The sequence below is a fragment of the Bacillus sp. UNC438CL73TsuS30 genome (assembly GCF_000482325.1).
Lineage (GTDB): Bacteria > Bacillota > Bacilli > Bacillales > Cytobacillaceae > Neobacillus.
In genome coordinates this window covers 350,402-581,087 of the sequence record NZ_KI535295.1, presented here as the reverse complement: position 1 = coordinate 581,087, position 230,686 = coordinate 350,402, and the positions used below count along the sequence as shown (strand labels likewise).

Sequence of the window (230,686 nt, the reverse complement as noted above, 5' to 3'; positions counted from 1 at the left end):
GGTGTCCCCATCAAGCTTTGTTAACACTACGCCAGTTAACCCAAGAGTTTCATTAAAGCTTTGAGCAACATTGACAGCATCCTGACCTGTCATTGCATCGACAACAAGAAAGATTTCATCAGGTTTTGTAAGTTCCTTAATGTCCTTTAACTCGTCCATTAAAGTTTCATCAATATGAAGTCGTCCGGCTGTATCAATTAAGACATAATCATGATGCTCTTCCTTTGCCTTTTCAATGGCTTGCTTCGCAATTTCTACCGGGCTCACTTGGTCACCAAGTGAGAAAACCGGCATGTCTAATTGCTTGCCAAGCGTTTGCAGCTGCTTGATCGCGGCTGGACGATAAATATCGGCGGCAACCAGCAATGGTTTTCGGTTGTACTTTTTCCGCAGTAAAAGCGATAGCTTTCCAGTAGTTGTTGTTTTACCTGCCCCCTGCAAACCAACCATCATAATCACTGTCGGGGGACGATTGGATACAGCAATTTTACTTTGCTCGCCACCCATTAATTCTGTTAACTCTTCATTGACAATTTTAATGATTTGCTGTCCAGGAGTTAAGCTTTTTAAGACTTCCTGCCCCACTGCCCGTTCACTGACTTTTTTGACAAATTCTTTTACAACCTTGAAGTTTACGTCTGCCTCTAATAAAGCAAGACGAACCTCTCTCATCATTTCTTTAACATCCGCTTCAGAGACTTTCCCTTTTCCGCGAATTTTTTGAATGGTACTCTGCAGTCGGTCGGCTAATCCTTCAAACGCCATTCATGCCGCCTCCTAATCCAGTTTCTCAAGCTCAGCGACTGCTTCAAGCATCGCCTGCTTTGAAGGGTTTTCAGCATTTAGCAATTCTCTTACATGCTTTAATAGATTGCTGCGCTCTTGAAATTTCTGAAACAGCAGCAGCTTTTCCTCATACTCCTCGAGCATTGCTTCCGTCCGTTTAATATTGTCATAAACGGCCTGTCGGCTGACATTATACTCTTCGGCAATTTCTCCTAGTGAGTAATCATCTAAGTAATAGAGAGACATATAGCTTTGCTGCTTTGGAGTTAACAACGAATAGTAAAAATCATAGAGATAATTCATCCGTGTGGTTTTCTCAAGCATGCTCATCCCTCCTGTTGTTAAGTGAAAAGCCTTTACAAATGTAGTTTACACAGTGGACCTGTCCCTGTCAAGATAAGGCCTTTCCAACGTTACTTGATTCATATTTTTGCAGATTTCCTTTTAAGGCTTGTTAAATTAATCTGTTGATTTCCGCTCCAATCAACAGTTGTTTCAGAATAGACTATTTTAATACAGAAAAGCAGTATTTTTTTAAATACTGCTTTTCTGTGAAATCATTCTTCTGTCTTTTCTACTTGGTCGGCAAATAATCCGTATACATATTGTTCTGCATTAAATTCTTGCAGGTCATCCATTTTTTCACCTAGGCCAACGAATTTTACTGGGATTTTTAATTCGTTGCGGATAGCAAGGACAATTCCGCCCTTTGCTGTTCCGTCCAATTTTGATAATACGATCCCGCTTACATTCGTTACTTCTTTAAAGGTTTTCGCCTGGATAAGCGCATTTTGACCTGTAGTTGCATCAAGGACAAGGAGAACTTCATGTGGTGCGCCGGGGATTTCCCGTTCGATTACCCGTTTGACCTTCTCGAGTTCCTTCATTAAATTTACTTTATTTTGCAATCGTCCCGCTGTATCACATAATAGAATATCCGCTTTACGGGCTTTGGCTGCTTGAATTGCATCATACATAACCGCTGCCGGGTCAGAACCCTCCGCTTGCTTGATTACTTCAACACCTACTCTCGAGCCCCATACCTCAAGCTGTTCGATTGCACCAGCACGGAAAGTATCCCCGGCAGCCATCAGGACCTTTTTTCCTTCACTCTTAAACTTATGTCCCAACTTTCCAATCGTTGTTGTTTTTCCAACCCCGTTGACACCTACAAATAAAATAACGGTAAGTCCCTCTGGTTGAATATTTAACTCCGAAGATAGCTCTTCACCCGCATTATATATATCCACCAACTTTTCGGAAATTACACTTTGAACTTCCTTCGGGTCCTGAATATTGCGGCGTTTTACTTCCATTTTCAGTTCATCAATTAATTCCATTACTGTTTCAAAGCCCACATCCGCCTGAATGAGGATTTCTTCTAATTCTTCAAAAAAGTCCTCATCAACTTTACGGTATCTGGCAACAAGATCATTTACCTTGCCAGAAAAATTATCCCGTGTTTTTGTAAGACCTTCCTTAAACTTTTCCGTAACAGAATCCGCTTGTTTCGTAATTTTTTCTTTTAATTTTTTAAAAAAGCTCATGATTTCACTTCCCTCTCTTAAGATTCAACAAGCTCCTTTGTTTCCTCTAACCGAACCGACACAAGCTTTGAAACACCAGATTCCTGCATTGTTACCCCATAAAGAACATCTGCCTCTTCCATCGTCCCTTTTCGATGAGTAATGACAATAAACTGGGTTTCTAAGCTGTATCGTTTTAAATATTGACTAAAGCGGTGAACATTTGCCTCATCAAGGGCAGCCTCGACCTCATCAAGAATACAAAATGGCACCGGCCTAACCTTTAAAATTGAGAATAGCAAGGCTATAGCAGTTAACGCTCTTTCTCCTCCGGATAGAAGTCCCAGGTTCTGCAGCTTCTTCCCCGGGGGCTGCGCAACAATTTCTACACCCGTATTTAATAAATCCTCCGGTTCAGTAAGTCTTAAATCGGCGCGGCCGCCTCCAAATAAAGCGCGAAATACCGGTTCAAAATGGTTTCGGATTCCTTCAAACGTCTGTTCAAACCGTTTTTTCATTTCCATATCCATTTCTTCAATCACTTGGTAAAGCATTTCTTTTGCTTCTTGGAGATCGTTTTTTTGTTCATTTAAAAATTCATATCTCTCTGAGACCCGTTCATATTCTTCAATTGCCCCGAGATTTACATTGCCAAGCTCTTCGATTGCCAATTTAATCAACTTAACCCTTTTTCGGGCTTCCTCAATTGGAACCATTAACGGGAACTGTTCTTTCGCTCCTTCAAAAGATAATAAATATTCTTCTCTGAGGTGGCTTAGACGGTTTTCAAGTTCTACATCCAAACGATTAATTTTGACTTCTTCATCCTTTAACACTTCGGTCATTCCACGGTGAAGACGCTTTAGCTCCTTTGCTTCGAGCTCTAAATCCTCTAGAACTGTTTGCAGCTCCAAACGTTCTTTTCTTCTTGATGAAATAAGCTCAATCGTTTCTTGTTTATCCTGTTGCTTCCTGACTACTTGTTCTTCCAATTGTTCCTCCCCGGAAGAGCTATTAGTCATTTCTGATGAGAGCAGCTGCAAGTCGTCCGATAAAACCGCTAATTTTTCTTCGCTTTCAGTTAAATCATCCTTTGTAATCGCAAAACGTTCTTTTGCATTCGTCAACTGTTCATTTTTAGAAGCAAATTCTACCTTTAATTCATTCATTTCATTTGTTAAGGTTTCTTTTGAAGATAAATCATGGGTCTTTTGCTCGGTTAACTTCGCTATAAGCTCATCAAGGCCAGCAATCTTCTCTTGATAGGTTTCAAGATCATGAGATAATTCACTTTTTCTCTCTGTTAAACGATCTCGTTCTTCGAAAAATTGACCTTTTTCTAAATCATAGATGCTTAAACGCTCATTTATATTCTTTTCCTCAAGCTCAGCACCATGTAAATCCCCTTTTAGTGATTGCTCGTTTACCCTTAATTCCTCTCCGGTTTTGCGAATTTCTTCAAGAAGACCTTCATTTGTTTGAACCTCTTCTTTTAGCGCTTTCACTGTTTTCTCTAATCCAGAGGTTTTTTCCTCCATTACCGTAAGCTTTGTTTTCAAATCTTCTAGCTCACCTTTTCGTGTTAACAGCGAGGAATTTTTTTGCTTCAGGGCACCGCCTGTCATGGAACCGCCAGGGTTTACAATATCACCGTCAATGGTTACGAGGCGGGATCGATATTGAAGGATTTTTGCCAATTCATTGGCACCCTTTAAGTCTTTTGTAATCACCACATTGCCAAGAAGATTATTCATTACTTCTGCGTATTTTTGGTCGAACTGGACTAGACTTACTGCAGTTCCAATGAAGGAAGGATGATTTCTGATGGAAGACAGTTGGGAAGATGACAATGGCCGTCCTTTTATGACACTAAGCGGTAAAAAGGTTGCACGCCCAAACGAATTTTGCTTTAAAAATTGAATGGCCATTCGTGCATTTACCTCTGTATCAACAACGATATGCTGCAATGCACCCCCAAGGGCTGTTTCAAGGGCGGTCTCATATTGTTTTGGCACCGTTACTAGTTCTGCAACTGCACCTTCAATTCCGGATAACTTTTTCCCGCGTGCCTTTAAAACCTCTTTAACGCCTTGGAAAAAGCCCGAAAAGTCCTCTTCCATTTCTTCAAGCATTTCTTTTCTTGATTTAGCCTGTTGCAGTATTTGATAAGCTTGATACAAGGTTTTTTCTTGCTTTTGGTAATTGTTTTTAGCCGACTCCAGCTTCTTTTGCTGCTCACGAAATAATACAACATGATCGCCCAGCTTTTGCTGGATTGCTGCTAATCTGTTTTGAATCGATAATTTTTTCTCTGCAGCAATTTGGCGTTCCTCAATAAATCTGCTATTTTCCTCGTCGAGCCGTAAGTTCTTCTTCTCTTGCTGCTCAAGCTGCTGGACAATCATCCTTATTTCATTTTTAGCTCCTGCCTGAGCATTCAGCAATTCAATATATTCACTTTTTAATGATTCAATTTTTTCATCCATGTTTTCCGCGAATAATTGGAGCTTCTCTTGCTTTTCCTTTAACTGAGCTTTAAGTGATTGTGCCTGCTCACTTAAAAGTCGAACCGACTCTGCTTGCCTATCACGATTCTTTTTAAGCAGGTTCACCTTCTCTGCTAGTTCAGATATATTTTTGATTAATTGGTCTTTATTCTGGGCAGCATTTTTCTTTCGTTCCTTTAAAACTTGCTTCCTGCCCTCCAATTTTTCAAGTTCTTCGCTTGCATAAAGGAGAACATTTTGTAAATCGGAAACCGACTCATCTATGGCTGTTACGTGATCCCTTGTTTCAGCAATTTGAGCCTCTTTCTTTTGAAGCTGGGTCGAGAGCTTTAATTCTTCTTGTTGATGCTCTTCTAGCAGATGAGTTAGCTTTTCCCACTTTTGATGGAGTTCTTCAATCTCATAAACTGTTAGTGCTACTTCAATTTTTTCAAGCTCTTCTTTTTTCTCTAAAAAGTCTTTTGCCATTGATGCTTGAATTTTAAGCGGTTCCACCTGGCTTTCAAGCTCGTAAAGAATATCCGTCACACGATTTAAATTCTCTTGTGCTTCCGACAGCTTTCCCTCAGCTTTTTTCTTACGATTTTTATATTTTAATACTCCCGCAGCTTCTTCAAAAATTGTCCTTCGATCTTCCGGTTTACTATTTAAGATTTCCTCAACCTTTCCTTGACTGATAATGGAAAAGGCTTCCCTTCCTAATCCGGAATCCATAAAAAGATCCACAATATCCTTTAGTCTGCACGGCTGTTTATTAATAAAATAGTCACTGTCACCAGAACGGGATACTCTTCTTGTTACACTTACCTCATTATAATCAATCGATAACCCCTGGTCCTGATTATCTAAGGTTAGGGTTACTTCAGCAATATTAAGCGGTTTTCTCGAATCACTCCCTGCAAAAATAATGTCTTCCATTTTTGCCCCTCTTAATGATTTTGCTGATTGTTCTCCCAATACCCAGCGGATTGCATCCGTAATATTACTTTTTCCACTGCCATTTGGCCCAACCACAGCCGTTACGCCAGGGACAAAATCCACTCCGATACGGTCAGCGAATGATTTAAATCCAATGATGTCCAACCGCCTTAAAAACATTTGAAAATCCTCCCTTAAAGCGCGTTAAGATGTATTACATGGTTGTTTTTCCTTTTAAAATTCCAAGCGCCATTTGGGCTGCATGCTGTTCTGCTTCTTTTTTGGATTTACCAGTACCAGTCCCTAATTCTTCACCATTTAATGAGACCCTCGAAATAAATTCTTTATTATGGGCAGGTCCGATTTCCTGGAGAACTCGATATTCAATCACGCCTGTCCCATCGCGTTGAATAAGTTCCTGAAGCTGGCTTTTAAAATCCATCACATGAGAAAAAGCACCCGCATTAACCTTAGGAAAAACCACTTTTTCAAGAAATTCAATCACTGTACCAATTCCTTTTTCTAAATAAAGCGCCCCAATGAAGGCTTCAAATACATCTGCAAGTAATGCAGGACGCTCTCTGCCTCCTGTCATTTCTTCTCCTTTTCCTAATAAAATATATTTTCCAAAGGAAAGTTCATTTGCAAAAGAAACAAGTGACGGCTCACAGACAATAGCGGCCCGGAGTTTTGTTAGTTCTCCTTCACTCATCATTGGATACTTTTTATAAAGGAATTGTGAAACAGTAAGTTCAAGTACGGCATCTCCTAAAAATTCAAGCCTTTCGTTATCTTCATAAGGCTTCCTGCGATGCTCATTCACATAGGATGAATGGGTAAAAGCTTGTTTTAATAATTTCTCATTATCAAAATGAATTCCAATATTCTGTTGAAAATCTTTGAATTGATTTTCTTTTGCGCGACTGCTTGATTCTTTTTCTTTGCCATTTTTGCGCATGAAAGTCTCCACCTTGCAATTAATATTCACATACATTCACTAGTAATAGTTTAAAAAAGTTCTGTTAAAAACGCAAAGAAACTTGGCAGTACGTTTGAACTGCCAAGTTGAAGAAAAGCCCCGTTTGTAAACGGAGCCAACTTTTTAGAAATCCAACGATTATTTTTTGCTATTTATGTAAGTAACAGCATCACCAACTGTGCCGATTTTTTCAGCATCATCGTCAGAAATTTCCATATCAAACTCATCTTCCAATTCCATTACTAGTTCAACTACGTCAAGGGAATCAGCGCCAAGATCGTCCTTAAAAGAAGCTTCAAGCGTAACTTGAGACTCGTCTACACCTAAACGGTCCACGATGATCTTTGTTACACGTTCTAATACCTCTGCCATGCTTGTTCACCTCCCCTCAAGCTATTATAGAGTATTTGATTAAAATAATAAATGTTTAATTATAAAAAATTACATCACCATGCCGCCGTCGATGTGAAGGGTCTGTCCTGTCATGTAGGAACTGTCATCAGAAGCAAGGAATGCCGTTACTTTTGCGATATCTTTAGGTTCTCCAAAACGGGCTAATGGAATCTGTTTGAGCATTTCCGTTTTGATATCCTCTGTTAATTTGTCTGTCATATCGGTTGTAATAAATCCCGGTGCAATCGCGTTAACCGTAATATTTCGGGCAGCAAGTTCTTTCGCGGTTGTTTTCGTTAATCCAATCACACCCGCTTTTGCCGCAACATAGTTAGCCTGACCTGGATTACCGCTGACACCAACAATGGAAGCAATATTAATAATTCTTCCAAAGCGCTGCTTCATCATTTGTCTTGTTACAGCCTTCGTACAAAGAAAAACCCCTTTTAAATTAATACTAATGACATCGTCCCACTCTTCTTCTTTCATTCTCATCAATAAGTTATCCTTTGTAATCCCTGCATTATTAACGAGAATATCCAGTTTTCCGAAGCGGTCAACTGTCTCTTTAACCATTGATGCTACTTCTTCAGAATTGGAAACATCACACTTTACTGTAAAAGCATCTCTTCCCAACGCTTTAATTTCATCCACTACTTCATTAGCTTTTGCCTCACTACCGGCAAAATTCACAGCCACATTTGCTCCCTGCCGTGCTAACTCAAGAGCAATTTCACGACCGATTCCTCTTGATGCCCCTGTTACAAGTACTGCTTTTCCTGCTAAATTCATAATTGCCCCTCCTTTAATGCTTCAATTACATCCTTGCAGCTTGACGCGTCAGATATAGAGTAAGTTTTCACGGAACGATCTATTTTCTTAATTAATCCTGATAAAACCTTCCCAGGTCCAACTTCGATAAAGGTATCTACACCAAGTTCAATCATCTTCTGAACGGAATCTTCCCATAACACAGGTGAAAAGAGCTGTTCAATTAGCTTTTCTTTGATTTCCTCAGCCTTCTCCATTGGTTCCGCTGAAACATTGGCGATGACAGGAATTTTCCCATCCTGCATATTCAATCCATCTAAAACACCCTTTAATTCAGCAGCGGCCGGTTTCATTAGTGAAGAATGGAAAGGTCCGCTAACTTCAAGTGGAATTACGCGCTTAGCCCCTGCTTCCTTCGCCTTTTCACCTGCAAGCTCTACTCCTTTTCGCGAACCGGAAATAACAATTTGCCCGGGACAATTTAAATTAGCCAAAGAAACCGGATAGCCTAATTCACTCACTTCGTTACATGCAGCTGCAAGCTTTACACGGTCAAGACCTAATACTGCCGCCATTGTGCCTTCTCCATTCGGAACGGCTACTTCCATGAACTCGCCTCTTTTTCTGACGGCATATACACCTTCCTCAAAGGTTAAGGCACCGGCTGCGACTAAAGCCGTGTACTCACCTAGGCTGTGGCCGGCAAGAAAATCTGCTTGAATCCCTGATTTTTCAAATAAGGATAACAATGCAATACTTGTTGTTAACAAGGCAGGCTGCGCATTCACGGTTAACGTCAGCTCCTCTTGTGGGCCTTCAAAGATAATTTTACTTAAAGAACTATTAAGTGTTTCATCTGCTTTTGTAAAATAGCTCATCATTTTAGAATTCTGTTCAGCAGCTTCTTTTCCCATACCAACTGTTTGGGAACCCTGCCCCGGAAAAACAAATGCAATTTTACCCATTTTCGCACTCCTTCTTACTGCTCAATTTTCGAAACATTTGTTTCTTCAACAGCATTTTTTATTAAACCAACGACATCATTTCCTGCCATTTCTCTTGTTTGGCGAATGGCACTAAAGACGGCCTGTGCATTCGAGGAACCATGTGCTTTAATCACTGGTGCTTTTAAACCAAAAAGTGCAGCTCCGCCATATTCGGAGTAATCCAGCTTGCTTTTCAACGAATACAAATTTGGTTTTAGAACAGCAGCCGCCAGTTTGCTTGTTAAACTGCTCATTAAAGCTGTCTTTAACATTTTCATCATGGAAAGAGCCGTACCTTCAATTGTTTTTAATACCATGTTTCCTGTAAAGCCATCGGTAACGACCACATCGGCTGCGCCTTCAAGCAAATCCCGAGCTTCCACATTGCCAATAAAATGGATGTTGGTTCTTTTTAATAGTTCAAAGGATGCTTTCGTTAATTCGTTACCCTTTTTTTCCTCTGCACCAATATTTAACAATCCAACTCGTGGTTTTGCAATTCCTCTTACTTTTTCACTATAAATAGATCCCATGATGGCATATTGCACTAAATGTTCCGGCTTCGCATCCGCATTCGCTCCAACATCTAATAGTAGAAAACCTTCTCCTCCGATAGTTGGTAAGGTGGGGGAGAGCGCCGGGCGGTCAATGCCGTCAATCCTGCCTACCACAAACAGTCCTGCCGCCATCAATGCACCCGTATTACCGGCGGAGATACATGCATCGGCATTGCCTTCTGCAACCTGCTTTGCAGCTAAAACCATTGAGGCATCTTTCTTACGGCGGACTGCCCGTACCGGTTCATCCGTTCCAAGGATTACCTCAGTTGTATGAAGGATTGAAATTCTCTCATGCCCTGTTAAATATTCCTTAATTTTACTTTCATTCCCAACAAGGGTAATATGTATATCAGAAAATTCTTGAACAGCCTTTATTGCACCAAGGACTATTTCTTTAGGGGCATGGTCGCCGCCCATTGCATCAATTGCAAGTTTCATTTTGTCTCATCCCTTAATGATTTTTCGAACGGTACATTTCAAATTCTCCGATAAAAACAAGCTCATTATTTACAAAACTATTGACTTCAACAAAGGTTCTCCCCAGTTCGTCATCAATTTTTAACACCTTAGCCTTTGCAATTACCCGTTCTTTTTGCTTTACAGATCGTTTAAATTGAATATTTGCTTTCGCTGTTAAGGCTAGTTCATCATTGATGACAGCAACGGCCAAAGAATTTGCCTGCGCAAATAAATGATGGCCGCGGGCTATCTTATTTCGTTTAAAAACATGCTCTTCTTTAATATCCAAAATGGATATCGCACTATGATCTAAATCTATATCAATAATTTCACCAATGATTTCATCAAGCGGCAATGAACGGACCTCATTGGAAAATCGCTTTTCAGCTACATTTTTAATTCGTTCCCTAAGTTCCGGTATCGATAACTCTAATCGATCCAGACGGATGGTTTGAACACTGACTTGAAATTTTTCCGCAAGCTCTTCATCCGTCGTAAATGGATTTTCTTTTATGGTAGAGGTTAGCAATTGCTGCCGTTCTTTTTTATTTCTTCTCATGATTTTACACCGTCCGAGCTCTTATGACTAGGTACTAATAGTAGTATAAAAGTAGAAAAAGCAGATTGCAAGAAATACTTTCACACTTGCCATCTGCTTCCTAGTTATTATTCATTAAATTCATGAGAATTAGTCTAGTTTTTCTCCTTCTAAAACACCTGACCCCTCAAGCTCATTCCGTAAAAATTTATATTCCGGTGATGACCAAAACGCTTTTGATTGAATCATCAATGCTGCATCATTTCTGGCGGTTTCTAGCGCCCGATAGTCATGGACCATATCTGCTACTCTAAATTCTGGAATCCCGCTTTGTTTTTTTCCAAAGAAATCCCCTGGTCCACGCAGCTCTAAATCTTTTTCGCTAAGAACAAAGCCATCGTTTGTTTCAGTCATTATTTTCATTCTTTCCTGACCAACTTCGGATTTTGGGGCCGCCAGCAAGACACAATAGGATTGATCGCTGCCTCTTCCTACCCGCCCTCTGAGTTGATGTAGCTGTGACAGACCAAACCTTTCAGCATCGTAAATCACCATCATCGTCGCATTGGGAACATTTACGCCCACTTCAACAACGGTTGTAGAAACAAGTATCTGAACATCATTTGCACTGAAAGCCTTCATAACGGTATCCTTGTCATCCGAGCTTAGACGGCCATGCATAAGGCCAACCTTATAACGGTTTTGAAAGAAATGGGTAAGGGTTGTATGAACATCGATAGCATTTTGAACATCAAGCTTGTCTGATTCTTCGATTAACGGACAAATAACATAGGCTTGATGGCCTTTGCCCAGTTCTTTTTCCACAAATCCGAGGACTCGGTCTAGCATCTCGGGTTTTGCCCAATATGTTTCAATCTTTTTTCTTCCTGCCGGCATTTCATCAATGATGGATACATCCATCTCACCAAAGACAGTTATCGCCAATGTACGGGGAATCGGAGTTGCAGTCATAAACAAAACGTCGGGATTTTCCCCTTTTTCCCTTAATATCCTTCGCTGTTCGACCCCAAAACGGTGCTGCTCATCCGTAATCACAAAACCAAGATTTTTAAAGGTTACCTCCTCTTGAATGAGCGCATGGGTACCAATCAGAATATTCACTTTTCCTTCAGCTAAGTCCTGTAGAACTTCACGTCTCCGTTTTCCTTTTACGGAACTAGTTAACAGCTCACAGCGAATCGCAAAAGGGTCTAATAAACTATTAAGTGATTCAGCATGCTGTTCTGCTAATATTTCGGTTGGTACCATTAACGCTCCTTGAAAGCCTGCCGTTACACTTGCATATAATCCAATGGCAGCAACGACTGTTTTTCCTGAACCGACATCCCCTTGTAACAAACGGTTCATACGGAGGCCTGACTTCAAGTCAGCTAAAATTTCATTCACGACCCGTTTTTGAGCATTGGTTAACGGAAAAGGAAGTGCATCAATAAAAGATTTTAATTTTGGCTGCGAATAATTTTGGGATATTCCTGGTGATTGTTCTCTTTCAAATTTTCTTAAGGCTTGCATTTTAAGTTGGAACAAAAGAAATTCTTCATAAACAAAACGACGTCTTGCCTGCTTTACATCATCTGAGGTATTAGGAAAATGCATGGCCCAAAGTGCATCACGGCGGCCAAGCAGCCGATATTTATTTAAAAGTGGTAGCGGTAGATTTTCTTCAATCTTATTTCCATATTGCTGATAGGCAAGGCTAATAAACTTCCGCATACCTTTTGTCGTCATTTTTCCTCGTAAAGCGTAGACAGGTTCAAAATCATGTCCTTTCGCATTCGGGCCGACCTGCATTTCATTAGCCGTAATCGTTTGCCGGTGTGCATCCCATTTTCCTGTGACGGTAATGGTTTCATTGATTACGAATTTATTTTTTAAATAGGGCTGGTTAAAAAAAACCACCTTGATCAGGTATCGGTCCACAAAAAGCCGAATGGTAATCTTCGATTTCTTTCTCCCATAATAGGCAAGAGAAGGCTCACTATGAACCTTCCCTTCTACCGTAATTTTTTCGTCATGCTGAACCTCCGTTAAGTCACGGAGTCGATAGTCTTGGTAACGATAAGGAAAATACTCCAACAAATCATGAATCGTGTTGATTTTCATTTCTGCCAAGGTTTCAGCCGTTTCCCCACCAATTCCTTTTAAAACAGTTACCGATTGGTTTAATTCCGGATTCACTGTTCTTCTAGCGGAATACCGAAAATCTTCGCTTCTAGTTTGCGACCTGTCGGTGTTGCCGCCAAACCTCCCTGTGCAGTTTCTTTTAATGCAGTCGGCATATTCTGACCGATTTTATACATTGCGTCGATGACTTCGTCACAAGGGATTCGGCTGGTAACCCCTGCTAAAGCCATATCGGCCGCAACCATGGCATTCGCAGCACCCATTGCATTTCTTTTTACACAGGGTACCTCAACTAATCCAGCTACAGGGTCGCAGACAAGGCCAAGCATATTTTTCAAGGTAATGGCCATTGCCTGTGCACATTGATCAGGCGTTCCTCCGGCCATTTCGACAATAGCTGCCGAAGCCATTCCTGCTGCTGAACCTACCTCCGCTTGACATCCCCCAGCGGCACCCGAAATTGAAGCGTTATTTGCTACAACAAAACCAAATGCACCGGCAGTAAATAGAAACGCTACCATTTGTTCACGCGTTGGGTTCAATTTATTTTTCAAAGCGAATAAGGTTCCTGGAACCACACCAGCTGACCCGGCAGTAGGCGTCGCACAAATCGTCCCCATTGCAGCGTTTACTTCATTTGTGGCAACTGCTTTGCTAACCGCATCAAGCACTGTTTCCCCTGTTAAGAAATTTCCTTTTTGAATATACGCTTGGAGAAGAACGGCATCCCCTCCTGTTAACCCTGAGTGGGATTTTACTCCTTTAATTCCACGTTCAACCGCTTCCTCCATGACCCGCAAATTACGATCCATAAAAGCAATAACCTCTTCTCTGGAACGCCCGGTAACAGTGACTTCCTGTTCAATCATAATTTCTGAAATTTTTTTATTTTGACTATTTGCAAGCTCTACAAGTTCGGCTACATTTCGAAACACAAGCCTTCCTCCTCATTGGTGGATCCATTTCCGCCTTTATTTGTTGTCTATCTCCAGCGCATAGGGGCTGAAGCATTTTGTTTAATCTACAATTTTAGTTGCTTTCAGTATATTTGGAAGCTGTTCTAATTCGTTAATTAGTTTATCATCAATATTTTGGTCTACTTCAATCGTCATAAGGGCCAATTTCCCAACCTCTTTTCGAGAAACCTCCATATGTCCGATATTGATTTGATATTTGGCAAGTGTATTGGCAACGCTTGCAATCGTTCCGAATTTGTCATTATGAACTACTAAAATAGCTGGATGATTGCCTGATAGCTTTAGTTCGAAACCATTTAACTCGGTTATTTCAATTTTACCCCCGCCAATAGAGATACCAACAAGTTCAAGTTCCCCATTATGATCCCCCAGAATGATTCGTGCAGTGTTTGGATGATCGGTTACCGCATCTTCCTCAATAAAGCGAAGCTTCATTCCTTTTTCATTTGCAATATCAATCGCATGAATAATCCGGACATCATCCGTATCAAAATCTAATAATCCACCAACAATAGCAACATCTGTCCCATGACCTTTATAGGTTTTAGCAAAAGAGCCATATAAAGAAATGTTCGCCCATTTTGGCTCTCTTCCAAACAAACTTCTTGCCACCCTGCCGATTCGTGCCGCTCCTGCCGTATGTGAACTTGATGGCCCTATCATAACAGGTCCAATAATGTCAAACACACTTCTATATTTCAAATGAGTTCTCTCCCTTATGTTTTATCTATCTATAGGTCAAAATTATTTTACAAAAATTTTTAGAGGGACGATTCCCTTCTTTGCACATAAAAAGAAGGGGTCTCCCCCTTCTATTGTATCTGTTCCTTATTCAATTGAAAAGATAAAAGAATATAATGGCTGAGCACCGTTGTGAATCTCAATTTCCACGTCTGGATACTGTCCTTCCACATATTCTGCAAGCATTTTTACTTCCGCTTCGGTTACATCTTCACCGTAAAAAATCGTCAGGATTTCTGAATCATCATCGAGCATTTTAACAAGTAGTTCTTCTGCCGCTTTAATTTTCCCCTTGTTTTTTACGATAATTTTTCCTTCGGCAATTCCCATGAAATCATCTTTTTCAATTTCTAAACCATCAATTTGCGTATCACGGACGGCAAAGGTAATTTGCCCCGTTTTCACATGCTGCATAGCATCCTGCATAGCTGTATTATTCGTCTCTGCATCTGTGGAAGGATTAAAAGCTAATAATGCTGCTAATCCTTGAGGGACCGTTTTAGACGGAATCACATAGATGTCTTCTTCTGTAACATCTGCAGCCTGCTGTGCAGCCATAATAATATTTTTATTATTTGGTAAAATATAGACCTTTTTTGCGTTGACTTCCTTAACAGCTTTCACAATATCCTCGGTACTCGGGTTCATTGTCTGGCCGCCCTCAATTACTGCATTTGCTCCGATACTCTTGAATAATTCTGCAATACCGGAACCCATTGAAACAGTAACAATTCCAAATTCTGATTTTTCTTTTTGGATGTTTTGCTTATCAGAAACCAGCGGGGTATGAGTTTCACCTACAATATTGGAATGCTGCTGGCGCATGTTTTCTATTTTCATATTGATAAGGCTGCCATAACGCTGCCCGTAAGTTAAAACTTCTCCCGGCTTTTCCGAGTGGATATGCACTTTAACTAGTTCTTCGTCCGCAATGACGAGTAATGAATCTCCTAATTTGCTAAGATCCGTCCGAAACACTTCTTCTTTAAAAGGGTGTTTCACTGCCTTATCACTTTCAAATTTCACCATGAATTCGGTACAGTAGCCAAATACGATATCTTCTGTATTCATATGACTTTGTACACTCTTATGATGTTCGGCACTAACCATCTCATCCATAGAAGGAAGAGAAGCAGGTGAATCCGGAAGCTTTTCGCCTTTTAATTCTGCTAAGAATCCTTCATAGACAAATACTAACCCTTGACCACCACTATCAACGACTCCGACTTCCTTCAAAACAGGAAGTAAGTCCGGTGTCCGTTTTAAAGAAGCTTTCGCCTCCTTTAAAACCTCTTCCATGATTGTGATTACATCATCAGTTTTTTGAGCGGCTTGAACTCCCTTTTTTGCGGAATCCTTTGCAACTGTTAGAATTGTCCCCTCAACTGGTTTCATAACTGCTTTATAAGCTGTTTCAACCCCGGATTCTAATGCATGCGCAAAATCCTTGCCCGAAATGTAGGGTTTAGTTTCAACCGCCTTGGCGAAACCGCGGAATAATTGAGAAAGAATAACTCCCGAGTTCCCGCGGGCCCCCATTAGTAATCCCTTTGAGAGGGCCACGCCTACCTTTCCAATATGTTCCTGAACATTATTTCTAACTTCCTTTGCCCCTGAGGTCATGGATAAGTTCATATTTGTACCGGTATCACCATCGGGCACGGGAAAAACGTTTAACGCATCAACCATTTTTGCATTTGCAGACAGATGATTTGCTCCTTGTATCACCATTTCTGCAAAACGTTTTCCATCTAAAGCTGTTATTGACACAAACCTTCCTCCTTACAGAGGTTCGTACACGAACTTATGGGTTCGTCACTCGAACTCCCTGAACGTAAATATTTACCGAGTCAACGGCAAGTCCAACAGTTTTATCGAGGGTGTATTTAACCTTTGATTGCACGTTGTGGGCAACCTCGGAAATTTTCGTTCCATAGCTGACAATTATATACATATCAATATGTACTTCCTCATTATCTTGGCGAACAATAACTCCACGTGTAAAATTCTCTTTTCTTAATATTTCCGTAAGACCGTCTTTAATTTGATTTTTTGAAGCCATACCGACGATTCCATAACAATCGATTGCTGCTCCTCCAGCGATGGTAGCGATTACTTCATTTGAAATATCAATTTGTCCGAACTTTGTTTTTAATTCAATGGACATGAATCGTTCCCCCTTTTGGAAATTGCTCCTTGACTACAGTCATTTTACTATAGTCGCTAGAATAATTAAAGTCATTCCTCATATTATGAGCTTTTAATAACAATGGATGTCAAGGAATTTTTCTTGAAACCTTTCCTAACAAGTATTGCAATCGTACAGGTTGTATGATAAATTATTAAGGTATCTTTAGGCTAGAAAATATGGCACGTCCATTTTTCTATATCCAGATGGAAGCATCTGAAAATGTAAATGCTGTATAAAGCTTTTGGTGTTAAGGAGGGAAATCATTATGCCACGTAAATGTGTTGTAACTGGAAAGAAAACCACGACTGGTAACGCACGTTCTCACGCTATGAACGCTAACAAGCGTACATGGGGTGCTAACCTACAAAAAGTACGTATCCTTGTTGACGGAAAGCCTAAGCGTGTTTGGGTTTCTGCAAGAGCGTTAAGATCTGGTAAAGTAGAACGCGTTTAATAAAGAAAAGCTACAGCGCCTAGACGCTGTAGCTAGACAAATGTATTGATTGGGCATCCATATAGGATGCCCTTTCTTTTTTTATAAAATTCTTCCACCAAACAAAAAGCACCCGTAAACGGGCGCTGGAAAATTATAAATATCTCTATTCTTTTTTGTTAAAAGCCCCTATCATGGCTCGGACAAGTCCACCTAAAAATTTCGGCAGTTTAATGGTATAGAATTTCATATTGTCCCTCCTCAACGTCATCCACATCTCTTTTTTCAAAAGCCCTTACCATATTATTCAATCGAATGAAATCAGTACCATCTTAATCATGACTTCTTATGACTATTAATATGCCTTCAGTAAATGAAAAAGTACCATATTCACTATTAAGTTCATTACTAATACATAGTGTGGACCCGAGGGAAATATGACGATTTTTTAATGGATATTTAAAGCCTTCAAGGGTAAGGTTTTCAACGTTTGGAGTAGCAGGAATAAACGAAATGTATTTTTTATCGGATCTTTTTTCAATTTTAAAGCTTCCCGGTCCCTTCACCCAAACCTCATTGAGTCGATCAATTATGTAAACAGACGTCTGATACTTCTGTAATAATGAGTGGAGTAATAATTGGACATTGGCAAATAAATGATCAAGCCTGCCCCCGGTTGCCCCAAATAGTCGGATTTTAACTGGGTTTTGTTTTATAGCCCAGTCCAACGCCAGTTCCATATCTGTTTCATTTTTTTCCGGTTTAAACCGATTTAGATGATTTACTTTACTTTCAATAAAAACCAGTTCTTCAGGTGTAACCGAATCAAAGTCGCCAAAAGCAATTTCCGGAGTAATATTTCGTTTTAAAAGTTGATAAACTCCACGATCCACTCCAACCCATACCACATCTGATTCTGAAAAAAGGGCTAATTCGGGAAGGTCCTCTTCAGGGCCTCCTGCTAAGATATTGATAATCATACAAACAACCTTCTTTCCGGAAGCAAAAAGCCAGCTTTCGCCGGCTTCTCTCCTTACTAACCTCTAATTCTTGATATTGCTCTTGCATAGTCGTCTTCATTATAGACTGCTGACCCTGCAACAAGGACATTTGCTCCTGCTTCAATGCAAAGTTTAGCGGTTTCAGGGTTTACTCCGCCATCAATTTCAATTTCAAGCTCCTGGCCCTTTTGCTCCGCTAGTTCTTTTACCTTTTTTATTTTAGGCAGAACTTCAGGAATAAATTTTTGCCCCCCAAAACCAGGGTTAACGGACATTAATAATACCATATCAACATCAGCAATAATATGCTGTATCGTCTCCACAGGAGTCGCTGGATTTAAAACAACCCCAGCTTTAATCCCTAAAGATTTGATATGATGGATGGTACGATGGAGATGACGGCATGCCTCTACATGCACGGTGATAATATCTGCTCCCGCCTTTACAAATGTTTCGATATATTGGTCGGGATTTTCAATCATTAAATGGACATCAAGCGGCAGTTTTGTAACGGGACGAATTGCTTCAACGATTAAAGGACCAATTGTGATATTTGGCACGAAATGTCCGTCCATGACATCAACATGAATATAATCCGCTCCAGCTTTTTCTACCGCCAAAATTTCTGTTCCCAATTTAGAAAAATCCGCTGAAAGGATTGAAGGTGCAATTTTTACCATGGTTAGTACCTCGGCTTTCTCTCTTTAATTTCCTTTAGAAAATCCAAATAATGTTCATAACGATAGGTTGGAATTTCTCCTAAATCTACCCCGGCTTTCACCCCGCACTTTGGCTCACTTACATGAAGGCAACCGCGAAATTTACAATTTTCACTCGCCTTTGCTATTTCAGGAAAACAAAAAGTCAAATCCTCAGCCTCTATATTGGTGAAGTCCAATGAACTGAAACCAGGAGTATCAGCAATCAGCCCATTGCCGATTTTAATTAACTCAACATGCCTTGTTGTATGTTTCCCCCTACCAAGATGTGTTGATATATCATTGGTTTTTAATTCGAGATCTGGCCGCAGGACATTTAATAAGGATGATTTTCCTACACCCGATTGCCCAGCAAAAACAGATATTTTATTCTCAACATGCGGGTTTAGCCGTTCAATCCCCGATTCTGTTTCCGATGATGTAAGGATGACTTCATAGCCGGCCTCTCGATACTGCTCCGCATATTCCGAAATGGTTTGTAATTCTTCCTCTGTGGTAAGGTCCATTTTCGAAATACAAATAAGCGGTTGAATATGATTAAATTCAACCAGGACAAGAAAACGGTCTAATAAAACTGTGCTAAAGTCTGGTTCAACCGCTGAAAAAACAAGAATAGCCTGATCTACATTTGCAATGGGCGGACGAATTAACTCATTTTTCCTTTGCTTTACCTCAAGGATATATCCTTCTTGATCATTTTCGGCTTGAAAAATGACTTCATCGCCAACCAAAGGGGTAATCTTATTTTTGCGAAAAACCCCTCTTCCGCGGCATTGAATTAGTTCTTCATTGTGAAGAACATAATAAAAACCACTTAATGCTTTGACAATTTTGCCTTCTGGCATAGCAACACTCCTTGCCTGTTCCTTACTTGTTCCATATTAATGATTTTATAATCAAGATTTATTCATGCTGCTCAGCTTATTGTTCCTCATCATCAGAGTATTTCCTATTTTCATCAATAATTACTTGGTTATCACGAATCACTTTATACCCTGCTTTTTTACCAAAAGGAATTTCTAATTCAATCATTTTTTTGGTATCCTGGGTAATGGCGAAACTTTCAGCCGGTTCTGTCATACTATGATTCATATCTTCAATATAGATTCGAATCTCCTGTGGTGTACCCGGTGTTGCAGGTTCATATGGGATGCTCAATTCAATTGAAACATTTTTAGGCGGTTTTTCCTCTTGCCCCTTAGAGATAACGACAGAAATATGATCACCCTTCTGTAATTGTGTTCCTGGCTCCGGCGATTGAGAAATAACCATACCTTCCGGGATCTTGTCATCATATCGTTCTTCCGAGGTATCAATATCAAATCCCGACTCATCCGCATAGTCCTCTGCTGCTTTTTTTGTATATTGCCTCAAGTCTTTTAAAGTAAATCTCTCCGGACCCTTACTTACCTCGAACTCCAGGACAGTATCCTCAGGTACAATATTTTCTCCGCTACCAGGATTTTGTTTGATAATAATCCCAGGGTCACTATCCGAGTAAACTTCAGTTTTAAGGATATCTTTAAAGTTTTTACTTTCTAAAAATTGAACGACATCATTATATAGGCGCCCAGTATAGTCAGACAGTTCATATTTTTCTTTTCCTGAACTAATATAAATCGTAACTTTTTGATTTTCTTTTACTGTATTTCCAGCTTCCGGGTCCGTTTTTATAACATGCCCTTCCACTACTTTTTCATCGTTTATTTCTATTTTTTCACCTGCTTGAAGACCTTCTAACTTAAGCTTTGAAACTGCATCATTAACATTCATTCCGCTAACATCCGGGATTTTTATATCTTTTGTAGATAATAGGCCTGGTAAAACTAAAAAAGAAAAAAGTCCAAGAAGTGCAAGTATAATAAAAGTAGAAATTAAGATAATTGGCCATTTTTTACGTTTCTTTTTGTCATTTCCAATTTTTACAGGTTCATTGGGTTTAATGGTATTTTTATCGGTATTATGGACTAATGTTTCATCAAGATTTTGATAAGGTAGATCATTTGTAATGACCGGTATCGCTTTCGTTGCTTCCTCATCAATGGGGACAACAAATTTTCGCTCATTCATTCTCTCCGGGTTTAAAGCTGTTCTTAGATCCTCCTCCATTTCTTCTACACTGTTATAGCGATGGAAAGGATCCTTAGCTGTTGCTTTTAAAACAATATTTTCAACACTTTGCGGGATGTTTGCATTCCATCTGCGAACCGAAGGAGTTTCCGATTGAAGATGCTTCAAAGCAATTGAAACAGCCGACTCACCCGAAAATGGCAGCCTTCCGGTTAATAATTCAAACATCACAATACCAAGTGAATAAATATCTGATTTCCGGTTCGCCATGCCGCCTCTGGCCTGTTCCGGTGATAAATAATGAACGGAACCTAAAACAGAGTTTGTTTGTGTAATACTGGTAGCACTTAACGCCATCGCAATCCCAAAATCTGTGATTTTTACATTCCCATTTCGATCAATTAAAATATTATGTGGTTTAATATCCCGGTGAATAATATGATTTTGATGGGCATCGGAGATTGCCGAGGTCAATTGTTTCATGATATCAATTGCCTCTTCCATATGAAGTGCTGACCGTCCCTGTATGTATTGCTTTAATGTTTGGCCATCTACATATTCCATGACTATATAATAAATGGAATCTTCTTCACCTACATCGTAAATACTAACAATATTGGGATGGACGAGACTGGTTGCGGATTGGGCTTCTCGATGAAATCGGCGAATAAATTCCTCATCATTGGCAAAATCAAGACGCAGGATTTTGACTGCAACATCGCGATCTAAAATCATATCATGCGCTAAATAAACATTTGCCATTCCACCTCCGCCGATCATTTCAAGGATCTTATAGCGGCCGCTTATTCTTTTCCCAATAATCATTTATTTTCACCCTCTTTCATTCTCAACATCGAACGCTACTATGATTAGGGTGATATTATCTTCGCCGCCATTATCATTGGCTATTTTAATCAGTGTTTCTGCTTTCTCCTCTAGAATCACTTCGTTTTGGAGAATTTGAATCATTTCCTGTTCTTTTACTTTATTTGACAAACCATCTGAGCATAAAAGAAGGAAATCGCCTTCCTCAAACATAATCGTTTTAAAATCAATTTTTATCTCCTGCTCTGTTCCTAAAGCCCTAAGGATAACGTTCTTTCTTGGATGATGTTCTGCATCCTCTTTTGAAATCTGCCCAGAGCGGACCAATTCATTTACTAGTGTATGATCCTCTGTCAACTGTTGAAATCCGCTCTCATTTAAAATATACGACCTGCTGTCTCCAACGTGTGCAACGGATGTAAAACGATCTGTCGCAATAATTGCCTCGATGGTCGTTCCCATCCCCTCACACTCCGGATGACTTTTTGAATGCTCAAACAACAGCTTATTCACTTGATTGATATGCGTTTTAAGCCATTCTTCGGCCTGATCCGCTGTTTGTAATCCCTCTGCTTGCTCCCATAAATCCTTTAGGTGTCGAACGGTCATTTCACTGGCAATATCTCCAGCCAAGTGGCCGCCCATCCCATCTGCTACAATAGCAAGAAAGTGACCATCCTTATTTTGGAAGACGCCGCCATTATCTTCATTATTTTGACGAACTCTACCTTGATCCGTTTTAAAAACAGCTTTCACTTATCTTCACCTCGTCTCCTCTTTCCGCTCCTTTGCACGAAGTTGTCCACATGCTGCATCAATATCATGACCGTGCTCTCGGCGAATTGTAACATTTATTCCACGATTTTTAAGCGTTTTTTCAAAGGCAAAAATTTGATTTTTTGGAGTACGGACATAATCACGTTCCGGAACATAGTTAACAGGGATAAGATTTACATGGCATTTGATCCCCTTTAACAATGAAGCAAGTTCCTCAGCATGTTCTACAGAATCATTGACACTGCCAAAAAGTCCGTATTCAAAGCTGATTCGTCTTCCCGTCTTATCGATATAATACCGTACCGCTTTCATTAAGTCATCAAGTTTATATGCTTTATTGATTGGCATTAATCTCGATCTTAATTCAGTATTTGGGGCATGCAGGGAAATTGCAAAATTAATCTGCATATCTTCATCAGCAAATTGATAAATTTTCGGAATAATCCCACTAGTAGAAACGGTAATGTGACGTGCACCAATATTCAAACCTTTATCATGATTAATGATTTTAAGGAAGGAAAGCATGTTATCATAATTATCAAACGGTTCTCCAATCCCCATAATTACAACCGAACTTACTCTTTCATCGGTTTCATCAAGTGCCTGCTGCACATTGACAACCTGCGCAACGATCTCTCCTGCTTCTAAATGTCTTTTTAACCCGCCAAGCGTCGATGCACAAAAGGTACAGCCGATTCGGCATCCTACCTGTGTGGTAACACATACTGAGTTCCCATAATCATGCCGCATGAGCACCGTTTCGATGGAATATCCATCGTGCAATTCAAATAAAAATTTAATCGTACCATCAGATGAGGTTTGTTGAATGACGGTTTTTAATGTGGTGACAACAAAATGCTGATCGAGCTTATCTCTCAGCCCTTTGGATAAATTACTCATCTCTTCAAACGAGGTAATTCGTTTTTTATATAACCAATCAAAAATTTGCTCTGCTCGAAAAGGTTTTTCTCCGTTTTCTGACAGCCATTCCTTTAAATCATGAAGCTGCAAAGAATAAATAGATGTTTTTTTGTTGTCCGATGTTGTTTGAATCTTCGTTGTTTTTAATTGTTCCAACTGTTACCCCTTCTTTCTTAAAACTGCAATATAAAAGCCATCCGACCCAAAATCCTGAGGGAAAATTTGCAAATCAAAACCAGTAATCAAAGATTGAATGGCTTCGGGCATACGGTCTTTAAAGGTCATATCCCCCTCATAATCTGGATGATCCTGTAAAAAAGCTTTTAATGTCTTCTCATTTTCCTCTTTATCAACAGTACAGGTACTATAGACAAGGATTCCGCCTTTTTTCACTAAAGGTGAAACAGCATTTAATAATGTTTGTTGAATCTTACTTAAATGTAGAATATCCTCTGCTTTTTTCGTATATTTCATATCAGGTTTTCTTCTGATTACACCTAGACCTGAGCACGGTGCATCCAGTAAAACCCGATCAAATGATTCTGCAGGATATTCTTCTCCAACACCCCTTGAATCCATTACTATTGTTTTAATATTACCCAAACGTAAACGCTTAGCATTGTCTTGAATTAATTTCACCTTATGTTCATGCAAATCAATCGAATATATAACACCTGTACTTTGCATTTTTTCAGCAATGTGTGTACTTTTCCCGCCTGGGGCTGCACATGCATCTAAAATTTTCTCATTTTGTTTAGCACCTAAAGCAAAGGCAGCAAGCATTGAGCTTTCATCTTGAATCGTAAGCTTACCCGTCTTAAAGGCTTTTGATGAGGCTAAGTTTCCTTTCAATGAGCGAATCGCTTCCGGAATGATCGGGCTCTTTTCAATTAGGAATCCTTCCTCATCAAGTTCCTCGATACATTCTCTAACGGTGGTTTTTGTCAGATTAACTCTTGCCGTTTGTAATGGAGCCAAGACGTTCATTTCACACATTTCTCTTGTTTTTTCATAGCCAAATTGGTCCACCCATCTTGAAACAAGCCATTCTGGATGACTTGTCTCGATAGAAAGCCTCTCTATTGGATCATTAATCTCGTCAAGGGCTGTAAGACCTTCGCGTTGGATGCTGCGAAGTACACCATTTACCAAACCGGCGATCCCTTTGTGGCCGCGCTTTTTAGCAATTTCAACTGCTTCATGGATTGCTGCCCGATCCGGAATTTTATCAAGGTAAACCATTTGGTATAGCGTCAATCTTAATAGATGCGGCACCCAGTTTTCTAGTTTCTTGCTATTTTTAATAAAGGGCTTTAAAAAGAAATCTAACGCCATTTTTCTTTGAAGCGTTCCATAAGTTAATTCTGTTAATAAGCCTATATCTATAGAAGGTATTTGGTTTTTCTCAATTGTACTATTTAATAATAAGTTGCTGTAAGATTGATTTTTTTCTATTGCTGCCAGCAAATCCATTGCAGCTTCGCGCACATTTTTTCTTTTTGATGTCATATTACTCTCCAAGTCTCACGCCAGTGGAAATTTTTGAGCCTGCTCCTCGTAAAAAATCTTTACCTGTCATTTTTGTTTTACCGGAAGGTTGAAGTTCCGTTATTTTAATCGCAGTTTTATTTCCGGTACTAACCACTAAACCATCCGGTTCGATTCCGACGATTATACCAGGTATCTCACTTTTCGTACCAGATACCTTTTCAGCCTCCCAAATCTTCAGAACTTGGCCATTCATCAATGTAAAAGCAACCGGCCAAGGATTTAGACCGCGAATATGATTATAGATTTCTTCCCCTGTTTTGCCCCAATCAATTTTTTCCTGCTCACGTTTTATGTTGGAGGCAAAGCTCGCTGCAGCATCCTCCTGCGGAATCGGAGTAAGACTGTCTGCTAACAACTTTGGAATTGTTTCTGATAGGAGGTCAGCACCTGCTTTACTTAATTTATCATGGAGTGTACCCACATTGTCTGCATCCGTTATTGGGACTTCGACTTGCGTTAAGATATCTCCGGCATCAAGTTTTTCCACCATATACATAATCGTAATTCCCGTCTTCTTTTTACCTTGAATAATCGCATAGTGAATGGGAGCACCACCGCGAAGTTCAGGAAGCAGGGAAGCATGAACATTTATGCAACCTAGTGATGGAGCTTCTAAAAGTGCCTTTGGTAAAATTTGCCCAAATGCTGCAGTAACAATTAAGTCCGGCTCAAGTGCCAGAATTTTTTCAAGTTCTTCTTTTTCTCGGATTCTTTCGGGCTGATACACCGGAATTTTATGCTTTAAAGCCTCTATTTTCACAGGCGGAGGAGTTAACACTTTTTTTCTGCCAACTGGACGGTCTGGCTGAGTCACCACCCCAATAACTTCATAGCCGTCATCGATGATTCGGCGCAATACTGGTACGGAAAAATCAGGCGTACCCATAAAAACAATTTTGGTCATTCCGGTTCTACTCCTTTTAACTCTTCTTCCTCAAGATATCTGATTACCTTTGAAGTGAACAAAACTCCATCAAGATGATCCATTTCATGCTGAATCGCCCGTGCAAGGAATCCTTCTGCTTCAAACGTATACTTTTTCCCTTTTCTATTTAAGGCTTCTATCTTTACATAATTGGCTCTTGTAACATCTCCAAAAAGGCCTGGAAAACTTAAACAGCCTTCAGGTCCTGTTTGTTCCCCGTTGGCCTCTAAAAGCCTTGGATTAATCATTTCAATCGTACCATGTTCATCATCAATATCCACAATGGCAATTCGTGCGTCAAGACCTATTTGCGGGGCTGCCAGCCCAACTCCATCATATTGAATCATTGTATCATACATATCATCTAGTATTTTTCCAAGCTTCCGGTCAAACTTTGTGACAGGTTCGCACGGCTGCTCCAAAATTTCTGCAGGGTAATTTACAATTTTACGTATTGACAAATTTCTTCCTCCCTATATTTGTTGTATATAGGATAAAAAATAAGAATATTATTACTACTTATTTTCACCAAAAGTTTCTAATCGTAATCGAAAACGTCATATTATCGCGTAGACTACATCAAAATAAACGGATTTAAATCAATCGAGACTTGTAATCCATTGGCCATATCTTTTTGATATTGATCAAGAATTGTTTTAAGCGTTCTGGAAAGGTCTTTCTCCCGCTTGTATTTTATCAAACATTGATATCGATATCTATTATTAATACGGGGAATAGGCGAGGCTGTTGGTCCTAAAACAACCGTTTCATTCGATACCCTCGAGCGGATATAACCTACAATTTTCTCCGTTACTGAAACGACTGTCATCAACTGCTCATGACTGACGGTGATAAGGGTTAAATAATAAAATGGCGGGTAGTGACGGACTTTTCGAACCATCATTTCCTTGTTATAAAAAAGATCATAATCCTGAGTACCTGCAAGCTCAACACTATAATGCTCTGGGGTATAGGTTTGAATAATTACCTCTCCCGGCAATTTGTGCCGACCTGCCCTCCCGCTAACCTGTGTTAGTAACTGAAAGGTTTTCTCAGACGAGCGGAAATCGGGAAGATGAAGCATCGTATCGGCTGAAAGGACCCCGACAAGCGTGATGTTGGGAAAATCAAGTCCCTTTGCTATCATTTGCGTCCCTAAAAGAATATCAGCTTTACCATCCTGAAACTCTTGTAAAAGTTTTTCATGTGCCCCTTTTCGACCGGTTGTATCTACATCCATACGAATAATTCTTGCCTCAGGCAAAATTTTTCCAAGTTCTGCCTCCACTTTCTGTGTACCTGTCCCAAAATACCGGATATGTTCACTTAAGCATTCTGGACATTGCTTCGGTACATAACTTTCATACCCACAATAGTGGCATTTCATTTGTTCACTTGCGCGATGGTAGGTTAAGGATATATCGCAATTCGGACAATTAATCACATAGCCACAATCCCGGCACATCACAAACGAAGAGTGTCCTCGTTTATTTAAAAATAAAACAGTTTGCTGATTTTTCTCTATACGGTCCTTCAACTTATCGAATAAGCTTCGTGAAAACATGGAACGATTTCCTTCCCGCAATTCCTCACGCATATCAATGATTTCTACTGATGGCAGGGCTTGGTTATTCATCCTGCTTGGAAGTGACAGGAGCTTATATACCCCTTTCTGAGCCCGTGCAAATGATTCCAGAGACGGAGTAGCACTTCCTAGTACAACCGGACAGTTATAGGTTTCCGCACGTTTAATGGCAACATCACGCGCATGATAACGCGGCATGTCCTCCTGCTTATAACTTGTTTCATGTTCCTCATCGATTATGATAATACCCAAGTTTTCGAAAGGAGCAAAGATGGCTGATCGTGCTCCGACCACCACACTTACTTCACGGCGTAAAATTTTCCGCCATTCATCGTATTTTTCACCGGCTGACAATCCGCTGTGCATAACTGCGACAAGGTCTCCAAACCTTCCTTTGAAGCGATTTACCATTTGCGGAGTGAGCGCTATTTCAGGCACAAGAACAATCGCTTCTTTTCCCTTTTCAAGGCAATCCTGAATCGATTGCAAATAGATTTCGGTTTTACCACTCCCAGTCACCCCATAAAGTAAATAGACCTCATGTTGATTTTCATCAATAGATTTTAAAATTGGCCCAATGGCTTTTTGCTGGTGCTCAGTTAGCGGCAAACTTAAAGTCCTCTCAAATGTTCGATGCTCAAACGGGTCCCGATAAACTTCTGCATCCCTTTCCTTAAGAAGTTTTTTTTCAATTAAGGCATTGACTGTACTTTTAGTGGTATGTAAGTCATCTAATAATTGTTTTAGTTCAATTTCACGATAGTTTTCGATAAAATACCTGAGTACTTCTTTTTGTTTCGCGGCTCTTGCCGGTATTTGTTTCATTTCATCTGTTAGCTCCGGTAGAGGAAGCAATGGACGGATCATTTTAATTTGCTTTTTTTTGAGTTTTTCTTTTACCTCATAGATTACCTCAAGATGACCTTTGGCCGCTTCTCGCTGAAGCTTAGGCACAATCCCGGACTTTAATGCCTCGTCCCAATGAATGGTTCCGTCTTGATGAAAGAATGACGAAAGGGGCTCCGGTAAATCATAAAGCTTGGTGCCGCTGGCAAGTTTTACTTTTTTCTGATATTTTGCTTTTAAAGCTGCAGGCAGCATCACTTGATAGGAAAAAATCTTAAAACAAAGAGTATGTTCGGTCAGCCAGTTTCCAAGTTCTAGTAATTCTTTATTTAATACAGGTTCAAGGTCCATTGGCTCACTTATTGCTTTTAACTGTTTAAATTCTGATTGGTTTTTCAGCTCCGTCACAAACCCTTGTATTTTTCTAGGACCAAAAGGAACGATTACTCTCATTCCTGGCTGAATCGTATCTTCCCATTGGTCGGGAATTAAATAATCAAAAGGCTTATCGGTTTGTTTTGTCGGGACATCGACAATAACACTAGCAATTTTCATTTTCAGCCAAGTCCTTTAGTATCAAGGAAATTTCTTCAATAATTTTTTCAGCAACGGCTTGTTTAGACATGATTGGCAATTCCTTAACCGATCCGTCCCGTTTAAACAGCGTGACTATATTCGTTTCCGTTCCAAATCCTGCGCCCTCTGCCTTAACATTATTAGCGACAATTAAATCCGCATTTTTGCCCTGTAATTTCTTGCGGGCATATTCCTCTACATTATTGGTTTCGGCAGCAAAGCCAATTAGTACCTGCTTATTTTTTCGTTTCCCAAGCTCAGCTAAAATATCCTTTGTCCTTTCAAGCTCAATTACCGCATCCTCCGGTTGTTTTTTAACCTTTTGTTCATGGATAACTTTCGGACGGTAATCGGCAACAGCCGCCGTTTTAACCACAACATCGGCATCGTCAAAAAAACGGAGTGCCTCCTTGTACATTTCCTCTGCACATTCTACCTTTATTACTTTTATTCCAGCAGGATCTGGCAAGGAAACAGGTCCGGAAATCAGAACCACCTTTGCCCCATTTTTTCTAGCCTGTTCTGCTAGAGCATAACCCATTTTTCCTGTCGAGTGATTCGAAATAAACCGGACGGGATCAATTTTCTCCCTTGTCGGTCCTGCAGTAATGACCACGGTTTTTCCCTTAAGTAAGGGAGCGTCTTTTTGAAAATACGACTGTACCAACTCTACTATTTTTTCAGGCTCTTCTAAGCGCCCTTTTCCAATATAACCGCAGGCAAGATAGCCTTCACTTGGTTCAATAAACCGATACCCATACTCAGCTAAAATAGCCAGATTCTTTTTGACAGCCGGATGGTCATACATATGTACGTTCATTGCCGGTGCAATCCATACTGGTGCTTGCGTTGCTAATAAAGTAGTGGTCATCATATTGTCCCCTAGTCCATTTGCAAGCTTTGCGATTGTATTGGCAGTTGCCGGTGCAACGAGAATCAGGTCTGCCCAATCTGCAAGATTGATATGGGCTATGACACTTGGGTCTTTTTCATCAAAAGTATCTATATAGACTTCATTCCGTGATAATGCTTGAAAGGTTAATGGGGTTACAAATTTTGAAGCAGACTCACTCAAAATCACTTTCACCTGTACGCCTGCCTGTACTAGTTTGCTTGTTAAGGCAGCAGCTTTATATACAGCTATTCCCCCCGTAACACATAATACGATTTTTTTATCCTGTAACATAAAGAACCCCCGCTTCTATTCCACACTTTGTCATTTCTTTTATTATGCTAGAAAGCTGTTAATTTTTCATCTATTTCCTCTTTTTTTCAACAAAATGCGACATTGTTTTAAAAATAACTTGCCCTTTAACATAGGTAAAATAAAAAAGCCTGACACATAAGGAGTCCCTTTGCCGTCAGACCTTCTTTTTATGATTTCCTTAAGGAATAAATCTAACTTATTCCGCTGAAGTTTCAGCTTTTTTGGAAATGCGGTAAGTAAGCTCACCACTATAAATTTCCTCAAGCGCTTTACCCACAAACTTATAGGAAACATATTTAGGCAATTTTTCATCTCTTGCTTGCTGCATGACACGGGCACGTTTTGCCGCCACTGAAACCAGCGAATATTTTGAATCGATTTTTTCTAGTAATGAATCAATAGAAGGATATAACATTCTATTCAACCTCCAGCAATTTTTTATAGCGATGCTCTACTCGTTCTCTGCGACAATGTTCTGCCATAATAATGGCCTTAACTCGTTCACAAGCGAGCTCAACCCGGTCATTTTCCACGACATAATCGTATAATTCCATCATTTCTATTTCTTCCCGTGCAGACAGCATACGATTATGAATTAAGTCCTCTGTTTCGGTTCCGCGTGTCACAATCCGGTTCTTTAATTCAGAAAGACTTGGCGGCATTAAAAAGATAAATAATCCTTCCGGAAATTTTTCACGGACCTGGCGGGCACCTTTTACTTCAATTTCCAAAAAGACATCTTTTCCAGAATCGAGTGTTTCTCTCACATAATCTACAGGTGTGCCATAATAATTCCCGACAAACTCGGCATATTCCAATAACTTCCCTTGTTCGATTAATTTTTCGAACTCTTCCCGTGACTTAAAGAAATAATCGACTCCATCTACCTCGCCCGCGCGAGGCTTGCGAGTTGTCATCGATATGGAGTATTCAAAGGCATTACCAGGATGTGAAAATATTTCCCTTCGGACCGTACCTTTCCCTACCCCTGATGGCCCCGAAAGTACGATAAGCAATCCTTTTTCCTGCATATTTCTTACATCCTACCCTTCATCAATAATTTCATCACGGTCGGCTAATCGATGTGCCACCGTTTCTGGCTGGACCGCTGATAAAATAACATGATCGCTATCCATCACAATCACAGCACGTGTACGTCTTCCATATGTTGCATCAATCAAGGAGCCACGATCGCGGGCATCCTGAATAATTCTTTTTATTGGAGCAGATTCCGGACTAACGATCGAAATAATTCGATTGGCCGAAACAATATTTCCATATCCAATATTAATCAATTTAATTGACATGTCTCTCATCCAATCATTAATAATATATTTTGACCGTGGAAAACCTTTTCTAAACAGGTACTACTCGATATTTTGAACCTGTTCCTTTAATTTTTCAAGCAAACTTTTTATTTCCACTACCTTTTTGGCAATGCCCGCATCATTTGCCTTGGATCCGATTGTATTTGCCTCTCTATTCATTTCCTGCACAAGGAAGTCAAGCTTTCTGCCAATAGGTTCCTGTTCATTTAGTGTTTGCATGAATTGACCGATATGGCTTTTTAGACGTGTAATTTCTTCATTAATATCTGCCTTATCGGCAAATACAGCAACTTCTGTTAGAATCCTTGTTTCGTCTATTTGTCCCTTTACCAGCTCTTCCATTCGTTTCATTAGACGCTCTTGATAGTTTTGAAGAACTAGTGGAGCAAACTCTTGAAGTTCACCTATATTTTTCTCTAATTGAGTTAAGGCGGAGAGCAAGTCCTTTTTAAGTTCCTCCCCTTCAGCCTGCCTCATCTGTTTTAATAAAATGACCGCTTCCTCTGTTGCAGTGAGGACTAAATTTTCAAGCTCTTCATTCCCTGATTCACTTTCTTCAATATGTATAAGTTCACTATTATTTAGTAAATCCTGAAGGGTTACCTTTCCATCAAGCCCATACTTTTCACGGGCACTATTGATAAATTGGTAATATTCCTCTATTAATTTCCAGTCAACATGGATTTTGCGGGTAACAGCACTTTCCCCTTCGATGGTCACATAAACCTCAACTCTACCGCGGCGGATATGCTGATTTAATTTTTTCTTCATTTTATCTTCAATTTTCAAAAGCTGCCTTGGCATTCGAATATTAAATTCACAAAATCGATGGTTAACGGTTTTCACCTCAACATTTACTGAAAACAACCCCGATTCCTTTTTACTTCTTCCAAAGCCTGTCATGCTAATAACCATTCTGTATACACATCCAATCATAGGTGATCGGTTAGTCAAAAAAGGTAATAGAGTTTCCTCTACTACCTTTTGGATTATATCATACTTTATTTTGTTTTTCTTAACAAAAATGAACCCGCTAGTAAAAAAGTTGGAACCGAGGATAATCCCAAGATTAACAGCCAATCTTTTGCTAAAATCGGCAGGGTATGGAAAACAGGTTGTAATGGCGGATAATAAATGACGACCAGTACAAGCACTAAAGAAGAAATTACTGCCCAAACAAGATATTGATTTCCGAAAGGGTTTCTAGATAGTACCGACTTTTCACTCCTACAATCGAAAACATGAATCAACTGAGCCATAACAAGTGTTGCAAATGCTATTGTCTGGGCATAATCAAGACGACTCGAATCGTTTTGGTAGACGATCATAAATGCAATTAATGTAACCAATCCAATAAGAAAACCTCTTGAAACCACTTTCCAGCCCAAACCTCTGGAAAATACACCTTCATTTGGACTTCGCGGTTTTCGCTTCATGACATTTTCTTCAGGACGGTCAAGACCGAGTGCCATTGCAGGTAGCCCATCTGTTACCAGGTTTACCCAAAGAATTTGAATAGGTACCAAAGGTAACGGTAAGCCTAAAATCATGGCAAATAACATAACCAAGATTTCACCAACATTGGAGGCAAGTAAATAGCGGACGAATTTTCGAATATTTTCATATATATTTCTTCCCTCTTTAATAGCCGCCTTTATGGTTGCGAAGTTATCATCTAACAATACGAGTGCCGATGCTTCCTTGGCTACATCGGTCCCGGTAATTCCCATTGCCACCCCGATGTCTGCAGCTTTAATTGCTGGTGCATCGTTTACCCCGTCACCGGTCATCGCCACAACATGTCCTTTATTTTGTAGGGCTTTGACTATTTTTAATTTATGCTCCGGTGAAACCCTAGCAAAAACAGATACATCCTCCACCACATTTTCTAAATCCTCAACAGTCATGTCTGACAATGCCTTCCCATCAAGAACCTTGCTTTTACCTGTTAGAATTCCTAACTGCGAGGCAATCGCTTTTGCGGTAATGACATGATCTCCTGTGATCATGACGGTCTTAATGCCGGCTTCTTTACATTCTTTTACCGCATCCCTCACTTCAGGTCTTGGCGGGTCAATCATTCCTTGAACTCCAATAAAGGTTAATTTCTTCTCTGCTTCATGCTCGCTTATGATGACTGTATTCGCTGGAACCGGTTTAAAGGCAATGGCAATGGTTCTTAATGCCTTAGCAGCAAGTCCGTTGATGGCATCTTGAACTTTGTTCTGTATTTCCTGCCCCAAATATTGTGTTTTCTCTTCCCAGAGGATGGATTCACAATTTCCCAATATAACATCAGGAGCCCCTTTAGTCACAATAAAATGCCTGCCTTGCTTATCCTTTACATGCATACTCATCATTTTTCTCGCTGAATCAAATGGGAATTCATTGATAACTGTGAATTCCTTTAATAAGGCAGGACGGTCAAATCCGGCTTTCATTGCACTAACAAGGAGTGCACCTTCTGTTGGGTCACCATCAAGAATAATTTCTTCTTCGTTCATGACTAAATCAGAATGATTACACAACATTCCAAAAATCAGCATTTGCTGCAGTGCTTTCTCATCCTTTGGATGAACTGTTTTTTCATTCCGATAAAATTTCCCTTGCGGTTGATACCCGACACCGTCCACAGTCCAAGTTTGCCCGCTGCTCCATAAGTGCGTTACCGTCATTTTGTTTTGCGTCATAGTTCCCGTTTTATCGGAACAAATAACGGAGGCACAACCAAGGGTTTCCACTGCTTGGATCTTTCTTACAATCGCATTTTTCTTTATCATCTTTTGGACGCCAAGAGATAATGCGACAGTTACAATCGCTGGCAGACCTTCAGGGATTGCTGCGACAGCTAGGGAAACCCCAGCTAAGAACATTTCATACAACTCATGTCCTTGGAAAACCCCAATTACTACAACCAGCACGGTCAATACTAATGCTACTGTGATAAGAATTTTCCCTAACTGCTCCAAACGACGCTGCAGGGGTGTTTCCTGGGACTCAGCATTTTGAAGTAAATTAGCAATTTGCCCCATTGCAGTTTTCATCCCGGTTGCAATAACAACCCCTGACCCGCTTCCTCTTGTAATCATCGTGCCCATAAAGCCGATATTCTCCATGTCACCAATACCTGGATTTTCTGTTTGTAAGGCATCGATCGATTTGGAAACGGGTACAGATTCACCGGTTAGGGCAGATTCTTCGATTTCTAAGCTTTTCGATTCAATGATACGGACATCCGCCCCAATCCGATCTCCGCTTGTAAATTTTAGAATATCGCCAATAACAATTTCTTTAGAAGCAATTTTTAGCCATTGTCCATCCCGTAAGACCGATACTTGGGGTGCGGACAATTCCTTTAATGCCTGCAATGACTTTTCTGCTTTTCGCTCTTGAAAAAAACCTAAAAACCCATTAATGATTACAATCGCAATGATCGCAATCGCATCAATATATTCGCCTAGTAGACCGGAAATTAATGTTGCCGCCAGCAGCACTAAAACCATAAAATCTTTAAATTGACTAAAAAATAAGAGTAAAGCCGATTGCTTTTCTCCCTCGTCTAATTCATTATGACCGTGCTGGGCTATGCGCTTTTTTACTTCCTCCGTTGATAAACCAGAAGAAAAGTCGGTTTCTAAGACCTTTACTACTTGTTTAATCTCCATTTCATGGAACTTCATCCGACCATCTCACTTCCCCCTTTAATAGACTTACTCTAAAGAAAGCTTATTCGCGCTCGTCCCAAAAAATGCTATGATAAAGTTTAAAATAAGACAGGTTTTAATTGAGTACGATATAATTGACCTATAAAGATAAGTAAAGGATGTTTATCTATGTCATTCGATGGTTTATTTACAAAAGCAATGGTGGACGAACTTTCCCGTTCTTTAAAAGGCGGGCGGATTAATAAAGTGCATCAACCATATAAAAACGAAGTGATTTTAACAATCCGGGCCAATGGTGTGAATCAAAAGCTGCTATTATCCGCACATCCGAACTATGCCAGGGTTCAGCTTACAAATGAAGCTTATGAAAATCCAAGTGAACCTCCAATGTTTTGTATGCTGCTTCGAAAGCATATTGAAGGATATATTTTAGAAGATCTTTATCAAGTCGATAATGACCGAATGATTATTTTTGAAATTAAAGGTCGAAATGAAATTGGAGACATCAGTTACAAACAATTAATTATTGAGATTATGGGGAGACACAGCAACATAGTTTTAGTTGATAAAAGCAGAAATCTTATCCTTGATAGTATTAAACACGTATCTTTTAGCGTTAACAGCTACAGAGCGATTTTACCAGGGCAGCCGTATGTCTGTCCACCTGAGCAAAATAAGCAAAATCCCTTTCAAGCAGTGGAAGAAGACGTATTAAAGAAATTGGATTTTAACAGCGGTAAGCTGGACCGTCAACTTGTTGAGCAGTTTGCCGGTATTTCTCCAGTATTTGCTAAAGAAGTAATCTTTCAAAGCGGGCTTGCTAACCGCACCACCCTACCAAAAACGTTTATTGGAATGATTAAACAAATCCAAGATAATGAAATTACACCTTCGATTATTTCAGCGGGCGGAAAAGAAGCTTTTTATTTATTTCCACTCCATCATTTGAAGGGAGAATCCCGGAACTATCCAACCCTTAGCGAAATGCTAGATCGTTTTTATTTTGGTAAGGCGGAACGAGACAGAGTCAAGCAGCAGGGCAATGACATTGAACGATTCATTAACAATGAAAAGGAAAAGAATGAGAAAAAAATTGCTAAATTGAAGGCTACATTACTTGATGCTGAACGTGCGGAGCAATTTCAGCGCTATGGAGAGCTGTTAACCGCGAATCTATACGCAGCTAAAAAAGGGATGAAAGAAATCGAGGTCCTAGATTATTATGATGAGACAGGTGGAACAGTGGCGATTCCACTTGATCCAAGGAAGTCACCTTCAGAAAACGCCCAAAAATATTTCTCAAAATATCAAAAGGCAAAAAATTCGGTATCGATTGTCGAGGAACAAATTCAATTAGCTCTCGAGGAAGTCGCTTATTTTGAAAATCTACTGCAGCAGGTCGGAAGCGCATCCCCTAAAGATATCGTTGAGATTCGTGAGGAGCTTGTTGAAGGCGGCTATATTCGCGACCGTCAGAAACGGAATGGAAAAAAGGCGCAAAATGCAAAACCTGTACTTGATTATTTTACAGCATCTGATAATACCGAAATTATTGTCGGGAAAAATAATAAGCAGAATGATTATTTAACCAATAAATTTGCAGCAAGGGATGAGATTTGGCTCCATACGAAGGATATTCCCGGGTCACATGTTGTGATTCGCAGTAAGGAACCAACTGACACAACCATTTTGGAAGCCGCTTCACTTGCTGCCTATTACAGTAAGGCAAGGAATTCAAGCTCGGTCCCTGTAGACTTTACCAGGGTTCGATTTGTTAAAAAACCAAACGGTGCCAAACCAGGATTCGTGATCTATGACAATCAGCAGACGGTCTATGTAACACCGGATGAAGAATTGGTACTTAAATTGAAGAAACAGTAAAAAGACCCCGGGGATTCCGGGGTCTTTTAAGTTACTATTCGAACTTCTTACTCCATTCAGCAGGATTCTTGCTCCATGTTAAAAGACTATCTTTATCATTTTCACTAATATAGCCCTTTTCAATTGCTGCTTCAACTAATGTAGCAAAATCCGTTAGGGAAACAGCAGCAATTTCTTCTTGCTCAAATGCCTCTTTTCCCTTATCAAGTCCATAGGTAAAAATCGAAACAGCACCAAGCACGTCGCAACCCGCTTCTCTTAATGCCTGAACAGCCGTAATGACACTGCCACCGGTTGAAATTAAATCCTCAACCACTACAACCTTTTGTCCTTGTTCCGCTTTCCCTTCGATTTGGTTTCCTTTTCCATGGCCCTTTGGCTTTGAACGGACATAACACATCGGTAAATCCATCAATTCACTTACCCAGGCAGCATGTGGAATACCGGCCGTTGCCGTGCCGGCAATAATTTCTGCTTCCTGGAATTTCTCAACAATTAGTTGACGCAACCCATTAGCAATCGCTCTTCTTACTTCCGGATAGGATAAAGTCAAACGATTATCACAATAAATCGGGGAACGAAGCCCTGAAGTCCAAGTAAATGGTTCATTCGGTTTTAACGCCACCGCATTAATTCCTAAAAGTTTTTCAGCAATCGAGTGTTTCATATTGTTACTCCCTTCCATGCTTCCATCCATTGTTCATAACTTTTTAATGGGTCTTGTGACCTTGTAATTGAACGCCCAACGACAATGGAAGTAACCCCCGTATTTCTTGCGAATTCCGGTGTAGCTACACGCTTTTGATCGCCGATATGATCGGAAACCATTCGAATCCCAGGAGTTACAGTGTAAAAATCAGGGCCGAGTTTTTCCCTGATTGCTCCCGCTTCCCATGCCGAGCAAACGACACCATCTAAACCTGCTTCCTTTGTCAACGACGAATAATGAAGAACGGAATCCATCAAAGATCCAGGAATCAACTGCTCGCGATTCATTTGCTCCTCAGAAGTACTTGTCAATTGTGTCACCGCTATACAGTCAGGACGCTTGCAGCCAGCAGAGGTGCCAGCTTCTAAACCTTCTAATGCGGCCTGCATCATTTCCCTGCCGCCAGCAGCATGTACATTCACAAGATCACATTCCAGTTTAGCCAAACCTCGCATTGCACTCTTTACGGTATTTGGAATATCATGAAGCTTTAAATCTAAAAAAATCTGATGTCCAGCTTCCTTTAACAAATGAATAATTGAAGGGCCTTCCTGATAGTATAGCTCCATGCCCACCTTCACAAAAAGGTCTTTCCCAGCAAATGGTTGTAAAAATTGTTTTACTTCGTTACCATTAGCAAAATCAAGCGCGATGATAAGCGAGTTGTTCATGCTGCTTCCAGCTCCTTCCGCGACATTCACTAATGTGTTCATATCCTAATTTATCTAATAAAACAGGTAATTCCTCAATAATTGCCGGACAAACAAATGGGTCAACGAAATTGGCTGTACCTACGGCTACAGCGCTTGCCCCGGCATAAAAAAATTCAATCACATCTTCTGCAGAGGTAATGCCGCCCATGCCAATAATCGGAATGTTAACTGCTTGACTAACTTCATAGATCATTCTAATTGCAACGGGTTTAACTGCTGGACCGGAGAGGCCGCCTGTCCGATTTGCTAGAATCGGCTTGCCTGTTTTTAAATCGAGTCTCATTCCAACTAGGGTGTTAATCATTGTTAATCCATCAGCACCGCCATCTTCAACTGCTTTAGCCATCTCCACAATATTAGTAACATTCGGTGAAAGCTTCACATAAACCGGTACTTCGGAAACTTCCTTCACTTTCCGTGTTAACTGTTTTGCCACCTCGGGAATCGTCCCAAAGGCGATTCCCCCCGTTTTTACATTTGGACAAGAAATATTGAGTTCAAGGGCTTGAACGTTCGGAGCCTTTGAAATTTCCTTGGCAACAGCGATATAATCTTCCTCAAGGGAACCCGCTACATTCGCGATAATCGGAACATCATACTGCGCGAGCCATGGCAGTTCTTCTGAAACTACCTTTTCTAATCCCGGATTTTGCAATCCAATGGCATTTAACATCCCTGAAGTCGTTTCCGCAACCCTTGGTGTCGGATTTCCAAACCTTGGCTCGACTGTCGTTGCTTTTATCATAATTGCTCCAAGAAGACTTAAATCATAAAACCCGCTATATTCTCGGCCAAATCCAAAGCAACCTGAGGCAGGCATAATCGGATTTTTCAAGTTTAAACCAGGCAGATTGATATTTAAACGGCTCATATTAAAACCTCCCCGGCACGAAATACAGGACCATCACTGCATACCTTCTTATACGAAGTGCTTGAACCCTCCACCGTTTTACACACACAGGCAAAGCATGCTCCTACACCGCAGCCCATCCGTTCCTCTAACGATAAAAATAGTTTCTTATCAGAATGACCCTGTTCAATAGCTCTTAGCATTGGTGTTGGACCGCATGTATAAATTAAATCAAAGTTCAAATCTCTCATTACATCGGTTACAAATCCTTTATATCCATACGATCCGTCTGCAGTAGCAATATAGGTTGCCCCATTTTCCGCAAACTTTTCTTCGTAAAATACAGCAGATTTTGTTTGAAAGCCAAGGACATGAATGACCTTGACCCCTTTTTTCCGCAATTGATTGGATAGCTCATAGAGCGGAGGCACCCCAATGCCTCCACCAACAAGTAATGCTGTTTCGCCAACCGCAGCTTCTTCTACTGGAAAACCATTTCCCAATGGTCCTAGAATATCAAGTTCCATACCTGCCTTCATTTCTGCAAGCATCCCAGTTCCATTACCTTCTTTTCGATAGATCATCGTAAACTTTTCATCATCGTAGGATGAAATACTAATCGGTCGACGTAAAAGTGGATCCCAGCTGCTTGTAACACGAATATGGACAAACTGCCCTGGTGAACGTATATCCTTCACAAAATCAGCTGCTACTGTCAGCTCATAAATATCCTGAGCAATTTCCTCTTGGCTGATGATTTTGCATACCTCTTTACGGATCATGCAAAAACCGCCTCTCTTTTTTTCTCGCTTGTCATCGCATCTGTAGAGAAGTTCATCGACTCAATTACCTTTAGAATTGCATCCGCAGTATCCAATGAAGTTAAACATGGAACACCATTTTCAACAGCTTCACGGCGGATTCTGAAGCCATCGCGTTCAGGTTGTTTTCCTTTTGTTAATGTGTTAATGATGAATTGTGCTTCTCCATGATGAATGACATCTAGCAGGGTTTTTCCTTCCGAACCGATTTTACCAACTACTTTAACCGGCAGGCCAGCTGCTTCTAGTACAGATGCGGTTCCGCTTGTTGCCATTAGGCGGTATCCAATAGAGGAGAAACGTCTCGCAAGCTGCAGTGCTTCCTGCTTATCTTTATCAGCAATCGTAAATAATACCGTACCAAACTTTTGAATGTTCATTCCTGATGCAACTAATCCTTTATAAAGAGCTTTTTCTAACGTTACATCCTTACCCATTACCTCACCAGTTGATTTCATTTCAGGTCCTAAGGTAATATCGACATCCTTTAATTTTGCAAACGAGAAGACTGGAACCTTTACAAATACACCTTCTTTTTCCGAAACAAGCCCAGGTGTATAACCCTGTTCAATGATGGATGTACCTAAAATCGCTTTCGTCGCAATTTTCGCCATTGGCACATTGGTTATTTTACTTAAAAATGGTACTGTACGGCTTGAGCGCGGGTTTACTTCAAGTACAAAAACTTGATTACCTGCTAACACATATTGAATGTTTAGTAAGCCGATTATATTTAATCCCTTAGCCAGTTTTACTGTATATTCAGCGAGAGTCTGTTTACACTCTTCTGAAAGAGTTTGAGGCGGATATACAGCAATTGAGTCGCCTGAATGGACTCCGGCACGTTCAATATGTTCCATGATCCCTGGGATTAATACATTTTCACCATCACAGATTGCATCTACTTCAATCTCTTTACCAGTCAAATAACGGTCAATTAAGACTGGGTGCTCTGGATTAATTTTCACGGCATTTTTCATATAATGTAGAAGTTCTTCTTTACGGTAGACGATTTCCATTGCCCGGCCGCCAAGGACATAAGATGGGCGGACAAGAACTGGATACCCAATCTCTTCTGCAATCACAAGTGCTTCCTCCACTGATAATGCTGTTTTACCAAGCGGCATAGGTATGTTTAGTGCGACAAGCGCCTGTTCAAATTTATCCCGGTCCTCAGCACGGTCAAGGTCCGCTAAGCCTGTTCCTAAGATTTTCACCCCATGATCTTCAAGCTTTGAAGCAAGGTTAATGGCAGTTTGTCCGCCGAATTGTACGACAACCCCGATTGGGTTTTCCAAATCAATAATGCTCATTACATCTTCGATTGTAAGTGGTTCAAAGTAAAGCTTATCTGAGATACTAAAATCAGTTGAAACAGTTTCCGGGTTATTGTTAATAATAATTGCTTCATAGCCGGCCTCTTTAATCGCCTTAACAGAATGGACAGTGGCATAATCAAATTCAATCCCCTGGCCAATCCGGATTGGACCTGAACCTAATACAACAACGCTTTTTCTACCCGTTACAACAGATTCGTTCTCCTCTTCGTATGTCCCATAATAATACGGTGTTTCCGATTCGAACTCCGATGCACATGTATCGACCATTTTATAAACTGGGACAAGGCCGGTATCTTTTCGCAATTTGTAAATATCTTTTTCCGTACTGTTCCAAAGCTCTGCAATCTTTTCATCAGTAAATCCTTTTTGTTTTGCCAAAAGGAGCAGATCCTTATCGAAAGGATTCTCAGTGAGTTTAGCTTCAAGCTGAATAATTCCTTCCAACTTTTTAAGGAAAAACAAATCAATTTTACTCCATTGATGAATCGTTTCAATCGTTAAACCTCGTTTTAAACCTTCAGCGATGTAAAAAAGACGCTCATCCCCTGCTTTACGAATCCGTTTTTCAATTAATTCATCATCAATATCTACTGCACCATTTAGTTCAAAATGATAAACTCCAGCTTCTAAAGAACGGATTGCTTTTAACAGCGACTCTTCAAATGTACGCCCGATTGCCATGACCTCGCCCGTTGCTTTCATTTGTGTTCCAAGTGAACGGTTTCCGGATTCAAACTTATCAAACGGCCATCTTGGGATTTTTGTCACCACATAATCAAGTGCCGGTTCAAAGCTTGCGTAGGTCTTTCCTGTTACCGGGTTTAACATTTCATCAAGTGTTAATCCTACAGCAATTTTAGCTGCCAGTTTAGCAATTGGATAACCGGTCGCTTTAGATGCAAGAGCTGAAGATCGGCTTACCCTTGGGTTTACTTCAATGATGTAGTAGTTAAAACTGTATGGATCTAAAGCAAGCTGTACGTTACAACCACCTTCAATTCCCAGCGCGCGGATAATCTTTAATGAAACATTTCTTAACAGTTGGTATTCACGATCACTCATGGTTTGACTTGGTGCTACTACAATTGAATCGCCCGTATGTACTCCCACCGGGTCGATGTTTTCCATGTTACACACCACAATGGCATTATCATTTGCATCACGCATGACTTCATATTCAATCTCTTTATAACCGGCAATACTTTTCTCAAGTAAACATTGATGAACCGGGCTGTTCTTCAAACCGCTTGTAATAATTTCCTCTAATTCTTCAGGATTATGGCAAATCCCACCGCCTGTTCCTCCAAGCGTAAAGGCTGGACGAACAATTACAGGGAAACCAATTTTTTCAACAAAGGCCTGGGCTTCAGCTAATTCATGGACGATTTCACTATCAGGAACAGGCTCGTTTAATTCGTTCATTAAATTCCTGAATAATTCACGGTCCTCTGCGCGGTTAATCGCCGATAACTTTGTACCGAGTATTTCCACGCCACACTCTTCCAAAACGCCAGATTTTGATAATTCAACGGCAAGATTAAGACCTGTTTGCCCTCCAAGAGTTGCTAATAGAGCATCAGGGCGTTCCTTTCGAATAATGCGGCTGACAAATTCTACTGTCAGAGGTTCGATGTAGACAGCATCAGCCATCTCAGTATCCGTCATAATCGTAGCAGGATTTGAATTGACAAGAATAACACGGTAGCCTTCCTCTTTAAGAGCGATACAAGCTTGTGCGCCTGCATAATCAAATTCCGCAGCCTGGCCGATTACAATTGGGCCTGATCCGATTACTAAAATGGAGTTAATATCTGTACGTTTAGACATGTGCTGTTACCTCCTGTTTGTTCTCTTCCATAAGCGCAATAAATTGTTCAAATAATCCATTTGCATCTTCCGGTCCTGGTGAGGCTTCAGGATGGTATTGAACGGTAAATGCAGGGTATTCCAGATGCTTTAAACCTTCGACTGTCCCATCATTTAACGCAACATGCGTAACTTGTAATCTTGTATTTTGAACAGAATCTGCTTCGACAGTATAGCCATGGTTTTGTGATGTAATCGCGATTTTTCCGGTAGCAAGATCTTTTACCGGATGATTGGAACCGCGGTGGCCGAACTTCATTTTTACTGTGTCTGCCCCGCATGCAAGAGCAAATAATTGATGACCCAGGCAAATTCCAAATAGAGGAACCTTCCCTAATACTCCTTTTAGCATATCAATTGCTTCTGGAACATCTTTTGGATCTCCAGGTCCGTTCGAAAGCATGATTCCATCCGGACGCAGTTGAAGGATTTCATCAGCAGTTGTATGGTATGGCACGACGACTACATCACAGTCACGTTTATTTAATTCTCGTAAAATGCCGTGTTTCATTCCAAAATCTACAAGAACCACTCTTTTTCCACGTCCTGGGCTTGGATATGGATTTTTGGTAGACACCTGTCTTACCTGATCGATTGGAAGTGTTTTGCTACGTAATGATTCAATTACTTCATTTGCATCTTTTTCAATACTGCAGATAGCTCCTTTTAAGGTTCCATACTGACGGATAATTCTTGTTAATTTACGTGTATCAATCCCGGCAATACCAGGGATTTTTTTCATTTGAAAATACTCATCAAGTGTAAATTCATTTCTCCAGTTTGAAGGAAAATCACATACTTCTTTTACGATAAATCCTTTTATTGCCGGATTAATTGTTTCAAAATCATCACGGTTAATCCCGTAGTTTCCAATTAAAGGATATGTCAGTGTAACGATTTGCCCGCAATAGGAAGGGTCGGATAGAATTTCTTGGTATCCGGTCATTCCAGTATTAAATACTACCTCTCCAACCGTTTCGCTATCACTGCCAAAACCTTCACCGATTAAAATTGTTCCGTCCTCTAAAACCAGCTGTCTCTTCATGCTGTTACACATCCTTTTTCCCAAACTATATTTCCTTCTGCGATTGTCATGACGGGCCATCCCTTACATGCCCAGCCGCCAAACGGGGTGTTTTTCCCTTTTGATAAAAATTCCTCAGGGTTTATAACATGTTCTTCTGTTAGATTCAATAGGACAAGATCTGCCGGTGCCCCAACTTCGATTTTTCCATATGGCAGGCCAAATGCTTCGGCCGGTTTCTTTGTTAAAAACTCAATTAATTGCTCAAGCGTAATGATATTCTTTAAAACAAAGTTTGTATAAAGAAGCGGGAAAGCCGTTTCTAAGCCGACAATTCCAAATGGTGCTGCGACCATCCCTTCGCTTTTCTCCTCTGCAGTATGTGGTGCATGGTCTGTTGCAATAAAATCTATTGTTCCGTCTAAAAGCCCCTCAATGAGCGCTTCACGGTCGCTGGCATCCCTTAGCGGCGGATTCATCTTATAGTTTGCATCAAGTCCAGGAATATCATCTTGAGAAAGTAATAAATGATGCGGGGTTACTTCCGCAGTAACCTGAATACCTGCTCTTTTCGCATCTCTTACTACCCGGACAGATTCCTTTGTACTAATATGGCAGACATGATAATGACAGCTTGCCGCTTCAGCAAGTAGGACGTCTCTAGCAATTTGAACCGATTCACAAACTGATGGAATTCCATTTAATCCATTATTCTTTGAAAAATCCCCTTCATGGACACTGCCTTTATGAATCAACGTGTTTTCCTCACAGTGCGCAACAATCGCCATATCCACATCTGCTGCCTTTTTCATCGCTTGTAGCATCATATCAGCAGATTGTACACCCACACCATCATCTGTAAAGGCGAATGCTCCTGCCTCTTTAAGTGTCGCAAAGTCGGTCAATTCTTGTCCAAGCTGTCTGGTTGTGATTGAAGCATATGGTAAAACGCGGACACTTGCTGTTTCCTGGATCCTTTGTTTCACCCATTCCATTTGTTCTTTGGAATCAGGAACTGGTCTCGTATTCGGCATAGCTGCGATGGATGTAAATCCGCCCTTAGCAGCAGCTAGTGTCCCCGTTGCAATGGTTTCCTTCTTTTCACCGCCAGGCTCACGAAGATGGACATGCAGATCGATAAATCCAGGAGTAACAAGCAGTCCTGCTGCATCGATTTTACGGTCAACCGCCGCTATAATATTCTCCTCAATTTTAGCGATCACACCATTTTCTACTAATATATCTGATTGAATTTTTTCTCCATTAGATGCTGTGTAATAAGCGTTTTGAATAAGCAGTTTCATTGTTATTTCCTCCTTCAAGATTTTCTAGAGCTCTTTTTAAAGCAGCCATTCTGACATATACACCGTTTTCCATTTGTTTAAAAATTCTCGAACGCTTGCATTCAACTAGACTGTCAGCAATTTCAACATTTCGATTGACAGGGGCTGGATGCATGATAATGGCTTCAGGCTTCATCAACTTTTCTCTTTCTATTGTAAGACCATACTGTTTATGGTAGTCATGAGCTGTAAAACTTCCTTTTTGCTGGTGCCTTTCATGCTGCACACGAAGAAGCATAACCACATCCGCTTCTTTAACGGCTTGATCAATGGGTCTAAACTTCGTTAAACTTAAACTTTGGTTATCAAACCATTCTTCCGGGCCTGAAAAAATAACTTCCGCTCCCAGTCTCGTTAATACATCAGCATTTGAACGTGCCACCCTGCTGTGTCGGATGTCACCAATAATAGCGATCTTTAAGCCGGTAAACCGGCCAAACTCTTGATAAATTGTCATAAGATCTAAAAGAGATTGTGTAGGATGATGGCCGCAGCCATCCCCGCCATTGATAATCGGGATATTTACCTTGCCCACTAATTCGTCAAAGTACCGATCTTGCTGGTGCCGTATAACGATTGCATTTACACCAATTGACTCCAAGGTTTTTACTGTATCGTAGAGAGTCTCACCTTTTTGGACACTTGAAGTCAAGACTTCAAATGGGATTACTTCGAGGCCTAACCTTCTTTCAGCCATATCAAAGCTGCTTTTTGTTCTTGTACTTGGTTCGAAAAACAGGTTTGCGGTAAAAACCTGTTTTTCCGGCTGCCATTTCATCCCTTCTGAAAACTTCTTCGCATCACTTAAAATTTGGTAAATCTCTTCAACCTTTAATTCATTTGTTGTCAATAAGTGAGTTAACATACGTTCATCCCGCCTCTCTTTTATCGAAAAAACACCCTGACTTTCTACTGTCAGGGTGTAAAAACTCTGTACTAAAGACAAGGCTATCAAACAGTAACCTGTCGTTTTTGTACTACACCCTTATAAGCCTCTCTGGACTTCATTTAAAAGGATTTTTCAATTATGCTGTTTTTTTCTTATTTTCTACTTCATCTTCTTCAAACATATTTTCATTCACCGGAGGTCTTCCAGGAAGAATAAGGTTAAGTAATACACCGAATATTGCCGCTAAGGCCATTCCTTGAATTTGGAATGAATCAGAAACTTTAATGAATGCCCCACCGATACCAATGACAAGGATAACAGATGAAATAACTAGGTTTCTTTTGTCTCCAAAATCAATTTTACTGTCAACTAACATCCTTAATCCTGAAGAGGCAATGATTCCGAATAGAAGGATTGAAACACCGCCCATAACTGGTGTCGGAATGGTGCTGATCAATGCTGAAATTTTACCAACAAAACCAAAGATGATGGCGAAAATTGCTGCACCAGCAATGATATACACGCTGTAGATACGGGTAATCGCAAGAACTCCAATATTTTCACCATATGTGGTTTTTGGCGGTCCTCCAATAAGTGACGAAATGAGTGTCGCTGTTCCATCACCAAGGATTGATCGGTGTAAACCAGGATCTTTAATATAGTCATGTCCAACTACTTTACTCAAGACCAGCTGATGGCCAATGTGTTCCGATAAGGTAACTACGGCAACCGGAACCATCAGCAGGACTAAATCCAAAGTGAATTTAACTTTATAGCTGATAAACGGGAAGATAAAATCTGGAACTTCAAACCAATGTGCTTTTAATACTGGACTGAAGTCGACAATCCCTACAATTAATGCATATATATAACCAATAACGATGCCGCCTAATATTGGGATGATACTCAACATGCCTCTTAAGTAGATCGAAAAGATGATGGTTGCTGCAAGTGTCACAAGTGCCACTGAGAAATGAAGCAAACTATATTTTTGTGTCACCGGGTTATTCATCGCCATTCCAACAGCCGTTCCGGAAATGGCTAAACCAATTACAATGATCACAGGACCAACAACGACCGGCGGGAGTAGTTTCATGATCCAACGATAACCTGCCCTGCTAATGATAAGCGCAACAATTCCGTATATGAGCCCTGCCAAGAAAGTGCCGACCATTGCGGCGCCTGGACCACCAGCCGTTTTTGCTGCAATAATCGGAGCAATAAACGCAAAGGAAGAACCAAGGTAAGCAGGAACTTTAAATTGTGTAATGATTAAAAACGCCAAGGTTCCAAGTCCGCTCGATATTAACGCAATCGCTGGACTTAATCCAACCAAATACGGAACAAGAATGGTAGAACCGAACATTGCGAATAAGTGCTGTAGACTTAAAGTTAGCCATTGTCCCGGCTTTGGAACATCTTTTACGTCTAAAATTGGTGAGCTTGACATTTTTTCTCCTCCAGTTTTGATAAGGGGTTTTTCTTTATTTATTAGCATGGTTTTTTTTTTCATAAAAAAACCTCTTCGCCCGGGATGGTACAAAGAGGATAGAATTACCGAATATTGAGTAAATACCCGGTTTTTCCCCTTTGTCAGCCTCACGGGACTGCTATTAAAAGGGTGCTATTTATTTGTCATAAATACTTACTTGATCAACTTGGTCAATTTCTGCTAATTCAACCACGATTTTTTCCACACTTGATGTCGGAATGTTTTTTCCTACATAGTCGGCTCTAATCGGAAGTTCCCGATGTCCACGGTCAACTAATACGGCTAACTGGATTACAGAGGGGCGGCCCAAGTCCATAATGGCATCTAGCCCTGCTCTTACCGTTCGTCCTGTATATAATACATCATCTACAAGAATAACTTTTTTATCAGTAATTTCCGCAGGAATATCAGAGCCTTTTACAAGTGGTTCTTGATTATCCGTTTTCTTCGTCAAATCATCTCGATATAAGGTAATATCCAGTTCTCCTACAGGAATAGGTTTACCTTCAATCTCTTCAATCTTTTTTGCCAGGCGATCTGCGATATAAATTCCCCGAGTTCGAATCCCAACAAGAACACATTCTTCAATACCTTTATTTTTTTCAATAATTTGATGAGCAATCCGTGTTAAAGCTCTCGAAATCGCCTGCTCATCAAGAACAAGTGCCTTTTGATTATTCATAAAAAAACCTCCCGCTGTGCTTGGCGAGAGGTTGACAATTCTGAAATTAGGCAAAATCCACCTAAAGACATAAACCGTTACCTTCTCAGCCTCACAGGACTGATTTAAAGGTCATATTCAACTGTTGTTATCTTACAATACTTTTTATTCCCGTGTCAACGATTATTTCGTAAATGCTCTAACAGACTTTCAAAATCGAAAGGAATCGGTGCTTCAAATTCGAGATATTCCTGAGTTCGCGGATGAACAAAACCCAGTACCCCTGCATGCAATGCCTGTCCGTCAATTTCAAGTGTTTTTTTCGGTCCATACTTTGGATCTCCCGCAAGTGGATAGCCAATGTATTTCATATGGACACGAATTTGATGGGTTCTCCCTGTCTCTAATTGACATTCTACCAAGGTAAAATGGTTATAACGCTCCAGCACATGGAAATGGGTCACCGCATGTTTGCCATCATCCACCACAGTCATGCTTTGACGGTCCTTTGGATCCCTTCCCAGCGGTGCGTCAATTGTACCAAAATCATGTGGGATAACCCCATGCACAATTGCCATATATTTACGGGTTACTGATTTTTCAACTAACTGATTTACTAAGCTTTCATGCGCCATATCGTTTTTCGCAACCATTAAAAGACCTGAGGTGTCTTTATCAATTCGATGAACAATTCCAGGACGTAATACTCCATTTATACCGGATAAATCCTTGCAATGTGCCATTAGGCCATTTACAAGCGTTCCAGTTAAATGACCCGGCGCAGGATGAACGACCATTCCTCGCGGCTTATTTACAACCAACACATCGGTATCCTCATAATAAATATCTAAGTCCATTTCCTCTGGAATCACATCTAGTGGTTCTGGATCTGGAATTGTAATTTCGATAAGATCATTTACCGCACATTTATAATTTGTTTTCACCACTTGTCCATTAACGAGGGCATTTCCATCCTTAATCCATTGTTGGACCTGTGTTCTTGACCATTCTTCATCAAGCGCAGAAATTACTTTATCAATGCGGTCGCCCTTTTGTTCTTCAAGAATGGTGTGTTCCATTTTCTCCATATGATTTCTCCTTTGATTCTCTCTCATCACGCAGCATCGAAATCATTAATAAAATTACGCCGATTACTAATGCTGAATCTGCAATATTAAATACTGGAAAATTATAGCCAAAAATAAACGTATGAATAAAATCGACTACTTCTTTACGAATCACCCGGTCAATAAAATTTCCAATAGCTCCTCCTAGCATAAAAGAAAGGGAAACTCCAAGCAGCCATTTACCTTTTGCTGCTTTTTGTAAATAGTAAATTAAAGCAATAATGACCACCAAGGTGATGACGTAAAATAGCCACATTTGTCCTTGTAAAATTCCCCATGCAGCTCCTCGATTTCTATGGGAGGTAATATAAAGAAAATTTTCTATAATGGTGATGCTTTCGCCAAAATGCATTTTACTTACAATAAGCCACTTCGTAATTTGATCCAATACAATAACAAAAATCGCAATTAAGTAATAAAACACTAAGAAATACCTCCACATTTAACATTACTTCCTTAGCATTTTAGCATAATGAATAGCAAAACGACAATGTGATGGATTAAAAAGAGGAATTTATCGGTTTTTTATAAAATCTAATCAAATACTCTGAATCCTTTGTTGACTTTAATGTGGGGATTAACTGTAATAAATCGTCCGGTAGTAATTCACCAGAAATTTCACATTGACCATATTGGCCCCTTTTCATTTTTTCCATAGCAGAATCAATATCAGCAAGTTCTTCCTCCAATATAGAGGTAATCCACTCCCGCTTACTCTTATGTTTTAATGAATGTTCAATTTCTTCCTTTGTTTGACGGAGTTCCAAAAACAGCTTTTCCTGCATTGCATTCATAGTTGTTACCTCCGCTTTCATTATTGTTTCATTATTATCCACCGTCAGACCAAAGCTGACACGGATAAACATTTGACATCAAAAACAACAATTAACGGAGGTGGAAAATTTTAAAAGCCCTGTGCTAGCACAGGGCTTTTAATTTAAGCTAAATGTGTATAATTTTCTTTTACTACTTCTGCACAGCGCGGACAAAGTGTTTTATGCTCTGAATCCTGGCCGACCTCTGTTGAGACAACCCAGCAGCGCTCACATGTCTCACCTTCCGCTTTGGTGACAACAATCGCTGCATTATCAAGTTTAAGAGCATTTTCAGGTGCATTCTCCATAGTGCCTGCAACTTCAAAACCAGAGACAATAAATAACTGCTGCAAGTTTTCTTGAATCGAATCTAAAAGAACTTTTGTTTGCTCATTTACATATAGGGTAACTTTTGCTGTTAACGATTTTCCAATTACTTTTTCATTTCTAGCTTCTTCTAGCGCTTTTAAGACATCATCCCTGAGTTTCATAAATGATGACCATTTTTCCTCTAAATCTTTTGCATTTGTATAATCGACGTATTCAGGAAAATCTGTCAATTGTACACTCTCTTCCTCAACATCAGGAATAAACTTCCAAACCTCATCCGCTGTATGAGAAAGTATTGGTGAAACCAATTTAGTTAAAGCAACCAATGAGTCATACAAAACTGTTTGGATGGCACGGCGTTCATGATTATCTTTTGCCTCAATATATAAGACATCTTTTGCAAAATCCAAATAGAATGCGCTCAAGTCAAGTGTACAGAAATTATTTACTGCGTGATAAATACCGGAAAACTCATAATTTTCATATGCATTTCGGACATTTTTAATTAGCTTATTTAATTTAACAAGCATAAATTGATCCACTTCTCGTAAGTTTTCAAAAGCAACCTTATCAGAAGCTGGGTTAAAATCTGCTAAGTTTCCTAACAAGAAACGGAACGTGTTTCGGATTTTCCGATACACTTCGGCAACTTGTTTCAAAATGGCATCGGATACACGGACATCGGCTTGATAATCAACAGAAGCTACCCATAAGCGTAAAATATCAGCACCAAGCTGGTTCATAACCTTCGATGGAAGTACTGTATTTCCTAATGATTTGCTCATTTTTCGGCCTTCACCATCAAGTGCAAAACCATGGCTTAGAACTCCTTTATATGGAGCTTTTCCTGTAACGGCAACAGCTGTAGAAAGTGATGAGTTAAACCATCCGCGATATTGGTCAGAACCCTCAAGATAAAGGTCTGCCGGGCGGACTAAATCTTCTCTCTCTAGTAAGACAGCCTGATGGGAAGATCCGGAGTCAAACCAAACGTCCATGATATCTGTTTCTTTTGTAAATGTGCCATTCGGGCTGCCCGGATGGGTAAATCCTTCAGGAAGCAACTCTTTCGCTTCACGTTCAAACCAAACATTTGAACCAAACTGGCGGAATAATTCTGATACATGATTAATCGTTTCATCCGTGATGATTTCTTCGCCATTTTCTGCGTAGAATACTGGGATTGGTACACCCCAGACACGCTGGCGGGATATACACCAATCACCACGGTCACGTACCATATTAAATAGACGAGTTTCTCCCCATGCAGGAACCCATTTGGTTTCCTTAACCGCTTCAAGGAGCTCGTTTCGGAAATCTTTAATTGAAGCAAACCATTGGGCAGTAGCTCGGAAAATGACCGGTTTTTTGGTTCTCCAATCATGTGGATAAGAGTGTGTAATAAATGAAAGCTTTAACAGTGCTCCTTCTTTTTCTAGGGCTTCTGCAATCGGTTTATTCGCTTGATCGTAAAATAATCCTTCGAAACCTGGTGCTTCATTCGTCATATGCCCTTTATCATCCACTGGACAAAGTACTTCTAAACCATATTTTTGACCAACATAGAAGTCATCTTCCCCATGGCCTGGAGCAGTATGGACACAGCCAGTACCAGCATCTGTTGTGACATGCTCCCCTAACATAACTAATGAATCCCGGCCGTATAGCGGATGCGCAGCAATGATATTTTCTAATTCAGTACCTTTAAGTTTCTGCACAACAACAGTTTCTTCCCAGCCAATTTCCTTTGTTACAGCTTCTAAAAGAGCTTCGGCGACTAAGTATTTATTTCCATTTGCTGTTACAACTACATACGTTAAATCAGGGTGAACAGAGATTCCCAAGTTTGCAGGAATCGTCCAAGGAGTTGTTGTCCAGATGACAATTTGGGTATCGGCATCAAGAACACCTTTTCCATCTTTCACTTTAAAACCAACATAAATGGACGCTGAACGTTTATCTTGGTATTCAATCTCTGCCTCAGCAAGAGCTGACTCACTCGATGGTGACCAATAAACAGGCTTAAGGCCTTTATAAATATAGCCTTTTTTCGCCATTTCCCCGAATACTTTAATTTGCTGTGCTTCATACTCCGGTTTCAGAGTGATATAAGGGTTTTCCCAATCACCGCGAACACCTAAACGTTTGAATTGAGTGCGTTGGTTATCAATTTGTTGTAAGGCATATTCAGTACAAAGTTTTCTGAATTCTGCAACGGTCATTTCTTTCCGCTTTACACCTTTATTGGTTAATGCCTGTTCAATTGGCAGACCATGTGTGTCCCAGCCCGGTACATATGGAGCTTGGAAACCGCTCGATGATTTATAGCGAACGATAAAATCCTTTAAAATTTTGTTCAGCGCATGCCCCATATGGATATCGCCATTTGCATATGGAGGTCCATCATGTAGGACAAACATTGGACGTCCTTTTGTCCGCTCCTGTACTTTTGCATAAATATCGATTTCTTCCCATTTTGCCTGGATATCTGGCTCCCTTTGCGGAAGATTGCCCCTCATTGGAAATTCAGTCTTTGGCATTAATAACGTATCTTTATAATCCATTTTTTCTTCCTCCAATAAACATTTCTATTGAACAGAATAGACCATTTTTACAATAAAAAAACCCTCTCATCCCAAAATAGGGACGAGAAGGTTTTTTCCCGCGGTACCACCCTGATAGACAAGTACTTTTGTACCCATCCGCTTAACCATTCGTAACGTGAATCATACGCCAAAGCCTACTAACCTTATAAAGATTTTCAGCCTGGGACTCAAGGGTGATCTTCCAACTTTTCAACTTTACCGGGCTTTCACCCTCCCCGGCTCGCTAGAAAAAGCATCCGAAAAATTGTACTTTCCCTTTCATCGTCATTGTCCATACTATTTAATCTGTTAGAAAATTATATGCTATTATCTAAAGATTCGTCAAGCTAATGAATCTTCTTCTTCGTGAACTTTTAGTTCGGTTGCATCAATTTCGTATTCCAATAAATGATCCCAATCATCTGTGTTCAACATATCGAGCTGGGCTTCAATTAGCATCTTAAATCTTGTGCGGAAGACTTTTGACTGCTTTTTCAAATCCTCAATTTCCATCGCAATTTTTCGTGCTTTAGATAGGGATTCGTTCACAATCCGATCTGCATTTTTCTCAGCCTCTTTAATTATCAGCTTAGCTTCCTTTTGCGCACTTCGTTTTACCTCTTCACCCGCTTCTTGAGCAATAACAATTGATTTATTTAATGTTTCTTCAATATTTACAAAATGGCTCAAGCGTTCATTCATTTCAATTAAACGCTCTTCCAATTCTTTTTTCTCGCGTAAAACTAATTCATAATCCTTTATTACTTGATCAAGAAATTCGTTTACTTCATCCTCATCGTAGCCTCGAAAACCTTTATTAAATTCTTTATTGTGTATGTCTAACGGCGTTAAGGGCATGATGCCACCTCCATCAATGTATGCGTCTGTATGTATGACATTATTAATTCGACAAGATTTTCGATTTTCCTGCTGAAATATAAATTATTTTTGTTTCCCAACTTGTATTCGCCATTTTTCTTTCTTTGTTTTTCCATCAATTGACAAAATTTTCACCCTGCCGTGTCCGCGGACAGAGATTAAATCGCCTTCTCCACATTCAAAGGAACGGCTTTCGGTTAGCGTCCAGTTAACCTTAACTAAGCCTTGCTGAATCAGAAGCTGCGATTTTTGCCTAGAAAGATGATGAATTCCAGACACAACCGTATCCAAACGCAAGGATGAAACTGTCATTTCGCTTTCTACCCATTCATTGTGTACAGAAATTGCCTGATCAAGTTCTATTTCTTTTAATCGTACGGTGGCCCGCCCAATGGATTGCAGATTCATTTTAATATAATCACTAACTTCCTTTGAAGCAAAAAATTGAACTCTTTCTTCCTCAAACAGAATATCTCCGAATTTCCCCCGCTTCAAGCCCAATGACATTAGTGTTCCTAACACCTTTGGATGTTCGATCGTCAAAAATTTGGAGGGATATTCAATTTCAAATAATGCAATTTGGAAATCATCAAAGGTCTCTGAAAAATAATCAGGAATAATTAGCGCTCTTTTTCTTTCAACGCCTAAATTACCGCCAAAAAGGCGGTATTGAATTGAACTATTTTCACCAATCAGGACCTTTAAAATATGCTGTTCCCTTGGATCAAGGAAATCCGTCAGCTTAGGAGAATAAGAGGATTCCACATAATCCTTCCAATGTAATACCTGATCGAGAAATTCCCGCTCTTCAGGCCGAAAATGCTGATAAATATTCATAACCGTCTCCTAACTAAAGCTGTAAAACCGAAATTAGCCAATCCAACTTTGCAATGCTCTTAGTCCTACCGGAGCATAATAGAGAACGAAAAATGCGGCCAATGGGGATAGATCCATCATGCCGATTGGAGGAATAATCCGTCTAAATGGCTCTAGGAACGGTTCACAAATTCGATTAAGAAAAGAACCAATTTGCGAGCTGCTCATATTTGGGAACCAAGACATTAAAATATAAATGATTAGAATCCAACGATAAATTCCAATTAACTGAATTAATAGATTAAAAATTAAATCCATTTCCGTTTACCACCTCGTATCCTGAAATTCACTTTCCTTTACCAATGCTTCTGTAATATTACCGGACACTTCTACATTATCAGGTGTACACAAAAAAATCTTTTCGCCAATTTTTTGAATTTCTCCGCTGATGGTATATACTGCACCGCTTAAAAAATCTACAATTTGCCTTCCCTGTTCCTGATCAATACGCTGCAAGTTAACGACAACGGCACGGCGATTTTTTAAATGATCAGCAATCTCAGTCGCCTGAGAATAAGTGCGCGGTTCGACGAGTACAACCTTTGAAGACTTTTGTACACTTTGCAAGCTTACAACATTTTGAGGTTTTGCAGCTGGTTTGGGCTGTCTGACAGGCTGGACTTCTTCTACAAAGTCCTCATTTTCATCAAATTCCTCATCTAAAAAGAAAAACGTTTTTAATTTTGACTTTATGCTCATCATCATCCACTCCTAACCATCTTCGCCGACTAGTGCTGTTCCTATTCTTACCATTGTTGCACCCTCTTCAATTGCAATTGCAAAATCATTGGACATTCCCATCGAAAGCTCTGTACAAGGCGCATAATCTAGTTGAAGTTCCATGATTTGGTCCCGCAACTTTCTTAACCCACGAAAACTATTGCGAAGCATATTCTCATCATCGGTAAAAGGTGCCATTGTCATCAAGCCCTCAACCCGAATGTTTTCCAATGGCTGAAGCTGTTTAATAAATTCAATTGCTTCTTCAGGTGTTAAGCCATGTTTGGATTCCTCTTCGGAAATATTCACCTGAACGAGACATTTTACTGGTTTCACTGCACGCTTATTGATTTCTTCTGCCAGAGAAAATCGGTCCAATGAATGGATATATTCAACTTTATCGATGATATTTTTTACTTTTCTTGTTTGCAAAGTTCCAATGAAGTGCCAGTTAGGCTTGTCCCCTAACACTTCCCATTTCTTGAGAAGACCTTCATCACGGTTTTCTCCAAGATTTAAGATACCAGCTTCAACGGCTTCCACCGCTCTTTCTGTACTCACATATTTCGTAACGGCAATGACCTTTATTTCGTCGGGCTTTCGATTTACTGTTCGACATGCCCCTACTATTTGCTCATTAATATGTTCAAGCTTTGCTGCCACTTTCATAATCGTTTTAGCTCTCCTTCCACCCAATAAAACTCATCATTCTTCCTGACCGTCCCTTATCGCGCCGATGGGAAAAAAATTCCCCTTCATCGCAACTGGAGCAATAACCGGTCACGAGAATATTTTGATCAGGTATACCTGCCTTTATCAAAATTTGCCTGTTAAGCTCACGCAAATCTAATGAATATTGACCATCATTTACTAAATTATATGGCTTTTTTTCGACATCTTCTAGTGCTTTTTCTACAAAATCAATAACACGGTCATCTACAATATAACATTTTTCACAAATAGACGGTCCAATTGCCACAAAAATTTGGTCAGGACTAATTCCTTCCGCTTTAAACTTGATAATCATAGAGGCGGCTATTTCATTGACCGTTCCTTTCCAGCCAGCATGGGCGGCTCCAATCAAATGTTTCTCCGGTGCAATAAAAAAAAGAGGGACGCAATCTGCAAAGCAGAGAGTTAATAAAATGCCCTCTTCAATTGTATAAAAACCATCCGTCCCTTTAAACGAATGCTCATAAGCATCAGAACCTTTTCCTCGGTCTGCCTTTGTGATCTTTTGAATCATAATATCATGTGTTTGTTCAGCACCAACCCATTGTTTCAGAGGGAATTGGAGCAGGTCAGCAACCTTCTCTCTATTGGAGCATACGTGAACTGGATTGTCACCGACGTGAAACCCCATGTTTAGCTGTTCATATTCCCCTATTGAGTCCCCGCCATTTTTGGTCGTAATGCCGGCAACTAAACCGGGGAATTTCTCCATCCAGCTTTGTATTGTAAAAAATGATTGATTTCCTTTAACAAATGAATCCATGATATCTAACCTCTTCTTTTTCTATAGTTTACCATGAATAGCAAGATTGGTCACCGCAAGGATTCCTTGGTGATATTAGGCTTCATCAGAGATTTTTTCTTCAAAGCCTTTATAACGGACCAATATTACATCTTGGCCAATTTTGATAATATTCTTCCATGGAATCACAATATCTTGATCCTTTCCAAAAAAGCCGAGGACCCTGCCGCTTCCGCTTATGACGACGGCTTCAATTCTTCCCGTTGATAAATTAATTTCAATATCCCCGATATTCCCTAGCCTTTTTCCATCTGAGACATTGACAACGTCTTTTATTTGAAAATCAGAAATTTTAACCATCCTTATTCACTCCCATTTTTCTATACTATAGAAAATATATGATAAAAAGATGGAATTTATTTTGAATTACATAAATAAAGCTGCCCATATTGGACAGCTTAATTTTGGATGTTTTTATTCATTTGTCGGATTGCGGCTTTCTCTAGACGAGAAACTTGGGCTTGAGAAATTCCAATTTCGTCGGCTACCTCCATTTGCGTTTTACCTTGGAAGAACCTTTTTCTTAAGATTAATTTTTCGCGGTCGTTTAACCTGCGCATACCTTCTTTTAAGGCAATCTCTTCAATCCAGTGGATATCTTTATTTCGTTCATCGCTTAATTGATCCAATACATAAATCGGGTCGCCGCCATCATTATAAATTGGTTCGAAGAGAGAAACTGGGTCTTGAATCGCATCAAGTGCAAAGACGATTTCTTCATGGGGAACCTCTAAAACCTTTGCTATTTCTTCGGCAGTTGGCTCCCTGGACGTCTCACTCATTAGCCTTTCTCTAACTTGCAGGGCCTTATAAGCAATATCTCTCAGAGATCTGGAAACACGAATCGGATTATTGTCACGTAAATACCGACGAATCTCTCCTATAATCATTGGTACGGCATAGGTGGAAAACTTTACATTTTGACTTAAATCAAAGTTATCAATTGATTTCATTAGTCCAATACAGCCCACCTGAAACAGGTCATCAACAAACTCTCCACGATTGTTAAATCGTTGAATCACACTTAACACGAGTCGTAAATTTCCGTTGACGAGCTTTTCACGGGCAGTTAGGTCGCCCTCTTGCATTTGCTTGAAGAGTAATCTCATTTCTTCGTTTTTTAATACTGGAAGTTTTGATGTGTCCACACCGCAAATTTCAACCTTATTTCGAGTCAATCCTTTTTCCCTCCTCACAGGAGCTGCTGTACAAAAAACAGTATCTCCTTGGGCAGGAAAAATATGCACTTTTACTTGTCAGCTGATTGACCCTAATCGATCGAAAATCGTGCTTACATCCCGAAATTATTAGCTTTTTTGCTTAGAAAAATTTTCTTTTTTTCCAAAACTAAACCATTTTATTGAACTCTTTTCTTAATCTCTTGATTATTCTTTTTTCAAGTCTCGAAATATAGGATTGGGAAATTCCCAACATATCTGCAACATCTTTTTGCGTTTTTTCTTCTCCATTTGTAAGACCAAAGCGAAGTTCCATGATTTGCTTTTCGCGATCTGTTAATTGATGGAGGGCTTTCGTTAAAAGCTTACGATCCACATTTGCTTCCAAATCCTTTGTAATAATATCATCATCTGTTCCAAGTACATCTGAAAGCAATAATTCATTTCCATCCCAATCAATGTTTAATGGTTCATCAAAGGAAACCTCTGATCTAATTTTATTATTTCTTCTTAAGTACATCAGAATTTCATTCTCAATACATCTCGAGGCATATGTAGCAAGCTTAATTTTCTTTTCCGGGTTAAACGTATTGACTGCTTTAATTAAACCGATGGTACCAATACTGATTAAATCTTCAATATTAATTCCTGTATTTTCAAACTTTCTGGCAATATAGACTACAAGTCTGAGATTTCGTTCAATCAAAATGGATCGTGCTGCTTTATCCCCGCCAGGTAATTTTTTTAAAAGCAGTTCTTCTTCATCTTTACTTAATGGAGGGGGCAATGCCTCGCTTCCGCCAATATAATAAACTTCGTCCGTTTTAAATCCCAATTTGATTAGTAGTTTATACCAGTAATAGGAAAAGCGTAATCTCCATTTTTTCATGCAAGTTCCTCCTTCTAAAAATATGTTTTTCTGAGTATAGTAATATTAACTTACCTTCTCTGTATTCCCGGGCTGTCTAGGTCCAGTAAGCATTTTTGGATGGACGATGCATTGGAAAGCATCATCGGGAGAAAGCTCTTGCATAGTAAACGACACAAGACCCTTTTCACAAAGGAAGCAATCACCGTTTTTCTCAATTAATATAGAGTCAGGTTTTACTGCCATAATCAGTTGATGCTCTTGTCCAACCACACGAAAAGGAATGATTCGAAGCTTGTTTTGCCATTCTGAAGGTAATTCTTCCTCTCCCATTATTAAAGTCTCAGTATTCGCTGCCATCCGCTTGATTGGTTCTGACATGACTTCCATCTGGTTTTTAATCGAGATAAACATAACGGGAAGCCTTGTTAAAGGATCATACGCTTGATTTCCACTATCCACCAATCCTTTGAATGCATAGGTCTCAGAATTGATCGTAAGGCTGACACTAACAATTTGATCAAACTGAATCTTCGTCATTTCCATCCCTTCCACATTCTTCTTTGAAAAATGCCAAGCAATCGGAAACCCAATAAAGACAAACAGCCAGCTGATCGGATCCCCAAATCCCTTTAGTCCAGCAAGCAGGATGGACTCTGTTTGTAGAAAATAATGCGCCCCGATCAGTGCACCACCAATCAAAAACGTAGAAACATATAATGTCATTAATGCTTTAATAAAAAAGACCAGTCGCTTATATCCAAACGTGGCAAGAATCATTAATACCGAAAAGAGAAGTTTTGTAATCGGATGGTTTGAAAAGGCATGTATAGGTGTAAACGATAATAAAATGATCAAGGAACCGATAAATCCACCAGATAACAACCTCCATAAACGAATCTTTCTCTTTAAAAAAATCGCTGTTAAATATAGGAGCAGAGTATCAAATAAAAGGTTTAGAGCCCAGATTACATCTAAATATACAATCAAATAGCTTCCCCCTTCATTGATTCCCCCAAAAACTAAACCTCTTTATATTTCTATTATTCTGTTTTTTATCTTGTTTAGGAAAAAGTATAACTCACATAGAGCGCTGAAGTGTGTCACTTTCTGTAAACAAAAAAGCAGAAATTTTCACTATATGTCAGAGATTTTGTCGTATTTTTCCAGTCATATAAAAAGAAAAGGCACGGTCCCTATGCAGGACCGTGCCTTTTCTTTTAAAAAATTCTATCTTCTACGATTCCGATTTCTTAAGAAGGTTGGAATATCTAAAGCTTCTTCTTGAGAATTATTTGTATTGCGTACCGGTTCTTGTGGTACTTCTTCACGCTTTGGTTCTCTTTTAACGTTTCCAATTGGCGGTTTAACCTGTCCAAATGAAGGGCGAGCCACTTTCGGCTGCATGACTTCCTCATTAAATCCGGTAGCAATGACAGTTACGATAATCTCATCTTTTAAATTATCATTAATAACAGATCCGAAAATCATGTTTACTTCTTGGTCAGATGCTGTTGCAACAATATCAGCTGCCTCTTGCACTTCGTACAAGCTCAAGTTTGAACCGCCGGTAATGTTCATCAATACACCTTGCGCCCCATCAATGGATGTTTCAAGTAAAGGAGAACTAATCGCTTTCTTTGCAGCTTCAGCAGCACGATTTTCACCAGCTGCAATACCGATGCCCATTAATGCTGAGCCTTTATTCGACATAATCGTTTTTACGTCCGCAAAATCCAGGTTAATCAATCCTGGAACCGCTATTAAGTCAGAAATACCCTGAACACCTTGACGAAGTACATTATCAGCCTCACGGAATGCTTCAAGCATAGGTGTGCTTTTATCAACAATTTCTAAAAGCCGGTCGTTTGGAATGACAATTAGGGTATCTACCGCTTCCTTCATCGAAGCAATTCCCCCGGATGCCTGTGTAGAACGTTTTTTTCCTTCAAAGGTAAATGGACGTGTAACAACACCCACTGTTAATGCCCCAAGCTCACGAGCAATTTGTGCAATAACAGGCGCCGCTCCGGTACCTGTTCCGCCGCCCATGCCTGCGGTTACAAATACCATATCCGCCCCGCGTAAAGCTTCTTCTAATTGTTCTTTACTTTCTTCAGCAGCTTTTTTTCCTACTTCAGGATTAGCCCCAGCCCCAAGACCTCTGGTCAATTTACCGCCAATCTGCATTTTTACTTCTGCCTTTGAAAGATTTAAGGCCTGTGCATCTGTATTTACAGCAATAAATTCAACGCCTTGTACCCCATGTTCAATCATTCGGTTGACTGCGTTATTTCCGCCTCCGCCAACACCGATTACTTTTATTGTCGCAAGAGAATCTAAATTGGTATCGAACTCTAACATGACAAATCCTCCTAATTCGTCGATTTTCCTTTTCGTATGCTTATTCGAAAAAGTAACCAAGGATTTTTTTAACTTTTGATGACATCTTTTCTTCTGGTTGCTTTTCTACCTTTGCTTTTGGCTGTTGTTGTTGTTGTTTTGGGACTTTCTTTTCGATCGGTTCCGAAACTGGCGATGGTGCAGCAACAGTACCCCCTGGTAATCTAGCATTCTTGTAAGCATATTTGATTAGACCAACCGCTGTTGTATATTGAGGCTCTCTTACTCCAATATAATCAGGTATAGCTATGCGAACTCTATTTTGCAATATCACCTGGGCAAGCTCCAGCACTCCTTGCATATTTGCGATTCCGCCGGTCAACACATACCCTCCAGGCAAATCATTAAAGCCTTTTCGTTTCATTTCATGTAAAATCAAGTCAAAGATTTCTTCTAATCTTGCTTCGATTATGTCAGAAATTTCAAGTTGGTTGAATTGTTGATGCTGATCGCTTCCGATTATCGGAACACTGAATACTTCATCCTCTGAAGCTTCATCATAGAAAGCATGTCCATGTTTAATCTTTATTTTTTCGGCATCCTCCGTAGAGGTGCATAAAACCTTTGAAAGATCATTTGTAATATGATCTCCACCAACCGGCAAGACACTGGTTGATTTTAAATAACCCTGTTCAAAAACTGCCAGGGTGGTAGAACCGCCGCCAAGATCAATCAAGGCCACCCCAAGATTTTTTTCATCCTTTGATAAGGCAAATGAACCCGCAGCAAGCGGCTGAAGGGTTATGTCAAGAATCTCTAAACCTGCCTTCTCAACACATCTGAGTGTATTGTGCAAAATGGTTTTAGACCCTGTTATGATGGTCCCTTCCATTTCTAAACGAACCCCAATCATACCGCGCGGATCATTGATTTCATCAAGTCCATCAACGATAAATTGTTTGGAGACTACCCCGATAATTTCTCTTTCAGGCGGAATGGAAACGACTTGGGCCGCGTCAATCACCCTTAGTACATCATCATTGGTAATTTCCCGATTCGGACTGGAAACGGCTACAACGCCATGACATGGCTGCAACATGACATGATTCCCCGTTATTCCGACAATGACTTGTCTAATTTCCATTCCAATCATTCTTTCTGCCTGCTCTATCGCTCTCTTTATTGAATGAACGGTTTCGTCTATATCTACAATTGATCCTTTACGTAAACCTTCCGATTTTACATTACCAACACCAATTATATTTAATGAGTCATTGACCATTTCACCAATGATAACTTTTACACTGGATGTACCGATGTCAAGACTAACATATATTTCATTGCTGTTCATTCTTTGGCACCTCCTTTAGCATTCCTTCAGTCGAACAACAATTTTATTTTGTTCAAAAAAAGTTTCCTATACATATCTTATAAAATTATTCGTCACAACTAAATGATTCCCTTTAAAATCCATCAATTTTTTTCTAATTTTTCTTTGCTAGATGACCATTTTGCTATTAAAATTCGTCGAATGACAGCAATATTTTGAAACAATCTGACTCCAAATGCAAACACTGCCGCTAAATACAAGTCTACACCAAGATGGACACCTAGAAAAGCTAAACTTGCTGCAAGGATGATATTAAAAAAGAAGCCTGATACAAATACTTTTTCATCGTAAATATTTTGCAGATTTGCTCGAATTCCCCCAAACAAAGTGTCCAGTGCAGCCAGCACAGCAATCGATAAATAATTTGAATATTCTTCGGGAATTCGAATATCAGTAAACAACCCGAGAACCGCCCCAATGATTAATCCAAGTATGGGAAGCCACATTACTTATTGCCTCCTCCTTCATTTCCTTTAACCGGCTCCATATAACGAATACGAATTGGATTTTCATAGGAGGGAACCGTCACTTTTGTTTTGGGTGAAGATACAGTTAATCGTAAATTTTCAATGTAAAACTCTTCAATAGACTTTGAAACCTTCATTCGATTATACAATTTTTCTGCAGTATCGATACTGTCTGCGACCACCTTTACCTCTATTGGCAGGCTTTTAATGGTATGTCCATCAATTTTCGTTTGGGCATTAATATCACGAATAACGGTAGTATTAATCACTCTTTGTCCATCAATTGAGACATATTTGGCTTCATACATATTTAATTCATTTAGCAATCTTTCTAAAAGATCCGGAGAAACTTCCTGGGTTACAGATGCCCCTAATTCAATTTCCTCAAGCGCGGGTTCGATTTTCAAGATAATTCCAGGGCCTGTTACCTTTGTTAACCCGGCTTCAATCTTTAACTCATTTAATGTATCTTTCAGCGCCTGCTCCTTACCCTTCTTCCGTTTCGACTCATATGCGGTCAATTTTTCCTCATTTGAACGAATTTCACTTAAAAGAGTCGACTGCAATTCCTTTTCCTTTAACAAGGCTTCACGAATCTCCCATATATCCCGTGTATCACGATCAACCGGTTTTTTAATCGTTTGAAATTGAATCGCAATCATAAAACCGATGATGGCGGTAATCAAGGTAAAGCTTAAGTTTTTATTCGGTTTGTCCACTTTTTTCACCTAACCTTTTAATATATTAAAATGTGGACATCGTTTTCATCTCCTAATTCCCTAGAATAGGATTTAGAGTTATTTCATTTTCTTGTTCAAGGCTAAAAACAATATTATCATTTACAAGCTGATCCTTTACCCCTCCGGTAAGATTTAATGCAGCAGTTAGAACATCGGGGTCTCCTATTGCCGTTATTATAAATGGTGCCGGATGCTGCACACCATCAACAGTAATGACAGGACCATTGCAATTAATGTAGGAATGACTTGTCAGCCTTTGGCCATTGATGGCAATAGCCGCTGCACCGGAAATATATAATTCATTTATAACTTTAAATACATGGAATTCATGTACTAAATAATTATTAACATTGACCACTTTAGGATCATAGGCACCATCCGCCAGAGTCACTTTGACCCCTCTGCCCTTTACCTTTACCTTTCCTAAAAACATCCGGTATTTCTCCGCATCCTCTGCAAGGTTATAAAAGACCTGGGCTTCCTTCGAAAGGTCCTTTTCATTTTCGAAAACCATATTTTGCTTTTTCGCTAATTCTTTTTCAAGTTTTCTGTTTGTTTCCTTTTGTGCATTCAACTGGTTCCTTAAATCAAGGGTTTTCTCCCATTGTTGGTCTGAAAGCCTCTTCGTATCACTCATGTGTTCTCTTTGAGTTAAATGATAGGAAAAGGCAATCAGATACCCAAGCACCAAACACACAAGGGACAAGATTACGTGATTCCCCTTGACCTTTCTCCTACCCACCTTTTTGTTCCTCCGTCTTTGTATCATATGCCTTGAAATAAGAGCCTACTTCTAAGTCAATCACACCTTTTTTATTTGGGTCTAATTGGCTGACGATTGAAGGATAATGAACCATTTTTTCTGAAAAGCTTCTTAAGGTTGCACTCACTTCGAAACCATCATTCATAAATAAGGAGATATGATATTTGTCTGTTTTTTTCGGAGTATAGTGAATCTCAGATATGGAATTTACAATTTCAGCGGGAAGACTTTTTAGTCCATCAACCATTTCATTTAAGACAGCGCCTTCCTCAAAATCAAACAGAATGGGAGAATTACTCGGAATTTCTTTAAACGATTTCTCCGTAAGTATTTCCCCATTTTCCATAACAGGATAATAGGAGCCGTCTTTTTTCAGGTAGGCAATTCGTTTATGCTCTTGGATGGTAATCATAATAGTGTTGGGCCATTGAATCTTAACTTCTGCCTTTTTAACCTCTGAAAGTTCCTTTAATTTTTGAGAAATCTCTTTGCTCTTAACCTTCCAAATATTCGTATTTTTCGTGACCCCAGTTTTTTTGATAATTTCCTGACTGGAATATAAATCATTTCCTATCACAGCAATCCGTTTAACATGGCTTAATGGTGATTGCATATAGGCAATAGCTGCAATGAATGTAAAAAACAGAAGAAGCAGAAGAATTAGCCTTCTGTTTGCTTTTCGCCGTCTTTGCTCTTTTAACTTAGGTATTCTGTCCTCTAAAGCAACAATTTTACCTTTATCCATTCCTTTCCCCCCGTCAAAAGAACAACATTAAGCTTGTCCCCAAAAATAGCTTAAAAAATTTCCAATTTGCTTTTTAAAGTGAAAACAACGGCACGAATAATCATGCCGTCATTCATTTTCTTCCGTTTTTTTATTTATGATTAGTAATTATATCACAATATTTGTCATTCGGACGAAAAATTAACGTTAGAAAATCGCAATAAATTTTGGTATTTAAAATACCATTTTTTCTATTTTCGGCCAATGATTTCTACTTCTGTTTCCATTTTAACTTCATATAAGCTATAAATCGTGTCCTTTACATATTGTATTAAAGCAAGGACATCACCAGCTGTTGCATTTCCAGCATTGACAATAAAATTGCCATGCATTTCTGAGATTTTGGCCCCGCCAATGCTATGCCCCTTTAATCCAGCTACTTCGATTAACTTTCCGGCATAGTTTGGAAGAGGATTCCGAAAAATACTTCCCGCGCAAGGAAAATTCCATGGCTGCGTTTCTTTTCGGTAATCCTTATTTTTTTGCATCTGTGAAACAATGCTTGTTTTTTCTCCAGATTCAAGTTGAAAGACAGCCTCGACCACAATTCCCGGACGTTTCTGTTGTAATACAGAAGTTCGATAGGTAAATTCCATTTCTTCGTTTGAGAGCCATTCCATTGTTCCATTTTCGAAAAGAATGAGGGCTTTCGATAATATTTTACTAATGTCCGATCCATGTGCTCCTGCATTCATATATACTGCCCCGCCGACAGAACCTGGAATTCCACTCGCAAATTCAAGGCCCGTTAAACCCATTTTACTAATTTTTGTAGCTAAGCTTACAAGTGAATAGCCGCCGCCGACTCTTATTTCAGAATCCTTAACAGTAAGTTGATCTAAGCCGGTACCTAGTTTAATTACCACACCTTCAATTCCCTTATCAGAAACTAAAAGATTGGAACCACGACCGATTGCCCTCCATGGGAATTGATGCTTACGGACTAATTCCATTACTTTTATTAAATTTTCAGTTGAAGAAGGTTCAATGAATAAATCGGCTGGGCCGCCTATTTTGATGGTGGTATGGTTTGCCAGCAGCTCGTTTTGTTTCACTTTTCCAATGTTTAATTCCTTCAATTGTTTAATTATTTCGTCCACTTAATCACCCTGACTTTCTAAACCTTTTTATACAATTTATGCTTAAAGTGAATTTGGGCTACCTTAGTTTTTCGTTTGTAAGTTTTTTTATAGTTGTGTAACCTCATTTACGCTCAAGGCGCTCGCTTTCCGCGGGCGTTCCGGGGAGCCTCCTCGGCGCTGAAGCGCCTGCGGGGTCTCCCCAGTTCCGTACTCCCGCAGGAGTCTCGTGCCTTCCGCTCCAATTAATAAACCATGGTCTCTAGCTCAAACTTTTTATTAAATCATAAAGTCTGTTGGCGGAATCTGGAACGCCGATTTTCTTCGCTTTGGCCTTCATGTCTTTCAGTTTTTCCTTGTTTAATAAAATTTGGTCAATGCTTCCAACAAGACTTTTGTTATTCAAATCTTTTTCTAGCAATATTTTTGCTGCACCATTTTCGCTCAATGACCTTGCATTCTTTTCCTGATGATTATTGGTAACATATGGACTTGGGACAAGAATGCTTGGAATCCCAAGTGAAGTAAGCTCTGCTAACGTGGTAGCCCCTGCCCTTGATACTACTAAATCAATTCCCGAGAGTACTTCGGGCATATTATGAATAAACGGCTTAATGATGACATTACTTGGATTACCGATTAACTCCACTTCTTTTTTAACATCCTCAAAATGCACATCACCGGTTATATACAAAACCTGATATGATTTACTGCCAAATTCAGATAATGCTTTTACAACCGCATCATTAATTGGTTTAGCCCCACGGCTTCCACCAAAAATAAGTACGGAAGGAGCGGTTGCACTTAAGCCGGCTGATAATCTTCCCTTCACCCCATCTTGGCCAATCACTTCTGATGCCCGGGGATTGCCGGTGAAAACAACCTTATCTATAGGAAAATATTCTTTCGCTTCCTGAAAGCAAATGGCAATTTTATTCACATAACGGCTTAGAAACTTATTGGTCAAACCTGGAACGCTGTTTTGTTCATGAATAATGGAGGGAATTCCAAGTTTTGCGGCAGCATATACGACGGGACCGCAAACATAGCCTCCCGTTCCAATCACAACGTCCGGTTTAAACTCTTTCAAGATCTTTTTGCTATCTCGTGTTCCTTTGAAAAATCGAAAAATTGTTTTAATATTTTCAAAGGAGATTTTTCTCCGAAACCCGGTAATATGAATCGATTTAAAAGGAATTTTTTCTCTTGGGACAAGATTGCTCTCTAAACCATTTTTCGTTCCTATGTATAAGAATTCCGCATCTTTTGTCTGTTTTTGAATTTCTCTTATAAGGGCAAGAGCAGGATAAATATGTCCTCCCGTTCCGCCTCCGCTGACAACTATCTTCATAAATACACCTCATTAATAATTGCTGCCTACGTAATTACCTTCCTCATTCTACTATAAAAATCTATAAAATAAAGTCATTGATAAAAGAATGTTATGTAAATGTAAAGAAAACTCGCCGATTGGCGAGCCGTCAGGTGAAGATAGGGGCATAGTTGCCTTATAGTGAAAAATACCCTGTTATTAAAACAGGGCAACTAATTAATATCTTGAATAACGGCTAATATTTAATAGAACACCAATAGCCATTAACATTAAGGTCAGCGATGACCCTCCGTAGCTTAAAAATGGCAGTGTAATACCCGTAACCGGCATCAGTCCTGTGACTACGCCGATATTGATCATGACTTGAATCGCAACCATTGCAATAATTCCTACGGCTAGGAAGCTTCCGTACAAGTCCGGAGCACCCAGTGCGATTCGAATCCCCCTCCAGAGGAGCAATGCAAACAGCAATAGGATAAATGAGCCGCCGATAAATCCGAGCTCTTCAGAAAGAATCGCAAAGATAAAGTCCGTTTGCGGTTCCGGCAGGTAGAAAAACTTTTGCCGGCTTTGACCAAGACCCAATCCAAACAAACCACCTGGACCAATCGCAAGCAGCGATTGGATGATTTGAAAACCACTTCCAAGCGGGTCAGACCAAGGATCAAGGAAAGAGGTAATCCGCTTAATACGATAAGGGGCCGAAGCAATCAACCCAACGAATCCGGCAACCCCCAGTAGTCCTAAAAACGTAAAGTGACTAATTCGGGCACCAGCAACAAAAATCATCACCACACAAGTTCCTATCATTACTGTCCCCGTCCCAAGATCGGGCTGGAGCATAATCATGGCAAAAGCAATAAATGCAAGTCCAAGTGAAGGGATAAGCCCTTTTTTAAAGGAAGTAATAAATTTCTGCCGTTCAGATAAGTACTTTGCTAAAAAGGAAATCATTGCCAGCTTCATGAATTCGGATGGCTGAATTGAAAATGCGCCTACGCCAATCCAGCTTCTTGAACCATTTCGAACATTACCAATCCCAGGGATCAAGACAAGGACCAATAAAACAAAACAAACAATTACGATTGTTTTTGCCCATGTCCTCCAAGTCCAATAATTGATGTTCATAATGAAAAACATTGCAGCGATTCCCACCCCTGCAAATAGGGTTTGTCTTTTTGCAAAGAAGAAGGAATCATGAAATTTATATTCTGCCCATACAGCGCTGGCACTGTAAACCATTATCAGCCCAATGGCAAGAAGCGTGAAGGTTACAATCATCAAAATAAAATCAGGGGTTGTTCTCTTTGTCGGCACCACTAAACACCTCAACTACCAGTTTTAGGGCTTATAGCGAACCTCGGTGGAGAACACTATGATTGTCTAGCGCAGCTGCCGATAGGCGCCTTGCGCTTTCCTTTGGACAAGCCCTTACTTAAGCTTATGCACGGCTTCGATAAAAATGTCTCCCCTTACTTCAAAAGTTTTATATTGATCCCAGCTGGCGCATGCAGGAGATAACAAAATAACGTCGCCCGATTCGGAATACTGATAAGCCACAGGCACGGCTTCCCCAACATTATCGACACGCTTCATCATTTTTATTCCAGCCTCTTTCGCTACACGTTCAAGCTTCGGAGCAGTTTGGCCAAACGTTAGTAACGCTTTAACATTCCTTAAATAGGGAATCAGTTCATCAAATTCATTGCCCCTGTCCAAACCACCTGCTAATAAAATAACGGGAGTTTTGAAAGCAGCTAATGCATTAACTGTAGCCAAAATATTGGTAGCTTTTGAATCGTTATAAAATTTACGTCCGTTTATTTCACTAACATATTGCAGACGATGTTTTACTCCTGTAAATGTTTTGAGTACTTCTTGAATGGCGAGATTATCCACCCCGGTAAGTTTTGCTGCGGCAAGCGCAGATAATATATTTTCAAGATTATGTACACCAGGCAGGGCAATATCTTTCACTTCCATCACTTTTTCACCGTTAAAACAAATCCATTCACCACTAAGATAAGCCCCTTCAGATAGTTCACTTTTAGTGGAAAAAGGAATAATTTTAGCCCCGGATTGACGGGCAATTTCCATCGTATCTTCTTGATCGTAATTAACGATTAAATAATCATTTTCGGTTTGATTTTTTGTAATATTTGCTTTTGCCTTTATATATTCTTTCCTCGAGCCATGATAATCCAAATGAGCATCATAAATATTTGTGATAATTGCAATTTTAGGGGTGAATGCCTTAATCCCCATTAACTGAAAGGAAGATAACTCGATGACAATCGTATTATCTTTCGTCGCCTCTTCTGCCACGCCTGAAGCCACTGTTCCAATATTCCCGGCAATCAGCGGCTGTTTTTGTCCTGCATTCAGCATTTCATAAACTAGAGTTGTGGTCGTCGTTTTTCCGTTTGTACCGGTAATCCCAATAAACGGTGCTTCGGAAATTTGGTAAGCCAATTCAACCTCCGTAATGACAGGGATCCCTTTTTCAAGAGCCCCTTCAATGATTGGATTGTTATAAGGAATTCCCGGGTTCTTAACAATTAGTTCAAATCCATCATCAAGAAGCTCTACAGGATGGTCACCGCAAATAACTTTGATCCCTTCTTCCAACAATCCACGTGCTTCAGGGTTTTCCGATAATGGCTTTCGATCATTTACCGTTACAAATGCCCCAAGCTTATGTAAGAGTGCAGCAGCGGTCACCCCGCTTTTTGCAAGTCCAAGAACAAGAATCTTTTTATGACAATACGTCTCAATCTGTTTCAATTACAACCACACCTCGATATAGATTCCAAGAATCGCTAATATTAGTCCTACACTCCAAAAAGTAACAACAACTCGCCATTCAGACCAGCCGGCTAATTCATAATGGTGATGCAATGGACTCATTCGGAAAATCCGCTTCCCTGTTGTTTTAAAAGAAATGACTTGCAGAATAACTGATAAGGTTTCAATGACGAATACGCCGCCAATAATGATGAGCAGAATTTCAAGCTTCGTTAAAATGGCAATAGCTGCAATCGCCCCGCCTAATGCAAGTGAACCAGTATCTCCCATAAAAACCTTAGCAGGATGCGCATTAAAAACTAAAAATCCTAACACTGCTCCAACAATTGCAACGGAAAAAATCGCCACTTCTACCTGAGATTGATTCCAGGCCAGCACAGCATATGCACCAAAAGCAATGGCCGCTGTACCCGATACTAACCCATCAAGTCCATCCGTTAAATTGACTGCATTGGAAAAACCGACAAGCCAAAAAATAATGAAAAAGACATAGAACCAACCTAAATCAAAGGAGTAATCTCCAAAAGGTAAAGTAATCTCCGTCGGAAAATCATTTTGTTTATAAACAAAATAAAAAATGACTGAAATAATGATTTGTCCCAAAAGTTTTTGTCTGGACGTTAACCCTAAATTTCGCTTTAATACCACCTTGATAAAATCATCAAGAAAACCGAGTAAGCCAAAGCCGAATGTCACAAGTAAAAGTAAATAGGTTTTTACGGTTGGCGCAGAAAACTTTCCGGTCATCACTAGGGTGGTAATAATAATCGAGAATAAGATCATTATCCCGCCCATTGTCGGTGTACCTGTTTTCTTTTGATGCGATTTCGGGCCTTCTTCACGAATGCTTTGTCCAAATTTTAACCTTCTTAAGAAAGGGATAAAAATGGGAGAAAGCAATACAGATATTAGAAATGCCATAATGATAGTAAATAAAATAACTTGCTCTAGCATTTTATCCCCTCCTTCCTTCATCAGCTACATTTAACTTATCTGATAATTCATTCAACATCACAGCAATATCATATGTTTGTTTATTTTTGTTAAAAAGTTTTTTCTCTAAAAAATCAAATTTTGTTATATTCATTGTTTTTTCTGTTTCTCCATCTAATTTATCTATATAGTGTTGTAGGATCATCCGCAAAGCTTCCTCCGGATCTTCCACAAGAAAAACCGGAAAGTGGTTCGGAGTATAGCGCGGCAGCTGTTTTTCTTTATCCCAAATGGCAGCGATTGCCCCATTGGCAAGTGCCTCTTTTAGTTCACCTGATTCTTCACTGAGTGGTACAAAAATCCCTTTCGGCTGAATTGCTGCTGATTGGTCCGTTACCGTATAAAAAGTAAGAGCGGGATCATGTGCTCCCCGAAATTCATGAATGAAATTGGCAACATCACTATAAACTAAATACATCTCCTATCTCCCCTTGAGTGCATCTTGAGCTACAAGCCGGTCATCAAAATCATATACCTTGCTACCAATAATTTGATAGGTTTCATGACCTTTACCGGCAATAAGAATTACATCGCCTTCAGATGCACGTTCAACTGCTGCTGCAATTGCCATTTTTCTGTCGGGTATAACTTCAAAGCTTAACCCTTGTACTCCTGAAACCATATCATTAAGGATGGCCATTGGATCCTCACTTCTTGGATTATCTGACGTAAATATCGGGTCTGTTGCAAATTTGCAGGCAATTTGAGCCATCAGTGGTCTTTTCGTACGGTCTCGGTCACCCCCGCAGCCAACAACGACAAATATTTTTTTCTGGGCGAATTGCCGGACTGTCTTCAAAACATTTTCCAAGCTGTCCGGTGTATGCGCATAATCAACGATAATTGTAAAGTTTTGACCTTTATCAACTAGTTCAAATCTTCCTGCCACTCCTTTAATACTTTGAATTGACTGGATAATTTGCGTTATGGGCACGGCTGAAACGATTGAAGCTGAAACGCTTGCTAACACATTATACACATTGAATTTCCCTAAGAGCTGCATTTTAACCGGATATCTTTCCTTTTTAATGATTAATTCGAAGCTTGTGCCAAAGGACTTCATTTGAATATTTTCCGCCCGGATATCCGCATGATTGTTAATCCCGTATGTAATGACATGCGCAGCCGTAGATTTTTCAAATAATACCGAAGCAGGTTCATCTGCATTCAAAATGGCAAATTTCGGTTTGCTTTTTTCAAAGGTATTTCCGAGCTGGGAAAATAGCAAGCATTTTGCCCGATGGTAATCCTCCATGGTTTTATGATAATCAAGATGATCCTGGGATAAATTCGTAAACACCGCAACATCATAATCACAGCCATGGACCCTTCCCATATCTAAAGCATGGGAAGAAACCTCCATTACCGCTAGTTCAACATCGGCCTTGACCATTTGCTGAAAGTTTTTTTGCAATGTCAGGCTATCAGGGGTCGTATTTTTGGTTTCGATTGTCCTATCACCAATTTTTGTATACATCGTTCCAATCAAGCCAGTTTTCTTCCCCGCATCTGCAAAAATCTTTTCAATTAAATGACTAGTGGTGGTTTTCCCGTTCGTTCCGGTAATGCCAATTAAGTGCATTTTTTTCGATGGCTGCCCGTAATAGGCATCGGCAAGGACTGCCATAGCACGATGAGTATCCTTTACTAAAATAACCGGTACATCAAGCGGAAGTGTTTTTTCGGCAAGAACAGCGGCTGCACCATTCATAACAGCGGCTTGTGCATAATCATGACCATCCACTGTGTAGCCTTTAATACAAATAAATAAACTTCCCTTTTGCACCTTTCGGCTATCATTTTCAATCGATGAAATTTCCGGATTGGCGCCCGAATAAGGGACTAATGAATGCAAAAATTCAAGTAGATTTTGTAGCTTCATGTTCTCTCAAATCCTCTCATGACCAGGAAGTACATGGCTGACTAATTTGAAGAAGGTTAAAATATTCTACTTCGATTATTCCAGCTCCAGTGCCCAGCCCTTAAGGTTGCTTTTAGGACTAACCAGGCGCATCAGCTTTTCTTATTTTACATGAAAATAAAACCAAATTCCATTCTACCATTAATTGCAGCGGAAAAATAGGCGGCAGAATACATATTCCAGCCGCCTACCCCATTACTTTTAATTCTATTCACCATTGCCAAAATAAAGTCTAATTTTCGAACCCTCTTTTAATTTTGTTCCCGGTGCAGGGGATTGCCTTACCACTGTATCACCTTCACCACTTGCATCAATTTTCAAATTGATCATCTGTTCGCCAATCTCACTTTTTGTCAATCCAACCAGGTCAGGCAGTTCAATGACCGGGACATCATCCCAAGCCTTTTTCTTTTCAATTTGGTTTTTACGTGGCTCAACCCCCATGGCACGCAAACTATCCTTCATGATATTTCCAACAATTGGCGCTGTTACCTGACCCCCGAATTGAACAACTCCCTTTGGATTATCGACAGCTACATAAACAACTAGCTGTGGGTCATCCGCTGGCGCAAACCCAATAAAGGAAACAATATGATTATTTTCTAGATAACGTCCATTTTGTGCTTTTTGGGCCGTCCCTGTCTTACCGCCAATTCGATAAGAGTCAACAAATGCTTTACCGCCAGTCCCCTGAGCAACAACACTTTCAAGTGCATTGCGAACCTTTTTAGACGTTGCCTCAGAAATCACTCTTCGTTTTGCTACGGGTGAATTTCTCATAACTACTTCATTTGTTAAAGGATCATCAATCTCTTTCGCAATATACGGTTTATACAAAATTCCTCCGTTTATAGCCGCCGCAACCGCTGTAACCTGTTGAATGGGGGTAACTGATACCCCTTGGCCAAATGCCGTAGTCGCTAATTCAACTGGACCGACCCGATTTAAATTAAATAAAATCCCTGTACCTTCTCCTTGTAAATCAATTCCTGTCTTTTGGCCAAATCCGAAATCCTTTATATATTTAAACAGGGTATCTTTACCTAAACGTTCTCCTAATTCTACGAATCCAGGGTTACATGAATTTTGTACAACCTGTAAAAATGTTTCACTGCCATGCCCCCCGCGCTTCCAGCATCTAAGCCTCGCCCCAGCAACGGTAACATATCCAGGATCGTGAAATTGATCCTTCTCTAAATTCACCTTTCCCTCTTCTAATGCAGCAGCAAGAGTAATAATCTTAAAGGTAGAACCAGGCTCATAGGTTGACCATACTGGGAGATTCCGGTTGTAAACTTCCTGCGAAACATTTCTAAAATTAGAAGGATTAAATGTAGGGCGGCTGGACATTGCTAAAATTTCTCCATTATTAGGGTTCATAGCAATGGCTATGATTCCGTCTGGATTATACTTAGCCTCGGCAATATCTAACTCCCTTTCCACAATGGTTTGGATCTTCGTATCAATGGTTAATTTTAAATTCAGACCATTTTTAGGCGGTTCATAATCATCCGCCATATCGTTCATCCGCTGTCCCTTTGCGTTTGCATAAAACTTTACGGAACCCCGGTCCCCGCTAAGTTCCTTATCATAATACTTTTCAAGACCCATCAGGCCCTGGTTGTCCACTCCGGCAAAACCGAGAACATGGGAAAGATAGCTTCCATATGGGTAATGGCGTTTAGAATCCTCACCAATATAGATTCCATCAAGACCTAATGCCCTTATTTCTTTGGCCTTTTCATGGGAAATTTTCCTTCCTTCTTTGATTCTGACAATCGATTGTCCCTGGGTAATTTCTTTATATGCCTTTTCCTTAGTTATATTTAGCACGGAGGCAAGTTTTTCAGCCGTTTCCGCTGGGTTTTTAATTTGTCTTGGAACAACCCAAACCGTTGGAGCACTGACATTTGTTGCAAGCGGGACCCCATTTCGGTCGACAATCTCTCCACGCTCAGGCTCAAAGGGTATATTTCGGCTCCACGAATCTTTGGCTTTTCCTGTAAGCATATCACCAAGAACAAACTGTACATACCCAAGCCGGACATCGATAATTAAAAAGATAAGTATTCCAACGAAAAGTGCAATCATTAACCGTTTACGGACAGTTACATTTGAAACACGCATACTTTGAACGAGCCTCCTCTTTAGTGGTCGTTCCATTTATATGCTTGTACATAAAAAATTAGACCGTTAAGAAAAAAGAAAACTCCCCCTTTAAATGAAAGGAGAGAGTTTTCTTTAATCGCTAATATTTTGATCAGGATTTTTTTCTTGACTGGCATCCTCTGTGTTTATTGACTGCTGCTCAGGAGTTTGCAATTGTACAATCAAATTATCTCCCTTTTTTAACGTAGCTCCGGGACTAATATTCTGCTTCACTACATACCCGCTGCCTGCAACGTTAAACTTCAAATTCGCTATTTTTGCAATCTGCATAACATCACGGAGTGACCAGCCTTTCATATCAGGAGCAAACATCTTACCTTTCGTACCTAATAAAACCTTTTCTCCTTCGAGAATGGTGGTTCCAGCCTTTGGAAGCTGAGTGGTTACATCCGGACCTTTTCCAAGCACAATCGGACTAAATCCTTGATTATTTAAATTTTTTACAGTTTCAGTTATTGCATCACCAGTTAAATTTCCAAGCTTAATCGAACTAGGCCTTTGAAGTTTCGATGGACGGATATTTAAGTATTGCAAACTATTTTTCATTACCGGTTTAAAAATCTCTGAAACAGGGCGTGAGCCAAATTCATAGTTGTCTATTTGCGGCTGTTGCACTGCAACATAAACAATTAATTTCGGATCATTTTTTGGCGCCATTCCGAGAAAAGAGAAAATATAATTCTGTGAACCTGTTAAATATCCCCCGCCATTTGGGTTTGGGATATTCGCTGTTCCGGTTTTACCAGCGACGCTATAACCATCAATTTTGTAGCGCCCTCCTGTCCCATTTTTTGAAGTAACAACTGTTTCAAGATAATTACGAACAGTTTTTGCGGTTTCAGCAGTTATTGGTGTGGATACCACTTCAGGTTTGTTTTCTTTAATCGTTTTTCCGGTATCGTGATTGACAATTTTCTCTACTACATGAGGTTTCATCATTTTACCATCATTAGCAATCGATGTTGCTGCCTGAATTTGCTCAATTGGTGTTATCGCTGTACCTTGCCCGAAGGCTGTTGTTACTTTTTCGATTGGGTAATTATACTGAATTTTTCCTGATGCTTCATTGGGAAGATCAATTCCGGTCGGCCGGTCAAATCCGAATTTACTTAAGTACTCTCGGAATTTCTCAAAGCCTAATTTTTCATGAGCTATTTTTGCGAAGGCAACATTCGATGAACGCTGCAAACCTTCTAAAAAGGAGATGGTTCCCCAGCCTGAATAATTATGATCATGTATCGCCGGTGACCTTGGAGAAACCTGATAGGATCCTGATTTATACAATTCATTCGGGTTGAAAACCCCTTCATTCACAGCTGCGGCAAGCGTGAAAATCTTCATGGTCGAACCAGGTACATATGAAGTTTCAATGGCTTCATTATGCCAGCTGTCCGTAATGCCTTCTTTTGTTTTCGGGTCAAAAGACGGACGTTGCCCCATCGCTAAAATATCACCTGTTTTCGGATCTGCTACAATCGCAATAATTTTTTTCGGATTATATTCCTTTGCCACCTTATTCATAGCATCTTCTAAAAATGTTTGGATTTTCTGATCAATTGTTAAATAAACATCATCACCATCCTTTGCCGGGGTGATGTTTTTCTTTTTATCCGGAAGTATATAGCCCCATAAGTCACTTTCGTAATTTATTTTTCCATTTGAGCCTGTTAGGTAATTATTTAGAGATTTCTCAATTCCCATTTGTCCTACGATTTTATTATCTTTTTTTTCATCAGGGTCAGCATATCCTACTAAATGAGAGGCAAATATCCCGTTTGGATAGAAACGCTTCATTTGTGGGATAAAGGTAATACCCGGAAGCTTTAAAGCCTCAATTTTCCTTTTCGTTTCAATCGAGATATCTTTTCCGGCAGAGCCAAATTGAACCTCAAACAATTTTTTTGTTAATCTACTATAAATCTCAGACTCATCCATATCAATATATTTGGCCAATTCTTCTGCAGTTTTTTGCGGATCCTTAACATGCATTGGATGTTTCGGGTCCGTCGTCATCTTTTTACTTAAAATGGCAAGAAGTGTATATGAAGCGGTGTCTTCTGCGACAACTTCTCCGTTTCGATCATAAATAATCCCTCTGGAGGCTTCAAGTGTACCGACCCTTGTATATTTTTTCTGCGCCTTTGCTGCAAGCGGCTGACCGGCAGCTTCCCCGGATATTTCGATTGAAAAATATCGGAAAAGCAATATAAAAAAGAGCAGGCCGAATATTCCAAATAAACAGGCTGCTCCAACATTCATATAGGGCTGTTTCTTAATCATTTTTGCACAACCTTGACGTTATTTTCGTTTAAAACGAGTCCCATTTCCTTTGCTTTTTCATAAATACGTTCATACGTACTTAGTTCGCTAACTTGTACTTTTAAGTCATTGTTTACTTTCTTTTGCTTCTCAATTGAGTTTGTAGTTTCTTGAATCGATTTATTCACCTGCCAAATTTGCGACTGGTTCGAAATCATATGAACAGCACCAAAACAAACCATACCGGCAAACGCAATCCCGAGTACTTTTTCCCCGGGTGTAAGCCAGGACTTCTTAACTTTTACTTTTAGTTTTTCTTGAACGGTTTCAGTCACTTGTTGTTGCTCTTGATATTTCCTGGCAAGATTACTCAAATTTTTTCCCCTCCAGCAATTTTTTATATTTTTTCTGCAATACGAAGCTTCGCAGATCGGGCACGATTGTTTTGTTCGAGTTCTTCTTCAGAAGGAAGAATAGGTTTTCGAGAGATTAATTTTAACGTTGGTTTGTATTGTTCTGGAATAATCGGTAAACCATGGGGTAAGTCAGGGGCAACGCTAGCTTTTTTAAATGCCGCCTTACAAATTCGATCCTCTAACGAGTGGAAGGTAATCACACTGATTCTTCCTCCCGGATTTAAAATATCCATTGCTTGGTTTAATGATTGTTCAAAAACGGATAATTCGTCGTTTACTGCAATTCTTATCGCCTGAAAAACCCTCTTGGCTGGATGTCCGCCTTTTCTTCGGGCGGGTGCAGGGATTGCGTCCTTTATTAATTCAACCAATTCCGCTGTTGTCTCAATTGGTCTGGATTCTCGTGCTGCTTCAATTTTCCTAGCAATTTGCTTAGAAAATTTCTCTTCACCATAGCGAAAAAAGATTCGGACTAAATCTTCATATTCCCAGTGATTAACGACATCATAGGCCGAAGTGTGTGCTTCACGATCCATTCTCATATCTAATGGAGCATCATGATGATAGCTGAATCCTCTTTCCGGTGTGTCTAACTGTGGGGATGATACCCCTAAATCATAAAGAACACCATCAACTTTCCTAATGCCTAAGGCTTGGAGCTCATCCTTTAAATATAAGAAATTGCTTTTAATAATCGTCAATTTTTCAAGATTAGACGATAACTTTTCTTTGGCATTGGCAATTGCCACTTCATCCTGATCAAAGGCAAATAATTTTCCCTCTGCCCCTAATTTCGAAAGAATGAGCGCACTATGTCCCGCTCCGCCTAATGTACAGTCAACGTAAATCCCATCCGGTTTAATATTTAAGCCTTCTACCGCTTCGTTTAATAACACAGTTGTATGTTCAAACATTTTCCAATTCTCCTTATCGAATCAAACGATATATAATAAGTTATGTTTATATAACTTTTCCATTATATATCAAAGCCAATCATATTTTCTGCAATCTCAGCAAAAGAATCCTCAGATTGCACAAAATAGTCTTCCCAAATCTGCTTGCTCCAGATTTCAATTCGATTGGAAACACCTAAGACAACACATTCTTTTTCTAATTTTGCATATTGAAGCAATGGGGCAGGTATATTAATCCTTCCTTGCTTGTCCAACTCGCTTTCAGTTGCACCTGAGAAGAAAAATCGAGTAAAAGCACGGGCATCTTTCTTAGTTAGTGGTAAACCTTTAAGTTTTTCTTCTATCACTTTCCACTCTGTTAATGGGTAACCAAACAAACATTGATCCAAACCCCTCGTGATAATGAACATTTCACCAAGATCATCACGGAATTTGGAGGGCACGATGATACGGCCTTTATTATCGATGCTGTGATGGTATTCACCCATGAACATACCCGCTACCCCCACTTTCTATATAAAATGTACCACATTCCCCCACTTTCCTCCACTTATTTTTACTATTCGTTCCAAAGATTTAAAATCCCTTTAAAACTTGTAATTTTTCTCAAAAAAAAGAAACTTCACAAAACGGGAAGTTTCTACATTTTAATTATTTTATGCCGTCCATCAAACTCAAAGCTTAATTGCATTACATCATTGATGAGATTAAGCCCATATTGATTTAAATAATAAAACACATTCCATGTTCTCTCCTGCGGGAACCCGTCAGGTCTTAATGAAAGATCAACACGTCCATATTTCCTTAGGATGACATCGTGTTTTAATCTTACCGAATCATCTAGTTTCTTTTGCATAAATTCAATTTCTTCTACAAGTTTTTTCTCATTTTTCTTTAATAATGGCAAAAGTCCTTTATCAAGCTGGGCAGTCTTCGCCTCAATCAGCCGGTATTGCGAAGCCAATTGTTCCTTTGTTGCTAAGAAGATTTCTTCAGCTTCTTTATCTTTGATTGAGTCAAGAAACAATTCTTTGTCGGTTGTTGTCCCCTTGGTTAAAACAGTAGACAAAGCTACATTTAGTTCATTCATGTCCGTTTCAACAGAGCGGTCAAGCAGAGTAATATTCAGCCTTGGCACAATCGGGGGCATTTTCATATTAAATAATTCAAAAACAAGCTTCAGTTCTGCCCAATAAGAAATTTCCCCCGGGCCAGCAATGAATGCAATCGTTGGGAAAAGTAATTCCTGCATTAAAGGTCTTGTTACCACATTATTGCTCAACCTGCCGGGATCTTTTGCTGCAATCTCCACTAATTCTTCTTTTGTAAAGGAGATGACTCCACTTTTCCCCACAAACCGGTCTATTTCTAAATTGTATTCCAGAAGAATTCGTTCGTTCATTCTTTCATCGTAATAAAAAAGATTCGCAGCCTGATCGTGAGCTTCAATCGTTATCGGGTAACCCTTTTGACTAATCAGATCCTGCTGTTTTAGCAAAGAATAAGTAATCGAGTTATGATGAATAATTTGTTCTGTCAAAAATTCTTTTTGAATCTGGCGGAAAAACCGGTCACCTGAATCAACAATTAACAAGCCGTAATCTTTAAACATTTCCATAACAATGTTTGCAAAAAAGTCTACAAACGTATCCGATTTGCTTATTTGCTCTTCAGCAAATGCAATAAGACGATTGGTATGAATGGTTTCACCAAAGTTTTCAATCACATTTCGTACCCATGCAAGACATAAATCTTTATCCAAGTGAATATCAGAAACCATTTTCTTTTGAAAAACTTTCTCTGGATAAATCCATTTATCCATTCGGTTTTCTACCGGAACAAAAACGTGATTTACTTCCTGAAAATCATGATCCTCACCGGCAATCCAAAAAACAGGAATAACAGGTACACCAAGCTGTCTCTCTTTTTGCTCAGCTAATTTAATGATGGAAATAACTTTATGTATCGAATAAAGTGGTCCCGTTAGTATTCCTGCCTGCTGCCCGCCAATGACAACTACACTTTTAGGATTTAACAGTTTTTCTAGTGAATTTTCCACTGCCTTTGAAGAGGGGTATTTCTTCATAAACTCTCTAATATGTGCAGTTAATTCTGCGCGTGGGAAGCTTCGATTTTTCAACTCCGTTAATCGATCCTGATCGTCGGATATTTGATTATAACGATAGTGGAAAAATGATTGTATATCAGCTGCCTGCTCCAAATAATTAGAAGCAAATTGGTTTACAGCCGGCAAAGAGAGATTTAAAATCTCCATTTATGTACATCCTTTCTAATCAACCATATTCATTCCTTAAGAGTATAGCATTAACCACTCTTTTTCAAAAAAAACTTTGCTTATAAAATTTATTGAAAACAAAATTTTTTATGAAAAAAAGGTAAAAGTCAGGGCCCGATGAATCAAGCCATAAAATGTAAGAGCCATGTAAACAAGGAAAAAGAGTATAAAATTGCACCTCCAAAATCCCTTCAACACTTTACCGAATAAAATTTCACCTTTTATTTTCCAATGAACCAACGCAAAAGTCATTGCAATTAGAATTAACACTATTATTATTAACCAGATTAGCGATTTTCCCCAAATGGTTACGATTAAAAAATGAACAGCAATAATAAATAAGAAGGTCGTAAAATCTAATGCCTTATGGACAGATTTTCGTTTATTCTTTGTGATCATCCTAACTATAATATAAGCCGCGACAAATCCTAGTGGCGGTAAAACGAAAAGGACTGATAAAACAGTTGAAATAAACGTAATCATTTCAAACCACCTTTTCCAAGCTCTTTCCCCTTTAAAAGGAGATAAAAACTTTCAATTAAAGGAACCTTTTTGAACTCCTCATTTGCCTTTTCCGATAAGAAGCCTAAAATTGCTTCCACTTCAGTTTTTCGATTTGCTTCAATATCCTTTAGCATAGACGAACGATTTTCGGCTGTTTTATGACAAATATCAATTATTTTCTTCAAATGAATATCAGGGTTGTCTATATTTAATAGAATTGAGATTTCATTAAATAAATGAACAACATTTTTAAAATAATATTCATTTTTAATTAATTCACCATTTTTCACCCCAAGGATCGCTGTTAATGGATTTATAACCGAATTGACAATTAATTTATTCACTAGCATCTTGTAAAAATCTTCGTTCATCACGATTGGAAATTCACTAGGTCCAGCTTCGATTAATGCTGTTAACACATAAGTATCGCCGCGAAAGACAGCAACATTCGTTACGCCTTCTCCATTATGACTGACAGTAAAAGCATTTTCCCTGTATGCACCATGTTCAACTGACCCGACAAAAATCTGTGTTCCCCTTAATGTTTCTAAATGCTTTAAATGACCCATTCCATTTTGTAAAAATAACAAGTTTTTTGGAGTTATTGATAGTCTATTTATAGTTTTAATAATCTCTTCTAGATGGTAGGATTTTACCGTAATAATGATAAGATCTTCCGTTCCTTCCCATTTACTTAATGGTAAAGCACGGACCAAGGCTTGAGTACTTTTCGTGTTCTTTTTTAAAATAATTCCGTTTTTTTCAATTTCCATTGCTTGTTCCTCTGTTCGTGTATAAAGTGTAACCTTAAAAACACGACTCAAATAAGATGCAAATAATAGGCCAAGTGACCCTGCACCAATAATTCCAATTTCCAAGGATATCCCTCATTTTTTCACTTTTCTATTATTTTATCAAAAGGTTTTTCACTTGGTAAGAAAAATCCCTTTTCATCAAAAGTGAAAAGGGACTTTGTCCTGTCTAGCTCCAGCGCCTTGGGGCTCTATGTCATAAGCCCCTTGAGCAAGGCGCTTCCGCATTTCTATTTAGACTGGATACACCGGATGTTTCCGAACGCTGAATGTTAATTCTTTTGTCTCGTAATAATCAAAACGCTGAACTAATACATCCCGCAATTCCTTCGGAGCAACAATTTCATCCACAATTAACTCCGAGGCAAGCTTATAGATATCAATACTTTCTTTATATTCTTTGTGCTTTTCCTGAACAAAAGTGATTTTCTCTTTTGGATGGGCAATTTCTTTTATTTTATTTGAATAAACTGCATTTACAGCTGCTTCCGGACCCATTACAGCAATTTGTGCCGATGGTAAAGCAATACAGCAATCTGGCTCAAATGCAGGACCAGCCATCGCATAAAGTCCGGCACCATATGCTTTCCTCACAATGACAGAAATTTTAGGAACAGTTGCCGAGCTCATTGCGGCAATTAATTTAGCCCCATGGCGGATAATTCCGGCCCTCTCTACTTTTGTTCCAATCATGAAACCTGGGACATCAGCAAGGAACAATAAGGGAATATGGAAGGCATCACATAGTTGAATGAATTTTGCTGCTTTATCAGCAGAATCAACAAACAGTACGCCCCCTTTTACCTTTGGCTGATTGGCGATAATTCCAACTGCTCTGCCGTCGATTCGCGCCAGACCCGTGATAAGCTCCGCTGCAAACAGCTTTTTAATCTCATAAAAACTTCCCTCATCCACTAAGCGGTCAATACATTGGTACATATCAAACGGGGCATTTTGATTTTCCGGAATAATCTCTTCTAGTTCACGGCCTTCCTTTGGTGCAATTCCAGCAATTAACTGTGTCTTTTCTTTAAAGTTTGCCGGAAAATATCCGATATATTTTTTTGCTGATTCTATCGCTTCTTCCTCACTAAAGGCAAGAACATCGCCACAGCCGCTTACCGAACAATGCATCCGGGCTCCGCCCATTTCTTCGAGGCTTACCTTCTCACCGATTACCTTTTCCGCCATGCGCGGCGAACCAAGATACATGGAAGCATTTTGATCCACCATAATAACAATATCGCAAAATGCCGGTATATAGGCTCCTCCTGCCGCTGAAGGCCCAAAAAGAATACAAACCTGCGGAACCATACCGGAGAGCTTTACTTGATTATGAAAAATCCTTCCGGCGCCGCGGCGATTTGGAAACATCTCTAACTGGTCGGTGATTCTCGCACCAGCAGAGTCAACTAAATATAGTAATGGAACCTTTAATTTTTCAGCGGTTTCTTGAATACGAATGATTTTTTCAACCGTACGGGCTCCCCAAGATCCAGCTTTAATCGTTGAATCATTTCCCATAACACAAACAGTTTGGCCGTTTATCTTTCCAATCGCACAAACCACCCCATCGGCCGGTAGATCTCCCGCTTGGAAATTAGCAAATTTCCCGTCTTCCTCATATATTCCTTCATCGAATAATAACGCAAGCCTCTCACGTACAAACAACTTGTTTTTTTCTTTTAGCTTCTCGTGATATTTTTTCAGCCCGCCAGCCTCAATTTTTTTACGATTTTCGGTCAATCGTTTATTCAACGTATTGGGTGTTTCCATTGTTCTCCCCCCTTATCAACTGCTATTCAATTACTAGTAAAACATCGTCTTCATTAACAAAATCACCAATGCTCACTTTACATTCTCTAACAATTCCTTCTGTGGGACTTTCAATCGGGATTTCCATTTTCATTGATTCGAGCATTAAAACCTCCTGCCCCAATTTCACAATTTCACCGTTTGAAACAAAAATATTTAAAATCGTACCAGCCATAGAAGCAGTAATTTCTCTCATACTCATTCTCTCCTTAGTTTATTAATTGTTTTGTTAAGAAATTAGTTGTGTAGTTACCCTTTTTAAAATCTTCCCCTCTAACGCGATTTCAGATTGAACTTTCGGAAGCTTTTCTCCCTTTGCAATCAGAATTTGCCACTTAACAAGGTCATGTCCAGTGATTTCTTCTGTCACAGGATGTTCTACCTGAATTCTCGTATTCATTTCTAAAAAGTAGAAGTTTTCTTGTTCATCTACTATGAATTCAATTGTCCCCGCATTAGTGTAGTCAACAGCTTTTGCTGCTTTAACAGCCGTATCATACATTTTTTCACGGACTCCGTTGGAAAGGAATGGAGACGGAGATTCTTCTACCACCTTTTGGTGTCTTCTTTGAATCGAACAACCCCTTTCATATAAATGAACGATATTTCCATGTATGTCACCAAAAACTTGTATTTCAATGTGTCTTGCGTTTGCAATATATTTTTCGATAAAAACCTCATCTAAGCCAAAATAAGCCATTGCTCTCGACTTTGTCGATGCATAGGCTTTACCGAGCGCTTGCTCATTTTCACATAACACCATTCCGATTCCCCCTCCTCCGCTGCTTTCAGCATTATGGGGTATCCAATTGTTGCAGCTAAGGAGCAGGCTTCTTCAAGTGTCTTTAATCCATGAGCGCTTCCCGGAACCACGGGAACACCAGCGTTTCCCATTGTTTGCCGAGAAACAATTTTATCCCCCATTAGCTCGAGGGTTTTCGGTTCGGGACCAATAAAAATGATTCCTTCCTCAATTGTTCTCAAGGCAAATCCGCTATTTTCGGATAAAAATCCATATCCAGGATGAATGGCATCCACCTTTTCCTCTTTGGCAATAGCTAAAATTTTTTCAACTTGCAGATAGGATTTAGTAACTGGAGGCTCACCAACATACACTGCCTTAGATGCGGCTTTAACATAGGGCATTTCCTTATCGGCATCTGAATAAATAGCAACTGTTTCAATCCCCATCTCATGGCAGGTTTTAATAATCCGAAGCGCAATCTCTCCCCTGTTGGCTATTAAAATTTTTTGCACATGATTACCCCTTTCTAAACCCCTTTAGTCCCTCCATAAGTATATGTTTCTACAACCTTCACGAAATTTCCTGCAAACTTTGAAAACGCTTCCTGAGGTTTTAATGGAGGAAATTTTTATAATTTTGTTATATAATAAATGTAGTAGTTCGGTTTGAATAATTCAAAAAATTATCTCATATCCATGTTATTCAGTATCACTTGAAGATATACGGATGATGTATCCAATCACTTTCTTTTTAGGGGGTTCCATTATGGGGTCAAAAGTTGAAAAATTAAAAATCAATTTTAAAACACTTGAAGAATTTAAAAAGTTTAAGCAATATGGAATTCAAGAGCTTTCTATGCTAGAAGATTTAGAAGCAAATATGGTGGAAGATCACAGTGATTCACCTTTTTATGGTATTTATTTTGGAGACAAACTAGTAGCAAGAATGAGTTTATACCAAATTGACGCGAAATTTGACCGCTATTTCTATCCGCCACAAAATTATTTAGAGCTTTGGAAGCTAGAAGTACTGCCTGACTATCAAGGTAAAGGCTACGGCAAGCAGCTTGTAGAATTTGCAAAAAGTTTTGGTCTACCTATTAAAACAAATCCTAGAGTTCATTCAAGTGAATTTTGGAATAAGATGGATTTTGATGCTGTTGAGTATGATATGGAACGTGACCGCGGTGAAAATCCACTTGTATGGTATCCTGCAGGTGTAGAAGCACAGCATTAAAATAAAAAAGCGGACATAAAGTCCGCTTTTTTATTTTTCCACTCTTTCAAGATTCCCGTTTTTATCCATTTGGAATTTTACCTTTTGCTGACGGTCTTCCTCCTGAAGAACAACCATTTTTCTTGCTCTTTCCATGATTTCAATCAATGATCGATAATCTTCCTCAATCGCTTTTAAGTTTTTACTCAGTTTTTCATTTTCCGCTGCCAGATAGAAGATTTTCTTTTCTAATTCTTTTATTTTTTCAACTGACTTTTCTCGATCCTCTTCAATGGTGGAGCTAACCTCTGCTTTCCTATGAAGTCCCTCTAAAAAATGGATAACGGTTTGAAAACTAACAGATTCACCACTGGATATGGATGAGGCGGCTTCCACCATAACCTCGACGCCATTTTTTTCTTCCTCCATTTGAGGTAATTGTTTTTTCATTTCCTTTCTTTGTTTTTTTGCAAGTTCAATTCCTGACTTGTATTGCTTCCTAACGAAAGAATTCCAGCGAAAACCACAGGCTGCTGAAGTTCTGGACAGTTGTTTTCCTACTTCCTCAAAAGCCTGCAGCTGCGTTCCTCCCTCACGGATATGTCTTAAAACAACTTCGGCAAGCAATAAATCTTCATCTTGTGACCATGCATCTTGGCGAGTTGGCGACATTCAGATCCCTCCTAGTGTTTTTATTCATACATATGCATCTACTAGAAAAGATAGACTGAAACAACACCTGTTTTCGGTTTAATTGTTTGTTTTTTTATTCATAAACATTTTGACATATTGATGGTGGGATTCACTCTCCCAAAGGCGGGCACAATTTCGGACTTCCCTCTCTATTCTATCTTGCAGTTTCGTTTCATCCCACCTTCTAGTCCATATCTGTTTATAGGATTGCAGTACACCTTTGTCCTTAAATAAGAGATTTTCCAAGTATGTTTCACATTCTTTTATAGGGTCAGTCTCATAAAGGGCGTCAATCAAACCTATCTCATTTAATCTTTCGACCTTATGAACCTCAGCATCCATTAACAGCTTCATGTAAAGGGGATTTGGCAGCTTTTCTGCCAAAATCGTTCCCCCTCCCCAGCCAGTTGTAATGGATTGCTTTCCTTGAATAAAACCAGCTTTTATTCCCTTCCGTGCTAGACGAAAGTCGCAGGCAATGGCAATCTCACATCCGCCACCAACTGTATGTCCGTTCATGAGGGCAATAGTAGGAATGGGTAATGTTAACAGCGAATAAAGAATTTTGGACATTTTTGAGAGCATTGAATAGGCTTCTTCTTCGGTTTCAAGCAAGTGAAAGACAGATAGGTCCCCTCCAGAACAAAAGGCATTTTCTCCTTCTCCCGTAATAACCAAGGCCAAAACATCAGGGTCAGCTGCATGATGAATCGCTTTCGAAAGCCCTTCCATAACATTATAATCTACTGCATTTCTTTTATTGCCTCTTGTGATGGTAAACAATAAATAGCCCTTTTCTGATTTTTCAATGGTATAAGCCATAATCCTTTCTCCCTTCAATATGAAATATGTATGGATTGCTCTTGTAAAATTACTCATTGATTATCGCACGAATCACTTAGTTCGGAAATCAACATTCCCCTTTAAACGACAAAAGCACAAGGGCTTTATGCTCCTTGTGCTTTTTATCTCAATGAAATTAGTCGTTCACAACGTCTTTTCCTTTGTATGTTCCGCAAGCTTTACACACGCGGTGAGTAAGTTTCATTTCACCACAGTTTGGGCAACTTACCATACCAGGTACGTTTAATTTAAAATGAGTACGACGCTTTCTCTTTGCAGTTTTAGAAGTTCTTCTAAAAGGTACAGCCATTCTTCCCACCTCCTTAAAGAGTTTAAAGAAAGTCATGAAGACGAATAACTTAAAGTCTTCACGTTGCTCCATGTTTTGCCGATTATGATTCGGAAGAATTGTCATTGTCAAAAAACTTAGCAAGTCCAGCTAGTCTTGGATCAATTTTTTTCGATTGATCCTCTTCATGAATCACTTCCCAATCCTTACCCGATTGTGGTGCAGCATCTTCATGTGTGACATCTTCGCAAAAAACCTGCATCGGAATCTCAAGTAAAAGAATTTCTCTAATGACTGGCATTAAATCAATACAATCCCCTTTTACTTGATGCACTTCCTCTTCCATTTCGTAATTCGAAGTTTGTAAGAGGAAAGTTTCAGATGTTTCGACATTAATTGGAAGCTTCACATCCACTAAAGTACGAGAACAAGGAAGTATTAAATAACCTTTGATTTTTAAATGAAAGGTCACTTTCGTTGAATCAATATCTCCCCTGCCGGTAATATGCATTGGAGATACCTCTCGGATCGTAGGATCATCTTGTTTAATCTCATCAACCCGAATCGTTTCATCAATCGGAAAATCCTTGTTTCGATATTTTTGTAATTGGCTTAATGTCCATTTCAATTGAATCACCCCAAGGCAACAAAGGTAATTATAGCCTTCGATTAAATTTTTGTCAATGTTTTTTCTTTACACCTAGGAAGGTGATTTCATCAAACTATATTCCTTTAAAAAGCAATTACTTATAAGTGTATCCACTTGCACTTTTTACAAACATTTATATTGTCTAATTGCCTATTGGGTAGGGGGATAAGCTCTACCTAATATAAATTGTCATAGAGTATATCGTAAACTAGAAAGAGGGTGATGTAAATATGTATTTTGCACAACAACCTTATCGAACTGTTCCCATTGGTACAAGTTACTATGGCGGATTCCCTTACTTAGGGGCGGGAATGCCCTATGGACCGTGGGGAACGGGTATGCCATATTATCACATGGGTTACCCTGGATATTATTATGGATTTCACCACAACGGACATGATTGGAATGGAAATGGCTGGAATGGACAGGATTGGAACGGGTATGAATGGAATGGGCATGAATGGGATGATCACAACTAAAATGGAAAGGACATTATATCATGAGGGAATACAAAGCTATTCCCTTCCGTTTTCGTTATAATATATACATAAATTTTTAAAAAACAGGAGGAAGATAGCATTGAAAGCTGTTGGCGTAATTGTCGAATATAATCCCTTTCATAATGGACATGCTTTCCACGTCCAGGCAGCAAGAGAAACCTCGAATGCTGATATTGTGATTGCAGTAATGAGCGGAAACTTTCTGCAAAGAGGGGAACCTGCACTAGTTTCCAAGTGGTACCGAACGAAAATGGCTTTATTGGGGGGAGTAGACCTCGTATTTGAGCTTCCATATCAATTTGCTACTCAAAATGCAGAGTTTTTTGCTGATGGGGCTATTTCTATATTAGATGGGGTGCATTGTGAATCTTTTTGTTTTGGAAGTGAAAGCGGTGACATTTCCTCCTTTTTAAAAACCTTTGACTTTTTGGAAGAGCATCAAGAAATCTTTGATGAGAATGTAAGAAGACATATTAAATCGGGTGTCAGCTATCCAAAAGCATTATCGCTTTCGTTTCAGGATTTTACTGAAACAGAAGGTTTATTAAACCTAACAAAGCCTAATAACATCCTGGGATTTCAGTATATAAAATCTATAAAAAAAATGAATAGTAAAATAAAACCGCTAACCATTGCCCGAAAGAATGCAAATTACCATGATGAGCATTTTGCTTCTGAAACGATTGCGAGTGCAACAAGTATACGTAAAGCCCTTTTTTCAACTGATGATAGAACATTTACCATTGACCAATATATCCCTGACCCGACGACTGAATTATTAAAGGAGTATTACAATCATTATAGGGGATTTCACCAATGGGAAAATTATTGGAGCTATCTACAATTTAGACTGATTCAATGCACCCCGGAAGAGCTTAGGAATATTTATGAGGTTGAAGAAGGAATTGAAAATCGGCTCAAAGCTGCTGCCTTAACCGCAGGCAGTTTTCAGGAATTCATGGAAAAAATCAAAACTAAGCGTTATACCTGGACAAGACTGCAACGAATTTGCGTACATATTTTAACGAATGCAGTAAAAGAAGAAATGAGCAAACCTGAAGGTGCAAACTATTTAAGATTATTAGGGATGACCCAAAAAGGAAAAACATACTTAAACAAAGTGAAATCCGAGCTTAAACTCCCGCTCGTTTCAAAACTATCTTCCTATAAACAAAAAGAAATTATGCTTGATATCAAAGCAGCACAAATCTATGCATTTGGCATCCCTTTGGACCTAAGAAATGAATTTATCCAGCAAGAATATAAACAAACTCCAATCATAGTAAAGTAAAAGACGGTGCTATGCACCGTCTTTTACTTTTTAGGCAATTTTTCTAAATAGGTAACGGCATCATCAAATGTATCTACCGGTACAATTTTCATTTCTGTTTTGATGTCCTTGGCAGTTTTGACAGCTGCCCGGTAGTTGGAATCTTTTGCACCTTTTTCATTAGGAGCAAAGAAGATTTCCGCTCCTGCTTTATCTGCTGCTACAATTTTTTGTTCAATTCCCCCAATCGGACCAACCTTCCCATCTACATCAATGGTACCGGTTCCTGCTATTTGATAGCCTTTCGTCAAGTCCTCTTTTGTTAATTGATTATAAATTTCGAGTGAAAACATCAATCCAGCTGAAGGGCCGCCAATTTCATCCGTTTTTACTTCAACAGGTGGATTTACCTTTACTTCCTTGTCATCAACTAAATAAATTCCGATTCCCACCCGATTAGGCTGCTTTTTTAAGGGCTGGACATAGAGTTTAGCTGTTTTTGTTTTTTTATCTCTCATAAACGTTAAGGTAACTTGGGCACCTTTATTTTTTTCAGCTACATAGGCAATGAATTTTTCTGAGGAAGGGAACTGATGTCCATCAACCTTAAAAATTCGATCACCTGCTTGAAGCTTACCGTCCGCCGGCATTCCCGGAACGACATCAACCACATAGATTCCTTTATATTTATAATTTACCGGAAGGCCAGCCTTTCGGTAGGCCACATCAATCGCATTTAATTTGGATTGGGCCATGAGATAGAGCTGTTTTGCATTATACTCCTCATCTGTCTCAGTTTTATCTAAAACCTGTTCTACTGGATAGAGTTCTTCATATTTTTTTATCTTTGCTTCTAAATAGGAGTAGATTGTTGCTCTTCCCATCCTTACTGTTGTCAACATAAAGTTGCCTTTTTCCTTGTATCCATCTTCTACCTTTATTATAGGATGAAGTTCTTTGGCCATTCCCGGTTTTGTTACATAAAAGGGGAGTGTATAAAACAAACCGCCAAATAACACAATCGCTATAATAAATAAAGCACTGACATACATTTTCTTACGCATTTCACCATTACCCCTTCCACTGCTCAATAACCTGTTTAATTTGAGGAATATGTTTTTTAATTTCTTCTTCTCCTGCCTTAATAATCTCTTCAATGTTGGTGAATGCGCGTGAACTAAACATTTCAACTGGAGGACGGATCATAATGTCCGCGGCAATCTCCCTTGTATTAATAATCTCAGTCTGCATGATATCAATACTTTGCATAATCACATCATATATCGAGGTGATTTCAGCGTTTCGTTTCACCATCGAGACATCCACGGCAATAACGATATCTGCACCCATATCTTTTGCAACCGATACAGGTACACGGTCGGAAACACCCCCATCTACTAAAATCCTCCCTTTGTACTTTTCCGGAACAAAAATTCCCGGAATTGAGATACTAGCCCGAACGGCTTCTGCAACAGGACCATTCTGAAACACTACTTTTTCTCCAGTTAAAAGGTCAGTTGCAACAATTCCAATTGGAAGAGATAAATCTTCTATATTTTTTCCATGCGTAAATACCCTGACAAAATCCTTCACTTTCTTTCCTGCAATAAACCCCATTTTTGGAACAGTAAAGTCTAAAAAATACTTTCGCTTAAAAGCTGTTGAAAGTTTGTATAATCGATCCATTTCTATACCGGCACCGTAAAAGCTTCCCACAAGGGCACCCATACTGCTTCCTGCAATCAGGTGAAATGGGATCCCCTCTTCCACCATTACCTTGATCACACCTAAATGCGCAAACCCGCGTGCTCCGCCAGATCCAAGTGCTAACCCTATTTTAGGCTGTACCATTAAAGTTACCACCTCACTCACCCGCAATAGTGAAATCTCGTTCAATCTTATGGTCTAAATTTTCGAACTATGAGTATATTTGATTTATATGAGGACGAGTAGTAAAAGGACATTTGCGTGAATATTTCTTATTTTATCATTGATACGGGGGAAATGCATAGTTACTGTTACCCCAAGGAAGGAGGTCCCCTTCGTGTTTCGTTCAAAAGTTAAAACGATTGTCTTATCCATATTAATTACCATACTAGCTGCCTCACTTATCAGCTTTCCGAAGGAGTCCTTGGAAGCTTCAGTCCGTGGTCTCAAGATGTGGTGGGAAATTGTCTTCCCTTCCTTGCTGCCCTTCTTTATCGTTTCCGAAGTGCTAATCGGCTTTGGAGTCGTTAAATTTATTGGAGTCCTATTGGAACCCCTTATGCGGCCTGTTTTTCGCGTACCAGGTGTAGGAGGTTTTGTATGGGCGATGGGGATGGCCTCCGGGTTTCCTGCCGGAGCCAAATTTACTGCTCGCCTTCGCCAAGAAGGTCAGTTGACTCAAATTGAAGCAGAACGTCTTGTTTCATTCACGAACTCTTCGAATCCATTATTTATTTTTGGTGCAGTTGCTGTAGGTTTTTTTAATAATGCCAATTTGGGCATCCTACTGGCCTTGGCCCATTATCTAGGGAATATCTGTGTTGGGATCATCATGCGTTTTTACGGTAAAGACAAGAGAAGCCATCAGGATGAACAAAAGCGTAAATTCATCATCCGTTCAGCCTTTTCCACCCTGCATCGTACTAGATTAAAGGATAATCGCCCCATCGGAAAAATGCTTGGCGATGCCGTTAACTCTTCCATTCAAACCTTGTTAATGATTGGTGGCTTTATTATCCTATTTTCAGTCATAAACACACTGCTGTATCATTTACATATTACCGCGATACTAGCTAAAGCAGTTGAAATGCTTCTTTCCGTGTTTTCCTTTACGGAAAAATTAAGTATTCCTCTTATTTCTGGAATATTTGAACTTACACTAGGAAGCAAGCTGACTAGCCAAGTACAGGATGCACCTCTTTTGCAACAGACCATGATGGTAAGTTTTATCCTGGCATTTAGCGGCTTCAGTGTGCAGGCACAGGTTGCAAGTATTCTAGCCCAGGCAAATATTCGCTTTAAGCCATTTTTCATAGCGCGTATTATCCATGGTATACTCGCAAGTATTTTTGCCTATCTCTTATGGAAGCCAGTTTACCTCCGTTTTTATCAAACCGGCCATCCAACCAGTGCTGTACCTGTTGGATTTTTTGAAAAAGGTTCTTGGGTGCATAGCTTTTACGAACGAATGATCGAGGCTGGACCGCTAATTACGATATTTTCACTTGCACTTTATACGGGCATCTTATTTTTTAGATTACAAAGAAACCGGACATAACTACTTATGCCCGGCTTTTTTTATTCATGTTTGTAAAACTTTGCATGCAACGCTTTTTCAACATATGGAGGCACCAGTTCTGATATTTTTCCATTGTACTTGGCTACCTCTTTTACAATACTAGAACTTAAAAAGGAATATTGGTTGTTCGTCATAATAAAGAATGTTTCAATTTCTTCATTTAGAACCCTGTTCATTGAAGTAATTTGCATCTCATATTCAAAATCAGAAACAGCCCGCAGTCCGCGAATGATGGCATTCGCTTTAACGCTTTTCGCATATTCAACAAGTAAACCGGAAAATTCATCGACAATTACATTAGGTATATGTTTTGTTACCTCCTTAATCAAATGAATTCGTTCTTCCGGTGTAAATAGAGGATTTTTAGAAGAATTATTTAACACTACAACATATATCTGGTCGAAAACTTTGGCCCCTCGCTTTATAATATCTAAATGGCCATATGTAACTGGATCAAAACTCCCTGGACAAACGGCTATGCTAGCCAAAATGACTCCCCCTTATCACTCACTCACAGATTGACGAATAAATCGTAACCGTAATAATCCCATATCTTTCATGTTTTATTTGTGTTAAGGCGCCTACCGATAGCGGAAGCTCTACATCGTGGCTGTGTTCACAAACAACAATCCCGTCTTCACTCAAAAGGTTTTCTTCTACAATTGTTTGCATTAAGTTTATAAGCTGCTGCTTTTTATACGGAGGATCCAAAAAAATATAATCGAAACGGATTTCTCTTTTTATAAGTGCTTTTAATGCACGCTCAGCATCATTTCGATATACTTCGATTTTTTCATCAAAGCTGCACGATTTAATATTTTCACGAATCACTTGAATGGCTTTGGCATCACGATCAATAAAAATCACTTTATCCAAGCCTCGGCTTAGAGCCTCGATTCCCAAACCACCGCTCCCTGCAAATAAATCCAGCCCGATTCCACCGTTAAAATAAGGCCCAATCATATTAAATAAGGCTTCTTTAACCTTATCTGTTGTTGGCCTTGTTGTATTTCCCGGTACTGCTTTAAGGGGTCTACCTTTACAAATACCTGAAACCACTCTCAGAACTATCACCACATTTATTTAAAAAATCATTTTTCTTCCCCTATCCTACCATAATTGAATAAACTAGCCAAATATCTAATCATTTCAACATCATAATAGAAAAAAATAAAAAAACGTGTATAAGCTTTTTCGTTGTGGGGATAATATTATTAACAACATCAATTCGAGGATGTTGTTGCCAACCGCGGAGAAGACTTACGTTTCCCCATAAGTTCTTCCTCCGGTTTCTCCTCTCCCTTTGCCTTCTATCCTTGGTTAAGGATATAGAAGGACCCTGCAGAATTATTTCTGCGGGGTTTTTTATTTTTACCCAAAATGATAAAGTATTGTTGAGTCTAAAAAAAGGAGAGTCAGACTATTGATCCAGCGTTTTATTGAATTAGGTGAGGGTTTTTCTGATATATATGAGTTAATGGAGCTTGCCAAAGCAAATCAGCATCGACTTCTGCACATGATGGCATTACATACAACCATCGACGAGAGGCAGGTAACCTCCTTAGTCGTTGTTTTGAAGCCAACAGATCCTGGAAAATTCCAAGCTTTATATATCTGCCGAGAAGGAATTCCAAATCCAAATTATTTGGGGAATCAACGCCATGGTTTATTTGCCCAAACAGCAGAAATGCTTAACAAAACCATTCATGAACTCACTGTAAAACCCTCCACGATATTCCATGAAAAAGAACTTTATTATCAGTATTTAATCGGGATTTTACGATTAAATCATTATTTATTACCATTACATTAAAAAGGTGGGGGCAGCTGCCCTCACCTTCTTAAATTCCCATTTTATAGTCGTATTCCTTTGCCTTGTCCGGCGCCGAATTTTCAAATTCCTTGTTCAAAAAAGGTTTATAGGAGGGTTCGACCTTCTTTACAAAAGAAAAGGAGCTTAATTTTTCCATAATTCCCTCTAAATCCTCTTGATTACAATACAAAACCACATATTTTAGTTTTTTTGAAACATAATGGACATTCCCAAATCGCCGTAACATTTTGGCTTGTTTTAATGAGTAAAGCCAAATAACTAAACCTTGTCTTTGTACAAACATACTTTTTTCCCCTTCAACAAACCATCATTTTAATTAGTCTAGCATATCAAATCAGTATTTTTCAATTCAAACTTTTCTGTAATTAGAAAAGCGGAAGCGCCTTGGTCAGCCTAAGACAAGTGCTGGAGGTCCTGGCAGTGAAGTCGTTCTTTGACTTCATCGACAGGACCGAAGCAACCGAAGAAAAAAGCAGTTCATTTTTTCCCTCGAGGGGCTAGGCGCTGGAGCTAGACAATTCTCAAAGTCGAATTTTTTTTATCTCTATAAAAAAATCGGCTTTCTTAGCCGATTCTAATCCTATTAACCACAGCTGCCGCTGCTGCAACCACCACTGCAGCTATGTCCCGTATCAAAAAATGGATTCCCTGTAGGCACTTTAATATGCTCTGAGACAGATCCGCCGATTAAGATACTGACATTGTCCAAAAGGGACTGCAAATCATTTTCTGCCAGTTTGAAATCTGCTACAAGCGGATCCAAATCCATTTCCCGCTTATATTCACGGACTTCTGTCATGATTTTTTTATAATCCGGGTGATATTTACCAAAGCGCTGCACTTCTTCATATAGGTCTTTTACGCGGATAAACCGTTTAATTTTTCTTTGTGATTCCCGATTATGCCGCAATTTATATAAGGAAATTTGATATTGTTCAACAACATCAGATTCTAAAATCATTTTAGCCAATTCTTCTGCATTTTCTATTAATTCAACTCGCTCAGATGTAGCAAGCATGTCGCCCACCTCCACTCATATTTTAACACGAACGATAGGAGAAAGCGAAATTTTCCTTCTTACTTAGGGATATTTACCATGAATTCTTTCGTTAATCCATATGGCCGATTATTTAAATCAAGCACCTCAAGCTTTACTTTATGATTTCCCGGCGTTAGACCTTTAACGATAAACGCCGCTGTGGAAACCTCTTGAAATTTCTTATCATCGACCCACACAACCATCTTCCCAAGTTTTTCTTTTGAACTGTCAGATTCTCGAAAACTAATCCCGGTTAAAATACACTCCACCATAACATTGGTCCCTCTTGCTTGGTATTGAACAAATAAGGAAGGTTTTTCAACAGAATTTTGATTTAATTCAGAGTTAGAATCAAATTTATATGTACTAGCTTGTACAATTGGTATTATTTTTGACTTTGATTCCGGCTTGGGCACATCGTTTTGACATCCTGTCATTATGGAAATTACAAAAATGGATAGGGTAAGCATCCAAAGATTCCTTTTCAATCCCATCACTCCTTTCCTGTATTGTTCGCTTCCTTTTTGTTTTTTAATCTAAATAAAACAAGCAAAAGACCACATAATTTTTTATGTGGTCTTGATTACCCTTGATTTTTCATAGACTGAAACATATTCAACATCATCGAAGCCATTTGTACACTGTTTGAGAATTTTTCCACTTGATGTGGGATTGTTTTCTTATAATAGTGCAATGACGCGATTTCTAATGATTGTATATCATAAGGGTTTCTGCTAAGTTTTCGATACCAAAGCGGCTGCTCCCGAATAAATTGCTTTAACTCTTTTTGTCCACCTAAATACTCTAGGACATCTTTACGCATATTTAAAAATCCTTTCTTTTAATCTTTTCGAAATGTAAAAGGATTTATTGGCCCTTCTGGCGGTTTTCCGGGCGGTTTTGCCCCGTTACTCCCTTGTTGAAATTGCGATAAAACACCTTGAATCGCTCCAATTGCTTGACTTAAGTTATTAATATGGTTTTGAATTTGATTGGGATCCATTTTGTTCACCATACCCATTATATTCGATATCAAGTCCCCCTTTTTTTCTGTATTTGTTTCCTGTTCCTCTGTTTTTTCAGACAAGTCATTATTATCGTTTCCTATTTTCTCCCATCGTGCATCCTCTTCTCCTAGCAGATACCAATCCTCATACAATTCCTGCCAGGTGGTTTTACCCTTCCGTACCTCTTGGATCATCTTAGGATTATTCTTCACAAATTCCTTAAACTTCGCCACAGATGGATGTAGTTTTTTTTGAGCCATTTTTTTCACCTCTGCCGACATCATGCCTATATTACGATATGTCAGAAAATAAAATGTGTGAAAGACATAATGATGCTTAAATTATTTATAAGTGGTAAGATGTTCTTGAAAAGAAATGAAAGAGGTAAAAAGATGAAGGACAAATTATTCACATTATTAGATTCATGTATAGCCAATGGTACTGAAAATGATATAACGGCCATCACCCATTTTTTAGAGGTTTTGCAAACAAAAATTAACGTAGGTAAACGATCTTTTATCGATCAGTTTTTTCATATGGATAGTAAGCTTGACGAAAACTCCTGTGAAATAACGATTCCATTAAACCCGGTTCTAAACAATTCGTTTGACATTGTCCATGGTGGAATAACAGCAACGCTCCTTGACACGGCAATGGGAACACTTGCAAATTACCTTCTTCCAAAAGGATATGGTGCCGTTACCAATCAGTTGAATATCCATTACATTGCCCCTGGAATTGGGGAAAGTCTCCGCTGTAACGCTGAGATTATCCACCAAGGTAACAAAACATTGGTCGTCACCGGTGAAGTCCATCGCGATGATGGTAAAAAAATTGCCTATGCAACCGGAACATTTTTTGTCATAAAGAAATAATATTTAGGGGGTCAAACATATGGTCACCGCCATTGTAATCCCTGTTATCCTTCTTTACTTTTATTTTATTACAAGAAAAGAAATGAAGGTACAAGATACTAAATGGCTTTCGCTTGAAAATATCCCTCAAGAGGCCGTTGCAGTTGGAGAAATTAAGAGTATTTATGAGGAAAAACAGCGCTATTATTATCATCGCTACATTTTTGTCCAGGAAATAAAGCTACAAACAAAATCGGCGCAAATCACTGTAAAAAAAATGACTCCGCTAACCAAAACAACAAAGATTGAAACCTTTAAAGTGGGTGAATTTCTAAAAGTATACGGTTGTTGGGAAAGCAGCCAATTAGTCTTTAGTCATTTTGAAAGAATTAAAAAAAACAGCGGCCTTCAATAGACCGCTGTTTTTATTGTTTCCACTTTTGAATAAAGTTCTGTGTATAATACTTTTGGAATACTCCTACACCAATATGGGTAAAATCTTTATTTAACATGGAATCACGATGTCCTTTGCTGTTTAGCCAACCTTCAACTGATGCTGGTCCATCAATATAATTAGCAGCAATATTCTCCCCAGCAGCTTGATAAACCACCTTAGCAGACTTTAACCGATCGGAAAGGTTGCCAAATTTCTTTGATGTATGGGAAAAATCATTATTCTTAGCCATATCCCTGCTATGGTCATATGCAGCCTTCGCGGTTTTTTCATCCCACAATAGCGGCTTTAAATCATGTCTTACCCTTAAAACATTAGTAAGGTCAAAAATTTGCTTTTCTTCTCCTACTTCAATCTCTCTCCACATATCAGTACTTGGTTCATCGGCCTCCATTAACTTCCCGCTATAAACAAGCTCATAAGGACGCTGTTTAATGAGGGTATCAGCATCAAGGAACCGAACACTTGAAAGATTTCCTGTGAATTTATCAATATAGAGTTGTACATACACATTTCCTAATTGGACGATCGGCCGTATATTTAAATCTGTATCATTCAATTCAAACCGATAAGAGTTCCCATCTTGATCAATTTCAATATTGGCATCAATATATTGTGTATTAAAGATTTCCTCCACTGGCTGGCCAATTTCAAACGGTGCAACATCCAAATTCTTACCAATTGCATAGACTGTTACGATTCGGTTATTTTCAACCCCAACTTGCACATAGCGGGAATAATCTGAGTTATAAATATACCATTGATAACCATAGGCTGATTCGTCAATTCGCTGCGGCTTTCCAAGATCTTTTTCCAACGCCGATAGTTTTTTCCCAATTAATAGGGACAGTCCTTCATTTGGCCTTTCCCGTGAGATTTTACTTTGCTTTATATCTGGATTTTTCGGCAATTTTGGACTCATTTCTGAAGTGTGATGATCTTTTATTAAGACCTCATCACTGCTATTGTCTTTTACGCTTATATAAAAACCAATGGATAAGAAAAGAGCCAAGACAACAAGAATTCTTATAAGTGTTCGCAGAGGCCAACACCCTCTCTAATACTTTTCTATATAATATAGATAATTTAATTATATCATCTATATCTTTTTAAGTGACATGTATACATCATCTTAACAGAATAGTAACATTAAGAACAAGAAAACAGGTACCAACGGCACCTGTTTTCTTGTTCTTTAATGCTGGATTCCATTATAATTTGATTCGGAAATTTCCGTTAGGGCCTGTTTTGCCTGATCGTCTGTTAAATCCCTGATTGCGAAGTCCCCAAGGGATACGATTCCTACTAGCTTATCGCCTTCGACAACAGGAAGGCGGCGAATTTGATGTTCCGCCATTAATTTAGCTGCTTCCCTGCTGGAAGCATCAGGTGAAACCGTAATTAAATCGTTACTCATTATATCTTCCACTTTCGATGAAGCAGGATGTTTTTCTGCAACACATCGTAAAACGATATCACGGTCCGTAATCATTCCGGCAAGCTTATCATTATCCACGATGGGAATGGCCCCAACATTTAATTCCTTCATTTTAACTGCCACTTCGTATACATTATCAAGTAAAGAACAGCTTTCAACCTTGTCAGTCATAATTTCACGAATTTTTTCCATATCAAATACCCCCTAAAATAATAAAATTCTTAACAATAATATAGAATTCCCCCAAGAGATTAAATTATTCTGTAAATGAATTCATTGCAAGTTGATACAAATTCAACTATTATTAAATTGAATTAAATCTGCTATAAAACCGAATAATGTAACATAGAGGTAATGGCACGTTTTTAGGAGGGAATTCAAAAGTGAAATTCGAAAATACTGGAATCGAAAAATTTAAAGCTGATTTAAACCGCTTGGATGAGGTCATGGATGAACATGGCTTAGTACGTGAAGGCCAATGGGATTATGAACGTGTTACATATGATCGTAAATTTGAATTAAAAGAGGGCATTTTCTACTTGCGTGTGTTTGGTTATACCACCCAGGGAGACGTTGGCTCACACAAAGCTACTATTCAATTGATGACACCATTACTAGGGAAATATTATTATCCACACGGAGTAGAATATGGTGAAGGTGAAAACTTCCCAAGCGGCCTTGTAAACCAATGTAAAAAAACTTTAGAAGAAATTAAAGGTAAAATTGAAAAGTTTGCTGAATAAAAAAAGACGCATGATTCGCTCATGCGTCTTTTCTTTAAAATCCAAGGATTGCTTTGATTAAAGAGGTAGTTTCTCCACCTTTGTAAAATACATATAATAATAGGTAGACCGCTACACCGGTGATGGCCGTAAAAAACCAGACAATACATGTGATAGGTCCAAGTTTGCGGTGAACTTTAAGTTTACTTTTATAGCCAGTTATTATGGAAATAAGGCCTAATACTGCTCCCGAAGTCGCAAGAGTAATATGAAAGATTAAAAACACTGTATAGTAAATCTTAATATTATCAGGACCGCCAAAGGAAGTATTTCCGATAAACACTGTTCTTGACTCATAAATAATAAAGAAAATAAGAGCAAATATGGCCGCAAGTGTCATTGTTTTTTTATGCGCATCAATTCGTTTTTGTTTTATTTGCCGCCAGCCAATTGCCATTGTAATGGCACTTAGAATGATAAAGGACGTACTAATCGTAGGTAAAATGGGTAAGGACATTTAAGCTTCCTCGCTTTTTAATTATTCTAATGTAATTTTAAAGTACTTTACATTCTTTTTCAAACATAAAGCTGCATTGGTTAAATTCAGAAAAAAATCTCCCATGGCAACAAGGAGATTTTATTCAACAAGGGTTGGCTTTAAAGTTTTATTTAGTTCTGCTTCAGATTCAGCTTGATCTTTGCGGTACCATTCAAAAAATACATGCCCTAATACAAAAGCAAAAATGATTTCCTGAAGAACCTTCATAATAACTCCACCTAACTGTTGGTCATCCACTAATGACATGGAACTAAATAGTTGTGGTCCACTTAGATTTAAACCCTCGAAGGTCGAAGATCCGACACATAAACTCATTACCCTCCCCCATACGTTTGGGTCAGAATAAGTAGCGTAAAATGAATGATCTGCAAAGATTATTAATGCACATGAGGGTGTCAATAATATTCCGTTTATAAAAAGGTACCCGACCTTTTTTAATCCGGTTATTCCTTTTAGTTCCGGAAGCGGGCATATTAATGACCACCACAAACAAACAGCGGAAGAAAACAACAATATCGAATAACCAGCATGGAAAAATCCATTTTGCATTACATGATCAAAAATAACTGGAATATGATACAAAGAAAAGAATCCATTAAAAAGTAAAAGTGCCAAAATTGGCTTTGTTACAAGATTAAAAATAGGTTTTACTATTTTAAGACTTAACACTTTTCGCCAAAGCCATGGCGGAATCCCTAATACAAACAATGGTGCCACAAGAAAAACTAACAAAATCATTGTGGTGGCATGGATATAAAACATCAAATGTCCCATTAAATCAAATGGCGAACCTTTAATGGTATATAGAAGACTAATACATAATACAAAGTACACTGCTTGCTTTCTAGTTAAAGGCTCACTGTCTTTAAACTTGCTCCTGAATTTAATCGTAATTAAGAAATAACCAACCAAAAATGCAATTAAAATTGACAAAAAGTACGGGCTCCATAGTGCTCTGAATCCAAAAATATCTAATGTAAGCACCGAAAATCACCTCAATATATTTTTAAAAAGCCATCCATTAGTATACCCTCTTGTTCTGCCTGAAAGCCAAGAATGACATTATTTATAATCATTATAACATGATAAAAAGAAAATCGGCCTTTCAGCCGATTTTCTTTTTATTTTGCTTACCACCAAATGATGGTAGTAAATGTTAATATTGTGATTGCTCCTACTAATACCCCTGAATACAAGAATAATGATGGAGCTTCATGCCCTTTATGGCTCATGTGCATGAAATAATAGAGCTGAAAAATGACTTGAACCACAGCCAAAAGAATAATAAATGGTACTATGAACCAAGCTGTAAATCCTTTAACAGCAACTGCTGCAAAAGCAATTAAAGTCAAGAAAATCATTAAAGCAAAAGAAATAACTTGATATCTCATTTCTTCAGCGCTTTTTTTCCGGCGATATTCAATGTCAACTCTTGGGTTACCTGAATTTACCTGTGGATTTGCCATCAGTTTATCCCACCATTCCCATTAAATATACTACTGTAAAGATGAATACCCAAACAACGTCGATAAAGTGCCAGTATAAACTAAACACATAAAATTTAGGCGCGTTGTAAAGGTCTAAGCCTCGCTTCCCATTTCGGAACATTAGTGTTAAGCACCATAATAAACCAAATGCAACGTGACCACCATGGAAACCAACTAATGTATAGAAAGCAGAACCAAATGCACTACTTGTAAAGGTATGCCCCTCATGAACATAGTTTTTAAACTCGTAAACCTCTAGTCCAAGGAATCCGGCACCTAATAATGCAGTCAATCCAAGCCATACCATCATTTTCTTAAAGGCAAAGTTTTTCATATGATACATTGCATATACACTTGTTAGCGAACTTGTTAAAAGAAGCATTGTTGCAACAAATGTCAGCGGAAGTTCAAACAAATCTTTTGCCAAATGCTGACTTGAATCCGGAACCTTATCTTTTAATGCAAGATAGGTTGCGAAGAGAGAAGCGAAGAGTACAGTCTCCCCGCCTAAGAAAAACCAAAATCCTAAGAACTTATTTTTTGACTCAAGGGTGGATTTTTCAGGCTCAGCAGGCCAGTTTTCATATGTGAATTTTTCTTCAGCGTGCATTATGCCTTAGCCCCCTTTTCTTCTTCAAGTAATTCTTCCTTATGGATATGGAAACCATGGTCATCAATTACTGAACGTAAGAACATGGACCCAAATGTTACAAGTAAACCAATAATCATAACAGGCAATGCCCATGCTTTATCATTTACATGGTACATAGCACCGAATGCGGCAATGAACAGTCCAAGAGCCGTTGTAAATGGAAGGAATGATGAATTCGGCATGTGAATATCACCAAGCGGCTCAGCAGGTGTCATTTCCTTTTTACCTTCCATTTTTTCTAACCAATAAGCATCTAATCCACGAACAAGTGGAAGCTGCTTAAAGTTGTAGAATGGAGGTGGTGACGGAATTGACCATTCAAGGGTTCTACCGTCTCCCCAAGGATCGTTTCCAACTTTAACATTTTTTACAGATGTAACAATAATGTTTAGTAGCATTACGATAACTGCTACACCCATAAAGGCAGCACCGATAGAACTAATCATGTTAGCCGTGTCAAACCCCTGACCTGGAAGGTAAGTGAAAACACGACGCGGCATTCCCCAGAGTCCCAAGAAATGTTGAATAAAGAATGTCATATGGAACCCAATAAAGAATAACCAGAAAGTTATTTTACCCATTGCTTCATTTAACATTGTACCAAACATTTTTGGCCAATATAGGTGAGTTCCGGCAAAAACGGCAAATACTACACCGCCGACAATTACATAGTGGAAATGGGCAACAACGAAATACGTATCATGATACTGATAGTCTGCAGCTGCAGACGCAAGCATAACCCCTGTTACACCACCAGCAAGAAACGATGGAATAAACGCAAAGGCCCAATGCATAGGTGTAGTAAATTTAACACTACCACCCCAAAGAGTTAATAACCAGTTGAAAATTTTAATACCAGTTGGTACACCAATTGCCATTGTAGCAACAGCGAAAATGGCGTTCGCTACTGGTCCTAATCCTGTTGTAAACATGTGGTGAGCCCAAACCATGAATCCTAAGAAACCGATTAAAACGGTTGCAAATACCATGGAGGAGTAACCAAATAAGCGTTTTCTTGAGAAAATCGGGAATATTTCAGAGAAAATACCAAAAGCAGGTAAAATCAAAATATAAACCTCTGGGTGTCCAAAAATCCAGAAAAGGTGTTCCCAAATAACGGTATTACCACCCATAGAAACTTCAAAGAAATTCGCTCCGAACAAGCGATCAAACATCATTAACACTAAACCCACTGTTAATGGAGGAAATGCAAATAAAATCAATGCAGATGTAACAAATGTTGTCCAAGTAAACAATGGCATCCTCATATACGTCATTCCTGGTGCACGCATATTGATGATGGTTACAAGGAAGTTAATACCACCAATTAAGGTTCCAAGACCAGAAATCTGTAACCCTAAAATATAGAAATCAACACCATGTCCTTTAGATGCAACAGCTAGTGATGCATAAGATGTCCAGCCTGCATCCGGTGCCCCGCCTAAAAACCATGAAAGGTTTAGAAAAACACCGCCGAAAAAGAATAACCAAAATCCTAAAGCATTTACATATGGGAACGCTACATCGCGTGCCCCAATCTGTAAAGGCATTACCGCATTCATAAAACCAAAAATTAGCGGCATCGCTGCAAGGAAAATCATCGTTGTTCCGTGCATCGTAATAATTTCGTTAAATTGTCCAGCACTGACAAAATCATTATTTGGCACTGCAAGCTGGATACGGATAAAGACCGCTTCGATTCCACCTACTAAGAAGAAAAATCCGCCTGCAATCATATAGAGGATCGCGATTTTTTTATGGTCAACTGTGGTTAAGAAATCCCATAAAGTTGCGCCAAATCCTTTTTTTTGAGCATAGGTACTCACAATTTTACCTCCCTTTCAACCAATTCCCCTACTACTGTTGTACTTTCAGGCCCATTAAATACTCAGATAAAGCATTTAATTGATCTTCAGACATTTCTGGGTATTTACCAGTCATTTTATTTCCTGGTTTATATGTTTCAGGATTTCGAATCCAATTTTTAATTTCTGTTTTATTATGATCCAAAATACCAGCAACACGAGATCGATCACCAAAGTTTGTTAAGTTTGGTGCAAGTCTTGCTGCTTCAGGTTTTGGTTGTTGTGTTACTGCATGACAACCTACACAACTTTTATTAAAGATTTCTTGTCCTTGCTGTGCTGCAGCTGTAGTTGCTTTTTGTGGTTCTTTTACATTTTGCATTGCTTTCACCCAGCCATCAAATTGATCGCGGGACATTGTTTTAACTTTAAAGTCCATCAATGCATGGGATGGTCCGCATAGCTCAGCACACTTACCATAGAATAAGTTTCCTGCCTCATCAGCTTTTTTACTGTCGAACTCTAACCAGAATTTATTAATGTTATCTGTGTTAGTATCCATTTTCCCACCTACTGCTGGAATCCAAAAAGCGTGTTTTACATCCATAGATTTTAAGCTAAAATAAACTTTTTCATTTGTAGGAACAACTAACTCTTGGCTAGTTACAATTTTTTGACCTGGATATTCAAAATCCCACCAATATAAATGGGAACGCACATTAATAACAAGTGCTTTCGTGTTTTTCTGATCCATTTTTGACACATCTGCAAGCTTGAACGTTGCAGCAACCGTTGGAACAGCCAGAATTAGAAGTAATAGAATCGGAATAACCGTCCAAATAATTTCTAATTTATGACTCCCCTCAACCTGTTTAGGAATTTTATCGTCCTTTCTTCTAAAACGGAAGAAAACTAAGACGAAAATGATCATGACAACTAGGATAACTCCCACCATGATATAAGTACTTAACTTCATTAAACCATATTGCATATCTGCAACTTCACCAGCAGGCTGTAACGTTGATAGGAACGGTTCACCACATCCGGAGAGAATTAGCGCTAAGATCGCAAACAACGAAATTAAACGCCATTTCGCAAGCCTTTTCATAGCTCAATCAAACCCCTCTTTCATAAAAAATTTCTTTAGTATAAATTTTAGATCAAAGAAGTATGTAGAATGATTCATCCCTCTATGTAAGAATACCCTGCGGCGGGGCTTCATTTTAAAGTCCACCGCTGTAATTCTTTTGCCAAGGCAGAATTACTTCCATTAGCGTAGAAGAATATCACCGCAAAACTAAATCAATGTAACAATAACCATCGCTACAAATATAATAGTTAAATATTGCAATGAGTACACAAACATTAGTTTTGCCCACTTAATATCATCTTTGATCCTATATCCATAAATCCCTAATGCAAGCCAGCCGAGATTTAACACGGTTGCAAGAATTAGAAATGGGATTCCTAAACTTTTCAAGAAAAATGGGATAGGCAATAAAACAGCTACCCATAGAACTATATGTCTTTTTGTGGTTTTAAATCCTTTAACCACTGGAAGCATTGGAATTCCTGCTGCTTTATATTCCTTCACCCTTCTCATTGCCAATGCATAAAAATGGGGAGGCTGCCAAGCAAACATGAGAACAAATAATGCCCAAGCCATTTTATCAAGATTTCCATCAACTGCAGCCCAGCCAATTAACGGCGGGACAGCACCTGAGATACTTCCAATGATGGTATTTGAAACCAACTGTCGTTTTGACCATAATGTATAGAGGAAAACATAACTAAAAACTCCAAGCAGTCCTATTACTGTTGCAGTTAAAGTAGTAAATAATAAAGACAGTGTTCCCAAACCAATTAAGATAATCCCAAATGTCAATACCTTTGCAGGGGCCAATTTCCCTGTAACGGTCGGTCTAGCTTTTGTTCGATCCATTAAGTGATCAATATCGCGGTCAAACCAGTTATTAATAACGCATGACCCAGCGATAATAAGGGCTGATCCAGCTAACGTAAAGAATACGATATCTAAGTTATGTAAAAAACTTTGTCCGGTAAAATGAAGTGCGAGCCATAGGCCAGTAAACGCTGTAATGAGATTGGAATTGACAATCCCAATTTTAATAAGGGCTAAAAAGTCCTTCCATGCCGACGTTTTTTCGATACCAGTTTGCAGGCTTGATGCGTCGTTTTCTATAGCAGTATCACCAAAAGCCTTTGAATTGGACATTTTTTCTCCTCCTAATCCTTTATTACAATATTTGCAATATCCGTTGTAACGATACCTAATTTATTTTATCTTTTCTATTTAATCATCTGGAAAAAATAATGTCTGAATTTATAATTTTCTAAGTTAAGAATATCTTTTAAAAAAGAAGTGTTTTAAAAAACACTTTCACTGTATATTAAATCACACTTCGAGTGTTTTTTGTGAATTTTTTTTGAATAATTTTTGACTAAATTGTGTCCGTAATTTTCCGAATACTCAAAAACCCTTTATTTCCTAGATTATAGGGAAAAAATTCCTAAATATAGCTATCCTTTATAGTTTTAACAAACTGTTAGGTAAGTTTCAATAGTTTCCACTATAATAATTGTGAAAATTTAAAATTATCCATTCCCCTATTACAATTTAAAAATCATCAAAAAAAATTTCGAAATTCTGTTCTTTTCCTCTTCTTTTCGATATGATGAATTAGGGCTTTTTTCTATACCATTAATTTATTATACTTACAATAATATCCATTGACAAATTTTTGAACTAAGTTAAGAAGGTGAATTTTTTGCAACGTTCTTTAAAGTGGTTGGCTGTCGCCACTACGATTGGTATGATTTTAGTTTTACTTGGCGGAGCACTTGTGACAAAAACGGGTTCCGGAATGGGCTGTGGAAGGTCATGGCCGCTATGCGAGGATAAATTTGTCCCATCTGACATAACTCCAGAATTAATTATCGAGCTTGCCCATCGGCTAGTTTCCGGCGCTGAAGGTATCATGGTACTTATTTTATCCATTTGGACTTGGAAGGTCATTGGTCATATTCGGGAAACAAGGTTTCTATCGTTTCTCTCCTTCTTTTTCCTGCTTCTGCAGGGATTAATTGGGGCAGCAGCTGTCATGTGGGGCCAATCTAGCTTTGTTCTGGCATTGCACTTTGGAATTTCCCTTGTATCCTTTGCAGCCGTTTTTTTACTTACCCTGCTTATTTTTGAAATAGATAAGAAATTTGATGCAGACAAGCTTTTTATTGATAAGAGGATGGGGTTTCACATTGTTGGTGTTTCCATCTACAGTTATCTTGTCATCTATACCGGCGCACTTGTCCGCCATACAAAATCAAGCCTTGTCTGTCGTGATTGGCCTTTATGTCTTAATGATGCGCCCGGCTTACCCACCAACATGTATGAATGGGTACAAATGGGCCATCGTACTGCTGCAGCTTTGATATTTATCTGGATTGCCTATGTTACATATTTGGCCATACGTTATTATAAAGAGCAAAAGGTTCTTTACTGGGGCTGGATTATTTCATTTTGCCTTGTATGCTTGCAAGTGATTGCTGGTGCCTTGATTATTTTCAGCAGACTTAATCTCTATATCGCCCTATTACATGCCTTTTTCATCACTTGTTTATTTGGTGTTTTAAGTTATTTATTACTTTTATATTCAAGGTCCAGAAAAAATTATAAATAAAAAAGCTGCCATTAAGTGGCAGCTTTTTTATTGTTGAAGATAGAATACTTTACCGTCTTTGTTCCGCTCTTTTTTTCCTTTTTGATTTGGGTTATTTTTCCTACTCTCATATTTTACAAACATTGAGACATTGACAAGAATTCCGACAGATATTGCAAGCGTAAGAAGTGAGGAACCACCGTAGCTTACAAATGGCAGTGGTACACCCGTAAGGGGCATTACTCCTGAAACCCCGGCAAGGTTTATGAAAGATTGAATTCCAATCATACTGGAAATCCCTATTGCAAGGAGACTTCCAAAAGGGTCTTTACATTTTAAACCAATATAAATCCCTCTTAAAACAATATAGGCCAGGGTTAGAATTACAAAACCAACTCCCCAAACACCCAGTTCTTCGGCAATGACAGCCATGATAAAATCTGTGTGTGATTCTGGAAGGTACCCTAGTTTCTGAATACTTCTTCCCAATCCTAATCCGTTAACCCCACCAGAACCAATTGCAATATATGAATTTGCCAAATGATAGCCGGATGTTTGTTCTTCTTTAAATGGATCACTTCGAACAGAAAAACGGTCAACCCGTTTTTGTGTAAAAATTTCTCCTCTTGCAAAAACAATAAAAATTAAACCAATAATTACCCCAATTAAAAGTAATTTAGACATACTTTTTAAATTCATACCGGAGGAGATAATAATGGTTCCAGCAATGAGAACAATAATAAGTGCCGTCCCATAGTCAGGTTGTTTTGCAATTAACACAACGACAATCATTAAATAAACTAGAGGGGGTAGAACTCCCTTGTTAAATTGATTAATATAGGTCTGTTTTTTTGCATAAACGGCAGATAAATAAATAATCATCGCCAATTTAACAAACTCTGAAGGTTGAATTTTTAAAGGGCCAATTTGGTACCAACTTTGGGCATTTCCTGCAACCGTTCCAAAAGCAAATATGCCTAATAACGCGATAATCGATAAAAATACCATCGGTGCTAAAAAGTATTTTGTAAATTTCATTATTTTGTATGGGATAATAGCAGTAAAAATAAAAATCACTAATGACCCAAGTAAAAATATTTTTTGTTTTTGGTAAAAGTAATCGCTGGGCAGCCCATATCGTTGAACAGCAGTTGCCATGCTGGCGCTGTAAACCATAACCAATCCAAATAACGACAATAGGATAATAGCGAGGATTAAAGGATAGTCATAGGACTTTAATATTTTTTTTACCATTCATTTCTTCCTCATCTTCAGATTTAATTTAACAATACTATTATAATAGAAAATTGGACATATTTCTTGAGGAAAAGTTACTGACTTCTAATAATTTTTCAAGTGAAAAAGGGAATAAAAATAATAAAGAACTCAAACAAATGGAAATCTTTACTGTTTGAGTTCTTTGGTCATTTATTTTCTTTTGAATGCATCATGGAGTGCGGATAGTTCACGTTCCAATTGATCTAAAAGTGCTTTTCCGTCCTTAATATCAATTAAGCCTAGTCGGGCTGCAAAATCTATCTCTCTCGATAATCCAAACATTTGTGTATCCAATACCTCTTCATAAAGAGGGCATTGAGGCATCGTAAGATTGTCCATTTGCACCTTAATAAGCTTTAATATTTTTTCAGCGTCAGCCTGCAATAAGGCATATGCTTTTTCCTGATGATTCACGATCATTTCAGACGCCAACATTCATCCCCCCATTTCAGAGCGATAACCCACTTATCTTTAAATTTTAACGTTTAGAGCATAAAAATGCAAGAATAATGACATACAGGTGTAGACTGAAATCCATTTTATCTCCCGAATATGACATTCATCTAAAAAAAAGTTATACTTAATTCGTGTAATGAACGGGGGTAAAAAAATTGGATAAAATTATTTTAATTTCAGGTAATAGTAAATATACGATTACGCTTGATCCAAGTGTATGGATTTTTGACGATCGCCGTATTGATTTAACTACCTATTTTTCTCTAGAAAAGGAAGATAAGGATCCACTCGAAGAATATACGAAAGCTGTTTCAAAACATTGGGACCGCGAAATCATGGAAGGAGCAGTCTATCCGCCGACCTTAAAGACCGAAAAGAAATATGAGAAAATTAAGATGTTAACAGGTACTTTTGGTATTCCACTAAAACCTTTTTTGCAAAATGCCGAGCCTAATTCAGATGCAAAGATGGTGGTTGTGGAGACTCCAGAAGGGGAAATTGAATTTCCCCTTGAAGAGGCATTCGAGTTTATCCTCAAATTTTCTGAAGACGGCAAGCCATTAACGTCCGATGGACCGGTACATCTTTATTATGGAGATGGCTCAAATCAACACAATCCAATTAAAAATGTTAAACAATTTAATATTAAATAAAATAAGACGGGTGCTGTTTATTAAGCGCCCGTTTGTTTTTTATAAAAGGTCTGCGGCAAGTCTTGCAAGCCCCGATCTTTCTCCTTTTAAAAGCTTTACATGACCTGAAATATCCTGATCCTTAAACTTTTCAACCACATACGTAAGTCCATTATTATATGCATCCAAATAAGGATGATCAATTTGCTCCGGATCGCCCATTAACACGATTTTACTGCCCTCCCCAACCCGGGTTAAAATCGTCTTCACTTCATGTTTCGTTAAATTTTGTGCTTCATCAATAATGATAAATTGTTTTGGTAAACTTCTTCCCCTAATATAGGTTAAGGCTTCCACCTCTATCGAGCCCATTCCGGCTAAAATCGCATCCAGTTCTCCCGGTTTTTTTGTATTGAAAAGAAATTCCAAATTATCAAATATAGGCTGCATCCACGGTCTAAGCTTCTCTTGCTTTTCACCAGGAAGAAATCCTAAGTCCTTCCCGACCGGTACGATAGGTCTGGCAACAAGGAGTTTTTTATATTCCCTAAAGTCCTCCGTTTGCATTAGACCAGCTGCGAGTGCAAGCAATGTTTTCCCAGTCCCAGCCTTACCAATTAGGGTAACCAAGGTGATATCCTTACGAAGCAGGAGTTCAATGGCCATCGTCTGCTGTACATTTCGCGGATGAATTCCCCATACATGCTCTTGATTTAGGACCAATTTTTTTACCTTCTTGCTCGTTTTATCTACCATCCCTATCGCAGACGCCGAACCTCCCAGCGCATCCTTCATGATAAGGAATTGGCTCGGATAAAAAGGATGATTGGCAATTTCCGAGAGATATAGTTCCCCTTTTTCGTAAAATCTTCCAAGTAATTCAATCGGCAGAAAAACTTCGATAAACCCTGTGTAAATATGTTCAAATTCGACTACTCTGTCGTTTAAAAAATCCTCTGCATCAAGGCCGATTGCATCCGCTTTTACCCGCACTAGCGCATCTTTGCTGACGATAATGACTGGCTTTCCATTTTCTTTTGTTTGTTCCTCCATATATAAATTCTTTGCAACCGCAAGAATTCGGTTATCATTTGTTTTTTCAATAAAAATATCCTGAAGTTCATGAAAGGAGCGATGATTTAATTCAATTCTGATCGTTCCCCCATTTTCCAGCGGGATTTTTTCATGGAGTTTTCCTGCCGCTCGCAGGCCATCAATTAACCTTGAAACCTGCCTAGCATTTCTACCAATCTCATCCATATACCTTTTCTTTGAGTCCACTTCTTCCAGAACCACTGCAGGAATGACCACTTCATTATCTTCAAATGAAAAAATGGAATACGGGTCCTGTAATAAGACATTTGTATCTAATACGTATATTTTACTCAAAGAGACGCCTCCCGCCTTTCTAGTTGTTTTGGCTTGTTTATGATTTTTAAACAAACCATGTTACCTGTACTACTTTGGTAAAATATATGTTATTTCGAATAAAGATAGAAGGAGTTATGCACAATAAATGTTAGTGAAATCATATAAAGTGAAATATTCCATCAATGTTTTCCGGAGGTGAGTGTTGAGTGAAGAAAATAGCAGCCGTCATTATTTTAATATTTAGCATTGCCGGATGCTCCAATAATGAGGTCAATCAAAAGCAGGATAATAAATCATTAGTAAATGTTAAAAACAGTTATATTGAAAATGTCGACCGAAAAACGGGGCAGGAAATTTCTAAGCGACTAGTTGAACTGGCAACCAGTATCCCGAATGTTAATGATGCCACTGCGGTTGTCATTGGGCGGTACGCAATCGTAGGGATTGATGTGAATTCAAAATTAGAACGTTCACAGGTAGGAACCATAAAATATTCCGTCGCAGAAAGTTTGAAAAAAGATCCCTATGGCGCAAAATCGATTGTGGTGGCAGATGCTGATACTACGGCACGGTTGAGGGAAATTTCCACAGACATCAATAAAGGCAGACCGATTCAAGGAATTATGGAGGAGCTGGCGGATGTTGCAGGAAGATTAATGCCTGAGGTTCCCGGTGATTTAATTACCCCGAATCCTAAGAATGCAACTGATGAGCCAGATAAGAATCTTTCTCCGAAAGAGCAAAATAATCTCAAGCAGAAACAAGAAGAGCAGTCTAATCATAAAAAGTAAAAAAAGCTTAGTGCGAACTAAGCTTTTTTCATGGCATCCATCACTTGTTTGTCCAATCTGGCGGCAGCATCCTTGTCGTAGGTTTTATCATACTGAACTTCAGATACAATTTTTGAACCATAAAACATTACATCTCTGACTTCGTTTATGGATACTTCAATCAATGCCAACTTCAAGGGAACATCCGGTAGTCTTTCTTCTTTAATAGAAGCAGTGCCTTGGATGGAATATGTAGATTCGTTGGCGATTAAATTAATGACGACTTGATTATTCTCACCAATATTCTGGATGATTCTCGAGCGATTATCTACCGCAAAATAAAGGGATTGTTCATCCTTTGCTAAAATCCAGGAAATTGCACTGACATTAGGTCCGCCTGTTTCGTAATCTATTGTTGCCAATGTTACGAACCTCTCTTTTTGCAGCTCATCGTAGAGGGGCTTAATTAATTTAGGTTCCACTAGGTTAGCCATGGTTACACCTCCTTTAAAAACAGTTATTCTAATATTACTACTATCTATTTTTTTCATCAACTTTCTTACGCTGGTTTTTCTCTAAGCTTAATATGATATACTATAAAAATAAATAGCGGTCATAGAGGTAATTGGGGGGTTAAAATGAGAGTAAAATGCGTAATTTGCGATAAGATAGAAAAAATTGAGGATGAAACGCTAGTAGCCAAACGACTGCGTAATCGTCCAATCCATACATATATGTGCCAGGATTGCAGTATAAGGATAGCTGAAAGAACAAAAGCCAGGATTGACACTGGAAAATTTCGTTTTTACCGCGAACGACCAGAAAAGGATGATTGGTGAACCGATACCTCTGTTTTTGAAGGAAAAAGCCCCTCAAGATTAACTTGAGGAGCTTTTTTTATTCTTCTTCCTCTGCAGGGAAGTTGCAATATTTATCTGGTTCGTCATTAATTTGGTTTAGGATTACCTCTATAACCTCACGGGGGAAACGCTGTTTCTTGCTTTCACCCTCTTGGAGAAAAGATACATAATACATGACATCATCTGTTGTAATCTCAAAATTAGCAAGATGATAATCAGATACTAGAATCTCTTCAAAGAGTTCAACCGTTTCCTTAGCAGCCGTATCATCTGGACGGGCATCACTTACAACCTTAATCGTAAGCCAATTATATAATGCATCCTGCAAGGACTTCATTTTCATTTCCGTTGCCCCCAATTACTTTGCTTCTGCTTGATGTTTTTTCGATTGATGCAAGCGAATTTTATAAATAATTAAGATTAATGCCGCTATGACAAGCCCCTCCGCAACAGGCAAAAAGATACCTAAAAAAGTGAGAAGGGTACAACCGACACACAGAAAGATATAAATAACAATGGATTTACCCAATGGGAGCTTTTTGGCGAAGCCAAGCTTATAGACCACAATCGATAAGGCTACAATTGTTAAGTATAAAAGCCACATCCCAACTTTAGGCTGTTCCGTTACTTTATAAAGTGCGGCAAAAAATGAAAGACGTTCTGCAACATTCACACACAAAACCTCCTTTAAAACTTTTTTTATCAGTGGTTTCGTTGGATGCTAAAGAGTCCCTCATTTTGTGCCACTGATCGGTTACTAAAAAGCTTATCTTAACTCATTTCAGCATATTTTTTCTTTTTAGCCATACGTTCACGTTCGTTTTTATCAAGAATTTTCTTACGAAGACGGATAGATTCTGGAGTAACCTCACAATATTCGTCCTCATTTAAATATTCAAGTGATTCCTCAAGGGTCATAATTTTTGGCTTTTTAATGACCGAGGTTTGGTCTTTATTTGCTGAACGAACATTTGTTGCTTGTTTTACTTTTGTAATATTAACAGTAATATCGTTTTCACGCGTGTGTTCCCCAACAATCATACCCTCATAAATCTCAGTACCTGGTTCAACAAAAATCGTTCCCCTGTCTTCTACTTGCATGATACCATATGTCGAAGCTTTACCTGATTCCATTGAAACAAGTACTCCTTGACGGCGTCCTCCAACTTGCCCTTGAAGCATTGGCTGATAGCTATCAAAAGTATGGTTGATAATTCCATATCCACGTGTCATGGTTAAAAATTCAGTGGTATATCCAATTAATCCACGAGCAGGGACATTAAAGATTAAACGAACTTGCCCTGTTCCATTGTTAATCATGTCAATCATTTCACCTTTACGGGCACCAATGGATTCCATTACAGAACCAGTATGCTCTTCTGGAACATCGATTTGTACCCGTTCTACAGGCTCGCAGCGCACACCATCAATTTCCTTAACAATTACTTCTGGTTTAGAAACCTGAAGTTCGTAGCCTTCACGACGCATGTTTTCAATTAAGATCGATAAATGAAGCTCGCCACGACCTGAAACAATCCAAGCATCTGGAGAATCAGTATTATCAACTCGTAAGCTTACATCTGTTTGTAATTGGGCACGAAGTCTTTCCTCAATCTTTCTCGCCGTTAAATATTTTCCTTCGCGTCCTGCAAAAGGACTGTTATTCACTACGAAGGTCATTTGTAGTGTAGGTTCATCGATCCGTAAAACAGGCAATGCTTCCTGATGCTCAGTCGGACAAACTGTTTCCCCTACGTTAATATCTTCCATTCCGGATACAGCGATTAAATCGCCAGCTTTTGCTTCTTGGATTTCTTGACGTTTCAAACCAAAGAATCCAAAAATCTTGGTAACACGGAATTGTTTAACAGTTCCGTCTAATTTCATTAGGGCAACCTGTTGACCTACATGCATGGTCCCACGAAATACCCGTCCAATTCCAATTCTTCCTACATAATCATTGTAATCAAGAAGAGCTACCTGGAATTGCAGCGGTTCATCACTATTATCAACTGGCGCAGGAATGTTTTCAACAATGGAATCGTACAAACATTGCATGTTTTCATCCTGTTGATGTGGATCCGTACTTGCTGTTCCATTAATGGCCGAAGCGTAAATAACAGGGAACTCAAGCTGGTCTTCGGTTGCATCAAGTTCAATAAATAAATCGATAACTTCGTCAATAACTTCTTCAGGACGGGCAAAATCACGGTCGATTTTATTTACGACAACAATTGGCGTAAGATTTTGCTCTAATGCTTTTTTTAGAACAAATCGCGTTTGCGGCATTGTACCTTCATATGCATCAACTACAAGTAAAACCCCATCAACCATTTTCATGATACGTTCTACTTCTCCGCCAAAGTCAGCGTGTCCCGGAGTGTCAAGAATATTGATGCGAGTATCCTTATACTGAATTGCAGTATTCTTAGCAAGAATGGTAATTCCACGTTCTCTTTCAAGATCATTTGAATCCATTGCACGCTCTTCAACATGTTCATTGGAACGGAAAGTTCCGGATTGTTTTAACAGCTGGTCAACTAGGGTTGTTTTCCCGTGGTCAACGTGGGCAATTATGGCAATATTGCGAATATCTTCTCTTATTTTCAAAAAATTCACTCCTACCTCTATTCATAAAAATAAAGCTTATTATAGTTTTTCAAATACAACTAAAACATTATACCATAATTAAGGTGGAAACCTATAAAGAATTTATGTACAATAATAAAGATAAAGGAAATTAGTCTTGAAAATAACAGTGAGGGATTATTATGAAACAAATTAAATGGACTTTACTCTTATACGCAATCCTTGCTGCGGCGTTGATTGCTGGTATTGGAGTTGCGATTGCTGAACAAAGTATCATTGGCACACTTGGCTGTATTATTGCCGTGATTTTAGTTATGGGTTTGGGATTTAAAGCAAAAAAAAGAATGCGTGAGAACGGTCAATTATAAAAAAAGTGAGCCTGATTTCTCAGGCTCATTTTTACCATTTTCCTTCTTTTAAATAATCTTTTAAAATTGTTTGGTGAAGTCCAGGCTTTGCTACAAGAAGTGAATCCTTTTTTAGGAAATCAAGCTTTTCTCCCCTTAAATTTGTTACGATTCCCCCTAATTCTTCTACAATTACGGCTCCTCCCGCAAAATCCCATGGGGAAAGCCGCATCGAGATATATGCATCCACTCGTCCTGTCGCTACATAGATCATTTCAAGTGCGGCCGTCCCATATGACCTTGTCCCCCTTGCATCCCTAACAAGTGGAATAAGTAAATTATGATCAATACGATGGTTTTTCATTACCCAAGTAGCATTTAAGGCAATAATTGATTCTTGGACATTTGTCTCACTTAAAGCCGGGAGAACCTTATTATTCAAATAAGCGCCCTTCCCTTTAAAGGCATGATATAATTCGTCATGGACTACATCATAGATAATCCCAATTCTCCCTATCCCTTTTTCATAAATTCCTAACGAAATGGCAAAATTCCGCTGCTGATGTATAAAATTCATTGTTCCATCAATCGGGTCAATCATCCAGGCAAATCCTTCTAAATCCTTTAACTCGTCACCAAATCCTTCCTCGCCTAATATTTTGTGGTCTGGAAAGCTTTCTCTTATTTTCCCAATAAAAAATTGTTCAATTTCTTTATCCATATTTGTGACAAGGTCATTCGCATTTGATTTTGTTTGAATATTCAATGTCTGATCAAAGGATGATCTAATTCTTTCCCCGGCTTCTTTCACCCAAGTAAGTGCAAGCGTATAAATATTTTCCCAATTCATTTCGTCCCTCCAATGTTTACTGAATTTTCGCGTTGTACTCAATGTATGTAGTATGAAACATCCAAAAAAGATTGATGTACTTATAGCTTAATCAAATTGCTTAAACACATCAACTTTGTTGTTCCATTTTTATACATTCGTGAATAGATTAACAAATGGAAGCAATAATAAACGAACTCCCATTTTGCCACTGGAGTTCGTTTTAGATAAGTTCGATTACTTTTCTATTTTGTATCATTCCTGTAGAGTTTCTCCTTAGAAGAAATACCTGTTTTAAATTAAAGAGCTTTTAAACGTAAAAGTTCCTGGCGGATTTTTTCCAATTTCACCTTACATTCTTTTATTTTCTTCTCATTTTTTTCCTCAATTGCTTCAAATAAAGTAGCCAACTCATAATCCATTTCCAATCTCAAATAGGCAGTTCTTTCTTTTTCTCCTGCTTTTTTAAGCGTTGTATTCATTAGTTGTTTCATGGTTCTCCTCCCTTTCACGATTGTTATTTACTAATTTTTCAGACTATTTTTTACTGTTATACTATGAACCAACACGTAAGGATGTAACAAATTTGTGCGTTAACCCAGATAAGCAATAGATTTCTTCAAAAACCGCCAATATGCTACAATAGTGGGCAAAGGTTATTGCAGGGGGTTGCAAAATGGAGTTTAAAAGTTTTACAAATGAGGATTTTGATGTGTTCTTAGTAGATGGTTTAGAAGCAAGAATGGAGGCGCTTAAGGAAACGATTCGTCCAAAGCTGGAGTTCTTAGGACAATATTTTTCTCCCTTATTAGCTGCCCTTACAGGCGATGAAATGTATGTTCATGTAGCAAAACACGCCAGACGAACGATCAATCCGCCAAAGGACACCTGGGTGGCCTTAGCAAATAATGCACGCGGCTATAAGATGCTCCCTCATTTCCAAATCGGTTTATGGAATACCCATTTATTTATTTGGTTTGCAGTCATATATGAGTCACCACAAAAAGAGGTCATTGGAGAAAGATTCACAAAAAAATTAAATAAATTATTTAAAGAAACACCTAAAGATTTTGTTTGGTCTGTTGATCATACAAAACCGGAGACAGTTAAACATCAAGAACTGTCTAAAGAGGAATTACAATCATTTTTCCAGCGGCTCCAAAAGGTTAAAAAAGCTGAAATCCTATCCGGCTTCGTAATGGATCGCGAAAAAGTTATTCAATTAAAACCTGAAGAGTTGCTGGAAGAAATCGAGACAGTATTTAAACAAGTTGCTCCACTATACAAGATTGCGGTAAATCACAAATAAGAAAAGCTCCCGAACACCTTGTTCGGGAGCTTTTCTTATTATGTCATAGAAATTTTAACACCTGTATCTGCTTCTTTGGCCTTTTTAATGGTCTTGTAGGAAGAATACCCGCTTGTTTCTTCAAATTCACCACATATTTTCTTTTCCTCTGCCTTGCCTGGTACAATTTCTTTGAAGCGACGATAAGCATTCATGATTTCATCACGGGAAATTCCCTTTTCATACGCCCTTTCAACCGCTTCAAAAAATTTTATTACATCCACGATTTCTTCTGTTGACCAATGATAATCAATTGGATATTGGTACTCCATTCTATTCACCTGCTTACATATCTCTACTTTAACTTATTCTCCCCATTTTTTGCGACTTTGTTCTGCATCGGAAATCATTCGTGAAAATAATTCCGCAACGGTGGGTACGTCTTTTATTAATCCCATAACCTGACCTGCCCATGCAAATCCCTCTTCCTCTACACCATCATAAATATAGCGAATATTCGCTGAACCGCTAATAAAGTCTTTTAGCAGTTCATAGCCCCCATCCTCTTTTTCGATTTCAAGTATTTTTTCTGTCCATGTATTTGCAATGGCTCTTCCCGGACTGCCGAGGGAACGCTTGATCACAACAGTATCTGCCTCATTTCCCTCCACTAATCTTTGCTTATATCGTTCATTCGCATGAACACATTCCTTTGTAGCTATAAATCTTGTTCCCATTTCAATCCCCTCAGCCCCTAAACTAAGTGCAGCCATTAATCCTCTTCCATCACCTATTCCTCCGGAAGCAATGACAGGAATTGAAACAGCATCGACAACTTGTGGAATTAAGACCATTGTACCGATATCCTCTCTCCCAAGATGCCCTCCTCCTTCTTGACCAACAACCATGACCGCGTCCGCACCAAGTTCCTCTGCCTTTACAGCCTGTCTTCTTGCTGCAACAAGGACTAAGGTTTTAATTGAAGTTCCTTTTAGCTGTTCAAAAATAGGAGCTGGATTCCCGCCTGTCATTGAAATAACTGACACGTCTTCCTCAATGGCTACCTGTAATAAATCTGCAAAGGATCTTCCATGTTGCCCAATAGCAAAGTTAACACCAAATGGTTTGTCTGTCAGCTGTTTAACTTTCCTAATTTCTTCTCTTAATTTTTCCGGATGTCCAAGTGACATAGCCGTAATTTGTCCGAGACCTCCGGCATTTGAAACTGCAACAGCAAGTTCTGAATAAGCAAGGTATGCTAGCCCTCCTTGGACAATTGGATATTGAATATTGAGTAAATCAGTGACTCGAGTTTGCCAATTCATTCGTACCCCTCCAATAACTCATTGTTGTTTATTTCTCCTTTAAAGGGTAATTTTCCTGTTTTTTAGGGAAACTAACTGTTAAGAAACGTTTCTCTATGCAAGGGGAACGATTAGTGCTATAATTCATATGTTTTATGTATATTTATTCAAATGAAAATATAAGTATTTGAAATAAAGAGGTGTGGTACTAAATTGTCGCAAAATCAAACACCGCTTTTCAGCGGTTTATTAGCACATGCAAAAAGGAATCCTGTTCAATTCCATATCCCGGGCCATAAAAAAGGGGCAGGTATGGATCCGGACTTTCGAAATTTCATTGGTGAAAATGCTCTTTCGATTGATTTAATAAATATCGGACCACTCGATGATCTGCACGCACCAAAGGGCATGATTAAACAGGCTCAAGACCTTGCTGCCGAAGCATTTGGTGCCGATCGGACCTTCTTCTCGGTCCAAGGAACAAGCGGAGCGATTATGGCTATGGTAATGGCTGTTTGCGGTCCGGAAGACAAAATCATTGTTCCTAGAAACGTTCATAAATCGGTTATGTCAGCCATTGTATTTTCCGGGGCTATTCCTGTATTTATTCATCCCGAAATTGATGAGAAATTAGGGATCTCTCATGGAATTACAACGGATGCAGTGGAACGAGCATTAAAGCAGCACCCGGATGCAAAGGGAGTTCTAGTCATCAATCCAACCTATTTCGGCATTTCAGCAGACTTGAAAAAAATAGTTGAAGTTGCTCATTCTTACAACGTACCCGTTCTGGTCGATGAGGCCCATGGTGTGCATATCCATTTTCACGATGAACTTCCCCTTTCTGCTATGCAGGCTGGAGCAGATATGGCTGCAACAAGTGTCCATAAACTTGGAGGTTCAATGACACAAAGCTCCATCTTAAATGTCAAGGAAGGACTTGTGTCCGCTAAACATGTTCAATCGATACTTAGTATGATGACAACGACTTCCACATCTTACTTATTACTTGCCTCTCTAGATGTTGCTCGTAAACAGTTGGTTACCAAAGGGAAGGACCTCATTGAAAAATCAATTCAATTGGCACAATCCATTCGTAAAAGAATTAATGAGATTGAGCACATTCATTGTATTGGCGAGGAAATTTTAGGTTCGAAAGCTACGTTCGATTACGACCCAACAAAGCTAATTATTTCGGTCAAAGATTTAGGGTTAACAGGTTATGAAGTAGAAAAATGGCTAAGAGAAAAGCATAATATAGAGGTAGAATTATCGGATCTATATAACATCCTTTGTATTATTACGTTCGGTGATACTGATAATGAGGCAGACATTTTAGTAAATGCCTTGAAAGAACTATCTGAGGAATTTAAAGATCGTGCAGAAAAAATCGAACCAGTCCAAGTATTACTGCCAGATATCCCTTTACTTGCTTTAACACCTAGAGATGCTTTTTATTCAGAAACGGAAGTAATTCCTTTTGAACAATCTGAAGGCCGTATTATCGCAGAGTTTGTGATGGTTTATCCGCCAGGAATTCCGATTTTTATCCCAGGTGAGATTATTACAAAAGAAAACCTGCTCTATACCCAGAAAAACATCGAGGCAGGACTTCCTGTTCAGGGTCCTGAAGATGATGAATTAAAAACAATTAGAGTTATAAAGGAATACAAGGCAATTAAATAAAAAAATAGGATTCCACATTGGAATCCTATTTTATTTTATTCATAAATTATTTTTCTTCTTTTGAATGGTGTTCGTTACAGCAGGTGCATTTTGAAGAATATAAAACTGTAACTTTTTCGTCTTCAAAATGATCAATAGTAGAATTGCAAGCTTGGCATACGATTGTACCCATCTTTTCTATCCCCTTTATATGAAATGTAAGCGGTTAAAACATCCTTGAGATAATAATAATATATCACATTTAATTTTTCAAGCCTAAATTGTATGTCACATTTAATTTTTATGTAAACAAAAAGGGTCCATAGTGGACCCTTTTTGTCCCATTATTCATACTGAATGTAAGAATGAACGGAAGGAATGGTTACGCTGAAAAATTCAGCTAAATCGGCTGCTTGTTGCCGGTCGGAAATTCGGAATACGGATTGCAAGTGGTCAATATCTTCGATGTCTTTAGGGTCGAGGAGGGTAGAACGGCCGGTTTGCATACAAACTACCAGGGGTTTTCCAAAAAACATATTCGTAAAAACAATTCCAAAGTCATAGCGGGTCTGTTCAGTCGTAAAACCTACAAACCTCACCTTTACATTTTCCTGCTCATCATATAACTTATCAAATAATTCCATTGGACTCCTCCATTCTTTTAATATTTAGAATATTATTGTAATTTATTTTCACAAAAATTACAAGAAACTTATTTTTGTAACGGTTGTCATTGGATTTTATTCAATGCTAAAATAGTAAGGGATATAATTGGAGCGTTAGGGGGGAATGATGTTGGCGAAAAATGCATTTATCAAGCTGGTGCCTACATCTGCAAAACAACAAGTTACAATTGATGAAGTAAAAGAACTTTTTTATTATTATAAAGATATTACCTCAAAAACAGGGAATCAAGTTGATTGGCAATTTGGAAACGCTGCCTTTCCTTATGAAGTAAAGGAGAAGGAAGAAGGAAAAGGAAAATGGTTTTATTTACATTCCGACCATGAAAAGTATTTTGCGATATTAATTGGTGTTGACTCAGAAGCAATTCGTGATGAGTACGGCGAAGAAAGAGTGCAGCATTACATTCAAGTAACCCTGCCAGAGCAATCCACATATGGGGATAAAGGGAAAGCCAATGAATTTTGTAAATTTCTTGCAAAAAAAATGCAAGGAGAACTACACCTTTTCAATGAAAGAGTCATGTATTATTATCCTAGAAAATAATTAAAAAACTCCTAAAAGGGGGGTCATGGCTGTCGAATCTTTCGATAGCTTTTATTTTATTCACCCTCTTTAGTAATTAACCGCGTTAATTACTTATAATACAATAGGTTGGTCTGTGTAAAAAGTCTGTTGAATTCCGCTCCAGGGACCTCCCCGCGGAAAGCGAATGACCGGAGCGGAAATCATCAGGCCCTTTGCAGGTACAAGTTGATCTAGAGCTATCATTTCTACTTGATCACGATTGATCTGTGTATTTTTAGTAAGCATTTCATCTACCTCATTTAAACCTTTTACCTAAATTATATAATTATATAAAAGGCTGTGTTTATGTACTATATTTATTTTTACACACTATTGATTGGAGTGGAAGGCGCGAAGACTCCTGCGGGAACAGCGGGACAGGTGAGACCCCGCAGGAGCTTTAGCGACGAGGAGGCTCACCGCCCGCCCCGCGGAAAGCGAAGCGCCTGGAACGGAAATCAACAGACTAGTATAACGCAGCCAAGCAAAAAAGACTGTCGATAAATCCAAAATCCTTCGGATTTGTCGACAGTCTGAAACTCCCTAATAGGGAGTTTTTTAGTGGGTATAAAGCTCCAGTGTGTAATGTATCGAGGTGTAGATCACAAGGCTTAAAGCGGTGAGAAATAGTGTTTTTCTTGAGGATTTTGTTATACCGTTACCAATCAAATAGGCCAAATAAAAAAAGACAAAAAACATAATGACTTTATATACTAATTGATCATGCTTTGATAACCACTCAATCAAAGTATAACCGCTCCAAATAATAAATTGCAGCAGCATCACAACATAAACCCTCAAAATGATCACCACACAAACTTCATCTAAAACCATGAATATTATAGTATATGTAAAAAATATATAGTTATTTTCAAGAAAAGCTCTTTCTTTAAAAAAATGGTTCTTTCCGCTTTGGAAAGAACCATTCAGTATTATTTAATAATATGGATTGGGCTTCCTAAAGCTACTTCGGCCGCTTCCATTGTTATTTCCCCAAGGGTTGGATGTGCATGAATAGTCATTGCAAGGTCTTCTGCTGTCATACCTGCTTCAATAGCAAGACCAAGTTCAGCAATCATATCTGATGCACTGGCACCGGCAATTTGAGCACCAATTACAAGACCATCTTCTTTACGAGTGATTAATTTTAAGAATCCATCTGCACTGTCAAGTGAGAGCGCACGGCCATTTGCCGCAAATGGAAACTTCGCTGCAATCACTTCAATTCCTTCTTTTTTCGCTTGATCTTCTGTATAACCAACTGATGCAAGTTCAGGCTCTGAAAAGACAACAGCAGGAATACCTAGGTAATCAATTTCAGAAGAATGACCAGCAATTGCTTCAGCAGCAATTTTTGCTTCATAGGATGCTTTATGTGCTAATTGAGGACCTGCAACTACATCACCAATCGCGTAAATATTACTGATATTGGTACGGCATTGCTGATCAATTTCAATTAATCCACGCTCGCTTAATTTAACACCGACTTGCTCTAAGCCCATCTCATCTGTATTTGGACGGCGTCCAACCATTACAAAACAGTAATCAGCTTCAATTTTCTTCTCTTCACCTTTTGTTTCAAACGTTACAACAACGCCATTTTCGGTTTCTTCTACACCCTTAGCAAATGCTTTTGTATAGAATTCTGCACCTTTTTTCTTCATATTACGCTTAACAAGAGCTGCCATTTGCTTATCAAAAACGCCCATACCTAAAATTTCATCGGCACCTTCTAAAATCGTTACCTGGCTGCCAAAGTTAGCGTAAGCACCGCCAAGTTCAATACCGATTACTCCGCCGCCAATAACAACGATTTTTTCAGGAATTTCATTTAAATTAAGAGCGCCAGTAGAGTTCAAAACACGTTTTGAGTATTTAAATGCAGGTAGCTCAATAGGGCGAGAACCAGTTGCAATAATTGCATTTTTAAATGTATATGTTTGGGCTGAAGTTTCATCCATCACACGAAGTGTATTGGCGTCAACAAAATACGCTTCACCGCGAGCGATGTTTACTTTATTTCCCTTTAATAACCCTTCAACGCCGCCTGTTAATTTATTTACAATACTGCCTTTAAACTCTTGAACTTTTGAGAAGTCAACCTTTACATTTTCCGCTGTAATTCCAAATTGATCGGAATGCATAGCTGTCTCATAGCGGTGACCTGCAGCAATTAACGCTTTAGATGGAATACAGCCGACATTTAAACATACTCCGCCCACATATTCCTTTTCTACAATCGTTACTTTTTGTCCAAGCTGTGCAGCACGAATAGCAGCAACGTATCCACCAGGACCTGCACCGATGACTATAGTATCTGTTTCAATTGGGAAATCTCCTACTACCATTTTTTACGCCTCCATTAGCAATAATTCAGGATCGTTCAATAATCTCTTAATATGATTCATTGCGTTTTGTGCTGTAGCACCATCAATCATACGGTGGTCAAAGCTTAATGAAAGAGCTAGTACTGGTGCAGCAACAATTTCACCATCTCTTACGATTGGTTTCTCCGCAATTCGACCTACCCCTAAAATCGCTACCTCAGGGTGATTAATGACAGGAGTAAACCATTGACCGCCAGCTGAACCAATATTAGAAATCGTGCAAGATGCACCTTTCATTTCATTTGGAGCTAGCTTACCATCCCGTGCTTTTGTTGCCAATTCGTTAATTTCATTTGAAATATTAAACACGGATTTACGGTCTGCATCCTTAACAACTGGTACTAATAAACCTTTTTCTGTATCAGCTGCAATACCGATATTATAATAATGTTTATGAATAATCTCACTTGTTGCATCATCTAAAGAAGTATTTAATGCTGGGAACTCTCTCAAAGCACTTGTTAATGCTTTTACGATATAAGGTAAGAATGTTAACTTGATACCTTTCGCTGCAGCTACTTCCTTGAATTTTTTACGGTGAGCAACAAGTTTCGTTACATCAATTTCATCCATTAGGGTAACATGTGGTGCAGTATGCTTAGAGTTAACCATAGCCTTCGCAATTGCTTTACGGATACCGCTCATTTTTTCACGTGTTTCAGGATATTCACCTTGTCGAATTGGTGCTGCTTTTGGAACTTCAACGTTTACTTCCTCGCTTACAGCAGCATTTTCAACTGGTACTGCTGGTGCACCACCGCTTAAGAATGCGTCAATATCAGCCTTCATGATTCGGCCATTTTTACCTGAACCAGCAACATGAGCAATTTCAATACCTTTTTCACGTGCATATTTGCGTACAGAAGGCATTGCAATGATTCGGCGATTTGGATCTACATCAGCCTGAGGTTGTGTTCCAGCAGCTGCTGCCTGTGCAGCTGGTGCTGCTTCTTGCTTTGTTTCAAGTGCTGGTGCTGGTACAGCAGGTGCTGCTTCTTGTTTTGGTTCATCATCACCGTGATCGCCTTTAAATTGCAAGTCTTCATATCCTGGTGCATCAAATGTAACAAGAACCTGTCCAACAGTCGCAACGGTTCCTTCACCAATTAAAACATCAATTACAGTTCCTTCTACTGGAGAGGGAATTTCAACTACTGCTTTATCATTTTGCACTTCGCAAAGTACATCATCTTCTTGAACCTTGTCACCTGGTTTTATAAACCATTTGACAATTTCACCTTCGTGAATACCTTCACCAATGTCAGGCATTTTAAATTGAAATGACACTGTAATTCATCCTCCTATACTTCCTCTATTTTCGCAGGTGTATTCAAACATTATGCGGGAAATAGAGCAGACTTTTTTTCGATAATATTAGAACGTCAATACCTTTTTAGCCGTTTCAATCACATCTTTATAGTTAGGAAGCCATACAGATTCTGCTTGAGAGAAAGGATAAACAGTATCAGCCGCTGTTACACGTAAAACTGGTGCTTCCAAGCTTAAAATCGCACGGTCATTAATTTCAGCTACTACTGTCGCTGCAACACCCGCTTGTTTTTGTGCTTCTTGAACAACAATTGCTCGACCCGTTTTTTCAACAGATGCAATGATTGTTTCAATATCAAGCGGACTAATTGTACGTAAATCGACAACTTCGACTGAATGGCCTTCTTTTTCTAATTCTTCAGCAGCTTTTAATGATTCGTGAACCATTGCACCGTAAGTAAAGATAGATAGGTCGGTTCCCTCACGTTTCACATCGGCTTTTCCTAGTGGAATGGTGTATTCCTCTTCCGGTACTTCTTGACGGAATGCACGGTATAATTTTAAATGCTCCAAGAATACAACTGGATCATTATCACGAATAGCTGAGATTAACAATCCCTTTGCATCATATGGTGTTGATGGAACGACAACTTTTAATCCAGGAGTCTGTGCCATTAATCCTTCTAAACTGTCTGAGTGAAGCTCAGGAGTGTGAACGCCGCCGCCAAATGGTGAACGAACTGTAATTGGCATATTATATCGTCCGCCAGAACGGTAGCGCATACGAGACATTTGACCTGCGATAGAATCCATTACCTCAAAAACGAATCCAAAGAATTGAATTTCTGGAATTGGACGGTATCCTGTTAATGCAAGACCGATAGATAAACCACCAATCCCTGATTCTGCTAATGGTGTATCAAAAACACGCTCTTCGCCAAATTCTTTATGGAGCCCTTCAGTGGCACGGAAAACCCCGCCATTCACACCAACATCTTCTCCAAATATTAATGTTTTTGGATCATTACGCAATTCAATACGCAATGCATCAGTAATCGCTTGAATCATTGTCATTTGAGCCATGACTTACTTCGACTCCTTTGCTTTATAAATTTCATATTGTTCTTTTAAGTTAGAAGGCATTTCTTCAAACATAATCGACATTAAATCAGTCACTTTTTGCTTAGGTGCCGTATCTGCTTTTTTGATTGCTTCTTTAATGTCTTCTTTTGCTTGTTCAATTACTTCGTTTTCTTTCTCTTCGCTCCATAAACCTTTGTTTTCTAAGAACTTACGGAATCTAACAAGTGGGTCTTTCTTTTCCCATTCGTTATCAAGTTCAGCCGTACGATAACGAGTTGGATCGTCTCCCGCCATTGTGTGTGGACCGTAACGATACGTAAGTGTTTCAATTAAGGTTGGTCCTTCGCCATTGATCGCTCGCTCACGTGCATCATGAACTGCCGCATAAACAGCTAATGGGTCCATACCATCAACCTGGATTCCAGGAATTCCTGCAGCAACAGCTTTTTGAGCAACAGTTTTCGCTGCTGATTGTTTTTCTACAGGTGTCGAAATTGCAAAACGGTTATTTTGAACGATGAAAATTGCCGGCGCTTTTAATGCCCCTGCAAAGTTAATTCCTTCGTAGAAATCCCCTTGTGATGCTCCACCATCACCTGTGTACGTAATAGCAACAGCTTTATTGCCATTCTTTTTCAATCCAAGCGCTACTCCTGCAGTTTGAACGTATTGCGCACCAATAATGATTTGTGGTGATAAAACGTTTACACCTTCAGGAATTTGATTTCCTTGGAAGTGTCCGCGTGAGAACAAGAATGCTTGATAAAGTGGTAACCCGTGCCAAATAATTTGTGGTACATCGCGATATCCAGGTAAAATAAAATCCTCTTTTTCCAAAGCAAATTGGGATGCTAATTGTGATGCTTCCTGTCCGGCAGTTGGAGCATAGAATCCAAGTCTTCCTTGACGGTTTAAAGAAATTGAACGTTGGTCAAGGATACGTGTGTATACCATTCTGCGCATTAATTCTTGAAGTTGAGCATCTGTTAAATCCGGCATTGCCGCTTCGTTAACGACTTCGCCTTCTTCATTTAAAATTTGAAATGTTTGAAACTGTTCTTCGACGATATCGAGCGACTTTTTCGCATCGAGCTGGGCGTTCTTAAGTTTAGAAGCCATTTAGGTCACCTCATCCTTTCTATTCAAAAAACATAAGTATAAATTAATCATTCCACCTTTGTAGGTTACCCAAAAACCCTAAAAGACAAAAAATATTGAATGGAAATTTATCTCTCCATCCCATCATATTCTGTATCAGTATTTTTGTTTATTTTATTGATACAATTATTATCTACATATCCGAGTTTACATCAACTTTTTAAACGCGTCAAATACTAAATCTAATAATTTTTCATCATTTCAACATTAACAATAGGTGCCATCTTAAACAGACCTGTATTATTTAAAACAAACAATCTGTTATATAAAATTAAACAAATTTCCATTCTGTTATAACAAAGAAAAACCGGCTCTTTTAGCCGGTTTATAAAAAAATTAGATTTATTCATTTATTTTTAACCCTGACATTTTATAAAATGCAAGCTTTTGATCATTGTATTCCTTTGTAAGTTGATTAAACTTTTTATTTGCCGCATAGACTTTTTGATAGGCTTCATTCACCTTATTCACTTTTGCCTCTAAGTCCTTAAAGGATAAATTTTTATTCTTTAACAATCCATACAATTGTTTATCAAGTTTTAGGGCATTAAGATATTCCGTATTCAGTTCGTCGTGGGCAGAATATCTATTGATCATAATCTGATAAAGATGTTCCAAAGCTTTTTTTTGTTTAGTGTCCTTTAAATCATTTTTATATTCCTTAATTTTTTGGAATGTCTCTTTGGACTCCAAGATACTTGTGGTTTCTTCATACATATATTGCTTTCGCTTGTCAGCCATTGCTAAAGCCGTATCAGCCAATTTTACAACTTTATCATGCTGTTTCATCCCAAGGTCAAGAATTTTTTCATATGTGGCTTTTTCTTTTTTCTCTAATGCTACGAGCGGTTCTTGCTGATTTTCAAACCCCTTTTCTTTCTCCACAACCTTTTCCAAAATATCATAGATTTTTTCAATGGGTGTTTTCTGATTGAAACAACCGGATAAAATCACTACAGTAGTAATAATGAAAATCCATAAACGTCTTTTGTACACAAAAGGCAAGTATATCCCCCTTATCTAAGAACCATCTAGATACATAACAAAGTGGTTAACTTTTTTAATTTTGTTTGATAGACTAATCTTATTCATTATTATAACAGAAAACAGGAGTGAGACAGCACATGATTACAATGGAAGATATCATACGCGATGGTCATCCAACTCTCAGAAAAATAGCAGCGGAAGTTCCCCTCCCCGCCTCTGATGAAGACAAACGGATCTTACAAGAGCTTTTAGAATATGTTAAAAACAGTCAAAACCCTGAGATTGCTGAAAAATACAAATTAAGACCGGGTATCGGTTTAGCAGCTCCGCAAATCAATGTTTCAAAACGAATGATTGCTGTACATATACAGGACGAAAAAGCAGTATATAGTTACGCACTTTTTAATCCCAAAATTGTTAGTCACTCAGTTGAAAAGTCATATCTGCAATCAGGTGAAGGCTGCCTCTCAGTCGATGAAGCTATACCAGGCTTTGTACCAAGGCACGCAAGAGTAACGATAAAAGGCATCGACGAAAATGGAGAAGAGGTAAAGCTTCGTCTAAAAGGGCTCCCGGCCATATGTTTCCAACATGAAATTGATCATCTAAATGGAATTATGTTTTATGATTATATTGATAAACAAGACCCTTTCAAACCGATTGAAGGAGCAATAGTCATTGAAAGATAAAAAAACTGCCGTTCCTTAAGGAGCCGGCAGTTTTTTTATATTAACTGTAATTCCTTTAAACCATTCCAAATTCCATTTTCTGCGACATCTGTTGTAATATAATCTGCATGTTCTTTCGCCTCTGGGACCCCATTTCCCATCGCAACACTGGTACCGACAGCCTTTAACATTTCCAAATCATTTAAACCGTCTCCAAAAGCATAGACATCCTTTAATTCAAACCCCAGACGTTCAATCATTTTTTTAATGCCTTCCGCTTTGGAACCCCCATTAGGTAAAACATCGACAGAATAATCATGCCATCTAATAAAGTTAAACTTTGGAAAGTGATTAAAATACACTAATTCCTCTTTATCTTCACAGAAAAGCAGGGATTGATAAATCTTCCTATTTTTATAAAAAGTAGCATCCTGCTCAGGATGAGTAAAATTCAATGTACCAAGACTAATGTCAATAAAGGGATGTTGTTTAACGGTCGCCTTCATCGTTTGTTCATTCATTACTATTAAGGGGTGTCCATTCTGCTCTGTTTCAATCAATAGTTTTTCAAGCTCTGTTTGATTAAGGGGGTTCTCATAGATTACCTCCCCTTCAAAGACAACAAATTGACCGTTATAGCTAACATAAGAATCGATTCCAAGTTCCTTGCGTATACTTTCAAACATAAATGGAGCCCTGCCGGTAGCAATCGCAACATAAACACCACTATCTTTTAAAAGCTGGATAGCCTTTTTTGTACTAGTAGGCAGTTTTTTTTCATGATCCAATAATGTACCGTCTATGTCAAAAAAAACAATCTTCTTCATAATAAACTCCTTCAAAAGCTGCTTATAATATTTTTCTATAAAAACACTAACCCTTCCTAAAAAAATTGTCAATTCATTAACAATTAATTAAATCCCATAATTATCCATGAGAGAATTAGTAAAATTACCATATAATATTAGCAAAAAAACATTTATCTGAAAAAAATCTTCATTAATCTGTCACCGCTTGCTTTACATTGGACAAGGATCGTTTAAAATAAAGTTAAGGAGATGATCCACTATGTTAAAGAAGCTAAGAAAGAAGCTCTTAAAACAGTGGAAAGATTTACTTAGAAAAAAATCGATTGCCTGAAATTTGAGCCCTTCAAACTTGCGAAGGGCTCCTTCCTTATTGTAAATTGATAAGCAGTGATGCTTTTACATACTTTTCACTTTGGCCCATGTCTTGGTTTATTTGTCAAATATAATAAAACACATGAAAAAGATGTAAAAATTTTATATAATAGAAATAGGTATGATCGATTAAGGAGCGATATTGTCATGATATATAAAGTATATTATCAAGAAAGCATTAAACAGGTACCAGTGAGAGAGAACACAAAAACCCTTTTTATGGAGGGAGAATCAGACAGAGATGTTCGGAAAAAGCTTGCAGACCGCGGCTATAATATTGAATTTGTACAAGCAGTTACAGGTGCGTTTTTAGAGTATGAACAACAAAATGAAGATTACAAAGTATTGGAGATTTGATAATTTATGAAATTTGTAAAAAATGATCAAACTGCTGTTTTTGCCCTGGGAGGAATGGGTGAAATCGGTAAGAACACATATGCTGTTCAATTTCAGGATGAAATCATCCTAATTGATGCTGGTATAAAATTCCCAGAGGACGAGCTTTTAGGAATTGATTATGTAATTCCTGATTACACCTACCTAGTAAAAAACGAAGAAAAAATCAAAGGGCTGTTTGTCACACACGGACATGAGGACCATATTGGCGGAATTCCTTATTTGCTTAGGGAAATCAATATTCCTATTTACGGTGGCAAACTTGCTCTCGGGTTAATCAAAAATAAACTTGAAGAACATGGTCTTCTAAGAAATGCTAAACTAATTGAAATCAAAGAAGATGATGTGATTAAGTTCCGTAAAACATCTGTTACTTTTTTCCGCACTACACATAGTATCCCTGATTCCTATGGAATTGTCGTAAAAACCCCTCCAGGTCAAATTGTCCACACAGGTGATTTTAAATTTGATTTCACTCCTGTCGGTGAGCCAGCTAATTTAACCAAAATGGCTGAAATTGGAAAAGAGGGAGTTTTATGTTTACTCTCGGATAGTACGAATAGTGAAATTGCTGATTTTACAATGTCAGAACGCCGAGTTGGCGAAAGCATCCAGGATATTTTCCGAAAAGTTGATGGCCGAATCATTTTTGCCACCTTTGCTTCAAACATCCACCGACTGCAGCAAGTAGTAGAAGCAGCAGTAATAAATGGACGAAAAATCGCTGTATTTGGAAGAAGTATGGAAGCTGCTATCAATATCGGTCTTGAATTGGGATATATTCTTGCTCCAAAAGAAACGTTTATTGAATCCAATCAGATTAACCGACTTCCTGCAGATAAGGTGACCATTCTTTGCACAGGTAGCCAGGGAGAACCTATGGCAGCGCTATCAAGAATAGCAAATGGAACACATCGTCAAATTCAAATTATACCTGGGGATACGGTAGTTTTTTCTTCCTCCCCAATTCCTGGTAATACAATAAGCGTCAACCGAACAATCAACCTTCTCTTTAGAGCCGGGGCCGATGTTATTCATGGAAAATTAAGTAATATTCATACTTCCGGACATGGCGGACAGGAAGAACAAAAGTTGATGCTCCGTCTCATTAAGCCGAAGTTTTTTATGCCGATTCACGGAGAGTACCGTATGCAGAGAATGCATGCCAAGCTTGCCGTTGACTGTGGAGTAGAGGAAGAAAACTGTTTTATCATGGATAATGGTGAGGTTTTGGCCCTATCAGAAAATACTGCGCAAATAGCTGGTAAAATCCCTTCAGGTTCAGTTTATATTGACGGAAGCGGTATTGGTGATATTGGAAATATCGTACTAAGAGACCGAAGAATTCTTTCCGAGGAAGGCTTAGTAGTTGTCGTCGTCAGTATCAATATGAAAGATTTCAAAATTGCCTCTGGTCCTGATTTAATTTCAAGAGGATTTGTCTATATGAGAGAATCCGGTGATTTAATTAATGATGCTCAAAACCTAATTACGAAACACATCAATAAAGTGATGGAGAGAAAAACGACTCAATGGTCAGAAATAAAAAATGAAATAACAGACACACTCGCACCATTCCTTTATGAAAAAACAAAACGGAGACCAATGATTTTACCAATCATTATGGAAGTTTAAAAACGGAAACGCCTAAGGCGCTTCCGTTTTTTCTTATTTTTATGCCATGCTTTTTTTTCCGAATCGGTCTATGTCTACATCGCTTCCTATTACAACTAATACATCATTCAGACGAAGTGTTTCTTTAGCCTGTGGGGAAACAATTAGTTCTTCTCCTCTTTTTATCGCTACGATATTGAGGCCATACTTTTTTCGAATATCTAAATCCATAATCGTATGCCCGGCGATCTTTCCATTGGCAACAATTTCAACAATACTATGATCATCAGATAATTCAAGATAATCAAGGACATTATTAGATGCTAAATTGTTAGCAATCCGACGTCCCATATCCCTTTCAGGGTGGACAACCTGGTCTGCACCAATTTTCCTGAGGACCTTCTCATGATAATCATTTTGGGCCTTTACCGTTATATTGGGAACACCCAACTCTTTTAATATAAGTGTTGTTAATATACTTGATTGGATATCCTCACCAATGGCAACAATGACATGATCAAAATTGCGGATTCCTAAACTTTTCAAAACTGCTTCGTCCGTTGTATCACCTACAGCGGCATGAGAAGCAATCATCGAATATTCATTCACTCTTTCTTCATTTTTATCAATGGCCAACACTTCGATTCCTTCCTCTGTAAGTGTCCGGCAAATACTCCCGCCAAACCGGCCAAGTCCTATGACTGCAAAGCTTTTTTTCACAGAATTCTCCTCCAGCTAAATCAGGTTCTCTATCTTTGTACATTTTAGCATATACAACGTTGCACGGTAATAAGTCATTTATCCTTTATCCTCTTGGACTATGATTTCTTCTTTTCTTGATGTAAAGATAAAGAAGCAAACCGATCGCTGAAATAATAATTAGAATCGGAAGATTGCCAATGACAAAAACAACTAGCCAGGATACAACAGCTATAAGTGTATTAATACTTTTCATAAACTGTTTTTTTGTTTTCTCCCAGGTGTTAAGATTGTCCTTATTAATATTAGGAACAACCACCTTATATTCATGCAACATGATATTTACCGTTGAAAAAGCGGTTTGATTTTCTAAAAACTTCAATTTCCCTTCAATCGTTTCAATCTCTTCCTGAACAGATGCTAAATCTGCAGAAATTTTTAATAAGTCCTCGGTTTTGTTTGCTTTTTTCATAAAAGAAAGTAAGCGTTCTTCCACGACTTTTTTTGATTTTAATCTTGATTCTAAATCCACATATTCTTCAGTTACATCCTGACCCGTAATATTTCGCTGAATCACTTCAACAGCCTGCCCCTCGGCATCATGTAAAAAACTCTGAAAATATTTTTGCGGGATTCGAATTCGAATGCTTCCACTTACCTGCTCTTTTCCCTCTTTTATTACGTTAGATTCCGCGATATAGCCTCCGTATTTTTCTACTTTTACTTCGATTCTTTGTACGGTCTGTTCAAACTTTTTCACACGAAGCTCTAAGTCTGCAGTATAGATGACCTTTTTTTCGGGAATTTGGATTTCAATTGATTGATTACTTTCTTTTTTAGCGTTCTCACCTGATCGTAATAATGCTTTTTCTTGGTTTCTGTTTTGAGCAGGGTCGGCGGTCTTGCTAGTAGCAAGATCCATTTTAGCACTCTCACTTTTACTATCCGAATTGCAGGCTGAAAGAAGCAGAAATACAAAAATAATTGGGATCCATTTTATGAATCTATTCATTCGCACGACACCCCTTTTTATTTAAACCGACGAGTAAAAATAAAAAGGGTTACAAAAAAGGTAAAAAACCTCCATTTTTAGCCATTTACACAGCATCGACCATGTTAACCTTTGAGATTATTAAAAAAACTGCTCGTTTAAAACGAGCAGTTTCAATTAGTTATTTATTCTATTCGGTTTTTTCTAATTCATCTAAAACACGATTTACCCGTTTTTCAAGCATTTTCATGCCGCTTCCGCCTGCTTGAAAATGACGAAGCTTACCTTCACGGTCAAAAACATAGTAGGCAGGCACATATTGATTTTCAAATGCTTCCGTTAGTTTGTGTTCACTGTCAACAAAGATTGGCTGGGTAATCCCATGTTCTGCAGCCACTTGCTTGATTTCTTCAATGTTTAAATCATTTTCAGAACGAGGCATATGAACAGCGACCACATTTAATTTTTCTTTGAAGTCATCACGGAATTGATTGACCTGTGGCATTGCTTCTTTACAAAGGTGGCAGCTAATCGACCAAAAGTGAATTAGCGTAGGCTTTTCACCAACTAACTCTTCTTTCGTCACCTGACCGTTCAGCCATTCGGTTGCACCCGTTAATTCCGGCATTGGCTCACGTAATTTCATTTCAATCCCCCCTATTTTAAAAATAGACCTAACACTATAAAGGTTAGGTCTATCGTGTTTGATTAAAAATTGTCTAACTAAAGCGCTAGAACAAGGCGCTCCCGCTTTTCTATTTTAAACATTTAGTGTAGCTTGTCCTGGCTTCCAGTTTGCAGGGCAAAGTCCGCCAGTTTGAAGTGCTTGAAGAACACGAAGTGTTTCATCCACGTCACGGCCGATATTGTTATGGTTTACTACAGAATATTTTAATTCGCCTTCTGGGTCAATGATGAATAATCCACGAAGTGCAACACCTTCTTCTTCAATTAACACACCATATTCACGAGCAACAACATGGTTAGTGTCTGCTGCTAATGGATAATTTAAATCGCCAAGACCATTTTCTTTACGATCTGTTTTAATCCAAGCAAGGTGAGTATGAATGGTGTCTGTAGAAGCGCCGATTACAACAGCATCAAGGTCATCGAATTCTTCGTAACGATCAGACATTGCAGTGATTTCAGTTGGGCAAACGAATGTAAAGTCCATTGGGTAGAAGAACAATACTGTCCATTTATCATTTTTCATGTTCTCTTCAAGGCTAACTTTTCCAAATTCTTTATTTGATAATACTGCATCCATTTCAAAGCGTGGAGCTTGTTTACCTACCATACGTTCTGGCATATCGAATCCCTCCAAATATTAATTAAATGAGATAACTTTATAGCAATTCTCATTTGCTATCCCTTTGACACTTTTCATTATAGGATAATTCTAATTTTGAGTCAATATTAAATTATAATTAATTTAAATTAATACTAACTTTAATTATAACCAAGATTTCCCCTCCATCAGTTTTTCCTTTTTAGACGAAGAATAAACTTTTACTATGTAACAAAATTCACCATTATTTGCAATAAGTTTATCATGATTTCCAAAAAGTATAAAACAAAACGCATTGTGATTTACGCTTTATTCCCTTGATAAGTGATATAGTTTGTCATTACCTTTATAGCAACATCAATGGCTTCTTCGTTAGGATTTAACTTTGAATGGTGCAAGCCAAATGGCGAGTCTACTCCAAGCCAAAACATAAATCCTGGAATTTCCTTAAGCATATAGCCAAAGTCCTCACCCGTCATGGCTTCTTTGCACTCGATTACCTTTACTTCATTTTGTCGACTCATATATTCAAAAAAATCACCTGTCAATTTTTCATTATTATAAACTTGATGATACATCGCCCCAAAATCAATCTTTGCCTCGCATTCGTAGCCTGTCTCAATCCCTTTAACCAGAGACTCTACTCGATGCTTTACCTTTTTCATTGATTCAGGTGATAATGTTCGAATAGTCCCTTCCAAACGGGCTGTTTCGGCAATGATATTTTGCACGGTTCCCCCAGTAATTTTACCAATTGTAATCACAGCACTATCCAGCGGATCGACATTTCGAGAAACGATGGTCTGTAGTTGATTGACTAACAAACAGGCAGCAATGACCATATCATTGGTTTGATGAGGATAGGCCGCATGTCCTCCTTTACCTTTTAAATCAATAAATAGTTCAGACGTATTAGCAAAAAGTAGTCCTTCCTTTAAAGCAATCGTCCCTACAGGGTATTCTGGGGCGATATGTAAGGCAAAAATCATATCCGGTTTCCATTCCTGCATGATCTCTGACTGCAACATCGGTTCCGCCCCTCCAGGGCCCTCCTCTGCCGGTTGAAAAATAAATAATAAATCATCTTGGATAGGATTTTCCACAAAATAGGTAAGAGTTCCGATCGCAATACTCATGTGAAAATCATGACCGCACGCATGCATTTGCGCATCATGAGTTGATTTATAAGTCAGCCCAGTTTCTTCTGAAATTGGTAATCCATCGATATCTGTTCGATACCCAATGGTTTTGTTTGGATTAAGACCATGTACCTTTACAAAGATCCCCGTTTTCCACTTTTTAATCGTCAGCCTATTCTGAGGTAAACCTTGTAAATAAGATAATAAATAAGCCTGGGTCTTATATTCTTGGAACCCTAATTCCGGAATTTGATGTAAATCACGACGAATTTTCACATAGGAATTCATTCAGATTACTCCCTTGGTTTAGAAAAAAAAGCGTGGAATATCCACGCTTTTCTCTCATTGATTATAATTGACGAAGCGCATCCATTATTTCTGTCTTCGATTTAGTCTTTTCATCAATATCCTTGATTTTTTTTGCAGGAATTCCTGCAACAACTGTATTTGCTGGAACATCATCCGTTACAACTGCACCTGCGGCAACTACGGATCCTTTTCCAACTGTTACACCTTCGAGTACAACTGCATTTGCTCCGATAACAACATCGTCTTCGATTACAACTGGCTTTGCAGATGGTGGTTCGATTACTCCGGCTAAAACAGCACCGGCACCAATATGACATCTTTTCCCAACCGTTGCTCTGCCGCCCATTACCACATTCATGTCAATCATGGTATTGTCACCAATAACTGCGCCGATGTTAATAACAGCCCCCAGCATAATAACCGCATTATCACCAATTTCAACCTGATCGCGAATCGTAACACCTGGTTCAATTCGGGCATTTACATTTTTCATATCAAGTAATGGCAATGCTGAATTACGGCGGTCATTCTCAATTACATAATCTTCAACCTTTGCTTGATTGGCTTCTAATGCAGGATTAATATCTGCCCAATCACCAAAAACAACCCCTGTATTCCCATTTACAAATACCTTTGAATTGCTTCCAAAATCTATTCCATCAAGGTCACCTTTTAAATAAACCTTAACAGGTGTAGATTTTTTACTATTTTGAATAAACGAAATAATTTCATGTGCATCCATCTTTTTCATGATATATGCTCCTCCCTATGGCTTGTACTAAAAATTACTTTAACAAACGAAAGCGATGAAAACAATAAAAAAATGAGATTATTGTTTTTTTTCAGAAACATATTCTTTGATTAATTCAACAAACGCATTTACCTGTTTCAATTGAAAAGCTGATTCATATCCTAAAAGCCATGTATCCCTTTTAAGCGGCAGCTGATTTTCATTAAGAAGCGGGATTTTAAATATATTTTTTTCTGCGTTTTTTAAGGTAATCGACGGCAGGATGGAGTAGCCGATTCCATTAAACGTCATTTGTTTGCATGTCTCAATTTGATCGACAACAATGGTCCTTTTTGGTGATGTCTTAAAATTTCTCATCCACCAATCTTGAATTTCTTGATAATAGTTAGAGTCGCTTTTAAATTGAATAAACGGACGATCAGTGTCCAAAACCTGCTCTGGCTTTGTAATAACCCGGTCTACTAGATATAGCGGATCACTAAAGAGGTGGATCTTAGCTCCTTTCCAATCAGGAGTTCCGCGAATAATCCCGATATGAACCTGGTCATCATGCAAGCATTTTAAAATTTCACTGCTCCAGCCTGTTACAAGCGAAATTTTTGCCTGAGGATAGGTATCAATAAATTGCTTTAATACTTGAGGAAGCCAATTTTGTCCAACTATTGAAGCAACTGCTATTTTTAATGTTCCGGACACACCGGCCTGGAGTGAATGAATCGACTCCCTTACCTTTTCTTCCTTTTTCAGGACCTCATTTACAAATTGGATAACTTGCTCCCCTGATGGGGTTAGTGCCAGTCCTTTTTGGGAACGGATAAACAATTTCGTTCCCCAATCTTTTTCGATGGTTTGCAGGCGCTGTGATAAAGCCGGCTGGGAGACAAATAGGCGCTCAGAAGCCTTACGCATATTCATTTCTTGAGCCAAAACAGATAATAATTGAAATTCAGACAATGAAGACAACGTTTAAACCACCTTATCCTTTTTTTACAAAAAATCTTTTAATGGAAAAAAGCCCTGTTCTTAAACAGAGCTATTCCCTTTTTTCGGTATAAAGAAAACCAAAATCAAACTTATTATCGCAAAAATTAGAACTACATAGTAGACTGTATGCAGGGATAGAGTTAAACCATTTTGAAGCACTTCTCTTACCGTTTCAGATAACTGTGCACGCTCTTTTGCATTTAAAAGAATATTAGCCGAATTAATCGTTAGTTTCTTTCCTGCCTCTGCAGCATTTTCATTTAAATAACTGCTTAACTGATTATTAAGAATTCCGCCTAATAAAGCAGCCCCTATCGTGTTCCCCAAATTTCTCATAAACATATTAGCTGCTGTTGCGATCCCGCGCTGCTGCCATTCGACAGTACTTTGAATGGAAACGATGAAGGCAGTCGAAGTTAACCCCATTCCAATTCCTACAATAAATGAACCTGCAGCGGCCCAGATAGGACCGACTGAAGTGGACATTGTGACAAAAAAGATACTGCCAAGCACTAATGCTACTCCACCAATAATCGAGGTGGTTCGATACCCTAGAGAAATCAGCATTTTTCCAGACATTGTGGATGCAATTGGCCAGCCAATTGACATTGTCGTCAAGGTAAAGCCTGCAATAATGGCTGTTTGTTCCATTACCCCCTGAACGAATGTAGGTAAAAAGCTTGAAATCCCGATTAACATAATTCCAGTTGTCAACGAGGTAATATTTGCGATAAAAATGGACCGTTCTTTCCAAATATTAAATGGCATGACAGGCTCTTTTGCCCTGCCCTCCTGAAAAACAAACGCAACCAATGTAAGCATGCACAATGTAAAAAGCGATAAAGCCTGCCAAGAGTCCCAGGCCCAATGACTGCCCCCTTCAACTAGAACTAACATAAGCGAAGAAATAGCAACCGTTAGTAGAATAGCTCCGAGATAGTCAATTTCGTGTTTTTTCTTTTCCACATTTTCATGTAAAAACAGCCATAATCCAGCAAGAGAAAGAATTCCTAATGGGATATTGATCCAAAAAACATAATGCCAGCTGACATATTGAACAAGCAGACCGCCAACAGCTGGCCCTGTAATGGCAGAAATCCCCCAAACGCTTGAAAGATAGCCTTGGATTTTTGCCCGCTCTTCAGCCGTAAAGATATCCCCTACAATGGTTGTGGCAATTGGCATTACAGCGCCTGCTCCAAACCCTTGTATGAGGCGGAAAATAATCAGCATTTTCATTGATGAGGCAAAACCGCAAAGTGTCGATCCGATTAAAAAAATGATGACACCAAAAAACATGATGGGTTTTCGTCCAAATAAATCTGATAACTTTCCATAAATGAGAACAGTTACTGAATTCATTAACAAATACGCTGAAAACACCCAGCTATATAATTGAAAGCCACCTAAATCAGCAACAATGGCAGGCATCGCTGTTGAAACAATTGTTGCTTCAATTGCCCCCATAAACATAGCGAGCATAACGGCAGCTAAAACAAGGTGCTTTTTGGTTCGCTTTTTTTGAGATCCTCCAATATTCTTTTCTGCTGCGGTATCCCCCATTATAACACCTCTTTTTAAACTCAATAATATAGCTCCCTATCAAGGGAGCTCTGATCAATCATTTAATAAATTTTTTAACTAAATTGTTTAATTGATTTAATACTGTACTTCTTGGCAAAATCCCTTCAAAAAAACCATCCTCAGATTCGACACAAAGGAAAGGTTGATTTACGAGCAGTTCAAGGCATTTTATTATCGATTCAGAAATCTTTACCCGTGAAATATCCGATTTCATAACCTCTTCCACCCGTTTATTCTCTAGCTTTTCAAATTCAATCCGTTCCAATCCTAAAATGGAATCCATGATAATCGGAGTACTAATTAACCCGTGGAGCTTATAATGTGGGTCTAAAACAGGAATAGCCGTATATCCACTTTTGGTTAAAACTAATAAAGCATGCTCAAGATTGTTCCCAATCTGAACATGTGCGACCCGCTCGGAAGGGATCATAAAATCTTTTATACTTAATTCTAAAAATTCCCCACTGTGAAGACTTATCATGAGCCGAACCCCTCAAATTTTTTGTTTGATTCCTCTTTATTTTACCATAGTTCTTTTTATACTGTACGGTTTTTACATGTTCAAAACCGAAAAAGAAAGGAACCCGAAGGTCCCTTATTGAATCAAATCAAAAATTTCAATTGTAATCATATCAATGTTATCAAATTGATACCGTTTTGGTTTTTCCTTCTCATTGTATACTTCTAATTCAAATGTTTCTGTCTTAGGATGGAATGTTACCTGACACTTACGCTCGCCATTTACCTCGAAATAACGTTGTGCAGGCTCTCCACCCCCCGATTGTTCCTGAAGGTTTTTTAATCGTGTTAATATACCTTGAAGCTGTGACATTTGCCTATCTCCTTTCAAACACAAACAAACTTCCTACATTTATGTTTCTCTTTTGACATGTTTCTATCCAAACGGATTATGGTTTAATTTTAACTACCAAGTTTTTATATGCCAATATTAAAAGAATAAAATAAGGAACGGCATTTGTCCAAGCAAAATTGGAGGAAAGGAAAAATTTTTTTATTAAAGGGTGCATAAAGTCACATTATAAAAGCTGCTCATGCTCAAATAAATATTGATAAGATATGTCGATAAACAAATATTCTTCGCCATTCATGGGAAAAGAAAAAGTTCGAATCGTTTCACCTGTTTCAATATCACTGTATAAATCTGACAATATTCCTTTTCGCTCATTACGCATTTTGATAATATTTTCTAAAAAATAAGGACGCCAGCTCCAGTTTTTATTAAGATACTGTGCTTGAGTGATCCAGTCATTTTTTTCTTTAAAGATATTAACCGATTTTTGAAAGCCATCTTCATCACATACATACATCCTAAAGGCAATATGATCCATTTCTTTTATCAAAGATTGAAATAAATCCTCATAACTTGTCTTTCTGTTTTTTATAACAATTTCCTGAACTTTAATTTGAAAAAACTCGGCTGTCGTATATACAGCTTCTAATTTTCTTTTTTCATATGAAATAAAGTCGTGGAATTTCTCTTTTAATCGTTCTTTTAGCATATCCCCTGGAATAAACTCAGCCTCTGGCGGGTGAAGATAATATCCTTGATAGTATCTTCCCCCATTTTTCCAGGCAAATTGGAGCTGATAACTCATTTCAATATTTTCAAACAATAATGTTGCCCCGATTTTCCGGGCCAATAATGACAGAGTAAATAATACGTCATTAAAATTCGTTCCAGTTGACGTTGATTTTAAAGCTTCTAGATTGACCTTTAAAATATCCGGTTCCATTTCACCAATTCGTTGAAAATAATTTTTTGAACTATCAATTCTGGCTATCGCAATTTGGATTCCATACGTACGATAGTATTGCAATAAATGATCTAATTGATCGAAATCACCTGTGTAATTTTGTTCCGATATTTCAAGAACAATTCGACTCAATCGAATTCCTCTTTTTTCAAATTCTAAAAGCTCTTGTAAAAATGGTTCTCCATGTCCATACATTAATAAATCAGCATTTCGATTCAAGAAAATTTTTACATGATTATCCAAATTAAGTGCCTTTTCTAATGCCTTACTTAACACAATTTGATCCACTTCAAATTTATATTCATCCGGAATCTGATCATCCTGAAAAAAGGGTCCTAAGCTTATGATGTTCCCTTCTGACTTATATCTTCCCAATACTTCATATGCGACCACACTTTGTTCTTCCGCACTAAAGATTGGTTGAAAAAAAGGAATGACATTTTCAAGATCCGCTAGGATATCCAATGCATCCATTTACTTGCCCTCCAAAAATGATTTTTCTAAATTATACCATACCAATATATACAATACGCAGAAAAGCCTTTTCACGTTCGTTTCCAACAGGATACCATCATAGAAGAAGAGATACAATCACACCCTAAATTCAAGTCCATTTAAAGGGGGAGAAGTATTGAAGAAGCTTTTTGCTTTGGCCACCATTCTTCCATTGCTTGGATGCAATAATTTAGATGATAACACCCTTTCAAATAGAACAAAAAAAACGGCCCAAGCCGCTGTTATTGCGAGAAAAAGTCAGGTGAAAATGCAAAATTTTAACTCAACCGGCGTATTAAATGAAATGATACCAATACTAGCAAAACAATCGAAGCCTGCAAATGTAAATCCTAAAAAAGCTTCACAAATGCTTAATGTACCTCTAATTAGGCAAAACCCTGAATTAAGGTATGGATGTGAAGTCACTAGCCTTACAATGGTTCTCCAATATGCAGGTGTTAGAACGGATAAAATGGAGCTCTACCGCCTGATTAAAAAGGATTCCGACCGGCTCGTAAAAACGAATGGTGATATTCGGAGGTGGGGAAATCCTGCTGAAGGATTTGTTGGCGATATGACAGGAAAGACCCCGGGCTATGCAGTTTTTGATCGGCCAATGGTTCAGTTAATTAATCAAAAACTCCCCGGCCGGGCAATTAATTTAACAAATCAGCCTTTTGAACAGGTCTTACAACATGTTTCAGATGGATATCCAGTCGTTGTTTGGACCACTGGAGATTATAGGCTTCCCGATCGCTGGGAGTCATGGTATCATGGGCAGCAATACATTAAAACGCCTTTGGACCTCCATGCGGTGGTTCTCGTTGGATACGATAGGAATTTCGTTTATTTAAATGACCCATTATCAGGCAGAAAACAAGTAAGGGTTGGAAAAGATCGATTTATTTCGTCCTGGAAAGCATTAAATTGCCGGGCAGTTAGTTATAAATAAATAAAATGAAAAGGGAGATGCCAAATTATTGGTCTCTCTTTTTTATGAATAATTGTCCAAGTTTTGAATATTAACGTATTAAGCGGCAGTAAAAGATATTTTTGTTAAAAACACTTGCTTTCTATGTCAATTTTAAAGAAAATACGAAATGACGTTTATTTTTTAAAAGAGGCGTTAATCTTGGTTGTTGATTTCCGCTCCAGGCGCTTCGCTTTCCGCTACAATCAACGTTGTTCTTTAACATAGCAAAAAAGAAAAAGAGTGAGGTGGAATGGAAGAAAAGATGCAAACAAAAATGACAAGAAGATTCCTTTTAAAGCGTTCATTCGGTGCATTCCTCACAATCTTCGGCCTTAGTTCAGGAGGATATTTTTATGCCAACCGGATCGAACCTTCCCTGCTAGACACTAATAACCTGGAAATCAAACATCCCTTAATCCCAAAAAGCTTTGACGGAAAAAGGATTATTCAATTTAGTGACACCCACTTGGGCTTTCAATATAATCTCCAGCAGCTAAATAAACTAATGACAAAAATTAACAACCTCAATCCTGATCTCATTCTTTTTACGGGAGATTTAATGGATGAACCGAATCGATATAATAAGATGAATCAAATTATTCCACTCTTGCAGCAATTAAATGCTCCGCTTGGAAAGTTCTGCATTTTTGGTAACCATGATCATGGGGGTTATGGCACTGACATTTATCGGAATATTATGGAGGCAGCAAATTTTACAGTCTTATTAAATGAATCTAAATCCATTAAACTAGCAGATGGTACGAGCATCTATTTAATTGGAGTAGATGATGCGATGTTAGGAAAACCCAATATAGCCTTAGCTTCAAGACATATACCCAGCAATAGGTTTAAAATTTTATTATCACATGCTCCCGATCTTGCGGATACCGCATCACAGTACCCAATACAATGGCAAATCAGCGGACATAGTCACGGAGGTCAAGTGAAAATTCCATTTTTAGGGGCACTTGTTACCCCGCCTTTTGCCCAAATTTACACTGAGGGACTGTATTCAATTGGGAATCTTACTTTATATGTTAATAGAGGAATTGGAACTACGCGTCTCCCTTTTCGTTTTATGGCCAAGCCGGAACTAACTATTTTCACACTAAGATCTGAAAATGCAATATAAAAAAATCCTTATCTATTTTAAATGGAGATAAGGATTTTTATTTAAAACTTTTTTATTTTTTCTTAACTAGAAATCTTTCCTCTATTTCTAATGCGGGCAGTGGTTTTGAATAATAATACCCTTGTATTTTATGACATTTCGCTTCTGCTAAAAATTCTACCTGATTTTGATTCTCTACTCCTTCAGCTATGACCTCTAATCCTAAACTTTTTCCAAGGTGAATAATCGTGGTTGTAATAGCCATATCCTTTTCGTTTTTAGGGATTTCCTTAATGAAGGATTGGTCAATTTTTAAAACATCGATTGGGAATTGTTTTAAATAGTTTAATGATGAATAGCCTGTCCCAAAATCATCAACAGCAATGGTTATTCCAATTTTCTTTATACTCTTTAAAGTTGGCAGTGTTTCTTTGGTGTCCTGCATCATCCCTTCAGTAATTTCAATTTCCAATGATGAAGATTTGATGCGATATTTTTCTAACATAGATTGGATAACATCCACAAGATTTCGCTGTTGAAATTGCTTTGGAGAAATATTTATAGCTACTCGAATCGAATGGAACCCCATTTTATTCCATTTCTTAATTTGCCTGCAGGCTTCACTGATTACCCAGTACCCAATTGGAACAATCAAGCCGGTATCCTCTGCAAGAGGGATAAAAACACTCGGTGGAATAAACCCCAGCTCATTGTTATTCCAGCGGATTAGGGCTTCAAAACTGTTAATTTCACCTGTTTCCAAGTCCCTTTGCGGCTGATAATACAATCTAAACTCACCCCTCTCAATCGCCTTACGCAAATGAGTTTCCAATGTAATGATATTGGGGACGCTAGTATTCATGTCACTTCGGTAAAATTGGTAATGCGCTTTTCCTTTTTCCTTAACACGGAATAAAGCCTCATCCGCATTTTTAATTAACATTTCAGCATCCTTCCCATCATTGGGGTACATACTGATGCCGATACTCGGAGTTATGTAGTATTCATTCGAATTAAAATAAAAAGGATGGACAAACGCAGAAAAAACTTTCCTGACGAATGAATTTGTTGATTGATGGTTTGAATGAAGAAGTAAAATATTAAATTCGTCCCCACCTAGGCGATAGACAAAGCAGCTCTCGTCTTGAAATTGTAGTAAACGGCCAGCAACTGTTTTTAATATTTCATCACCTGCTAAATGTCCCAAAGTATCATTTAAGTATTTAAAGCGATCCAGGTCGATTGAAATTAGCGCAAATTGCTTTTTCCTTTTTCTTGGAGTAAAAATCTGCTCATCTAAATGATCAAGTAGCGCTCTTCGATTTAACAGCCCGGTTAATTGATCATGAAAAGCCATAAATTTTATCGTATCCATATTTTTAGCATGCTCCGAGATGTCTTTACAAATAACATAAAGACCGGTAATCTCTCCATGAATAATAATAGGGGCTGTTTTAAGGTGAACAATAATCAAATGTCCATTTTGATGCTTCAGCCTAATTTCGAGTGATTCAAGCGCATAACCTGAACATGTCTTTTCTAAAAGGTTCTTCAATTTAGCTAAGTCATGGTCATCCATTAGGTGGTATACAGATAAGCTTTTTATTTGATTTTGTTGGTAACCCGTTAAAACCAAAGCAGCAGGGTTTGCATCTAGAATTTCACCTTCAGGACTAATCATGATAATTGCATCTAAATTATGATCAACAATAGACCGGTATCTTTGCTCACTTTCGATTAATTTATTTCTTTCCATTTTCCATTCCGTAATATCCCTTGTCACCGCAACAATGTAACTAACGGTATTTTTTTCATCATAAACGGGGGTTAGAACCGTTTCCCCATAAACTTTTTTTCCATCCTTAAAATAAAATTCATCCTCAAATACATAGCTGTCAGATTGTTTCAGCAATTTTTCGTAATTAACCTGAAGGGAACGAGCTAACTCAGAGGGAAGAGCCTCATCAAGTGTTTTCCCAATTGCAGCAGCCGAAATCCGCGCCTTTTTCATCCCTGACTCATTGACAAATATATAGCGAAAACAGGGCCCTTTTTCGACCTTCATTACGTAAACCATATCCTGAACATGCTGAAAAATAATATCGAAGATGATTTTCTGTATTTTTTCACTTACTTTGTCTGCACTAAATTTTGAAGATAGTATGTTGATTGACTGCTCCATTTTATCATCCTTTAGACATAAAAAGTTCGCATATTTTTACAATAATGTTTTTACATTTGTGTATTTCTATTTTACAATTTAAATAAGTGAAAATATCGAATTTATTTATTATTCTGGTAAAATTTTCTATTATTTTAGCTTTATGCTGTGAACGTAAAACCTATATTAAATATTATTGGAAATTTTGGCTGGGATTATTTCTTTTTTATTGATATCAACTATCCTACCCCTTATTTTTCAATTGAAAAATGTGTATAATAAAGATGCTTTTGAACTACAGAAAGGAGTACTTATTTTGAACCCGGACCAGAAACGCCCTCTTACCAAACTTAATTTTACCATCGAAAACCTCTCTCAGGCTGTGTTTATTGTAAATCGCCATGCAAAAACAGCTATAAATCCCAAATTTTTATACAAATTAAAACATGAAGCATTAAAAAAATTAATTGTTGAAGGTAAAGCTAAAAAAGTAGGACTTCATTTTTCGCAACATCCAAAAAACAGCCAGCAGCAATCTGATGTTTTAGTTGAGTGCGGAAGGTACACATTCCATATTCCTCCGACAAAATCAGATTTTGCCGAGCTTCCCCATTTAGGGAAGCTAGATGAAAGAGTAAGAAATCCAAAAGCAAATCTTTCACTTAATATTGCAAAAGCATTATTACAATCCTATACAGGAATAAAGGAAATCCAGCATTCTCCCTCCAATCCGGGTAACCGCCGCTCCTATCAAAAACCTGTCTTTAAGAAACTGGGAGAAAGATATACGAATTAAGGCCGGAGGAGTCCGGCTTTTCATATGCTTAAGCATCCCTGGATGGTAGAATATTGATACATATCCATCTATATTCAAACTCAACTAAAGACATATAGGTACAAATGGGAAGGATGAACAAGTTATGGAGCATTTAATCAATCATAGAGTTAAAGATATTGAAATTTCCGGAATCAGAAAATTTTTTAATATGGTTTCTCATATTGAAGATTTAATTTCCCTTACGATTGGACAACCAGATTTCCCTACCCCGGAACATGTAAAACAAGCTGGAATACAGGCCATTGAAGAAAACTATACATCTTACACCCATAACGCGGGTATGCTTGAATTAAGAAAAGCAGCCTGCTCCTTTATGGAAAAGAAATATGGCCTTCTTTATCAGCCAGATACGGAAGTAATTGTCACTACGGGGGCCAGTGAAGCAATTGACATAGCGTTCCGAACGATATTAACAGAAGGAACGGAGGTAATTTTGCCGGGTCCCATTTATCCTGGATATGAACCGATTATTCGAATGATGGGGGCAACACCTGTACATGTGGATGTGACAGAAAATAATTTCCGCTTTACATTAGAGATGATTAAACCTCACATTTCTGAAAAAACACGATGCATTGTATTGCCTTATCCATCCAACCCTACAGGGGTGAGCCTCTCTGAAGAAGAATTACGGGAAATAGCTGACTTCTGTAAGAATCAGGATTTCTTTATCCTTGCAGATGAGATATACAGCGAACTAACCTATGAACAGCCTCATAGGTCCATTGCCTCGTACCTAAAAGAAAAAACAATTGTGATAAATGGTTTATCCAAATCCCATTCGATGACAGGTTGGAGAATTGGCCTGTTATTTGCACCAGAGACACTGACCAAACATATTCTAAAGGTTCATCAATATAATGTGTCCTGTGCGAATTCTATTGCCCAAAAAGCAGCAATTGAGGCCCTTACAGAGGGCATGAATGATGCCCTTCCTATGAAAATGGAATATGAGAAAAGAAGAGAGTATGTATTTGATCGGTTAAATGCTATGGGACTTAGCGTTGTGAAACCGGATGGAGCTTTTTATTTTTTCGTACGAATACCGAAGAACATAGAGTTAAACAGTTTTGATTTTGCCCTTAATCTTGTGAAGGAAGAAAAAGTAGCCGTCGTACCAGGGAGTGCTTTTTCGGAATATGGAGAAGGCTATTTCCGTTTGTCTTTCGCCTGTTCAATGGAAACATTAGAAAAAGGTTTAAATGGGGTAGAAAACTATTTAAAAAAGCTGAATTAAAATGGACACCCTCACTGCAATAGAGTGAGGGTGTTCCTTTTATTGACCTTTATAGTTCCCGTTATTCTTTGGTGCTTTTTCTTTCTTTGCTTTATCTTTATGGATTTTATTTGTGGCAGCTGAACCCATTTCATGAGCAAATTCTTCATTCAGCTGTGATGAATCAAATCCTTTTTTATTTTTTTGTTGGGGATCATTTTTTTTTGTCCGTTTAGCCATTTTTGCAATTCCTCCTATAAATAATTCTCTTTTAGTTTCTATTTAGAGAAGGAATTTATTCGATACCTTTAGTTCTTCCAGTATTTATACAATGCTTGAGTTCCGCTGTTTTCTTCACCATTTTCAGCTAATTGCTCATAAAGGGATTTGGCCAAAGACAGACCCGGGGCGTCCATTCCCATTTGTTCTGCTTCATCAAGGGCAATTTTCATATCCTTAATGAAATGCTTTATGTAAAACCCTGGCTCAAAATTTCCATTCAGCATTCTTGGGGCAAGATTACTTAGAGACCAACTCCCAGCGGACCCAGTTGAAATGCTTTTTAGCACAGTCTCAGGGTTCAATCCTGCTTTTTCTGCATAGATGATTGCTTCACATACCCCAATCATATTGGAAGCAATCGCAATTTGATTACATGCTTTTGTATGCTGTCCTGCTCCTGCCTCCCCTTGGTATACAATGTTCGTTCCAAGGTGGGCGAATATCGGACGAACCGCATCAAAAGCTTCCCGCTCACCGCCAGCCATAATCGAGAGCTTTGCTTCTTTCGCCCCGACATCCCCGCCTGAAACAGGAGCATCAATGGCCTGGATTCCTTTCTTCTTAGCTGCCTCATATATTTTTTTAGCAAGGTAAGGCGCAGAAGTCGTCATATCGATTAGATAACTTCCTACTTTAGCGTGGGCAATTAGTCCATAATCACCAAAATAAACTTCCTCCACGTCCTTCGGATAACCGACAATCGTAAAAATTACCTGGGCTTTCTCAGCCACATCTTGGGGATTACCAGCCCATGTCGCACCTTTTTCCAAAAGGTCTGTAGCTTTTTCCTTTGTTCTCGAATAAACAACTACCGGAAATCCTGCATTTAATAAATGGCTTACCATACTTTTTCCCATCACGCCTATTCCAATAAATCCGATTACCGTATTTTCTGGAGTTAACAAATTCATCTTCCTCTCCTCATTTTACCTCTATTTTAGCACTAAATTTCTTTGAAAGTATTGAAAAAGACCGGGTCATTTTCTCGACCCGGTCCCCGCGCTAAAATCTCCAAATTTATGCACATATTTATTGTGTCCACCCTGACAAAAGTTAATCTTCATTTTAAAGCTCTGAAGAAAAATTAGTTAGGTATGCACGTCCAAAGACCTCTTGATTGTTGAATACTTCAATTGATACAGCATTCTTATTTTCAATCATATTTTCCAATTCATGGATATGTAAGTCTTTTTTTAAGGGAATGGGGTCCATATAAATATATTTTTCACTTCGCCCCACATCTAAAAATTCACCATTAATGACCTGTTCTTCACCATATACAATTTCTCTTTGACCTATAGCTGCTGCTAGTTTATCATCATGGATGGCCACTTTAACCTTATATAATATACGGTCATTTAATATTTGGTCATTTATTCGAAAACGAAACTGAAGCTCATTATTTTTTGTTAATAAGGCATCCGCAAATCGGTTGACAATTAGTTCATCAGAAAACTGCAGCCCGCATCCGGTTAAAAAAGATGCACTCAGGATTCCGATTGATAAAAGTAACAGGATTCGCAATTTTTTCAGCATCCTAACACTCCCTTTATTACTACCATAACCATCAGTTATTGGAAATAAACGTTAGAAATGGCTAATATAAGGAGCGGGAAGTTAAATCGCTTTAATCATGCCCCCATCAACAAGAAACGAACTTCCTGTCATATAGGTATTTGCATCCGATAAAAGGAACGCAGCGACATTGGCAAATTCCTCAGGTTTCCCATATCTTTTTAAAGGAATTGCTGCTTTTGATTTCTCTTCAATCACTTCTCGGTCAACACCTTGCTTATCTGCATTGACTTGGTCTAAATGTTTTACTCGATCTGTCGCAATCCTTCCAGGGGCAATTGTATTAATTAAAATATTGTATGGTGCTAATTCAGAAGCGAGTGTTTTTGAAAGCCCGACAATTCCAGTTCGAAATGTGTTGGATAAAATTAATCCAGGAATAGGTTCTTTTATAGAAGAAGAAGCGATATTAAGGATTTTTCCTCCCTGTTTTTTTAAGTAAGGCAAGCTTTCGCGGATTAGCCTTACATAGGATAATAGATTTAATTCAAATGCATTCTGCCATTCATTATCGGATAGATCTTCAAAAGCAGCTGCAGGCGGACCGCCGGCATTATTCACAAGCAGATGGATTTCACCAAAGATTTCAATTGTCTTTTGAACAAGCTGCTTAATTTCCTGAGGATTTGTTACATCGGTTCTATGGTAGCTGACTTTTCCAAGATCAATTGCTTCAAGCAAGGCTGCTTTTTGTTTCAGTTTCTCCTCATCCCTTCCTGAAATCATGACATTTGCGCCTTCCCTTATGAGTCTTTCCGCAATCGCAAAACCGAGCCCCTGGCTGGAGGCTGCGATAATCGCTGTTTTACCCTTTAGATTTAATTCCATCCTTAATTCCTCCCTTTGTTATTCTTCTTTAATCTTACAAGAAAAAAGGAAACAGAGTAATTCTGTCTCCCCAAATTTATTTCCGCTTTAAAACGTATGCGCAAGATCCTTCGCACGAGCAATGGCATTTTCCTTGATTTCCTGTGCTTTATCAGGCATTGCATTATGTCCCTCAACGAAGAGTCCTTCTAAGGTTGGAACACCGAAGAAACTCATCATAATACTAATATAGCGGTGGCCCATTTCCATTTGGGCTGCAGGTCCTTCTGAATAGAACCCGCCGCGTGCTTGGATATGCAGTGCTTTTTTATCAGTCAAAAGTCCAATCGGACCTTTTTCCGTGTATTTAAATGTTTTTCCTGCAACTGCGACAGAATCAAGGTATGCCTTCATTACTGGAGGAAATGAAAAGTTCCATAACGGAGTAACGAAAACATATTTATCCGCGGCAATAAATTGTTCGTTTAATTCATTCAGCCGGCTAACCTTGATCTTTTCTTCTGCAGATAGCTGATCAAACTCTTGTCCAGAGCGAAGCTTTCCCCATCCGCTAAAAACGTCTGCATCTATATGGGGGATATTCTCTTTATATAAATCTAAATGAACCACTTCATCTCCCGGATTTACTTCTTTATACGTATCGATAAACGCTTTCCCTACGGCCATACTGTAGGATTGTGTTTCATTATGTGGGTGTGCAGTTATATATAATACTTTTGCCATTCTTCCATCACCTTTCTTTTCGAGTAGTTGACATTTTAGTTTAAATCAAAAATATAGAAATTAACCAAACTTTTTCACAAACCTTGAATTAATATATTTTCAATTCGAGGTAATTTTAAATAAAAAAAATGGTTCGGTCAACATATCTGCTTTAAAGTAACCCATTTAAAAAGGATTTGCCATTTAGACAAATCCTCAAAAACAGCCTCTTATTCATTTGTATCAACTGAGTATGGGTTACGACCAATATTTACTCTCATTTCATCGGTCATTTGGAATGGTTCATTAACCACCGACTCAGATAGTGAAGAGTCAAGTTGTAAACTACCATCATAATGTAACGGTTTCTGTTCCATGATTCCTTTCACCCCCTGCATGATTCCGTGCATTGTACAATTTACCTATTTGCCTTTAGTACAAATAAGCCTTTCTTACTATATTATAATTCTATGCTTGTCTAAAAATCCCTTCTTTTTTCACAAAAAAAAAAAAAACCGACTGATTTCCCAGCCGGTTTTAGGAATATTATTTTGTTGCTGCTGTTACAGCCTCAATTACTTGGTCAGTTGTTTGCATATTTAACACCTTTTGCGCGAGACTTTCCATATCGGATTTTTTGAGGTTCCGAATTAATGAACGGGCTTTTAAAATGGATGTTGCACTCATTGAAAATTCATCAAGACCAAGTCCTAGAAGAACTGGAATGGCTGTTTCATCTCCCGCCATTTCACCACACATGCCTGTCCATTTTCCTTCTGCATGTGCAGCATCAATAACCATTTTGACCAATCTTAAAATAGATGGGCTATAGGGCTGATAAAGATAGGATACACGCTGATTCATACGGTCAGCTGCCATTGTATATTGAATGAGGTCATTTGTCCCAATACTGAAGAAATCAACTTCTTTGGCAAATTGGTCAGCTAATACCGCAGTTGAAGGAATTTCAACCATAATTCCAAGCTCAATCTTTTCACTAACGGTTTGCCCTTCGCTTTGAAGCTTCGCTTTTTCTTCCTCCAGGATTGCCTTTGCTTGGCGAAACTCATCAAGGGTTGCAATCATTGGAAACATAATTTTTAAATTACCATGGCTGCTTGCCCGTAGCAGTGCACGCAATTGAGTTCGGAAAATTCCCTGCTCTTCTAGACATAAACGAATCGCACGGAAACCTAAGAATGGGTTCAATTCTTTTGGTAATTCCAAATATGGTAATTCCTTATCACCGCCAATGTCTAAAGTCCTAACCACCACTGGCTTGCCATTCATTCCTTCTAAGACGGCTTTATAGGATTCGAACTGTTCTTCCTCTGTAGGAAGCTGATCTCTGCCCATGTAAAGGAATTCGGTTCGATATAGACCAATTCCTTCACCACCATTATCCATAACTCCTTTTAAATCATTCGGAGTTCCGATATTGGCGGCTAATTCAACATGGTGACCATCTGCAGAAACAGTTTTTTCATTAACTAATTTTGCCCATTCAGCTTTTTGTGCCTCAAATTCGTTATGGATTTTACGGTATTGTTCCACTAGCTCAGGTGTCGGATTAATATGTACTTCACCTTTAAGCCCATCCACAATGACCATATCACCATTATTTATTTCATCTGTAGCTGTTTTGGTTCCAACTACTGCAGGAATTTCCAATGATCTTGCCATAATCGCTGAGTGGGAGGTACGGCCGCCAATATTTGTGGTAAAGCCTTTTACAAATTTTCGATTTAATTGAGCGGTATCGGAAGGAGTTAAATCCTCCGCCACGATAATAACTTCTTCAGCAATCATGCTTGGGTTTACCAATTGAACACCAAGTAAATGGCAAAGAACACGCTTCGTTACATCACGAATATCTGCAGCCCGCTCCTTCATATACTCATTATCCATTTGTTCGAACATTGTTATAAACATATCTGCCGTTTCTTTTAAGGCAAACTCAGCATTGATTTTTTCAGATTGAATTTTATCTTCAATCGGACCGGTCAATTCAGGGTCACTTAGAACGAGAAGATGTGCTTCAAAAATGGCTGCCTTATCTTCCCCAAGTTCTACCTTTGCCCGGTCGCGAATGACTTCAAGCTCAGATGTAGATTTTTCCATTGCCATTCGAAATCTTTTTATCTCTGAATTCGTGTCATCAATGGTTTTCTTTTCAAAGGATAAATCAGGTTCTACAAGACGGTAAGCTTTTGCAATTGCGATACCGTTTGATGCAGCAATTCCATGTAAAAAACTCATTATTCAGCCAAACCTTCTTTTTTCAGTGTTTCTTCAATGCTTGATAAAGCTTCTTCAGAATCGTTTCCTTCAGCAGAAATCACGATGTCTGCACCTTGACCAATTCCTAGAGACATTACACCCATAATCGATTTTAAATTAACCTTTTTTCCTTTATATTCTAAATTGATTTCAGAATTGAATTTACTAGCTGCTTGTACTAGCAAGGTTGCCGGTCTTGCGTGAATACCTGTTTCAGCTGTTACTTTAAATTGTTTTTCTGCCATGTAAATCAAACTCCTTTAATGTCAATTAATATAATAAATTTAATATTATTACCCGCCTAATAAACTTAAACAATTTGTTCATTTTAGTCAACTAAACCGTTAATTGATTAATAAATAAAACAATACAATTAAAATTATTTTTCCCTAAAATGACACAATTATGTTTTAAATAAAAGGCATAGATTGTGAAAAATAATACAAAGGATAGAATATCATTTTCTTAATCACTTGAACAGTAGTAAAGCTCACAAAAATACAGAAAGGCCGCAAAAAATTACGGCCCGTCAACTCTTAATTTCCGCCTACTGCCTTAGGAAATTCATTATTCTGTTCATCAATTGGTATTACGGCACGTATCAGGGCTTCTTCCAATTCATTGGTATATTTTTGCTTTTCTTGCTCGTTCCATCCAAATTGATCAGCCATATAAGCTATAACCTGGTTCTTCCATTTTTGTACAAGTTGAATATTGAACAAGATCGCACCTGTTCGGCGATTAAAGAAATCACTTGGAGTTGCTGCCATCTCATAGCGAATCGAATAAATTAATTTAGCAAATAATGGGAGTGGTAATCCATATCGAGCAGCATCATTTTTATACGTATTAAGAAGATCAAAAACGTCTTCAATATTTGAGCCATATATTTTTGCTAATTGTTCTGCCTCTTCCTTCGTTAAACCCACTTCGAGACCAACTTTTACCTTTCTACCAACATAGTCTGAAAAATGGCTTGAACCACCAACATCACCGCCGGAAATTGGCATATTCTTCGTCATACAAGCCGGGTAGTTCGTCCCTTCTTCATCATTAAATTTCACTACAAGTAAATCCACAATCGTTTCCGCCATTTTCCGATATCCCGTTAATTTTCCTCCAGCAATCGTAATTAGACCTGTTTTGGATTCCCAAATTTCATCCTTACGAGAAATTTCAGATGCCTTTTTTCCTTCTTCATATATAAGTGGTCTAACTCCTGCCCAGTTGGACTCAATATCCTTCTCGGTTATTTTCACATCAGGAAACATATAATTAATCGCCTTAATGATATAGCTACGGTCAGCTGATGTCATATAAGGATGCGCTTTATCCTTGTCATAAAATGTATCTGTTGTGCCCACATATGCCTTTCCATCTCGAGGGATTGCAAATACCATTCGACCATCTGGCGTATCGAAATAAATGGCTTGCTTTAAAGGGAATCGGGACTGATCAATTACGAGATGGACACCTTTTGTCAACTGAAGAACCTTTCCCTTTTTCGAATGGTCCATTTCTCGTATTTGATCTACCCATGGACCCGCTGCATTGACAATTTTTTTCGCACGGACCTGATATTTTTCACCTGAAAACAGGTCTTGGACCATTACACCGACAACGATTCCATTTTCATAGATAAGATTTGTAACTTTTGTATAATTGCAGGCAGTTGCACCCTTTTCAATCGCCGCTTTCATTACTTCAATTGTTAGTCTTGCATCATCAGTACGATATTCTACGTAATACCCCCCGCCTTTTAGGCCCTCTTTTTTAACGAGCGGCTCTTTTGCAAGGGTTTGCTCCGCAGATAACATCGTTCTTCGTTCTGATTTTTTTACTCCTGCTAAGAAATCATAAACCCGTAAACCAATAGAAGTAGAGAATGGTCCAAATGTTCCGCCTTTATGCATTGGCAGGAGCATCCACTCTGGAGTAGTGACATGCGGGCCGTTTTCATAGACAATCGCACGTTCTTTCCCAACTTCTGCGACCATTTTCACTTCAAATTGTTTTAAATATCTTAATCCTCCATGCACTAATTTTGTAGACCGGCTAGATGTACCTGCCGCAAAATCTTGCATTTCGACCAGTGCGGTATTCATTCCTCTTGAAGACGCATCAAGGGCGATACCGGCTCCGGTAATTCCACCACCAATAACTAAAACATCAAACTTCTCTTCCTTTAATTTCGATACAATCTCTTTACGATTTAAATTGGAAAATTTCATTATTTTTTCCTCCCGATTAAGAAGCCTTATTATTATATGCTTAGATATTTTTAAGGGGAAATAAAAAGAGACCACAAAAGACATTACCTAATGGTAATGTTTTTGTGGTCTCTCCAAATTCTCCTGCCAATATATTAACTTGTGTTTTATTATACCATATATTTAAGAAACAGAATAGTTTATTTAAATGCCATTGCCGCATTTACGGCTTTTTTCCAGCCAGCGTACAGAAGTTTACGGTCCTCTTCATTCATTTTCGGATCAAACTTCCGGCTGATTGCCCATTGCTTCGAGATTTCTTCCTGACTCTTCCAGAACCCAACTGCAAGTCCCGCTAAATAAGCGGCTCCAAGGGCTGTTGTTTCATTTACCACAGGTCTTTCAACTGGAACATTTAAAAGGTCACTTTGAAAATCCATTAGGAAATTATTTTTAACCGCACCACCGTCAACACGAAGTGTTTTTAATTGAATACCTGAATCGGCTTCCATCGCTGATAACACATCTTTTGTTTGATAAGCAAGCGACTCAAGTGTGGCACGAATAAATTGTTCCTTTGTTGTTCCACGTGTTAATCCAAAGACAGCACCCCGGACATCACTATCCCAATAAGGTGTTCCAAGCCCGACAAATGCAGGTACAACATAAACCCCATCTGTAGATTCAACTTTTGCTGCATATGTTTCGCTATCTTTAGCATCCTTAATCATTCTTAAACCATCGCGAAGCCATTGAATTGCTGAACCCGCTACAAAAATACTTCCTTCTAGAGCGTACTCTACTTTTCCATTTAATCCCCATGCGATGGTTGTCAATAAGCCATGTTCAGACTTTACTGCTTTTTCTCCAGTATTCATGAGCATAAAGCAGCCAGTACCGTACGTATTTTTTGCCATACCCTTTTCAAAACACGCCTGGCCAAATAATGCCGCCTGCTGGTCGCCTGCAACTCCGGCAATTGGCACTTCCTTGCCAAAGAAATGATAATCCACTGTATTAGCATAGATTTCTGAGGATGGCCGAACATCAGGAAGCATCGATTTAGGAACACTTAAAATTTCAAGTAATTCCTCATCCCATTTTAAGTCATGGATATTAAACATTAGGGTACGGGATGCATTGGAGTAATCGGTTACATGCGCCTTTCCCCCTGAAAGCTTCCAAATCAACCATGTATCAATTGTACCAAATAGAAGCTTACCTTGGAGAGCCCTTTCACGTGCACCAGGAACATGTTCAAGAATCCACTTTACCTTAGTCCCTGAGAAGTAGGCATCAATTAACAAACCTGTTTTTTCACGAAATAGCTGACCGTAACCTTTCTCTTTTAATTCCTCACAAATTTCACTCGTTTGTCTGGATTGCCAAACAATTGCATGATAAACCGGTTCTCCGGTTTCTTTATCCCATACAACTGCCGTTTCGCGCTGATTGGTAATTCCAATCCCAGCAACTTGTTCTGGCTTTATTCTTGTTTCAGATAAGACTTCAGCAATGACAGACAAGATTGAACCCCATATTTCGTTGGCATTATGTTCAACCCAACCCGGTTTTGGAAAATATTGCGTAAATTCCCTTTGAGCAATATGAACAATTTCCCCGTTTTGATTAAATAAAATTGCTCGTGAACTGGTTGTTCCTTGATCTAATGATAGAATATACTTTTCCATGGAAACGCCCTCCAAATTTAATCTTATATTAAGCTGCTTTTCTTCTTAAATTCTTGTTCGTATTCTGTTTTTTTCCTGCAATAAATGCAAGGAATAGTACAATTGAATTTAGTCCTATAACTACCCATAGGGCTCCGGTAAATTCCCCTAAAAATATAGCTTTATAGATTACTGCTCCAAGGCTGCCGCCTAACAGCGGCCCTACAACCGGAATCCATGAATAGCCCCAGTTAGAGCTCCCTTTACCCGGAATAGGCAGTAGGAAGTGGGCAATCCGCGGCCCAAGGTCACGAGCAGGATTAATTGCATATCCAGTGGTTCCACCCAATGACATACCAATCACAACAATCAATAATCCAACCGCCAGTGGATTTAATCCTTCTGTAAACTTATTAGCTCCAATAAATAATAAACCAAGTACAAGAACAAATGTACCAAAAATTTCACTAAATAGATTTGAAAATGTATGCGGGATTGCCGGGCTTGTCGCAAAAACGCCTAGCTTTGTTCCTGGGTCATCTGTTTCTTTCCAATGCGGCAGATAATGTAAGTAAACTAGGGCTGCACCGAGTATGGCTCCAATCATTTGGGCAAGAATATACCCCGGCACATCGGACCACGGGAAGTCTCCATTTAGAGCAAGTGCAATGGTAACGGCCGGATTAAGATGTGCTCCACTCACCGATCCAACTGCAAAAACTCCCATTGTTACTGCTAGTCCCCAAGCTATGGTAATTACAATCCATCCGGCATTATTGGAATAGGTTTTTTTTAACGAAGATCCCGCTCCAATTCCAGCACCGAGGACAATCAAAATCATTGTTCCTACTAATTCTCCAATAAAAGGTGTCAATTTTTACCGCTCCTTTTTCATTATATGTTGCTTATTCTGACAGAAAACAAAAAAGGAGATTCACACAGAAAAAACCATAAACCATGGTCTTTCGCGTGAATCTCCTTGTCTCCGTCACAATTCTATTAACTTGATTAAAGTATATAAACTAGTGAAAGCGTTGTCAATCCTTTTTTTATTTCAAACTAGTGAAACTTTATTTCTGGACTGCAAATGTATCCCAAAGCTCCCGTTTTGAAGTCGTAATGGCTGTAGCACCTGCATTGAGTGCATTTTGCACCTCTACTGTTGTCCGAATTAGTCCGCCAGCAAAAATGGGAATCCCTATGCGTTCCTTTACTTCAGTAATCATCCAAGGCATGGCCCCAGGTAAAACCTCAATAAAGTCAGGACGTGTCTTTTCTATTAATGAATAGCTCTTTTCCAATGCATGCGTGTCAAGGAGGAAAATTCTCTGTACCGCAATGACTCCCTTCTGCTTAGCCTTCAGAATCACACTGGATTTCGTTGAAATTAATCCAAAAGGCTTATATTCCTGGCAAATATATTCAGTCGCATAGTCATCATTTTTTATCCCATGTATGAGATCAACATGGTAAATCATTTTTTTTCCATATTGTTTTGCAAGTACACTTATATTTTTTAACTGAGCGATATGCATGTCTAAAAAAACGCCGATTTCAAAGGAGCTCTTTAAAAAACGCTCAAACTCCTTCATATTCGTTGATGCTGGTAATATGCTTTGGTTAATCATCATTGCCCTCCTTTCATTTTTAATCTTTTCCTAATTGTATATGTACCTAAATTAACTTCTTGGCACTTGCAAATATTGATAAAGGACATCTCCACCTCTCTGCGCAATCCCACGGAAATGTTTAAAATCATTTCTTTTAACAAGAATTTGCCGGAATTCCATAAAATCATCCTGCTTTACATAATACTCAGAAAGCGTACCGGCCTTTAACTGTTCCAATATTTCGTTCACAGTATCTCCATTCAACCATATGCACCACCTTTCCAAAGTATTTTATCGTAAATCTTTAATAAGGAGTATTTTTTGTCGAAATTTCCGAGGAAATACCCTTCAATTGTAGGAATTTTTTTTAACAATAAATCTACTATTATAGTTAATTAATTTTTTCATCAAAATTAACGTAATTGTCAAATAAAATCCTTTACGAAATTGGAAAAGTAGTGCAAACTGTTATTTAAATGGGATAGATGAGATTGTATGGCAAAGGGGAGAGACTGAATGAAAATAGCAGAAATAGGAAATATCATTGAATTCCGTGGTGGGTTACAGGGAATAGTGGAAAAGGTAAATGAAAATTCTGTAATAGTCGATCTAACATACATGGACAATTACCGTGATTTAGAATTGGACCAGCGTACGGTTGTAAATCATAAAAACTATAAGATTGTAAAAGAAAGCGCTTATTAATTTGTTTTGAACCATTAAAAAGGCAGCCATCGGCTGCCTTTTTCCTCTGTATAATTGCTTAAACAAGACCCACTCCATCTTAATTTTAAGGCTGTTTTCCTATTTCGTTTGAAATTTGTTTAAGGGATTTCACTTTACCATGCGGATTTTGATCTTGTTTTCGAACAGTCCATTCCCTTTCATGCTGTCTCTGTGATTTGCTCATACCATTCACTCCTTTCACCTACTATCTTTTTCAAAAACCCTTTTCCTTATCATAGGTAAAAGAATGAAAATTGAGCAAATCATTTCCATTCAAAGAAATAAGTCCCTATTTACTTGATTCTATTGGGCAACTGCTTCATCCATAACAAGATGAAAAATATCAGGCTTATGTATCCGAACAACGGATAGAGGTACGACAGTAATTTCCCATAATTTATGAGACTAATTACATAGGAAATGGCAAAGATCCCTGAAATAGAGGTGATGGTCGAAACCGATACATATTGCTTAAGCTGCCGATCTAAACCGAATACGTTTCCGATTACCGAAGTAAAAATTTCCCCATAAATGACCATCACAAAAATCCAATAAAAAAATGGAGCAATTTGTTTCATAATTATGGCCATAGGAATTTCATAATTCTCAAGATTTGGGAGCATGATTAAAGTAAAATGACTTGAGAGTAGAATAAGGGTCAAAGCAGCCCCTCCTAGTATTCCTCCCCACTTAATTGTCCAATCATCCTTTATTTCTGTGGCAATTGGTACTAAAACTGCCTGTGCTAAGGCTAAATTTAGCGCAGTATAAGAAAAGGGAGCCACCACGCTTTTCCAGCCATCATCAACATGTGGAATAAATAAAAATTGATCCATGAAATGAGGCAATTTTACAGAAAAGCCCATTAACAATAAACTAAAACAAATCATTAATGGTACCACAAAAGAATTTACTGCAAAAAGCCCTTTTGTACCAGTCATCATGACAATAAAAGAAAGAAATATGGTTAATAGGACTCCGAAGTTTTTCGAAAGGCCCAATTGTTCTTCAAATACTGCCCCTGCCCCTGCGAGCATCACGGCACTTACACCAAGAAGCATCACAAGCATAATGATATTAATGCCTTTGCCTGCCCACTTCCCAAATAAATATTCATTTAACTCCTGATAGGATTTTGCATTTATATGAGCCGCTATTCTCATTAATTTGGAACCTAAAACAACAAGGAGGTAGCCGCTCATTAAAATACTTATTAAGCCAAAGAAGCCAAAACGCGAAAAAAATTCAACGATCTCTCTTCCTGTGGCAAAACCAGCTCCTACGACCGTCCCGACGTAGACTGCTGCAATCTGAAAAGCTGCTGTCCAATTTTTCTTCACATCATCTCCCCCTCTATTTAACTATATGAGGCGATGGACAAACAAAGACGAGCTAACTTTAATATTTAAGAAATAATTACCATAAACAAACCCCTTGAAAGTCAAAAAAGGTCAGAGTATACTACGGGTATAAGGTCAAAGTTAGTCAAAGTCAAACACGATATTCATGTATTTATAGGAGGTTTTTAATATGCTATGTCAAATGTGTAAAGAAAACCATGCAACTGTTCAATTTAACATCGTCATAAATGGACAGCGAAAAGAAATGAAACTTTGTCATGAGTGCTATTCAAAAGAAAAAAATACAATTGGGGCAGGAATCGGGCCAACGATGAATGCTTTTTCAGGATTTCCATTTGAAGATCTTTTTTTCTCAAAAAATTCAATGGAAAATAAACAAATGAATGGTCAACCTAACATGCAAAATGAAAAACGTCTTTCTAATGGCGGCGGTTTTATTGACCAATTTGGACGTAATTTAACGCAAATGGCAAAAGCAGGCCTTATTGACCCAGTCATCGGCCGTGATGAAGAAATTGAGCGTGTAATTGAAATTTTAAATAGACGTAATAAAAATAATCCAGTCTTAATTGGTGAACCTGGTGTCGGTAAAACAGCCATCGCTGAGGGCATAGCTCTAAATATTGCCGAAGGACTAGTACCGGGTAAATTAAAAAATAAAGAAGTTTATTTGCTTGACGTTGCTTCATTAGTTGCAAACACAGGAATTCGTGGCCAATTTGAAGAGAGAATCAAGCAATTGATTTCGGAGTTACAAGAACGGAAGAATATTATCCTGTTTATTGACGAAATCCATCTACTTGTTGGAGCTGGTTCTGCAGAAGGTTCTATGGATGCAGGAAATATCTTAAAACCTGCACTTGCACGTGGTGAAATACAGGTTGTTGGTGCAACCACTTTAAAGGAATACCGTCAAATTGAAAAAGACTCTGCCCTTGAGCGCCGCTTCCAGCCAGTTCATGTTCAAGAACCATCACCAGAAGCAGCCACCAAGATTTTAACAGGTATTCAAAAGAAATATGAAGACTATCATGAAGTTACCTATTCAGATGAAGCAATTCAAGCATGCGTGCAATTATCACACCGATATATCCAAGACCGTTTCTTACCAGACAAGGCGATTGACTTGCTTGATGAAGCGGGTTCTAAATTGAATCTTAATTCGGATTATAAGAGTACAGAGCAACTTGAAAACCGCTTAAAGGAAATTCAAACTGAAAAAGAAGCTGCATTAAAAAAAGAAAATTATGAGGCAGCAGCAACGCTTCGAGACGAGGAAACCAAGCTGGAAAAAGCGTTAAACCAAGCTAGTAATAGCGAAAGACCAACTGTTGAAGCTGCACATATCCAAGAAATCATTGAGAAAAAAACAGGTATCCCTGTAGGCAAACTTCAAGAAGATGAGCAGCTTAAAATGAAGCATCTTGAAGAACATCTAGAATCTAAAGTAATTGGACAGAAAAAAGCAGTGGAAAAGGTTGCGAAAGCAATTAGAAGAAGCCGTGCTGGCTTAAAATCAAAACAGCGCCCAATTGGTTCCTTCCTTTTCGTAGGACCTACCGGGGTGGGTAAAACTGAATTAACAAAAACACTTGCTGAAGAACTATTTGGTTCAAAGGATTCAATGATTCGTCTGGATATGAGCGAATATATGGAAAAACACAGTGTTTCAAAATTAATCGGTTCACCTCCAGGATACGTGGGTCATGATGATGCTGGTCAATTAACTGAAAAAGTACGTCGAAACCCTTACAGCATTATTTTATTGGATGAGATTGAAAAAGCACATCCTGATGTACAGCATATGTTTCTGCAAATCCTTGAAGATGGTCGTCTCACTGACAGCCAAGGAAGAACGGTAAGTTTCAAAGAAACGGTCATTATCATGACAAGTAACGCCGGTATTGGCTATAAGCCAATTCATGTTGGTTTTGGAACAAGTGAGGCGATTGAGGAAGCATCCATCTTGGATTCTTTAGGAAGCTTCTTTAAACCGGAATTTTTAAACCGTTTTGACAGTATTATTGAGTTTAACACACTTGAGAAGGAAGATATTCTCAAAATTGTTGATTTAATGCTTACTGAATTAAAAGAAACGTTAACAGAACAAAATATTGAATTATCAATAACACCTGAAGTAAAAGAAAAACTTGCTGAACTAGGGTTTCACCCTGCCTTCGGTGCCCGCCCATTACGTCGGGTTATTCAAGAACAGCTTGAAGATAAAATGGCTGACTTTATTCTAGATCAACCGGATGCTAAAAAGGTTGAAGCCGTCATTCACGAAGGTGAAATCGAAGTATTGGCGGAAACAGTAACAGTTCAATAATTAAAAAACAAAAGCGAAGCCTATAAATATATCAGGCTTCGCTTTCTTTTTACAAATTTTTATCATCAACAGAATTCAACCATTTTTCGATTTCACCAATCACCGATTCGACGCATCCATCTTGAAATGGTGAAATTAAATTAGCGGCTTCAACAAGCTTGGTAAAGGACATGCTCCCGCCAAGCTTACAAAGGTTCACATAATCTCTCCAAGCCTCTTCTTGATTCTCTCTAGAGCCTTTCCAGAACTGGAAGGCACAAATTTGTGCAAGTGTATAATCAATATAATAAAAAGGTGAGTTATATATATGCCCTTGACGCTGCCAAAAGCCGCCATTTTCTAAATACTGATTTCCATCATAATCCTTATGCGGCAGGTAATTCTTTTCAATCTCTCGCCATTTATGCTTCCGTTCTTTTGGTGATGCTTCTGGATTTTCATATACCCAATGCTGGAATTCATCAACAGATACACCATAAGGTAAGAATAAAAGAGCATCACTTAAATGGGCAAATTGATATTTCTCGGTATCTTCTTTAAAGAACAAATCCATCCACGGCCATGTGAAAAATTCCATACTCATTGAATGAATTTCAGCTGCTTCATAGGTTGGCCAGTAATATTCAGGAATTTCAAAATGTCGGCTCGAATAAACTTGGAAGGCATGACCGGCTTCATGTGTCAAAACATCAATATCACCGGAGGTGCCGTTAAAGTTTGAAAAAATAAACGGCGCTTTAAAATTTTCAATAAACGTACAATAACCACCGCCTGCTTTCCCTTTTTTCGCTACAAGGTCCATCAAATTATTTTCCCGCATGAATTTGAAAAAGGCACCAGTTTCGACCGAAAGATCCTCATACATCTTTTGACCATTATCTATAATCCATTCCGGGCTCCCTTTTGGGATGGCATTTCCTGTCTTAAAGACAAATCCCTCATCATAATATTTTAAATGGTCAAGGCCAATTCGCTCTGCCTGCCTTGTTTTTAGTTTTGTAGCAATCGGGACAATGAAATCCTTTACTTGAGCACGGAATTTTGCAACCATTTCGGCATTATAATCTGTTCTCATCATCCGGTAGTAACCAAGCTCAACGAAATTTTTATAACCTAGTTTTTGGGCAATCTCTGTTCTCACTTTAACAAGATCATCATAAATGCGGTCCAGTTCAGCCTCATTCTCGGCAAAGAAATTAAATTTTGCCACGCTAGCCCGTTTTCTCATCTCTCGATCGGTTGCCTGTGTAAACGGCTCTAATTGGGCAAGGGTTCTCTCCTCACCTTCAAAGTCAATCTTGGCTGAAGCAAGAAGTTTTGTATATTCGGTGGAAAGGCGATTTTCTTTTTGCAATAAAGGAACAATTTCCGGTTTAAAGGTTTTCAGTTGTCCCTCAGCAAGTGCAAAAAGCTGTTTCCCCCATTTTCTCTCTAATTCGGTGCGAAACTTAGAGTCGACAAGTGCTTGGTAATATTGATTCACCAATCCCTCAATTTCAGGCTGAATTTCATCCATGTAATCTTGTTCTTCCTTATAAAATTCATCGTTTGTATCAACCGAGTGACGAATATAACAAAGGTTGAACATCGTTCCAAGATCATTTCTTAGTTTATTGACATCATCCATGGCTGCTGATTGCTCTTCAATTGATGATGCACTTTTAAAACGGTCAATCGCTATTTGAAAGTTTTTTTTCATTTCATCTAAGTTTGGCCGTTGATATGTATAGCTTTCAAAGCTCATTTTAACAACCCCTTTATCTTTATATTAACCTTCTTGTTGTTTTCGACACTACTCATTAATATTCCTGTTAAAAAAAAATACGACCAATAGGCCGCATTAAAATTTCCCTGCAGGTAAGCCGAGTTTTTTCAATAATTCAATGGCTTCCGACTTTTCGTCCACAGTTAGACTTGACATTAATTTGTGAATACTTTCAGCGTGTTCGGGGAAAATCCCTTCAATAAAGTTTTTTCCATCATCGGTAATTTGGGCATAGGTAACTCTTCTATCTTTTGGACAAGCAATTCGTTTTAATAATCTTTTTTGTTCTAGTTTATCAACTACATAGGTAATACTGCCGCTGGCGAGAAGAATTTTACCGCCAATTTGCTGCATTGGCTGATCACCTTTGTGATATAAAAGTTCAAGGACTGCAAATTCCGTCGGATTAAGCCCACTCGCTTGAATTCCTTTATTTACATGCTCATTAATTGCCTTATACGCTCTTGAAAGGACAATAAACAGCTTTAAAGATTGAGAAATAGCTTCATTTTCCATATAAATTTCATCCTCTTTATTTTTTAAAAACTGTAAATCCTAAACTTTAAAATTATCTTGATTTCAAAATTATTATAAAAAACTTTTTAAAATATGTCAATTTAACCTATGAAGCGAACCACATGATACGTGCCCCATTCAAAAATTAAGCTGCCTATTTTTTTTATTGCAGGAATATTTTCTCAAAAACTAGAACTGATGATATAATGATTTAGGTCAACTTATCGATGTTTGAGGTACTAACATGAAAAATTTCAAGAGCAACTTTTATTTATATCTAATTATAGTCGTTCTTCCTGTTATTATTATAGGCTCATATTATTTATCTAGCATTCTAAAAGAACACAATCAAGAAAGAAAAGATCAGGCACGCTGGGTTGCATCCATTTACCAGAAAAGCTGGGATCAGTTTATTGGCGAGACAACCACAAGTTTAGAGATTCTTTCTCTTTCTGTTAAAGGAAATTTGTCTTCTCCCGAAAAAGTGGAGCCCTTACTGAAGGAAATTCACGATAAGGATCTACGGTATGGAGGCTTGTATCTTCTTGATAAAAATGGAAAAGTGCTCACAGGTTCGGAATTACCAAAATACAGAGTGGAGTTTTCCCGGCAAAAATATATCCAAGATGTGATTAAGACAAAGGATACGATTATCTCCAATCATCAAGAAATAACCCAAAATAATCAGCGAATATTAGGATTAGCCACACCTGTATTAGACGAAAACCATCACGTATTGGCTATACTTGTTGCCCACTTACGGATTGATTATATGCAAAACCTCATGAAGGTTCTTACACCAAAATCCAAACTGGTTGTAGTAAACGATGATAACAAACCAATCGTAAAACTAAATGTCAAGGATTCAACAATAAATGATGAAAATAATTGGATTCGCTTGCCAATGGACCGTTTGCCTTGGAATATCAAGGTAAAAATTGCAAATCGAAATATAAAAGAGATTGCGGAAGAATTCAGTGAAGCACTTTTTATCATCCTAGTTATCACACATGTGCTATTTTTACTTATTGAATACATTCTATTAAGAAAGCACACGGTTAAAGAACGGAAACAAAATGAAGTACAAAAATTGGAACTAGTGGGGACTTTAGCTGCAAGTACTGCCCACGAAATCCGTAATCCACTAACGGGTGTGAAGGGACTTATGCAGCTTTTGAGTGAAAAATATACTGCGCCAGAAGACCAATATTATTTTGAAGTGATTGACTCAGAGTTAAACCGTATCAATGAGATTGTCAGCGAGTTTCTAATTCTAGGGAAACCGACTGCACAGTTAACTAATAATGTTAATATTGTTGAAACATTGCAAGAACTGAAACCGTTGATTATTTCGGAGGGAAATTTATGCAATGTAGATTGTACTTGGAACATTCCTTCGAACCCGGTAATCGTTCAATGTGTTAAAGACCAAATCAAACAGGTTGTGTTAAATATTGCGAAAAATTCGTTTGAATCTATAGAAGGTTCGGGAAAATTAGAAATAATTCTTCAAAAGAATTCACAGTTTTGCCAACTGGAAATCATTGATAATGGCAAAGGAATGAGTAAGGAGGAATTGGATAAAATCTTTCTGCCCTTTTATACATCAAAAAAGACCGGAACTGGACTTGGTTTGGTTGTCTGTAAGAGGATTATCCAATCCTTTGGCGGAAAAATACAGATTTTGAGTGCTGCAGGAAAAGGCACAAAAGTAGAAATAACCTTACCGCTTGCAAAAAACACATAATGAAAAACAATTGAATACGTTTTCTTGCACAAAATGTCCTTCATCGCCTGATGAAGGACATTTCTTTCGTTTCTTAGTTGCGTTTTGGGCTTCATCCACCTTAAGAAGCAATAATAAATTATTTCGATACTAGAAATTTTTTATTCTACTTTTAATGAAAATTTTGTAAGATTAGAATAGATAAAATTTGTTCAATTTGAAAAAGGAGACTACAATGAACCAACAAGCAATTCTTAACGCTAAAGCCCCAAAAGCGAATGAGTCCACGATGTTTAAAATTCTTTTTATTATCGGGCTTTGCCATTTATTAAATGACGCAATTCAATCCGTCGTGCCCGCAATGTTTCCAATTTTAGAAAAATCAATGGGATTATCTTTTACCCAACTAGGGATCATTGCCTTTTCTTTAAACATGGTTTCATCCGTCATGCAGCCTGTTGTCGGTATTTTTACGGATAAAAAACCAATGCCTTTCGCGTTACCCATTGGACTTACTCTAACATTATTCGGAGTACTTGGCTTGGGGATGGCTCCAAACTTCGGTCTCATTGTGTTATCCGTTATTTTTATCGGCCTCGGTTCGGCTGTATTTCATCCAGAAGGCTCAAGGGTTGCTCATATGGCAGCTGGTAGCCGCCGAGGACTTGCTCAATCGATTTACCAGGTTGGTGGCAATACCGGTCAGGCATTAGCCCCGCTGATTACCGCTCTTATTTTAGTGCCGCTCGGCCAAATAGGTGCTTCCTGGTTTACAATCGTTGCAGCACTTGCCGTCATTTTACTAATTTATATTGCAAGTTGGTATAATCAAAGATTAAAAGTTTCTACAGCGCGGTTGAAGAAACAAACAGCAACCGCGGGTGCAAAAACAGGAATATCCAAGGATATTAAAAAGGCACTCGTGCTAATTTTACTTTTAATCTTTGCAAGATCCTGGTACATTTCGGGTATGACTAACTTTTATGCTTTTTTTGCCATAAAGCAATATGCTATGACAATTAAAGAATCCCAGCTTTATTTATTTGCATTTTTAGTAGCAGGTGCATTTGGAACTTTTTTTGGAGGGCCGCTCGCTGACAAGTTTGGTAAGAAGACTGTCATTGCTTTATCCATGCTTACAACAGTGCCTTTCTCGATTCTGATTCCGTTTGTGCCATCAGGCGTGGCCTTTATCTTCCTTTTATGTACTGGTTTCGTCTTGATGACGAGCTTTTCAGTCACGGTTGTTTATGCACAGGAGCTTGTTCCAGGAAAAATTGGACTCATGTCGGGCTTAACGGTGGGACTTGCGTTTGGAATGGGTGCCATTGGCTCGGTAGGACTTGGGTATATTGCAGATCTAATAGGTATACAATCGATGGTAACTGGAATTGGTATATTACCCTTACTTGGACTAACAGCACTACTTTTACCATCTGACAAAAAGCTGCGTGAGTGGCATCAAGGATAATTTTAAAAAGGATGGGGGAACCCATCCTTTATTTAATCTCTTGAATTTTTCTAAACAGCTCTTCTTTTTCTTCATCTGTTAGCATTCTTTCTGCCATAGGAAACAACACATTTTCTTCTTTAGAGAAATGCTCGGTTAAGATGAAATAGGCATTTTTGATTAAATCGGCTAAATTTTTCCTTTCAGCAGAGGAAAGCTGGTCATTTTCAGCTTTTTCAAGGAATGCAGCTATTTTCGATTTTGCCTGATCATGTTCATATTCCATTACAGCGATGGGGCCGGAAGTAGTTCCAATATAGGCCCCCATCATCGGAAAAAGGACTCCTTCTTCCCGTTCAGAATGGGGGTCAAGCTCGGCTTTGAATTCCTTCACCTTTGTAATTAATACGGTAAAGTTTTGTTCAATATCTTTTTCATCTTCAATTTGCTTTGTTAATTTAAATAATTCATCTAATTGGTCTAATAATGGTGGATGCTCTCCCTTTAACTGATTTAATCCTTTGCTTAATTCAGCTTGAGGCATACCGCCAAAACCACTCATACAACCACTCATTAAAGTCACCTCTTCAAATTTAACTTCTTATAGTATAAAAGGAACATGGAAGTATTGTTGTGATATAGGTCACATTAATCCTCGTATAGAAAAGGCATATCCTTTATTTAGACAATTTGGTGAAGATGTACCCAATTTTCAAAAAAATTTAACATTTTTACTCAAAAAAACATAAAAACCATCATATAATAAAGGTAGTCAAATAAAAGGGAGGCTGATTATCCTGCAAACTCCAAATTATCGTGATTTTTACCAAAAGGCATTAATCCCGATTGGATTAAATGACATGATGGTTTTAAATGAGTCTGGAATTCAACAAATCGATTCGAATGCGACGCATTGGTTAGTCGGGATACAAGGTGAAACCATACAGCAGCCAACAGGATATTATCACTGGAAGGTAAGTATCTATCCATCAAATTATGAAGGTGCCTTTAATTGGAATCATCCTTTTTATTGTTCCGATCTTATGCAGTCCATGGATTGTGCAATCGATTTAGCCAAAACTTTTATTGTTTTTTGTGAAAACGACGAGCTTTCCTCATCAACGATTAAAGAGAAAATCAGCTAAACCTCATAAAGTTAATCCTTCTGCTTTCCCCTCTTTTTTGCACTCCATTGTGAAAGAATATACATATAGTGGTAAATTTGATTTCCTTTCTGCTTTCCAAAAGGTGAGATCTCTTCGGAGGTTCATTATTCATTTAAAAAATGAAGAAGAGCTGCTTGATGGATTCCTTGAAAAATAAGAATAAATAGAAATTAGCAATTGAGCATATATTTATAAGGGGTGATTAATGTGAATTTTAAAACTCGATTAGGAATAAAAATTAATTTTTTGAAAATCACCGAAATGGTCAATACTTCAGTTTTGCAAATCGGTAGTTCTGGTCCTATTAAACGGTCCTCTGCTTTGCCTGAATGGTATCAAATACATCCACCAGTAGCACCAGGTGCACAAATATTAGCACCAGCTGTCCCTTTACAAGCACCTGTACGAGAAAAAGGTAGAATAAATAAATAGTAAAAAGCACCGGAAAAGCTATTATCGGGACACATTGGGTAAAGTATGTTTTGTCTTAGAAATTGAATTAAGCGATTTACTTATACTTATAGTTGAAGAGGATAAACAAAAAGACGATACTGTATAATCAGTGCCGTCTTTTTTACTTATACAAACAGTTAAGAGCGTGTTTTTATGTTCACATTTGCTCACAAAATGCTCACAGTTTTAAGCTAACCTAAACACAATCCCGTGTCCGCCTTTTGGATATTCCCATTTAATGTTTTCGTGCGGGCAGCCAATCCGGCAGCTTCCGCATTCATGGCATCCTTCAAATCCTACCTGCATCCGTGTTCCTTCCCATTTATATACCTCTGCCGGGCAAAATACTGTGCAAAGTTTATCCGGGCATTTGGTCATGCAAACATCATGATCAAGCACGGTTAAGTGTGATTTCGTGTCGCACTTAAATCTTAGAAGATATTGTTTTTCCTCAAGAGTTGTCGTTGACATTATTTCACCGCCTTCCAAACACGATAAATATCACTAAGTACTTTGAAAGTTCCCCTTCCGTCTGTAAAACTCTTCATAATTTGTTTTTGTTTATCACGTTTAGGTGTACCATCCACAGTAAAGAATTTCCCCATTGCTTTGGTTAGCATTGGAGCGTATTCTTTAAAATATTGTGGATATGACTCAAATGTATGTGGAGCATCTTTGTATTTATCTAAGTCCTTCATGATAAAACTATTGTTAAGAGCTTCGCGGTACTGGCTTAAGCTTGATTCGCTGTAGTCTCCGCATTTTTTTGCCTGAACAATTGTCTTTGCTGCCAGTTCCCCAGAGTACATGGCCAAGTTGGAACCTTCTCCGTGCATAGCGTTAACAAGCGATGCTGCATCACCAACGACAACGACACCATTTCCAACTACTTTTTGTACTGAACGGTATCCCCCTTCTGGGATTAGGTGAGCAAGATACTCTGCAGATTCCCCGCCTTCGATCAAAGGTTTAATCGTTGGATGATTTTTTAATTGATCCAATAAATCATATGGTTTTAATTTATCTTTGATCATTGCCGCAAGTGTTGTACCGACCCCAATATTTATGCTATCTTGATTCGTATAAAGGAATGCAGCACCAAAATTTCCTTTTGTCGATTCACCAAAAATTTCAATTGCTACACCTTGGTTTTCCGCAATGTTAAACCGTTCGTTAATTTTTTCTTTAGGCATATTAATAACTTCCATTGCACATAAAGCAACATGTTCCGGTGGGTGTTCTTTCCGGAAGCCTAGCTGTTTAGCTAAAAGGGAGTTTACTCCATCGGCTAATACCACTACGTCAGCATATAGTTCTCCGTCGGGACGGTCTGTACGAACCCCAACAACCTTACCGTTTTCTACAATACATTCTGTGACCACGGTTTCATTAACTAGCAACGCTCCTGCTTCCACTGCTTTATTCGCAAACCATTGGTCGAATTTGGCTCTTTGAACGGTAAAACTATTGTAAGGTTCTGCACCCCATTCCATACCTTTATACCCTATTTGAATGGCTGATTCTTCACCTAACACCCAATACCTATGGTCAACAACTGGACGCTCAAGAGGGGCTTCCTTCCAAAATTCAGGAACCAAATCCCTTAATTGTTTGCTGAATAAGACGCCGCCCATTACATTCTTGCTGCCAGGATATTCTCCTCTTTCAAGAAGCAATACATTCAAACCATTTCTTGCGCAAACCAGTGCACAAGCTGAGCCTGCTGGACCTGCTCCAACGATGATTACATCAAATTTCTCAGACATAGCTCATTGCACCGCCCTTATGAACCTGTTTAAATTGCTCAATTAATTTTGGCAATATTTCCATAGCATCTCCCACTATTCCATAGGTTGCTACGTCGAAAATAGGTGCTTTCGGATCCTTATTGATGGCGATTATGGTATCTGAGTTTTTCATCCCAACTACGTGCTGGATGGCACCTGACACTGCCACTGCAAAGAAAATTTTCGGTGTAACCGTTTCACCTGTCTGACCAATTTGAAGGTAATGCGGAAGCCAGCCAGCTTCAACAACATCCCTCGTTCCTCCGACACTTGCACCAATTGTTTCAGCAAATTCATGAATGAGTTGGAAGTTTTTTTCGTCCCCCATCCCTTTTCCGCCACATACAATGACGTGGGCATCCGCTAAATTCGCCTTCTTTGTGACATCATTCACAATTTGTAGTACTTTCGTACGCATATCTTCTTCTTTAAGGGTGATTTGTTCTTCAATAACCTTCCCAATTCTGCCTGCAACCGGCTCCAATGATTTCATGACTTTAGGACGAACAGTTGCCATTTGCGGCCGATGTTTCTTACAAAGAATTGTAGCCATAATATTACCGCCGAAAGCAGGACGGCTTGCTTCTAATAGCCGGTTATCTAAATCGATATCAAGCATTGTCGTATCTGCGGTTAAACCCGTATTTAAATCGGTCGCTACTGCACTAGCTAAATCTTTTCCATTCGGTGTCGCACCATAAAGAATAATTTCAGGCTTATACTTTTCGGCAAGCATGTCTACACCCTTCATATAAGACTCCGTGCGATAATCCTTTAAAACAGGATGATCAATGATATATATTTCATCTGCGCCATATTCAATCACTTTGTTTGCCAATGATTTAATGTCTTGTCCAAGTAAAAATCCCCCCAGCGGAACTTGCAGCTTATCAGCTAATTTTCTTCCGGCACCTAACAACTCTAGAGAAACTCCTTCGATTTTCCCATCATTTTGTTCGATAAAGACCCAAACTCCACGATATTCCTCAAGGTTCATTAAAATCCCTCCCTGCACTAAAAAGATAAAGGTTTATTTTGATGACTGGATGGCGAACAAATCCTTTTTCTCCATTAAGACCCCCATGAGCTGTTTCACTTGCTCATTTGCAGAGCCTTCAAGCTGTTTCACTCCACCTTCCGGCCTTGGAGGGGTAAACATTTTTCCTACAACCGTAGGTGAACCCTTTAGACCAAGCTGTGTGCGCTCCACATTTTCTAGATCATTAACTGTCCAAACAATTGAGTCGTATCGTGCTGCTTTCAACATGTTTGGCATAGGTGCATATTCAATTTCGTTAATTTCCTTTTCAACTGTAAGCAGACATGGCATTTCTACCTGGATTAATTCATATCCGCTGGATAGCTTTCTTCTTAATAAAACAGTCTTTTCGTTTAAATTCACATCCGATACTTCGATTACATTTGTAACTGGAGGGATATCCATCCTTCTTGCTATCCCGGGACCAACCTGCCCGGTATCTCCATCAATAGCATGCTTTCCACAAATAACCATATCAACAGGAAGATCCTTGCCAATTCTCTCCAGCGCTTTAGATAATGCATAACTCGTTGCTAGCGTATCCGCCCCTGCAAATGCACGGTCAGAGATTAGATAGCCTCTATCCGCACCAATTTCAATACTTTTTTTAATGACCTCAGTTGCTTGAGGTGGCCCCATGGATAACACAGAAATCGTACCGCCGGTTTTCTCTTTAATCTTTACAGCTTCCTGTACAGCATGTGCATCGTAAGGGTTTAGGATGGCTGGTGCACTGCGGCGGTCGAGTGTGTTGGTTTTAGGATTAATTTTAATAATTTTTGTATCAGGTACTTGTTTGACACAGACGACAATGTGCATGTAGGACTTTCCCTCCTCCATAAAATCTGGTAATTGAAAGCTATTGCTTTCGGATAGAAAATGCTTTTTATTGCGATAAAGGAATCGCAACATAGGCATAGTACTAAACTAAGTTAATATTCTGTTTTTTCCTTACTTGTTCATTTTAGTCTAAATTCAAAAGCGAGTGTATGAACCTTTCTTGAACTTTTGAATAGACTTCAATACATGTGAGCTTTTCTAGATGTTAGTTAATACGGAACCTGAGTGGGAATGAAAGGGATTAAAAAAATCTAGAAGATATGTAGAAAATCCTGATGTAAGTTTATTAATATCTTTAATATAACTATATGAAATATTAAGATATAAACAATGATAAAAATCACATTATTATCTAAAATTACAAATATTCCATTTTTATCTTTAAGAAAGGGAAAGGAATGGAGTGTAAATGGCTGATGTATTGATTGGAAGTATTCTTTCTGCGTTATCAACAGGAGCGGGTGCATTAATTATTCTTTTTATCCATCATTCGGTTACACATCGCTTTAAAGATATCTTATTAGCCTTTAGTGCAGGGATTATGATGACTGCCTCTACAATAGGACTTATTCCTGAAGCATTAAAAATAGGGGGGTTTCTTTCACTTTTTATAGGAGTGCTTCTCGGAGTTTTTACATTAACGATTTTAGAAAAGAAAATACCGCATATTGAACTTGACCATAATCAATACGGGATTCAGTTTGACGAAAAGGCTTTTTTGATCATTTCCGCAATCACCCTCCATAATATCCCGGAGGGGCTTTCAGTAGGTGTGAGTTATGCTTCTAATACGGGAGAGACGGGGAATTTAATTGCACTTGCAATTGGATTTCAAAATGCCCCGGAAGGCCTTCTAGTTGCGTTATTTCTAATTAATCAAAAGATGAGTAAATTTAAGGCCTTCATCCTTGCGACGTTAACGGGTGCGATTGAAATTGTTACTTCGTTAATGGGATTTTATTTGACAGCATTTGTTCAAGGGCTTGTACCATATGGACTTTCATTTGCGGCAGGAGCTATGTTGTTCATTATCTATAAGGAGTTAATTCCGGAAAGTCATGGGGATGGTAATGAAAGAACATCAACCTATGCCTTTATTACAGGCTTGCTTGCAATGGTATTGATTATCGAAACTTTTTAAGAATTGCAGCTGCATCCACACTCCAATCTTTTCTTTTTAAAAACCCACAATCACCTTCGGCCATACTAATATTGATTGTTTAAAAGAAAGCTTTACCTCCTCTTGTTTTTTAGTAGATTGACCTGCAACTTTCTGATATTCGTAGATTAATTCATCAAGCTCTTGACTATATTTGATGGTCTCTTCACTTGTAAAGCCTTTTTTATTTGCACATTCCATCATAAGTTCTCTTTTTACTTTTATATCCGCTAACATTTCTGAACAACTACTTCCATGCTTGTACAATTTCATCCTTCTCCTTACTCTTACACTCTAATCCACTAAATTAGGCTACTTGATGAATTATACAAGAATTTGTCAAAAAGTAAACCGTATCGCAAAAGTAGACAAAACATTATCATTATTCCGTTCATTCGACACAGTTTTCTAGATTTGCAGATTTTAAGATTTTAAGATTTACAAATAAAAGCGGCCGGCAGATCTGCCGGCCGTATCTTCGTTATTATATCTTATTGATTTACCTCTTCTTTTTCATAAATTGGTACCCAGCCCTCTGTTGTTACGAAAATACGGACAGCAACGACTTTACGGTCTGCTTCAAGTGTAAAGTAGTGTCTTATATTCTCCGGAACAGAAATTAAATCTCCTGGATTTAAATGAACTTCAAAGAACTCGCCATCTTTTCCTTGGATAACGAATACACCATGTCCGCTAACGATAAAACGAACCTCGTCATCTGTATGATGATGCTCTTGTTTGAAGTTCTTCAAAAGAACATCCAGGTTTGGTGTTGCATCGGATAAAGAGATTACATCCTGTGCTTTATAGCCTCTTCTTGCCGAAACATCTGCAATTTCAGTTGCAAAAACAGCTAAGATTTCCTCTTTTTCCTCATCACTTAGATTATATTTTTCAACTAAAGCTTGAGGTAATTTTGAAATATCCCATTGCTCATAAATAACTTCCTGACTTGATAGGAAGCCTGCAACCTCCTGCTGATCATGAATTTGTTCTTCTTTACTTTGGAATGTAATATAAGCCATTTTCATTCTCTCCTTATAAATAATTTAATTATACCACTTTAAATAACTGATTTTGTTTATATTCTAATAGTCGTAACTGATAGCGAAACAGAAATTCTGATGCCTCAAGTATCTTCTTGGCTTCAAAGGCGGTTTTTCCCCAAACGGTTATCCCATGATTTCGAATTAGAACAGCACCGGAATCTCCCGAAACATGCTCTGAAAATTCACGAGCAAGTGTAGGAATATCTGCATAGTTATGAATAATCGGAATTTTTAAGACAGCATCTTCCTCCCACATATCAAATGCCTTAATAAGCTCCTGGCCTTTAAACGTGACCTCACCTTGGTCGCCATACACTTCAGAAATGACATTATTATCAATCGTATGAACATGGAGACTGCATCCGGCACCTGTTTTTTGATAAATTTCCACATGAAGCAAAGTTTCCGCCGACGGCTTTAAATGAGTTTGATCGACAGCACGGCCGAATTCATTGACTAGAAGAAAATCCTCATCCGTACGTTTCCGCTTATCCTTGCCGCTTGCTGTAACCAAAAATTGTAGTGGATGATCACTAACTTTGATCGCAAGGTTTCCACTTGTCCCCATAAACCAATCTCTCTCTGCCAGTTCGTCTTTAACATCCGCCAATTCAGACCATCTTTTCTTTAGCATTTTATCTCATCCACCCCAATTCTTTTTTTATTTCTTCGATACAATCAAAGAACGTATTGAACCCCCGGTGATTAATTCCCCACTCAACACATTTTTCCTGAAGCAAATCCCTTGCCAGCACAAAGTCCGCCTGTTTTGCTGCTTCTAAATCGGTAACAGAGTCACCGATGACAATTTTGAAAGGATCTTCTTCTAGGTTTAATTGTCGAATAATACTCGGCTTACAACAGCCGCATTGATTGCTGCATAGTTTATCACATTCATGCGGCCATAAAATTTCGATTGTTTCACCGGAAAAATTTGACCCATTGCAATAAACTCCATCAAAGGGACCGAACTCCTCTAGAATCGGATGAAGAAAAAAGTCAATTCCACCACTAATTATGTAGAATGGGATTTTTTCACTGCGGGCAAATTCAACAAATTCTTTGAAACCCGGTCGAATTACCGCATTTTCAATCGCAAATGCGGTAATTTCATCTTTCCAATCACTTGGCAATAACGAAAATAATTTTCCTACCCCTTCACATATTGATATTTGCTGTGATAAAATTTGATCCTTTATTGCTTCCCATCCGGGAGGTGCAAATCTTTTCATAATGGCAATAATGTTGTCACTCTCGGTAACCGTCCCGTCAAAATCACAATAAATTACAGGTTTCGTCATTACACCGTAACCTCCGCATTCCCCCATAATTCAAGAGCTTTTTTAAGCTCCGGATAAACTTTAGCACCTTCCACCAAAGAATCACCTTTTAATTTGGTATCAATTGCCTGCCTGAAAGCTGTTCCGCCGCCTTTTGCTCCATCTGGATGTCCATGAACACCGCCGCCTGCATTGATAACGGAATTTACACCAAAATCACGAATTAACAGTGGAACCAACCCCGGATGGATTCCAGCAGAAGGGACAGGAAATGCTGTCTTAAAAGTATCTTCTTTTGTAAGCTCATCCGCTATCGATAAAGCTAGAGGTTTATCTAAAGCAACCGTTCCGTATGGTGACGGGAATAATGACAAATCTGCACCCGCATAGCGTAACAGCTTTCCGAGTAATAAAGAATGGGATAGTCCATAATGCGATGAGGATGTTAACGCACCGCTTACCGCAGGATGTGCCATCAATGGTAATCCAATGCCCTCATCCTCCCTTAATTCCTGTAGGACATCAAGGCCATAAGAAAACACATTAAATAATAATAGGTCAGCTCCAAGATCTGCAGCCCTTCTGGCTTTATCCTTAAGTTGTGATGTTCTGCCCGTTAAATTTACTGCATACAAGGTTCTATGCCCTGTCTCTTCGTAAACCGCTTGTAGAACTTTTTTACCCTCTGTAATTCTTTTTTCAAATGGTGTAAGTTCATTTTCAAAAAGAATTTCATCATCCTTTACCAGGTCTACTCCGCCAAGTGCTTGCTGTTTCAATTGTTCCGCTAGAAAAGCCAGATCTTTTCCCAGTACCCCTTTGAAGATGCTCATTAACAGGGGACGACCATGGACACCTACCTTTTCACGAATGCCTTCAATTCCAAATCTAGGTCCAGGAAACTGCTTTTTTAATTCTTGACCAAACTCTAAATCAAGGAGTTTAATTTTCCCATCGAGGGACAGTTTTCCAAACACAGTCGTTAGAATAGCCGGTAAATCATTTGAAAAATTAACGGTTGGGTAGGCAATCCGGATAACTGACGGTTTATCTAAACGCCAGTCTTCAATGGACACCACCCTGCCCTTATGTTTGCGCAATTGATCTTTTTCAAGTTCAGGCAGATTGGTCCAGGAACCTACTGTTAGTCCTAGTGCAATTTCCTCCGCTTTTTTTTCTGGATTTTTTTCCCCATTAAGTAGGTATGTAGCAATGATTTCAGTCATAGATGTTCAACTACCTTTCGTTATATAAAAAACCTCTTCGAAAAGAAGAGGTTAGCATTCGAAACTAACATCTTCTCATCTTTCAGCTTTTTGCTGCAAGATTTAGCACCGTGCTTACCATTTTGGGTAAGTCGGTTGCCGGGCTTCATAGGGCTGGTCCCTCCGCCTGCTCTTGATAAGAAAACATTCGTTATATTCACTTTTAAACGTTGCTTAACTTTATAAAGGATTATCCCAAGAAAAAAAAAATCTGTCAACTATTTTTTGAAAATTTCTAAGGAACTTATTCTTCTGACAGCTTCTTTAAGCCTCTCCTCGTCTGTTAATAACCCAACACGAACATAGCCTTCACCAAAGCTGCCAAAGCCAATCCCGGGCGCAACCATAATATGGGCTTGGTCAAGTAGAAGATTTGCAAATTCCTCAGAGGTAAATCCAGCGGGAACCTTTAACCAGGCAAAAAAGGAGCCTTTCGGTGCAGTTACCTCCCAGCCAATTGTTCGAAGTCCATCAATTAAAATATTCCGTCTTCGCTCATACAGCTGGTTTTGCTCCCGGACACAATCCTGCGGTCCCGTTAATGCTTCAGCAGCTGCTTCCTGTACGGCGCCAAACAGACTAACATATAAGTGATCCTGCAAAAGCTCAATTGAAGAAATGATACTTTCATTTCCTACAGCAAACCCAACACGCCAGCCAGCCATATTATAAGTTTTAGACAATGTATAGATTTCGATTCCAACCTCTTTTGCTCCTTCCACCTGTAAAAAGCTTAGAGGTTTTTCCCCGTCAAAGCCAATTGCACCATAAGCAAAATCATGGACAACACAAAGACTATGTTCATTTGCTAGCTTAACGGTTTCAGTGAAAAACTCCTCTGTTGCGGTCGCTCCAGTAGGATTATTTGGATAGTTAAGAAACATTAATTTTGCATTTATTAAAGCTTCTTGTGTTAATTCCTCATAATCAGGTAAAAAGTGATTTTTTTCCCTTAAGGGCATTGTAACCATTTTTGCCTGTGCAAGGGCTACTCCGGACCAATAATCCGGATATCCGGGGTCGGGGACTAGGATGGTATCTCCGGGATTTAACAGGCATAACGGTAATTCAACCAGACCTGCTTTTCCGCCAAATAAAATCGCGATTTCTTTGTCGGGGTTAACAGAAACACCATATTCCCTTTGATAAAATTCTGCTGCCGCCTGCTTTAAATATTGATAACCTTGAAAAGGTGAATATTTATGATTTATCGGTTTCTCGGCGGCTTCTTTTAGCTTCTCAACAATATGTTTTGGGGTTGGTTGATCAGGGTTACCCTGGCCTAAGTTAATAACATCGTGACCTGATTTAATGTACTGCCCCACTTTTTTTACTAAGGACGCAAAAAATTGTTTCGGTAGATTTTCTAATAGATTTGATGGTGGAAAAGTGTTCAAATGTTCTCACCTGCTTAAAAAGTAAATTATTATTGAAATTCTAGTCAGTAATGATATTACTTTTATAACAGCTTGTAAAGTAAAAATTCAGCAATTTCCAATTTTCAAAGATAGAAAACCTGAATATTATAAATAATTTTAAAAAATATTGACACTATTATTATATTACTGTTATTATTTCAACATATTGAAAAAAATGAAAATTAGATTTTCTCTTATCACGAGCTGGCTGAGGGATTTGGCCCTTTGAAGCCCAGCAACCGACCGTAATTCCATTGTAAAATGGGGCGCAACTGCGCCGGGAATACCCCCACAAGGCACGGTGCTAATTCCAACAGAAAGATCACTTTCTGAGAGATAAGAGGTGCGAAGAACAAAAAACAATTGTCCTTTAGCCTCTTTCAGATGAGAAAGAGGCTTTTTTCTTTTGAAAAAGCCTCTAATAAACAGGAGGAATAAATCATGAGTATTTTAAATCTAGAAGCATACCAGCCATTAACAGAAACCACCGCAGTCCAGCTAGCATTAGAACTGAATATATTTGATGCAGAGTCCCAATTAACCTGTAAGGAGATTGGGGATGGGAACTTAAACTTAGTTTTTCATCTCGTAGAGCAAAATAGCAGTAAAAGTATTATTATTAAGCAAGCACTACCCTATGCGAAAGTTGTTGGAGAAAGCTGGCCGTTGACCGTTAAAAGAGCAAAAATCGAAGCCGACGCTTTAAAAATATTTGGTCATCTAGCACCAGCCTACGTACCGGAAGTTTATTATACCAATGATTTATTAGCCGTAACTGTGATGGAGGACCTTTCCCATCTTGCCATTGCACGAACAGGATTTATCAATGGGGAAACCTATCCCTTAATTTCACAGCATCTTGGTGAATATTTAGCAAAAACATTATTTTACACCTCCGATTATGGGTTAGGACCAGCAGCAAAAAAGGAACAGGTACAAAAATTTATTAATCCGGAACTATGCAATATAACAGAAGACCTTATTTTTACGGATCCTTATTATGAGGCTGAAACGAATGAATTTGAAGAGGGTTTGCGAGATGATGTTAAATCCCTTTGGAATGACGACGAGTTAATCTTTCATGTTTCCGTGTTGAAAAAAAGTTTTTTAACAGAAGCAGAAGTTCTTCTTCATGGTGATTTACACACAGGAAGTATGTTCGCAAATAACTCCGAGACAAAAGTGATTGATCCGGAATTTGCTTATTATGGTCCTGCTGGATTTGATATAGGGCAGGTATTTGCAAATTTACTGTTCCAAGTCATTGTTAATAATAATAAACGCAATATCTTTATTAACCATGTCGAAACGGTCTGGAATGTTTTTCATAAAGAATTCAGCCGCCTTTGGGAAGTAGAAAATAAAGAGAATTTAGTAAATACCCAATTATTTTTGAACCACGTTGTCTCAAAATACTTTGAGGATGCCCTTGGATTTGCAGGCTGTGAATTGATTCGAAGAACAATTGGCCTTGCCCATGTAGCTGATTTGGACCGTATTGAAGATGAAAACGGCAGATTAATCGCAAAAAGAAAATCATTGGAATTAGGGAGATTACTCATTAAACGACGGAAGGATATAAAAGGGTTGACTGAATTCATCACTGTTGTAAAAGAAACGATAAAATAGAAAAAGCAATCCGTCCGGATTGCTTTTTCATTTTGAAGTTGCTAAGAGCGGCAGGGTAATAGTAAAAGTGGTTCCCTTCCCTAATTCACTTTCAATTTGAATGATTCCCTGATGTTCTTCAATAATCCGGTAACTTACCATTAAACCTAGGCCGGTTCCCCGTTCCTTAGTCGTATAAAAAGGTTCACCTAGTTTTTTTATTTTTTCTTCCGGAATCCCCATCCCTTCATCGGAGATCGAAATCCGAATTTGGTTATTTTCTGTTTGGTTGATTTTAATTAAGATATTACCACCATCTGGCATTACTTCTATCGCATTTTTGATAATATTGATAAAAACCTTTTTTAATTGATTCGGTTCACAAAAAATAAGCGGAAGCTTGTTCTCATAGCTCGTAATAAATTGTACATTATGCAAGACTGCTTGAGCATTCAGAAGGTCAACCGTTTCCTTCATTATTTGTTTAATATCTTTTTCCTGAAACCGTTTTGCCTGCGGCTTTGCTAAAATTAAAAATTCATTAATAATTGAATCGATACGCTGTAATTCTGACGTTATAACTTGATAATACATTTCATGCTCTGATTTAATACTGCCTTCAAGTAATTGAATAAACCCCTTTAAGGCCGTCATTGGATTACGAATTTCATGCGCAATCCCGGCAGCAAGCTCTCCTATTACGTTTAACGTATCTGATTTACGAAGCTGCTCCTGTATTTCCATTTTTTCAGTAATATCTTTAATAACAGTAAAATTTAAGCCCTCAACAATCTCGTGTTTTGATGAATAGTCAAAATATCTTTTTTGGCCTTCTTCTGATTCAATGATAATCGTCGAAGAATGCTTCCCTTTATCCATTACTTGTTCAACATGTTTGATGATTTCTTGTTTGATCTTAGTTTCACTGAATAATCCCAAAAGATCCTTGCCAATCAAAAGGTCTTTAGTGAGATCAAACATGTCTTCTGCACTGCTATTAAGATCGACAATCTGATATTGATTATTCCATAAGAGGAGCCCGTCAATCGAATCCTCAAAAATCATTCTATACTTCCGTTCACTTTTTTTTAGTTTCCTTAATTCTTCAAGAAATGGATACTTCGGGGTATTTCTAATCCCAACGTGGGTATTCCTATTTTCTTCTATATGTATATTACCCTCTTCATTTAAAGGTAAAGCATCTTTTTGCTGAACTTGCTTTTCCACGTAATGCCACCCCACGACTTCCAATAATGTAGCTCCACTCATCATATTATAAGTTTATATATTCTACATTATAGAACAAAAATCCTTTATAGTACTCCTTTTCTACTATAAAAAGGCAAAACGCTAAGCGTTTTGCCTTCCTTCACTTATAACATAGGGTTTTCATGCTTGGCTCTTAACCGCTGCCATCTTTTTTCTACTTCAGCTTCAAATTCTTCCAATATTGGTTTGTTTTCATCTTTTAAAAGATGCTTTGTCTTCCCCATATATTTTAGCCAATCAGCAAGAGGAATCCGTTTGTTTTTCTCTTCTGGATTATAGGTAATATTTGTCACTCCCTGTTCCACCTCATAAAGTGGAAAGAAACAGGAGTTTACAGCTGCTTCTACAATAGTTGTTCCGTATCGGTCATCCGATTTCCAATTTAATGGACAAGTAATCAAGATTTTTCCATAAACAGTCCCAACATTTTGGGCATACCACTGAGCCTTTGCTCCCTTTTTAATCAAATCTTGCGGGAATGCTTCAGACCCTGTAAACACATATGGAATATTCGTAGCTGCCATGATTTGAGCAGTATCCTTATGATGAAAGGCTTTCCCGCGCTGTGCCTTTCCTACCCCCGATGTGCTCGTCATATGGCCAAGTGGAGTGGAATAAGACATTTGCGAACCCGTATTCATGTAGCCTTCATTATCATATTCAAGCATGATCAGTTTATGGCCGCGAAGGGCTGTACCAATTGCAGAGCCCATTCCAATATCCATGCCGCCGTCACCAGTAATCATAACAAATGTGGCATCATCCGATACTTGAATTTCCCCCCGGCGCTTCAATTCCATAAAGGCTTCAACTGTTCCCGAAAGTGTAGCTGCCCCGTTTTGGAATAAATTGTGCATCATGGTTTGCTTATGTGAACTATGCGGATAAGCAGTAGTCGTAACATAGGCACAGCCAGTTTGGAAAAGCGTGACAATATCTCCTTCAATTCCTTTAAAAAACAGTTCAAGACCTGCAAAAATTCCACAGCCTGGGCAGGCTCCATGGCCGGAGGCAATTCGTTTCGGTTTACCTGTTAAGGCTCGGAGCGGCGGGATTTTCACCTTTAATTTATTTGTTTCTTCATCCATTTTCACTTCAATTAATCCCGATTTATAAACATCCCCATGCTGCGGGGAAATAACGGGCTTAAGAATCTTTTCCAGGTTCCCAGGAATATTTCCATAGTAATCAAATGGCTTCTCAGCATACCCCTTTTCCATTGCATCAATCGTGAAGTTGAAAAATTCCTGTGCATCACTAGCATAAAAATCTTTCCCACCAAGTCCAAACACGCGACTTAAGACAATCGTTTGATTGGCTTTGTCGTCTTGAAGCGCAGACTTCACTTCATGTGTTAAATTTGGTCCATGCGCACCATATGAATCGGCACGTTCACCAACTAATAAGGCTTTCACATTTTTTAGTGCTTCCCGAATTTCCTTTGCAGGAAATGGACGAATGATATTGAGACTGATTACACCAGCTTTGATTCCTTTTGCCCGTAACCCGTCAACAACATCCTTTGCCGATTCGGCAGCAGAGTTTAATAGGAATAAGGCAACCTCAGCATCTTCCATTTTATATAAATCAAGAACGGGATATTCTCTTCCGGATAGTTTTGCATATTCCGCTGCAACCTCCTTAAAGACTTCCCCCGCATTGTATAACGCTTCTGATTGCTGGAAATGGTTATTCATCAAGTCCTGCCCATTCATGTGGGCTCCAATAGTAACCGGTTTTTGCGGGTCCCTAATAAAATGATAATCAGTTGGACAATCCCCTACAAATTGTTGAACTACACGCCGGTCTTTGAAATATTCAACTCTGCGTTTTTGATGGGAAGTAAAAAAGCCATCGTAAGCAACAATAACCGGCAAGCGGACTTTAGAATGTTCTGCAATTTTAAGTGCAATAATATTCATGTCGTAAACTGCTTGGGGAGTTTTGGCTGTTAAAATGACCCAGCCAATATTCAAGCCATAATATAAATCGGAATGATCACCTCTAATATCTAGCGGCCCACTGACAGCACGAGTCACAAGGTTCATCACCATTGGGAAGCGTGTACCAGCTTGAACCGGCAGCTGTTCAATCATATAAAGGAATCCATTTGCACTTGTCGCATTGAATACCCTGGCACCTGTTGCTGCGGCACCGTAACAAATTCCCGCTGAACCATGCTCTCCATCTGCAGGAATTAATTTGATATCATGCTCTCCCCGCGTTTTCATTTGATCTAAAAATTGGGCTACTTCTGTTGATGGTGTAATTGGGAAATAACCCATGATGTGATAGTTGATTTGAGCAGCAGCCATCGCTGCCATTTCGTTTCCAGATTCAAAGGTTGATAATTGTTCAGCAACCTGATTTGTCAATAATTTATCTTCTAAAATTGCCATTAGTAACTACCCCCTGCTACATAAGGAAAGTTTTGCTTAACGCGATTTGCAACTGCATAGCCTATCATTTCACGCAGATCGCCCAGCGCAGCTGTAGGACATGCTTCTACACATTTTAGGCAGCCTTTGCAATATTGATAGTCAATTCCTTTCAGGAACATTTGCTTTCGGCCCCGTTTATCTTCTCCTTCTTCCCATACAAAGCAAAAATCTGGACAAACATTATCACAGGCTGCACAGTCTATGCATTTATCCCGGTTAAATTCCGGCAGAAATCCTTGTCTTGAGCCACTTAAATCTTTTAAAATACTATTACCTTGGGTAATAATGGCGCCGCCAATTTCTTGGGTCATAAATCCCAACAGTGGCTGCGGACGAGTAAATGCTTTACCTTCCGCCCCATCCGGCACTTGATAGGTTTTAAATTGAACTTCTTCAAAACCGCGATTAAAGGTGCGAATATTTGGTTCTACAAGATGTGGATATTTTTTTTCAAACGTTTTACGGATCACATCTCGCATCGACTCTGGGTCCAAGAAATCACAAATTCGATACAGCGCTCCAAGCATTGCTGTATTTACCTTTGTTTTTTCTTCCACGGAAATCGTTAAAGCATCAACGATGGCAAGCGTTCCATATTCAAGTTTTAAATCTTTTTTTACTTCATCAAAATCTCTTGCTGTGTTTACTAATACAATCCCATCAGCATTTAAGCCGCTGATAACATTAATCGTTTTGTATAGTGCTTCATGGAAAACACCTACTATATGTGGCTGTTCGATTGGGCTGTGGTCCCTAATTTGAACTTCAGGCTCACAAAAGCGGATAAAACTTTTCACTGGAGAACCTTTTTTCTCCGAACCATAGGACGAAAAATTAGAGCCATTTAAGCCAAGACCTAATACACCTGCTTCTGCTAGCATTTTCCCAGCTAAGTTCGCACCTAATCCCCCAATGGATTCCAAACGGATTTCAAAAAATCCCAAATCATTTTTCTTCGGTAGAACCGACATAGTATCCCCTCCCGATAGACAAAAAGCATCGAAATGCTTTTTATAAAAAAGTAAAATAGATTAACTTCCCCAAGAGTATTGTAAGGCAATTGTTTCTAGTAGGTCTGTGACAAATGTTATACATACAAACATTTTCTTATAACACTTTGAAATTTTTATAAAAAGACCTTAATACAAATAGCTTTGAAGCGTTTCCACAATTATATAACAGACCTAAGACTGTTGTATAACAGGGACAATTCAATCTGTTCCCTACCACTTCATCTGTTTAACATCTACTCTATTAGCCAAGAATGGGTTATAATTAAATGTTATTTATTATAATTAAGGAGAAATCGAATGAAAGTCATTTGTACTACTTTAAATGCCAAGTATATTCATACGAACCTGGCAATTCGTTATTTAAAGGCTTATGCTTTGCCTGAATATAATATAAAAATTAAAGAATATACGATAAAAGACCCGGTCATGAATATTGTCACCGACCTCTATCAGCAAAAGCCGGATGTTATTGGATTCAGCTGTTATATTTGGAATATAGAAGAAACAATTAAAGTCGTAAACATGCTTAAAAAAATCGATCCTTCCATTATCATTGTTTTTGGGGGTCCTGAAGTTTCCTATGATACATCGGAATGGATGGAAAAAATTCCTCAGGTCGATTTTATTGTGATGGGCGAAGGAGAACAAACCTTTAAGCAGCTTCTTTCAGAAGTTGAAACAAACAAAGACTATCGCAATGTCCCTGGCATAGCATACCGGAATGAGGGTCAAGTGGTGATTACGCCGCAAATGAATAAGCTTGATTTAAAAGAGCTCCCCTCACCCTACCGCTTTGAAGAAGATATCCCGCATCTGGGCAAACGTGTCTCCTATATTGAAACAAGCCGTGGTTGTCCGTTTAGCTGCCAATTTTGCTTATCCTCTATCGAAGTCGGGGTTCGCTATTTTGAGAGAGAAAAAATTAAAGAGGATATTCGTTATTTAATGGAAAACGGTGCCAAAACGATTAAGTTTGTCGATCGTACCTTCAATATCAGTAGAAGTTACGCAATGGAAATGTTTCGCTTTTTGATCGATGAACACCTACCAGGGACGGTATTCCAATTTGAAATCACTGCAGATATTATGCGTCCAGAAGTCATTGATTTTCTCAATCAAGAGGCACCGAAAGGATTATTCCGCTTTGAAATAGGTGTTCAATCCACCAATGACTTTACAAATGAACTGGTCATGCGAAAACAAAATTTTACAAAGTTAACTCGAACGGTAACGATGGTTAAAGATGGCGGTAAAATTGATCAGCATCTTGATTTAATTGCCGGCCTGCCGGAAGAAGATTACAATTCCTTCCGAAAAACGTTTAATGATGTTTTTGAAATGCGGCCAGAGGAGTTACAACTTGGATTTTTAAAAATGCTCAGAGGAACCGGAGTACGGCTTCGTGCGAATGACCATGGGTATACCTATATGGACCATTCGCCTTATGAAATTTTGGGGAATAACGTACTTTCTTTTGATGACATTGTCAAAATAAAACAAGTGGAAGATGTATTAGAAAAATATTGGAACGACCATCGAATGGACCTGACGGTAGAATATTTAGTTACAAATGTCTTTTCTTCACCATTTGATTTCTTCCAACAATTTGGAACCTTCTGGGATGAACAAGGATGGTCAAGAATCGGCCATCAATTGGAGGACTTATTCCGTAGACTGCATTCCTTCTTAGAACATATCTCTATAAAGGACTTGGAAATCGTAATCGGACTGATGAAATACGACTATTTGATCCATCATAAATATAAACCAAGGAAGCCCTGGTGGGAACAGAGTTTCACAAAAGAGGAGCGCGTAAAAATTTATAAACAAATCTCAGAGTTTCCTTCCTTTTTAGGACAGTCTTTTATAGATTTAGGGCTTGAAGAAAAAGATTTATTTAAGCATACCATGCTTGAGAAACTTTCCTTTGACCTTAAGGAGTATCTGGCATCAGGAAGATTTGTTTTCCATCCAACCTGTTTAGTTGCCTACTTTAACCCGACAAATGAAGAAACGGTGATTTTCTCTTTCAAGGAAAAATAGTCATCCGCTTTAACCCGGCCTCAGATTGTCGAGAAAGATTATATTTCTCGGCAATTTTTCATTCTTTCTAAAACTTAAATACCGATTTTTATTAAAAGACTTTCCATGCTAAGGGGCCTGTTGATTTCCGCTCTAGGTGCTTTGCTCCAATCAACAGGGAGTGACTCAACAAAATTATTGCAACACACCCTTTCCAATCTGACTAAGTGTGTTGCAATTTTTTTATTTCCTAAATTAAAAAACATTTTTCTCAATTTAAATAAGCGATTAACCTTACCTTTTTTTCCTTGTACAGCTATTTCCAGATTTCGTTCAATCCTCTTTAATAGCCTTATATCCACCTAAAATATTCAAAACCCTCTACTTTCTCTCTTTCTTTGCAACCTTCTGCTTATTGACGTTACCTTTTAATGGGTTGAAAATCAAAATACAACACGTATTCCAACCATTTTGCGATTCATAGCTTGGAGACATCCTTATTAAAAATATCTTGAAATAACTGCGTGCGACGATTCCAACTAATCGTAGAATAATGTGAAACCCAATCCTACACTTTAAGTCAAAAACCAACGATAGGCAATGTTCATTTTAATTTCTCTTGCCAAGGCGATCGAGTCCAAATGGAGCCCTGATTCAGACAGGCTTGTTTAATTCAAAGATGATTGAGTCCGTATGGAACCCTAATTCAGACAGGGTTGCTGATTTCGAAGATGATTGAGTCCGAATGGAGCCCTAATTCAGACTGGGTTGTTGATTTCAGAGCCATTCAAGTCCAAATGAAGCCCTAATTTAGACAGGGTTTTTGATTTTCAAGCTGATCGAGTCCGAATGGAGCCCTGATTCAGACAGGGTTGTTGATATCAAAGATAGTCGAGTCCGAATGGAGCCCTGATTCAGACAGGGTTGTTGATATCAAAGATAGTCGAGTCCGAATGGAGCCCTGATTCAGACAGGGTTGTTGATTTCAGTGACGATTGTCCGAATCAACATGCCCTTTAATCAATTCTAAAAATACAGTTTTTATGAAACCAGCCAAAAAGAATAAGGGAATCAGATGGGCGGCCTTTATCCTTCATATAAAAGTGGACTAACTTATTCTAGGAGAAAGGAAAAATCTATAAATTTGTCAATCAGGCGAAGAAGGTGGTGGTCCGGGATTAATTCATCGATAGAAATGAATTCAAATTTACTTTGGATTAGACTCTTTTGGCTACCACTTACTTTTAAATACTTATTGGGAGATGTAATCTTTATTGAAAACACCTGTTGATTGGAGCGTAAGGCACGGAGACTCCTGCGGGAGTACGGGGCAGGGGAGACCCCCGACGAGGAGGCTCCCCGGAACGCCCGCGGAAAGCGAAGTGCCTGGAGCGGAAATCAACGGACCTGTAGAACACCCTATATATTAATCAAATACCTTATAGAATTGTTAAAGTAAGTAAACAAATAAAGGCTATCGAATTTTTTCGACAGCCTAAGCCGACTTAAAGCCGGCTTTTTATTGTTTTTTACCCTCTGTTTTCTTCTTATTTTTATTTGGTATTTGAAGTGTTTCAAACAGCTTTGTCCCGTTTACATCTCCAAATTCAATGCTGAATTCTTCTTTCGGAATTTGTGCCCTGCTGCCTGGCTTCATTACCCTCTTCCCTTTCTTCCTAATTTGGAATTTCGATTGGCACCCTTTAAATGATCATCTTCCCCATGAGAAAATTCTGCTGAAAATTCACTTTCCTGAACATTTTTATGTGGGGTTTTAGAATACTTTTCAACTGCATTAACTTCTGCTTTCCTTTTTGCCATCGTATAATCCTCCCAAAAAAATAATCTTACCCAAGTAGTTTTTATCAAACAATAATAATCATTCATTTCCTTTTTTTTCTTAATATAAATTTTCTTTGCTGTAGGAAAATATAAGAAAAAGGAGTGAATGATTCATGACGAAGCAAAATCGCGAAAAATCTCTAAAACCATTGGATATAGATGAAACCTTGCCGCATCAAATCAGTGCTCCGAGTTTTGAGGGTACTGGTATAAAAATGGAAATACCATTTGTTAACAAGCATGGGGTAGTGATTGGTGACAGTATGTATGCATCTGAAAATTCTCCTTTAGAAAATTGGACCGATGAAACAGATCCTGAAATTATGGCAGGAGACGAGTGGGTTCATCCAACAAACGATATCGGATGGAATACAACCGAAAATAAGGAATTACTTGAGAGTAAACGGAAACCAAAAGCCTACCCTTTTATGCACCCTTCGAAGGATGTTGGAAAGGGAACAGACTAAATTAATCTTTCTAAGATATCCATATCCGAAAAACATTACCACTCATGAAAATAAAGCGATGAAAAATACTATGCTTACAGAGATTTTTTCTCTGTAACGATTTTAAGGAGTTGACGATTATGGCTAATAGCAGTAATAAATTATTAGTTCCTGGCATTGAACAGTACTTGGATCAAGTTAAATATGAAATTGCGCAAGAATTTGGCGTAAACTTAGGTTCAGATACAGTCTCGCGGGCAAATGGTTCTGTTGGGGGCGAAATCACTAAGCGACTTGTCAAGCAGGCTCAGGCACAATTATCAGGAAATTCCTCACAAGAATAATTTCATAATTGGCTAAAAAAAGTCCGGCAGGATCGCCGGACTTTTTACTGATTTTTATGCTTGTAATGATACGATTCTTGGCTGTTTTTAGTCTTGCTAGATTGAGGGTGCTTCTCTTTTCCCTTTGCTTTTTGATTTGAATTTCCCTTGTGATTGAATTTGTTCTTATTACTTAATTGTTTCTTGTGGTTGGAAATGTTTTCTTTATTGTTTTGGTTCTTATGACTTGAATTTTTCTTTTGATTTGAATTATTTTTATGGCCAGGTTTTGAATCCTTTGAACTGTGATCCTTTTTTTCTTGTTTTTTCGATTTCTTTTCCGATTTATTTTTCATCTTACCTTGTGGTCGGTTCGATGGAGGTTGATTCATTTGTTTTCCTTTTTTTACAGTGACATTATTAGATTTATTTTTGTCGCCACCAAGTTTCTTTTGCTGTCCCGGCGGTAACGCGGGTTGTGCCATAGGTGCAGGAACTGCCTTCTGGTTTTTAGACTTTCCATTAATCCATTTTGTTTCCATTTGATCAGCACTTTGAAGCGATTGGATTTTATTTTCTTTGTATTTCCCGGTAGTAAGCCCTAATTGATGAGCTTCTTTCCGTTCTTTTTCTGAACCACTTAGGACAGTGGCCTCTAAATCCTGTTTATTTACTGATTCTTTAATTTCCTCAATGTTTTCTTTTAGCTTATCTTCAACCGGTTTTTCTTCCTGTTCCGTCCGAACGGTAGAAATAATGACCTGTTCACGCTCATTCAAATAGCCTCTTTTTTTCATCTCGCTAAGAAGGTTTTGAGTGAGGTCAGATACATCCTTTTTCTGCCAGTTAGGAATATTCGCTATGATTTCCTTTCCTGCTTCATTAAAGCCTGTTAATTCGACAACCTGCATCTTTTTATTTACACCAAGCTCAATACTTGGATTTACATCAATCGACATATAGGCATACGCTTTATTATCTTGGTAAGCAGGAATAAAGGAAGCAAGAACTAACAGGAGAACCATTAACCCTGCCCATACAGGTTTCATTTTGAAAAGATTTTTTACCGAACGTCTGGATTGGGATGCACGTAAATCATTATTTTCAATGGGAAAAAAGTGAATTTCTTCACCGATTTCATAGGGCTGATTCCTTTTTCTTGCGCGTAAAAATTCACCCTCCGGGGTTAAAAGCAATAGAAACGCATCATCAATTTCCATTACAATTCCTTTTTTCATGTCTCAAGCACCCCCTTTATATAATCCTTTAGAAAAACATAATCACCTGATAAAATAAGTGCGATTGCAATAATATACTTACGATTTCGTTCAATTGTTTTTCTGCTTGTTTCTACCATTTTTTCTAATTGTTTAATGGGAAGACGTTTTTTTTCAAGTAATATTTCTTTAAGCTCCGGGTGATCAACAATTATTTTGGCGGTAAGAATTGCATTTTTTCGTGCATCTGCATGCTTTGGAGAATTTTCCACTAAATCACTGAAGTTTAAATCAAAGGTTTTCAGCAGTTGTTGAAATTGAATAATTTCATCTTTTCTTAGCTGCTCATCCGTCTTTTTATGATAATTTTCTAGAGATAATTCGTTTACAATTACCGTACCGGGAGACTCCTCTTCGAGGGATGAGGTTTGGAAATCCAGACTTATATGTTGATTTTTTGTTTGTTTACGAATATAGTCAATGACTCTTCTTTTGATTAAAACTTCAGAAAAACTTAATAGGGAACTTCCCCGCTCGGATGAATATTTTTCAATCGCTTCATTAAAGGCTAAAAGACCAATGCTGAATTCATCATCCGTTTCATATATATATCTTTTGCATACAGAAGAAACTGTTTTTGCAATAAATGGCTTGTATGATTCAATCAGTTCATTAAGTAGAATACGGTCCCCTTGCTGAATTAATTTTACCGATTCCTCTAGTGTCTTTTTCTTCTTTTTGGTCATGAACAACAAACTGAGCATTAGACTCACCTCTCTATTCACCCAATTATACCATACGGATGATATTATAGATTTTAGGGGGTCATTACCAATAGATAACAGTTTGTTACAACTGTTAATCATCAAGTTTATTGTCCAAAATGAGACCGTTTTCTTATTAGTTTTTTCCTTTCTTTAAGATTTTTTGATTTCGCTTTTTCATTACAAAAGTACGGTTATGTTAAAGAGGTTTGTGGGGGTTTATAAATAATTTTTATACAGGAAAAAACCCCCATAAGATAAAATGGGGGTTTTGGTTTTTATTAAACAATTATTCATGTTGGTCCATTGGGTTATATAGTTTGACCGATGGGTTTTTCTCTTGGAACCATCTTAGTGCGAAGTCGTTCTCAAATAAAAACACATTATGGTCATAACGATCTTTTACAAGCATACTTCGAGAGCTGGATAAATTTTCGTCCACTACATCTCCTTCGACCCATCTGGCAATCTTTGATCCCATACGCTCCATTAGGACCTCAGCATTGTATTCATTTTTCATACGATGTTCAAAGACTTCAAATTGCAGTTGTCCAACAGCACCTAACAAATATTCTTCCATTCTAAACGTTTTGTAGAGCTGAATTGCTCCTTCTTGAACAAGCTGTTGAATCCCTTTATAAAAGGACTTTTGCTTCATGACGTTTTTTGCAGATACCTTCACATAGAGTTCAGGTGTAAATTGCGGCAGTCTTTCATATTGAAAATCATCTTTGCCAGTCGTCAATGTGTCACCGATTTGATAGGTACCAGTGTCATATAAGCCGATAATATCACCGCTTACAGCCTCGTCCACTGTATTTCTTTCTTCCGCCATAAACGAGGTCGATTGGGAAAGCTTTAATTGTTTCCCAAGGCGAGGGATATTTACAGTCATCCCGCGTTCGAATTTACCTGAACAAATTCGAACAAAGGCAATCCGGTCACGGTGGGCAGGATTCATGTTCGCTTGAATTTTAAATACAAAACCTGAAAAATTCTCACCAAGCGGATCAATTTCCCCAATAGATGAATTTCGTGCTTTTGGCGCCGGAGCAAATTGAAGGTAAGATTCCAAGAAAGTTTGTACACCAAAGTTCGTTAAAGCACTTCCAAAGAAAACAGGTGTTAACGTACCTTCAGCTACCTTTTCTGCGGAAAACTCATTTCCCGCTTCGTTAAGGAGCAGGATTTCCTCTAGTGTCTGATCATAAAGACCGGAATTCTTAATCGGGTGATCCCCGTCAATCTCGCCTTCTTTATTTAAAGGGAGAAATCGATCTTCGTCACTCACACGGAATTGCTCAACGCGATTGTGGTAACGGTCGTAGATCCCTAGGAATTCTTTCCCCATTCCGATAGGCCAATTCATTGGATAGGATTCAATTCCTAGTACCTCTTCCAATTCTGCGAGAAGCTCTAGCGGCGGTTTCCCTTGGCGATCAAGCTTATTCATAAACGTGAAAATTGGAATTCCCCGCATCCGGCAAACTTTAAATAATTTAAGTGTTTGTTCCTCAATCCCTTTTGCGGAGTCTATAATCATTACGGCGCTATCAACGGCCATTAAAGTACGATACGTATCCTCACTAAAATCCTGGTGCCCAGGAGTGTCCAATATATTGACACGAAATCCATCATAATCAAATTGCATCACACTGGATGTAACAGAAATTCCCCGCTGCTTTTCAATTTCCATCCAGTCACTTGTCGCAAACTTCCCTGTCTTTTTTGCTTTTACCGTTCCCGCATCCCGAATGGCGCCACCGAATAATAACAATTTTTCAGTCAATGTTGTTTTACCGGCATCTGGGTGGGAAATAATAGCAAAGGTACGGCGCGATAATACTTCTTCTTTAAATTTGTTTCCCATCTTGACTTCCTCTCTTTTTCGACAATTAGTTTTTGTCCATAACTTCAATCTTATATGTCTTGTGATTACTTTGCAATCTTCAATTAATCGACATCAATTATTTCTTTTTTATCCCAGGAAATAAGAATATAATGAAGAAAGCCATTTATTAATTATAATATAAAAATTTAGGAGGAAATAATGAATATTACATCGTTTGATCAACCTACCTTAAATTTAATACATAAAGCATTTGAGATTGTACTTAAGGAGAATCATATCCCTTATAAAAAAATCGGGATTGTCGAAGATGGAGATCAGTTATTATTTTTGTATGAAGGTAAGACAGAAAAAGTTCATGTTTTTAAATGGAGCAAAGCGCAAAGCGAAGGAGTGAGTATCGGTGTCCTTGCTCAAAGTGTATTGGCACCCATCATTCCAACCCTTCGAACCCTTTAATTGTCATATGATATAGCTGCCTTTCTGATTTCAGAAAGGCTCTTTTTCCTGACATCTATGTTTTTTCCTCTGATTCCCACGTCCTTTTTTCTGAAATCCCTTTTATAATAGAGTAGTACTCTTGTTAAAGGAGCTGATCGTAATTGAATGAAAAAACGAAAAGAATAGTTTCAAAGTTTATTCCGCTCATTGTAGCGTTTATATTTGTGGTAACGGGTATTATTTGGGTGGTTCAAAATTCGAAAGCCGAGGTGGCAATTCCATTCTCATCTGTGGAGAATACGATCCAAAATCAGCAGGGTAAGACGGTCACTTTAACTGAACGGCCTGATGGCAGCATTCACATTAAAGCAGGAAACGCTCAATATATTTCCCATGTTCCCCCTAACAGCCAAATGGTAGACAAGCTAGTTGAAAAATATAATATTAATTATTCCTATTCGGACAGCAGCCCGTATGGAAAATGGGTACTTGGCGGGGTCATTATTCTTCTTGCTGGAGCAGCATTCGCCCTGCAAAAGAGTAAGGGCGGTTTTGGGCTAGGCAACTCCATGAAAAATAGTGTTGCGAAAGAACGTACTCTACCTTCCACTACATTAGATGATGTTGGAGGTATAGGAGAGGAAATGAAGGAAGAAATTTTACAAACCCTCTCAACCTTAAAGGAACCGGAAAGAGCACTAACATTAGGGATTAAACCGCCTAAAGGAGTTTTGTTATACGGACCTCCGGGTACTGGTAAAACATTATTAGCCCAAGCCATGGCACACGAGCTAAATGCGTCATTTTTTTCCGCTAGCGGATCAGCCTTTAATGAACTATTTGTCGGTGTCGGGGCAAGCAGGGTTCGTTCTTTATTCCAAGCAGCAAGAAAGCAAAGTCCAGCTGTAATCTTTATTGATGAGGTGGATGCTCTTGCTGGAAAGAGAAAAGCACATGGCGGGGAAGAGGCTGAAAAAACATTAACAGAGCTTCTTGTACAGCTTGATGGCGGTCATGACAATGACGGGATCCTATTTATCGCAGCAACCAATCGTAAAGATATGCTCGATGATGCATTCTTGCGTCCGGGAAGGATTGACTTCTCATTCCATGTCCCTCTTCCAGACACAAAGGGGAGAAAGGAAATTATCGCTATTCATACGAAAGGAAAGGCAATCGCTAAAGATGTTCTTGCCTCATTGGATGACTTAGCGGAGAGCACATCCGGTTTTTCAGGCGCCGAGCTTCAATCTCTATTTGAAACAGCGAGCCGACGGGCTGTTCGAAACAGCAAAGATATGATTTATAAGGAAGACCTTGATTATGCACTAGATCGTACAATTTTAGGAAGTACATCTCGTACCTTACAGGATTCTGAAACCAAGCGCCGTGTAGCCATTCATGAAGCAGGACATGCGCTAGTTGCTTCCGTCACAAAACCGGGTTCTGTTAGAAAGGCCACCATCATTCCTCGTGGTGATGCACTTGGCTATGTTGCTCCGATACCAAAAGAACTTCATTTATCAACCACTAGTGATCTACTTGAGCGGATTGCAATGATTTTAGCCGGCGGTGTGGCTGAAAGAATGATGCTGGGTGAACACAGTATTGGTGTTAGCGGTGATGTCCAGCAGGCAAAACAGATTATTGAACAAATGGTTGATACAGGAATGCTCCAAAATGGATTTACTCTTACATTTAATAAACAAGATAAAGAAGCAAAGATGCAGGAGCTTTTTGACAAAGGCTTAGAAAAAGCCCAAACCCTAATTCAAAACCATCATCAACAGTATCAGCAATTAGTGCATGCTTTATTAAAAAAGGAGACACTTGAAGGCGACGAAGTGGATGAGATTGTGTTAGGAAATTTAGTTTCGGCTTAAATTAAAAGCACGAGGTGTGTAAACGCACCTCGTGTTTTTTTATTACTCATTCGTGGTAAACTAACCATGTATTCCTTAAAAGGAAGTGATAATATTGTTCGGTAATAAAGAAAAAATCGAAAAAGAATTCACTAAATATAAAGACAAAGCATTGGAATTCATCAATCACCAACAAGAAACAAATGAATTAATGAAACAAGCAACAACCAAAGTGAAAGAAAAGAAAAATTCATTAGGGGACGCCTTCGGTAAGATCGAGCTATTGATTGAACTAATTAAAGCCTATTCCAAAGGCGATTATAGAAATATTTCCAAGAGTACACTGGCAACTGTTATAGGAGCTATTCTCTATTTTGCTTCCCCAATCGATATGATTCCCGATTTTATTGTTGGTTTAGGAATAGTCGATGATGCAGCAGTAATCGGCTACGCCATCAAAAAAATATCAGGGGAATTAGTTGAATTTGAAAAATGGAAAGAAAAAGAAGAGAAAAGCCGAAACAACCTTGAGGGGCAAGACGTTGGAGCTGGACAAAGCAAAAGCCCTCTTGATTGATCAAGAGGGCTTCTAAACAGCAAACCGATGATGACCTATTTTTTTAATTGTCTTCTTAGATCGAAGCCATTTGCTGTCGGTTTTATCCGGATTATAAAAATATAAGGCATCGGTTATTTGTCCGTTTTTGGCAAGAGCCTCATTCACTGCTTTTTTTGCATCTTCAACAGCAGGCTTATTGATCATCCCATTGGCAACAGGTTGAAACTGCCTTTTTTGATAAATCACCTGGTGAATAGAATCAGGAAATTGGTCATTTTTCACTCGATTTAACACAACAGCAGCAACTGCCACTTTCCCTTTATAAGGCTCACCTTTTGCTTCTGCTGTCACTAATCTTGCAAGTAAATCCTTTTCTTTTTGAGAAATCTGCTTTGGAATAATAATTTTTTCACCTGGGGTAAGTCTATTATTTTTAATTCCATTAACTTTTATAATTTTTGATTTGGAAACACCATATTTAAGTGCGACTTGAACTGGTGTTTCATCATGAACTTTATAAATTTTTACAGTTTCAAGAGTTTGTGCATCAACACGCCCCAATAGTCCAGGTTGAACAAGCATGAAAAGAAAAAGGAATGCCGTCAAAAAAACACTCACAATAAGTTTCATATTCAGTTCCCCCTTTATCTAGTGTTTTGCTCTGATATAACCTTAACATGGATTCCATGCTCACCCAACCTTTAATCATTTCCATGGTAAATATGGATAGTTTGTCCATTTATTAAATGAAAGAAAGCAGCGATTATATAAATCGCTGCGCTTATTAAATACACATTTCATATCAAATTTTAATAGAAGCAAGCCGCCCCTACAATAATTAATAGGATGAACAAGACAACGATTAACGCGAAACCGCCGCCCCAGCCACAACCTACTCCACCATATCCGAAACCACCGCAGCATCCGCCACCAAAACCACCATATCCACCATATCCAAACATTTTTCATTACCTCCTGTATTTTTAATTAATAGTATCCACCAACAAATGAAGCTCCGATAATGATTAACAAGATAAATAATACTACTAGAAGGGCAAAGCCGCCGCCAGCGTAGCCGCCTACTGCACCAGTCATTTTCATTACCTCCTTATTTAATTTCTATATATCCTATTCAGGCACCTAGAAATGTGCACTAGACACTTATCCCTATTACCCAATTTTGAAAAAAAAGAATAAGCCCATCTTTTATGAAAGATGAGCAGGGTTATTTTGAGTTACTTAGGAGACTTTTTGTCCGAATCCCCGATCTTCTTAATTGTACATTTACATGGACATTAATGATGGCATCGCTAAACAGCTCATCCCAATGATCTTGAACCTTCTTGAAATTCCGGTAATCCTGGCGGTACATCTCTTCACCAAAACCAAAAACATCGGACTGATATTCCTTTTGAACCTTATAAATTGTCTTCATCATGTTCTTTTCAATCATTTTCTCCGTAAGCTTTTCATATTGCTCATATGTTTTGATTTTAGTTATATCTTTTGTACATTGAGTGCCATCCAAATAAGCTTCTGACCTGACATGGATATCAATGACCGGTAACCCTCTTATCATTCTTGCCTTCGCTCTAGTTTTAGAATTGTAAATCCTGACTGCAATATATTTGTTTTTTTTGCAAGGAACGGACAAAGCGGTACGAATTAACTTATCTTCAATCCATAAATAATTTCGAGTATCCTCCAGCGGCAAAAAATCAAGAAGCTTCCCCCTCTTAAAAATGGCCAGTGAATCAAGGACGACTATTGCTTTTGGACTTACCTCCTTCATATTATCTACACCGCTGCCTGCTTCCGGATTTCCCTGAATGGTTACCGCTGCCATTACCGGATGTCTTCCCGGTGAAGTATAGGCTTGGACAACATCATTTAACCTTACATCCGGGTCACCACCCCAGTTCTGCACCATAGAATCTATTTGAACGTGCAGCTTTAAAGATGAAGATTTTTGAATCGGATAAGTAACCTTCAATACATCGGCAGCACTCACATTATGAGCAATGATAATGTTAAAATCATCCCGTATCTCACGATTTCTTTCCAAAAAATCAATAAATTCCATTAACCCCTTTTTTGCAATCTCTTCCCCAATAATCAAAGTCTGCATATGTGAATAAATTACATTTTTTGAAGCACCTACATTCATTTTTTGCGAGAGCTCTGAAATAGTATTTCCGTGAAGAGTAAAGACAATTGATGGGGTAAGACCTGTTCCGGTTTTCGGATTTAATTCTTCAGCAGAAATTCCTTCGGCAGTTAAAGAATATTTCCCTTCATCACTTTTATCGATCGCCATGCCGGTTACCACGGAAATTTCCGATAATTCCCGTTGGTCCCAGCAGCCTGTTAATAGAAAATTACAGATAAAAATCCAGCAAAATAATTTTTTTCTCAAGCGTTATTCCCACCTTTCGATTGCGGTGGGCTTGGCGATGCTTCGGAAAAAACCTTGGTTTCTGACTCTGTTCTTAAATATTTTGGTCTTTTCTTCATTGCCCAAAAGGGAAATCTGAGGAAAACATCCTTTTGGTCCTCAACAATAATAGGAGCTATCGGAGACAAGTAGGGAACGCCAAATGAACGTAGGGAACTTAAATGGGCAACCATTGCGACTAGGACTATTAAAACACCGTACAATCCTAAAAAATAGGCAAATAAAACTAATAAAAACCTTAATAGTCTGGAAGCAGACGCAAAACTGTATACTGGAGAGACAAAATTGGCAATTGCCGTGATGGCAACCACAATAATCATTATATTGGAGATAATCCCAGCTTCTGCGGCTGCTTGACCAATGACGAGAGCACCAACGATTGAAACCATTTGCCCTACCGTCTTTGGCATCCTTACTCCTGCTTCACGTAAAATTTCAAATGTAATTTCCATAATTAAAACCTCAATTACGGCTGGGAAAGGTACACCCTGGCGCTGGGCAATTACACTTAACAACAGGGTTGTCGGCAAAAGTTCGTGATGAAAGGTTAGTATTCCCACATATAAGGAAGGGGTTAACAACGCAATCATAAATGCCAGATAGCGAATCCCCCTTAAAAAGGTCCCTAGTAAAAATGGCTGATAATAATCCTCTGAGATCTCAAAAAAATTCACAAAAACAGCCGGTACAAGTAAACAAAAAGGGGTTCCATCAATTAAGATAACAATTTTCCCATCAATTAAATTGGAAGCAACCGTGTCAGGCCGTTCCGTGTTTAGCGCTAAAGGAAATATGGTAAAAGTTTTATCCGTAATTAGTTCTTCAATATTCCCCGATTCAAAAATGGCGCTGACTTTAATTTTTTTTAACCTGTTGCGAACTTCTTGCAGAATGGCTTCATTAGCAATGCCTTTTATATATCCCATATATACTGTCGTTTGCGTATCTTCCCCAATGATAAAAGACTCAAAATATAAATTCCGATTCCGAATCCTTCTCCTAATTAAACTGACATTGGTGGAAAGGGACTCGATAAACCCATCCTTTGGTCCTCTTATTACCGTTTGGGTACTTGGTTCGGTAACCGATCTTTTTTCATCTGTAGCCATACTTATAGAAATGGCATTCTCGATTGTCTCAACCGCTATGACAATGGATCCGTTTAACACAGCCCTGCATATTTCATCCTTTGTCCCCAAAAGCTGATAGTCTGCTCCTCCAAACACTTTTTTACACAAAGAAGCAAGTTCCTCAGTGGAACTTAAGCGGACTTCTTCATTAAACCGCGATGAAAACAAATCTGGAGTCGTTTCCTTCAATGTTTTCGTATCCACCATGCTTTCTAGATAAATTAGTAATGATCCTTTATGGTCAATCTCCGCAATGACACTCCGAAAATCGGCTGAATATCCAAAGGAAATTTCCAATTCGCTTTTTAACTCTTGGAACGAAAAGTGTGTGATTGTAACATTTTTCTCACTCTTCTGCGGCTCAGCTTCATTCCAGTAATCATCCATTTTTATTCTTTTCTTCCGCAAACTACGAATTGATTTAATAGGAGACATAAAGGATAACACCTCAATTTGAACTAGACCTTTTTTTCTTTTGCTTCCATAGTAAAAAAATAAAAAGAATTAGTGGAATACAAAATTGGAAGGGTAAATGCAGGTAATACGGAACCATTTTCAAGCCTTCTTGAATATGATCCGCAAAATCAATTGACAAAAGTACTGAGAATAAAGCAACCAGGGTAGAGATCGGGATAACAAAATAACGATAGGGTAACTGAAAAATGTATTCTAAGCCCTTTAAACCCCCGAATAGAAATATAGTCCCTTTTACAAAAATCCCCAACATCATAATGAACACAACAAGTGCATCAATTCTTTCAATAAAATTACCGACCGAAATGTTCCGTCCCGTGCTTAAAAGCGGGAAGTTTGATCGGAGCATTGAATCAACTCCAAGAGTAATAATCATTAAAAAAGAGGCAATCATAAGTAAAAAGGCGGCAATTCCCACCCCAATAAATGAAAATCTCAGACTGTACTTCTTGTTTGTAACACTTGAAAAGATGACCGTGAAGGCAATTAATTCACCAAATGGGAAAAAAATCAAATCCTTAAAAAGAGTTTTAAAAATTGGTGTAACCCCTTCCCCAAGGATTGGTTGAATTTGCTCAATATTCGCATTCCCGCTTGCAAATAAAAAAATAGCTAATAAAAGATAAAAAATAAACAAATATGGAGTAAATACTTCAGAGGTTCGTGCTAGCACCTCGATACCAAGATAGATTACATACCCCATTAAGAGAGAAAGTGTAATCGAAACCACTTCAATTGGAGTGTTAGGCATAATTGCAGAAGCCATTAATTCTCCAAAATCCCTTACCACTCTGCTTGAAATATAGATAAAATAAATAATATAAAGGAAGGTTAAAATAATGGCCGGTTTTCTCCCGATGCAAAACTCGATAATTTGAAACAAATTCTTACCTTCAAGCTGATTTGTTAAAGTATGAAAAAACCAAATAACCCCTAGTCCTAAAAAAGTGGATAACCCTATCGCAAGCCATGCATCATTTTTGGCATCACCGCCAATTCCAACAACAATCGCACTTCCCAATAAAAAGTTAATAAGAAGTGTCAGGAGTTGACCTAAAGATATATTTTCTTTTTCCATTACGAAACTTGATTCCCTTCCGTATTTTTACCTTTTCTTTTCGATAAATAAATCCGTACATCGATGACAACACTCGAAATAAGGCCAACGATCGCTCCAGTTATGACAATATATCTGCCAGCAGCAATTTCTGAAAAAAGTAAATGTTGTATAGCTGAAATAAAGGTGTATCCAAATAACTGTGTATCAAATAGGGCAAGAAGTCCAGTTAGAAATAGTGCGATTAGGACAAAAGAGAACGTTACCATGGACCAAACAACCCCTAACATTGTTACCTTATCTTGCCAAAAGGAAGTTATTTTTATCCAAAAAATGTAGCTGAGTTCCACATTTAGAAAAAATAAAAATACTAAAAGGATCATCACAATCAAGTTGACTTTTAAAGATAAGGGACCGTAGGATGAAACAGCCGGCTCATAATTGAAGGAGTTTCTTGATGTATATTTGTAAGTTATTCCAAAATAAAAAGAGAAGCTGGGCTTCCCCGCTTCTCTTTTTATTTTTATTCAATTATTCGAACAACGCGTCCGTTAAATCTTGATTTCCAATAACTATTTGACATGGACGCAATTGCTACACCTGTCGAGCTTTGGGAACCGATGAATTTTCCCCCGCCAACATAAATTCCAACGTGTCCATCTGTCTTATATGTGTTAAAGAATACAAGGTCTCCCGGCTTCATTTGGCTTGAGGGAACCTGTCTGCCTGCATACTTTAAGGAGTCCGTACTTGAACCAATATTATATCCAGCTTGTGCAAAGGCCCAATGAACAAAGCCTGAACAATCAAATCTTCCATGGGCAACATCATATGCTGTACGTCCGCCGCCAAAGACATACACGGAATTTCCAATATATTTATTTCCAGCAGTAATGACATCTTGAACACTTCCGCTTGAACCGGAGTGAGCCGCTACTGGAGTATTATCTTTTGAATCGGATTGATTGGATGAAGAAGAAGAATTACTAGAATTCTTGTCAGCATTTGAACTGTTGCTATTATTATCTGAACTATTTTTGTCATCAGATACAGGTGCAGGTGCAGGTGCAGGTGCAACATCATTTGCATGAATCATTTCATATTCTTTTAAGGCAAGTTGCTTTTCTTTTCCTTTTAGTTTCGCAATACGATCCAATTGTTCCTGTTCTTTTTGTTTCAGCTCGTTCTTCAGTGTATCATTTTCCTTTTTTTGATCCAAAATCTGCTCATGCATACCTTCAAGTTCAGTTTTCATTTCCTTTAGCTCTGTCAACTTTTTTTGAACGGTAGCTTGTTTTACTTCAACTTCCTTTTTATCGTCTTCATACTGTTTTATAAAAGTCTGATCCGCTTGAACAAATGTAGAAACAGCACCAATTCGATCAATAAAATCACTAAAGCTGGAGGCACCTAACAAGACATCCAAATAACTAACGTTTCCACCGCTCTCTTGGTATGATACGGCACGCTTTTTTAAAATCTCATTACGTGTGTCAATTCTTTTCTTTATGACAGCAACTTCTTGCTCTAATTGCTGAACCTGGGATTTCGATTCCTTAATGTTCTTTTCTGTGTTCTTCATCATGGAATTATTATCTTTAATCGCCTGATCGACACGGTTTGATTGTTCTATCAATCTAGCAAGATCACTTTGTACCTTAGTGATTTCAGCATTTGCTTTTGAAATACCAGCCTGTACTCCCGAACGTTGACCTTTAATACTTTGTAAATCGTTATTTGGTGCAGCTTTTACAGCCGGAATGGAATAAGCACTTCCAAGCCCAAGCATTACAAGCGTACTAAGTACGGTTAGTTTCTTTTTCAATTGATTCCCTGCTTTCCCATTGCCAAATTTTCCATTGAATTTCGACAAAATCCAAGCCAAGTATTTGACAAATTTCTATGTATTCTCGTCTATTAACCATAAATTCTATTATTATGTATATGGTCATTTTCATACAAATGACCCAATAATTACTTTTTTTGTTGCAATTAGTAGTATATCATCTAATTTTGTCAAAAAAGTTATGATAATATTACATTTATATTTCAAAGGCTATTTTTCCACGAATGTTAACAATTTGTTCAAAAAAAAAGAAGACCTAATCAGTTTGATTGGATCTTCTAGAAAGCCTTTTTAGCCGGGGAGTATTCTTAATTTATTTTGTTCATTCACTCCAATATCCCATTGATAGAAATGCAGCTGAAATTGATGATTTATTTTGTTTCGATTTTTGCGCATCCACTTGATGGCATGCTTATTTGCATCTTTTTCCACCCATGAAAATGAATAAGATGAACCTAGTAATGGGGGGCCTGATAGTGCCTGTAAAAACTTATGTTTATTCGTCGTGAATTGATGATGATGGCGCATTTCATGAAATAAGCAAAAAACACCATGCAGTTTTTTTAATAAAGGGTCTTGGTATGGCAAATTAAATAAGTAGATAAAAATTTTACTTTGTTGATAATTATAGGTAGAAAAAATGGAAGATTTGACAAGATGCTTTAGCAAATAATAGCGTGCGGATAAATTTTCAGATAGTGTGGCAATTTCCTGCCAGCCGTCAAATATGTAGATATCGGGTGTTGATCTATATGAAATTGGCAATAAATCCAATAAAAAATCAATCTCGTTTTCTGTTAAAATACTTGAATGACTATAAATCGCCAACCTATTCACCCGATTTCTATTTTTTACTAATAGTATATATAATTTTTAGAATCTTTAAAATAGAAAAAACAAACTCTCGTAAAAAGAGTTTGTTTTTTTAAATCAACCAGTATTCCGTAGTCCTGCGGAGATTCCACTGATGGTTAATAATACTTCCGTTAACAATTCGTCATTAGGCTCGTCCTGGCTGCGTAATTCTTTTATTAACTCAACCTGTAAAAAGTTCAATGGATCAACATATGGATTACGTCTAAATACCGATTCCTTAATATTTGGCGTATGATCAAGCAATTCTTGATCACCTGTTATTTTTAATAGAATGGCTTTTGTTTTTTCAAATTCCTCAAGAATAGTGGTAAAAATTCTTTCAGCAATGGTTTGATCCTCAACGAGTGACAAATATTCCTTGGCGGTTGTTAGATCTGCCTTCATCAAAGCCATATGCAAGTTATCAATTGTCGATTGGAAGAACGGCCATTTTTGATACATTTCCTGTAATAAGGTCAAATTCTTCCCATTCTTTGAGGCAAAACTTTCTAAACCAGTTCCCGCAGCAAACCAAGCAGGCAGCAGCTGACGGCTTTGCGTCCATGCGAATACCCATGGAATTGCCCGTAAATCTTCAAATCTCCCCTGTTTTTTCCGGCTCATTGGTCTTGAACCGATATTTAAATCCCCAAGTTCCTGGAGTGGTGTGGCTTGGTTAAAATAGGTAAGAAAATCAGGGTCATTAAACACAAGCGATTGATATTTTCCTAAAGATTCACTTGATATTTCATCAAGCGCTTTTTCCCATTCAGTATTTCGTAATTTCCCTTGATCATCGCCTTTTGATACATGTGTAGCAACCTTAAGCAGTGTGGATGTTGCTTGTTCAAGGCTTCGATAAGCAATGTCCTCAAGTAAATATCTCGAAGACAATACTTCACCTTGTTCAGTAATTTTCACGCCATCACCGATTGTTTCAGCTGGTTGTGATAAAATACTTTTGTTTAATGGACCGCCCCCACGTCCAAGTGAACCACCGCGGCCATGGAAAAATTTCAATCCAATCTCATAACGTTTGGCCATTTCATGAATTTCAATCTGGGCCTTATAGAGTTTCCAGTTGGCGGTTAAAGTTCCACCATCTTTGCTTCCATCTGAATAACCTAGCATAATTTCTTGCTGGTCACCTAAAATCTGTAAATGATTACGATATAACGGCATTTTGAAAAGTGTTTCCATAATCGTTGGTCCTGCTGATAAATCATCAATGGTTTCAAGAAGGGGGGCCACATTCAAATGGCTTTCCAAAGTGCCATCTGCATGGAGACGGTAAATTCCAGCCTCTTTTGCCAAAACTAGTACCTCTAACAGGTCACTTGAAGATTTTGTCATACTTACAAGATAAACAGAAATGGAACGTTTTCCAAATACTTCATGACTCTTTTTAATCATTTGAAATACTTTAATCATTTCCTGTGTTTCTTCCGAATAATCTTCATTTAGCAAAAGAAGCGGACGAGGGTCGATTAAAATATTCTGCAAAATAGTAAGCTTCTCTTCTTCGGAAAGCTCGGCATAGTTTTCTGTGATTCTTACTTTCCTTAAGATTTCAGTAATCGCAGCTTCATGCTCACCGCTATGATTTCGGATATCGAGAGTTGCAAGGTGAAAGCCAAACAACTGAACTTGGCGGATTAACTTTCGAATGGACCGCAATTCATGGGCAGCAGGGTGATGGCTTTTTAAGCTGCTTTGAATGACGTATAAATCCTTTAACAGCTCTTCAGCCGATTGATAACCAACCTCAGATTTCCCTACCTGTCTCACCCGTTCAATCATAACCGCAAAAACTCGGCGGTAAACCTCCGTTTTAACCGGCCACTTTTTATCTTCCGTTAAATACTTATCTTCTTGCACCTCCAGCAGTTGCAGGAGTTCTTCACTTACGTCTACCCTTGTAGTGGAATGGCTGTACCGCTTCATTAAATCGGTCAGGACCCCTTTATATTTCTTTAACACAACTCTTCTTTGGCGAATTAAAGTCTCCCAAGTCACATCATGAGTAACATTTGGGTTTCCATCACGATCCCCGCCAATCCATGACCCAAAACGAAGAAAATTTGGAACGTCCCATTTTTCTTCCGGGTAATTTCTTTCAAGGCTGTCTTTTACCTCGTAATGAATTTCAGGAAGAACCTCAAAAAGGGTTTGATCAAAATAATAGAGGCCATTACGAACTTCGTCCATTACGGATGGCTTGTTATGCCGTAATTCATCAGTCTGCCAAAGAATGGTTATCTCATTAAACAAGCCCTCTTCGAGCTTCCTTTTCTCTCTTTTTGTCAGCATTGGATTATCAAGCTTCTCCAAAATTGCAGCAATTCGCTGTTGGATTTCAAGAATCGACCGCTTTGTTGCCTCTGTTGGATGGGCAGTAATCACAAGCTCAAGTGACAATGTTTTTAGAACTTCCTGGATGACTTCTTTCGATATATGGTTTTCTTTTAATGAGAGGACCGCACTTTCAATTGATGCAGGTTGAACATTTTCTGACTCCAATTGATACTGCCTGCGTCTGCGAATCCGATGGTTTTGTTCCGCTGCATTGATTAAATGGAAATACATGGAAAAGGCACGGACCACTTGCATTCGCATTGGATTACTTAAGGTGGAGATTTCCTTTTTTAAAGCGGTATAGGTTTCTTCTTCATACTGATTTCGGAGAGATTTACACATGTTTCTAATTTTTTCAACTTTTTCGAATAGCTCTACCCCACCATGACTGATAAGGATTTCACCAAGCATTTGGCCAAGTAATTTGACATCTCTACGCAATGGAAGACTGCTGTCATTTACTTTTAATTCTGTTGTCATGTTCTCACCTTCCCTTAATCAAAAAATTCTAATAAATTTTTAAATAATAATATAACATAATTTTCGAAAAATGTAGAATAAAAATCCTTCCTTTTAATAAAATTTTACCCTATTAAATTAAAAAAGCGTTTTCATTATTCATGATCCTTCTCAACACAGACATTACCAAACTTGTTAATTGTTAAAACAAAAAAAACCTGCTGAAAGCCAGGCTTTTTTCGTTTTTAAAATAATTTACTAAAAAATTTACTAATATTCTCCGTAATCCTTCCCCAAAAGGATAAAGATTGAGGATTCCCTTGTCCCTGCCATGCGCTTGTTTTTACTGTCGTTAGGTTATTATTTGAATTGGTAACCTGTCTACTAGCTTCACTATTTACAGTTGAATCTACGGTATCATTATTCGTTGAAGAGGATGTACTTTTTTCAACCTTTTTCCTAAAAATCAAAACATACGTTTTTCGGTCTTCCCCATTGCTTACAACTACAGAAATAATCGTTTTTTTACCATCCAGCTTAATATTTTGACTGCTTCCGCCTTCAATTTTGACGGTGGAATTGCTGTATTTCACTGTTGGCTTGATGGTAAGGGATTTCACATCACTCGCAACAGATAAATGGTAGGTATATTCGTCTGTAATAAAATCCTTATTCCAAATACCTGTCGATACTGTTAGAGAGGATAAGGTTGCTTTATTTATTTTTTGAACGGTGGCTTGGATCTGACTTGTTGAGCGATTGTTCTGAGTACTCACTGGGGTAACGTTCTTAGTTGGAATGGTTTTCTGTATTTGATTCATTCCTCTATTTGATCCACTTACTTTTGAATTATTTGCAACTTTTACCGTTCGGGCTGGTGGAACAGGAGGTTTGCTTGCTTGTTTAAGTTCCCTTGTTACATGTAAAGTATAGGTTTTCATTTCACCATTTTCAGCCGTAACCAAAATAGTGATAGTTGATTTTCCTTCTGGCAGCGATACGGTATCCCTCTCACCCTTAAACAGTTTATTCTTGATCTGAATGCTGGAAGTTTTCTTCATAGATTCTGGAATAACCGTAAGGGTTTTCACATTATTATCTACCTTTATACTGTAATTCACTATGGATGAATCAAATTTAGGCGATAACTCTCCCTTTGATAGTTTAATATTTTTCAGCAGATTATTATTATTTTGTTTTCTGATTAAGGTAAGTTTATACGTATTGACAGTATGGCTTCCATCTTTAACAGCTATTTCAAATGTGTTCATTCCCGTATGAATTGTGTATAATCCATCTTGGAAAGGCTGACCATTTACTGTTAAAATTGCTTCAGGATTTTCACTTTTAACAACCAAGTTAATTTCCGGAATATTATTTTCTACGGTTGCCGAGTACTCCTTGAGACTAGGAGAAAAGGTTTGATCAAGTGGAACGCCGACAATTTCTAATCCTGATAAAGTATTTGGATTTTGCTCCAGTGAATTCGTCGGAACTGCTGTTTGATCCATGGTGGCAGCGTAGGTTGACGGGATATATGAGAACGAACCTATACTGACCAGGGATGCAGCAAGAATGATTTTCGCTCCTTTACCTTTTTGCATCGAAACTCCTCCTATATCAATAAAAATTAAAGTCTTCTAATTGGACTAACTGTATCATTCGATGCTTAAGATTTTCTTAACTTTTTTTAATAGGAAAAACCCCGGAACTAATGATCCGGGGTTTTTCCTATTCTCATACTTGCTTTAACTCTTCCAATTTTGTGGAGATCGCTAGAGCCATTTCCTCTGCCTGTTTTGGAATGGAATTTTTTAAAACTGAATTGACCATTGGTGCTGTAGCGCCGCTTGCAGTAACATCCAAGAATCCTGTCATTTTGGTTTTGTTTGCGCTGAGAGCTTCCGCCTCAAAGTAGCCCCCGCCACTATACTTTTCTTTTATTCCTTTTAACGTAAAGGACACTCTAGTCGGCTCATTCCACTCCGTTATTTCAACTAATAATTTAACTTTTTTTTTCATAATCCCGATGTCACTTTTAAATTCCCATGTAGATTTGCGGTTATCTAATTTTTCATGGTGAATATAGCCAGGGACAAGTGGCGCCCAATGATCCATATCCTTCACGAACCCCCAAACCACTTCGATGGGCAAATCTAAAACTACGTGGTGCATTCCGCTTGGCATTTATTTTCCCTCTTTCCCTTTCCAAGTAAAAAACCTTCAATTAACTGAATTGAAGGCCTTTTACATAGATATATGATCAAGTAAGTGAGAATAGAAGAAAAACCGCTAGATAACTTATGAAAATCATTACTTCACACTATACGAGTGTTCCTTTAAGAATACATGAATCCGTTCTGATGCTTCCGTTAAACGTACCGGAGGATGCACCATCGCAATTCGTACATACCCTTCACCTAATTGCCCAAAGGCATCACCTGGAACAACAGCTACCCCTGCCTGGTCAATCAATTCAAAGGCGAATTGGCGTGAGGTCCACCCCTCTGGTATCCTCGCCCAAACAAACATGGTCGCGGGAGATTTCGGTACACTCCAGCCACTTTTTTCAAGTCCAGAGATTAACGCATCACGGCGAATTTCGTACTCCTTCATCTGATTACTTAGTAATGTAAAGTCCGAAGTTAGTGCCTTGACGGCTGCTTGTTGAATTGGATAAAAAATTCCATAGTCAATATGCGATTTTAATGCACCTAGAATTTTAAGCGCCTCTTCATTTCCAACAACATAGCCAATACGGCAGCCGGCCATATTAAAGGTTTTCGAAAGAGAATTAAATTCAATGCCAACTTCCTTTGCTCCGGGAACCGACATAAAACTAATTTGCGGATGACCATCAAAAATCAATTCAGAATAAGCGAAATCATGAACAATCAAAATATTATGCTGCTTGGCAAACCGTATTACTTTTTCAAAAAAATCCTGATCAGCAAGGGCCGTCACCGGGTTACCGGGATAGCTCAGAATCATCATCCGCGTCTTTTCTAAAACGTCTAACGGTATTTCATCAAGCTGTGGCAGAAAGTGGTTTTCCGCAAGTAACGCCATCGGATACACCACACCGCCCGCAATCGTTACACTTGCTTCGTAAATCGGATAACCTGGATCCGGAACTAATACATAATCACCAGGATTGCAAATAGCAGTAGCCAAATGAGCTAGCCCATCCTGGGAACCCATTAGCTGAAGTACCTCGGTTTCCGGATCAATGTTGACACCATAGCGATGCTGGTAAAAATAACTTACTGCTTCATGGAATTCAGCAATTCCCTTTAAAGTATAACCGTATTTGCTTTTATCCTTTGCAAAGTCAATTAATGTATCGACCACAAATTCAGGGGGCGGTAAATCAGGACTCCCTACACTTAAATCAATTACATCTTTTCCATTTCTTATGGCCTGCTGCTTACGGTCAGCAACCTCTTGAAAGATGCTTGTCGTCATTTTCTGAAGCTTTTCTGCTGCCACTAGTTTCATTACCAATCACCTCATGCTATTAGTTTTTCAGGATAATATTTTATCTGATTGAAAATTTTCACTCTCTTAATTATAAAACAATTCAAAACTATTTTAACAAACATTTATTAACGGATTTTAGCGGGTTTCAAAAAAATGAATTGCTAATACTATCGCTATATTTTAAAATCGTAAGATAGGTTTCAAAATTCTGATAAGTGTAGTTTGAGTTTTGGGGGTTAAAGTGGTGGTTATCCTTTTTCGATATTTTTTATTTTTCGCGGGGTTAGTCTTTTTTGGACTAGGGAATGCGATTGCAGTTAAGGTGAAGCATGTTGGGTTACATCCATGGGAAGTTTTGAATGTTGCTTTATACAATCATTTTGGTCTTTCGATTGGCACATGGTCAGTCATTTGCGGACTGCTCCTTGTTATTGTTTCTTTTGTAGCTGACAGAAGGTATATCAATATCGGAACCTTCTTAAATGCTTTGATTATTGGTCCGGTTATGGATTTTTTCCTCTGGCTAGATATCCTTCCACGTGCAACCCATACATGGGTGGACTACCTGATTCTTCTATCCGGCATCGTCATTACCGGGATTGGCGGGGGAATGTATGTTGCTGCAGGGATTGGAGCAGGCCCGCGCGATGGTTTTATGTTGTCTATCTCCGACAAAACAAGATTTTCTGTCAGTCAGGCAAGGATGATTGTTGAAAGTCTTGTCTTAATTATTGGCCTAGTATTAGGTGGACCCGTCTTTATTGCAACATTTTTATACACCTTTATTCAAAGTCCAATTTTCCAACGTTCCTTAAAAGGCTTTAAAATCTTAGTAGAAGCAGTAAAAAAGAAAAATCAGAAGACAACTCCTGATAGTGTGGCTATGTAAAAAGACCGGGTAGTGAAACCCCGGTCTTTTGTGTAGTATTTACCCTCTTTTACGGAATGAAAGTACAAGTGCCACAGCGGAAATCGCGATGGCTGCGATTGGAAGAGCGTTGTTTGATTTAGACTTTTCTGTTGTTGTTTCTGCAGGCTTCTTATCTTCATGGGCAGCAGGCTGTGAATCGTGATGATCTGTTGAAGTTGCAGTAACAATATCCGTTATGGAATGTGGAGAATCTGAATTTTCATCCCCCGTCCACTCTACGACACTTCCGTCTTTATAATATTGGAAGGCATCCCATGCTGCTTTTGTAGCTTTTTCTGGGTTCTTAGCAACAAAGACAAATTGTTGGAATTGTCCAGCTTGAATTCCTTCCCCTGTTGCTTCAAATGTAAAGGTTTTTACCTTACCACTTGAATCCTTATCGGCTGAATATTTCCAGCCCGGAACCGGTTGATAAGACATAATTTCGATTCCTGCTGGTGCTTTTACCGTTACTTTGGTGGTTGCAACATTTTTTTCAACTGGAACCTTAAGTGTATAGGTTTCCCATGCACCAGTTGTTGAAGTATTTGGAGTAACCGTTACATGTGCACTTGCAATACTGGAAAACAAAAATAAACTAATCACCGCTGGAATAAAAATTCTCGACATCTTCACTGCTATTTTTTTCATTTGAATTCTCCTCATTCGTTTTTATTGACTTCCTACAATACATTGGAAATCTTTATCAAGTGTGTCAAGCGACTTGGTAAGCACATGTACATGCACCCTCCAGCTGCCGGCCATATTTAAGCTCATCCCCTTTAGGCTGTATATACCTTCAGCTTTTTTCTTTAAGGTAACGGTGTTAACCCCCATATTCATATCTAAAGAAGTAAACGTAAGGGTAACTTGCTCAATCCCGTTCAAACGCTGTCCTTTTTTATCTTTTACCATAACCTCAAATAAATTTTCGCCTATCACATTCGGGGTAACTCTTAATTGCACCTTATTTCCATGATCTGCTGTTTTCGTTTCTAAAAAAGGACCAGGAGCGGACATCGCTGTTGGTAAATTGGTAAGCAAAACAGAAAGGATTAAAATTATTGCTCCAATCAACAATTCACTCCAAATCGTACCGGTAAGTCCCTTTGCCTTCCTCCTTCTTCCTTTTAAAAAGTTAATAGCGGCTAAAAGTAACATGAAAAGAAGTAAAATTACCTTGCCAACTAACACCTTCCCATAATCTGTATGGGTGAGGGAGTATAGATTTGGAATATAGGAAAGGCTGCTGAATACTCCTGTAAATGCTAAAAGTACTACCAGAATGAGGCCCCATTTATAAAATCTTCCGATGATATTTAAATAAACATCCTTGGTTTCAGAACTTTTGACCAATGGCAGTAGGACTATCATTGCAACTAAGCTTCCAATCCAGACTGATGCAGTCAGTAAATGCCCGAAATCAATCAAAACGGAAAGAAATATATTAGTTGTAGAGGCAGCGTGACTTGTTAATGATTTTGTTAGCAATAAACCGATTCCCAAAACAAGACAAATCAAATTAAGGACATTTTTTTGGGATATATTCCTGGTTAATAGAAAAATAGGAATCGCCAGGATAATAAGCATGACCACATGTACAAGCCACATATCTCCAAACTGGGTATTTAAAATCATATCTTGCAAGGTTGAAAAATTAAATACTCCCATCCAGCTGCTGCTTGTTAAAATCGTTGCCTGAAGCGGCAGATTCAATAGGATACTAAGCAATAAGAATATATACGAAAACTTCACTGTCTTGATTAATGGCTTTTCAACAGACAGCTTTTCAACAGATTCTTTTGAAATGACTACTAAGACAAAAAAGAGTACACCAACAAAACATGCATTACTGATGTATTGCAGCCACCGTATCACGATTAAATCTAAAGTAGGAGTGTACCCTTTTGAGGTTGGATGAATAACAGCATTCCCTGTACTGTTCTCTCCGATTTGAAACGGAATCACACCTTGGACAGGGTGTCCGTCATTGGATACAACCTTCCATTCGATTCGGTACGTTCCATTCGGAAGATTCTTTTCTAAATCACTTTCTAGCATCGATGGCTTTTTCGGATCAATTCGGCCATCTTTTTTATCCACCCGTTTCCCGTCTGAGTCAAATACTTGAATGGAGTTAAACTCCGGTTGGATCGTTTCATCAAATTGAATCATGACCTGAGATGGTGATTTTTCTAAAATTTCATTTTCTACTGGTGTCGATTTTTTAATATAAGCATGTGCTGAAGAAATAGTTGGAAATAAACAAATGAAAATAATAAGCGTAAGCAAATATAGACTGCTTTTCTTTTTTACATTCATTGCTCCACCTCCCTTCTTTGTAGTTCAGCATCTACTTATGACAGGTGCAGTCGTGTTCGCCATTCATTCTCTTCTGAATTTCCTCAACTGCTTCTTGGAACCTTCGAATGTTTCCGCCAAATCCTTTTTGAAATTGCTCTGCATGTTTTAGTGACTCAAAGGTTAATACCTGCGGCTGACAGCAATTTAAGTTAAAATCAGCGTCCATGAGGTAATAGGCCATCCTTGCACTCACAGTTGAATGGCTTAGGAAATCACGGCAGATAATTTGCGAGACATCCTTTTCAATATCTTTATAACGAAGCAGTCCGCAATGCGGGCAGCATAATTGCTCTACCCGTAAATCATTCAGAATGATTTGGACAGGGTGACGATTATTCGATTCTTTTAAACAATATGTACAAGCGTTCAAGAAATCATTCGTGATTGGTGTTAAAGAGATCCCGCCTGAGGTTTTGATAATTTTCTTTTCTTCAAGTAGCGGTTTAATATCTCGATAAACTGTCATTTCCGATACATTTAGGCGTTTGCTGATTTCGGAAATTGATAAGGCTCCCTCTTGGTTCAACCATGTAACAATTTGCTTTCTCCGTTCAACGGGTAACATTTTATCCACCCCCTAAAAAACCTTTCCAATACACATCATAATCGACCTTGGTACCATAAACAATATAACTATATGAACAATTTGTGAATAAATGTTGAACAATCACATTTTTTAACATAAATACGAAAAGAAGGCCCGCAATTAAAAGCATGGCCCTCTTCCACTTTCTAAAATGCTTTAGCATTTTTCATTTGCCAATAATATTCGCTGAATACATCTGCAAAGGCATCCACCGCATTTTGAAGTTCTGCCAAATTGTTATCAACACCACCAACCTCTAGTAAGATTGCACGAGGCGATAGGTCCTGATTGTAAACTCCATTTCCTTCACTCTTATCTTTTGAAACGACTCCTCTGCTCAATCCTGGATATTTCCTTTCTAATGCATTATGAAGGTTTTTAGCCAAAATATTATTTTGTTCATAATTGGGGTTATTCTGCCCGACGATAAAAACTAATCTGGCATAACTCTTCCCATTAATGGTCGTAGTTGTTTTTTTTCTTCCTAATGAATCACGGTGTATATCGATCATAAATTTTAAATCATGATTTCCAGCCATCGCCTCTTGCACAACGCCCCTTGAAAATTGGTAGGCCGAGTAATAATCCAACCCTCTTTTGTGAAGCTCTTGCGTAGCATTGATTGTGCTATTGTCACTGCCAATCCCCCTTTCGGCTAAATCCCTTACCAAATAATCCCCAACGCCCACAACATTAACGCGATTGTTGGAACTAACAGCTTCATTTGGGTTTGTAACACCCTTTAATAGTGGCAGATAAGATTCCCAACTATGCGAATGATAGATAAACACTACCTTTTTCCCGTTTGTAGTCTGACTTGGGGGAGGTGCGCTGTTATTTTCTTTTGATTCTTTTCCATTTAACTCATTTTGAGCAATATCCCTTTCTTTTAATAAAACCTCCATTGGCGGGGCAGATTCAATTGGAAGTGAGGTTAAATCCGTTCCTTGGCCGGCAATTTCAATCTTTGTATTAAATTCAGCGAAACCCGGTAATTCTCTTTCAAAGAAGGTTCGAATATCGCTAATTTTTATATTGGTTGCGATTTGAAAGCCAACCTTTGTTAATGGAATATCTTTAATATCTTTACTATTCTGAATATAATATTTGTTTTCACTACCAAAAAAGTAAAGATATAGTTTATTTAAATCAGATGTTTCCAATACTTCTCCTACCGAATCCGAGGACATTTTTAATGAAAGGATTGTCGTCATTCCCGCAATTAGAATAAAAATAAAGATAACTGATAAAACTGCACCATTGATCCGGATAAACAAACTAAAAGGCTTATTTTTTTTCATTGGTTTGTACCTCCCTCTATCAAAATCCTATGCAGCCAAAATGATAGATAGAAGTTGTATTTAAAAAATGCTAGGATAAAAAATAGAGAGCACAAAGAACCCCTTTTCTTATTGAAAAGGGGTTCAAATTTTTAAATTAAAATTATGGTTAGTGAGCTACGAAATTTTCTTTAATTCCTCTGTTAGCTTTAGGAATTTTTCTTTATTTCTTTCCTGTAAGGAGTAATCGATTTCCTCCCGAATTTTTGCTTTGCGAAATTCAAGCAAGGCATTGTTTAACACCATTTCAGCAATTTTTGAATCCATCTCTTCATTTGATTGTTGTGGTGAATTAAGTAATTTCTTTTCCATCGGAAATCAACTCCTTTAGTTTTTTTTTATTATACTAATAATTTTCTAAAAATTCAAACATTTTATTTTAAAAATTTTTGGTAATTTTTTTTTAGCGGGTAATTACCTTGTATTTGGGAAAATTATAGCCATCCATTTTTAATATAAGTCGGAGGCGGATTAAATGGAACAGGCTGTGTTAACCGGGCACCAGCAGGTAAATAACATCAATATTTATTATGAATTCTATCCAAAATCAACAACGGACAAAACTGTTATTTTATTGCACGGCTTTCTTTCATCCACTTTTACCTTTCGCCATTTAATTCCTTTATTAAAGCAGGATTATCAGGTTTTATCCATTGACCTACCCCCTTTTGGGAAAAGTGATAAGTCCAGTCGTTATGTATACTCTTATAAAAATCTCGCTCAAACGGTGATAAAACTTACCGAGCTTTTTGGGATAAAAAAAATGACATTATTAGGCCACTCCATGGGTGGTCAGATTGTACTGAACATCCTGCATATGATGCCGGAACTTGCTGACAAAGCCATCCTGCTTTGCAGCTCGTCTTATTTGAAACGCTTTGGGTTACCGCTGATTCTCACCAGTTACATACCCTATTTCCACCTCTTTGTGAAATATTGGCTGGCCCGAACTGGCGTGAAGAAAAACCTTCAGGATTCTCTCTTTAATCATTCATTAATTAATGAAGAAATGATAAATGGCTATCTGCAGCCATTTTTACAGGATAAAATCTTTGTCGCTCTTACCAAAATGATTCGCCACCGTGAGGGAGATCTGCCAGTAGAGGTTCTTCAAAAAATCAAAACACCTTGTTTATTAATTTGGGGCGAACACGACCGCTCTATGCCGCTTCATGTGGGAGAACGATTAAAAAAGGATTTAACTAATTCAGAGCTGATTGTTTTAAAAGAAACCGGACATGCTGTCCCGGAGGAACGTCCTGAAGAAGTATATCACCATATCAAGAGATTTTTGGCTGCTGTCTAACTTGGAAAGACCAAAAGAGCACGCTGAAGGACATTTTGCATGTTTCTTGCTGAAGTTTGTCTTTCAAGGCTTCATGAAGGACATTTTTCACCTTCCTCTTCCGATTTTGTCCTTCATCAGCTTCATGAAGGACATTTTGCACTTTTCCCTTTCGACTTTTGTCCTTCATCAATTAAAAAAACCTATATCTATAAAAAGATACAGGTCATTAATTTATTTAAACCATCCTTTTTCCTTGGACTGGGTAATGGCTTCTATTCGATTTTTCACTTCCAGTTTATCAAGGATAATCGATATATAATTTCGGACAGTTCCGGTTTTAATGCTAAGCTCCTCAGCAATTTCCTTTGTATTTTTACCATCCGCCACCAGCTCAAGTACCTCTTTTTCACGATCGGTGAGGGGATTCTCCTCTCCATAAACATCATCCATCAGCTCTGGTGCATAGATTCGTTTTCCAGCCATGACACTTCTGATGGAACTTGCAAGCTCTTCACTTGGACTATCCTTCAAAAGATAGCCGCTTACCCCTGCTTTTAAGGCGCGGTGAAAATAACCGGAACGCGCAAAGGTCGTTAAAATAATAACCTTGCAGCCACATCCTTTCAGCTCCTCCGCCGCCTCAAGTCCGCTTTTTCCGGGCATTTCAATATCCATAATACAAACATCCGGCTTTAGCTTTTTAACAAGGGAAACAGCTTCTGCACCATTAGATGCCTTTCCAACTACACTCATATCCTCTTCCAGGTTGAGAAGGGATCCAAAGGCCCCTAATAGCATTTGCTGATCTTCCGCAATGACAATTGAAATCATTTTCCATCCCCTTGCCTTTCTTTCTGAGTAACATCATTTGGAACTCTTATTATTAAGGTTGTTCCTTCTTTCGTTAAAAGCTCCAGGCTTCCATTAATAAATTCAAGTCGTTCCTTCATCCCAAGCAAACCATGACCTTCATATTGAAATTTTTCATCACGGTTAAAAGCCCCATCATCACTAATTTTCATCACAATCCCTTTCCATGATTGCTCAATGGTCAAGGTACAAGAAGCAGCACCGCTATGTTTTACGACATTATTAACTGCCTCTTTCAGACACATGCTTAATATATTCTCTGTTAGGAGAGAAACATTCGTCAATGTCGGTTCTTCATCACCCTTGAACTGTATTTGCGCAGCTGTAAGAATCTGTTTTACTCTTTGGATTTCATCCTTCAACCGAATGCCGCGCATAGAGGATACCATTTTTCGCACTTCACTTAATGCGGTTCGTGCTGTCTGCTGAACATCCTTTAATTCATTGCGTGCTTGCTCTGGATCCTTTGTTATTAATTTTCTCGCCAAATCACTCTTGAGTCCAATAAGAGAAAGTTTTTGCCCCAGTGTATCATGAAGGTCACGGGCAATCCGCTGCCGCTCTTCCATTTTAACCAATTCAGAAATTCTCTTATTGGCATCCTCTAGCTTTTCCTCAAGCTGACCACGCTCTTTCCGATTATAAATACTAAACGGAAGAAGAATCACGCTAATCCAGATAATAATGACAAAAGGCAACTGTTGCAAAAACAACTTTTCATGAACAACTATGTTGTAATTAATCGAGGCTGATGTACTAAACAGATGAATAAAATAAAGAATAAGAAAGGGAACCCGGTCTTTTATATTGCCAATAAAGTAAGCCAGAAAGAATGCAAAGTAAACATAGCTAAAAAGACTACTCGAGGTGATCGAAATTCCAATCAGAATTAAGGTCCAGAGATACACCGGCCATCCCCTTGAAATAAAAGCAATTCGATAAAAAATAAAAAACAAAATGGTGAGCAAAATTCCTACAACAATTTTAATTACGGATGACGATTGGAAAATAAAGTAAAATGGTAAAATACATAGAACCGTCCATATATAAGGAGCGATCCCATTACTTTTCTGGAAGGTCATATACTTTTTTATCATTTGCAAAACCTCATTACCGACGGAATAAAAATGAAGGACAAGAACACTTTGGTCCTTATCCTGCATCTATGTTTATATTTGTTTAACACTTTTCATTTTAACTGAAGATCGTAAATCTTTAAAGCCCACAAACTTTTTTGCCGTCTCATCCCATAGATGATATTTTAGTGATGCTAGACTCGTTAAGAGTGTAATCGTTGGAACATTTTTAAGAGGCTCAGTATGGTTGTGAACAGCTTCAAGCTTGTAATTCGGCACCCTTGGACTTAAATGATGAACATGGTGGTAACCAATATTCCCTGTCACCCATTGTAACAGTTTCGGAAGCTTATAAAAGGAACTGCCTTCAACAGCTGCTTTTACATATTCCCAATCCTTATCTTCTTCAAAATAAGAGTCTTCAAACGTATGCTGTACGTAAAATAACCAAATCCCCGCTGCTCCGGAAATCATGAATATCGGTCCTTGAACTAAGAGAAAATTAACCCAGCCAATTCCCCAGCAAAGCAATCCGGCTAATACAACAATCAAGATGTTGGTGATATAAGTATTGATTCTTTCCTTCATTCTAGCATCTTTTCGGTTAAAACGATTTTTAAGAAGAAAAACATAAATTGGACCCAAGCCGAACATCACGATTGGATTTCGATAAAAACGGTAGGCTGCACGTGTCCAAAACGATGCCGCCTGATATTCGTCGACGGTCAGCATCCAAATATCTCCTGTTCCACGCTTATCCAAATTACTGCTGGTGGCATGGTGAACAGAATGCTCGTGCTGCCATTGACTATATGGATGAATCGTTAATACACCTGTAATGGTGCCAAGAAATTTATTGGCCTTGCGGCTTTTAAAAAAGGAATGGTGGCAGCAATCATGAAAAATGATGAAAACCCTTACTAAAAATCCCGCAGCGACAATCGATAATAATAAGGTGAGGATATATGAAATCGATAAGCTTTTATAAGCAAAGAACCATAATAGAAAAAACGGAACAAGTGTATTGACCAATTGCCAGACACTGTCTTTTGTATTTGCTTTTTCAAAAGGGGCGACCTGTTTACGCAAATTTCGTTGGTTTTGTTCAATCATGTTTTTGATTCCCTTCTTCATCATGTTATCACTCATATTAAAGAAGAAAATCTGCCATTTGTAGTCATACCTGTCATATCCCAAACATGATAAATGTCATGTTTCGTCAATAAATGCAAAGATCTATTTTAAATAAAAAAAGTCCAAATCTCTTTACTAAAGAAGAAATTTGGACTTCCTAGATGTTAATTTTGAGAATTACACCATTGAAGCAGGGTTAACGCAATGATTTCTGCCGCTTTAAAAACTTTTTCCATTTCGATATATTCATTAGGATAATGAGCCATTTCCGTTACACCTGGGCCAAAAACAACTGTTGGGATTTTTCCGATTTCAGTGAGTAATCCCCCATCCGTTCCCCATGGTGCCGCTTCAATGACCGGTTCCTCACCGACTGATTCACGGTACTGATGAACAAGGGAATTCATCAATTCATGTTCGATATCAATTGAACCAGGAAGCCACTGTGCACCAAACCATTCTAAAACAACAGGCTGTTCTGCAAACCATGGATCAATTTCCGCAAGTTGCTGCAAACATTGACTCATTTCCCGCTTAGCGTCTTCCATTTTCTCATTGGGAGCTACTCCCATTCTGCCCTCTATTTTGACTAAATCTGGAACAGAAGATGGCCAAGTTCCACCAGATACAACACCAATGTTGATCGGAATTGGGATTGGCGTTTTTTCATAAAGAGGATCATCAATTTGTTCGTTTCGCCTTATTTCTAAACCTCTAATTTGATTAACTACCAGCATGGTTTTTTCAAGAGCACTTACCCCTTCATAGCGGGTACCACCATGAGCAGAGCGCCCTTTCACTAAAATTCGAAACCACATCGACCCTTGCTGCTTTGGAAAAATACGCATATTGGTAGGTTCTGTTATCAGGGCAGCATCTGCTTTATATCCTTTAAGAAGGGTTGACAATGTACCTGCCCCGCCGCTTTCTTCTTCCACAACACTTTGGAAAATCACATCACCTTTAAGCTTAATATCGAGCTTTTGAAGGGCCTCAATTGCGAGGAGAAATGAAACTAAACCACCTTTCATATCCGTGACCCCGCGTCCGTACATTTTTCCATCTTTCACAACACCACTATAAGGATCATCAGACCATTGTTCATGATCCCCCTCAGGAACAACATCAATATGACCATTCAAAATCATCGAACGGCCTCCGCCGGTTCCAGCTAATACTCCGACAACATTTGGGCTCCCTGTAAATTGTTCTCTTGGCGAACAAAAATATTCATTCGCTTTTAGTTCATTTCCATCCGGCTCCCATACATCTACCTTTAAACCCATTTCGTTTAATTTTTTAGCAATTATGGATTGAGCACCAGCCTCATTGCCTGCAATACTTGGAGCCTGAACTAGGCGCTGCAAAAGAAGAGTCCCCTCTTCAAAATGATCCTTTAGCCAAGCTTGAATATCATTTACAATCGTTTGCATCATTTTTCACCTCATTCTCTTTATCTTCAAAACTATAAGCAAAGGTTTTCATAGATAACAGACAGCCCCATGCCTCCGGCCATACACAGTGTTACCATGCCGTACTTTGTATTGGTTCGTAACATTTCGTTCATTAAAGTTACCGTTAATTTCGCACCTGTTGCCCCAACTGGATGACCAAGTGCAATCGCCCCACCGTTAACATTTACTTTTTCAGGGTCTAAATCTAATTCTTTTATTACAGCCAATGCCTGTGCAGCAAACGCCTCGTTCAGTTCAATGCGTCCAATTTGATCCAATGTTAATCCTGCTTTTTGCAAAGCTTTTTTCGTAGCTGGGACAGGGCCAATTCCCATAACATTTGCTTCTACCCCAGCACTTGCAAATGCTCTAACCTTTAATAACGGTTTTATCCCTCTTGCTTCCGCCTTCTCTTTTGACATCATCAATACTGCCGCAGCACCATCATTCATCGGACAAGCATTACCTGCCGTAATCAAACCATCCTTTTTGAATGCAGGCGGAAGTTTTGTTAACTTCCCTACTTGTATATCCATTCGTACGGACTCATCTGTTTGAAAAAAATAATTCCCTTTTCGATCTTTAACTTCAAGTGGAATAATTTCCTCCTCAAAATAGTGGTTTTCAATCGCTCGTGCCGCCTTTTTATGGCTTTCTAAAGCAAATTGATCCTGTTCTTCACGAGAAATACCGTATATTTCTGCTAATCGCTCTGCGGTCATGCCCATATGTTCTTTTTCCAGCGAACAAATAAGGCCGTCTGTTAATAAGGCATCTTCCATCTCAAGATTCCCGAACTTACTTCCCCAGCGATTTTTTACTAGATATGGAACCTGACTCATACTTTCTACACCGCCGGCAATGATGACCTCTTCCTGACCAGTTTGAATCGTTAGTGCTGCATTCGTAATCGCTTTTAAACCTGAACCACATGCCTTGATGACAACACTGCCTGGTACACTTGCGGGGAACCCTGCTAATTGCGATGAAATCCTTGCCGAATTTAAGCCGCCGCCATGAACATAACCATGGCCAAAAATCACTTCATTCACGTCTTCTTTTTCTATAGTGGTTTTATTCATTAACCCTTCCAGCACTTGTCGTCCCATTTCAGTGGCGGGTACATTTTTAAGAGATTTCCCAAATGCTCCTACCGCCGTACGAACACCCGCTACAATGACAGCCTCATTCATTTCCTTCACTCCTTAATTCGGTAACCCAACCATTACTGTTAAAGGCGCATCGGTATACTTAATAACATCCTCCACGGTATATGGTTCCATTACCTCTTTTAACAGCAAGCCCTGTTCAGTAACTTCGATTACGGCCATTTCCGTAATAATCAAATCCACACAGTTTTTAGCAGTAAGTGGTAATGTACATTCCTTTAAAATTTTTGATTCGCCATTTTTATTCGTGTGATTCATCAGGACAATCACTTTCTTTGATTTTTGAGCGAGGTCCATTGCTCCTCCCATTCCTGGAACACGTTTTCCTGGAACAATCCAATTGGCCAAATCTCCTTTTTCACTTACTTCGAGCGCGCCAAGGATCGTGATATCAAGATAGCCGCGGCGAATCATTCCAAAGGCTATGGCACTATCAAAATAGGAAGCTCCTTTCATTAACGTTACAGGGTAACCGCCGGCATTGCAGAGGTTCGGATCTGCCTCCCCCTTTACCGGGGTAGGGCCAGTCCCTAATATCCCGTTTTCCGCATGGAACTGAACAAAAATATCAGAAGGAATATAATCAGCAACTAAAGTAGGAATTCCGATTCCAAGGTTCACAATCATACCATCCTCAATTTCCTGCGCCGCACGTCTAGCAATCCGTTGCCTTACTTCTACTCCCAAACCCATTTCCATGTCACTCCCTTACTCGGTATTACCATATTTACAAAGATTCCCGGTGTAACAATTGCCTCTGGATCCAGTTCTCCAATTGGAACAATTTCCTCTACCTCGGCGATCGTAAAATTCCCGGCCATCGCCACAAGTGGATTAAAATTACGGGCACTTTTATCAAAGACAAGATTTCCAAGCGGGTCTGCTTTTAAAGCATGAACAATGGCAACTTCGGCGGTAAGTGCTTTTTCAATCATATATTCTTTTCCGTCCACCGAAACGACATCTTTTCCTTCCTCGGCGATTGTTCCAAAACCAACATCCGTTAAAATACCGCCTAATCCCATACCGCCCGCACGAATCCGTTCAATCAAGGTTCCTTGTGGGGAAAACTCTACCTCCAATTCACCAGCAGTCATCAATTGTCCAGCGATTGGATTAGAACCGATATGGGAAGTAATGATTTTCTTCACTCTTCCGGCACTGACTAATCTTCCAATTCCGATATCAGGAAAACCTGTATCATTTCCGATTAAGTGTAAGTCCTTACAGCCTTTTTCTAAAATACCATCCACTAATGATGGAGGCGTACCAATTCCGCCGAATCCGCCGTACATTAAAGTACATCCATCTGTAATATGTGTGAGAGCGTCTTCTAATGTAGCTACTTTACCTTTTTTAGACAGGGACTGCATTGGTCTTCCCTCCTGTTTTTGTAAGCTCATACTGTACCTCGGAAATGGCCTCTTCCAAAATGCCCACTAAACGATTAATTTCTGCTTTTGTGATAATGAGTGGAGGAGAAATGATAATTGAATCACCTTCGCCATTGATTGCTCCTGCCGCTGGATAGACGATTAAACCTTTTTTAAATGCTCGTTCAATGATTCTGCCTGTTATATTCAATTGGGATGGGAAGGATGTTTTTTGGGCACGGTCTGAAACAAATTCCATCCCTAACAAGAGTCCTTTTCCTCTTACATCACCAATGATTTCATAGGTGTTATATAAGTCTTTTAATTTTTCAAAAAGATACTGACCTTGTTCTTCTGCTTTTTGAACTAATTGATGTTTCTCAACATATTCCAAAACCTTCAATGAAACGGCCGCTGATTGTGGATTGGCACTATAGGTATGTCCGCCCAAAACAGACTTGGAGCCATTTACGATTGGGGCCATAACACGGTCACTGACAATAGTGGCAGCAATAGGAGTGTACCCTGCGCTCATGCCTTTTCCTAAAGTAATCAAATCAGGAATAGCATCCCAATGTTCCATTGCAAACATTTTTCCAGTACGGCCAATACCGGTCATGACTTCATCCGCAATAAATAAAACATCATAACGATCACAAATTTCTCTAATCCGTTCGTAATATCCCGGTGGAGGTGTGATCGCACCTCCTGAGGCACCAACGATTGGCTCCGCAATAAAGGCTGCAACCGTATCTGCACCAAAACGTTGAATCGCCTTCTCAAGCTCATCTGCACAGGCAATCCCCCACTCTTCTTCCGTCCTACCGTCTGGACGACGATACGTATATGGAGCCGAAATCGTCGGATAATCTGCTAAAAGTGAATTAAATCCACGCCTTCTTAATACATGCCCTGACATGGATAGGGCGCCGATCGTAATACCG

Annotated in this window: 237 protein-coding genes, 1 pseudogene, 2 riboswitches and 1 other annotated feature (2 of these 241 cut by a window edge); of the genes and pseudogenes, 41 read left to right on the top strand and 197 right to left on the bottom strand. The window is 38.5% G+C overall.

The window, feature by feature from the left end; genetic code table 11:
- The 15 genes from ffh to M028_RS0116555 all read right to left on the bottom strand — a co-directional run.
- Positions 1–765, bottom strand: partial view of a signal recognition particle protein gene (gene ffh / locus M028_RS0116625; RefSeq protein ID WP_026574857.1) — the 5' portion only. Its footprint begins 588 nt before the window's first position; only the first 765 of its 1,353 coding nucleotides appear in the window; it begins with the start codon at positions 763–765; its stop codon lies off the left edge, out of view.
- A gap of 12 nt (positions 766–777) precedes the next feature.
- Entirely contained in the window at positions 778–1,110 is a 333-nt protein-coding gene (locus tag M028_RS0116620; RefSeq protein WP_026574856.1) for a putative DNA-binding protein, read from the bottom strand.
- A 233-nt stretch (positions 1,111–1,343) separates the two neighbouring features.
- Positions 1,344–2,333: a signal recognition particle-docking protein FtsY gene (gene ftsY / locus M028_RS0116615; RefSeq protein ID WP_026574855.1), complete on the bottom strand. Its 990-nt coding sequence runs from the start codon at positions 2,331–2,333 to the stop codon at positions 1,344–1,346.
- 17 nt (positions 2,334–2,350) lie between these two features.
- Positions 2,351–5,917, bottom strand: a complete 3,567-nt coding sequence (smc, locus tag M028_RS0116610) for a chromosome segregation protein SMC (RefSeq protein WP_026574854.1) — start codon at positions 5,915–5,917, stop codon at positions 2,351–2,353.
- Between the two features lie 34 nt (positions 5,918–5,951).
- Complete coding sequence (rnc, locus tag M028_RS0116605) at positions 5,952–6,695, bottom strand: ribonuclease III (RefSeq protein ID WP_026574853.1); 744 nt, start codon at positions 6,693–6,695, stop codon at positions 5,952–5,954.
- 159 nt (positions 6,696–6,854) lie between these two features.
- Positions 6,855–7,088: an acyl carrier protein gene (locus M028_RS0116600; protein ID WP_026574852.1), complete on the bottom strand. Its 234-nt coding sequence runs from the start codon at positions 7,086–7,088 to the stop codon at positions 6,855–6,857.
- A gap of 69 nt (positions 7,089–7,157) precedes the next feature.
- The gene (gene fabG, locus M028_RS0116595) at positions 7,158–7,901 is read right to left on the bottom strand and encodes a 3-oxoacyl-[acyl-carrier-protein] reductase (RefSeq protein ID WP_026574851.1); all 744 of its coding nucleotides are present in this window, start codon (positions 7,899–7,901) and stop codon (positions 7,158–7,160) included.
- Positions 7,898–8,845: an ACP S-malonyltransferase gene (gene fabD / locus M028_RS0116590; RefSeq protein ID WP_026574850.1), complete on the bottom strand. Its 948-nt coding sequence runs from the start codon at positions 8,843–8,845 to the stop codon at positions 7,898–7,900. Before fabD ends, fabG begins: the two co-directional genes overlap by 4 nt.
- A gap of 14 nt (positions 8,846–8,859) precedes the next feature.
- Positions 8,860–9,864 carry a phosphate acyltransferase PlsX gene (gene plsX, locus M028_RS0116585; RefSeq protein WP_026574849.1) on the bottom strand — a complete coding sequence of 335 codons (1,005 nt, stop codon included), beginning with the start codon at positions 9,862–9,864 and terminating at the stop codon, positions 8,860–8,862.
- Between the two features lie 13 nt (positions 9,865–9,877).
- Complete coding sequence (gene fapR, locus M028_RS0116580) at positions 9,878–10,444, bottom strand: transcription factor FapR (protein WP_026574848.1); 567 nt, start codon at positions 10,442–10,444, stop codon at positions 9,878–9,880.
- 129 nt (positions 10,445–10,573) lie between these two features.
- Positions 10,574–12,622 (bottom strand): ATP-dependent DNA helicase RecG, encoded by a 2,049-nt coding sequence (recG, locus tag M028_RS0116575; RefSeq protein WP_026574847.1) that lies wholly within the window; start codon positions 12,620–12,622, stop codon positions 10,574–10,576.
- Positions 12,619–13,503: an L-serine ammonia-lyase, iron-sulfur-dependent, subunit alpha gene (gene sdaAA, locus M028_RS0116570; RefSeq protein WP_026574846.1), complete on the bottom strand. Its 885-nt coding sequence runs from the start codon at positions 13,501–13,503 to the stop codon at positions 12,619–12,621. The genes recG and sdaAA overlap by 4 nt, the downstream gene beginning before the upstream one ends.
- Before the next feature lie 81 nt (positions 13,504–13,584).
- Positions 13,585–14,247 (bottom strand): L-serine ammonia-lyase, iron-sulfur-dependent subunit beta, encoded by a 663-nt coding sequence (gene sdaAB / locus M028_RS0116565; RefSeq protein ID WP_026574845.1) that lies wholly within the window; start codon positions 14,245–14,247, stop codon positions 13,585–13,587.
- A gap of 126 nt (positions 14,248–14,373) precedes the next feature.
- Complete coding sequence (locus tag M028_RS0116560) at positions 14,374–16,056, bottom strand: DAK2 domain-containing protein (protein ID WP_026574844.1); 1,683 nt, start codon at positions 16,054–16,056, stop codon at positions 14,374–14,376.
- A gap of 34 nt (positions 16,057–16,090) precedes the next feature.
- The gene (locus M028_RS0116555; protein ID WP_026574843.1) at positions 16,091–16,453 is read right to left on the bottom strand and encodes an Asp23/Gls24 family envelope stress response protein; all 363 of its coding nucleotides are present in this window, start codon (positions 16,451–16,453) and stop codon (positions 16,091–16,093) included.
- 289 nt (positions 16,454–16,742) lie between these two features.
- Here M028_RS0116555 and rpmB point away from each other — a divergent pair, with 289 nt between their 5' ends.
- Positions 16,743–16,931, top strand: a complete 189-nt coding sequence (rpmB, locus tag M028_RS0116550; RefSeq protein WP_007087786.1) for a 50S ribosomal protein L28 — start codon at positions 16,743–16,745, stop codon at positions 16,929–16,931.
- A gap of 145 nt (positions 16,932–17,076) precedes the next feature.
- Here the strand turns inward: rpmB and spoVM are convergent, their stop codons facing one another.
- From spoVM to M028_RS0116460, 17 genes are all read right to left on the bottom strand, one after another.
- On the bottom strand, positions 17,077–17,160 hold the full coding sequence (gene spoVM, locus M028_RS30260) for a stage V sporulation protein SpoVM (protein WP_035424179.1): 84 nt from the start codon (positions 17,158–17,160) through the stop codon (positions 17,077–17,079).
- Positions 17,161–17,242: 82 nt separating this feature from the next.
- Positions 17,243–17,890 (bottom strand): thiamine diphosphokinase, encoded by a 648-nt coding sequence (locus M028_RS0116540; protein WP_026574842.1) that lies wholly within the window; start codon positions 17,888–17,890, stop codon positions 17,243–17,245.
- Between the two features lie 56 nt (positions 17,891–17,946).
- Positions 17,947–18,591 (bottom strand): ribulose-phosphate 3-epimerase, encoded by a 645-nt coding sequence (gene rpe, locus M028_RS0116535; RefSeq protein WP_026574841.1) that lies wholly within the window; start codon positions 18,589–18,591, stop codon positions 17,947–17,949.
- A gap of 2 nt (positions 18,592–18,593) precedes the next feature.
- Positions 18,594–19,475 carry a ribosome small subunit-dependent GTPase A gene (rsgA, locus tag M028_RS30255; RefSeq protein WP_035424178.1) on the bottom strand — a complete coding sequence of 294 codons (882 nt, stop codon included), beginning with the start codon at positions 19,473–19,475 and terminating at the stop codon, positions 18,594–18,596.
- A 76-nt stretch (positions 19,476–19,551) separates the two neighbouring features.
- On the bottom strand, positions 19,552–21,525 hold the full coding sequence (gene pknB, locus M028_RS0116520) for a Stk1 family PASTA domain-containing Ser/Thr kinase (protein ID WP_026574839.1): 1,974 nt from the start codon (positions 21,523–21,525) through the stop codon (positions 19,552–19,554).
- Positions 21,526–21,531: 6 nt separating this feature from the next.
- Positions 21,532–22,281: a Stp1/IreP family PP2C-type Ser/Thr phosphatase gene (locus M028_RS0116515; protein ID WP_026574838.1), complete on the bottom strand. Its 750-nt coding sequence runs from the start codon at positions 22,279–22,281 to the stop codon at positions 21,532–21,534.
- A gap of 6 nt (positions 22,282–22,287) precedes the next feature.
- Positions 22,288–23,379 (bottom strand): 23S rRNA (adenine(2503)-C(2))-methyltransferase RlmN, encoded by a 1,092-nt coding sequence (gene rlmN / locus M028_RS0116510; RefSeq protein WP_026574837.1) that lies wholly within the window; start codon positions 23,377–23,379, stop codon positions 22,288–22,290.
- A 3-nt stretch (positions 23,380–23,382) separates the two neighbouring features.
- Positions 23,383–24,732: a 16S rRNA (cytosine(967)-C(5))-methyltransferase RsmB gene (gene rsmB / locus M028_RS0116505; protein ID WP_026574836.1), complete on the bottom strand. Its 1,350-nt coding sequence runs from the start codon at positions 24,730–24,732 to the stop codon at positions 23,383–23,385.
- Position 24,733: 1 nt separating this feature from the next.
- Positions 24,734–25,678, bottom strand: a complete 945-nt coding sequence (gene fmt / locus M028_RS0116500) for a methionyl-tRNA formyltransferase (protein WP_026574835.1) — start codon at positions 25,676–25,678, stop codon at positions 24,734–24,736.
- On the bottom strand, positions 25,675–26,160 hold the full coding sequence (def, locus tag M028_RS0116495; RefSeq protein ID WP_026574834.1) for a peptide deformylase: 486 nt from the start codon (positions 26,158–26,160) through the stop codon (positions 25,675–25,677). Before def (M028_RS0116495) ends, fmt begins: the two co-directional genes overlap by 4 nt.
- Before the next feature lie 113 nt (positions 26,161–26,273).
- Positions 26,274–28,685 (bottom strand): primosomal protein N', encoded by a 2,412-nt coding sequence (priA, locus tag M028_RS0116490; RefSeq protein ID WP_026574833.1) that lies wholly within the window; start codon positions 28,683–28,685, stop codon positions 26,274–26,276.
- A complete protein-coding gene (gene coaBC, locus M028_RS0116485; RefSeq protein WP_026574832.1) occupies positions 28,672–29,892 on the bottom strand; it encodes a bifunctional phosphopantothenoylcysteine decarboxylase/phosphopantothenate--cysteine ligase CoaBC in 1,221 nt (406 codons plus the stop codon). The genes priA and coaBC overlap by 14 nt, the downstream gene beginning before the upstream one ends.
- 217 nt (positions 29,893–30,109) lie before the next feature.
- Positions 30,110–30,328 (bottom strand): DNA-directed RNA polymerase subunit omega, encoded by a 219-nt coding sequence (gene rpoZ, locus M028_RS0116480; RefSeq protein ID WP_026574831.1) that lies wholly within the window; start codon positions 30,326–30,328, stop codon positions 30,110–30,112.
- Between the two features lies 1 nt (position 30,329).
- Positions 30,330–30,944, bottom strand: coding sequence for a guanylate kinase (gene gmk / locus M028_RS0116475; protein WP_026574830.1), 615 nt, complete (start codon positions 30,942–30,944; stop codon positions 30,330–30,332).
- A 12-nt stretch (positions 30,945–30,956) separates the two neighbouring features.
- A complete protein-coding gene (gene remA, locus M028_RS0116470) occupies positions 30,957–31,220 on the bottom strand; it encodes an extracellular matrix/biofilm regulator RemA (RefSeq protein ID WP_026574829.1) in 264 nt (87 codons plus the stop codon).
- 60 nt (positions 31,221–31,280) lie between these two features.
- Positions 31,281–32,156: a YicC/YloC family endoribonuclease gene (locus M028_RS0116465; RefSeq protein ID WP_026574828.1), complete on the bottom strand. Its 876-nt coding sequence runs from the start codon at positions 32,154–32,156 to the stop codon at positions 31,281–31,283.
- A gap of 86 nt (positions 32,157–32,242) precedes the next feature.
- Positions 32,243–34,921 (bottom strand): calcium-translocating P-type ATPase, SERCA-type, encoded by a 2,679-nt coding sequence (locus M028_RS0116460; protein ID WP_026574827.1) that lies wholly within the window; start codon positions 34,919–34,921, stop codon positions 32,243–32,245.
- 153 nt (positions 34,922–35,074) lie between these two features.
- Between M028_RS0116460 and M028_RS0116455 the strand changes: the two genes are divergently transcribed.
- Positions 35,075–36,787 carry an Rqc2 family fibronectin-binding protein gene (locus tag M028_RS0116455; protein ID WP_026574826.1) on the top strand — a complete coding sequence of 571 codons (1,713 nt, stop codon included), beginning with the start codon at positions 35,075–35,077 and terminating at the stop codon, positions 36,785–36,787.
- A gap of 34 nt (positions 36,788–36,821) precedes the next feature.
- Here M028_RS0116455 and pyrE read toward each other — a convergent pair whose 3' ends face one another.
- The 48 genes and pseudogenes from pyrE to M028_RS30240 form a co-directional block, all read right to left on the bottom strand.
- Positions 36,822–37,454 (bottom strand): orotate phosphoribosyltransferase, encoded by a 633-nt coding sequence (pyrE, locus tag M028_RS0116450; RefSeq protein ID WP_026574825.1) that lies wholly within the window; start codon positions 37,452–37,454, stop codon positions 36,822–36,824.
- Complete coding sequence (gene pyrF / locus M028_RS0116445; protein ID WP_026574824.1) at positions 37,451–38,167, bottom strand: orotidine-5'-phosphate decarboxylase; 717 nt, start codon at positions 38,165–38,167, stop codon at positions 37,451–37,453. The genes pyrE and pyrF overlap by 4 nt, the downstream gene beginning before the upstream one ends.
- Positions 38,139–39,080 (bottom strand): dihydroorotate dehydrogenase, encoded by a 942-nt coding sequence (locus M028_RS0116440; protein WP_026574823.1) that lies wholly within the window; start codon positions 39,078–39,080, stop codon positions 38,139–38,141. The genes pyrF and M028_RS0116440 overlap by 29 nt, the downstream gene beginning before the upstream one ends.
- Positions 39,077–39,841 carry a dihydroorotate dehydrogenase electron transfer subunit gene (locus M028_RS0116435; RefSeq protein WP_026574822.1) on the bottom strand — a complete coding sequence of 255 codons (765 nt, stop codon included), beginning with the start codon at positions 39,839–39,841 and terminating at the stop codon, positions 39,077–39,079. The genes M028_RS0116440 and M028_RS0116435 overlap by 4 nt, the downstream gene beginning before the upstream one ends.
- Complete coding sequence (gene carB / locus M028_RS0116430) at positions 39,838–43,047, bottom strand: carbamoyl-phosphate synthase large subunit (RefSeq protein ID WP_026574821.1); 3,210 nt, start codon at positions 43,045–43,047, stop codon at positions 39,838–39,840. The genes M028_RS0116435 and carB overlap by 4 nt, the downstream gene beginning before the upstream one ends.
- Positions 43,040–44,131, bottom strand: coding sequence for a carbamoyl phosphate synthase small subunit (locus M028_RS0116425; RefSeq protein ID WP_026574820.1), 1,092 nt, complete (start codon positions 44,129–44,131; stop codon positions 43,040–43,042). The genes carB and M028_RS0116425 overlap by 8 nt, the downstream gene beginning before the upstream one ends.
- Positions 44,128–45,414, bottom strand: coding sequence for a dihydroorotase (locus tag M028_RS0116420; protein WP_026574819.1), 1,287 nt, complete (start codon positions 45,412–45,414; stop codon positions 44,128–44,130). The genes M028_RS0116425 and M028_RS0116420 overlap by 4 nt, the downstream gene beginning before the upstream one ends.
- The gene (locus M028_RS30250; protein ID WP_035424177.1) at positions 45,374–46,318 is read right to left on the bottom strand and encodes an aspartate carbamoyltransferase catalytic subunit; all 945 of its coding nucleotides are present in this window, start codon (positions 46,316–46,318) and stop codon (positions 45,374–45,376) included. The genes M028_RS0116420 and M028_RS30250 overlap by 41 nt, the downstream gene beginning before the upstream one ends.
- Before the next feature lie 160 nt (positions 46,319–46,478).
- Positions 46,479–47,792 (bottom strand): solute carrier family 23 protein, encoded by a 1,314-nt coding sequence (locus M028_RS0116410; protein WP_026574818.1) that lies wholly within the window; start codon positions 47,790–47,792, stop codon positions 46,479–46,481.
- Between the two features lie 178 nt (positions 47,793–47,970).
- Positions 47,971–48,516: a bifunctional pyr operon transcriptional regulator/uracil phosphoribosyltransferase PyrR gene (pyrR, locus tag M028_RS0116405; protein WP_026574817.1), complete on the bottom strand. Its 546-nt coding sequence runs from the start codon at positions 48,514–48,516 to the stop codon at positions 47,971–47,973.
- Positions 48,517–48,671: 155 nt separating this feature from the next.
- Complete coding sequence (locus M028_RS0116400; protein WP_026574816.1) at positions 48,672–49,583, bottom strand: RluA family pseudouridine synthase; 912 nt, start codon at positions 49,581–49,583, stop codon at positions 48,672–48,674.
- Complete coding sequence (gene lspA, locus M028_RS0116395) at positions 49,555–50,046, bottom strand: signal peptidase II (protein WP_026574815.1); 492 nt, start codon at positions 50,044–50,046, stop codon at positions 49,555–49,557. Before lspA ends, M028_RS0116400 begins: the two co-directional genes overlap by 29 nt.
- Before the next feature lie 76 nt (positions 50,047–50,122).
- Positions 50,123–50,416 carry a hypothetical protein gene (locus M028_RS0116390; protein ID WP_026574814.1) on the bottom strand — a complete coding sequence of 98 codons (294 nt, stop codon included), beginning with the start codon at positions 50,414–50,416 and terminating at the stop codon, positions 50,123–50,125.
- 143 nt (positions 50,417–50,559) lie between these two features.
- Positions 50,560–53,331 carry an isoleucine--tRNA ligase gene (gene ileS, locus M028_RS0116385; RefSeq protein ID WP_026574813.1) on the bottom strand — a complete coding sequence of 924 codons (2,772 nt, stop codon included), beginning with the start codon at positions 53,329–53,331 and terminating at the stop codon, positions 50,560–50,562.
- A 75-nt stretch (positions 53,332–53,406) separates the two neighbouring features.
- Positions 53,407–53,644 (bottom strand) — a binding site (T-box leader).
- 50 nt (positions 53,645–53,694) lie between these two features.
- The gene (locus tag M028_RS0116380) at positions 53,695–54,210 is read right to left on the bottom strand and encodes a DivIVA domain-containing protein (RefSeq protein WP_026574812.1); all 516 of its coding nucleotides are present in this window, start codon (positions 54,208–54,210) and stop codon (positions 53,695–53,697) included.
- A gap of 84 nt (positions 54,211–54,294) precedes the next feature.
- Entirely contained in the window at positions 54,295–55,068 is a 774-nt protein-coding gene (locus tag M028_RS0116375) for a YlmH family RNA-binding protein (RefSeq protein ID WP_026574811.1), read from the bottom strand.
- Between the two features lie 33 nt (positions 55,069–55,101).
- Complete coding sequence (locus M028_RS0116370) at positions 55,102–55,365, bottom strand: YggT family protein (RefSeq protein ID WP_026574810.1); 264 nt, start codon at positions 55,363–55,365, stop codon at positions 55,102–55,104.
- A 6-nt stretch (positions 55,366–55,371) separates the two neighbouring features.
- Positions 55,372–55,806: a cell division protein SepF gene (locus M028_RS0116365; protein WP_026574809.1), complete on the bottom strand. Its 435-nt coding sequence runs from the start codon at positions 55,804–55,806 to the stop codon at positions 55,372–55,374.
- 12 nt (positions 55,807–55,818) lie between these two features.
- Positions 55,819–56,496 (bottom strand): YggS family pyridoxal phosphate-dependent enzyme, encoded by a 678-nt coding sequence (locus M028_RS0116360; protein ID WP_026574808.1) that lies wholly within the window; start codon positions 56,494–56,496, stop codon positions 55,819–55,821.
- A 7-nt stretch (positions 56,497–56,503) separates the two neighbouring features.
- Positions 56,504–57,322: a peptidoglycan editing factor PgeF gene (pgeF, locus tag M028_RS0116355; RefSeq protein ID WP_026574807.1), complete on the bottom strand. Its 819-nt coding sequence runs from the start codon at positions 57,320–57,322 to the stop codon at positions 56,504–56,506.
- A 75-nt stretch (positions 57,323–57,397) separates the two neighbouring features.
- Positions 57,398–57,661 (bottom strand): YlmC/YmxH family sporulation protein, encoded by a 264-nt coding sequence (locus tag M028_RS0116350; RefSeq protein WP_026574806.1) that lies wholly within the window; start codon positions 57,659–57,661, stop codon positions 57,398–57,400.
- Positions 57,662–57,759: 98 nt separating this feature from the next.
- A complete protein-coding gene (sigG, locus tag M028_RS0116345; protein WP_026574805.1) occupies positions 57,760–58,539 on the bottom strand; it encodes an RNA polymerase sporulation sigma factor SigG in 780 nt (259 codons plus the stop codon).
- A 169-nt stretch (positions 58,540–58,708) separates the two neighbouring features.
- Complete coding sequence (gene sigE, locus M028_RS0116340) at positions 58,709–59,428, bottom strand: RNA polymerase sporulation sigma factor SigE (protein WP_026574804.1); 720 nt, start codon at positions 59,426–59,428, stop codon at positions 58,709–58,711.
- A gap of 45 nt (positions 59,429–59,473) precedes the next feature.
- Positions 59,474–60,397: a sigma-E processing peptidase SpoIIGA gene (gene spoIIGA, locus M028_RS0116335; protein ID WP_026574803.1), complete on the bottom strand. Its 924-nt coding sequence runs from the start codon at positions 60,395–60,397 to the stop codon at positions 59,474–59,476.
- 240 nt (positions 60,398–60,637) lie between these two features.
- Positions 60,638–61,771: a cell division protein FtsZ gene (ftsZ, locus tag M028_RS0116330; protein WP_026574802.1), complete on the bottom strand. Its 1,134-nt coding sequence runs from the start codon at positions 61,769–61,771 to the stop codon at positions 60,638–60,640.
- Between the two features lie 40 nt (positions 61,772–61,811).
- Entirely contained in the window at positions 61,812–63,101 is a 1,290-nt protein-coding gene (gene ftsA / locus M028_RS0116325; RefSeq protein ID WP_026574801.1) for a cell division protein FtsA, read from the bottom strand.
- A gap of 122 nt (positions 63,102–63,223) precedes the next feature.
- Positions 63,224–63,586, bottom strand: coding sequence for a small basic family protein (locus M028_RS0116320; protein ID WP_026574800.1), 363 nt, complete (start codon positions 63,584–63,586; stop codon positions 63,224–63,226).
- The gene (locus tag M028_RS0116315) at positions 63,586–64,326 is read right to left on the bottom strand and encodes a DUF881 domain-containing protein (protein WP_026574799.1); all 741 of its coding nucleotides are present in this window, start codon (positions 64,324–64,326) and stop codon (positions 63,586–63,588) included. Before M028_RS0116315 ends, M028_RS0116320 begins: the two co-directional genes overlap by 1 nt.
- Positions 64,327–64,378: 52 nt before the next feature.
- The gene (locus tag M028_RS0116310) at positions 64,379–65,116 is read right to left on the bottom strand and encodes a DUF881 domain-containing protein (RefSeq protein WP_035424176.1); all 738 of its coding nucleotides are present in this window, start codon (positions 65,114–65,116) and stop codon (positions 64,379–64,381) included.
- Positions 65,082–65,855: a cell division protein FtsQ/DivIB gene (locus M028_RS0116305; RefSeq protein WP_026574797.1), complete on the bottom strand. Its 774-nt coding sequence runs from the start codon at positions 65,853–65,855 to the stop codon at positions 65,082–65,084. The genes M028_RS0116310 and M028_RS0116305 overlap by 35 nt, the downstream gene beginning before the upstream one ends.
- 230 nt (positions 65,856–66,085) lie before the next feature.
- Positions 66,086–66,994, bottom strand: coding sequence for a UDP-N-acetylmuramate dehydrogenase (gene murB, locus M028_RS0116300; protein WP_026574796.1), 909 nt, complete (start codon positions 66,992–66,994; stop codon positions 66,086–66,088).
- Positions 66,995–67,235: 241 nt separating this feature from the next.
- Positions 67,236–68,324: an undecaprenyldiphospho-muramoylpentapeptide beta-N-acetylglucosaminyltransferase gene (gene murG, locus M028_RS0116295; protein ID WP_026574795.1), complete on the bottom strand. Its 1,089-nt coding sequence runs from the start codon at positions 68,322–68,324 to the stop codon at positions 67,236–67,238.
- Between the two features lie 198 nt (positions 68,325–68,522).
- A complete protein-coding gene (spoVE, locus tag M028_RS0116290; RefSeq protein ID WP_026574794.1) occupies positions 68,523–69,623 on the bottom strand; it encodes a stage V sporulation protein E in 1,101 nt (366 codons plus the stop codon).
- A gap of 114 nt (positions 69,624–69,737) precedes the next feature.
- A complete protein-coding gene (gene murD / locus M028_RS0116285; protein WP_026574793.1) occupies positions 69,738–71,090 on the bottom strand; it encodes a UDP-N-acetylmuramoyl-L-alanine--D-glutamate ligase in 1,353 nt (450 codons plus the stop codon).
- Complete coding sequence (gene mraY, locus M028_RS0116280; RefSeq protein WP_026574792.1) at positions 71,091–72,065, bottom strand: phospho-N-acetylmuramoyl-pentapeptide-transferase; 975 nt, start codon at positions 72,063–72,065, stop codon at positions 71,091–71,093.
- Between the two features lies 1 nt (position 72,066).
- Entirely contained in the window at positions 72,067–72,522 is a 456-nt protein-coding gene (locus tag M028_RS30245) for a hypothetical protein (protein WP_051591076.1), read from the bottom strand.
- 3 nt (positions 72,523–72,525) lie between these two features.
- The gene (locus M028_RS0116270; RefSeq protein ID WP_026574791.1) at positions 72,526–73,986 is read right to left on the bottom strand and encodes a UDP-N-acetylmuramoyl-L-alanyl-D-glutamate--2,6-diaminopimelate ligase; all 1,461 of its coding nucleotides are present in this window, start codon (positions 73,984–73,986) and stop codon (positions 72,526–72,528) included.
- Between the two features lie 246 nt (positions 73,987–74,232).
- Positions 74,233–76,152, bottom strand: a complete 1,920-nt coding sequence (locus M028_RS0116260; RefSeq protein ID WP_026574790.1) for a stage V sporulation protein D — start codon at positions 76,150–76,152, stop codon at positions 74,233–74,235.
- Positions 76,153–76,266: 114 nt separating this feature from the next.
- Complete coding sequence (locus M028_RS0116255) at positions 76,267–78,474, bottom strand: penicillin-binding protein (protein ID WP_026574789.1); 2,208 nt, start codon at positions 78,472–78,474, stop codon at positions 76,267–76,269.
- Complete coding sequence (ftsL, locus tag M028_RS0116250; RefSeq protein WP_026574788.1) at positions 78,471–78,827, bottom strand: cell division protein FtsL; 357 nt, start codon at positions 78,825–78,827, stop codon at positions 78,471–78,473. Before ftsL ends, M028_RS0116255 begins: the two co-directional genes overlap by 4 nt.
- Positions 78,828–78,850: 23 nt before the next feature.
- Positions 78,851–79,783: a 16S rRNA (cytosine(1402)-N(4))-methyltransferase RsmH gene (gene rsmH / locus M028_RS0116245; RefSeq protein WP_026574787.1), complete on the bottom strand. Its 933-nt coding sequence runs from the start codon at positions 79,781–79,783 to the stop codon at positions 78,851–78,853.
- 62 nt (positions 79,784–79,845) lie between these two features.
- Positions 79,846–80,277, bottom strand: a complete 432-nt coding sequence (mraZ, locus tag M028_RS0116240) for a division/cell wall cluster transcriptional repressor MraZ (protein WP_026574786.1) — start codon at positions 80,275–80,277, stop codon at positions 79,846–79,848.
- Positions 80,278–80,423: 146 nt separating this feature from the next.
- Positions 80,424–82,058: a bacillithiol biosynthesis cysteine-adding enzyme BshC gene (gene bshC, locus M028_RS0116235; RefSeq protein ID WP_026574785.1), complete on the bottom strand. Its 1,635-nt coding sequence runs from the start codon at positions 82,056–82,058 to the stop codon at positions 80,424–80,426.
- Between the two features lie 108 nt (positions 82,059–82,166).
- Entirely contained in the window at positions 82,167–82,562 is a 396-nt protein-coding gene (locus tag M028_RS0116230; RefSeq protein ID WP_026574784.1) for a DUF3397 domain-containing protein, read from the bottom strand.
- Positions 82,559–83,461 (bottom strand): 2-dehydropantoate 2-reductase, encoded by a 903-nt coding sequence (locus tag M028_RS0116225; protein ID WP_026574783.1) that lies wholly within the window; start codon positions 83,459–83,461, stop codon positions 82,559–82,561. The genes M028_RS0116230 and M028_RS0116225 overlap by 4 nt, the downstream gene beginning before the upstream one ends.
- 168 nt (positions 83,462–83,629) lie before the next feature.
- A complete protein-coding gene (locus tag M028_RS0116220) occupies positions 83,630–85,171 on the bottom strand; it encodes an acyl-CoA carboxylase subunit beta (RefSeq protein ID WP_026574782.1) in 1,542 nt (513 codons plus the stop codon).
- A 22-nt stretch (positions 85,172–85,193) separates the two neighbouring features.
- A complete protein-coding gene (locus M028_RS0116215) occupies positions 85,194–85,406 on the bottom strand; it encodes a biotin/lipoyl-containing protein (protein WP_026574781.1) in 213 nt (70 codons plus the stop codon).
- A 72-nt stretch (positions 85,407–85,478) separates the two neighbouring features.
- A pseudogene (locus M028_RS30240) lies at positions 85,479–86,467 on the bottom strand (acetyl-CoA carboxylase biotin carboxylase subunit); the annotation flags it as partial.
- Between the two features lie 253 nt (positions 86,468–86,720).
- Here M028_RS30240 and M028_RS0116205 point away from each other — a divergent pair.
- Positions 86,721–87,191 (top strand): N-acetyltransferase, encoded by a 471-nt coding sequence (locus M028_RS0116205; protein ID WP_026574780.1) that lies wholly within the window; start codon positions 86,721–86,723, stop codon positions 87,189–87,191.
- Between the two features lie 30 nt (positions 87,192–87,221).
- Here M028_RS0116205 and M028_RS0116200 read toward each other — a convergent pair whose 3' ends face one another.
- From M028_RS0116200 to M028_RS0116185, 4 genes are all read right to left on the bottom strand, one after another.
- Positions 87,222–87,842, bottom strand: a complete 621-nt coding sequence (locus tag M028_RS0116200; RefSeq protein ID WP_026574779.1) for an RsfA family transcriptional regulator — start codon at positions 87,840–87,842, stop codon at positions 87,222–87,224.
- Positions 87,843–87,920: 78 nt separating this feature from the next.
- Positions 87,921–88,685, bottom strand: a complete 765-nt coding sequence (locus M028_RS0116195; protein WP_026574778.1) for an enoyl-CoA hydratase/isomerase family protein — start codon at positions 88,683–88,685, stop codon at positions 87,921–87,923.
- Between the two features lie 157 nt (positions 88,686–88,842).
- Complete coding sequence (rpmF, locus tag M028_RS0116190; protein WP_026574777.1) at positions 88,843–89,016, bottom strand: 50S ribosomal protein L32; 174 nt, start codon at positions 89,014–89,016, stop codon at positions 88,843–88,845.
- An 82-nt stretch (positions 89,017–89,098) separates the two neighbouring features.
- Positions 89,099–89,623, bottom strand: coding sequence for a YceD family protein (locus M028_RS0116185; protein WP_026574776.1), 525 nt, complete (start codon positions 89,621–89,623; stop codon positions 89,099–89,101).
- 251 nt (positions 89,624–89,874) lie between these two features.
- Here M028_RS0116185 and M028_RS32885 point away from each other — a divergent pair, with 251 nt between their 5' ends.
- Both M028_RS32885 and M028_RS0116175 read left to right on the top strand, forming a co-directional pair.
- On the top strand, positions 89,875–90,123 hold the full coding sequence (locus M028_RS32885; protein WP_155925634.1) for a hypothetical protein: 249 nt from the start codon (positions 89,875–89,877) through the stop codon (positions 90,121–90,123).
- A 100-nt stretch (positions 90,124–90,223) separates the two neighbouring features.
- On the top strand, positions 90,224–91,435 hold the full coding sequence (locus M028_RS0116175) for a nucleotidyltransferase (protein WP_026574774.1): 1,212 nt from the start codon (positions 90,224–90,226) through the stop codon (positions 91,433–91,435).
- Between the two features lie 23 nt (positions 91,436–91,458).
- Here M028_RS0116175 and M028_RS0116170 read toward each other — a convergent pair whose 3' ends face one another.
- Positions 91,459–92,478, bottom strand: coding sequence for a SepM family pheromone-processing serine protease (locus M028_RS0116170; RefSeq protein ID WP_026574773.1), 1,020 nt, complete (start codon positions 92,476–92,478; stop codon positions 91,459–91,461).
- Positions 92,479–92,485: 7 nt separating this feature from the next.
- Entirely contained in the window at positions 92,486–93,265 is a 780-nt protein-coding gene (locus M028_RS0116165) for a patatin-like phospholipase family protein (RefSeq protein ID WP_026574772.1), read from the bottom strand.
- 193 nt (positions 93,266–93,458) lie between these two features.
- Here M028_RS0116165 and ylbJ point away from each other — a divergent pair, with 193 nt between their 5' ends.
- Positions 93,459–94,679 carry a sporulation integral membrane protein YlbJ gene (ylbJ, locus tag M028_RS0116160; protein ID WP_026574771.1) on the top strand — a complete coding sequence of 407 codons (1,221 nt, stop codon included), beginning with the start codon at positions 93,459–93,461 and terminating at the stop codon, positions 94,677–94,679.
- A 20-nt stretch (positions 94,680–94,699) separates the two neighbouring features.
- On the opposite strand, the gene coaD is transcribed toward ylbJ, so the two are convergent.
- The gene (coaD, locus tag M028_RS0116155; protein WP_026574770.1) at positions 94,700–95,188 is read right to left on the bottom strand and encodes a pantetheine-phosphate adenylyltransferase; all 489 of its coding nucleotides are present in this window, start codon (positions 95,186–95,188) and stop codon (positions 94,700–94,702) included.
- 19 nt (positions 95,189–95,207) lie between these two features.
- Positions 95,208–95,765, bottom strand: coding sequence for a 16S rRNA (guanine(966)-N(2))-methyltransferase RsmD (gene rsmD / locus M028_RS0116150; protein ID WP_035424324.1), 558 nt, complete (start codon positions 95,763–95,765; stop codon positions 95,208–95,210).
- Between the two features lie 358 nt (positions 95,766–96,123).
- Here rsmD and M028_RS0116145 point away from each other — a divergent pair, with 358 nt between their 5' ends.
- Complete coding sequence (locus tag M028_RS0116145; protein WP_026574768.1) at positions 96,124–96,513, top strand: DUF7147 family protein; 390 nt, start codon at positions 96,124–96,126, stop codon at positions 96,511–96,513.
- 28 nt (positions 96,514–96,541) lie between these two features.
- Here the strand turns inward: M028_RS0116145 and M028_RS0116140 are convergent, their stop codons facing one another.
- The 5 genes from M028_RS0116140 to M028_RS0116120 all read right to left on the bottom strand — a co-directional run bounded on the left by M028_RS0116140 (position 96,542) and on the right by M028_RS0116120 (position 98,840).
- Positions 96,542–96,817, bottom strand: a complete 276-nt coding sequence (locus M028_RS0116140; RefSeq protein ID WP_026574767.1) for a YlbG family protein — start codon at positions 96,815–96,817, stop codon at positions 96,542–96,544.
- A 300-nt stretch (positions 96,818–97,117) separates the two neighbouring features.
- Positions 97,118–97,552, bottom strand: coding sequence for a YlbF family regulator (locus tag M028_RS0116135; RefSeq protein ID WP_026574766.1), 435 nt, complete (start codon positions 97,550–97,552; stop codon positions 97,118–97,120).
- Between the two features lie 59 nt (positions 97,553–97,611).
- The gene (locus tag M028_RS0116130) at positions 97,612–98,061 is read right to left on the bottom strand and encodes a DUF6130 family protein (RefSeq protein WP_026574765.1); all 450 of its coding nucleotides are present in this window, start codon (positions 98,059–98,061) and stop codon (positions 97,612–97,614) included.
- Positions 98,062–98,156: 95 nt separating this feature from the next.
- Positions 98,157–98,396 (bottom strand): YlbE-like family protein, encoded by a 240-nt coding sequence (locus M028_RS0116125; protein WP_026574764.1) that lies wholly within the window; start codon positions 98,394–98,396, stop codon positions 98,157–98,159.
- 18 nt (positions 98,397–98,414) lie between these two features.
- Positions 98,415–98,840 carry a YlbD family protein gene (locus tag M028_RS0116120; RefSeq protein WP_026574763.1) on the bottom strand — a complete coding sequence of 142 codons (426 nt, stop codon included), beginning with the start codon at positions 98,838–98,840 and terminating at the stop codon, positions 98,415–98,417.
- 132 nt (positions 98,841–98,972) lie between these two features.
- Between M028_RS0116120 and M028_RS0116115 the strand changes: the two genes are divergently transcribed.
- Both M028_RS0116115 and M028_RS0116110 read left to right on the top strand, forming a co-directional pair.
- Complete coding sequence (locus tag M028_RS0116115) at positions 98,973–99,455, top strand: PaaI family thioesterase (RefSeq protein WP_026574762.1); 483 nt, start codon at positions 98,973–98,975, stop codon at positions 99,453–99,455.
- A gap of 19 nt (positions 99,456–99,474) precedes the next feature.
- Positions 99,475–99,849 (top strand): hypothetical protein, encoded by a 375-nt coding sequence (locus M028_RS0116110; RefSeq protein WP_026574761.1) that lies wholly within the window; start codon positions 99,475–99,477, stop codon positions 99,847–99,849.
- A 10-nt stretch (positions 99,850–99,859) separates the two neighbouring features.
- Here the strand turns inward: M028_RS0116110 and M028_RS0116105 are convergent, their stop codons facing one another.
- Positions 99,860–100,798, bottom strand: coding sequence for a CAP domain-containing protein (locus M028_RS0116105; RefSeq protein WP_231510830.1), 939 nt, complete (start codon positions 100,796–100,798; stop codon positions 99,860–99,862).
- 285 nt (positions 100,799–101,083) lie between these two features.
- On the bottom strand, positions 101,084–101,518 hold the full coding sequence (locus M028_RS0116100; RefSeq protein ID WP_026574759.1) for a CBS domain-containing protein: 435 nt from the start codon (positions 101,516–101,518) through the stop codon (positions 101,084–101,086).
- A gap of 191 nt (positions 101,519–101,709) precedes the next feature.
- On the opposite strand from M028_RS0116100, the gene M028_RS0116095 reads away from it, so the two are divergent.
- Positions 101,710–102,069: a YugN family protein gene (locus tag M028_RS0116095; protein ID WP_026574758.1), complete on the top strand. Its 360-nt coding sequence runs from the start codon at positions 101,710–101,712 to the stop codon at positions 102,067–102,069.
- 34 nt (positions 102,070–102,103) lie between these two features.
- Here M028_RS0116095 and M028_RS0116090 read toward each other — a convergent pair whose 3' ends face one another.
- The 7 genes from M028_RS0116090 to cyoE form a co-directional block, all read right to left on the bottom strand.
- Entirely contained in the window at positions 102,104–102,565 is a 462-nt protein-coding gene (locus M028_RS0116090) for a DUF420 domain-containing protein (protein WP_026574757.1), read from the bottom strand.
- 120 nt (positions 102,566–102,685) lie between these two features.
- Positions 102,686–103,591, bottom strand: a complete 906-nt coding sequence (ctaG, locus tag M028_RS0116085) for a cytochrome c oxidase assembly factor CtaG (protein WP_026574756.1) — start codon at positions 103,589–103,591, stop codon at positions 102,686–102,688.
- Between the two features lie 146 nt (positions 103,592–103,737).
- Complete coding sequence (gene ctaF / locus M028_RS0116080; RefSeq protein WP_026574755.1) at positions 103,738–104,073, bottom strand: cytochrome c oxidase subunit IVB; 336 nt, start codon at positions 104,071–104,073, stop codon at positions 103,738–103,740.
- A gap of 4 nt (positions 104,074–104,077) precedes the next feature.
- Complete coding sequence (locus M028_RS0116075) at positions 104,078–104,704, bottom strand: cytochrome (ubi)quinol oxidase subunit III (RefSeq protein ID WP_026574754.1); 627 nt, start codon at positions 104,702–104,704, stop codon at positions 104,078–104,080.
- On the bottom strand, positions 104,704–106,575 hold the full coding sequence (ctaD, locus tag M028_RS0116070; RefSeq protein WP_197031443.1) for a cytochrome c oxidase subunit I: 1,872 nt from the start codon (positions 106,573–106,575) through the stop codon (positions 104,704–104,706). The genes M028_RS0116075 and ctaD overlap by 1 nt, the downstream gene beginning before the upstream one ends.
- Before the next feature lie 28 nt (positions 106,576–106,603).
- Positions 106,604–107,659 (bottom strand): cytochrome c oxidase subunit II, encoded by a 1,056-nt coding sequence (coxB, locus tag M028_RS0116065; RefSeq protein WP_026574752.1) that lies wholly within the window; start codon positions 107,657–107,659, stop codon positions 106,604–106,606.
- A 189-nt stretch (positions 107,660–107,848) separates the two neighbouring features.
- Complete coding sequence (cyoE, locus tag M028_RS0116060) at positions 107,849–108,787, bottom strand: heme o synthase (protein WP_026574751.1); 939 nt, start codon at positions 108,785–108,787, stop codon at positions 107,849–107,851.
- Between the two features lie 553 nt (positions 108,788–109,340).
- Between cyoE and M028_RS30235 the strand changes: the two genes are divergently transcribed.
- Positions 109,341–110,249, top strand: coding sequence for a COX15/CtaA family protein (locus M028_RS30235; RefSeq protein WP_035424174.1), 909 nt, complete (start codon positions 109,341–109,343; stop codon positions 110,247–110,249).
- Positions 110,250–110,276: 27 nt separating this feature from the next.
- Here M028_RS30235 and M028_RS0116050 read toward each other — a convergent pair whose 3' ends face one another.
- Both M028_RS0116050 and M028_RS0116045 read right to left on the bottom strand, forming a co-directional pair.
- Positions 110,277–111,482, bottom strand: a complete 1,206-nt coding sequence (locus M028_RS0116050) for an FtsW/RodA/SpoVE family cell cycle protein (protein WP_026574750.1) — start codon at positions 111,480–111,482, stop codon at positions 110,277–110,279.
- A gap of 174 nt (positions 111,483–111,656) precedes the next feature.
- Complete coding sequence (locus M028_RS0116045; protein ID WP_026574749.1) at positions 111,657–111,938, bottom strand: YlaN family protein; 282 nt, start codon at positions 111,936–111,938, stop codon at positions 111,657–111,659.
- A gap of 179 nt (positions 111,939–112,117) precedes the next feature.
- Here M028_RS0116045 and M028_RS0116040 point away from each other — a divergent pair, with 179 nt between their 5' ends.
- Positions 112,118–112,615: a hypothetical protein gene (locus M028_RS0116040; RefSeq protein WP_026574748.1), complete on the top strand. Its 498-nt coding sequence runs from the start codon at positions 112,118–112,120 to the stop codon at positions 112,613–112,615.
- A 39-nt stretch (positions 112,616–112,654) separates the two neighbouring features.
- Here the strand turns inward: M028_RS0116040 and M028_RS0116035 are convergent, their stop codons facing one another.
- Positions 112,655–113,983 carry a PhoH family protein gene (locus tag M028_RS0116035; protein ID WP_026574747.1) on the bottom strand — a complete coding sequence of 443 codons (1,329 nt, stop codon included), beginning with the start codon at positions 113,981–113,983 and terminating at the stop codon, positions 112,655–112,657.
- 188 nt (positions 113,984–114,171) lie between these two features.
- Here M028_RS0116035 and M028_RS0116030 point away from each other — a divergent pair, with 188 nt between their 5' ends.
- Positions 114,172–114,756, top strand: coding sequence for a YhcN/YlaJ family sporulation lipoprotein (locus M028_RS0116030; RefSeq protein WP_026574746.1), 585 nt, complete (start codon positions 114,172–114,174; stop codon positions 114,754–114,756).
- 17 nt (positions 114,757–114,773) lie between these two features.
- Here M028_RS0116030 and M028_RS0116025 read toward each other — a convergent pair whose 3' ends face one another.
- Positions 114,774–115,229, bottom strand: coding sequence for a pyridoxamine 5'-phosphate oxidase family protein (locus M028_RS0116025; protein ID WP_026574745.1), 456 nt, complete (start codon positions 115,227–115,229; stop codon positions 114,774–114,776).
- Positions 115,230–115,373: 144 nt separating this feature from the next.
- Between M028_RS0116025 and M028_RS0116020 the strand changes: the two genes are divergently transcribed.
- Complete coding sequence (locus M028_RS0116020) at positions 115,374–115,574, top strand: YlaI family protein (protein WP_026574744.1); 201 nt, start codon at positions 115,374–115,376, stop codon at positions 115,572–115,574.
- A gap of 58 nt (positions 115,575–115,632) precedes the next feature.
- Here the strand turns inward: M028_RS0116020 and M028_RS0116015 are convergent, their stop codons facing one another.
- From M028_RS0116015 to typA, 3 genes are all read right to left on the bottom strand, one after another.
- On the bottom strand, positions 115,633–115,932 hold the full coding sequence (locus M028_RS0116015) for a hypothetical protein (protein WP_026574743.1): 300 nt from the start codon (positions 115,930–115,932) through the stop codon (positions 115,633–115,635).
- A 21-nt stretch (positions 115,933–115,953) separates the two neighbouring features.
- Complete coding sequence (locus M028_RS0116010; RefSeq protein ID WP_026574742.1) at positions 115,954–116,268, bottom strand: YlaH-like family protein; 315 nt, start codon at positions 116,266–116,268, stop codon at positions 115,954–115,956.
- A gap of 98 nt (positions 116,269–116,366) precedes the next feature.
- On the bottom strand, positions 116,367–118,205 hold the full coding sequence (typA, locus tag M028_RS0116005) for a translational GTPase TypA (protein ID WP_026574741.1): 1,839 nt from the start codon (positions 118,203–118,205) through the stop codon (positions 116,367–116,369).
- A gap of 161 nt (positions 118,206–118,366) precedes the next feature.
- On the opposite strand from typA, the gene M028_RS0116000 reads away from it, so the two are divergent.
- Complete coding sequence (locus M028_RS0116000) at positions 118,367–118,552, top strand: YlaF family protein (RefSeq protein WP_026574740.1); 186 nt, start codon at positions 118,367–118,369, stop codon at positions 118,550–118,552.
- Positions 118,553–118,583: 31 nt separating this feature from the next.
- Here the strand turns inward: M028_RS0116000 and M028_RS0115995 are convergent, their stop codons facing one another.
- Positions 118,584–119,381, bottom strand: coding sequence for an inositol monophosphatase family protein (locus M028_RS0115995; protein ID WP_026574739.1), 798 nt, complete (start codon positions 119,379–119,381; stop codon positions 118,584–118,586).
- A 278-nt stretch (positions 119,382–119,659) separates the two neighbouring features.
- Positions 119,660–119,854: a hypothetical protein gene (locus tag M028_RS0115990; RefSeq protein ID WP_026574738.1), complete on the bottom strand. Its 195-nt coding sequence runs from the start codon at positions 119,852–119,854 to the stop codon at positions 119,660–119,662.
- A gap of 182 nt (positions 119,855–120,036) precedes the next feature.
- On the opposite strand from M028_RS0115990, the gene M028_RS0115985 reads away from it, so the two are divergent.
- Positions 120,037–120,669 carry a YktB family protein gene (locus M028_RS0115985; protein ID WP_026574737.1) on the top strand — a complete coding sequence of 211 codons (633 nt, stop codon included), beginning with the start codon at positions 120,037–120,039 and terminating at the stop codon, positions 120,667–120,669.
- Positions 120,670–120,707: 38 nt separating this feature from the next.
- On the opposite strand, the gene M028_RS0115980 is transcribed toward M028_RS0115985, so the two are convergent.
- On the bottom strand, positions 120,708–120,980 hold the full coding sequence (locus tag M028_RS0115980; protein ID WP_026574736.1) for a UPF0223 family protein: 273 nt from the start codon (positions 120,978–120,980) through the stop codon (positions 120,708–120,710).
- A 33-nt stretch (positions 120,981–121,013) separates the two neighbouring features.
- The gene (locus M028_RS0115975; RefSeq protein WP_026574735.1) at positions 121,014–121,973 is read right to left on the bottom strand and encodes an NAD(P)H-dependent flavin oxidoreductase; all 960 of its coding nucleotides are present in this window, start codon (positions 121,971–121,973) and stop codon (positions 121,014–121,016) included.
- A 192-nt stretch (positions 121,974–122,165) separates the two neighbouring features.
- Between M028_RS0115975 and M028_RS0115970 the strand changes: the two genes are divergently transcribed.
- Positions 122,166–123,638, top strand: a complete 1,473-nt coding sequence (locus M028_RS0115970; protein ID WP_026574734.1) for an aminotransferase class I/II-fold pyridoxal phosphate-dependent enzyme — start codon at positions 122,166–122,168, stop codon at positions 123,636–123,638.
- A gap of 46 nt (positions 123,639–123,684) precedes the next feature.
- Here the strand turns inward: M028_RS0115970 and M028_RS32165 are convergent, their stop codons facing one another.
- Both M028_RS32165 and M028_RS0115965 read right to left on the bottom strand, forming a co-directional pair.
- Entirely contained in the window at positions 123,685–123,810 is a 126-nt protein-coding gene (locus M028_RS32165) for a GapA-binding peptide SR1P (protein ID WP_081810767.1), read from the bottom strand.
- A gap of 151 nt (positions 123,811–123,961) precedes the next feature.
- Positions 123,962–124,261 carry a DUF3055 domain-containing protein gene (locus M028_RS0115965; protein WP_026574733.1) on the bottom strand — a complete coding sequence of 100 codons (300 nt, stop codon included), beginning with the start codon at positions 124,259–124,261 and terminating at the stop codon, positions 123,962–123,964.
- Between the two features lie 148 nt (positions 124,262–124,409).
- Here M028_RS0115965 and M028_RS0115960 point away from each other — a divergent pair, with 148 nt between their 5' ends.
- Positions 124,410–124,847: a DUF1885 family protein gene (locus tag M028_RS0115960; protein ID WP_035424173.1), complete on the top strand. Its 438-nt coding sequence runs from the start codon at positions 124,410–124,412 to the stop codon at positions 124,845–124,847.
- Positions 124,848–124,940: 93 nt separating this feature from the next.
- Here the strand turns inward: M028_RS0115960 and M028_RS32880 are convergent, their stop codons facing one another.
- From M028_RS32880 to M028_RS0115920, 7 genes are all read right to left on the bottom strand, one after another.
- Positions 124,941–125,114, bottom strand: a complete 174-nt coding sequence (locus tag M028_RS32880; RefSeq protein WP_155925632.1) for a hypothetical protein — start codon at positions 125,112–125,114, stop codon at positions 124,941–124,943.
- 312 nt (positions 125,115–125,426) lie between these two features.
- Positions 125,427–125,678: a hypothetical protein gene (locus M028_RS0115950; protein ID WP_331280320.1), complete on the bottom strand. Its 252-nt coding sequence runs from the start codon at positions 125,676–125,678 to the stop codon at positions 125,427–125,429.
- Positions 125,679–125,800: 122 nt separating this feature from the next.
- Complete coding sequence (lpdA, locus tag M028_RS0115945) at positions 125,801–127,216, bottom strand: dihydrolipoyl dehydrogenase (protein WP_026574730.1); 1,416 nt, start codon at positions 127,214–127,216, stop codon at positions 125,801–125,803.
- A gap of 3 nt (positions 127,217–127,219) precedes the next feature.
- The gene (locus M028_RS0115940; protein ID WP_026574729.1) at positions 127,220–128,542 is read right to left on the bottom strand and encodes a dihydrolipoamide acetyltransferase family protein; all 1,323 of its coding nucleotides are present in this window, start codon (positions 128,540–128,542) and stop codon (positions 127,220–127,222) included.
- An 87-nt stretch (positions 128,543–128,629) separates the two neighbouring features.
- The gene (locus M028_RS0115935) at positions 128,630–129,607 is read right to left on the bottom strand and encodes an alpha-ketoacid dehydrogenase subunit beta (protein ID WP_026574728.1); all 978 of its coding nucleotides are present in this window, start codon (positions 129,605–129,607) and stop codon (positions 128,630–128,632) included.
- Between the two features lie 3 nt (positions 129,608–129,610).
- Complete coding sequence (gene pdhA / locus M028_RS0115930) at positions 129,611–130,726, bottom strand: pyruvate dehydrogenase (acetyl-transferring) E1 component subunit alpha (RefSeq protein WP_026574727.1); 1,116 nt, start codon at positions 130,724–130,726, stop codon at positions 129,611–129,613.
- A gap of 381 nt (positions 130,727–131,107) precedes the next feature.
- A complete protein-coding gene (locus M028_RS0115920; RefSeq protein ID WP_231510863.1) occupies positions 131,108–131,761 on the bottom strand; it encodes a YkyA family protein in 654 nt (217 codons plus the stop codon).
- Positions 131,762–131,889: 128 nt separating this feature from the next.
- Here M028_RS0115920 and def (M028_RS0115915) point away from each other — a divergent pair, with 128 nt between their 5' ends.
- Positions 131,890–132,441 carry a peptide deformylase gene (gene def / locus M028_RS0115915; RefSeq protein WP_026574725.1) on the top strand — a complete coding sequence of 184 codons (552 nt, stop codon included), beginning with the start codon at positions 131,890–131,892 and terminating at the stop codon, positions 132,439–132,441.
- A gap of 35 nt (positions 132,442–132,476) precedes the next feature.
- On the opposite strand, the gene M028_RS0115910 is transcribed toward def (M028_RS0115915), so the two are convergent.
- Complete coding sequence (locus M028_RS0115910) at positions 132,477–133,247, bottom strand: Cof-type HAD-IIB family hydrolase (protein ID WP_026574724.1); 771 nt, start codon at positions 133,245–133,247, stop codon at positions 132,477–132,479.
- A gap of 501 nt (positions 133,248–133,748) precedes the next feature.
- Here M028_RS0115910 and M028_RS0115905 point away from each other — a divergent pair.
- Positions 133,749–133,958, top strand: a complete 210-nt coding sequence (locus tag M028_RS0115905) for a DNA-dependent RNA polymerase subunit epsilon (RefSeq protein WP_026574723.1) — start codon at positions 133,749–133,751, stop codon at positions 133,956–133,958.
- A 6-nt stretch (positions 133,959–133,964) separates the two neighbouring features.
- Positions 133,965–135,632, top strand: coding sequence for a ribonuclease J1 (rnjA, locus tag M028_RS0115900; RefSeq protein ID WP_026574722.1), 1,668 nt, complete (start codon positions 133,965–133,967; stop codon positions 135,630–135,632).
- Positions 135,633–135,671: 39 nt separating this feature from the next.
- Here rnjA and M028_RS0115895 read toward each other — a convergent pair whose 3' ends face one another.
- From M028_RS0115895 to M028_RS0115845, 11 genes are all read right to left on the bottom strand, one after another.
- A complete protein-coding gene (locus M028_RS0115895) occupies positions 135,672–136,331 on the bottom strand; it encodes a potassium channel family protein (protein ID WP_026574721.1) in 660 nt (219 codons plus the stop codon).
- Between the two features lie 85 nt (positions 136,332–136,416).
- A complete protein-coding gene (locus M028_RS0115890) occupies positions 136,417–137,322 on the bottom strand; it encodes a DUF4349 domain-containing protein (protein ID WP_035424172.1) in 906 nt (301 codons plus the stop codon).
- Between the two features lie 169 nt (positions 137,323–137,491).
- Positions 137,492–137,947, bottom strand: a complete 456-nt coding sequence (locus M028_RS0115885; protein ID WP_026574719.1) for a TlpA family protein disulfide reductase — start codon at positions 137,945–137,947, stop codon at positions 137,492–137,494.
- Between the two features lie 114 nt (positions 137,948–138,061).
- Positions 138,062–138,610, bottom strand: a complete 549-nt coding sequence (locus M028_RS0115880; protein ID WP_026574718.1) for a peroxiredoxin — start codon at positions 138,608–138,610, stop codon at positions 138,062–138,064.
- A gap of 281 nt (positions 138,611–138,891) precedes the next feature.
- Positions 138,892–140,016 (bottom strand): N-acetyldiaminopimelate deacetylase, encoded by a 1,125-nt coding sequence (locus M028_RS0115875; RefSeq protein WP_026574717.1) that lies wholly within the window; start codon positions 140,014–140,016, stop codon positions 138,892–138,894.
- A 61-nt stretch (positions 140,017–140,077) separates the two neighbouring features.
- On the bottom strand, positions 140,078–140,788 hold the full coding sequence (gene dapD, locus M028_RS0115870; RefSeq protein ID WP_026574716.1) for a 2,3,4,5-tetrahydropyridine-2,6-dicarboxylate N-acetyltransferase: 711 nt from the start codon (positions 140,786–140,788) through the stop codon (positions 140,078–140,080).
- Between the two features lie 78 nt (positions 140,789–140,866).
- Positions 140,867–141,751: a LysR family transcriptional regulator gene (locus tag M028_RS0115865; RefSeq protein WP_026574715.1), complete on the bottom strand. Its 885-nt coding sequence runs from the start codon at positions 141,749–141,751 to the stop codon at positions 140,867–140,869.
- A 60-nt stretch (positions 141,752–141,811) separates the two neighbouring features.
- Entirely contained in the window at positions 141,812–143,335 is a 1,524-nt protein-coding gene (locus M028_RS0115860) for an MDR family MFS transporter (RefSeq protein ID WP_026574714.1), read from the bottom strand.
- 58 nt (positions 143,336–143,393) lie between these two features.
- Positions 143,394–143,837, bottom strand: a complete 444-nt coding sequence (cbpB, locus tag M028_RS0115855) for a cyclic-di-AMP-binding protein CbpB (RefSeq protein WP_026574713.1) — start codon at positions 143,835–143,837, stop codon at positions 143,394–143,396.
- A 114-nt stretch (positions 143,838–143,951) separates the two neighbouring features.
- The gene (locus tag M028_RS0115850) at positions 143,952–144,188 is read right to left on the bottom strand and encodes a YkuJ family protein (protein WP_026574712.1); all 237 of its coding nucleotides are present in this window, start codon (positions 144,186–144,188) and stop codon (positions 143,952–143,954) included.
- Between the two features lie 205 nt (positions 144,189–144,393).
- Complete coding sequence (locus M028_RS0115845; RefSeq protein WP_026574711.1) at positions 144,394–145,605, bottom strand: EAL domain-containing protein; 1,212 nt, start codon at positions 145,603–145,605, stop codon at positions 144,394–144,396.
- A 157-nt stretch (positions 145,606–145,762) separates the two neighbouring features.
- Here M028_RS0115845 and M028_RS0115840 point away from each other — a divergent pair, with 157 nt between their 5' ends.
- Complete coding sequence (locus M028_RS0115840; RefSeq protein WP_026574710.1) at positions 145,763–146,578, top strand: C39 family peptidase; 816 nt, start codon at positions 145,763–145,765, stop codon at positions 146,576–146,578.
- Positions 146,579–146,861: 283 nt separating this feature from the next.
- Positions 146,862–147,731 (top strand): metallophosphoesterase, encoded by an 870-nt coding sequence (locus M028_RS0115835; protein ID WP_026574709.1) that lies wholly within the window; start codon positions 146,862–146,864, stop codon positions 147,729–147,731.
- Positions 147,732–147,783: 52 nt separating this feature from the next.
- Here the strand turns inward: M028_RS0115835 and M028_RS0115830 are convergent, their stop codons facing one another.
- Positions 147,784–149,892, bottom strand: coding sequence for an EAL domain-containing protein (locus M028_RS0115830; protein ID WP_026574708.1), 2,109 nt, complete (start codon positions 149,890–149,892; stop codon positions 147,784–147,786).
- Positions 149,893–150,187: 295 nt separating this feature from the next.
- Between M028_RS0115830 and M028_RS0115825 the strand changes: the two genes are divergently transcribed.
- Both M028_RS0115825 and M028_RS0115820 read left to right on the top strand, forming a co-directional pair.
- A complete protein-coding gene (locus tag M028_RS0115825; RefSeq protein WP_026574707.1) occupies positions 150,188–150,667 on the top strand; it encodes a YkyB family protein in 480 nt (159 codons plus the stop codon).
- Between the two features lie 124 nt (positions 150,668–150,791).
- On the top strand, positions 150,792–151,946 hold the full coding sequence (locus M028_RS0115820; protein ID WP_026574706.1) for an aminotransferase A: 1,155 nt from the start codon (positions 150,792–150,794) through the stop codon (positions 151,944–151,946).
- A gap of 39 nt (positions 151,947–151,985) precedes the next feature.
- On the opposite strand, the gene M028_RS0115815 is transcribed toward M028_RS0115820, so the two are convergent.
- The 13 genes from M028_RS0115815 to M028_RS0115755 form a co-directional block, all read right to left on the bottom strand.
- Positions 151,986–152,165, bottom strand: coding sequence for a hypothetical protein (locus M028_RS0115815; protein WP_026574705.1), 180 nt, complete (start codon positions 152,163–152,165; stop codon positions 151,986–151,988).
- A gap of 68 nt (positions 152,166–152,233) precedes the next feature.
- Positions 152,234–153,112 (bottom strand): NAD(P)-dependent oxidoreductase, encoded by an 879-nt coding sequence (locus M028_RS0115810; protein ID WP_026574704.1) that lies wholly within the window; start codon positions 153,110–153,112, stop codon positions 152,234–152,236.
- Between the two features lie 160 nt (positions 153,113–153,272).
- Complete coding sequence (locus tag M028_RS0115805) at positions 153,273–153,743, bottom strand: hypothetical protein (RefSeq protein WP_026574703.1); 471 nt, start codon at positions 153,741–153,743, stop codon at positions 153,273–153,275.
- Positions 153,744–153,824: 81 nt separating this feature from the next.
- Positions 153,825–154,610 carry an SDR family oxidoreductase gene (locus tag M028_RS0115800; protein WP_026574702.1) on the bottom strand — a complete coding sequence of 262 codons (786 nt, stop codon included), beginning with the start codon at positions 154,608–154,610 and terminating at the stop codon, positions 153,825–153,827.
- A gap of 87 nt (positions 154,611–154,697) precedes the next feature.
- Positions 154,698–155,333 carry an FMN-dependent NADH-azoreductase gene (locus M028_RS0115795; protein WP_026574701.1) on the bottom strand — a complete coding sequence of 212 codons (636 nt, stop codon included), beginning with the start codon at positions 155,331–155,333 and terminating at the stop codon, positions 154,698–154,700.
- Positions 155,334–155,542: 209 nt separating this feature from the next.
- Positions 155,543–155,722: a hypothetical protein gene (locus M028_RS32875; protein WP_155925630.1), complete on the bottom strand. Its 180-nt coding sequence runs from the start codon at positions 155,720–155,722 to the stop codon at positions 155,543–155,545.
- 136 nt (positions 155,723–155,858) lie between these two features.
- Positions 155,859–157,571 carry a phosphoenolpyruvate--protein phosphotransferase gene (gene ptsP, locus M028_RS0115785; RefSeq protein ID WP_026574700.1) on the bottom strand — a complete coding sequence of 571 codons (1,713 nt, stop codon included), beginning with the start codon at positions 157,569–157,571 and terminating at the stop codon, positions 155,859–155,861.
- Positions 157,571–157,837, bottom strand: a complete 267-nt coding sequence (locus M028_RS0115780) for a phosphocarrier protein HPr (RefSeq protein ID WP_026574699.1) — start codon at positions 157,835–157,837, stop codon at positions 157,571–157,573. The genes ptsP and M028_RS0115780 overlap by 1 nt, the downstream gene beginning before the upstream one ends.
- A 291-nt stretch (positions 157,838–158,128) precedes the next feature.
- On the bottom strand, positions 158,129–159,823 hold the full coding sequence (locus M028_RS0115775) for a glycerol-3-phosphate dehydrogenase/oxidase (protein WP_026574698.1): 1,695 nt from the start codon (positions 159,821–159,823) through the stop codon (positions 158,129–158,131).
- 179 nt (positions 159,824–160,002) lie between these two features.
- A complete protein-coding gene (gene glpK / locus M028_RS0115770) occupies positions 160,003–161,493 on the bottom strand; it encodes a glycerol kinase GlpK (protein WP_026574697.1) in 1,491 nt (496 codons plus the stop codon).
- 28 nt (positions 161,494–161,521) lie between these two features.
- Positions 161,522–162,346 carry an MIP/aquaporin family protein gene (locus tag M028_RS0115765; protein ID WP_026574696.1) on the bottom strand — a complete coding sequence of 275 codons (825 nt, stop codon included), beginning with the start codon at positions 162,344–162,346 and terminating at the stop codon, positions 161,522–161,524.
- A gap of 196 nt (positions 162,347–162,542) precedes the next feature.
- A complete protein-coding gene (locus M028_RS0115760) occupies positions 162,543–163,103 on the bottom strand; it encodes a glycerol-3-phosphate responsive antiterminator (protein WP_026574695.1) in 561 nt (186 codons plus the stop codon).
- 48 nt (positions 163,104–163,151) lie between these two features.
- Complete coding sequence (locus tag M028_RS0115755; protein WP_026574694.1) at positions 163,152–163,346, bottom strand: hypothetical protein; 195 nt, start codon at positions 163,344–163,346, stop codon at positions 163,152–163,154.
- Between the two features lie 252 nt (positions 163,347–163,598).
- On the opposite strand from M028_RS0115755, the gene M028_RS0115750 reads away from it, so the two are divergent.
- A complete protein-coding gene (locus M028_RS0115750) occupies positions 163,599–163,787 on the top strand; it encodes a YkvS family protein (RefSeq protein ID WP_026574693.1) in 189 nt (62 codons plus the stop codon).
- 85 nt (positions 163,788–163,872) lie between these two features.
- On the opposite strand, the gene M028_RS33625 is transcribed toward M028_RS0115750, so the two are convergent.
- Together M028_RS33625 and M028_RS0115740 are read right to left on the bottom strand one after the other, a co-directional pair.
- Complete coding sequence (locus M028_RS33625; RefSeq protein ID WP_231510828.1) at positions 163,873–163,992, bottom strand: DUF6254 family protein; 120 nt, start codon at positions 163,990–163,992, stop codon at positions 163,873–163,875.
- A gap of 109 nt (positions 163,993–164,101) precedes the next feature.
- Positions 164,102–165,148: a YkvI family membrane protein gene (locus M028_RS0115740; protein WP_026574692.1), complete on the bottom strand. Its 1,047-nt coding sequence runs from the start codon at positions 165,146–165,148 to the stop codon at positions 164,102–164,104.
- 190 nt (positions 165,149–165,338) lie between these two features.
- Here M028_RS0115740 and M028_RS0115735 point away from each other — a divergent pair, with 190 nt between their 5' ends.
- A complete protein-coding gene (locus M028_RS0115735) occupies positions 165,339–167,498 on the top strand; it encodes an ATP-dependent Clp protease ATP-binding subunit (RefSeq protein WP_026574691.1) in 2,160 nt (719 codons plus the stop codon).
- A 49-nt stretch (positions 167,499–167,547) separates the two neighbouring features.
- Here the strand turns inward: M028_RS0115735 and M028_RS0115730 are convergent, their stop codons facing one another.
- Complete coding sequence (locus tag M028_RS0115730; RefSeq protein WP_026574690.1) at positions 167,548–169,242, bottom strand: M3 family oligoendopeptidase; 1,695 nt, start codon at positions 169,240–169,242, stop codon at positions 167,548–167,550.
- A 96-nt stretch (positions 169,243–169,338) separates the two neighbouring features.
- On the bottom strand, positions 169,339–169,779 hold the full coding sequence (locus tag M028_RS0115725) for a MarR family winged helix-turn-helix transcriptional regulator (RefSeq protein WP_026574689.1): 441 nt from the start codon (positions 169,777–169,779) through the stop codon (positions 169,339–169,341).
- 244 nt (positions 169,780–170,023) lie between these two features.
- On the opposite strand from M028_RS0115725, the gene M028_RS0115720 reads away from it, so the two are divergent.
- Both M028_RS0115720 and M028_RS0115715 read left to right on the top strand, forming a co-directional pair.
- Positions 170,024–171,526: a PAS domain-containing sensor histidine kinase gene (locus M028_RS0115720; RefSeq protein WP_026574688.1), complete on the top strand. Its 1,503-nt coding sequence runs from the start codon at positions 170,024–170,026 to the stop codon at positions 171,524–171,526.
- 214 nt (positions 171,527–171,740) lie between these two features.
- On the top strand, positions 171,741–172,976 hold the full coding sequence (locus M028_RS0115715; RefSeq protein ID WP_035424171.1) for an MFS transporter: 1,236 nt from the start codon (positions 171,741–171,743) through the stop codon (positions 172,974–172,976).
- Between the two features lie 28 nt (positions 172,977–173,004).
- On the opposite strand, the gene M028_RS0115710 is transcribed toward M028_RS0115715, so the two are convergent.
- Positions 173,005–173,529: a hemerythrin domain-containing protein gene (locus tag M028_RS0115710; protein WP_231510827.1), complete on the bottom strand. Its 525-nt coding sequence runs from the start codon at positions 173,527–173,529 to the stop codon at positions 173,005–173,007.
- A 286-nt stretch (positions 173,530–173,815) separates the two neighbouring features.
- Here M028_RS0115710 and M028_RS30230 point away from each other — a divergent pair, with 286 nt between their 5' ends.
- Positions 173,816–174,100: a hypothetical protein gene (locus M028_RS30230; protein WP_051591074.1), complete on the top strand. Its 285-nt coding sequence runs from the start codon at positions 173,816–173,818 to the stop codon at positions 174,098–174,100.
- A gap of 228 nt (positions 174,101–174,328) precedes the next feature.
- Entirely contained in the window at positions 174,329–174,553 is a 225-nt protein-coding gene (locus tag M028_RS0115700) for a spore germination protein GerPB (RefSeq protein ID WP_026574685.1), read from the top strand.
- Positions 174,554–174,760: 207 nt separating this feature from the next.
- Here the strand turns inward: M028_RS0115700 and M028_RS0115695 are convergent, their stop codons facing one another.
- From M028_RS0115695 to M028_RS0115680, 4 genes are read right to left on the bottom strand one after another with little or no spacing between them, the layout of a single operon-like run.
- Positions 174,761–175,045, bottom strand: coding sequence for a ferredoxin family protein (locus M028_RS0115695; RefSeq protein ID WP_026574684.1), 285 nt, complete (start codon positions 175,043–175,045; stop codon positions 174,761–174,763).
- Positions 175,045–176,340, bottom strand: a complete 1,296-nt coding sequence (locus tag M028_RS0115690) for an FAD-dependent oxidoreductase (RefSeq protein WP_026574683.1) — start codon at positions 176,338–176,340, stop codon at positions 175,045–175,047. The genes M028_RS0115695 and M028_RS0115690 overlap by 1 nt, the downstream gene beginning before the upstream one ends.
- Positions 176,333–177,358: an electron transfer flavoprotein subunit alpha/FixB family protein gene (locus tag M028_RS0115685; RefSeq protein ID WP_026574682.1), complete on the bottom strand. Its 1,026-nt coding sequence runs from the start codon at positions 177,356–177,358 to the stop codon at positions 176,333–176,335. The genes M028_RS0115690 and M028_RS0115685 overlap by 8 nt, the downstream gene beginning before the upstream one ends.
- Before the next feature lie 33 nt (positions 177,359–177,391).
- Complete coding sequence (locus M028_RS0115680; protein ID WP_026574681.1) at positions 177,392–178,219, bottom strand: electron transfer flavoprotein subunit beta/FixA family protein; 828 nt, start codon at positions 178,217–178,219, stop codon at positions 177,392–177,394.
- 430 nt (positions 178,220–178,649) lie between these two features.
- Between M028_RS0115680 and M028_RS0115675 the strand changes: the two genes are divergently transcribed.
- Complete coding sequence (locus tag M028_RS0115675; protein WP_026574680.1) at positions 178,650–179,381, top strand: ZIP family metal transporter; 732 nt, start codon at positions 178,650–178,652, stop codon at positions 179,379–179,381.
- A gap of 36 nt (positions 179,382–179,417) precedes the next feature.
- On the opposite strand, the gene M028_RS30225 is transcribed toward M028_RS0115675, so the two are convergent.
- From M028_RS30225 to M028_RS0115640, 6 genes are all read right to left on the bottom strand, one after another.
- On the bottom strand, positions 179,418–179,666 hold the full coding sequence (locus tag M028_RS30225) for an aspartyl-phosphate phosphatase Spo0E family protein (protein ID WP_051591073.1): 249 nt from the start codon (positions 179,664–179,666) through the stop codon (positions 179,418–179,420).
- A gap of 224 nt (positions 179,667–179,890) precedes the next feature.
- Positions 179,891–180,424: a 1,2-dihydroxy-3-keto-5-methylthiopentene dioxygenase gene (locus M028_RS0115665; protein ID WP_026574679.1), complete on the bottom strand. Its 534-nt coding sequence runs from the start codon at positions 180,422–180,424 to the stop codon at positions 179,891–179,893.
- Positions 180,425–180,452: 28 nt separating this feature from the next.
- Positions 180,453–181,082: a methylthioribulose 1-phosphate dehydratase gene (locus M028_RS0115660; protein ID WP_026574678.1), complete on the bottom strand. Its 630-nt coding sequence runs from the start codon at positions 181,080–181,082 to the stop codon at positions 180,453–180,455.
- Between the two features lies 1 nt (position 181,083).
- Positions 181,084–181,749, bottom strand: coding sequence for a 2-hydroxy-3-keto-5-methylthiopentenyl-1-phosphate phosphatase (locus M028_RS0115655; RefSeq protein ID WP_026574677.1), 666 nt, complete (start codon positions 181,747–181,749; stop codon positions 181,084–181,086).
- Positions 181,749–182,954 (bottom strand): 2,3-diketo-5-methylthiopentyl-1-phosphate enolase, encoded by a 1,206-nt coding sequence (gene mtnW, locus M028_RS0115650; RefSeq protein WP_026574676.1) that lies wholly within the window; start codon positions 182,952–182,954, stop codon positions 181,749–181,751. Before mtnW ends, M028_RS0115655 begins: the two co-directional genes overlap by 1 nt.
- Positions 182,955–183,026: 72 nt before the next feature.
- Positions 183,027–183,136, bottom strand: a riboswitch (SAM riboswitch).
- 75 nt (positions 183,137–183,211) lie between these two features.
- Positions 183,212–184,390, bottom strand: a complete 1,179-nt coding sequence (locus M028_RS0115640; RefSeq protein WP_026574675.1) for a pyridoxal phosphate-dependent aminotransferase — start codon at positions 184,388–184,390, stop codon at positions 183,212–183,214.
- Between the two features lie 212 nt (positions 184,391–184,602).
- A riboswitch (SAM riboswitch) is annotated at positions 184,603–184,754 on the top strand.
- Between the two features lie 98 nt (positions 184,755–184,852).
- Here M028_RS0115640 and mtnK point away from each other — a divergent pair.
- Entirely contained in the window at positions 184,853–186,040 is a 1,188-nt protein-coding gene (gene mtnK / locus M028_RS0115630) for an S-methyl-5-thioribose kinase (RefSeq protein ID WP_026574673.1), read from the top strand.
- Between the two features lie 27 nt (positions 186,041–186,067).
- On the opposite strand, the gene M028_RS30220 is transcribed toward mtnK, so the two are convergent.
- From M028_RS30220 to M028_RS0115615, 3 genes are all read right to left on the bottom strand, one after another.
- Complete coding sequence (locus M028_RS30220) at positions 186,068–187,246, bottom strand: PAS domain-containing sensor histidine kinase (RefSeq protein ID WP_051591072.1); 1,179 nt, start codon at positions 187,244–187,246, stop codon at positions 186,068–186,070.
- Between the two features lie 146 nt (positions 187,247–187,392).
- Positions 187,393–189,687 (bottom strand): thiamine pyrophosphate-dependent enzyme, encoded by a 2,295-nt coding sequence (locus M028_RS0115620; protein ID WP_026574672.1) that lies wholly within the window; start codon positions 189,685–189,687, stop codon positions 187,393–187,395.
- Entirely contained in the window at positions 189,687–190,700 is a 1,014-nt protein-coding gene (locus M028_RS0115615; protein WP_026574671.1) for a 2-oxoacid:acceptor oxidoreductase family protein, read from the bottom strand. Before M028_RS0115615 ends, M028_RS0115620 begins: the two co-directional genes overlap by 1 nt.
- A 339-nt stretch (positions 190,701–191,039) precedes the next feature.
- Here M028_RS0115615 and M028_RS0115610 point away from each other — a divergent pair, with 339 nt between their 5' ends.
- Positions 191,040–192,785, top strand: a complete 1,746-nt coding sequence (locus M028_RS0115610) for a B12-binding domain-containing radical SAM protein (protein ID WP_026574670.1) — start codon at positions 191,040–191,042, stop codon at positions 192,783–192,785.
- Positions 192,786–194,283: 1,498 nt separating this feature from the next.
- Here M028_RS0115610 and M028_RS33380 read toward each other — a convergent pair.
- Positions 194,284–194,421, bottom strand: a complete 138-nt coding sequence (locus M028_RS33380) for a hypothetical protein (RefSeq protein WP_197031424.1) — start codon at positions 194,419–194,421, stop codon at positions 194,284–194,286.
- Positions 194,421–194,585, bottom strand: coding sequence for a hypothetical protein (locus M028_RS33375; RefSeq protein ID WP_165976144.1), 165 nt, complete (start codon positions 194,583–194,585; stop codon positions 194,421–194,423). The genes M028_RS33380 and M028_RS33375 overlap by 1 nt, the downstream gene beginning before the upstream one ends.
- 134 nt (positions 194,586–194,719) lie before the next feature.
- Here M028_RS33375 and M028_RS0115590 point away from each other — a divergent pair, with 134 nt between their 5' ends.
- Both M028_RS0115590 and M028_RS0115585 read left to right on the top strand, forming a co-directional pair.
- Positions 194,720–195,073, top strand: coding sequence for a DUF3905 domain-containing protein (locus M028_RS0115590; RefSeq protein WP_026574668.1), 354 nt, complete (start codon positions 194,720–194,722; stop codon positions 195,071–195,073).
- A 119-nt stretch (positions 195,074–195,192) separates the two neighbouring features.
- Positions 195,193–195,396, top strand: coding sequence for an alpha/beta-type small acid-soluble spore protein (locus M028_RS0115585; protein ID WP_026574667.1), 204 nt, complete (start codon positions 195,193–195,195; stop codon positions 195,394–195,396).
- 44 nt (positions 195,397–195,440) lie between these two features.
- Here the strand turns inward: M028_RS0115585 and M028_RS31535 are convergent, their stop codons facing one another.
- The 3 genes from M028_RS31535 to M028_RS0115570 all read right to left on the bottom strand — a co-directional run bounded on the left by M028_RS31535 (position 195,441) and on the right by M028_RS0115570 (position 199,226).
- The gene (locus M028_RS31535) at positions 195,441–196,613 is read right to left on the bottom strand and encodes an anti-sigma factor domain-containing protein (RefSeq protein WP_051591071.1); all 1,173 of its coding nucleotides are present in this window, start codon (positions 196,611–196,613) and stop codon (positions 195,441–195,443) included.
- A complete protein-coding gene (sigI, locus tag M028_RS0115575; protein ID WP_231510826.1) occupies positions 196,610–197,365 on the bottom strand; it encodes an RNA polymerase sigma factor SigI in 756 nt (251 codons plus the stop codon). Before sigI ends, M028_RS31535 begins: the two co-directional genes overlap by 4 nt.
- Positions 197,366–197,645: 280 nt before the next feature.
- Positions 197,646–199,226 (bottom strand): peptide chain release factor 3, encoded by a 1,581-nt coding sequence (locus tag M028_RS0115570; protein WP_026574665.1) that lies wholly within the window; start codon positions 199,224–199,226, stop codon positions 197,646–197,648.
- Between the two features lie 180 nt (positions 199,227–199,406).
- Here M028_RS0115570 and M028_RS0115565 point away from each other — a divergent pair, with 180 nt between their 5' ends.
- The 3 genes from M028_RS0115565 (at position 199,407) to M028_RS30210 (ending at position 202,085) form a co-directional block, all read left to right on the top strand.
- Positions 199,407–199,664 (top strand): hypothetical protein, encoded by a 258-nt coding sequence (locus M028_RS0115565; RefSeq protein ID WP_026574664.1) that lies wholly within the window; start codon positions 199,407–199,409, stop codon positions 199,662–199,664.
- Between the two features lie 143 nt (positions 199,665–199,807).
- Positions 199,808–201,529: an AAA family ATPase gene (locus M028_RS0115560; protein ID WP_081810764.1), complete on the top strand. Its 1,722-nt coding sequence runs from the start codon at positions 199,808–199,810 to the stop codon at positions 201,527–201,529.
- 94 nt (positions 201,530–201,623) lie between these two features.
- Positions 201,624–202,085, top strand: coding sequence for a YkvA family protein (locus M028_RS30210; protein ID WP_231510825.1), 462 nt, complete (start codon positions 201,624–201,626; stop codon positions 202,083–202,085).
- A gap of 12 nt (positions 202,086–202,097) precedes the next feature.
- On the opposite strand, the gene M028_RS0115550 is transcribed toward M028_RS30210, so the two are convergent.
- From M028_RS0115550 to M028_RS0115490, 13 genes are all read right to left on the bottom strand, one after another.
- Positions 202,098–202,697 (bottom strand): cell wall hydrolase, encoded by a 600-nt coding sequence (locus M028_RS0115550; protein ID WP_231510824.1) that lies wholly within the window; start codon positions 202,695–202,697, stop codon positions 202,098–202,100.
- 179 nt (positions 202,698–202,876) lie between these two features.
- Positions 202,877–203,029 (bottom strand): YjcZ family sporulation protein, encoded by a 153-nt coding sequence (locus M028_RS32155; RefSeq protein WP_081810763.1) that lies wholly within the window; start codon positions 203,027–203,029, stop codon positions 202,877–202,879.
- Positions 203,030–203,054: 25 nt separating this feature from the next.
- Positions 203,055–203,162 carry a YjcZ family sporulation protein gene (locus M028_RS32150; RefSeq protein ID WP_081810762.1) on the bottom strand — a complete coding sequence of 36 codons (108 nt, stop codon included), beginning with the start codon at positions 203,160–203,162 and terminating at the stop codon, positions 203,055–203,057.
- A 130-nt stretch (positions 203,163–203,292) separates the two neighbouring features.
- Positions 203,293–204,483, bottom strand: coding sequence for a Ger(x)C family spore germination protein (locus M028_RS0115535; RefSeq protein ID WP_026574661.1), 1,191 nt, complete (start codon positions 204,481–204,483; stop codon positions 203,293–203,295).
- The gene (locus M028_RS0115530; protein WP_026574660.1) at positions 204,480–206,087 is read right to left on the bottom strand and encodes a spore germination protein; all 1,608 of its coding nucleotides are present in this window, start codon (positions 206,085–206,087) and stop codon (positions 204,480–204,482) included. The genes M028_RS0115535 and M028_RS0115530 overlap by 4 nt, the downstream gene beginning before the upstream one ends.
- Positions 206,088–206,100: 13 nt before the next feature.
- Positions 206,101–207,204, bottom strand: a complete 1,104-nt coding sequence (locus M028_RS0115525; protein WP_026574659.1) for a GerAB/ArcD/ProY family transporter — start codon at positions 207,202–207,204, stop codon at positions 206,101–206,103.
- Positions 207,204–207,452 (bottom strand): hypothetical protein, encoded by a 249-nt coding sequence (locus tag M028_RS0115520; RefSeq protein WP_026574658.1) that lies wholly within the window; start codon positions 207,450–207,452, stop codon positions 207,204–207,206. The genes M028_RS0115525 and M028_RS0115520 overlap by 1 nt, the downstream gene beginning before the upstream one ends.
- A gap of 254 nt (positions 207,453–207,706) precedes the next feature.
- Positions 207,707–209,008: a coiled-coil domain-containing protein gene (locus M028_RS0115515; protein ID WP_026574657.1), complete on the bottom strand. Its 1,302-nt coding sequence runs from the start codon at positions 209,006–209,008 to the stop codon at positions 207,707–207,709.
- Positions 209,009–209,320: 312 nt separating this feature from the next.
- Complete coding sequence (locus tag M028_RS0115510) at positions 209,321–209,857, bottom strand: hypothetical protein (RefSeq protein ID WP_026574656.1); 537 nt, start codon at positions 209,855–209,857, stop codon at positions 209,321–209,323.
- A gap of 102 nt (positions 209,858–209,959) precedes the next feature.
- Entirely contained in the window at positions 209,960–212,719 is a 2,760-nt protein-coding gene (gene ppc, locus M028_RS0115505; protein ID WP_026574655.1) for a phosphoenolpyruvate carboxylase, read from the bottom strand.
- Positions 212,720–212,943: 224 nt separating this feature from the next.
- Positions 212,944–214,302, bottom strand: a complete 1,359-nt coding sequence (locus M028_RS0115500) for a cadherin-like beta sandwich domain-containing protein (RefSeq protein WP_026574654.1) — start codon at positions 214,300–214,302, stop codon at positions 212,944–212,946.
- Between the two features lie 133 nt (positions 214,303–214,435).
- Positions 214,436–214,885 carry a CoxG family protein gene (locus M028_RS0115495; protein ID WP_026574653.1) on the bottom strand — a complete coding sequence of 150 codons (450 nt, stop codon included), beginning with the start codon at positions 214,883–214,885 and terminating at the stop codon, positions 214,436–214,438.
- Positions 214,886–215,011: 126 nt separating this feature from the next.
- On the bottom strand, positions 215,012–216,196 hold the full coding sequence (locus tag M028_RS0115490) for an LL-diaminopimelate aminotransferase (protein ID WP_026574652.1): 1,185 nt from the start codon (positions 216,194–216,196) through the stop codon (positions 215,012–215,014).
- Positions 216,197–216,419: 223 nt separating this feature from the next.
- Here M028_RS0115490 and M028_RS0115485 point away from each other — a divergent pair, with 223 nt between their 5' ends.
- The gene (locus tag M028_RS0115485; RefSeq protein ID WP_026574651.1) at positions 216,420–217,067 is read left to right on the top strand and encodes a YczE/YyaS/YitT family protein; all 648 of its coding nucleotides are present in this window, start codon (positions 216,420–216,422) and stop codon (positions 217,065–217,067) included.
- Positions 217,068–217,106: 39 nt separating this feature from the next.
- Here M028_RS0115485 and M028_RS0115480 read toward each other — a convergent pair whose 3' ends face one another.
- The 5 genes from M028_RS0115480 to M028_RS0115455 form a co-directional block, all read right to left on the bottom strand.
- Positions 217,107–217,739: a YcnI family copper-binding membrane protein gene (locus M028_RS0115480; RefSeq protein WP_026574650.1), complete on the bottom strand. Its 633-nt coding sequence runs from the start codon at positions 217,737–217,739 to the stop codon at positions 217,107–217,109.
- Between the two features lie 21 nt (positions 217,740–217,760).
- Positions 217,761–219,410 (bottom strand): copper resistance protein CopC, encoded by a 1,650-nt coding sequence (locus M028_RS0115475; RefSeq protein WP_026574649.1) that lies wholly within the window; start codon positions 219,408–219,410, stop codon positions 217,761–217,763.
- A gap of 31 nt (positions 219,411–219,441) precedes the next feature.
- Positions 219,442–220,017: a DeoR family transcriptional regulator gene (locus M028_RS0115470; RefSeq protein WP_026574648.1), complete on the bottom strand. Its 576-nt coding sequence runs from the start codon at positions 220,015–220,017 to the stop codon at positions 219,442–219,444.
- A gap of 167 nt (positions 220,018–220,184) precedes the next feature.
- The gene (gene spoIIP, locus M028_RS0115460; RefSeq protein WP_026574647.1) at positions 220,185–221,339 is read right to left on the bottom strand and encodes a stage II sporulation protein P; all 1,155 of its coding nucleotides are present in this window, start codon (positions 221,337–221,339) and stop codon (positions 220,185–220,187) included.
- A gap of 156 nt (positions 221,340–221,495) precedes the next feature.
- Positions 221,496–221,690, bottom strand: coding sequence for an IDEAL domain-containing protein (locus M028_RS0115455; RefSeq protein ID WP_026574646.1), 195 nt, complete (start codon positions 221,688–221,690; stop codon positions 221,496–221,498).
- A gap of 163 nt (positions 221,691–221,853) precedes the next feature.
- On the opposite strand from M028_RS0115455, the gene M028_RS0115450 reads away from it, so the two are divergent.
- A complete protein-coding gene (locus M028_RS0115450; protein WP_026574645.1) occupies positions 221,854–222,684 on the top strand; it encodes an alpha/beta fold hydrolase in 831 nt (276 codons plus the stop codon).
- Positions 222,685–222,897: 213 nt separating this feature from the next.
- On the opposite strand, the gene M028_RS0115440 is transcribed toward M028_RS0115450, so the two are convergent.
- The 8 genes from M028_RS0115440 to M028_RS0115405 all read right to left on the bottom strand — a co-directional run.
- Positions 222,898–223,497: a response regulator transcription factor gene (locus tag M028_RS0115440; RefSeq protein ID WP_026574643.1), complete on the bottom strand. Its 600-nt coding sequence runs from the start codon at positions 223,495–223,497 to the stop codon at positions 222,898–222,900.
- On the bottom strand, positions 223,494–224,633 hold the full coding sequence (locus tag M028_RS0115435) for a sensor histidine kinase (protein ID WP_026574642.1): 1,140 nt from the start codon (positions 224,631–224,633) through the stop codon (positions 223,494–223,496). The genes M028_RS0115440 and M028_RS0115435 overlap by 4 nt, the downstream gene beginning before the upstream one ends.
- Positions 224,634–224,705: 72 nt before the next feature.
- Positions 224,706–225,725, bottom strand: coding sequence for a fatty acid desaturase (locus M028_RS0115430; RefSeq protein WP_026574641.1), 1,020 nt, complete (start codon positions 225,723–225,725; stop codon positions 224,706–224,708).
- Between the two features lie 185 nt (positions 225,726–225,910).
- The gene (locus tag M028_RS0115425) at positions 225,911–227,179 is read right to left on the bottom strand and encodes a peptidase (protein ID WP_026574640.1); all 1,269 of its coding nucleotides are present in this window, start codon (positions 227,177–227,179) and stop codon (positions 225,911–225,913) included.
- 32 nt (positions 227,180–227,211) lie between these two features.
- Positions 227,212–228,393, bottom strand: coding sequence for a thiolase family protein (locus tag M028_RS0115420; RefSeq protein WP_026574639.1), 1,182 nt, complete (start codon positions 228,391–228,393; stop codon positions 227,212–227,214).
- A 12-nt stretch (positions 228,394–228,405) separates the two neighbouring features.
- Positions 228,406–229,062, bottom strand: coding sequence for a 3-oxoacid CoA-transferase subunit B (locus M028_RS0115415; RefSeq protein ID WP_026574638.1), 657 nt, complete (start codon positions 229,060–229,062; stop codon positions 228,406–228,408).
- Positions 229,047–229,742: a CoA transferase subunit A gene (locus tag M028_RS0115410; protein ID WP_026574637.1), complete on the bottom strand. Its 696-nt coding sequence runs from the start codon at positions 229,740–229,742 to the stop codon at positions 229,047–229,049. Before M028_RS0115410 ends, M028_RS0115415 begins: the two co-directional genes overlap by 16 nt.
- Positions 229,726–230,686 carry the 3' portion of an aspartate aminotransferase family protein gene (locus M028_RS0115405; RefSeq protein ID WP_026574636.1) on the bottom strand. The gene runs 404 nt beyond the window's last position, so only the last 961 of its 1,365 coding nucleotides appear in the window; the start codon falls outside the window, past its right edge; the stop codon is at positions 229,726–229,728. Before M028_RS0115405 ends, M028_RS0115410 begins: the two co-directional genes overlap by 17 nt.

What these genes read in the sequence shown, in the direction of transcription:
- M028_RS0116425 (WP_026574820.1), bottom strand. Translation starts at nt 44,131, where the DNA reads ATGAAGAGACAGCTGGTTTTAGAGGACGGAACAATTTTAATCGGTGAA.
- rnjA (WP_026574722.1), top strand. Translation starts at nt 133,965, where the DNA reads ATGAAATTTGTAAAAAATGATCAAACTGCTGTTTTTGCCCTGGGAGGA.
- M028_RS0115880 (WP_026574718.1), bottom strand. Translation starts at nt 138,610, where the DNA reads ATGCCAGAACGTATGGTAGGTAAACAAGCTCCACGCTTTGAAATGGAT.
- M028_RS0116115 (WP_026574762.1), top strand. Translation starts at nt 98,973, where the DNA reads ATGAAGGACAAATTATTCACATTATTAGATTCATGTATAGCCAATGGT.
- bshC (WP_026574785.1), bottom strand. Translation starts at nt 82,058, where the DNA reads ATGGAGATTTTAAATCTCTCTTTGCCGGCTGTAAACCAATTTGCTTCT.
- spoIIP (WP_026574647.1), bottom strand. Translation starts at nt 221,339, where the DNA reads ATGAAAAAAAATAAGCCTTTTAGTTTGTTTATCCGGATCAATGGTGCA.
- M028_RS0115850 (WP_026574712.1), bottom strand. Translation starts at nt 144,188, where the DNA reads ATGTCACAGCTTCAAGGTATATTAACACGATTAAAAAACCTTCAGGAA.
- M028_RS31535 (WP_051591071.1), bottom strand. Translation starts at nt 196,613, where the DNA reads ATGAAAAAAGGAATTGTAATGGAAATTGATGATGCGTTTCTATTGCTT.
- M028_RS32880 (WP_155925632.1), bottom strand. Translation starts at nt 125,114, where the DNA reads ATGCTTACTAAAAATACACAGATCAATCGTGATCAAGTAGAAATGATA.
- M028_RS0115455 (WP_026574646.1), bottom strand. Translation starts at nt 221,690, where the DNA reads ATGGAAAAGAAATTACTTAATTCACCACAACAATCAAATGAAGAGATG.
- M028_RS0115835 (WP_026574709.1), top strand. Translation starts at nt 146,862, where the DNA reads ATGCAAACAAAAATGACAAGAAGATTCCTTTTAAAGCGTTCATTCGGT.
- M028_RS0115525 (WP_026574659.1), bottom strand. Translation starts at nt 207,204, where the DNA reads ATGGAAAAAGAAAATATATCTTTAGGTCAACTCCTGACACTTCTTATT.
- M028_RS0115530 (WP_026574660.1), bottom strand. Translation starts at nt 206,087, where the DNA reads ATGTCTCCTATTAAATCAATTCGTAGTTTGCGGAAGAAAAGAATAAAA.
- M028_RS0115660 (WP_026574678.1), bottom strand. Translation starts at nt 181,082, where the DNA reads ATGCTAAAGAAAAGATGGTCTGAATTGGCGGATGTTAAAGACGAACTG.
- M028_RS33380 (WP_197031424.1), bottom strand. Translation starts at nt 194,421, where the DNA reads ATGAAGCCAGGCAGCAGGGCACAAATTCCGAAAGAAGAATTCAGCATT.
- M028_RS0115470 (WP_026574648.1), bottom strand. Translation starts at nt 220,017, where the DNA reads ATGTTACCCGTTGAACGGAGAAAGCAAATTGTTACATGGTTGAACCAA.
- gmk (WP_026574830.1), bottom strand. Translation starts at nt 30,944, where the DNA reads ATGCAGGAAAAAGGATTGCTTATCGTACTTTCGGGGCCATCAGGGGTA.
- M028_RS0115585 (WP_026574667.1), top strand. Translation starts at nt 195,193, where the DNA reads ATGGCTAATAGCAGTAATAAATTATTAGTTCCTGGCATTGAACAGTAC.
- murG (WP_026574795.1), bottom strand. Translation starts at nt 68,324, where the DNA reads ATGAAGATAGTTGTCAGCGGAGGCGGAACGGGAGGACATATTTATCCT.
- M028_RS0115620 (WP_026574672.1), bottom strand. Translation starts at nt 189,687, where the DNA reads ATGGCAATTTTAGAAGATAAATTATTGACAAATCAGGTTGCTGAACAA.
- M028_RS0115550 (WP_231510824.1), bottom strand. Translation starts at nt 202,697, where the DNA reads ATGAAACTTATTGTGAGTGTTTTTTTGACGGCATTCCTTTTTCTTTTC.
- mtnK (WP_026574673.1), top strand. Translation starts at nt 184,853, where the DNA reads ATGAGTATTTTAAATCTAGAAGCATACCAGCCATTAACAGAAACCACC.
- M028_RS0115910 (WP_026574724.1), bottom strand. Translation starts at nt 133,247, where the DNA reads ATGAAGAAGATTGTTTTTTTTGACATAGACGGTACATTATTGGATCAT.
- M028_RS0115775 (WP_026574698.1), bottom strand. Translation starts at nt 159,823, where the DNA reads ATGAAATTTTCCAATTTAAATCGTAAAGAGATTGTATCGAAATTAAAG.
- M028_RS0116100 (WP_026574759.1), bottom strand. Translation starts at nt 101,518, where the DNA reads ATGGAAAAAATTCGTGAAATTATGACTGACAAGGTTGAAAGCTGTTCT.
- coxB (WP_026574752.1), bottom strand. Translation starts at nt 107,659, where the DNA reads ATGAAAAGGCTTGCGAAATGGCGTTTAATTTCGTTGTTTGCGATCTTA.
- M028_RS0115985 (WP_026574737.1), top strand. Translation starts at nt 120,037, where the DNA reads ATGGAGTTTAAAAGTTTTACAAATGAGGATTTTGATGTGTTCTTAGTA.
- M028_RS0115960 (WP_035424173.1), top strand. Translation starts at nt 124,410, where the DNA reads ATGTTGGCGAAAAATGCATTTATCAAGCTGGTGCCTACATCTGCAAAA.
- cbpB (WP_026574713.1), bottom strand. Translation starts at nt 143,837, where the DNA reads ATGATAAGTCTTCACAGTGGGGAATTTTTAGAATTAAGTATAAAAGAT.
- fapR (WP_026574848.1), bottom strand. Translation starts at nt 10,444, where the DNA reads ATGAGAAGAAATAAAAAAGAACGGCAGCAATTGCTAACCTCTACCATA.
- M028_RS0115750 (WP_026574693.1), top strand. Translation starts at nt 163,599, where the DNA reads ATGAAAATAGCAGAAATAGGAAATATCATTGAATTCCGTGGTGGGTTA.
- M028_RS0116465 (WP_026574828.1), bottom strand. Translation starts at nt 32,156, where the DNA reads ATGGTTATTAGCATGACAGGCTTTGGAAGAAGTAAAAAGGAATCGGGG.
- M028_RS0115655 (WP_026574677.1), bottom strand. Translation starts at nt 181,749, where the DNA reads ATGACGAAACCTGTAATTTATTGTGATTTTGACGGGACGGTTACCGAG.
- ftsY (WP_026574855.1), bottom strand. Translation starts at nt 2,333, where the DNA reads ATGAGCTTTTTTAAAAAATTAAAAGAAAAAATTACGAAACAAGCGGAT.
- M028_RS0116270 (WP_026574791.1), bottom strand. Translation starts at nt 73,986, where the DNA reads ATGAAGCTACAAAATCTACTTGAATTTTTGCATTCATTAGTCCCTTAT.
- mraZ (WP_026574786.1), bottom strand. Translation starts at nt 80,277, where the DNA reads ATGTTCATGGGTGAATACCATCACAGCATCGATAATAAAGGCCGTATC.
- lpdA (WP_026574730.1), bottom strand. Translation starts at nt 127,216, where the DNA reads ATGGTAGTAGGAGATTTCCCAATTGAAACAGATACTATAGTCATCGGT.
- M028_RS0116440 (WP_026574823.1), bottom strand. Translation starts at nt 39,080, where the DNA reads ATGAGCCGTTTAAATATCAATCTGCCTGGTTTAAACTTGAAAAATCCG.
- rpoZ (WP_026574831.1), bottom strand. Translation starts at nt 30,328, where the DNA reads ATGTTATATCCTTCTATTGATTCATTACTAGAAAAAATCGATTCAAAA.
- M028_RS0115690 (WP_026574683.1), bottom strand. Translation starts at nt 176,340, where the DNA reads ATGTCTGAGAAATTTGATGTAATCATCGTTGGAGCAGGTCCAGCAGGC.
- M028_RS0116370 (WP_026574810.1), bottom strand. Translation starts at nt 55,365, where the DNA reads ATGGATTTAATTTTTAATCTATTAATTCAGTTAATTGGAATTTATCGT.
- pyrR (WP_026574817.1), bottom strand. Translation starts at nt 48,516, where the DNA reads ATGAATAATCAAAAGGCACTTGTTCTTGATGAGCAGGCGATTTCGAGA.
- mtnW (WP_026574676.1), bottom strand. Translation starts at nt 182,954, where the DNA reads ATGACTGAAATCATTGCTACATACCTACTTAATGGGGAAAAAAATCCA.
- M028_RS0116220 (WP_026574782.1), bottom strand. Translation starts at nt 85,171, where the DNA reads ATGGAAACACCCAATACGTTGAATAAACGATTGACCGAAAATCGTAAA.
- priA (WP_026574833.1), bottom strand. Translation starts at nt 28,685, where the DNA reads ATGAAAATTGCTAGTGTTATTGTCGATGTCCCGACAAAACAAACCGAT.
- M028_RS0115805 (WP_026574703.1), bottom strand. Translation starts at nt 153,743, where the DNA reads ATGCTGAAAAAATTGCGAATCCTGTTACTTTTATCAATCGGAATCCTG.
- M028_RS0115610 (WP_026574670.1), top strand. Translation starts at nt 191,040, where the DNA reads ATGAAAGTCATTTGTACTACTTTAAATGCCAAGTATATTCATACGAAC.
- pyrE (WP_026574825.1), bottom strand. Translation starts at nt 37,454, where the DNA reads ATGAAACACTCGATTGCTGAAAAACTTTTAGGAATTAATGCGGTGGCG.
- M028_RS0115725 (WP_026574689.1), bottom strand. Translation starts at nt 169,779, where the DNA reads ATGGAAAATGAAGCTATTTCTCAATCTTTAAAGCTGTTTATTGTCCTT.
- M028_RS0115780 (WP_026574699.1), bottom strand. Translation starts at nt 157,837, where the DNA reads ATGGCAGAAAAACAATTTAAAGTAACAGCTGAAACAGGTATTCACGCA.
- M028_RS0116230 (WP_026574784.1), bottom strand. Translation starts at nt 82,562, where the DNA reads ATGATTACGTTTATTTCAACTGTTTTATCAGTCCTTTTCGTTTTACCG.
- M028_RS0116205 (WP_026574780.1), top strand. Translation starts at nt 86,721, where the DNA reads ATGGGGTCAAAAGTTGAAAAATTAAAAATCAATTTTAAAACACTTGAA.
- M028_RS0116255 (WP_026574789.1), bottom strand. Translation starts at nt 78,474, where the DNA reads ATGATTAAGAAACAGCCCTATATGAATGTTGGAGCAGCCTGTTTATTT.
- ftsA (WP_026574801.1), bottom strand. Translation starts at nt 63,101, where the DNA reads ATGAACAGCAATGAAATATATGTTAGTCTTGACATCGGTACATCCAGT.
- M028_RS0115420 (WP_026574639.1), bottom strand. Translation starts at nt 228,393, where the DNA reads ATGAATGAGGCTGTCATTGTAGCGGGTGTTCGTACGGCGGTAGGAGCA.
- M028_RS0116555 (WP_026574843.1), bottom strand. Translation starts at nt 16,453, where the DNA reads ATGTCCATTGAATTAAAAACAAAGTTCGGACAAATTGATATTTCAAAT.
- M028_RS0116000 (WP_026574740.1), top strand. Translation starts at nt 118,367, where the DNA reads ATGAAACAAATTAAATGGACTTTACTCTTATACGCAATCCTTGCTGCG.
- pdhA (WP_026574727.1), bottom strand. Translation starts at nt 130,726, where the DNA reads ATGGCTTCTAAACTTAAGAACGCCCAGCTCGATGCGAAAAAGTCGCTC.
- M028_RS0115415 (WP_026574638.1), bottom strand. Translation starts at nt 229,062, where the DNA reads ATGGGTTTGGGAGTAGAAGTAAGGCAACGGATTGCTAGACGTGCGGCG.
- M028_RS0115905 (WP_026574723.1), top strand. Translation starts at nt 133,749, where the DNA reads ATGATATATAAAGTATATTATCAAGAAAGCATTAAACAGGTACCAGTG.
- rsgA (WP_035424178.1), bottom strand. Translation starts at nt 19,475, where the DNA reads ATGCCAGAAGGCAAAATTGTCAAAGCATTAAGTGGTTTTTATTATGTT.
- M028_RS33375 (WP_165976144.1), bottom strand. Translation starts at nt 194,585, where the DNA reads ATGGCAAAAAGGAAAGCAGAAGTTAATGCAGTTGAAAAGTATTCTAAA.
- M028_RS0116020 (WP_026574744.1), top strand. Translation starts at nt 115,374, where the DNA reads ATGAGAGTAAAATGCGTAATTTGCGATAAGATAGAAAAAATTGAGGAT.
- M028_RS0115890 (WP_035424172.1), bottom strand. Translation starts at nt 137,322, where the DNA reads ATGAATAGATTCATAAAATGGATCCCAATTATTTTTGTATTTCTGCTT.
- M028_RS0116125 (WP_026574764.1), bottom strand. Translation starts at nt 98,396, where the DNA reads ATGCGTAAAGATGTCCTAGAGTATTTAGGTGGACAAAAAGAGTTAAAG.
- rnc (WP_026574853.1), bottom strand. Translation starts at nt 6,695, where the DNA reads ATGCGCAAAAATGGCAAAGAAAAAGAATCAAGCAGTCGCGCAAAAGAA.
- M028_RS32150 (WP_081810762.1), bottom strand. Translation starts at nt 203,162, where the DNA reads ATGACTGGTGCAGTAGGCGGCTACGCTGGCGGCGGCTTTGCCCTTCTA.
- M028_RS0116200 (WP_026574779.1), bottom strand. Translation starts at nt 87,842, where the DNA reads ATGTCGCCAACTCGCCAAGATGCATGGTCACAAGATGAAGATTTATTG.
- M028_RS0116090 (WP_026574757.1), bottom strand. Translation starts at nt 102,565, where the DNA reads ATGTCCTTACCCATTTTACCTACGATTAGTACGTCCTTTATCATTCTA.
- ileS (WP_026574813.1), bottom strand. Translation starts at nt 53,331, where the DNA reads ATGGATTATAAAGATACGTTATTAATGCCAAAGACTGAATTTCCAATG.
- M028_RS32155 (WP_081810763.1), bottom strand. Translation starts at nt 203,029, where the DNA reads ATGTTTGGATATGGTGGATATGGTGGTTTTGGTGGCGGATGCTGCGGT.
- M028_RS0115590 (WP_026574668.1), top strand. Translation starts at nt 194,720, where the DNA reads ATGACGAAGCAAAATCGCGAAAAATCTCTAAAACCATTGGATATAGAT.
- M028_RS0115795 (WP_026574701.1), bottom strand. Translation starts at nt 155,333, where the DNA reads ATGGCAAAAGTATTATATATAACTGCACACCCACATAATGAAACACAA.
- M028_RS0115680 (WP_026574681.1), bottom strand. Translation starts at nt 178,219, where the DNA reads ATGCACATTGTCGTCTGTGTCAAACAAGTACCTGATACAAAAATTATT.
- spoVM (WP_035424179.1), bottom strand. Translation starts at nt 17,160, where the DNA reads ATGAAATTCTATACCATTAAACTGCCGAAATTTTTAGGTGGACTTGTC.
- glpK (WP_026574697.1), bottom strand. Translation starts at nt 161,493, where the DNA reads ATGGAAAAGTATATTCTATCATTAGATCAAGGAACAACCAGTTCACGA.
- M028_RS0116365 (WP_026574809.1), bottom strand. Translation starts at nt 55,806, where the DNA reads ATGAGCATAAAGTCAAAATTAAAAACGTTTTTCTTTTTAGATGAGGAA.
- M028_RS0116310 (WP_035424176.1), bottom strand. Translation starts at nt 65,116, where the DNA reads ATGATACAAAGACGGAGGAACAAAAAGGTGGGTAGGAGAAAGGTCAAG.
- M028_RS0115570 (WP_026574665.1), bottom strand. Translation starts at nt 199,226, where the DNA reads ATGGGAAACAAATTTAAAGAAGAAGTATTATCGCGCCGTACCTTTGCT.
- fabD (WP_026574850.1), bottom strand. Translation starts at nt 8,845, where the DNA reads ATGGGTAAAATTGCATTTGTTTTTCCGGGGCAGGGTTCCCAAACAGTT.
- M028_RS0115435 (WP_026574642.1), bottom strand. Translation starts at nt 224,633, where the DNA reads ATGATAAAAAAGTATATGACCTTCCAGAAAAGTAATGGGATCGCTCCT.
- M028_RS0116305 (WP_026574797.1), bottom strand. Translation starts at nt 65,855, where the DNA reads ATGGATAAAGGTAAAATTGTTGCTTTAGAGGACAGAATACCTAAGTTA.
- M028_RS0116170 (WP_026574773.1), bottom strand. Translation starts at nt 92,478, where the DNA reads ATGCGTAAGAAAATGTATGTCAGTGCTTTATTTATTATAGCGATTGTG.
- M028_RS0115885 (WP_026574719.1), bottom strand. Translation starts at nt 137,947, where the DNA reads ATGAAATTACGTGAGCCAATGCCGGAATTAACGGGTGCAACCGAATGG.
- M028_RS0116435 (WP_026574822.1), bottom strand. Translation starts at nt 39,841, where the DNA reads ATGATCCGTAAAGAGGTATGCAAAATCATCAGCCAAGAGGAAATTGCT.
- M028_RS0115815 (WP_026574705.1), bottom strand. Translation starts at nt 152,165, where the DNA reads ATGGCTAAACGGACAAAAAAAAATGATCCCCAACAAAAAAATAAAAAA.
- M028_RS0116390 (WP_026574814.1), bottom strand. Translation starts at nt 50,416, where the DNA reads ATGAATGCAATGCAGGAAAAGCTGTTTTTGGAACTCCGTCAAACAAAG.
- carB (WP_026574821.1), bottom strand. Translation starts at nt 43,047, where the DNA reads ATGTCTAAACGTACAGATATTAACTCCATTTTAGTAATCGGATCAGGC.
- M028_RS0116320 (WP_026574800.1), bottom strand. Translation starts at nt 63,586, where the DNA reads ATGTGGCTTCCCATACTTGGATTAATCATTGGGGCGGTTCTCGGGTTG.
- M028_RS0115735 (WP_026574691.1), top strand. Translation starts at nt 165,339, where the DNA reads ATGCTATGTCAAATGTGTAAAGAAAACCATGCAACTGTTCAATTTAAC.
- M028_RS0115990 (WP_026574738.1), bottom strand. Translation starts at nt 119,854, where the DNA reads ATGAAACAACTAATGAATACAACGCTTAAAAAAGCAGGAGAAAAAGAA.
- M028_RS0116400 (WP_026574816.1), bottom strand. Translation starts at nt 49,583, where the DNA reads ATGGAGAAAATGGAACACACCATTCTTGAAGAACAAAAGGGCGACCGC.
- sigE (WP_026574804.1), bottom strand. Translation starts at nt 59,428, where the DNA reads ATGAAAAAATGGAGATTACGCTTTTCCTATTACTGGTATAAACTACTA.
- M028_RS0116360 (WP_026574808.1), bottom strand. Translation starts at nt 56,496, where the DNA reads ATGAAAGTGGCAGCAAAGCTTGAACATATTAATGAGCAAATAGTAGGG.
- rsmB (WP_026574836.1), bottom strand. Translation starts at nt 24,732, where the DNA reads ATGACATCAAAAAGAAAAAATGTGCGCGAAGCTGCAATGGATTTGCTG.
- rpmB (WP_007087786.1), top strand. Translation starts at nt 16,743, where the DNA reads ATGCCACGTAAATGTGTTGTAACTGGAAAGAAAACCACGACTGGTAAC.
- M028_RS0115565 (WP_026574664.1), top strand. Translation starts at nt 199,407, where the DNA reads ATGAATATTACATCGTTTGATCAACCTACCTTAAATTTAATACATAAA.
- M028_RS0115760 (WP_026574695.1), bottom strand. Translation starts at nt 163,103, where the DNA reads ATGATGATTAACCAAAGCATATTACCAGCATCAACGAATATGAAGGAG.
- fabG (WP_026574851.1), bottom strand. Translation starts at nt 7,901, where the DNA reads ATGAATTTAGCAGGAAAAGCAGTACTTGTAACAGGGGCATCAAGAGGA.
- M028_RS0116455 (WP_026574826.1), top strand. Translation starts at nt 35,075, where the DNA reads ATGTCATTCGATGGTTTATTTACAAAAGCAATGGTGGACGAACTTTCC.
- pknB (WP_026574839.1), bottom strand. Translation starts at nt 21,525, where the DNA reads ATGATTATTGGGAAAAGAATAAGCGGCCGCTATAAGATCCTTGAAATG.
- M028_RS0115495 (WP_026574653.1), bottom strand. Translation starts at nt 214,885, where the DNA reads ATGCCAAGCGGAATGCACCACGTAGTTTTAGATTTGCCCATCGAAGTG.
- pyrF (WP_026574824.1), bottom strand. Translation starts at nt 38,167, where the DNA reads ATGAACAACTCGCTTATCATCGCGCTTGATTTTGCTAATGGTAACGAA.
- M028_RS0115685 (WP_026574682.1), bottom strand. Translation starts at nt 177,358, where the DNA reads ATGAACCTTGAGGAATATCGTGGAGTTTGGGTCTTTATCGAACAAAAT.
- M028_RS0115975 (WP_026574735.1), bottom strand. Translation starts at nt 121,973, where the DNA reads ATGAATTGGCAAACTCGAGTCACTGATTTACTCAATATTCAATATCCA.
- M028_RS33625 (WP_231510828.1), bottom strand. Translation starts at nt 163,992, where the DNA reads ATGAGCAAATCACAGAGACAGCATGAAAGGGAATGGACTGTTCGAAAA.
- M028_RS0115450 (WP_026574645.1), top strand. Translation starts at nt 221,854, where the DNA reads ATGGAACAGGCTGTGTTAACCGGGCACCAGCAGGTAAATAACATCAAT.
- M028_RS0116215 (WP_026574781.1), bottom strand. Translation starts at nt 85,406, where the DNA reads ATGAGAGAAATTACTGCTTCTATGGCTGGTACGATTTTAAATATTTTT.
- rsmH (WP_026574787.1), bottom strand. Translation starts at nt 79,783, where the DNA reads ATGTTTGAACATACAACTGTGTTATTAAACGAAGCGGTAGAAGGCTTA.
- M028_RS0115675 (WP_026574680.1), top strand. Translation starts at nt 178,650, where the DNA reads ATGGCTGATGTATTGATTGGAAGTATTCTTTCTGCGTTATCAACAGGA.
- M028_RS0115480 (WP_026574650.1), bottom strand. Translation starts at nt 217,739, where the DNA reads ATGAAAAAAATAGCAGTGAAGATGTCGAGAATTTTTATTCCAGCGGTG.
- M028_RS0115730 (WP_026574690.1), bottom strand. Translation starts at nt 169,242, where the DNA reads ATGAGCTTTGAAAGCTATACATATCAACGGCCAAACTTAGATGAAATG.
- rpe (WP_026574841.1), bottom strand. Translation starts at nt 18,591, where the DNA reads ATGGTAAAAATTGCACCTTCAATCCTTTCAGCGGATTTTTCTAAATTG.
- M028_RS0116195 (WP_026574778.1), bottom strand. Translation starts at nt 88,685, where the DNA reads ATGGCTTATACCATTGAAAAATCAGAAAAGGGCTATTTATTGTTTACC.
- M028_RS0116075 (WP_026574754.1), bottom strand. Translation starts at nt 104,704, where the DNA reads ATGCACGCTGAAGAAAAATTCACATATGAAAACTGGCCTGCTGAGCCT.
- M028_RS0115860 (WP_026574714.1), bottom strand. Translation starts at nt 143,335, where the DNA reads ATGGGGGATACCGCAGCAGAAAAGAATATTGGAGGATCTCAAAAAAAG.
- M028_RS0116420 (WP_026574819.1), bottom strand. Translation starts at nt 45,414, where the DNA reads ATGAAACTGCTTATTCAAAACGCTTATTACACAGCATCTAATGGAGAA.
- M028_RS0115720 (WP_026574688.1), top strand. Translation starts at nt 170,024, where the DNA reads ATGAAAAATTTCAAGAGCAACTTTTATTTATATCTAATTATAGTCGTT.
- M028_RS0116460 (WP_026574827.1), bottom strand. Translation starts at nt 34,921, where the DNA reads ATGAAGTTCCATGAAATGGAGATTAAACAAGTAGTAAAGGTCTTAGAA.
- M028_RS30250 (WP_035424177.1), bottom strand. Translation starts at nt 46,318, where the DNA reads ATGTTAACTCACTTATTGACAACAAATGAATTAAAGGTTGAAGAGATT.
- M028_RS30245 (WP_051591076.1), bottom strand. Translation starts at nt 72,522, where the DNA reads ATGTATTTAGTTTATAGTGATGTTGCCAATTTCATTCATGAATTTCGG.
- M028_RS0116620 (WP_026574856.1), bottom strand. Translation starts at nt 1,110, where the DNA reads ATGCTTGAGAAAACCACACGGATGAATTATCTCTATGATTTTTACTAT.
- M028_RS0115875 (WP_026574717.1), bottom strand. Translation starts at nt 140,016, where the DNA reads ATGAATTCCTATGTGAAAATTCGTCGTGATTTACATCAAATTCCGGAA.
- mraY (WP_026574792.1), bottom strand. Translation starts at nt 72,065, where the DNA reads ATGCTAGAGCAAGTTATTTTATTTACTATCATTATGGCATTTCTAATA.
- M028_RS0115830 (WP_026574708.1), bottom strand. Translation starts at nt 149,892, where the DNA reads ATGGAGCAGTCAATCAACATACTATCTTCAAAATTTAGTGCAGACAAA.
- M028_RS0115520 (WP_026574658.1), bottom strand. Translation starts at nt 207,452, where the DNA reads ATGGTAACGTTCTCTTTTGTCCTAATCGCACTATTTCTAACTGGACTT.
- smc (WP_026574854.1), bottom strand. Translation starts at nt 5,917, where the DNA reads ATGTTTTTAAGGCGGTTGGACATCATTGGATTTAAATCATTCGCTGAC.
- M028_RS0116110 (WP_026574761.1), top strand. Translation starts at nt 99,475, where the DNA reads ATGGTCACCGCCATTGTAATCCCTGTTATCCTTCTTTACTTTTATTTT.
- M028_RS0116380 (WP_026574812.1), bottom strand. Translation starts at nt 54,210, where the DNA reads ATGCCCTTAACGCCGTTAGACATACACAATAAAGAATTTAATAAAGGT.
- M028_RS0115695 (WP_026574684.1), bottom strand. Translation starts at nt 175,045, where the DNA reads ATGTCAACGACAACTCTTGAGGAAAAACAATATCTTCTAAGATTTAAG.
- M028_RS30230 (WP_051591074.1), top strand. Translation starts at nt 173,816, where the DNA reads ATGATGGTTTTAAATGAGTCTGGAATTCAACAAATCGATTCGAATGCG.
- M028_RS0115500 (WP_026574654.1), bottom strand. Translation starts at nt 214,302, where the DNA reads ATGCAAAAAGGTAAAGGAGCGAAAATCATTCTTGCTGCATCCCTGGTC.
- plsX (WP_026574849.1), bottom strand. Translation starts at nt 9,864, where the DNA reads ATGAAACTTGCAATTGATGCAATGGGCGGCGACCATGCCCCTAAAGAA.
- M028_RS0116135 (WP_026574766.1), bottom strand. Translation starts at nt 97,552, where the DNA reads ATGCTTGCTACATCTGAGCGAGTTGAATTAATAGAAAATGCAGAAGAA.
- M028_RS0115425 (WP_026574640.1), bottom strand. Translation starts at nt 227,179, where the DNA reads ATGCAAACGATTGTAAATGATATTCAAGCTTGGCTAAAGGATCATTTT.
- M028_RS0115430 (WP_026574641.1), bottom strand. Translation starts at nt 225,725, where the DNA reads ATGATTGAACAAAACCAACGAAATTTGCGTAAACAGGTCGCCCCTTTT.
- M028_RS0116025 (WP_026574745.1), bottom strand. Translation starts at nt 115,229, where the DNA reads ATGGCTAACCTAGTGGAACCTAAATTAATTAAGCCCCTCTACGATGAG.
- M028_RS0116120 (WP_026574763.1), bottom strand. Translation starts at nt 98,840, where the DNA reads ATGGCTCAAAAAAAACTACATCCATCTGTGGCGAAGTTTAAGGAATTT.
- cyoE (WP_026574751.1), bottom strand. Translation starts at nt 108,787, where the DNA reads ATGTCCAATTCAAAGGCTTTTGGTGATACTGCTATAGAAAACGACGCA.
- M028_RS0115820 (WP_026574706.1), top strand. Translation starts at nt 150,792, where the DNA reads ATGGAGCATTTAATCAATCATAGAGTTAAAGATATTGAAATTTCCGGA.
- M028_RS0116165 (WP_026574772.1), bottom strand. Translation starts at nt 93,265, where the DNA reads ATGGTACAGCCTAAAATAGGGTTAGCACTTGGATCTGGCGGAGCACGC.
- def (WP_026574725.1), top strand. Translation starts at nt 131,890, where the DNA reads ATGATTACAATGGAAGATATCATACGCGATGGTCATCCAACTCTCAGA.
- M028_RS0116050 (WP_026574750.1), bottom strand. Translation starts at nt 111,482, where the DNA reads ATGGTAAAAAAAATATTAAAGTCCTATGACTATCCTTTAATCCTCGCT.
- M028_RS0115980 (WP_026574736.1), bottom strand. Translation starts at nt 120,980, where the DNA reads ATGGAGTACCAATATCCAATTGATTATCATTGGTCAACAGAAGAAATC.
- M028_RS0116410 (WP_026574818.1), bottom strand. Translation starts at nt 47,792, where the DNA reads ATGTCAAGCTCACCAATTTTAGACGTAAAAGATGTTCCAAAGCCGGGA.
- M028_RS32885 (WP_155925634.1), top strand. Translation starts at nt 89,875, where the DNA reads ATGTATTTTGCACAACAACCTTATCGAACTGTTCCCATTGGTACAAGT.
- M028_RS0115410 (WP_026574637.1), bottom strand. Translation starts at nt 229,742, where the DNA reads ATGCAGTCCCTGTCTAAAAAAGGTAAAGTAGCTACATTAGAAGACGCT.
- ptsP (WP_026574700.1), bottom strand. Translation starts at nt 157,571, where the DNA reads ATGAGTTTTTTACATGGAATTGCTGCATCAAACGGTATCGCAATTGCA.
- rpmF (WP_026574777.1), bottom strand. Translation starts at nt 89,016, where the DNA reads ATGGCTGTACCTTTTAGAAGAACTTCTAAAACTGCAAAGAGAAAGCGT.
- M028_RS0115800 (WP_026574702.1), bottom strand. Translation starts at nt 154,610, where the DNA reads ATGGAATTAAATCTAAAGGGTAAAACAGCGATTATCGCAGCCTCCAGC.
- M028_RS0115935 (WP_026574728.1), bottom strand. Translation starts at nt 129,607, where the DNA reads ATGGCTCAAATGACAATGATTCAAGCGATTACTGATGCATTGCGTATT.
- M028_RS0116540 (WP_026574842.1), bottom strand. Translation starts at nt 17,890, where the DNA reads ATGATTATCAATATCTTAGCAGGAGGCCCTGAAGAGGACCTTCCCGAA.
- remA (WP_026574829.1), bottom strand. Translation starts at nt 31,220, where the DNA reads ATGTCAATTAAATTGATTAATATTGGATATGGAAATATTGTTTCGGCC.
- M028_RS0115845 (WP_026574711.1), bottom strand. Translation starts at nt 145,605, where the DNA reads ATGGATGCATTGGATATCCTAGCGGATCTTGAAAATGTCATTCCTTTT.
- M028_RS0116375 (WP_026574811.1), bottom strand. Translation starts at nt 55,068, where the DNA reads ATGAATATTTATCAGCATTTTCGGCCTGAAGAGCGGGAATTTCTCGAT.
- coaBC (WP_026574832.1), bottom strand. Translation starts at nt 29,892, where the DNA reads ATGTTACAGGATAAAAAAATCGTATTATGTGTTACGGGGGGAATAGCT.
- M028_RS0115615 (WP_026574671.1), bottom strand. Translation starts at nt 190,700, where the DNA reads ATGTCGGTTCTACCGAAGAAAAATGATTTGGGATTTTTTGAAATCCGT.
- M028_RS0115965 (WP_026574733.1), bottom strand. Translation starts at nt 124,261, where the DNA reads ATGGAATTATTTGATAAGTTATATGATGAGCAGGAAAATGTAAAGGTG.
- pgeF (WP_026574807.1), bottom strand. Translation starts at nt 57,322, where the DNA reads ATGGATTCATTTGTTAAAGGAAATCAATCATTTTTTACAATACAAAGC.
- M028_RS0116350 (WP_026574806.1), bottom strand. Translation starts at nt 57,661, where the DNA reads ATGGTTAAAATTTCTGATTTTCAAATAAAAGACGTTGTCAATGTCTCA.
- M028_RS0115995 (WP_026574739.1), bottom strand. Translation starts at nt 119,381, where the DNA reads ATGAATTGGGAAAATATTTATACGCTTGCACTTACTTGGGTGAAAGAA.
- M028_RS0115715 (WP_035424171.1), top strand. Translation starts at nt 171,741, where the DNA reads ATGAACCAACAAGCAATTCTTAACGCTAAAGCCCCAAAAGCGAATGAG.
- M028_RS0115665 (WP_026574679.1), bottom strand. Translation starts at nt 180,424, where the DNA reads ATGGCTTATATTACATTCCAAAGTAAAGAAGAACAAATTCATGATCAG.
- M028_RS0116140 (WP_026574767.1), bottom strand. Translation starts at nt 96,817, where the DNA reads ATGTTTGTACAAAGACAAGGTTTAGTTATTTGGCTTTACTCATTAAAA.
- M028_RS0116015 (WP_026574743.1), bottom strand. Translation starts at nt 115,932, where the DNA reads ATGAAGTCCTTGCAGGATGCATTATATAATTGGCTTACGATTAAGGTT.
- ctaF (WP_026574755.1), bottom strand. Translation starts at nt 104,073, where the DNA reads ATGGCAAATCCACAGGTAAATTCAGGTAACCCAAGAGTTGACATTGAA.
- M028_RS0115475 (WP_026574649.1), bottom strand. Translation starts at nt 219,410, where the DNA reads ATGAATGTAAAAAAGAAAAGCAGTCTATATTTGCTTACGCTTATTATT.
- fmt (WP_026574835.1), bottom strand. Translation starts at nt 25,678, where the DNA reads ATGACCAAAATTGTTTTTATGGGTACGCCTGATTTTTCCGTACCAGTA.
- ppc (WP_026574655.1), bottom strand. Translation starts at nt 212,719, where the DNA reads ATGACAACAGAATTAAAAGTAAATGACAGCAGTCTTCCATTGCGTAGA.
- M028_RS0115490 (WP_026574652.1), bottom strand. Translation starts at nt 216,196, where the DNA reads ATGAAACTAGTGGCAGCAGAAAAGCTTCAGAAAATGACGACAAGCATC.
- M028_RS0115440 (WP_026574643.1), bottom strand. Translation starts at nt 223,497, where the DNA reads ATGATTTCAATTGTCATTGCGGAAGATCAGCAAATGCTATTAGGGGCC.
- M028_RS0116260 (WP_026574790.1), bottom strand. Translation starts at nt 76,152, where the DNA reads ATGCGTGTTTCAAATGTAACTGTCCGTAAACGGTTAATGATTGCACTT.
- M028_RS0116600 (WP_026574852.1), bottom strand. Translation starts at nt 7,088, where the DNA reads ATGGCAGAGGTATTAGAACGTGTAACAAAGATCATCGTGGACCGTTTA.
- M028_RS0115710 (WP_231510827.1), bottom strand. Translation starts at nt 173,529, where the DNA reads ATGAGTGGTTGTATGAGTGGTTTTGGCGGTATGCCTCAAGCTGAATTA.
- M028_RS32165 (WP_081810767.1), bottom strand. Translation starts at nt 123,810, where the DNA reads ATGGGTACAATCGTATGCCAAGCTTGCAATTCTACTATTGATCATTTT.
- ftsZ (WP_026574802.1), bottom strand. Translation starts at nt 61,771, where the DNA reads ATGTTAGAGTTCGATACCAATTTAGATTCTCTTGCGACAATAAAAGTA.
- dapD (WP_026574716.1), bottom strand. Translation starts at nt 140,788, where the DNA reads ATGAAAAAGATGGATGCACATGAAATTATTTCGTTTATTCAAAATAGT.
- M028_RS32875 (WP_155925630.1), bottom strand. Translation starts at nt 155,722, where the DNA reads ATGCACGGAATCATGCAGGGGGTGAAAGGAATCATGGAACAGAAACCG.